Below are 225711 nucleotides of genomic sequence, written 5' to 3' on the forward strand. Positions count from 1 at the left end.
CGCGGGCGGCGTTCGGCGAAATAGGCCCAGCCGTTTCCACGGTTCTGGCCCAAGCTGAAGAGCGCCGGTATCTCGGCGTCCGGACGCTCGGCATCAGCATCTTCGACGCGGATTGGGCGATAGATCTCGAAATCCCGGGGACGCGTGCGATCGGCGTGGAGCACTTGGCGGGTCCGCCGCGCATCGAGTTCGATGACGTTGCAGCCGCGCTCGAACAGGTTGATGATTGGCGTTGCGAAAAGTTGGAAATCTTTCGCTGCGATATTCGCAAGCTCCGGGACGGGGCGTCGCAACAGAAAGATCAGTTCCAGCCCGGCCCCGCAGCGCCGAACCACCGGCTGCAGGCTCCTCACGCGTACATAGTGAAATCTTTCCGGCGCGATGAAGTATTCGCGTAACAGCCTGTAGCCTTCGAAGGTTTCGCGCGTGCGCGGCATAAGCGCTTCGTCGTCGGAGATCCCGACCATTTCCGGCTCCGGAAGTACGCTCAGGAAATTATCGCGGCCTTCCGGGCGGGAGCCGACAGCGGCACAACCGCCAAAAAGGGTATCGAAGAGCAGCGGCGCCTTGCTCTTGTCACCAAAATGCAGATCCAGGCGGTCGAGCGACAGGTCGCTGAGCTTGCCTTTGCCGGTTCGATTGAAAGTGATGCTCAGTGCCGCGGAACCGCTTAGCCCTTCAACCGGAGTTATTCCCGCTGCTGCAAGCGCGCTTCGATCCTGAATGTAGGCGACCGAGGTGATCGCGAGCGGCCAGAGCATCACGTCCTGTGCCGTCGTATAGATGCACCGGGTGGAAATTCCGGGCCGGACGCTCGAAACCAGCCGGGTCCCGCGCTTCACAAGGTGCCCTGCGAGCATCGTCTGAACCTGCTGGCCCGGTTTCAGCAGAGCCATGGCGGTTGCAGGCGCCGGCGAAACGAGATCCGGGTAGAAATTCTCAAGCACGCTTCGTGCGAAACGCGAGCTCTCTGCATCCACCTTCTGGCGGGTGCGTGCGGCGAGATACGCCACGCCGTCAAGCAGGCGTTCCACAAACGGGTCGGGACACGGGACCGTATCCAGGGAGAGGTTGCGCGCGATCGAGGGATGCATATCCGCAAACTCGGCGGCGAGCGCGCGGATGTGGGTGAGTTCTTCCTCGTAGTACTCCAGGAAGACCCGGTCCATGGTCAGGTTTCCTTCAGCTCAGTCCGCGCCGAACCGTTGTCGAGGTTGAGTATCGTGCGCAGAAGCAGCCGCTCCGGTGCCGGCGAGGTCAGCAGCAGCGCGTCGATGTCGATCCTGAGACCAGTCGCCCTGTCACCGAGGCTGACGGTTACTTTCGTCGCACTTTCCTTCAGCCGGGGTTCAAATGCGGCGAGCACGCTTCGGATTTCCTTCGCCAGTTCATCGCGGTCGAAGTCACGGGAGGAACGGCCGGAGAAGGGGGGCACCCCATAATTGATCACGCTGCGGCGCACCTCCGGGAAATCCTCAAGCGATGGAGGATCGTCTCCGGCCTGATCTGCCTCGAAATCTGTCAAGAGTGGTGTGGATTCGAAGCGTTGTGCGTTAAAGAGCGCTTCGATGTCGCGCCGCACCGCCTCGCGCAGCACATCGGTCGAGACCACGACGCCGCGGCTTTCCAGTTCGGCCTGACGTCGCTCCAGAGAGAGTAGGCGGTGTATGTTCTTCTTCTGCTCGGTGCTGATATCCGTAGCGGCCTCGATCTGGCGAAGGCCGCCGGCCACCAGCCCGTTCAGACGTTCGACGTCTATATCGTTCTGGATCGACTGCCGAAGTTGACTGATTTCGGAACTGAGCCCCGGCAGGTCGTTCACCAGGCGATCCCACAAGGACGGCTGGATCGCTTCGCGAGTCGCCCGCAGGTGCCCTCCGGGCGGTCTCGCCTCCCTTCCAAACCCTTTCTGCCAGCTGTCACTTGCCGACATAGACATCCATTTCGACCTCGTCGTTCTTGTCGTAGGCGAACTTGATATTCTTGTAAGCGAAGCCGACACGCTCTTCGAGTAGGTCTGGCTCATCGTCACTTGGCTTCATGGTGTAGTTTGTCACCGAAGCTTCCTTCAGCGTGATGACCAGGTAGTCGCTCGTTTCGCCTTCGATGGTTCTGCGCGCCGAGAACACGACCTCGTCCAGAGGCGTGTTGTCGAAGAGAGCCTTTTTCAGATAGGGCGAGGACTTGTCGTAATGCTTGATGAAATTGACCATGCCCAAGCTGACGCGGCCTCTGCGCGATAGTGAATTGGGGTCGAAGGGAGCCACCATTTCAAACTCCACTCCGTACACCTCGATTTCTTCTTCGTGGCCATCGCGAACGCTCGGCCCCGTGATGTCAGGTACCTTGAGAAAACCGTCGATTTTCATGAATAACCTCCCATCAGCTCTCTGTTGCTTACTGCTTCATAGACGGCAGTTCCGAAACCAGCCGGAGCGAAGCATTGATGCCTTCCAGCTGGTAGTGGGGCCGCAGGTAGAACCGGGCATTGTACCAGCCGGGACGGCCCTCCACGCTGTCAACCTGGACCTCGGCAGCCGCAAGGGGACGTTTTGCGCGGGCTTTGTCGTCGGCAAAGGCAGGGTTGGCGAGAACGTAGCGGTTGATCCACTCCGTCAGCCAGATTTGCATGTCGGCACGTTCCTTGAATGAGCCGATCTTATCCCGGGCGATTGCCTTGAGGTAATGGGCGAAACGGGAAACCGGGAAAAGATAGGGCAGGTTTGCGCTCAATCTCTCGTTCGCCTGAGCATCCGGGTCGACCAGACGGCCGGCGCGCGCCTCGTCGTCCTGCAGCGAGTGGGCGCCGATGAAAGCGGCGATATCGGTGTTCTTGCGATGCAGGATCGGCATCAGCCCGAGCTTGGCGAGCTCGGCCTCGCGCCGGTCGTCAATGGCGACCTCGGTCGGGCATTTCATCGCCACCGTCCCGTCGTCGGTCGGGAAGTTGTGGACCGGGAGATTGATGACTGCTCCGCCGTTCTCGACACCCCGGATCTGCGTGCCCCAGCCGAACAGCTTGTGGCTGCGGTTGATATTGACCCCCATGGGGAAGGCCGCGTTCATCCAGACATACTTGTGATGATCGCCCTGAACCTCTTCCTCGAAGGAGAAGCCCTTCACGGGGACGGTTTCTGCGCCGTAAGGCAGCCTCGCCAGCACCCGGGGCATCGTCAGCCCTATGTACCGGGCGTCCTCGCTCTCGCGCAGCGACTGCCATGAGGCATAGGCCGGCGATGACACGATCTGTTGCAGGTCTTGCGGGTTCGGCAGCTCCTGCCAGCTTTCCATGCGGAACAGACGAGGGGCGGCCGCGGCGATGAACGGCGTGTGCGCCGAGGCGCAGATGCCGGACATGTTGCGGAGCAGACCGACATCCTTCGGGTGATTTGAGAATTCGTAGGCGCCGACCAGGCAACCGAAGGGGTTACCGCCGAGCATCGAGTATTCGTCGGTGTAGACTTTCTTGAATATGGGACTTTGATCCCACATCTGGCCCTCGTAATCCTCGAGGGTGTCAGCCAGCTGCTCCTTCGAAATGTTCATGACGCGGATCTTCAACTTTTGATCCGTCTCGGTATTGTTGACGAGGTACCACAGTCCGCGCCATGTGCCTTCCATCTGAAGCACTTCAGGGGCATGGAGAATCTCGTTGGTCTGCTCGGTCAGCAGCTTGTCGATGCCGCCAATCAAGGACTTGATTGATTTGATCGCGTTCGAAGAGATGACGGTCGATTCTGAGCGGCCGCGAGCGGCCAGCGCCAGATTCCTGACCAAGGTTTGAAGCTTGTCGCTGTCATCTTTCTTGACCTTGAAGTCCTTCTCCAGAAGGCCGCTGAATTCCTGAAGATCGACTCCCTCGGCTTCCGCGACACCAACCGCAGCGGCTTTTTCCTGTTCGGCCATGACTCAGACCTCCGACTTGCTGCTATCTTCGAGCGCCTGGTCGGCGATCTTTCCTAACAGGGGCTCATTGTTCAAAAGTTGCGCGATGCGTTTTTCGGCGTCGACGCGGCCATCCATGAAGCCGAGCAATTCTTCGAGTTGGCGGCGCATTCTCAAGAGTTCTGCAAGCTGCGGGACTTGTTCGGCCACACGATCCGGCGCGAAATCAGCCATGCTGGTAAAGGTCAGGTCTATTGCAAGCTCTTCGTCGCGTTCTTCGCCCTCGGGTTGGGGAAGGGTGTTCTTCACGCGAGCCTTGACGCGCGGGCTGAGCGCTTCCATGAAACGGCCGAACCTGTTCGCGTCGGTTTCGACAAAGGCGCGGTCCCGGACGGACTTGCTGGCCTCTGGTGTTTGGGAGGCGCCGGCGAGATCGGCCATCACGCCCATCACGAACGGCAATTCGATGGTGGTCGGGCTGCCGTAAGTTTCGACTTCGTAAGCGATCTGGACGCGCGGCGCCCGGTTTCGTTCAATTACCTTGGCCTTAGTTTCGCTCATTGGTGGTCACCTTTCGTCCCAGGGACAGGTTTCTTGCTTTCCGGCACGCCGGCCAGAAGCCGGAATTCCTTCAAACCGGAGGGCGCCAGGTCCTCCATGAGTTCCAGAAAATCCATCGGCACCATGCGTTTGATCCTACGCGCCAGATGGGGGATGGGGCTCGACGGTTCTGTGCGGTCGTAGAAGGCGATGATGAGGTCAATGCACTTTGTGACGTCTTCCCGCGAGGTGAGCCGCGACGGAAAGACTGCCGGTGTGCCGATGTAAGCCGGAGCTGCGTCGGAGGTCGCTTTTGCAGGTGCGCTCTCGTGATCGAGGGCTTCCTCGCTTGCAGCCTCCTGCCTTGAGCTGGGCTTCGCGCGCTCGAGCGTAGAAATCGCTCGCTGCAGGAACCGGCTCAAATCCGGCAGCGTGACTCGCAAATCCCCGCCGATTTGCCGATTGAGCGATGTCTCAAGGGCAGCCATCGCAGTGGCCGCAGCGTTTGCGCTCTCGATAAGCGCGGCCGCGTCGTCCGAGCTTTGTTCCGCAAATGCCGCACAGCCGATCCCCACGCGAGTCAATACCTGCTCGTGCTCGCTTGCCAGCGACGCCTTTTCAGCCTCGCTCAGTCCGGGTGCTGCCTCGTTGAGAACGGTTCGGGTGTCGATCGCCCCGCACTCAAGATCGCGCCCTGTAACAGGACCGACGCCCCGCGGTGCAAAGAAAGTCATCTTGCGAAGATCGCCGAGCAGCCCATCCTTGTCGTTCTGGAGCTGGAGGAGAGCGTTGATCCGGCGTAGCGCGGCATCCCGGGGAGGCAGGCCCTCACGAAGTTCCGGATGCATCGTTTCCCAGTGCATGTCGAAGGTTCCGGTGATCAGGTTCAGCCCCTCGGCGAGGCCAGCAAAACCCTGCTCATTTGCTAGGGCACGCGTCACGATCACGAGCAGCCTCAGATCCCGTCCCTGCGGGCGCAACTCTTCTGATTTTCGAAGGACGGTCGACCAATCGACAGGGACCTCGGTCCGTAAGACGGGGTTGTTGCGCTCGTCACGGCTTATTTCGACCTGCGGTTGCACGAGGCGTTCCAGCTCGTGGAATCGTCCGTCATTCCGCAAGCTTTCACCTGACGGGTTCTCACCGTTCAGCGGGCTTAACCAGAGAGCAGAGTCGAACAACAGTTCCCCCCGTTAACCGACTAGTATTCCCCTGTCATTTTGCTTTTTACCACAAGTTCTTGCTCTATACTAATGTCACGTATCTTCGGCTTCTAATTAATTGCGGGTGTCGAGCAGCCGGGTGGTCATCGAGAGGATCGAGACACGCCCCGCGGCTATGACCGCGCGTAAATCCTCCGCAAAAGACTTGGTGGACTCGGTTGTCGGTCGAAGCTGCGGAAAAAGCGGCTGATCGGTCTGCATGACAATGATCAGACTTCTACCGAAGGTGGCATCGACGGCGAAGGAGAGTTTTGCGGGGTCCGCCGCGCCCTCTGCCGTCGGATAGGCAACCCGGATGGTGCGCATGCCATTCGCCACGGTTCCGATCTGGGCCAGTGCGTGATCGGGTCTCTTGATGTTCGGAAGAACATTGAAGAGATTGCCGGTGACGTCGGCGATGGCCACCCACAAGTACCCCTTGTCAAGCGTTGCCGGCACAAGCACGTCGATCACCGGGTTGTCGCCGACCGAATAGATGCCGGACATGTTCGGTTCGGATCTGTCGCCGTAACCGAGAACGATCGTCATCTGACCTTGCGGCGCATCCGGCAGCAGTTCCTGAACAACGCACAGTTGGCTGTTGAGCACCGTGGCATCGAAGCGTAGCTCGCGATCTCCGACATGGGGCGCGAGCGTCTGCTGGAGGGCTTCAATGTCGCTGCTGGAGGTGACGTTTCCTCGGACGGAAATCGTCGATCCGAGAGGAAAAGTGCCGCTTTCCGGAGGTTGAACGAGGAGTGGACCGCAGGTCTGCAGCGGCACGATAAGGGGTTTCAGCTGGTCCGGCGACAGGTCTCGCGGACCCGCCGCGATACGGATGATCGGCTGGTAGCCGGCGGCCTTTGCCGCCGCATTAAATCGGCTGACGGCCGCCTCGCGTCCTGCGGTATCGGGAGCGAGACCGGTGAGGCGGACCGTTCGATCGGCGACTTCAAGCTTCCACTCGTCGAGCGGAATGGCGGCCGCGAAGAAGGCATCGATGTCCTGCGCCCACTTTTCAGATGGAGCGCCCTGGGCGAGAGTGAGGGCGTCATCGGGTGGGGCAAGCCCGACGGTCCGGGCGAAGTTCGCCAGGATTGTCTCCTGCTGGCCGGCGTCGGGAGCAAAACCGGCAAGTGTCGGCCGGCCTTGCGCATCCACCCCGGCAGTGAGCTTGTAAGGCGTAGCAATCGGCAGGCTTGCCGGAGACAAGCCCTCAAAAGCCCCGAGAAACCAAAGCCCGGCAAGCACTGCAAGGACCGCGAGGGGCAGGATTGCAAGCCATGGCCGCCATCCGGGCTTCGTGCCGCGCCCGTTCTGACGCGCTTTGGCGAGACCGGGCTGCAGCAATCGCCCGATTTCCTTGACGACCGCGGCGGCACTCGGCGGGCGTTGCGCAGGGTCTGGCCGAGTAAGGTCGTCGATCAGCGTCTTCAGCGGCTCTGGAACGCCCGCTGTGTCAATTCGGCGCTCCTTGTGGCGGACAACCTCGCCAGGACTTGTTCCGACGTCCGGAATCCTTCCCCGGAAGGTCGCGAGCAGCGAGGCGCCCAGGGCATAAAGGTCTGAGCGCGGCTCTGCCTGCCCATGCAACTGCTCAGGCGCGGCATATTCGTACTTGCCCGCGAATTCTTTGCCGACGATCGTGCGCGCGCCTGTGCTGCTGTCCTTGGCGATGCCGAAATCGATGATGACGGCTTCCTCCGGCCTGCCGTCGCGCAGGATGATGTTGTCGGGGGAAAGGTCGCGATGGACGATCTTGCGCTCGTGTGTGGCGACAAGGCCTTCGGCCACTCTGTGCGCCACGACCAGCAGATCGCGCGGGGAAGCCCCGCCCTGCTCGAGCCATTCGCTGAGTGGCGTGCCGGCGACGTAGTCCATGACCAGATAGACGTGGCCGTCCCCGGTCTGACTGCAGTCGGTGTAGCGCACGACCGCGTCGTGGGAGATGTTGCGCATCTCCTCCTCGCGCTTCATGAGCTCCAGATAGCCGGCATTTGCCGACAGCTCGCGCTTCAGCGCCTTGAGCGCCACGACCCGTCCGGTAATGCGGTTGCTTGCACGATAGACTTCACCCGTTCCACCGCGGCCGAGGACGCCCTCGATCTCGTAGGTGTTGTTAAGCACCTGTCCCTTGCGGAAGATGTCGCCAGGCAGTGGATCGATCATCTGGAGCCTCCCAGCGCACCCAGTGGAAACCACGCGACATAATATTCATCAAGAACACGCGGCCCGAATATTTGTCAAGAATACTCTAATGTGGCACGCTGTGACTAGCGATCGAAGACTAGCAACGTCCTATTCAAGATCACATGGGCAGGAGCCCGATCGACATGCAGAACATGTCTTCTCAGAGCTTCAAGCGCAAGGAACTGGTCGGCAAACTCAATCCTGTTTGCGTGCGCGCCTTCAAGGCGGCGGCGGACGCGGCCAAGCTTCGCGGCAATCCCTATGTCGAACTCGTTCACTGGATCGAACAGCTCGCCCTCGTCGACCGCGCGGATTTTCAGCTTATCCTCGCCGATGCCGGCGTGGACCTCGGCCGGCTTGCTGCCGACATGGCGAGGGCGATCGACAAGCTGCCCTATGGCGCGACCTCCATCGAGGAGTTTTCCGATCACATCTTTCATGCCATCCAGGAGGCCTGGAGCCTCGCAAGCCTGCAGTTCGGATCCGAAGAGGTTCGCGGAGCCTATGTTCTCTTGGCCTGCAGAAAGGTGGCGGTGCTTGATGGTCTTCTGCTGAAGATCAGCGCCGAATTCGATCGGATCGAGGCGGATTCCGTTATCCCCCGGCTGGACGACGTGCTGGCAGGATCACTTGAAAATGCCGGTAAGGCCGAGGCCCCCGAACCAGCCCGGAAAAAACGCCCGGCGGGGGGTGACTCCGCATTGGCGAAATACGCGACTGACCTTACCCGGCGCGCACGCGACGGCAAAATCGATCCGGTTCTCGGCCGCGACCCCGAGATCCGGCAGATCGTCGATATCCTCATGCGCCGGCGCCAGAACAATCCGATCCTGACCGGCGAAGCCGGAGTAGGCAAGACCGCGGTGGTCGAAGGTTTTGCGCTCCGCCTTGCGGAAGGGGACGTGCCGCCGCCGCTGAAAGGCGTGGCGCTGCACCTGCTTGATATCGGCCTGATGCAGGCAGGGGCAAGCGTCAAGGGCGAGTTCGAGAAGCGGCTGAAGACAGTCATCGACGAAGTTCAGGCATCGGAAACGCCGATCATTCTCTTCATCGACGAAGCGCATACTCTGATCGGGGCCGGAGGGGCAGCGGGAACGGGAGACGCCGCAAACCTTCTTAAACCGGCATTGGCGCGTGGCGAGCTTCGCACGATCGCTGCAACGACTTGGGCAGAGTACAAGCAGCATATCGAGAAAGACCCGGCGCTGACCCGCCGTTTCCAGGTGGTCAAGATCGAAGAGCCTGATGAAGAAGCCGCCATCCTGATGCTCCGTGGCGTGGCAGGCGTGTTGGAGAAACACCATCAGGTGCAGATTCTGGACGAAGCGATCGAGACGGCCGTCGGCCTATCCCATCGCTATATTCCCGCGCGCCAACTGCCGGACAAGGCTGTCAGCCTGTTGGATACGGCCTGCGCGCGCGTGGCGGTATCGCAGCACGCGACACCGGCTGAGGTCGAAGATCTTCTGCGGCGTAAGCAGTCTCTTGAGATCGAGCAGGGCATCATCGGGCGCGAAGCTGCAATCGGCATCGACGTCGCGGAGCGCCAGTCCAAGGTCGAAGCCGCTCTCGCCGAGACGGAGTCCGCGTTGCTCGCTGCAAAGGCTCGCTGGGAAAAGGAGCAGTCCATGGTCTCGGAGATCCTCGATCTGCGGGCGAGGCTGCGGGGAAGGGGAGTTGCGCTTGATGCCGCGCTGGCCGAAGGGGAGGCAGGCGCGGAATTGCCGGCGGCCGCCGACGTGGACCGCCCCGAGCCGGAGAGCGGCGATGGAACGGATCAAAGCGCCGACCTTGAACGGCTCAAGGCCCTGACGGCGGAGCTTGCCGGGCTTCAGGGTGAGACGCCGCTTATACTGCTTTCCGTCGACAGGAATGCCGTGGCGTCTGTCGTACAAGACTGGACAGGCATTCCCGTGGGCCGGATGCTGACCAGCCAGACCGAAAAGGCATTGCAGCTTGCGAAGGTTCTGGGAGAGCGTGTCGTCGGCCAGGAGCTTGCCATGGAATCCATCGCGCGGCGCGTGCAAACCAGCCGTGCGGGCCTTGCCTCTCCTGAAAAGCCGGTAGGCGTATTCCTGCTGTGCGGCCCTTCGGGCGTCGGCAAGACAGAAACGGCGCTGGCTCTCGCCGAAACCCTCTATGGCGGCGAGCAGAACCTGATCTCCATCAACATGTCGGAATTCCAGGAAGCGCATACGGTTTCGACCCTCAAGGGTGCGCCTCCCGGCTATGTCGGCTACGGCAAGGGAGGGGTAATGACCGAGGCCGTGCGCCGTCGGCCCTATTCGGTCATCTTGCTCGATGAAGTCGAGAAGGCGCATCCGGATGTGCACGAGATCTTCTTCCAGGTCTTCGACAAGGGAATGATGGACGACAGTGAGGGCCGGCGGATCGACTTCAGGAACAGCCTCATCCTGCTGACCTCGAATGTCGGTTCGGATGTCATCATGAAGCTGACCGACGGCGGCAGGACGCGGCCGCCGCTCGAGGAACTCGAAAGCGCACTGCGGCCGCCATTGCTGAAGGTGTTCCCGCCAGCCTTCCTCGGACGGGTGATTGTCGTTCCCTACTATCCGCTCTCGGATTCGATGATCGAGGCGATCACACAACATCATTTCGCGAAGATCGCGCGCCGCCTGAGCGCCAGCCATGACGCCGAGCTGGTTATCGGGGACGGGGTTCTGGAATTGATCAAGGCTCGGTGTACCGAAGTTGAATCGGGTGGTCGCATGATCGACGCGATCCTGACCAACACGCTTCTGCCGACGCTGAGCAAGGGCGTTCTGAACTGGTCCCTTGAAGGCAAACGCCTCACCAAGGCGACCGTCGGGGCTTCGGCGGAAGGCTTCACCTACGCGTTCGAATAGGCAACGACACTGCTGGTGATAGCGGCTGCCGGGGAGCGCCGTTAGCTGACGGCTTGGAACTCTACGCGCCTGTTTTCGTCGGCCTTCGGGTTTTCCTGGTTGAGAAGAAACTGCTCGCCGACCCCGACCGCTTCGAGTCGTTCACGCGCGATGTGGCAATCATCCGTGAAGAAGCGCGCAACTTCCTTTGCGCGCAGAATCGACAGGTGCTGGTTGTAGCTTGCGCCTCCGACCGAATCCGTGTGACCGATGATACGGACGAGCTTGATGTCCATATCCTTTACGACTTCGCACAGCTGCCGCAACGCCGGCTTTTGCTCCGAAGCGATGGCCGCTGAATCGAAGGCAAAATTCACCCGGACGTTGATCTGGTCGTCAGGCGGTAGCTTCCAATATGTTTGCGGATTGCTCGTCGCCGCTGCTGCGGATACGGCCGTTGCCGGTGATGTCGCCGCCGGTTCCGGAGTTGAGGGCTGAGCTGCATTGGGAGCCGCTGGGGTGGTCGCCGGAGCAGCCTGGATCCCCTGGGACGCAATGGCAGCAGGGGAAGGGGGAGCTGGAGCGGTTTTGGCTGCGCCGCTTTCGGGCGTGGCAATCGTCACCGGGACGGCCTCCGCCTTGGGCGCGGCGTTGGAATTGGTCAGAACCAGGCCGCGCGTGGCTCCGAGCCGCGCCGCCTTGAACAAGTCGATCTGTCGCTGGAAGCGTTCCTTAAGCGCGGAATCGTTCAGTTCCTGTGCACCCAAGTCACTTTGTGTCACGAAGAATAGAGCGAGAAACACCGTCAGCTTTGTAGTCAGCGGGCGCTTCATCTTAGGCTCCTTTGGCAAAAAGGTTTTCGCCTTCTATGAAAAATACTATAGGATGACTATGGGTGCAACCGATCCGGTAGCGGGGCTCTCACGGCGGATCGATTTAATGGGGTTCGTCTGATCATGACCCCGGACTCTCGGGACAATCCTTCGACGCGCGTGCCTGACGGGCCGGGTAGGCCGCAAGGAGCGGGACTAAGCCATACCGGGCATGTGCGGACAAACAACGAAGACGCGATTCTCACCGATCCCTCAGGCGCACTTTGGGCGGTCGCTGACGGGATGGGCGGCTACGGCCACGGTGACGTCGCGGCAGATCTGGTCATCGAACAGCTCGCCCTCCTTCCGCACGCTCCCATTTCCGGCGCTCATCTCGTCGCTGCGCTGCAGTCGGCGAATTCCGCCATCCGCCGTTGGGCAGCGTCGGCCAATGTCGCGCAGATGGGCGCAACAGTGGTGGCCGCATTCATTGACGGTGGAGCAACGACGATCGCATGGGTGGGAGATAGCCGCGCCTATCGTTTGCGGGGGGGAGAGTTGTTGCAACTCACGCGCGACCATTCGGTCGTGCAGGAACTTGTCGATGGCGGGCGCCTGACGCCCGCCGCTGTCTGGCAGCATCCGCAAGCGCATGTCGTTACCCGAGCGATCGGCGCGGCCGATTGGCTGGATGTGGACTCCGTCGAGGTGGCGTTGGAGCCGGGGGATTTTTTGCTCCTCTGCTCGGACGGATTGACCGACTGTGTTGCCGAGGCAGAGATCGTCGCTCACTTGAACGCGCCGAACCCCGACGCCGCCTGCCAGCGACTGGTAGCCGCCGCCCTCGATCACGGCGCTCCGGACAATGTCTCGGTGGTGGTGGTTCGGATTGACGGAGCTGCAGCGCCGTGAGGCCACTAAATCCGATTGCAGCTGTCGTCATTGGAATGAGCATCATTCTTGCGGCGGCCGTTTTCGCGTTGGTTGGAGACCTCCTTCGAAACACAGAGGTTGATCCGAATGCAGGACGGATCGATCGGGCAAATCAACAGCTTGCTCAACAGGACGCGGAAATCCAGGCGCTGCGCGCTGAACTGAACTCGCTCAAGGGAAAGGTGTCGGAGCTAGAAGGGAAGGTGAAGGAACTGGCGGAGGCGCCTCGCCCCGAACCCGTCCCGCCCAGCCCCGTCGCACCCCCGCCGCCTGGCGAACCTCCGAGCCAGCAGTCGTTTTCGATCGATCAATTCGGCGGCATGGCGCCGCCGGAGGAAACCGAAAACATGACGGAGCCCATGCAGCTGGCGAAGAAGCGCTTCAACGAGCGCGTCATACGCCCGACCCCGGCAGTGCTCCGCCAAATCCTTGGCGAGCCGCGAAGTGTCTATTCCACAAGCTGCCAGCCGGTCACCAATCCGAAATTGTTGAGGACCCTGGAAAGCCGAGACATAGGGCATTTCCGCCTGACGATGATCAGGCCCGCGCTCGATTCTCTGGGGCAGGTCATGGAGCGCCTCCGAAAGGAGGAGCCGGACATCTATGCCGCGATCGGTACGGCTGGCGCGCTTTGCGCGCGCTATGTGCGGGGCTCCACCAGGTCTGTCTCCTCGCACGCCTGGGGCGCGGCCGTCGACCTGACGCTCAAGAAGAACCTCGACAGGATGGGAGATGACAGCACGCAGTTCGGACTTGTGGTGCTCGCAGAGTTTTTCAACGACGCCGGCTGGTATTGGGGTGCCGGCTATAGCCGCGAAGATTCCATGCACTTTGAAGTGGGGGAGGCGCTGCTTCGCAAATGGGCCGCGGAGGGCAAGCTGTGAGAGACCATCTCCAACCTCCGGGACGGGATGGAACGGGAGCGGACGTGCTTCCCGCACTGGCCGAGCCACTACTGAGCCTCGCCAAGCGTGCCGAAAGCGAGAAGCGGCCCGATCCGCAGGAGTTGGCCGCGACCGCCCGCATGCTCGTGGCCGAGTTCGAGAAAGAAGGGCGCCGCAGGAACGTTCCGCCGGACTGGCTCCTGGATGCGCGCGACGCGCTCGTCGCACTGCTCGATGTCCGTGCGCGCAGCAATCCGGCGCTGCCGATCAAGCGATGGGAGCGCGCGCTGGCGGCCGCCCTCCCGATCAGCCACATGATTGGCGCCAATGGCCTCGCCGAACGGGCTGCCCAGGCCGCGAAAGGAGGCCTGGCGCGGCGTGATCTTGCCCGCTTCCTCGGGCACTGCAATGAAGTCATCCAAGCTGCACAGTCGAAGGAGGAGCAGCACAGAACACGGGCAGATCGCGGTCTTGTCTTTCTTGCGATCGCTCTGTTCTTCGCGATGCTGATCGCCTGGGCCGGGTGGGCCGAGTGGCGGTTTCGCGAACGGCTGCTGGCGCAATTGCCCGATGTCGAAAGCGTTGTAGAAGCCGGCAAGGCCGCCACGCCAGCTGCACGGGCGGCTCAGCTCGATGCCTTCCTGGCGGCGGTCCGGCTCGTCGAGCAGGAAGCCGGCCGCTCGCCGCTTGGGTTGATCCACCACATCGAGATGGTCGATCCCGCCGCAGCTGCGCACCATCGCTATGGCGAGGCGGCCGAAGCCCTGGTTGCCGAGCCGCTCGCCGACGCGCTTTCTGTTGCGCTTGCTACGGAAGGGGAGGCCGATGCGCTCTATGATTCCCTGCGTGCCTGGTCGATACTGAAGGGCACATCGGATTGGCAGCCCCGGTTTCTGGCGGGCTGGGTCGCTGACCGAGCCGAAACCTTCCCCGAACTTGCTTTACTGGCGGAGCATGTGGCCGCCATGCCCAGGCCCCAGCCGAGACTTCCATCTCCCGATCCCGAAACGATCGCCCAGGCGCGGCAGTTTGCTGCCGAAGGCTTGGCGAGCGAGCGCGCCTTGCTCGAACTGACCCGTGCCGAGAAAACGGCAGCGCTCCCTCCCTGGTCTCTTGATCAGGCCGTGCCTGGTCTCGACACGATTTTGATCCATCGGTCAGGCGTGCCGATCGAGCGTGGTGTCGCCGGTCTCTATACGGAGGCTGGATGGAATTATGCGCGGTCTGATGGTGCCGAGGAGGCGATCAGCCGGGCAAAATCCGAGGCCCAAACGCTCCTGTCCTCGAGCGCCACGACGACCACCGAAGCAGTAATGGATCTTCTTCAAAAGCGTACACTTGATACATGGACGGAGTATCTGGGTGAACTTCGCGTCAGGCCGTTCACAGACCAACCGACGGCGGTCGTGATCAGCGGTGCATTAAGCGCACGCAATTCGCCGCTCTCGGCGCTCATCCGCGAGGCCTGGCGCCAGTCCGGCGGGAACGACCGCAGCCGCAGCCACGCCAACCAGCTTCGGACGGCCGCTGCATTGGGTCCGGCTATCCAGTTCGTGGAACAGGGGCGGATGTCGGAGATCTCGCAACTCTTTGTATCGCTGAACGTGGCGCTCTCCGTCCTCGATGCGGATGCGGAGATCGGCAAAAAATCCCTCATGGATGCACAGGAGCGCGCCAATTCGATCGTTGCCTTGCAGCAAGCTCCGCTTCTGGTCGTGCAGATCGTCGAGGATGTCCTCTCGCAAACGGCTGCCCCAAAAGCGCCGGAAGTTACTGCGGATCAGGTCCCAGAAGAGGCGCCGCAGACACAGTTACCTTCACAGGCACAGGCACCCTCACAGTCGCAGCCACAGTCACCTTGGGATTCCGAGGTTGCTACCGCCTGCCAGGCCGCTGTCAGCGGCCGCTATCCGTTCTTTGACGGGCCTGATGCAGACATGACCGAAGTCGCGCGGATCTTCGCGCCCGACGGCACAATAGGACGGTACTTTCGGGCGCAGCTGGCACATTTGATGGACACGTCGACGACACCGTGGCGCTGGAAGCCGGAAGCGCGGCTTTCCGGCTATGCACCCGAAAGCGCGGCCTTTCTTCAAAGGGCGGTTGCCGTTGGTCAGGCGCTTTTTCAACAGGGAGCGTCGCCCAACGTGCCAATTGTGCTGGAGGCGCTTGCCCAGCGAGGAGCCGCGACCGTCTCGATCGGCGGCGCTCATGCGCCGGTCGTCACTTCCGGGGCGTCGGTCACCTTGAACTGGCCAGGAGCCGCCCCCGCGCGCGGCTTCGAGATATCCTTCGACAACGGCGCTGGTGTCGAGAAGAAGAGCGCACCGGGAGCATGGGGCCTCTTGCGATTCCTGGACGGATCACGCTTGCGCCCCCGCGAGGCGGGCCGCCGGTTCCTGATCGATGTCCGTGCCAAGGGCGCGCGCGCCTATCTTCAGATGTCCTTCGCGGGGCCAGCCAACCCGGTTTCGATACGCTCTCTAATGCGCGGCTTGACCTGCCCGCTCACGCTCTGAGTGGATTTGGATGCAATCTCGGCATCGCGCATTGGGTAATGACCGCGCGGCACCAGGATGAGGGCGCGTCATCGCTGGTGGCTGGACAGAAAAGACCGCCGCGCGGCCACTCCTTTAACGAACTGAGTTGTCCGGCGTTCCTGTGCGCTAGCGTACAGAAGAGAGGGCGCCCGCTTGATTGGGGCAGTCGCTGGCTTAACCTGCATTATCCGATCTCGTAAGGCGGATATACCTACGGATGATTGAAGGCGCTGGAGAACGTCCTATCGTACTCCCTATGGCATCAGAGATGGTGCACAGGGGAGCATGGAATGCGGCCGCAAGAAATACTTATCGGAATTGTCGATGACGATGCAGAGATTCCCGCCGCCTTAAGCAGTCTTGTCCGCTCTCTGGGATATCGCGTGGAATGCTTCACGTCGGCAGAACAGTTCCTGGGATGCGCGGATCTGAGCGGTTTTTCCTGCGTCATCAGCGACATTCATATGCCGACGATGAACGGACTGGAACTGGCGCGCCGGCTACATGAGCTTGCGAAGGGCCTGCCGGTCATCCTGATGACCGGACGCAGCGATCCCGGCCTTGAAGAGCAGGCTTATGAGAGCGGCGCCGCGTCGTTCGTTACCAAGCCATTCACCTTCGAGGACCTCACCCAAAATCTTTGCAAGGCGCTAGAGGCAACAGCCTCAAGTCTACGACGGAACGGCCATTTCCTTTAGTAGCTCTCCCATTTGATTTATTGAAATGTTGCGCCACCCCGCTCGTCAATGCTGCCCTTGAATAGCGAAGGACGGCGCATCACCTGATACTTTGATTTCAATCTGTCGCACTGACAGCCCCTCGCTATTTTGCAGCCGCTGCCGGTCCTCAAAGGGACGCCTTCTGCGTCCGAGGAGATTTTCATGGGCTTCATTGATCGTGACATCCAGCCGTCGTCCGATGCCGAACTGCTGGATGCCTATTCTTCGTCGGTCTCCGCCGCAGTCGACCTGGTCGGCCCGGCGGTCAGCCGCATCGAACGCATCGGGGGACGTTCTGGCCACGGATCCGGTTTCGCGATCTCGCCCGACGGCCTGATCGTCACCAACAATCACGTCGTGGACGACGCCAAGACGGTTCGGATCAGGACGCCGGCCGGGGCGGCCGTGGAGGGCAGGGTCCTGGGGCGCGATCCCGACACCGACCTTGCGTTGATCCGTGCCAACGACTGGTCGGGAGAATGGGCCAAGCTAGGGGATTCGAAGAGTCTGAAGCGCGGTCACATCGCCATCGCCATCGGCAATCCATTGGGTTTCGAGTGGACAGTCACGGCGGGCATCGTTTCCGCGCTCGGCCGCTCGATGCGCGCCGCCAGCGGCCGGCTGATGGAAGACATCATCCAGACAGATGCGGCTCTCAATCCCGGCAACTCCGGAGGGCCTCTCGTGTCGTCGGCCGGTGAAGTCATCGGCGTGAATACCGCTGTCATCCAGGGCGCCCAGAGCATTGCATTCTCCGTCGCATCGAATACCGCAAGGCATGTGGTTTCGGAACTGCTGCGGTTCGGCCGTGTTCGAAGAGCCTATATCGGCATCGCAGCCGACACCGTGGACCTGCAGCGCCGGATCGCGCTTGAAGCAGGCGTCACACAACAGACCGCCGTCAGGCTCCGCCGCGTCGAGCCGGAAAGTCCGGCCGAAAAGGCAGGGCTGCAGGAAGGCGACTATGTCCTTGCGATCGACGGCCATCCTGTTTCCGGCATAGACGATGTCGTCAGGCTCATGGACGGAGAGAGGATCGACGAGGATAGCGAGTTCCTGATTTTCTCAGTGCTCGGCCGCATCGAAAAGCGCATCGTCCGTCCTCAGGCATGGAAAGAGTAGCGACACCGGAGGTTTAGAAACTTACGGCATCCGGCTGATTCGGCGAGATGGCCATGATACGGTCACTTTCGCAAGCGACCGTTCACCTATGGATAAGCTGGGGAGGCCTCCATGAATGATCGTCTCAACCGCTATGTGGAGATCACCAGTCGCATAAAGTGTGGCAGGAGGTTCTGCGAGTTCCTGGAATCTGGCGGAACGGTCTGGGATCAGCCGGTCGGATCGTCATGGCGGAACGTTACCGCCGAGGCGATCGAGAGGGAACGCCTCACCGTCGAGCGGCTTGAACGCGTTCGGTCCCGGCTCTATCCCGATCTGATCGTCAAAGAAGTAACGATTTATAACCATTGACCCATGTGGGCGGTGTAGGCCGCCGGGGATCAAGTCCTGCGACGCCCCTCCAGTTACAACGAACGGACTTCGCGACCCGAGGAGTTCTGAGTCTGCGGGGGATGTTTGTAAGCTCCCGTACCGTCGCTGATTTCATGCATCTTTTAGATTCCACGCGCGTTCTTCTGTCACCGCGATCACAGGAGATACCATCATGACCAAGCGCGAACGCCTCGAACCGGGAAGCGATATGGGCTGCGTTCTGCACGCCCGCCGCGCTGACAAGCACTAGGGAGGCATGTAACCCATGAGAAACCCCACAGCTTTCAAGACGGAGGCCGAACTGCAGGCCTATCTCGCCCAGCGCGAAGCCGAAGCTCCTGCTGAGGACGCCATCCCGATCCCGCTGAATGACATCGATCAGCCGGATGAAAATAGCCTGCAGAACCTACAGGATGAACTCGCCAGTCTTCGCGTGCAGCTGGCGACCATCAAGCGGCAGGCCCGCAACACCCTGAGGGCGAGTGCCACGCGGTTCGACACCAGTGCGCACGAGCAGCTCGGATCATATCCTTGGGCGAAGCTCGCGGCAGCGATGGCAGGAACATTCCTGATCGGGCGCCTCCTGAGCAGGCTGCCGGTCGGAGCAATTGCCACAGCGGCAATGCCGTTGATCGCCGGTGAACTCAATGCACGGGGGCGCCGCCATGGCAGAAGATAACGGCATCGGCAAGCCAATCCCGAAGGGCGTCGTCGACGTGGAGCACGATTTCGTTGGCGTGCAGGCGAACGATCCCAACCATCAGAGGCAGGTCGCGAAGCTGAAGAAGCAGGTGGCAACCATGCGGCGGCAGATCGAGGGCAATGCGCCGGCTCGATCCCGGGGCGCGTTATCGGAGTCCTTCTTCTTCGCCTTCGCTGCGACGCTGGGAGTCGTCGCAGCGACCGCGTTCCTGCGTCCGCGAAAGACGGCGGCCATGCCCGTGGAAGCATTGCTTTCGCGGTACCGCCACCGGATCGAAGGCCTCAGGCGATACTCATAAAGCAACCGCTGGTGCCGCTGCCAATCGGTTCGGAGCGCCAATCGATGAGGCGCGCCAAGCACTCTGACGGCGCGGTCCCCGGCGCAGACAAGTTCGAGGCCGCAAGCCTGGTCAGCTTCCTTACGCTGGTAAAATCGGCTCGCGTGATTCCGTTCTGCGCTCTTTGCGCAACGACTCGGAGTGCTTGTTTAGTTAATCCGCGATCCGGCACAAGGCGGATCCCTGTTAACCCTTGCATGGGAAACGGCGGATTCGCGGAAAACCCTTGCGTGGCAGGCCTTTCAGCAGAATTCGCAGATGATAATTTTGGTCCGTGAGGTCGGTCTTTTCCTCCTCTGTTTACCATTTATTAACCATGGCACTGGTACGTAAGGACAACCATTCCTTAACATAGATGACCAAAGTGCTAACAGACGCTCGCTCTATCCGTATCAAGGGCCGCTCCTTTCTGGCGGTCATGCTTTCGCCCGATCTGCCCTTCGATGATTGGTTGGTCAGGCTAGATGATCTCGCCGCCCGTTCGGCGGGGTTTTTCCTGGGGCGGCCGGTCGTGCTCGACGTGACGGACCTGCCGATCGACCGGGTGCAACTGAAGGAGCTCATTGCGGAGCTTGCAGGGCGGAACGTCAGCATCATGGGTATCGAGGGCGCGCGTCCGTCGATGCTTGGACCGGGCATGCCTCCGTCGCTGAAAGGCGGGCGGCCCGTTTCCGACATCGAGGTTCCCGCACAAGAGCCAGCACAGGAGCCGGTGGCCGAGACGCGAAGCAATAGGAGCGCGACGGAGAGCCGTTCGCCGCTGCAGTCCATCGTGCTCAGGGAACCCGTGCGTTCCGGTCAGTCGGTCATCTTCCCGGAAGGGGACGTCACGGTCATCGGATCGGTTGCCTCGGGGGCGGAAATCATCGCCGGCGGGTCGGTCCATGTCTATGGGACGCTGCGCGGGCGGGCCATGGCGGGGTCGGTTGGAAATGCCTCCGCGCGGATATTCTGCCGGAAGCTTGAAGCTGAACTGGTTGCAATCGACGGCATCTACAAAACGGCGGAAGACATGGCCCCGAACCTTCGCGGACAATCTGTCCAGCTCTGGCTCGACGGCGATTCGATCATGGCGGAAAAACTTATCTGAGCCGAGAGGCCAGGACACAGGAGAGCAAGATGGGGAAAGTCATCGTAGTCACTTCAGGCAAGGGCGGAGTTGGCAAGACAACCTCCACCGCCGCCTTGGGCGCCGCTTTGGCGCAGAGAAACGAAAAGGTGGTCGTCGTCGATTTTGACGTCGGCCTGCGGAATCTGGACCTGGTCATGGGTGCGGAGCGAAGGGTCGTCTACGATTTGATCAACGTCATACAGGGTGACGCCAAACTCTCCCAGGCGCTGATCCGCGACAAGCGGCTCGAGACGCTGTTCTTGCTGCCGGCATCGCAAACCAGGGACAAGGATAACTTGACGCCCGAGGGTGTCGAGCGCGTCATGAACGACTTGAAGCGCCATTTCGACTGGATCATTTGCGACAGCCCGGCTGGGATTGAACGCGGCGCTACGCTCGCCATGCGCCATGCGGACACGGCGGTGGTCGTAACCAACCCCGAAGTCTCGTCGGTTCGCGATTCCGACCGCATCATCGGTTTGCTGGACTCCAAGACCCTCAAGGCCGAGCGCGGCGAGCGGATGGACAAGCACCTACTGCTGACCCGCTACGACCCCAGCCGGGCCGAACGCGGCGATATGCTCAAGGTCGACGACGTCCTGGAAATCCTTTCCATCCCGCTGCTCGGCATCATTCCGGAAAGCACGGATGTTCTGCGTGCCTCTAATATCGGCGCCCCCGTCACTCTGGCCGACAGCCGCTGCGCGCCCGCGATGGCTTATTTCGACGCAGCTCGCCGGCTGGCCGGCGAGGATCTGCCCGTCACGATTCCCGGCGAAAAACGGGGTCTGTTCGGCAAGATTTTTGGACGGAGGGCTGCCGCATGAGCCTCTTCAGCTTCCTTGGGAAAAAGAGAACTGCACCGGCAGCGCGTGAACGCTTGCAGGTGCTCCTGGCGCATGAACGCTGCTCGACAAGTTCAGATCTCGTAGCGCTGCTGCGCGAGGAAATCCTTGCGGTGATCGCCAAGCACGTGAAGGTCGAGAGTGACAGGGTGCGTGTAAAGATGGACCGCGATGAGCATATGTCGATCCTGGAGATCGATGTCGAGATACCCTTGAACGCGACCGGGCTCGCCGCTTGACATAGGCTGAATGACGTTTCTGAGGGGCGGGGAGATCAATCCCCGCCTCTTTTCGTTTGGGAGTGTGCAGGAGGAAGGCGTTCAGGTGTCCCCCCTATTTGACCTCTGGCCAGACCTCCTCGTGACCGTGCGGTTTGTGGAGGTGATCGTGACTTGCCGATAGCTGGCATTTGCGCCCCGCAGCGCGCGGCGGAGGCCGTGAACCTGGTCCAGCAGATGGAGGACCACCGCAATGCCTTCGTCATTCACGCCCATCGGGCCGTTGAGGTCGAGAATGAGCCGCGCTCGCGCGAGATCAATTTTGGAGAGCCGCCAGCCCCCTGAGGTCTGACGCGGCGAAATCCAGCCTGCCTCGACCCAGGCGGTCAGTGTTGCGTGTGTAATTTCGGCCGAGACACAAAACTCCTTGGCAGTCAGCATCACATCCCCATCTTTCGCCGCGGGTCGTAAGCTTGTCCCGGCCATCGCGACAGGAACTCTTCGAGTTCAGAATCGATGGACTCGGGAAGCACCACTTTCAAGGTGATGTACTGGTCGCCGCGCTTGCCGCTCCGTTCGGCGACGCCCTTGCCTTTGAGGCGCAGGACCTTGCCGGTGTTCGATCCCTTCGGGATCGTAACGGAAACCGGACCGGTCGGGGTCGGAACGGGCACCTTGCCGCCAAGAACGGCCTCGTTCAATGAGATGGGTAGTTCAAGGCGAATGTCGTTGCCGTCACGCTCAAAGAACGGATGCGGACGCACGGTAAGTTCGATCAATGCGTCGCCGGGTTCTCCGCCCTGCGGACCGGGTTCTCCTTTTCCCTTCAGGCGAAGCGTTTGACCGTCTCTCGCGCCGGGCGGTATGGCAACGTCGAGGGAGGACCCGTCCGGGAGCGCGATGCGGCGTGTTGCGCCGTTGACGGCGTCGAGGAAGTCGATCTCCAACCGGTAATGCATGTCGGCGCCGCGCCTGCGGAAGCCGCGACGGCCGCCTTGTGAGAAAAAGGACGAGAGGATGTCGTCAGTATCGCCGAAATCGGCGAATCCCGAGGGATCTTCATAGCGTTCGGAGCCTGCGCCTGCCTGCGCAAAATCACGGTAATATTGGCGCGGCGGCCGTTCGGCTCCCGATGCGTCAATCTCGCCGCGGTCGTAGCGCGCCCGCTTCGTTTCGTCGCCGACGATATCGTATGCCCCGGAAAGTTCCTGGAACTTTCGCAGGGCCTCCTTGTCACCCGGGTTCAGATCAGGATGCAGCTTCTTGGCGAGCCGTCGATAGGCTGTCTGAATATCTTTCTGCGATGCATTGCGTGGCACGCCAAGCAGCTCGTAGGGATCGGTACTTGCCATCGCAACAGCTCTCCGCATCCCAAGCCGACAGGCACCGGGTGCCGCAAGGATAATCCGTCGTCGCGCTGCATGAATGACGGTCGTCAACGACTGCGGCTGAACAGCGCAACGTGCGTCAAGCTACACACATTTTGAGAAGGAGAGAAGCCGTGCTCGATGGGACGATGCTGAAAGATATGCCGCCGGCCGCAGCCGGTTGCCGTGGCGCCCGTCAGAGCTATCTTCACAAGAGGGAACGGAAAGCATCACGCGAGGGAGCACAGAATCCCTCGCCAAATGCGGGAGGCAGCCATGATCAGGGTCATTATGGTGCGGCTCGACGGGACGCCGGGCGATAAATTCCGGTTGGGCGCCTGCGAAAGCCTGGCCAAATTGTTTGATGCACATGTCGTCGGCCTTTTTCTGAACATCCTGCCGGAGCCGACATTGGAAGACACCGGAACGACCGTCGAATTCTGGACGCGCGCTCTGGACGAGGCCCGCGAGCGGGGAAAGATGATGCAAGCCGAGTTCACCAACCGGCTGCGGGACATGGCGCGCTCATTCGAATGCCGCCGTTTCGACGTTTACGCCCATGAACAGGCTCGGATCACGGCCCGCGAATGCCGGACCGCCGACGTGTTTGTCGGTCTCCGGTTGACGGACGAAACGCTGGAGCGACGTGACGTTGTCGAGGAAGTGCTCTTCCAATCGGGGAGGCACCTGTTCCTCGTTGCCGACCGGAAGCCTTTCGAACATGGTTTCGAACACGCAGTCATTGCCTGGAACCGAAGCCGGGAAGCCGCTCGGGCCGTCACGGAGGCGTTGCCGTATCTCCTCGTATCCCGTCAGGTCACCGTTGTCATGATCCAGCAAAGGGGCACGCCGGAATTTCCGCCGGAGCAGGAAGAGGAACTCGTGGGATACCTCGATCACCACGGTATCCGAGCCTCCATAAACATCATGAACGAAGGCCGGTTCGATACGACGTCGACACTGCTTCAAGTCGTGCGCGAGCAGAATGCCGATTTGGTGGTGCTGGGCGGCTACGGGCATTCGCGCCTGCGCGAATGGTTGCTCGGCGGTGTTACCTACAAGTTCCTGCGGCAGTCGCCGGTCCCGCTGGTTATCGCACACTGATGGGTGCTGACTCTGTAGTCTTGTACGGAATTGCGTAGCTGACATCAGCCCCTGTGCACGGCGGCAGCTTCGCGCCGGCAAAGGTCCAGCTTTCTGTTCGTCCCAGCGGCAACAGCCGAGGCTCTCCATTAGACAGATCGCCTGTTCGTCGCCCTACGCCACTCATCACCCCCAGATCTCCGTCAGCTGGGCGTCGGGCGGATGTCATCCGCCTGCATGACAGAATACGGCTCGGATGCGTGCGAGGATGCCTCCCGATGAACCCCCAGCCAGGAGGCAGCAATGGACCCCCTAAGTCTGGTCGCCGCACACATGCTCAACCGTCGGCCGCCCCCGAAGATGAACGCCGCGGCCGAGGATCGATATTACAGCGATGATTTCATCATCACCCTATGGCGTCGGCGGCTTCGGCTGCTCGGTCTGATGGCCCCGGCCGCTGGCGTGATCCTGCTGGTGATCGGCATCGTCCAGGTGTGAGATACCGCTATGCCGTCCAAAAGATCGACCGTGCTATATTGCCGGTCCATGGCGATAGGGAACCGCAAGATGGAGGATAGCGAGGCTGATCGGGCGGCAGTCCTGGCGGTGATCCGCGCCGAGACCGAGGCCTGGCTGCAGCGGGACTTCGAGAAGCTCGCGAGCCACTGGGTGCAGTCGCCGCAGACACGGCGAATGGAGGCGTGGACCTCCCTTGGCGTGCGGGTGGACGAAGGCTGGGACGCGATCGCCGCCCGGATCAGGAAGATCGTGGAGCGATTTCCGGAGAAGCACGCCTTCGCGGAGCGGGTCCGCTGGGAAAGGGTCAACATCGTCGTCGACGGGAACGTGGCCTGGGTGACCTTCGACCAGATCGGCAGCGACACCGGCGAGGACCGCAAACGCCAGCTGCGTATTCTTCACCGGGTCGACGGTGCCTGGAAGATCGGCTGCATGGTGATGATGGAGAGCAGCGTCGAGGAGGCGAACTGCCCGCTCATCGAGGTCGATGCGGAGGCGCGGATCCTCTGGACGAACCGTTTGGCGCGCGAGCGGATGCGCAGCCATCCGGGTCTCGCCGCCGCTGCTGGCCGCCTGCGCGCCCGGCAACGCCAACGTGACGCCGCGTTGCGCGAAACGGTGCGCCTGGCGTTCGGCGAGCTGCAGAGCCAGCGCCCGCTGAACGTCGTGCCGAAGCAGGCCTGGGCGGTGGCGCTGGGTGAGGACGAGGCGGGGGCGCCGCTCTATTGCTGGGTCCTGCTCGAGGACGGCAAGGTGCTGATTTCTTTTGACGACGCAAAGATGGTCGAACGCCGGATCGCGAGCGCGCGGGACGTTTTCGGTCTTTCGCCGGCGCAGACCCGACTTGCCCGCTTGATCGTCGATGGGCGCGACCTCGCAGCCGCCTCCGATCTGCTCGGGGTCAGCGTCAACACGCTGCGCACCCAGTTGCAGCGCATCTTCGACAAGACCGGCGCACGCAGCCAGGTCGCCCTGATCCGCACCCTGTTGAGCGCTGAGGCCCCGACCAAATAACGTCGCGTGCTCAGCTGTTGGCGCCTGCCTGCGCGACAAAGATCGGATTTGCCATCTTTCCTTCCAGTGATACTGAATGAGCCGAAGGCCCGCCGAAATTCGAATTGCAAAAGGATTGCTTCATGAGAGATTTTTTTACGCCGGGCCGCGATCCCGCGCTCGCCGGCGAAGCCATGATTGCCACCTCCCATCCGCTCTCGACGGCGGCGGGGCTCGAGATTTTTGCCGCAGGCGGTAATGCCGTCGATGCGGTGATCGCCGCTGTCGCCGTGCAATGTGTCGTCGATCCGCTGATGACCGGCATCGGCGGCGATTGCTTTGCGCTTTATGCGCCTTCTGGCGGGGAGGTGATCGCGCTCAACGGTTCGGGCCGGGCACCGGCGGCGGCAACGGTCGAGCGGTTGAGGTCGGAAGGCCTTTCTGAAATCCCCCGCACCAGCGCCCATGCGATTACGGTTCCGGGCGCCGTCGCGGCCTGGGAAAAGCTGCACCGCGATCATGGCCGGTTGCCCTTCGAACGGCTGCTGTCCCGCGCCATCGCCTATGCGGAGAACGGCTATCCCGTCACAGCGCGCGTCGCCTACGACTGGGCGCGCGAAGCCGAAGCCGTCGCGGGTGATCCGGGTGCGGCTGCCGTCTTCCTGCCCGGCGGCAAGGCTGTAGGCGAGGGAGAGCGCCACGCCCAGCCGGCGCTCGCGCAGCGCCTGAAGGCGATCGCAAAACAGGGGGCGAGGACTTTCTATACCGGCGAGACGGCGGCCGCTTCCGTCGCCTTCCTGAAAAGCCTCGGCGGCCTGCATGAGATGGAGGATTTCGAAAGCGCCGTCGACGGCGCCGACTATGCGACGCCGATTTCGACGCGCTATAGCGGCGTCGACGTGTACGAATGTCCGCCGAACGGTCAGGGCGTTGCCGCGCTGATGATGCTCAACATGCTCTCCGGCTTCGACCTTTCGGAAAAGGTGACGCTTGCCGAGCGCATCCACCTGCACGCCGAGGCGGCCAAGCTTGCCTACTACCACCGCGACGCTCTTGTTTCTGATCCGTCGAGCCTGCCTTATCCCATCGAAACACTGCTCAGCGAAGAGATGGCCGCGGCCCTTCGTGCGCGCATCCGCCCCGACAGGGTGCTGGCGCCGGCGCTCTGGAACGAGCGGGAGCACAAGGACACGGTTTATCTTTGCGCCGTCGACCGCGACGGAAATGCGCTGTCCTTCATCAATTCGATCTTCGATGGTTTCGGCTCGACGCGACTCGATCCGGCGACGGGTATTCTCTTCCACAGCCGCGGTTCTTCCTTCCGCCTGATAGAGGGCCATCCGAACGCGATCGGTCCGCGCAAGCGGCCGATGCACACGATCATTCCCGGCATGGTGCGCAAGAACGGCCGCACGCTGATGCCCTTCGGCATCATGGGCGGCCAGTACCAGGCCGCAGGCCATGCGGCTTTCCTGTCCGGAATGTTGGATCGGGGGCTCAACGTGCAACAGGCGATCGACGCGCCGCGCAGCTTCTCGTTCGACGGCGTCCTCAAAATCGAGCCGACCATTGATCCGGAGACAGCAGCACGGCTCGCGCGGCTCGGCCATAAGCCGCAGACGGCCCCAACCCCCATCGGCGGCGCCCAGGCGATCTTCATCGAGCACGAGCGAGGCCTTCTGCTGGGCGGTTCTGACCAGCGCAAGGACGGCTCTGCCCTCGGTTTCTAGCACGCTGCAAAAACGTTGCCGTTCCGTGGTCAATTCCCGCGGCGCGGCACGTTGGTGGGGAAATTCTCAATGCGGGTTGGCAACCGGCGGCGGAAGGGGCGAATCTGTGTCAACACGATCCGCTTCCGGGTCCGCATCGGGCAAACCTTCGACACGTTCGTCTGCATCTCCGGGATTGGCAGGCGGCTTGCGAGCGTCGCCAAGATTGGAATCAGGCAGTTCGCTGCCGTCTCCGTCGCTCTCGGTCGACTGCGGAATGGGCTTGTCGCTTGCCGGGACCTCGTCGGTGTTTTGATAGCGGTTCTGCGCGCTCAGTGCGGCTCTCCTTGCCGGAGAAGACATCCGTCTCGCCCCATAGTTCAGAGCCAACGATCTATCCGCCGCCGCTGGTGCCGCGTTAACGCTCAGGAAAAATGAGCCGGCTTCGAGTTGTGTAACAATTATCTCCATCGCGGCGTTCGCCTGGCGTTGTGCAGGAGCTCGAAGGCTGTTGCGAATGGTCCGAACAATAGAAGCAGCCTGGCTTCCTCGTCAGTGTCGAGTCTGTGTCTCGCGCAAAATTCGGTCACTGACCAGACTTGGGTTGCAGCTTCCGTCGTGGCTTCCTGCGGCTCGATGCGCTCCATAACAATCCTCCCCTGGTATAGGAGGGATAATACTAAAGTCTAATTTAGAAGAAAATCAAATAGGGGCTGTAGCGGATTTTTACGATCGAGGCGTCTGTTGGCGGGAGTAATTTCCTCGGCTCGCGACGTTCTCTCACCAGGCAGGACTTCACTGCATCCTTGGGCGCGGTATTGATTTTGTGGCGGATCGTAACATGTTCAAGACATTACCGATTCCAATGGAGAATTCGATGCCGAAAACCATGCTCGCCTTTGTCTGCCTTTCGGCGCTCCTGCTTTCGTCGTGCGGCAATACGGCCTGGGGCCTGAAGCGCGACGGACAGGAAGCGAGCCACGCGATGGATGATGCTTCGCACCGCGTGCTGTCAGCTGGCGCGGGGAGACGGCCCTGACGCCGTCCCTCCCTTTGTCTGCTGATCTTATCGCAGCGGCGCAGCCGACGGCGTGATCGCCGCTTGCTTCGGTGAGAAGATGATGAAAGCGAAGAGCAGCACGCCTGCAAAAATGATCAGCGACGCCAAGGCGACGACCGGCTCCAATGCCGTGTTTCCCTTCAGCATCAGATAGAGCACCGGCACCAGCAGAGCGACGCCCGCCGTATAGACGTAATACTGGATCATCGCGATGCGGCGTTCCGCCTTGTTCGGGTTCAGTGCATGATAGCCCCCGAAGAGCGCCATGCTGACCCAGCCCAGGAGATTACAGTGGGCATGGGCGCCGATCACGGAGTAATCCTGCGAGATCGCCATATTTAAACCGATCATAACCCCGACGATGAAAAAGACGACCGCAGTCTTGAAGTAAAGTTCTGCTACTCTCGGCATGAGAATCCCCCTCTGCTTAGCCGGTTCGTGAAATACCACTTCTTCGTGACTAGGAAAATACTGGTCGCGAAAGCAAGATCCATTTCGGGGAATCAAAGCAATGTTCGGTTCTGCAGCTATTTCTCTCATGACTAAAATCGTTGTTCGAGAAATTTGACCGTCTGATTATGGTTAATTTTTAACTATCTCCGCGTATGAGGAGGATACGAGCAATGCTGTCCGTCGAGGCAACGAATAGGAGGACGTCCATGTTTTTAAAGATCTTTCTCGCCAAGCCGGAAGTAGAAACCGATGACACCGGCACCTACGCGGACGGTCTTTTCGAATCCAATCGCATCGATTTCAGCGCGCGCCGCGACGGCCGCTATCGTTCTTCACATGAGCGCGATTATGGCCCGGGCCGCAAAATCGCGGAGGTGCCGCCGCTCGGTCTCGCCTGAGCCGGTTCAGGCGGTCTTTTCCGTCAGGGAGCGGAAGGGAAACTTGCGGCTGCACTCGCAGCGGACGATATATGTTTCCGGAAAATTCGAGTTCTTTTCTTCAAAGAATCCCGCCGGCATGTCGTCGATGCTAAATGCGGGATGCTTGCACGACGGATGGTCGTCCTCCGAAACGTCGGCGATGCCGGTGTTGCCGCATTGCGGGCAGGTCAGCTTCTTCGAATAACGGTCTCGCGCGGCCATCGAACTTCCTTTCATTTCATCGCTTGATACAGCCGAAGGGCGGCGCTTGGAAGACCGTCAAGAGCATTGTCCTGACGTGCAAGCTACCATGGGCTCAGGGCGCCGGTGGTTCGACCTGAGGCGGCTTGGGTGTGGAGCCGGTCGTGGTCTGATCGGGTCCCGGCGAGATTGCTATGGCCCCCGCGATGATCACCACGACGATCGCCCCGGCAACACCCAGCGTCCAGATCAGCCAGCTGCGACGCTCCTGCGCCAGCAACCGGCTTTCTTCTTCTGCGGGGGATGGAGGTATCGATGGCTTGCGCCCTTCGCCCTTGCCTTGATCCGTCATGACAACTCCGCTCTTTTGTCAGGAACAAGCCCCTCCCGTGATTGTTCCGATAAAAGCCGGGCTAAAAAACGTCGGACGGTCGAATTTGAGTGGATGCAAAGCCGCCGGAAGCGGTTTCCGGGAGCTCTGCCGTGGCGGAGACTGGCGCCTGGCTATCAACCGAAACAACGGCAGCAGGAAGCGGCGTGCCGCGCTTCCGCTCACGGGCGAGGGTGAGCAGGCCCGAGCAGATGATCAGCACGATGCCGGCCGCCATCGGCAGGTCGATGGTGTCATCGAAGAGGAGATAGCCGAAGGCGATCGCCCAGATCATCTGACTGTACTGCGGTGGTGCGACGAGACTGGCAGGCGCAAAGCGGGCAGCCGTCATGAGAAGCACGTTGCCGATTGCGCCAAGAATTCCGTAGCTCGCAATGAACAGCCACTCGCGCGGCGTCGGAACAACCACGTTTGAAACCATCAGCAGGCCGCTGAGGGTCAGTGTACCGAGAAGCCCTGCGCCATAAAGCGAAAGGCGCTTTTCGGCTGGGCCCATGGCCCGCAGGATGACAATCGAGATCGCCGCGCTCAGACCGCCGATCGCAGCCGCCAGATGGCCGACCGACAATTCGCGAAAACCGGGCCTCAGCACGATCAGCACACCGATGAACCCGATGATGACGGCCGTCCAGCGCTGCCAGCGCACATCCTCCTTGAGGAAGATGACGGAAAGAATCGTCACGAAGGAGGGGAGCAGGAAGAGAAGGCAGAAGGCTTCCGCCATCGGCAGCTTCGTGAAGGTGATGATCGAGGCCAGAGCGCCGATTGCCCCGCAGATGAAGCGTAGCATCCACAAGGTGCGGTTCGACGTTCTGGCGATATCCAGCCATGAATCATTCCGCGCCTTGATGACCGGCAGGACGACCAGCCCGAAGATGGCGCCGATGAATGCCACCTGATAGGGAGGTATCGCTCCGTGTAGAATTTTGATCGAGGCGTCGCTGAAGGCAAAGACCGCGTAGGCGACGAACGCGACGACGACACCGCGGAGAGGCGAATGGATGGAAGACATGTTCTCGAATCGGATTTGAGGCAGCTTGTCCCCGCATACTCAAAAATCGCCGGGGAAAGGAGAGACGGTTGCGAATAGCTGGCATGCGAATGCGCGATCCGGCCGTTTACTCCAATTCACTGCGAATTTCCGTGCTGTATTCCCGATAGATGCTGAGGCAATCCGTGTAGCTCAGCGAACCGTTGTCGCCATAGATGATATGCACGCTCGATGCATCCGTCGCGGATTGCTCGGACACGAATAGAATTGCCTCGCCGAGCGACTTGCCCGTTATGGACATGTCGGTGCCGTCATCCTGCGTTATTCCCTTGATAATGGCTGCGATCTTGCGATGGCTGAAGACAGCGCGTCGGTCTTCCGGCGTCATTGAAATATCCTCGATTGAATTCCCGCAAGGCGAAATTTCGCCGCCCGTCTACATTAACGTTTGTGAAGCCAATTTGTGCCGTCGATTGATAGGCCATTTCAGCAAATTGGAAATTATGAGCGGCGCTTGGTTGTTTTTGCTTTTCGCTTCGGCACGAGCGGCGTATCAAAGTGCCTCAATCCTGCCTGACCGCGCGATAAGCGGTTCTTTCCGCAATACTCAGTGACGTATCGATGACCGCTGTACAGACGAGTGAAAAGCCGGACGAGGCGGCGAGCGGCCGCCAGGCGAAAATCGTGGCACTGGTGGTCGCCGTATCGTTCTTCATGCAAATTCTCGACGGTACGATCGTCGCGACGTCCCTGCCGCAGATGGCGGTGAGTTTTGGTGTGCAGCCGGTCTCCATGAGCATCGGCATCACCGTCTACATGCTGACGATGTCGGCCTTCATCCCGCTTTCCGGATGGCTCGGCGATCGTTTCGGGGCGCGCCGGGTCTTCCTGGCGTCGATTGCGGTCTTCACCGGTGCTTCGCTCTTTTGCGGCCTATCCGGTAGCCTTGCGGAATTCATCGTTGCGCGTGCGATCCAGGGTGCCGGCGCCGCGTTGATGACGCCGGTCGGACGCATCATCGTCTTGAAGAATGCCCCGAAATCCGAGCTAGTGAACGCGATCGCGCTGATCACATGGCCCGCGCTGACGGCGCCGGTCGTCGGGCCGGTCCTCGGCAGTTTCATCACCACCTATGCAAGCTGGCACTGGAACTTTCTGATCAATATACCGATCGGGTTGCTCGGCATCGCGCTCGTGCTGCGTTTCGTGCCGGAACAACGCGAGGAGGATGCCGGCCCCCTCGACATCCTGGGCTTTATTCTGAGTGGCGCCGGCATGACATTCGTGCTCGCCGCGCTCGAGCTCTCGGTAAAGTGGGAGGGCAGCCTGCTTGCCGTCTTGGCGATGGTTGCGGCGGGTATTGCGCTTTCCGGCATGGCAATCCGGCATTTCCTGCGGGTGAAAAATCCACTGCTCGACCTCTCGGCCTTCAAGGTCGAGACCTTCGCGATGTCGACGCTTTCCGCGGGCACGGCCTGCCGGCTCGCGGTCAACGCCACGCCCTTCCTGCTGCCGTTGCTGTTCCAGCTCGGTTTCGGGCTCGGTTCGATTGCTGCGGGGACATATCTGCTGGTTTATTTTCTCGGCAATCTCGGCATGAAGGTCGTGACGACGCCGTTGCTTGCGCGGTTCGGATTCCGCAATGTTCTCTGTTTCAACGGATTGATTGCCGCTTGTTCTATCATTGCCTGCGGCTTTTTCACGCCGGCTACGCCGCAAACGGTCATCTACGCAATCCTGCTTGTGGCGGGACTTTCGCGTTCGATGCAATTCACCGCGCTGAACACGCTTTCCTTCGCCGACGTCGGTCCGGCGCGGCGCAGTTCCGCGTCGACATTGTCAAGCATGCTGCAGCAGCTCTCCATGCTGCTCGGGGTCGCGGTGGCCGCAGCGGTGCTCAATGTCTCCGTTGCGTTGCGTTCAGCGGCAGAGCCTGCGCTTGCGGATTTCCGCTGGGCTTTTGCTGCAATTGGCCTGATTGGAATCGTTTCATCCTTGCGCTTTCTTAGGCTGCCTGCAGATGCCGGTGCGGAGGTCTCGAAGCACAAGCGGTACCAAAAAACTTGATCTCGGACGGAACTATTCCGGGTCAGGCGCGTTTAGCAGCGGGTTTGCGCATCTTTCCGTTCGCAGTATCTTTTCATCCCGCGAGTTGTCCTGCGGGCAGGGTTATATTGCCGCTATGGTTCCAAATTCGAACTTCCTTCGATTGAAGGTCAGGGGGGCGGAGGCTTCGCCGCCGTTTACGCGCAATGACCGATGCAATACGACATTCGATCGCGGATGCCCTCGCCGCGGGGCCGTTGCGTGGCTGCCTGGCAGCCTCCGGAGGGCGCATGGGTGAAGCTCCCGACGATGCGAAGTCCGAAATCCGCATCCTCTATGTCGACGAGGACGAGATGCTCGGGCTGCTGATGCAAGAACACCTGACCCAGCACGGTTTCGAGGTCGAATGGGTGCAGGATGGTGCCGCCGCGCTGCGACGCATCGCTGACGGCGGTATCGACGCGGTGGTGCTCGATCATACGCTGGAAACAGAACTTGGCCTTGATTTCCTGCCGCAATTAATGGCGCTGCCTGATCGTCCCCCTGTCGTCTATGCGACGGGCGCCAACGACACCGGCATTGCCGTGGCAGCGTTAAAGGCGGGTGCGGATGACTATGTGCTCAAGGGCAGTTCCCCCGACTACTTCGATCTGGTCGCGGCGACGCTGGAACAAAGCCTGGAGCGGGCGCGCTTCCGGCGGGAGACGGCCGAGGCGCAAGAGCTGATCCGCCAGCAGCGGGACCGCGCGGAGCTGCTGCTTGCCGAAGTCAACCATCGCGTCGCGAACAGTCTCGGCCTCGTCGGCGCACTGATCCGCATGCAGTCGTCGATCTTAACGGACCAGGTGGCGATCGACGCGCTGCATGAAACGCAGTCGCGCATCAATGCTATCGCGAGCGTTCACCGGCGTCTTTACGACAGCCGCCAGATCGGCAAGGTCCAGGTTGATGAATATCTCCAGAATTTCCTGAGCGAGCTGGAGGCTTCCATTCGCGACGACAAGCGGCCTCACCGCATCGTGCTGACGGCGGGCCCGATCAATCTGCCGACAGACAAGGTCGTCACGCTTGGCCTTATTGTCGGCGAACTCGTTACCAATGCCTTCAAATATGCCTATCGTGAAGGTGTGCACGGCGAGATTCGGGTTATCGTGGAACGGTTCGATGAGGAGTTGCATCTCGTTGTCGAAGACGATGGCGGCGGCTTCGATCATTCGAGCCCGGCGAGAGGGAGCGGCCTCGGCACGAAGATTCTGACTGCCATGGCCGCAAGCCTGAAGTCGGAACTCACTTATGATCCGGCGTGTCGCGGCACGCGCGCCATTTTGATTTTTCCCGTCAGTTGACCGGTGCTAGGGGGCAAAGTGACGATCAGGATATGTGCACCGGAGGAGGTCTATTCCTTTTGGTTCGAAAGATGCAGCCGCGAAAAGTGGTTTCAGTCGACGCTGTCGCTGGATGAGGAAATTCGAGACCGCTTCCGGGATACGCACCTGGCGTTGGCGGGAGGCATTATCGGGTCCTGGCATGCCAGCCCCAAGAACCGGCTTGCGGCGGTCATCGTCCTCGATCAGTTCCCTCGGAATATCTACCGGAACACACCGCTTGCCTTTGCGACGGATGGATTGGCGCTTCGCGAGGCGAAACTGGCCATCGATGCCGGCGCCGACCGGCTCGTCGATAAAGAATGCAGGGCGTTTTTCTATATGCCTTTCGAGCATGCCGAAGACATAGCGGCGCAGGAGCAGTCGGTGACCCTGTTTCAGGCGCTAGGTGACGCCGACTATCTCGACTATGCGATTCGCCATCGCGACGTGATCGCTACTTTTGGCCGGTTTCCGCATCGCAATGCCATCATCGGAAGAGCCTCGACCGCGGCAGAATTGGAGTATCTTGCGAAGCCTGGCGCCGGCTTCTGAGAGGCGGAAAAAGAACATCCGCCTTTCTGTCGCCTTTCTTTGCTATAAAACACGGCCTCATCACGAAGAGAATCCTAGCGGGGACATTTTGCGGCCGAAACTCATTCTGCTCCTGTCATTTCTTTACCTGATTTTTGCGCTGTCTGCTGGCGGTTTGCCTGGCGGCTCCGCCGCCGCGCAGGAACAGCCGCAAGTTCAGGAGCAGCCGCAAGCGCAGGCTCAGGCACAGCAGGCGCCAGCCCCGGTTGTCGATTCACCGCTCGATCAAGCCGTCAAGGATATTGAAAAGGCCAAGTCGAAGCTCGCCTCTCTGCAGGAGAGCGTGAAGCAGAACGCCACCGACGACGATGCGCTCGTCGGGCTGTCCGCTCAGGTGGACGAGTTGGGACGCAATATTCTCGCGAGCTCGGTCACTCTCCGGCCGCGCCTCGAGCAGATCACGAATCGCCTTGCTGAGATCGGCGATCCGCCGAAGGAAGGGCAGCCGCCGGAAGCGAAGATTGTGACCGACGAGCGAAACGCCCTGATGGCCGAACGTTCGCAGATCAACGCCGTGACCGGCGACGCTGAAAACCTCTCGCTTGGCATCAACAAGCTGATGAACCAAGTGGCCGAAACCCGCCGCCGTCTCTTTGCCGCGACATTGCTGAGACGCACCGAAGTTTCGGCTTCTGTTTTCGGCGATGCCGGCACTGCGTTTGTCAAGGAGGTCAGCGAATTCCAGCAGGCGCTTTCGAGCTGGCTTAGTTTCGCGTGGAAGTTCAAACGCTTCGGGCTGTTTGCGGCAATCTTTATGTCGCTCGGAACGGGCCTGATCATGCTTTCAGGCGGTTACCGCATGTTCGGCCGCTATTTGACGCGGGATGAGGGTGTTGAGAATCCCTCCTATATCAGCCGGCTCTCCGTTGCCTTCTGGTCAACGCTGATCCGGACATTCGCGCTTGTCGCAGTGCTGGTCACATCATATTTCTTCCTTAACGGTTTCAATGTGTTGAGGCCGGATATCGCGCCTGTCGTCGCGGCCCTTTTCGCGGCGATCGGACTTATCTATTTCGTTGCCCGATTTAGCAATGCAATCTTCGCGCCACGCGAACCACACTGGCGTCTCGTGCGGCTATCGAACCGCGGCGCGCAATCGATCGGCGCATGCCTGCTCGCAATGGCGATCGTCAACGCCCTCGACTATTTCTTCAGCTCCATCAGCGAGGCCATGGGCTCACCGCTGGTTCTGACTGTCGTCAGGAGTCTGATCGCCGCCTTGATCATTGGTCTGATCCTGATTGCGGCCTCCTTCGGCCGGCCCATGCTGGCGCGCAGCGGCGACCCGGATGCGCCTGGCCGCCACTGGCCGCGTGGGATGGCGATCATCCTGCGCCTCCTCGGCTTCGGTCTTATCGTGACGGCATTGACAGGCTATGTCGGCCTTGCGCGCTTTGTGGCGACGCAGCTCATCATCACCGGCGCTATCGTGGTGACTACCTATATCGGCCTGCTTTTGGGCAAGGCGATTTCCAGGCAAGAGAGTTTCGGCGACACCTTCGTCGGCCGCTTTCTGAGAACCCGCTTCAACATGGGACCGGTTGCGATCGACCAGGTCGGCCTCGCAGTTGGCTTCGCGATCTATGGCGTCGCACTCCTGACCGGCATTCCGCTGACCCTGCTGCTCTGGGGTTTCCATATCCAGGATCTTGAGCTGATCGCCTACCGGCTTCTCACCGAGGTCCGCCTTGGCGGCATCAGCATTTCGCTGCTGGGCATCTTTACCGGCATCCTGCTCTTTGCCGGCGGCTATCTCGTGACCCGCTGGATTCAGCGCTGGCTCGACAGCAACGTCATGGCGCGAAGCCATGTCGATATCGGCGTGCGCAACTCCGTAAAGACCGGCATCGGTTATCTCGGCATCGCTCTCGCGTCGATCATCGGCGTTTCAGCGGCAGGGATCGACTTGTCGAACCTTGCACTTGTCGCTTCCGCCCTCTCGGTCGGTATCGGTTTCGGCTTGCAAAACATCGTCTCGAATTTCGTGTCGGGTCTGATCCTTCTCGTGGAGCGGCCTTTCAAGGTCGGCGACCACGTCGTGTCGGGCGCGGCGGAAGGCATTGTCACGCGGATATCTGTGCGTGCAACGGAGATCGAGACTTTCCGGAAACAGTCGATCATCGTGCCGAACTCCGAACTCATCAACGCTGCGGTCGGAAACTGGACGCATCGCAACAAGATCGGACGTTCGGAGATCCCGGTTTTCGTCAGCTACGATGCCGATCCCCAGAAGGTCATGGATATTCTGCTCGAACTGGTCAACGAGGCTCCTTTCGTGCTGCGTAATCCGGAGCCGCATGTCGAGTTCCTGCGTTTCGGCACCTACTCGTTGGATTTCGAACTGCGCTTTATGCTGGCGGATATGGGCGAGGGCCTGAAGGTGAGAAACAACCTACGCATTGCAATCCTCAAACGCTTCAAGGAAGAAGGGATCGAAATCCCGTTGCCGCAGAGCGATGTCGTTTTTCACCGTGACAACGCGCCGGTTTCGGCAAAGGAGCCCTCCTTAATGATCGCAGACGAGGGGCAGGAGGACGAAAGCGAAAGGGACGGCGGAGCGGTGCGCCAGTTGCGGGGCAAGACCGCCGATCGCTCTCTCAAAAGCTAGTCGCTTTATTCAGGGATCATTCAGAGGCTTGTGCTTATAAAGCCTGGGTAATCGGGATTTCGCTGCTGGGGGCAGCAGCGCCGAGATACACCAGGGGAGGGCGCTCGCTGCGCCGCATTGAATGGCAAGGTTTGCCGTTGCACTGCTTCTTTCACTTCTCGCCGCCGGAGGCGCGCATTCGGCGACAATCACCAACACCAATCCGGCACCGGTCGTCCTTGTCATCACCGAAGGCGGCAACCGCGTGGAGGTGGTGGTCGATGCCGGTGCTTCCGAAACGCTTTGCAGCACAGGCTGCTTCATGATGACGCCAGATGGTGACCGCATCGGTCTTACTGGCGGCGAGACGGTTGATATCGTCAGAGGCGCTGCCGTCATAAAATAGGCGCTCTCCGAACCTGCGCGTCCCGAAATTTCGCCGGAATCACATTTCGCGCTTGTCTATTCGCATGTCGTCGCGGCAAGCTTTTCGCATGTCGTAAACAGGCGTTTGGGGAACCGTGCCTCACTGCATAGTCCCGAATAGTGATTTTCGTCCGGCCCTTCCGGATGCTCAGTTGAACAGAGGGTAATTTCTCCATGAAGACACATGCGCGGGCAGTGGTCATCGGCGGCGGCGTCGTCGGCGTTTCGACGCTCTATCACCTTGCAAGGAAGGGCTGGGACGATGCCGTCCTGATTGAGCGCAAGGAGCTGACCTCCGGCTCGACCTGGCATGCCGCAGGACTTCTGCCGCTCTTCAACATGAGCTACTCGGTCGGCCAGATCCACAAATACTCGGTTCGCTTCTACCAGGAACTGCAGGAAGAGACCTGCATGAATGTCGGTTTCAGCCAAGTCTCCAACATTCGTCTGGCCCGCACCAAGGACCGCTGGGACGAGTACATGTACTATGCCGGCATCGCCGAGACGATCGGCGTCAACGTCAAGATCCTGACGCCCGAAGAGGTCAAGGAGGTCTGGCCGCTCTGCGAGACCGACGGCCTGCTCGGCGCGATCCAGCATCCCGACGATGGCTATATCCAGCCGGCCGACCTGACGCAGGCGCTCGCCAAAGGCGCCCGCGACCGCGGCGCCACCATCTACCGCAACACGACGGTCACCGCCATCGAGCAGCAGCCGGATGGGCTCTGGAAGGTGACGACGGACAAGGGCGAGATCACTGCCGAGCATGTCATCAGCTGTACGGGCAACTTCGCCCGCAAGACGGGCGAGATGGTCGGCATCAACATCCCGGTCATTCCGGTCGAGCATCAGTACATCGTCACCGAACCGCATCCTGAGATCCTCGAGCGCAAGGCGAAAGGGCTCCCCGAGATGGGCGTGCTGCGCGAATCCGACAGCGCCTGGTACATGCGCGAGGAAAACGGCGGCCTCATCCTCGGTCCTTACGAACACGGCGCGCCGGTGTGCTACGTCAATGGCCCGTCGGACGAGAGCGAATACGAGCTATTCCAGGAAGATCTCGATCGCCTGATGCCGCATATCGAGGCCGCCATCACCCGCGTTCCGGCCTTCGGCGAAGTCGGCATCAAGAAGGTCTATAACGGCGCGATCGCCTATACTCCGGACGGCAACCCGATCGTCGGTCCGGCGCCGGGCCTCAAGAACTTCTGGCTCAACGAAGGACATTCCTTCGGCATCACCGCCGCCGGCGGTGCGGGCTGGCAGCTTGCCGAATGGATTGTCGATGGCGAACCGACCGTCGACATGATGGGCGTCGATCCGCGCCGTTTCGGTCCTTATGCGACCGAAGGCTACCTGATCGCCAAGAACGAGGAAGCTTACGCCAACGTCTTCACCATGCACTATCCGGACGAAGAGCGGGGCGCCGCCCGTCCGCTGAAGACGACGCCAGTCTATGACCGCCTGAAAGAGATGGGCGCCGTATTCGGTTCCGTTTACGGCTGGGAACGCGCAAACTGGTTTGCGCCCGAAGGTTACGACCTTCCGAAGGACCAGATCGGCGTCGGCGCCGATGTTCTCACCAACCATAACCACTCTGCGCCAACCGAAGATGGCCGCATCCTCGAAAAATGGTCGTTCCGCCGCTCGAACTATTTCGAACATGTCGGCAACGAGGTCATGAACGTTCACCGGAATGTCGGCGTTCTCGACATGTCGGCCTTCGCGAAGATGGAAGTCTCCGGTCCCGGCGCGCGCGCCTGGCTGGACTCGATTTTCGCCAACGCCATTCCGAAGAAGCGCGGCCGTATCGCACTCTGCCATATGCTGACGGTGCGTGGCGGCGTGCGGGCTGAATTCACGGTCTACGAATGGGCGCCGGGCCGCTTCTATCTCGTGTCCGCGGGCGCCTACGAGGCGCATGACCACGACTATCTGCGCAAGCTCGCACCGGCCGATGGTTCGGTTCGCCTGCAGCCGATCACCCAGCGTCTCGGCGTGCTCGTGCTCGCCGGTCCGAAGTCCCGCGACGTTCTCAAGAAGCTCACGCGCACAAGCCTGGAGAATAAGGATTTCCCCTGGCTCACAGGCAAGGAGATCTCTGTCGGTGCCGCAACGGCGCATGCGCTCCGCGTCAACTTCGTCGGCGAACTCGGCTGGGAACTCCATCACCCGATCGAAATGCAGAACTACATCTTCGACAAGCTGATGGAAGCGGGTGCCGAGTACGGCATCAAGCCCTTCGGTATTCGCGCCATGCTCTCGATGTCGGTCGAGAAATCCTACCGCCTGATCCCGCGAGAAATGTCGATCGAGTACAATGCCTATGAATCGGCGCTCGACCGCTTCATCAAGCCGGAGAAGGAATTCCTCGGCCGCGAGGCTCTGCTTGCCTACAAGGAAAAAGGCCTGAAGTGGAACTTTGCGACCCTGGTTGTCGAGGCCGGCAATGACGTCGACGCCCGCGGCTCGGAAGCCATCTACAATGAGGTCGGCGAGCTTGTCGGCCGCGCGACGAACGGCACCTTCGGCTTCCGCATCAACCGTTCGCTGGCGCTTGCCATGCTGCGGCCGGATTATGCCAAGGACGGAACAAGGCTGAAGATCAAGATCCTCGGCACCATGTATAATGCCACGGTCGTTGGAGAAAGCCCGTTCGACGCGGAAAATGCGGCGCTTCGCGCATAATCTCTTAAGCATAAGTCGAGAAATCGAAGGCGGTCCCGGTGGGCCGCCTTTTTCTTGTGGCCAACAATACGGCGATTAACAATTGCTCAAACGAGTTGAGGTATCGATTTTCAGGGGAATAGAAGTTTTCAATCAAAAGGTTTCATATGTCTTTTTTAGGCATTTCGGGGATGCAGTATTCCGGCGAGATGTTTGCCGGGGCGCGTATTCTTCTGGCCGAGGATTCCAATGTCTTTACGTCGATGATCAGCAAGCGGCTGAAAGAGCTTTTCGACATCGACGTTGAGATCTGCCGCAGTTTCGAGGATCTTCAACTCGCCTACGACAAATCTATCGAGCCGATCACGCTGGCGATCTCGAACATCAATCTGCCCGGCGCTGAAAAAGGCGAGGCGCTGGAGTACCTGGTCGATCTCAGTATTCCGACGATCGTCTTCACCGGTACATTCCATGAGGGCCTGCGCGACGAGTTGATCGCGAAGGAAATCGTCGACTACATCCTCAAGGACAATGTCTTCGCCGTCGATCTGCTGGCGGAATCGATCTGCCGCTTTCTCACCAACAAGCGCCACCACGTTCTGATCGTCGACGACAGCGCAACAGCTCGGGCTCTCCTTTCCAGCCGCCTGAAGCGCTACAACTTCCGCGTCAGTGTCGCCGAGAGTGGTGCCAAGGCGCTTGATATCCTGAAGACCAATCCGGATATCGGGCTGATGGTCACCGACTACAATATGCCCGACATCGACGGCTTCGAGCTGACGCGGCGCATCCGCGCCACGATCGGCTCGCATCGGCTGCGCATCATCGGCGTTTCTTCCTCGTCCAACCGGCTGCTTTCGGCGCGGTTTCTGAAAGCAGGCGGCAACGATTTCATGCTGCGGCCCTTTATCGACGAGGAATTCTACTGCCGCGTCAACCAGAACCTCGACACGCTGCTGCAGATCCAGACGATGAGGAAGGAGCGGGCGGTTGCGTGACGCGAAAATAGAGCGCAATACGGGTAGGAACTCTGGATGAATCAGAACGCGCTCGTTGTTCACTCACGAATTTTTGCAATTTTAGGTTTCTTTGCTGCCGTTCCGGCGCTTCAATCTTCGTGGCCTCTCGGTTATCGTCCCTGCCACTGCAATGAAGGCCGATTCGGGCTTTCATTGCGTTTCGGCACATAGGCGGGCTGTATGGCGTTTCCAGCGGATTTCAATCGGGATGGCTCAGGCCCGCGCTTCGGCAGCCAGACGATACTTCTGGTTGAAGATTCCCGGATGTTTTCCGCTGTGCTCTGTCACCGATTCCAGACGGAACTTGGCCTCCACGTCAAACCATGCTCTTCGTTGAAAGCACTGCAGGACGCGCTGGCACAGGATGGTCACGGCTATACACTGGCGGTCGTCGACCTGAATTTGCCGGATTCTCCCTATGGCGAGGCGCTCGACTGCACGGTAGAGCATAATATTCCCGCGATCGTTTTCACCGCGACCTTCGATGTTGCCATCCGCAACCGGGTGATGGAGCGGAATGTCATCGATTACGTCCTCAAGGACAATGAATTTGCCCTCGACAATCTGGTCGCGGCCGTCCGCCGTGCAATGCTGAACCGGAAGACGCGCGTTCTCGTTGTCGATGACGTCACCTCTGCGCGCCAGATTCTCGTCGATCTTCTGAAGGCGCAGCAATACATGGTCGTCGAGGCGACCTCCGGGCTGGAGGCCTTGGCTGCACTTGAGACTTACGGCGACATCGAGATCGTGGTGACGGATCACCATATGCCGGATATGACGGGCTACGAGCTGACACGTCGCATCCGCCATCGCTTCGGTTCCGAGAATATGCGGGTCGTGGGTATCTCGTCCTCCACCGACCGGATGCTGTCTGCGAGCTTTCTGAAGGCCGGGGCAAGCGATTTCGTCTACCGGCCGTTCGTGGCCGAGGAGCTTCAATGGCGCATTGCCAACAACGTCGAAACGCTGGCGCAGATGAAGCAGTTGCGGGCGGCGGCGGCATGCGACTATCTCACCGGTCTTTATAATCGCCGCTATTTCTTCGACCACGGCCCGAAGATTGTGAACGAGTGCCTGAGACAGAAGTCCCCTAGTTCCGTTGCCATCCTCGACATCGATCATTTCAAGCGGCTGAACGACACATATGGGCACGAAATCGGCGACAAGGTGCTGAAGGCGGTCGCCAATCGCCTTGCGGCGATGTTCGAGGGCAGCGACAACCTGCTCTCGCGCCTCGGCGGCGAGGAGTTCTCGATCCTTTTCCCGCTGATGGATTCCACCTCCGCGACGAAGCTTTGCGATGAGATCCGCTCGGATATTTCGCGGCTGAAGGTGACGGCCGACGACGAGGAGCTGTCGGTTACCGTGTCGATCGGCGTTGCTGAGGTATCCGGCTACGAGACCTTCGACAACTATCTGAACGCCGCCGACCAGTTTCTCTACATGGCCAAGCACAAGGGCCGCAATCAGGTGTTTTCAGATGCCAAGATGACGGAAGAAGCGGCGCAATAGCGCGCCGCCGTCTTCGTCACGCTGCGATCGCCTCTCGGGCCGTTGCCATCGTAAGCTTGCGCTCGGCGCGCTCCTGTTGCGGTGAGCGATGATAGAGTTCGCGATAACACTTCGAGAAATGCGATGCAGAGACGAAGCCGCAGGCGACGGCAACTTCGACAACCGGCATCGAAGACTGCACCAGCAAGTGGCGGGCGCGATCGAGGCGGATCTCCAGATAGTAGCGGGCGGGAGAGCGGCCCATTTCCTGGCGGAAAAGGCGCTCGATCTGACGACGGGACAGCCCGGCACCGTCTGCGATCTCAAGCAGCGACAGAGGTTCTGCGAGATTGCCTTCCATCAATTCGATGATCGACAGAACCTTGGAATTCTGGACGCCAAGACGTGCGCGAAGCGGCAGGCGCTGGCGGTCGTGCGGGCTGCGGACCCGGTCGGTCAGGTGCTGTTCGCAGACGCGGTTGACGAGGCTTTCTCCGAAATCCTGGCCGATCAGGTTCAGCATCATGTCGAGCGAGGCTGTGCCGCCGGCGCAGGTATAAAGATTGCTGTCCACCTCATAGAGATCGGCATAGACCTCCGCTTGCGGAAAAGCTTCGGAGAAGCCCGGCAGGTTCTCCCAGTGGATCGCGCAACGCTTGCCGTTCAGGAGCCCGGCCTGAGCTAGCACATGCGCGCCCGTACAGAGACTGCCGACCGCGACACCGCGATTGTAGGATTCGCGTAGCCACGCATTGACGGACTTGTTGTTGAAATCCTCTACGTCGATGCCCGAACAGACGAGCACCATGTTTGGCCGGTTCTCACCGCCGAGATGACGCCGTTCTTCGGCAAGGGAGGTGTTTGCCTCGACCCCGATGCCGCATGAGGAATAGACCTTGTTCCCATCGACCGAAGTGAGCCGCCACGTGTAAGCTTGGTAGCCCAGCATCCGGTTGGCGATGCGTAAGGTATCGATCGCCGCTGAAAAGGGCAGCATGGTGAACTGGGGAACCATGAAGAAGACGAGAGAGCGTTTCTTAGTCAGCATCTTGTTCATGAGCAAAATCCATACTGGAGGGCGACTGTCTATTCGTTGCGCGAAATGCGTCGCCCCGATGTCCCAAAAACGACATTCGCATGGATAAATGCGGCCACGAAGAGCTAATTTGCGACGTGCACAATCTGAGCCGCGCTCAAGAGGCCAATGCCGAGGGCGACGAGGTCGCTCTAAAAATATAGGCTTCTGAAAATTAAGACCAAATCGAAGGTGCTCTGAAACGATGAAGGCGGCGCTGCCGCAGGGCAGAGCGCCGCCTCAAACGAGGAAGTATGTCGCATTCATTACATTACCTTGCGTTCTTCATCGGCTTCGTCTGCAGATGGCCAGCCAATATCCTTGCGGATGTCGAAGGGCATGGATTCGATTTCCCGTGCCGTCTGCCATTGGTGCCAGGAGTGCACCAGTCTGCGGACAAGGCCTGCGACATCGAAGTGCGTGTCGGTGAAGTTGTGGCCATCCCGATAATGGATCGTGGTCATTGTCGTTTCCTTTCTCAAGCGGCTTAGCGCTCGGTGTCTAATGTGGTCCCTGATGATCCATCATTCAAACGAATAGATTTTATTGATACCATCAGGTTTGTTGAAGGATCTGGAGATCAGGTCGCGTTCGGCCGCGGCAGCAGCATAGGGATCCACATCGGCCACCAGATGCTGGGGCAATGCCGCCATCTGGCGCATGGTATTTTGCCAAGCGGCGCGCTGGATCTGCTTCGTCCTGAACGCGAGGAAGATGTCCAGAATTTCATGTGCGGTCCCGGTCATCGTGGCCTCCTTTTTCTATCAGCCATGATGCTAATATAAGTACGCGTTGACTTTCAGACAATCGAAATGATATTGTGTTTAAAATCAGAAAAATTGAAAGATGGGACGATGAGCATTCCCTTTCGCAGGCCGATACCGCTGCTCGACAATGACGTCCTCAGAACCTTTGTCGCCATTGCGGAAACAGGCAATTTTTCGACCGCCGCTGAAGCGGTGTTCCGCACGCCCTCGGCGGTTTCCATGCAGATCAAGAAGCTCGAGGAGCAGCTCGGCGCCACGCTTTTCATGCGTGATGCGCGTTCGGTGACTTTGACCCAGCACGGCGAGCTGCTACTGACCTACGCCCGCAACATCCTGGCGCTCTCCAACGAAGCTGTTTCCCGCTTCATCATGCCGGAACTCAGCGGCGTCGTACGGCTCGGCGCGCCGGAGGATATTGGCGAGCGTTTGCTGCCGAACATCCTGAAGAGCTTTGCCGAAACCTATCCCGGCATCATGGTCGATGTCACAGTTGATATGAGTCTCGGTCTCAAGAAGCGCATGGAGGAGCAAAGGCTGGATCTGGCGCTCATCAATTGCGCCACACGGCCGTTCCCGACCGGCGGCGAGATCGTATTCCGCGAGCGCCTCGTCTGGGCGGGTGCCAAGTGCGGCACGGCGCACCGGCGCGATCCTCTGCCGATTTCGATCTGGGAGGATGGCTGCATCTGGCGGCAGGAGGCGTTGGCGCAGCTGGAACGCAACAAGCGGCCATACCGCGTCGCCTACCTGAGCGGGCACACGATGGCGCAGCGCGCCGCCGTGCTCTCCGACCTTGCGATCGCACCGCTGCCGCGATCCTATGTCAGCGGCGATATGGTCATTCTTGGTGCGCAGGAGGGGCTGCCCGAACTCGGGTCGTTCGATATCCGGCTGCTCACCGCCTCGCAGCTTTCGGGTCCTATGGCAGCCGTAGCCGAGAGCATCCGCTTCGCTTTTGCGGAAAAGGCAAAGGCTGTCGCCGCTTGAACCGAACGCCGATGAACCTTATGCATCTCGTCGCGTTTATGCTCTAAGCGGCTAACCGATTCGAGCACGCGATTCCTGGTTTCTAGAGAGGTTCTCAAGATGACGATGACAGTCAAGATCGGCGCTGCGCTCATGCTGCTTCTGGCGCTTTCCTCATGCGGCAACACCATCCGCGGCGTGGGCCGCGATACGGCAAACGTCGTCAATGCAACGCAGGATGCCGGAAGGTCGGTGAACCGCGCCGCTAGCCGCTAAGCTTTTTCAGATCGCCGCGGTTGGGTAGGCCTGCTCGAGGCCGCCCGACCGCAGCAAGCCGGCGCGGAAGGCAAGATAAGCCGGATGCTGGCTCGATTTGGCCGCTTCCATCAGACGGATCTGAAGCCGCCCCGGGGCGGCTTCGCCGATCCATAGTCCGGTTTTTTCCAGTTTCAGCGAATTGAGAAACGGCGCAGCCGCCGCCAGATCCAGATAGCGGTGCAAACCCTCGATGAGACTATCATCTTGCGCCGCATTCTCCATGAGCAGCGAGAGATACGATTTATCCGTTTCGGCGGCCCCCGCAAATTTGCTGGCGACAATTTCGCGATCAGGGAAGGAAGCGGCTGGCGTCATCGGGTATCCATAACAGGGCGCCGCATGCACGGCAGCTTTAGCGGTGAGTAGTTGAGCCGGTAGCTACGCACCAAAGCATTCGCGAGGCTGGAATCGCGGACATTTCGCTTAAAGAGCCGCTTTCACCTTTTCCGCGACGTCGGCCGGCACCCATGGTACCCAGAGTTCGGAGTAGTTGCGCAGGAAGTAGAGTGCGGCACCCTCATTGCTCTCATGATTTTCATCCTGCCAGGCCAGAACGTCGTTTATGGTGGCGTTGTCCCAGGTGCGGGCGCGCAAATAGCCGAGTGCCGGACCGGCACGGTCGGCAAAGGCACTGGTGACGACGGTGACGGCTTGAGAAACGGGGTAAGCGTTGACTTGCGGATGGGCGCATCCCTCGACCGACGTGCAAGCCCGCCATTCTGTGCTGTCGTGGGCGACACTCATGCTGAGCTGCATCATGTCGTATTGTCCGAGGATCGCCGTCGGCGCCCAATAATAGCCCAGCCAGCCGGTCTTGGTCTTGAAGGCGTTGGCAATCGAATCGTCCAGGTCATCCGGATTTTTGCTGTCGATCAGCTCGAAGCCCGCCTTGCCGGCATCGAGAGCCTCGAAAAGGTTGGCCGTCGAAATCCTGCAGCTCCAACCTGGAGGGCAGTTGTGAACGGCTCCCTTGGAGCTGACTCCTGGCGCGGGGAAGAGATCCGGCCGCTTCAGGGCATCTTGCACCGAACGGATATCGGGATTCGCATCGGCAATGAATTTCGGGATCCACCAGCCTCCGATCCCCCCATTCGACAGGATCTTCGAGGTTTCGATCAGCTGTCCGTTCTTTATCGCTTTATCGAATCCAATCTTGATGGAACCGATCCAAAGCTCGGGGGCAATGTCGGGTTCACCCTTCTGGTCCATTGAAGCGAAGGTGGGCATCGTACCGCCCGGCACGAGCGTCACATTGCAGCCGTAGCCGTTTTCGAGAATGAATTTGTCGAAATTGGCAGCGATGGCTGCCGACTTCCATTTCATCTCCGCAATCGAGACATTGCCGCAATCCGCCTGTGCGGCGCGAGCGCCATCAAGCAGACATACGGCGAGGAAAAGCAAGGCCCGCATGACTTTCATTCGGCTGTTCCCATTTTCTGCTGGCGTGCAGCTTTTAGGTTGCAATGTTAGCCGCAAAATCTCTCTGTTCGGTGAACGCTGCGCCCCGTCGATTTTGCTTGTTCCAGGCCCCGAATTGGACGCAGGGCCGAAAATTCAACGCGGATTAGGACTTTCAGCTAAGTAACTGCTCAGCCTTCACTAAGATGCATCGTCTTCCGTTGCGTAAACCCGGGCCAGTCAAAGTTGTCTGCCAGCTATGGAATAGGCAGCGGAAAAATCAGTAAAATTTCAAAAAAAGCCGAAATTAATCGTTGTTTAAGTCCTCAATAACATTCCGGTAAGAATGTCACTGTATCAGTTGGGCAACGGCGGGGGACAACCGCTGTTTTTCTCCGGATTAGGTAATGCGTCCCGGAGAATCGAGTTTCGCCGCGTATTGGCGAATACGCCAGAGTTTCGGCAAACCGCGCGCGCCACCAGGCCGCGCGGTTTTCGTGTTTCAGGCAGGTGATTGACCACAGCCAGCGACGCGTTGTAGGCCTCGCCGTATGACCAAGGCCATTATGCTCCAGGGAACCGGCTCGGATGTCGGCAAGACGGTACTTGTTGCTGGGCTTTGCCGGCTAGCCGCCAATCGCGGGCTCAAGGTCAAGCCTTTCAAGCCTCAGAACATGTCGAACAATGCCGCAGTTGCCGATGACGGGGGAGAGATCGGGCGGGCGCAGTGGCTGCAGTCGCTTGCAGCGCGCACGCCGTCGTCGGTACATATGAATCCGGTCCTGTTGAAGCCGCAGTCGGAAAACGGCAGCCAGATCGTTGTGCAGGGCAAGGTCTGGGGGCAGGCCGGGGGCCGCGATTACCAGAGGCTCAAGCCACAGCTTCTGGAATATGTTCTGCAGAGCTTCGAGGTCGTTTCCGAGGGTGCCGATCTGGTGATCGTCGAGGGCGCCGGCTCGCCGGCGGAAATCAACCTACGCCCGGGCGATATCGCCAATATGGGGTTTGCGACCCGGGCTAACCTTCCCGTCGTGCTTGTCGCCGATATCGACCGCGGCGGCGTCATTGCCTCTCTTGCCGGCACGCACGCGATCCTTGCGGACGCCGACCGGGCGATGATTTCCGGCTATATCATCAATAAGTTCCGCGGCGATGTTTCCCTTTTCGATGAGGGGATTGCCGCGATCAATCGCTTCACGGGATGGCCATGTTTTGGTGTCGTCCCATGGCTGAAGGCGGCGGGACGCTTGCCGGCCGAAGATTCCGTCGTGCTCGAACGTCTTGCCAGGGGTGCGTCCGGTGCCTTGAAGATCGCGGTGCCGGTTCTGCCGCGCATTGCCAACTTCGACGACCTCGATCCGCTTCGCGCGGAGTCCGATGTCGAGCTCGTTTTTGTCAAGCCGGGCGAGCGCCTGCCGGCCGATGCAGCGCTGGTGATCCTGCCCGGCTCGAAATCGACGATCGCCGATCTTGGCGACCTGCGCGTGGCCGACTGGGATCGCGATCTGGACGCGCACGTGCGCCGCGGCGGCCGCGTCATCGGAATCTGCGGCGGATATCAGATGCTGGGCCGCATGGTTCATGACCCGCTTGGCGTCGAAGGCGCAAGTGCAGAGACCGCGGGTCTCGGATTACTCGATGTCGAGACGGAAATGGCGCCGGAAAAGACCGTGCGCAACAGCCTGGCGGTTTCGGCCGAATATGACGTTCCGCTTGCCGGCTACCAAATCCATCTTGGTCTAACGACCGGACCGGATTGCGCCAGGCCATCGGCTCTCATCGATGGGGTTCCGGACGGCGCCGTTTCTACCGATGGGCGAGTCATGGGAACCTATCTTCACGGGCTTTTCGGCAGCGACGCCTATCGCAGCAAACTTCTGGAGAGTTTCGGCCTCTCCGGTCAGCGGCAGAGCTATCGGCAAAGCGTCGATCAGGCGCTGGACGAGGTCGCCGCCGACCTTGAGACGCATCTCGACAAGGCCTGGCTGGCCGGGCTTCTCGGTTAGCCCAGGATTTAGATTTCGCCGGAGACATCCCGGCGGCGGCGGTCCAGTTCTTCGCTGTAGCGACGCAGGGTATGGCTTTCGCTGAGCTGGCCGACCACCTTGCGCTCGATGAGGTTGTTGACGACGGCGAGCGCTTCGCTCTCGGTCTTGTCGAAGATCGCGGCGGCCTGCTTTGCATTCATCTGCGGCTGCAGGAAGTCGTTCCGGTAGCGGATGAAATCCTGGAGGCCCTTGCCCTCGTCGTCGGTATCGACCAGGCTCGCGTAGATGTCCGGAACAAGCACGATGCCGGCATATTTGTCGGAGTCGTCAATAAGGATGACTCGCTGCGTCGAGCCGATCGGAAAGGCTCGCTTGAACTCCTCCAGCGTCAAGCCGGTCTTTGCCGTTTTCACGTCGGCGCGCATCAGCTTGTCGACGGTCAGGTTGCGGATCCAGCCGACATCGTGAGCGCTGCGGATGCTCTCTCCACGAAGGTGGAAGCGCCACGTCGCGAAGGAGTAGCCGAAAGTGCTTCTGACGACGAGCGAAGAGGTAATGACCGCCGCCAGCACCAGCGAGGTGATCGGAAAGTCGCCGGTGATCTCCAGCGCCAGGAAGGTCGTCGTCAGCGGCCCGCCGATGATGGCGACGGCAAGCGAGCTCATGCCGACCACGGCGTAAACGACCGGCGTCAGCGTCGCATCCGCGAAGTAGGGTGCGGAATAGGCGAAGAGCTTGCCCAGCAGGGCGCCCATGAAGAGCGAGGCGAAGAACAGGCCGCCCCTGAAGCCCGAGCCGATCGAGATCGCGGAGGCGAAAGATTTCAGCAGGAAGAGACTGACGAGCGCGGGAATCGTCACCTCACTGGCGAGGTTCAGATGCAGTGCGCCATGACCTGCCGCAAGCACCTGCGGCGAGACCAGTGCCAGCAAGCCGACGACGATGCCGCCGAGCGCCGGTCGGAAGGGCGGAGCGATTGAGCTCTTGCGTGCCAGTTCCTCGACGAAGGAGACGCCCTGCATCACCAGGATGCCGATACCGGCGCAGAAGGCACCGAGCAGCACGGCAGGAACATAATCCGCCGGCGCGACTGTGCCGAAGCTGCCGATGTCGATAACGAAATCGCTGCCGGCGAGGAGCCGTGCGACCAGCGTCGATACGAGCGCGGCAACGACGACCGGTGTCAGCGACACGATCGAATAGGTGCCGATGATAAGCTCGAAGGCATAGAAGGCGCCGGTCAGCGGTGCGTTGAAGGCGGCAGCGATTGCGCCCGCCGCGCCGCAGCCGACGAGTGTGCGCTGATCCGCGCGACGAAGCAGCAGTTTCAGCCCGAATTTCGAGGCGATACCGGCAGCGAGCTGCGTATAGCCGGCCTCGAGCCCCACGGACGCGCCGAAGCCGTTGGAGACGAGGTTCTGGATGCTGACGAGGATACTGTCGGTCAGTGACAGGCGGCCGCCATGCAGCGCATTGGCCTCGATAGGGTCGACCATCGGCTTCTTGCGCCATCTCGCGAGAATGAAGATGAGGAGACCGAGCAAGATGCCGCCGGCAACGGGAGCCGCAAGCAGCAGGAGCTTGTTGTCGATCTGAGAGGCACTGAGCCGGGTCGTGACGTCGATGCCGAAGATTAGCCTGTGCATTTCCTCGGAGACGAGTCTCATTGCGGTGACCGCAAGCCCCGATGCGACACCGACGAGCGCGCCGGCAAAGACCATGCCCATCTCGCTGCGTCGGGCGAGCGCCCGCAATCGGCCCATATCGAAAAAGATGGTGAGAGGGCCGAGGCGGCGGATATGCATTCTGGAGAGCATCATAGGACAACTAGGCGGCAGGAGTGGCGGTCAAGGCCGGCGGGCGGCATCCGCATGCTTGCCAATTGCGGCAGAATACCGGCGCAGCAGTAAAGTTTTTATGACGTAAGTCTCTGATTAAAAACGACAATGTTGGTAGTGTAAGTCGAGATGAACGCCTTGTCCGCCTCCGGCTGATTGACATGGCAGGGGTGGGCGCCTAACCATGCATCATCATAACGGATGGTTTCGGATCGGCATGCGTCGATCCGGATGAAAAGGGAATGTGAAGGGGCGGACCCAAACAGGGCGTTCTCATCACAGCCGACCCCGCGACTGTAGAGCGGTCAGGGTCTTCCGTCCGGCGTTTCAAGCCAATTCACGGCTTTTTCGCATATCGCGGAACGGGTGAGGTGGCAGGGGGCGCCGGAAAAGCCACTGGAAATGCATCGTGATCAGCCGGGGCAGGACGCCTCTATTTCTACGAATCGTCCGCCTTTTCACGAAATGCAGCCGGGAAGGCGAGGGAGATCCGCTGGCACGATCAGGGCGACCTCTATGGTCGCTCCGGTCGCGGCCGAGACCCGCGAGCCAGGAGACCTGCCATGCGTGCCGGGCGAAAAGCCCACCCTGGGGTATTGGTCCCCACCGCCAGCACGGAGGTTTGCATGGCTGAAAGAGAAGTTCTGCGTTCGCGTGCCGCGAACGCTTTTGCTGTCCGTCGCAGTCCGCTGCAGATCGGACCGTGCTTCCCATGAGTGGATCCATCACCGGCACCGCCTTCGTTCTCGGCGGTGCGCGCTCCGGTAAATCCCGTTTCGCCGAGCAGCTTGTCACCGACAGCCGCTTGGAGCGCCATTACGTTGCGACCGGCCGTGCCTGGGACGAGGAGATGCGCGAGCGCATCGCTAAGCACAGGGCAGACCGGGGGGCGCTTTGGACGACGCATGAGGAGCCGCTCGAACTCGTCGCATGTCTCTCCGCGATCGATGGCGAGGGCCGGGCGATCCTCGTCGATTGCCTGACGCTCTGGGTCACCAATCTGATGATGGAAGAGCGCGACATGGCGGCGGAATTTACTGCGCTGGCCGGCTGGCTGCCGAAAGCCAGGGCGCGCCTCGTCCTCGTTTCCAATGAAGTCGGCCTCGGCATCGTGCCGGAAAACCGCATGGCGCGGGATTTCCGCGATCATGCCGGAAGGCTGCACCAGATGATCGCGGCGGAAGCTGCGGAAGTGTATTTTATCGCGGCTGGTCTGCCGCTGAAAATGAAGGGTTGAGTCCTATGAACCAGCAGAAAATTCCCGCAACGGTCATCACCGGCTTCCTCGGCGCGGGCAAGACGACGATGATCCGCAATCTGCTTTCCAACACGGGCGGCAAGAAGATCGCGCTGATCATCAACGAATTCGGCGATCTCGGCGTCGATGGTGACGTGCTGAAGGGCTGCGGGGCGGAAAACTGCACGGAAGACGACATCATCGAGCTCACCAACGGCTGCATCTGCTGCACGGTCGCCGACGATTTCATCCCGACCATGACGAAGCTTCTGGAGCGCGAGCAGCGCCCGGACCACATCGTCATCGAGACATCCGGCCTTGCGCTGCCGCAGCCGCTCGTCGCCGCCTTCAACTGGCCGGATATCCGCAGCGAAGTCACCGTCGATGGCGTCATCACCGTTGTCGATAGTGCAGCCGTGGCGGCCGGCCGTTTCGCCGACGACCACGACGCCGTCGATGCGCTGCGCGCCGAGGATGAATCGCTCGATCACGAAAGCCCGATCGAAGAACTCTTCGAGGACCAGCTGACCTGCGCCGATCTGATCGTGCTTAACAAGACGGATCTCCTCGACACCGACGGCCTCGGCCGCGTGCGCCAGGAGGTGACTTCCCGTATCGCCCGCAAGCCTGTCATGATCGAGGCGAGGAACGGCGAGGTTCCGGCGAGCGTGCTGCTCGGCCTCGGCATCGGCACGGAGGCGGATATCGCCAACCGCAAGTCCCATCACGAGCTGGAACATGAGGACGGCGCGCCGCACGACCATGACGAGTTCGACAGCTTCGTCGTCGAGCTCGGCGCGATCGCCGATCCGGCAGGCTTCGTCGAAAAGCTGAAAGGCGTGATTGCGGAACACGACGTTCTGCGCCTGAAGGGCTTTGCCGACGTGGCTGGAAAGCCGATGCGCCTGCAGATCCAGGCTGTCGGCAGCCGCATCGACCAGTATTTCGACCGTGCATGGACGAATGGCGAAACGCGCGGCACGCGCCTCGTCGTCATTGGCCTGCACGAGATGGATCAGGCCGTTGTCCGCAAGGCCATCAAGGCGCTCGTCTAAGGCTCGGCCATGCATCTGCTGCTAGCCCAGAAAGGAACGATCAGCGACGGCGACGAGGCGATCGACCTCGGTCAGTCGCCCGGCGATGTCCTGTTCCTTTCTGCGGCGGATACCGAACTTGCGGCAATCGCCGCGGCGCGCGGCCAGGGCGGAGGAAAACCCTTCACGCTTCGGCTCGCCAGTTTGATGAGCCTCAAGCATCCGATGTCCGTCGATGCCTATATCGAGCGGACCGCGCGGCATGCGAAGCTGATCATCGTCCGCGCGCTCGGGGGAGCGAGCTACTTCCACTACGCGCTGGAAGCACTGCACGCTGCGGCGGCACGCTACGGCGCGATGATTGCGGTACTGCCGGGGGATTCCAAGCCGGATGCCGGGCTGACGCCCTTCTCGAATGTGCCGCTCGATGATCTGAATGCACTCTGGGCCTATCTCATCGAAGGCGGCGACGAGAACTCGCGCAATTTTCTCGACTATTCCGCGGCGATGCTTTCGGGTGCTGAGAGGCCAAATGCGGCGGCGCCGTTGATGAAGGCGGGCATCTGGTGGCCGGGGCGGGGTGCTGTCGGGGTTGAGGAGTGGCGAACTCTCTCCGGGTCTCTCTTCTCCCCAGCGGGGAGAAGATGCCCATCAGGGCAGATGAGGGGGGTGAGCGACGCAAGGAGCGAACAAGGGCCAGAGGGCGAGGTTGGCGATTGCCGCGTTGCCCCCTCATCCGACCCTACGGGCCACCTTCTCCCCGCTGGGGAGAAGGGAAGTTCCTGCGAATCCCCGACCGTCGCCATCAGCTTCTATCGTGCGCTCGTCCAGAGCGGCGAGACGAAACCAGTGGAAGCGCTGATCGAAGCGCTGGCGGCGGAGAATCTGCGCCCTCTGCCTGTCTTTGCCTACAGCCTCAAGGACCCTGTCTCCACAGGTATTCTGGAAACGGTCTTTGCCGAAGCGAAGCCCGATGTCGTCATCAACACCACCGGCTTTGCCGTCTCCGCGCCCGGCGCCGACCGCGCGCCGACCGTGCTGGAATCGAACGGCGCCGTCGTTCTTCAGGCGATTTTCTCAGCTTCCTCGAAGGAGGCATGGGCCTCCTCGTCCCAAGGTCTTTCCGCCCGTGACCTCGGCATGAATGTCGCGCTGCCGGAGGTCGACGGCCGCGTTCTCTCGCGCGCGGTCTCCTTCAAATCGGCGGCCCGCTATGATGCGGCCGTCGAAGCCAATATCGTTGCCAGCGAGCCGGATGCCGATCGCATGCGCTACACGGCCAAACTTGCGGCCAACTGGGCGCGTCTGCGAAACCGGCAAGCTGCAGATCGGCGGATCGCACTGGTGATGGCGAACTACCCGAACCGCGATGGCCGTCTCGGCAATGGCGTCGGTCTCGATACGCCGGCCGGCACGATCGAGGTGCTGAAGGCGTTGCGGGATACGGGCTACGCGATTGCCGATTTCCCCGCGAATGGCGATGCTCTGATGCGTCATCTCTCCGAAGGCCCGACCAATTCGGGCTGGGATGGCAAGGTGATCCGCGAAACGCTTTCCTTGAGTCGATACAAGGCGTTCTTCGCATCGCTTCCCAAAAAGATTCAAGAAGATATCGAAGACCGCTGGGGTGGTCCCGAGGCCGATCCCTATTTCACAGCTGGCAGTTTCGCTCTGCCTTTCACCCGCTTCGGAAACATGCTCATCGGCATCCAGCCGGCGCGCGGCTACAACATCGATCCGAAGGAAAGCTATCATTCGCCGGACCTCGTGCCGCCGCATGGTTATCTCGCCTTCTATGCCTTCCTGCGGCAGGAATTCGATACCGATGCGGTGATCCATATGGGCAAGCACGGCAATCTGGAATGGTTGCCCGGCAAGGCGCTGGCGCTCTCCGAGGAGTGCTACCCCGAAGCGATTCTCGGCCCGCTGCCGCATCTCTACCCCTTTATCGTCAACGATCCGGGCGAAGGCACGCAGGCCAAGCGCCGCTCGAGCGCCGTCATCATCGATCACCTCACGCCGCCGCTGACCCGCGCCGAAAGCTATGGCCCGCTGAAAGACCTGGAGGCGCTGGTCGACGAATATTACGAAGCCTCCGGCAGCGATCCGCGGCGCATAAGATTGCTCAGCAAACAGATACTAGATCTCGTGGCCGACATCGGCCTCGATAAGGATGCGGGCATCGCAAAAGGCGAGAGCGAAAACGAAGCGCTGAGGAAGCTCGATGCCTATCTCTGCGATCTGAAGGAAATGCAGATCCGCGACGGATTGCACATCTTTGGGATCGCGCCGGAGGGCCGGCTGCTGACCGATCTGACGGTGGCGCTCGCCCGCGTGCCGCGTGGGCTCGGAGAGGGCGGCGATCAGAGTTTGCAGCGGGCGATTGCGAACGATGCGTCTGGAGCGGCTATTGCAGCACCCCCCGCTGTCCTGCCGGACATCTCCCCCACAAGGGGGGAGATCACGGATGAGGTCGCTCGCGCTAAATCAAACGAGTACCCTAACTCAGGAAAGCGCGTGGAGATGGGCGAGCGCGGCATACCAATCTCTCCCCTTGTGGGGGAGATGTCCGGCAGGACAGAGGGGGGCAAGCCACATACGACATATTTCGATCCCCTGGACTGCGACATGGCCGCCCCTTGGTCCGGTCCGAAACCGGCGATCCTCGCCGACATCTCCGACGCCCCCTGGCGCACCAACGGCGATGCCGTCGAGCGCATCGAATTGCTTGCCGCAAAACTCGTCTCCGGTGAAACGCCATGCCCCGCCCTCTGGTCCCAAACCAGAGCCGTCCTCGCTGAAATCGAAGCCCGCCTGAAACCCTCGATCCTCGCCTGCGGCAAGGCCGAAATCGACGGTCTCCTGCGCGGCCTCGATGGCGGCTTCGTCGAACCCGGCCCGTCCGGCGCTCCGACGCGCGGGCGGCCCGATGTGCTGCCGACCGGCCGGAACTTCTACTCCGTCGACAGCCGCGCGGTTCCGACGCCTGCAGCCTACGAGCTCGGCAAGAAGTCTGCCGAGCTGCTGGTGCGCCGCTATGTGCAGGATCACGGCGAGTGGCCGGTTTCATTCGGCCTCACGGCATGGGGCACGTCCAACATGCGCACCGGCGGCGACGACATCGCCCAGGCGCTGGCGCTGATCGGCGTGAAGCCGGTCTGGGACATGACCTCGCGCCGCGTCACCGGCTACGAGATCATCCCACCCGCCTTGCTTCGGCGCCCGCGCGTCGACGTGACGTTGCGCATCTCCGGCTTTTTCCGCGATGCGTTTCCAGAACAGATCGCGTTGTTCGACAAGGCGATCCGCGCCGTCGGCATGCTGGATGAGGATGCTGCCGACAATCCGATCGCAGCCCGCATGCGCGGAGAGGCGGCGCGGCTTGCGGCAGCCGGGCTCGACGAGGCCTCCGCCCTGAAACGCGCGGGCTACCGTATCTTCGGCTCGAAGCCCGGCGCCTATGGCGCGGGCCTGCAGGCGCTGATCGACGAGAAGGGCTGGGAGCGGCGCGCCGATCTCGCGGAAGCCTATCTCGTCTGGGGCAGCTACGCCTATGGTGCGGCGGAAGAGGGCAGGGCCGAGCGCGGCATCTTCGAAGAGCGGCTGCGCTCTATCCAGGCCGTGGTGCAGAACCAGGACAACCGCGAGCACGACCTGCTCGACAGCGACGATTACTACCAGTTCGAAGGGGGCATGGCGGCCGCTGCCGAACATCTGGGCGCCGCGCGCCCGGCGATCTATCACAACGATCATTCGCGGCCTGAAAAACCCGTCATCCGGTCGCTCGAAGAAGAGATAGGCCGCGTCGTGCGCGGGCGCGTCGTCAATCCGAAATGGATCGACGGCGTTATGCGTCACGGCTACAAGGGTGCCTTCGAGATCGCCGCGACGGTCGACTACCTTTTTGCCTTCGCGGCGACGACCGGTGCTGTCGGCAACCATCACTTCGAAGCCGTCTATCAGGCTTTCGTCGCCGATCCCAAGGTCCGCGATTTCATGGCGGCGAAGAACCCGGCCGCACTTGCGGAAATGAAGGAGCGGCTGCTCGAAGCGATCGACCGTAATCTCTGGACCCCGCGCAGCAACTCGGCGCGCTTCGACCTTGCATCAACGCCTCACACTGAAACAGCCCAAATTCGATTGGAAAAATGATGAGCGAAGAACCAGCAGACACCAGCGAAAAGGACGATGCACGTCACGCCGAGAAGATGGCCAAGAAGAAGGCCGCGCGCGACAAGATCATGGCGACCAAGACGGACGAGAAGGGTCTGATCATCGTCCATACCGGCAAGGGCAAGGGCAAATCCTCGGCCGCCTTCGGCATGATCTTCCGCCACATCGCCCACCGCAAGCCGTCGGCGGTCGTGCAGTTCATCAAGGGTGCGATGTGGACTGGCGAGCGCGATCTGATCGAGAAGCATTTCTCCGACGTCTGCCAGTTCCACACCATGGGCGAGGGCTTCACCTGGGAAACGCAGGACCGCGCCCGCGACGTCGCGGCCGCGGGTGCCGCCTGGGAGAAGGCGAAGGAGCTGATCCGCGACGAGCGCAATTCCATGGTACTGCTCGATGAGATCAACATCGCACTGCGTTACGACTATCTGGACGTCAACGAGGTGATTGCCTTCCTCAAGGCCGAGAAGCCCTACATGACGCACGTCGTACTGACCGGCCGCAATGCCAAGGACGAGCTGATCGAGATTGCCGATCTCGTGACCGAGATGGAGCTGATCAAGCATCCGTTCCGCTCGGGTATCAAGGGACAGCCGGGCGTGGAATTCTGATCGCGCAATCGCGGCTTGGTGATTTGACAGCGGCACGGCTTGCCTGAAGAGTTCCGCCAGTTTTTGAGCGGGCGGAGGGTGCCGTGAAAATGTTGTCGAACAAGATGAAGGGTGCGGCTGTTGCTGTTGCCGGCTCGCTGTTGATTGCCGTTCTCGGCTTCTCTTCCGCGCATGCGACAATCGTCGACGATTGGAACACGGTCAAGGCACCGGCAGCACCCGAGCTGAAGGCGGTGACGGTCGACAGTTCCGACACCGCGCTTCTGCTGCTCGATTTCAACGGCGCGCAGAATCCTGCCAAGGGACCGTGCAACAGCAAGACCAAACCGCGCTGCCTCGCCTCGCTGCCGCAGGTCGAGAAGCTGATGAAAGCGGCTCGCTCGGCAGGGGTGCCTATCGTCTACAGCATAACGGCAAATGCCACGCCCGCCGATATCGCGACTGTGCTTGCCCCCAAGGATGGCGACGCGGTCGTGAAGTCTGGCGCCAACAAGTTCATCAATACCGATCTCGAAAAGATACTGGCCGGCAAGGGCATCAAGACCGTGATCGTGACGGGGACCGCATCCGAGGGTGCTGTCCTGAATACGGCCGCCTATGCGGCCCTCAAGGGCATGAATGTCATCTTGCCGGTAGACGGCATGTCGTCCACCGATCCCTACGCCGAGCAATATGTGGCCTGGCACTTCGCCAATGCGCCCGGGGCTTCCGCCAAGACGACGCTGACGAAGATCGACGACATCAAGTTCGAGAAGTCCAACTAGAGACCGAGCCAGACGCGCAGCGGATTTGCCGGATCGGCGATCAGCTTGACTGCGAAGGCGATGCAGACGACGACAAGCAGCGGCTTGATGAGCCTTGCGCCAATACGCATGGCAAGCCGTGAGCCCACCTGAGCGCCGAGAAACTGGCAGAACCCCATCAGCAGGCCAATTTTCCAGAGCGTCGCGCCGAAGGACGCGAAGACGATCAGTGCGCCGAAATTCGAGCCGAGATTGAGAAGCTTCGTGTGGGCGGTTGCCTTGAGCATGCCGAAGCCGGCAAGCGTCACGAAGGAGAGCATCAGGAAAGAGCCGGTGCCGGGGCCGAATACGCCGTCATAAAAACCGATTGCCGGCACCAGCGTCAGGCCGAACGCAAAAGGCGTTATCCGGCGATGCGTGTCGTTGTCGCTGAGGTTCGGCTTGAAGGCGAAGTAGATCGCGATGGCGACGAGCAGAACCGGCATGACGGCCTGCAGGACTTCACCCGGAACGATGGTCGCGAGTGCTGCGCCGAGCGCGCCGCCCATGAGCGCCATCAGTGCCATGGGAAGCTGCTCCTGCAGGTTCACATGTCCTTTCTGGGCATAGGCGAGTGTCGCGGAGGCCGCGCCGAACATCGATTGCACCTTGTTCGTGCCAAGCGTCTGCAGCGGCGGAATGCCGGCGATCAGCATCGCCGGCACGGTGATAAGCCCGCCGCCGCCTGCAATGGAATCGACGAAACCGGCAAAGAAAGCTGCGATGCAGAGGAGAAGAAGCAGATGGAGGGCGATATCGGGCAAGGCGGAGAACTCGAAAACTGGGGCTGCGCCTTGTTGCATTTCTGGTCTCGGCCTGCAATGTCTCGAGAGACACGCACGCGGTATTTCAAGGGCCGATGACCGGGATCAAATTCGATATCTCACGCCGCCATGTGCTCGGCCTCGGTTGCGAGCGTGGGACGCCGCCCGATGAGGTTCTGGCGCTCGCGGCCGAGGCCCTGCGGCTGGCTGGGTTGGCGCCCGACAATCTTGCGGCTGTGGCCTCCATCGACGGCCGTGCTGAGGAGCCCGCCGTTCTTGAGGCCGCCGCGCGCCTCGGCGTGCCCATGCTGTTTTTCAGCGCCGCACGGCTCGAGGAGGAGACGCCGAGGCTCAAGAACCCTTCCGACATCGTCTTTGCCCGCGTCGGGTGCCACGGCGTTGCCGAGTCCGCCGCATTGGCCGCCGCCGGTGAGATGGCCGAGCTCGCGGTACCCAAGGTCAAATCGCCACACGCCACCGCAGCGATCGCTTGCCTGCTGTTGCAGAAAGAATAGCGGGCGTTATGGTGTTGCCACTTCGCTCGCCGTCCTCGCGCGTTGGCGAACAGCACTAAAAGGAAATTTCATGCACAAGGTCATTTATGACACCGATCCGGGCGTCGACGACGCCATGGCGCTCCTCTTCCTGCACCGTCATCCGGACATCGATCTGATCGGCATCACGACCGTCTTCGGCAATGCCTCGATCGAGACGACGACGCGCAACGCGCTGTTTTTGAAGCGTGAATGGAATATCCCGGCACCGGTCGCCAAGGGGGCGAATGCAACGATCGATCCGTCGCGGAGGGAGATCGGTTGGCCGACCCACGTCCACGGCGAAGATGGCCTCGGCAATATCGATGTACCGGAAACCATCGATCTGCCGCTCGACCCGTGCCCGGCCTATAGGTTCATCATCGATACCGTGCGCGCCAATCCCGGCGAGGTGACGCTCGTTGCCGTCGGTCGCATGACGAACCTTGCTCTGGCGCTGAGAGAAGACCCGGAGATCGCCGGGCTCGTGAAGGCTGTCGTCATCATGGGCGGCAATTTCTATGTGCACGGCAATGTCTCGCCCGTCGCCGAAGCCAATATCCACGGTGATCCGGAAGCAGCCGACATCGTCATGACCGCGCCCTGGAAGGTGGCCGTCATCGGCCTCGACGTGACCGCCGTCACCACGATGAGCCGCAGCTATCTCGGCGAGATGGCGGCACGCGGCGACGAGGCCGTCAGGCTGCTCGACGCTCTCTCGCAGGATTACATCGATTTCTACAAGCACGCGGTCGAAGACGGCATGATGGTGCATGACAGCTGCGCCTGCGTCTACCTCGTGGCGCCGGAACTCTTCACGACGATGACCGGCCCCGTCCGCGTCGTCTGCGGTGGTATCGCCGATGGTCAGACGATCTTGAAGCCGGATGGCCGGCGGTTCCCGCCGGGCGAATGGGATGGCCGTCCGAGCCAAATCGTCTGCACCGGCATCGAATCGGAAAAGGTGATCGGCCTCATTCGCGAAACGCTGCTGCGCGTTTGATGAATTGCGGAACCGGCCGGTGGTCTCCGGCCGGTCCGCTCTTGTCGAATCCGATCAATGGGATGGCGCGGCTTCCTTGCATCTGGATACAGCGTCTTCGGAAGTTGAGTCGGCTTCCATTTCGCACTTGCGCACGGATTCTACGGTTGCCGTTGACCTAATCTGCAGCCGGGCATAGACCACCACAATGATTGAAAACGCATTCTCACATCTGCCGGTGCTTGACCCGGGCAGTGTCTGGCTCGTGGGTGCCGGGCCGGGTGACCCCGGGCTGCTGACGCTGCTTGCCGCAAAGGGAATGGCGGAAGCCGATGCGATCGTACACGACGCGCTGGTGAATGAAGAATGCCTGAAGCTCGCCCGGCCCGACGCAGTTCTCGAATATGCGGGCAAGCGGGGTGGCAAGCCTTCCGCCAAGCAGCGCGATATCTCCCTTCGCCTGGTCGAGCTCGCGCGCGCCGGCAAGCGGGTGCTGCGGCTGAAGGGCGGTGATCCCTTCGTCTTCGGCCGCGGCGGCGAGGAGGCGCTGACGCTGGTCGAGCACAACATTCCGTTCCGCATCGTGCCCGGCATCACGGCGGGTATCGGCGGCCTCGCCTATGCGGGCATTCCCGTCACCCATCGCGACGTCAATCATGCCGTCACCTTCCTGACCGGGCACGATTCCTCCGGAATCGTGCCCGACGCGGTCAACTGGGAAGCGATTGGTCGCGGCTCGCCGGTCATCGTCATGTATATGGCGATGAAGCACATCGCGCAGATCAGCGCCAATCTGATTGCCGCGGGCCGCAAGCCGTCGGAGCCCGTCGCCTTCGTCTGCAATGCGGCCACGCGCGGGCAGCAGGTGCTGGAAACCACACTTGGCGAGGCACCGGCGGCCGTGGCCGCATCCGGCCTGGAGCCGCCCGCTGTCGTCGTCGTCGGCGAGGTCGTGAGACTGCGCTCCTCGCTCGATTGGCTGGGTGCGCTGGCGGGACGCAGGCTTGAGCCCGATCCGTTCCGGGACACCGAAGGCAGGGTGACGGCATGAGCGGGCTTTTGATCGCCGCGCCGTCCTCCGGCTCCGGCAAGACCACGATCACGCTCGGCCTGCTTCGGGCGCTTCGCAACCGCGGCGTCGCCATCGCTCCCGGCAAGGCCGGCCCGGATTATATAGATCCCGCATTTCACTCGGCAGCCAGCGGAACGCCGTGCCTGAACTTCGATGCCTGGGCGATGCGGCCGGAACTGATTTCCGCCAATGCCGCGCTTCATCGGTCCGGCGATCGCATCCTCGTCATCGAGGCGATGATGGGGCTTTTCGACGGTGCTGCCGACGGCACGGGCTCTCCCGCCAACCTCGCCGCGATGATGGGCCTTTCCGTCGTTCTTGTCGTCGACGCGTCGCGGATGTCGCACTCGGTCGCGCCGCTCGTTACCGGTTTCGCGGGTTTTCGCGCCGATGTCCGCATCGCCGGCGTCATCCTCAACAAGGTAGGCAGCGATCGACACGAGACGATGCTGCGCCACGCGTTGGATGCGATCCGCATGCCGGTGGTTGCGGTCATTCGCAGCGACAAGACGCTGGTCCTACCGGAGCGGCATCTGGGCCTCGTCCAGGCCGGCGAACATCAGGGGCTCGAAGCCTTCATCGAGCACGCCGCCGAGGCAGTCTCGGTCGATTGCAATTTCGAATTTCTTCTGCGGGTCGCGCGGCAGGGCCTCAACACTCCCTCGATTGCCAATATCCGTCGGCTTCCGCCGCTCGGAAGCCATATTGCCGTCGCCCGTGATATCGCCTTTGCCTTTTCCTACGAACATATGCTGCTCGGTTGGCGCCGGCGGGGAGCGACGATCTCCTTCTTCTCGCCGCTTGCCGATGAGGCGCCCGTTGCCGTTGCCGATGCGATCTACCTGCCCGGCGGCTATCCGGAGCTGCATGCCGGAGAAATCGCAGGCGCACAGAACTTTCGCCGGGGGATGATGGAGGCTGCAGCGCGGGGCACGCGCATCTATGGCGAATGCGGCGGCTACATGGTGCTCGGGGACGGGCTGATCGACGCCGACGGCAAACGGCACGAAATGCTCGGCCTGCTGCCGGTCGTCACGAGCTATGAGGAGCGCAGCCGCCACCTCGGTTATCGCCGCGTTCAGCCGGTCGACGAGTCGTTCTTCGGCCACGCGATGACGGCTCATGAATTTCATTTTTCGAATGTCGTTCGGGAAGGCGAGGCCGACCGGCTCTTTCGGGTCCGGGACGCGCTCGGGGTCGATCTCGGTGAGGCTGGCCTTCGCCGCGGCCAGATCGCAGGGTCCTATATGCATCTGATCGACCTTGCCGGAGCGCCTGCATGAGCGCTCCGATCGCCCACGGCGGCGGGATCACTGCCGCTGCCGCCGCGTTCGGCGGAAGGCCGGAGGACTGGCTCGATCTGTCGACCGGCATCAACCCATGTCCGGTTGCGCTGCCCGCCATCCCCGCTGCATCATGGCATCGCCTGCCGGACAAGTATCTGGTGCAGTCCGCTGCGCTCGCGGCCCGCGACTACTATCGCAGCGGTGCTCTCCTGCCGCTGCCTGTTCCGGGCACCCAATCGGTCATTCAGCTGCTGCCGCGGCTGGTCGAGCCCGGCAGGCGGGTGGCGATCGTTTCACCGACCTACGGGGAATACCAAAAGGCGTTCCAATCCGCCGGCTTCATCGTCGATATGGTCGATGGCATCGCCGCCATCGACGGCCGGCACGCGCTTGCCGTTGTCGTCAACCCGAACAATCCCGATGGTCGAAGCCACGGAGCCGACGAACTGGCGGCGCTGCATGATCGGCTCAAGGGGCAGGGCGGCTACCTCGTCGTCGATGAGGCCTTCGGTGATATGGAATCGGATGGGAGCCTTGCGCCTCTGGCGTCACAGCTTTCAAATCTCGTCATCTTCCGTTCGTTCGGAAAGTTCTTCGGGCTAGCAGGTCTGCGGCTTGGCTTCGTCATCGCAGCCGGCGGGATCCGCGAGCGTTTTGAGGATTGGCTTGGCCCTTGGGCGGTATCCGGTCCGGCGCTATCGCTTGCCGCATCCCTGCTGCGGGCGGATACCGGCTCGATTCTCCGCAGGATCACAGAGCGCCATGATGCGCTGCAGGACGTGCTGAAAAGGTCCGGTCTGAAAATCGTCGGCGGCACTGCGCTCTTTGCACTCGTTGAAGACGGCCGTGCAGGCGACATTCACACACACCTCTGCCGCCATCATATTCTCGTCCGCAAGTTTGACTATGCGCCGGATTGGCTGCGCTTCGGCCTCTCGCCCGATCCTGTCGCCGACCAGAGACTTGCGGCCGGTTTGGAAAGCTTCGACGGATGACGATCGACGAAAATCTCCTTGTCCTCTTGCTGGCGCTCCTGCTGGATTGGATCGTCGGTGATCCCGATTGGCTCTGGTCGCGGAGTCCGCATCCCGTCGCCATCTTCGGCAAGGCGATCTCGCATTTCGACCGGCAATTCAACAGCGAGACGCTGACGAAGGCCGAGCGGCGGCTGAACGGCACCGTTTCGATCACCATTCTTCTTGCGCTCAGCGCCGCCGCTGGGGTTGTGCTTCATGAGTTTTTCGGTCTGCTCGGCTTTGTAGGTATTCTGCTCGAGGTCGTCTGTGTCGCGATCCTGCTTGCGCAGAAGAGCCTCTCGGACCATGTCTCTGCTGTGGCGGACGCCCTGCGCGGAGAGGGAATCTTCGCCGGCCGCAAAGCCGTCTCGCGCATTGTCGGCCGCGATCCCGAAATCCTGGATGAGGCGGGCGTGTGTCGTGCTGCGATCGAAAGTCTCGCCGAAAACTTCTCCGATGGCGTCGTAGCGCCGGCCCTCTGGTATGCATTGCTCGGTCTGCCCGGACTGTTCATGTACAAGATGTTGAATACCGCCGACTCCATGATCGGCCACAAGTCGGACAAGTATGTGGATTTCGGCTGGGCGGCGGCGCGCCTCGATGATGTCGCAAACTGGCCTGCCGCACGTCTTTCGATTCTGCTGATCGCCGCAGGAGCCTGGCTTCGGCGCGGGGCGCGCGCCTGCCGCGATGCGTTCAAGATTGCGATCCGCGATGGCGGCCTTCACCGGTCGCCAAATTCCGGCCGGCCTGAGGCGGCGATGGCCGGGGCACTGAATATTCAACTCGCGGGTCCGCGTGTCTATTCCGGCATCCTGGTCAAGGAGCCGATGATCAACGGCGGCGGTCGCGACATTGCTACCGTCGAAGATGTCGAAGATGCTCTTGGGGTATTCAACGCGAGTTGCATGGTACTGGCGATCGCGGTGTTTCTGATTTTCTTTGCCTTGCTCTGAAGCACACGTCATCACCGGTAAAGTGCGGATGGCGCTTCCGAAAGCCGGCCTGCGCGGCTCCCGGCGCTTTGCTGCTTTGCTGTTTCGGCAACAGCTGTACGCCAAAATTTAGAGCAGACCGTCCGAAAGCATTGGCTTTTGAACCGGATTTGCCTATGAGGGGGATAAATCCGTCATTCAAAGAGGTACAGTGCGTGACCGCTACATTCGATAAAGTTGCCGACATCATAGCCGAAACCAGCGAGATCGACCGCGACACGATCAAGCCGGAGAGCCATACGATCGACGACCTCGGTATCGATAGCCTCGACTTCCTCGATATCGTTTTCGCCATCGACAAGGAATTCGGCATCAAGATCCCGCTCGAAAAGTGGACGCAGGAAGTCAACGAGGGCAAGGTTTCCACCGAAGAATACTTCGTGCTGAAGAACCTCTGCGCCAAGATCGATGAGCTTCGCGCCGCCAAGGCCTGAACGCTACCGCTAAATTTTTTTCCGCCCTGCCTCTGCGAACCGTAGCGGCCGGGCGGTTTTGTTCCTAACTAGGCGTCTTCGGCGGTCTCTTTTCCGCCGGGCCGGAGGATCCGATGCTGCTGGAATATTTCCAGATGATTGACCGCATAGAAACGGTTGACCTCGAAAAGGGTACGCTCAAGGCACGTTCGGTCGTGCCGGCGAAAAGCCCTGTCTTCGAAGGCCATTTTCCAGGCATGCCGCTCGTTCCGGGCGTTCTTCTCATCGAAACCATGGCGCAGGCATCCGGCATGCTGGTGCTGGCGGCGACAGACTTTGCCGCGATGCCCTTCCTGATGTCGGTCGATGGCGCCAAGATGCGCACCTTTGTCGAGCCCGAGGCGGTCCTCGACATCGAGGCGGTTCTGGAGCATGACGGATCCGGCTTTGCCGTGACCAAGGCCAAGATCACGAGCGGCGGCAAGAAGGTCTGCGATGCGCAATTGAAGCTGCGTACCATGCCTTTCAGTGAGATTCCGCTTGGCGATATCGTGAAGAAGCGCGCGAGCGAAATAGGCCTTATGGATGCAATCGCTCGACAGGGAGGAAGGGATGAGCAAGGCTCAAAATGATGTCGTCATTACCGGCGTTGGTATTGTCACCTGTCAGGGCGTCGGCACGGAGGCGCATGTCGCGCTGCTGACTGCCAGCCGCGCGCCGGAGCCGGTCGTCGAGACCGAGAAGTTCAAGCCCTATCCGGTCCACCCGCTGCCCGAAATCGACTGGTCAGAGCAGATCGCCAAGCGAGGCGATCAGCGGCAGATGGAAAACTGGCAGCGGATCGGCGTCTTTGCCGCCGGCCTTGCTCTCGATGACGCGGGCTTCAAGGATGACGCGGCGGCGTGCGGCACCATGGACATGATCGTGGCGGCCGGTGGCGGCGAGCGCGACATCAATGTCGACACGCTGATCGTCGACGAGGGCCTGAAGCGCAATGACCGCGAGCTACTGCTCAATGAGAAGCTGACCACGGAACTGCGTCCGACGCTCTTCCTGGCGCAGCTTTCCAACCTGCTCGCCGGCAATATCTCGATCGTTCACAAGGTCACCGGTTCCTCGCGTACCTTCATGGGCGAGGAAGCGGCCGGCATCTCCGCCGTCGAGACTGCATTCTACCGGATCAAGTCCGGCGAATCTTCGCATACGCTTGTCGGTGGCGCTTTTGCTGCCGAGCGCCAGGACATGATCCTGCTCCCCGAATCGATCGGCGCCCACGCGCGGGGCAATTGGGCTCCCCTTTGGTCCCGCAAGGACGGTGAAGGCGGCGGCATGATCCTGGGAACAGCGGGTGCGTTCCTCGTGCTCGAATCGCGCAAGCACGCCGAAGAGCGCGGCGCGCATATCTATGCCACGATCGATTCCATCGAAGGCGATCGCGGGAGCCGCAATGCCGGAAACCTCGAAGCCCGCCTCGAGCGTCTGCTTCGTCCGGCGAAGGCGTTGCCGCCGGAAAGCACCGCCATCTTCTCGGGCTCGACCGGCATGCATGATCTGGCCGCACGCGAGAAGGCGGTCCTCGAGCATCAGCTCCCGGGCGCGGCCGTCCGCGGCTTCGGCGGCGTTTCCGGCCATGCCATAGAAGCACAGTTTACCGTTGGCCTTGCTTTCGCTGCACTCGCCGTTGATAGAAAAGCCAAGGTTCCGCCTTTCGACGCCGCCCAGGAAAAGCCGATGAGCGCGGGTGCAACCGCGGCCGTCGTCACCACGGTCGGCCACCAGCGCGGCGAAGGTGTCGCCGTTCTTTCCGCGGAAGCGTGAGGAGTGATCAAATGACAGAGTCTGCTTACAAGGATCATCTCGGCCGTCCGATCGTCGCGGTCACCGGCATGGGCATCATCACCTCGCTCGGCCAGGGGCTCAAGGACAACTGGGAGGCTTTGACGTCCGGCACCTCCGGCATCCATGAGATCACGCGCTTCCCGACTGACGGACTTTCGACCCGCATCGCCGGCACGGTCGATTTCATCGACATTCCGGTGCCAAACGCCGTCGAACGGTCCTACGCGCTCGCTCGCGAAACAACGATCGAAGCGCTGGCCGACGCCGATATCTCCGGTGACTTCAACGGTCCGCTGTTCCTGGCGGCTCCACCGATCGAGCCGGAATGGAGCGCGCGCTTCGACCTCGGCGACCGTTCGCCGCCGTCCGACCATGCGGGTGACGTCTACGAACGCTTCCTTGCGGCCATGCGCAAGCGCACGGACGCGGCATTTCACGAGGCGGCGCTCTTTGGTGCGATCTCCGAACGCCTCGCCGACCGTTTCGGCACGCGCGGCCTGCCGGTGACGCTGTCGACCGCCTGTGCATCCGGCGCGACCGCCATCCAGCTCGGCATCGAAGCGATCCGGCAGGGCCGTACCAACCGCGCGCTTGCCGTTGCCACCGATGCTTCGCTGAGCGCGGAAGCCCTCATCCGCTTCTCCCTTCTTTCGGCGCTTTCGACGCAAAACGATCCGCCGACGAAGGCATCGAAGCCGTTCAGCAAGGATCGCGACGGCTTCGTCATCGCCGAGGGTGCAGCCACGCTCGTGCTGGAATCACTGGAAGCCGCCATTGCACGCGGCGCCAAGGTGCTCGGCATCATGAAGGGTGCGGGCGACAAGGCCGACTCCTTCCATCGCACGCGGTCGTCGCCGGATGGCGGGCCTGCGATCGCTACAATCCGCGCAGCGCTCGCGGATGCGGGCATCGACCACACCGAAATCGGCTACATCAACGCGCACGGCACCTCGACGCCGGAGAACGACAAGATGGAATATGCTTCCATGCTCGCCGTCTTCGGCGACCGCATGCCCGCCATTCCGCTGTCGTCCAACAAGTCGATGATCGGCCATACGTTGACGGCAGCCGGTGCGGTCGAAGCGGTGTTCTCGCTGCAGACGATGCTGACCGGAACGCTGCCGCCGACGATCAACTATAACAATCCGGATCCGGCGATCGTCCTCGACGTCGTGCCGAACAAGAAGCGTGCGCAACAGGTTTCCGCCGTGCTTTCGAACTCCTTCGGATTCGGTGGACAGAACGCCAGCCTTGTCATGGCGCTCGAACCGGCTTAAGCGGTTCCCAAAGATAAGAGAGATAAAACGCCTTCGAGGCGAAAGGTTTTCTATGCGCGCTTTGCAACTGGTCGACGACCGCAAGCTTGAGATCACTGACCTGCCGGAGCCGGACGCTCCGGCCGCAGGCGAGGTGACGCTGCGCGTCAAGGCGGTCGCCCTCAACCATATCGATGTCTGGGGCTGGCGCGGCATGGCATTTGCCAAGCGCAAGATGCCGCTCGTCATCGGTGCGGAGGCCTCGGGCGTCGTGGAAGCCATCGGGCCTGGCGTCGCGAATGTTCTGCCCGGCCAGCTCGTCGCCATCTACGGCGCGCGCACCTGCGGCCTCTGCCGTCCGTGCCGCGAAGGCCGTGACAACCTCTGCGAACATGTCTCGGGCGTGCACGGCTTCCATCTCGACGGCTTCGCGCAGGAGAAGGTGAACCTCCCCGCCCGCCTTCTCGTTCCGGCACCTCCCGGCGTCGATGCTGTGGGCGCCGCCCTTGCGCCGGTCACCTTCGGTACCGTCGAGCATATGCTGTTCGACAATGCCAAGCTCGAGCCGGGCGAGACGATCCTCGTTCATGCCGGCGGCTCCGGCATCGGCACGGCCGCGATTCAGCTCGCGAAGAAGATCGGCTGCACGGTGATCACCACCGTAGGCTCGGACGACAAGATCGAGAGGGCGAAGGCCCTTGGTGCCGATCACGTGATCAATTATCGGACGGACCGCTTCGAGGGCGTCGTGCGCAAGCTCACCAAGAAGAAGGGCGTCGACGTCGTCTTCGAACACGTAGGCAAGGATACTTGGGCCGGCTCCATGCTTTGCCTGAAACGGGGCGGCCGTCTGGTCACTTGCGGCTCGACCTCGGGCGTTTCCACCGAGATGAACCTCATGATGCTCTTCCAGCAGCAGCTGAAGCTCCTGGGCTCCTTCGGCTGCCGTATGGAAAATATGGCGGACGCCATGCAGAAGATGGGGCGTGGCCTCGTTCATCCGGTCATCGATACCGAGGTCAGCTTCGATGACATCGACCGCGCGCTCGAGCGGATGGAGTCTCGTCAGATCTTCGGCAAGATCATCCTGAAGATGGACTGAGCCTGTGAAGCTCTTCATCACTAGGATCGTTCTGAAGCTGGAGCGTTTTCGTCAATGGCTGATCGCTCAGCTGATGTTCGGCTTCCTGAATTTCCTGAAGATTTTTCCAGCCGACGGTGCGATCTCCTTTGCCGATTGGCTGACGCGCAAGATCGGTCCGCACACGCCCCGCCACAAGCTGATGCTCTTCAATCTGCGCAACGCCTTTCCGGAAAAGAGTGATGCGGAGATCGAAGCGATTGCTGTGGCGAGCTGGGGCAATATGGGGCGTCTGGCGGCGGAGTACGTGTTCCTAGATCGGTTATTCGATTACGACTACTACCGGCCGGAGCCCGGCCGGGTCGAGGTTTCGGGCATTCCGATTTTCATGGAACTGCGGGACAATCCGCGCCCGTTCATCGTGTTCACCGCACATACCGGCAACTTTGAACTCCTGCCGGTGGCCGGCGCCGCTTTCGGCCTGCAGGTGACGGTACTGTTCCGCCCGCCGAACAACCCTTATGTCGCCCAGAAAATCTTCGATTTCCGCAGCGCCCGCATGGGCAAGCTCGTACCGTCGCATGCCGGCTCATCCTTTGCGCTGGCTCGCCAGCTCGAAGCCGGGCAGGGCGTCGGCGTCCTTGTCGACCAGAAGTTCCGAAAGGGGCTGAAGACCAAGTTCTTTGGCCTGAATGTCAAGACGAACCCGCTACTGCCGAAACTCGTACGGCAGTTCAATTGCGATGTGTACCCCGCACGCTGCATCCGGCTGCCTGGCAACCGCTACCGGTTGGAGATCGAGCTGAAGCTCGAAATGCCCCGTGACGAGAAGGGCAATCTCGACGTTACGGCGACTGCTCAGATGTTGAACGACAAGGTTGAAAGCTGGGTGCGGGAATATCCCGCGCAATGGCTTTGGTACCACGACCGCTGGAAGGTAAAGCACGAAATTCTTAATTGAAGAGGTGCCTCCCCTTATATTTCATCCATTAAAATTCGATCCGACGTCGCGTTGAATATGAACGCTGTTCATGTTAGCCCTTCTACTAAGGCGAGTAGCGGCGTGCGTGAAGATGTGGCGTGCGTTGCATTTCGCTAAAGCAGGTACAAGTTGAATCTCTTAGAGAAACGAGCGACCTGGGGGGCGCCTTGCTTGAACTTTTGCAAGCTTTTACATCGCGGTGCACGCAGATTGAGGAAGCCATACGCGTCGGCGACGATGTGCGTGTTGCAACTTTAGATTGCGATATCGAACCTCTGGTTCAAGTGATCCTGAACTATAATGCTGCAACCTTGCTGGAAATGTGCATGCAGCTCCAATTTGTCGCCTACTTGTTGCAACAGGAGGTCGACGAGGGCACCAGCGTCAGCAATCATGCGGCAGTCCTCACGTCGCTGCTCAATCGCTATTTCGGAACGTCACCGCGCCGGGAATTCGCGTCTCCGCAACAAATCCCGTTGGCGTCACCAAAGCGCTACATGCCCGATATCGACAATGGGAATTTTCTGAACTGGGCAATTCTGGAAACGTTGCCTGATCGCGTTGCCGTGGTCACACCCGATTACCGTTATCTTTATTCCAATCAGGTCAATTGCGCATATCTCGGACGCAAGCCGATCGATATGGTCGGTCGGCACGTGATGGAGTTTATCGGCGAGGAGCGGTTCCTGGCACGGTCGAAGGTCAACTTCGATGCCTGTTTTGCCGGTCAGCTCGTCGATTTCTACTACGAGCAGCGCAATGGAAGCAGGAGCGTGCGCTGCCGCATGTCGCCGCTTCGTGATTCGTCGGGCCAGGTTCTGGGGGCGCTCGTGGTGATTGAAACCGCCGCGGCCGCCGCAGTTTCATCAATCGCAGCCTAGGCTAGTAGTGAGAATCTAACGGATAGTTCGTGTCCGACGGACGGACCTTTCACGGGATCTGACTGTGGGGCGGCCACTCTCAGGACAGCGGCTTTACGAGCAAGATCGTCGTCAGGCCGCTATTCCACTCCTCGTCCGGATAGCGCTCGGCCTCACGGTAGCCTCGGGCTGCGTAGAAGGCCTGGCTGCGGTGATTGAATGTATCGGTTTCCAATCGTGCCGAGGCAAAGCTGGCGCGCGCAATCTGCACTTCCGCATGATCCATGAGGCGTCGTCCGATGCCCTGTCGAGCATGCGGTGAGCGCACGTGAAGGGCGTTCACAAAATCGCCCTCCCAATCGACGAAGCCGACGACCTCACCGGCCACCTCGGCCACCCAGAAGTGAAGCCCGCGCTCGCCCACATAGGCAGCGGGTCCATCTTCTTGAATAAACGCTTGCGCAGCGGTCCCCGTAATGTTGGGCCGCCAGGTGCTCTCGAACGTATCGTAAAGAATAGCGCGCAGGTTGGGGAAGTCTTCCCGTCGCGCTGCCCGAAGGATGGTGTCTCTGTCTCCACTCATGTTCGCAGGATAGAGCTGCCAGCGGATCGAATCCAGCGTTTGGTGCCCGCGTCTGACGGCGGTGATGATTTTGTCGGGGCGGGATTCAAATATCAGATTTTGTCCGCTAGACCTTGCTCCACACTGCGAGCTCGTACCCGTCCTTGTCGAGGAAATGAAATCGCCTGCCGCCCGGGAAGGCGGTGATCGGCTTTGCGATCGTGCCTCCGGCGCGCTCCACCTTCGATACGGCTTCTTCTAGATTGTCCGCGTAAAGGATCACGAGCGGGCCGCCGGGGCGCGGCGGCGCGAGATTGGTGAAACCGCCCTTCAGGCGGCCGTCATCGAACTCACAGTAATTGGGACCGTAATCCGTGAAACGCCAACCGAATGCATCCCCGTAGAAGCTCCTTGCCGCCGCTATATCGGTGACGTTGAATTCGACGTAGTCGATCTTCAGGTCGTTTGCGCTCTTTTCCATGGAATTACATCTCCATCAATGATTTCAAGGCGCCGAGATCTTTCTGCACGTGGGCCGCATCGGCTGCGAACTGCTCGTCCGTCATGCCTGGCTGTCTCAACAGTGTAAACATCACCTCGCAGCCGCTGCCATTCGGGACGATTCGCAAAGCGTTGTAGACCCGCAGCCCGCTTTCGATCGTAACCGTATGGTCGATCACGCCGAACTCATTGCGTGGAACAAAGCTCACCCGCACTGATCCAAGGACGCCGTGCGCGATCCAGTCGTTTCCATCCGGCTCGAGACCCGAGGCCAGTCCGGAGGCCCAGAGCGGCATGTTCTCCGGCTTGCCGGCAAAGTCGTAGACGTCCTTCCAGTTGCGGTCGACCGAGCAGTGAACGATTTTGGCGGGCAGGGTGCTCATCTTGCTTTCCTCGGCGTCTCCTCGGCTTACTGTAGCAGAGGGAAGGCTCCATGTTGGGAAAAGTTGATCCGGCGCCGGCAGACCGATTGGCGGCCTTCTGTACTTGCCGTTTTGGCCGGAGAGTGCCACAACACCGGTCCGGAATGACACATCGGAGGTGTATCGTGGAAAAGGCAGAAATCGGGCTGATCGGCCTTGCCGTCATGGGTTCCAATCTGGCGCTCAACATTGCGGAAAAAGGCAACAAGATAGCGGTCTTCAACCGCACTCCTGAGAAGACGGATGAATTCTACGAAAGCGCCGGCGATCTCAAGAAGCAGATCATCCCGTGCAAGACGATCGAGGAGTTCGTTGCGGCGATCCGCCCGCCGCGCCCGATCATTATCATGATCAAGGCAGGTGATCCGGTCGATCAGCAAATGGAGGCGCTGCGCCCGCATCTGGAGAAGAACGACATCATGATCGATGCCGGCAATGCCAACTTCCGCGATACGGTTGCCCGCTTCGATCGCCTCAAGGATACAGGCCTCACCTTCATCGGCATGGGCGTTTCCGGCGGCGAGGAAGGTGCCCGCCACGGCCCGTCGATCATGGTCGGCGGAACCGAAGACTCCTGGAAGCGCGTGGAGAAGGTTCTCACCTCGATTGCAGCCAGGTACAATGGCGATCCCTGCGTCGCATGGCTCGGCAACGATGGCGCCGGCCACTTCGTCAAGACGATCCATAACGGCATCGAATATGCCGACATGCAGATGATCGCCGAAATCTACGGCATCCTGCGCGACGGTCTCGGCAAGGATTCGCAGGAGATCAGCAAGATCTTCGGTCAGTGGAACAAGGGCCGCCTGAACTCCTACCTGATTGAGATTTCCGAGAAGGTGCTCGCCGCTACCGATCCGATCTCCAAGGGCTCGATGGTCGACATGATCCTCGACAAGGCCGGCCAGAAGGGTACCGGCAAGTGGTCGGCGATCGAAGCACAGAACATGGGTATTCCGGCGACCGCCATCGAGGCTGCCGTCGCCGCTCGCAGCATCTCCTCGATGAAGGAGCAGCGCGAAGCTGCCGAGAAGATCTTCGGCAAGCCGGAATACAAGTTCCCGATCGCTTACGGTCCGGAACTTGACAAGGATTTGGAGCTGGCACTGTTTGCCGCAAAGATCGGTGCCTACGCGCAGGGCTTTGCCGTCATGGCGGAAGCCTCCCGCGAGTTCAACTGGTCGCTTCCGATGCCGACGATCGCGAAGATCTGGCGCGCCGGCTGCATCATCCGCTCGCAGTTCCTCGATGAGATCACCAGTGCCTTCACCAAGGCCCCAGATGCGGCAAATCTCATCGTGACGCCGGCCTTTTCGGAGATGGTCAAGGAATCGGTCCCGTCGCTCCGCCGCGTCGTCACAGCTGCGCTCCAGGCTGGCCTGCCGGTGCCGGCACTCACCTCGGCGCTCACCTATTTCGACGCCTACCGCCAGGGCCGCGGCACTGCCAACCTCATCCAGGCGCAGCGTGACTTCTTCGGCGCGCATGGCTTCGACCGTGTCGACGGCAAGGATTTCCATCACGGACCGTGGGGGAGCGGTGCGGCGACCTTCTGAGGTTGCGCTTTACGAATTGAAGGAAAGCCCGGCTTCGGTCGGGCTTTTTTATTGCCGTATCCTCCGTCATTCCGGTGCTTGTCACAGGAATCCAGCCGCGGCGCGTCCGCGCAGTGGGATGACTTATTTTTCTTCAGGTAAGAGAGTTTCCCGCGCCCATGGACATGGGCGCACTAGATTCCTGTGACAAGCACGGGAATGAAGGAGCGCGCGGGCGTCTCAGGTCGGGAGGCAGCCTCCCATCAAGCTTATTTCCCATCCGGCCAGACCGGTTTGCTGATGCTTTGCAGCAACTCGGGCTCGATGCCGTCAATGCGCGCGATCACGGCCTTCGCCATTTCCCGGCCTGCATGGCGAACGTCTTCGTAGGCGGTGATGATCTCCGGCCTGATCCAGTTCAGGATCGGCGCGGATTGCTTCGAGACCATGTCGATATCGTAGCCTAAGCGCTTTCCTGCCGCTTCGATGCCGGCGTTGACGGCAATGGCCGCACTTCCCGCCGAACAGACGATGCCGTCGGGGGCGCTGGATGATCGCATCAGCGTTTCAACGGCGTTCTTGATCTCCTCCAGCGGCGCATCGATGTTGACGCGCAGCGGCACCTCGTCGGCGCCGTAGTCGTGAAGGCCCGTTTGAAAGCCGATGCGCGTATGAGCGTAATAGGTCAGCTTGCTCGGCGGCTGGAGCAGGGCGATATGCCTGCGGCCACGGTTGACAAGCTTCTTCACCGCCTCGTGGGCGAAGGCCTCGTTGTCGAAATCGTGATAGGGGTGCACCAGCCCAGTGTCGGTCCGTCCGTGGGTCGCGAACGGCATGTTCTGCTCGACAAGAAGACGCACGCGCGGATCGTCGGGCTCGATACGGGAAATGATGACGCCATCGGCAGAGCCGGTGTCCAGGATGTAGCGCACGGGCAGCATCGGGTCCTTGCTGTGCGAATGCGGCGTGACGACGATGTGGTACGGCGTGCCGGTCAGGACTTCGGATATGCCGAAGACCATCTGGCTGCTGAAACCCATGATCTCTTCGTCGATGCTGAGGACGAGCGCGATGACGTTGGTCTTGCCGGTTCGAAGGCGCACGCCCGCGCGGTTCGGCTGATAACCGAGCTGGCGCGCCACCATGCGTACACGCTCCTTGGTTTCCGCGCCGATATCCGGTGCATCCTTGAGCGCCCGCGAGACGGTGGTGATGCCCAGCCCGGTCATGAAGGCGATTGTCTTGAGCGTCGGCCGTTCGCGTTGCAAGCCCGATGCCGCTCCCCCCAGATTTCCCTTGCTTTCCATTCCTTTACGCCACCTCGCGCGATTTCGATCCGCTTATAGAATGTTTTGCGCGGCGCTGTAAGCAGGCCCTCTGCTAAAGCCGGTGCTTACTCGCGAGGAGAAATCTGTAACGATACAGTCGGAATGTCGAGAACTTTTTGCTGGTTGCAATGCAGCATTCCCTACTCAAGATGCGACTTGAATGCCGACAAGAAGGTTTTTGCACATGCGAAACAGATTTTCTGCAAAGACCGACATGCATATGAAAAATATCACATGATATCAATTAATTAAATGCATTCACGCGGGTCTGTCGTCGCCGCGAAACGCAGTGCGATCGATGCAAGATAGCGAGATCCAGACAGCCGTTTACAGCCGCGGGAGCTGTCCAGGAAAATTTTTTGTGGGCGGGCGGTTGCGCCAAAATATCGATTGAACTAAGTTTTTCCGGCAACGTTTCAGTGAGGGAGGAGAACTCATGAAGTTTCGTTCGTTTGCGGCTGTGCTTGCCGCGTCGGTGGCGCTTCCGCTCGGTGCGGCCCACGCAACCGATCTTGAAGTCACCCATTGGTGGACATCCGGCGGTGAAGCCGCCGCCGTCAAGGTTCTTGCCGATAGCTACAATGCGCTTGGCGACAACAAGTGGGTCGATGGCGCAATTGCCGGTTCCGGCACCACCGCCAATCCGATCATCATCAGCCGTATTCTCGGTGGCAATCCGATGGGCGCGACCCAGATGAACACCGGCCGCGACGCCGAAGAGCTCATCAAGGCCGGCCTCATGACGGACCTGACGCCGCTCGCCGAGGCGGAGCACTGGAAGGACGTTATCCGTCCGGCGAAGCTGCTCGACGCCTGCACCTACGAAGGCAAGATTTACTGCGTGCCGATCAACATTCACTCCTGGCAGTGGATGTGGGTTAACCGCCACGTGTTCGAAGACAACGGCATGGCTGTTCCGAAGAACTGGGAGGAACTCGCAGCCGACGCGTCGAAGCTCAAGGAGAAAGGCGTCACCCCGCTTGCGACGGGTGCCCCGTGGCAGGTCGAAGGTATCCGTAACGTCATGCAGGCCGGTATCGGCGGCAAGGAACTCTACCTCGCCATCAACGACAAGAAGAGCGAGGAAGCCATCCGCAGTGATCAGAACCGCAAGGTATGGGAAGCTTTCGCCCAGGCCCGCGATATGGTCGATCCGTCCTATTCCGGCCGCGACTGGAATGTCGCCACCAACATGGTGATCGAGGGCAAGGCCGCCGCTCAGATCATGGGCGATTGGGCGCAGGGCGAATTCGGTGTGGCGAAGAAGGTGGCAGGCACGGATTATGATTGCCTTCCCGGTCTTGGCTACAACCCGCAGCTCGACACGGGCGGCGATGCCTTCTACTTCCCGAAGAACAGCAATCCTGACGTGACCAAGGCGCAGCTCGAACTCGCCAAGATGCTTCTTTCCAAGGAAGTCCAGGTCAAGTTCAACCTGGTCAAGGGTTCGCTGCCGGTGCGCGGCGATGTCGATCTCAATGCGGCCAATGCCTGCATGAAGAAGGGCATCGAGATCCTTTCGAACCTCGACAACGTTCTGCCTTCGACCGAGCAGATGCTCGACTCCGATACGCAGGGCCAGCTGCAGGATCTCGCGCTCGAGTTCTTCAGCTCCAAGATGTCCGTGGATGACGCGATCGACCGTCAGGTCGATATCATCTCACAGGCCCAGTAAGGCCATAGACGCTCTTACGACTTGAGACGGCTTACGGGCGCGGGCGGTAGTCCGCCCGCGCCCGCGCCGCCCACAGGAGGTATCGATGGCTCACCCCGGCCGGCCGTTTGGCCTGTTGCGCAACCTCAATGCGAAGATCGCGGCAATCCCGATGATGCTGACGGTCATCGTGATTTTCATCGGTTGCACGCTCTGGACCGTTTTCTACTCATTCACGTCGTCGCGACTCTTGCCGACAACCGATTTCGTCGGCTTCGATCAGTACCGGCGCCTGTTCGGCAGTGCGCGCTGGAACCAGTCGGTCATCAACCTTGCGACCTATGGCATCTGCGTACTGACATTTGTCTTCGTCATCGGTTTCCTGCTGGCCGTTCTCATCGATCAGAAGATCCGCTTCGAGAACACGTTCCGCACGATCTTTCTCTATCCGTTCGCGCTGTCGTTCATCGTGACGGGACTCGTCTGGCAGTGGATTCTCGATCCCAGCCTCGGCGTCCCGAAGGTCCTCAACGATCTCGGCCTTCCGGGCGGCAGCCTGGCCCTGCTCGGCGACAAGAACACCGTCATTTATGCGCTGGTCGTCGCTGGCCTGTGGCAGGGGACGGGACTTGTCATGGTGCTGATGCTTGCGGGTCTGCGCGGTATCGATTCCGAAATCTGGAAGGCCGCCCGCGTCGACGGCATCCCGGCATGGCGCACCTATCTCTTCATCATCATTCCGATGATGCGCGGCGTCTTTGTCACGACGCTCGTCATCGTCGCCTCGGGCATCGTGCGCGTCTATGACCTCGTCGTCGCGATGACGCAGGGCGGACCTGGTTTCGCATCGGAAGTGCCTGCAAAATACGTCTATTCGTTCATGTTCGAGCGCGCCAATCTCGGGCAGGGGCTTGCGGCATCCACCGTGATGCTCGTCACCGTCTTCATCATCCTGGTTCCGTGGGCTCTCTCCGAGTTCCGCCAGAAACGATCCTGAGGAGCCCGATCATGGCAGTTATCTCTGCAGACGAACCGTTTGGTGCAAAGCCGAGGCGCATGTTCGCACCGTCGACCATCATCCTCTACAGCGTGCTTACGGTCGCCGCGCTCTACTATCTCCTTCCGCTTTACGTGATGGTCGTCACGTCTCTGAAGGACATGACAGAAATCCGCATGGGCAACATCTTCGCGCCGCCGGTACAGATCACCTTCGAGCCCTGGGTCAAGGCATGGAGCCAGGCCTGCACCGGCCTCGAATGCTCCGGCATCAGTGTCGGTTTCTGGAAGTCGGTGAAGATCACCATTCCGAGTGTCATCATCTCGGTGGCCATCGCATCCGTGAATGGCTACGGGCTCTCCTACTGGCGCTTCAAAGGGTCGGAAGTGTTCTTCACGATCCTGCTCTTCGGCGCCTTCATCCCCTATCAGGTAATGCTCTATCCGCTCGTCATCATCATGCGCGAGCTCGGCATCTTCTCGACCATCTGGGCCGTCGTCCTGGTGCACACGATCTTCGGCATGCCGATCAATACGCTGCTCTTCCGCAACTACTTCGCGTCGCTGCCGCCCGAACTCTTCAAGGCAGCTCGCGTGGACGGGGCCGGATTCTGGCAGGTATTCTTCCGCATCATGCTGCCGATGTCGCTGCCGATTTTCGTCGTCTCGATGATCATCCAGATCACCGGCATCTGGAACGACTTCCTGTTTGGCGTGATCTTCGCCGGCAACCAGAATTTTCCGATGACGGTGCAGCTCAACAACATCGTCAATGCCGTTCAGGGCGTGAAGGAATACAATGTCAACATGGCCGCAACGCTGCTTACCGGCGCTGTGCCCCTTATCGTCTACTTCGTCTCCGGGCGTCTCTTCGTTCGCGGTATCGCCGCCGGCGCAGTGAAAGGTTGATCCATGAAAACAAGCGTTTCCATCAAAGATCTGTCGCTGAATTTCGGCGCCGTCAGCGTTCTTAAGGATCTGAACCTCGACATCAATGACGGCGAATTCCTGGTGCTGCTTGGTTCGTCCGGCTGCGGCAAGTCCACACTGCTCAACTGCATCGCGGGACTGCTCGATGCATCCGCGGGGCAGATCTTCATCAAGGGCAAGAACGTCACCTGGGAGGAGCCGAAGGATCGCGGCATCGGCATGGTGTTCCAGTCCTATGCGCTCTATCCACAGATGAGCGTCGAGAAGAACCTCTCCTTCGGTCTTCGCGTTGCGAAGGTGCCGCAGGCCGAGATCGAAAAGCGCGTGGCGCGTGCTGCCGAAATTCTGCAGATCCAGCCGCTCTTGAAGCGCAAGCCAGCCGAGCTTTCCGGCGGCCAGCGCCAGCGCGTGGCGATCGGCCGTGCCCTGGTGCGCGACGTCGACGTATTCCTCTTCGATGAGCCACTCTCCAACCTCGACGCCAAGCTCCGTTCGGAACTGCGCGTCGAGATCAAGCGGCTCCACCAATCGCTGAAGAACACGATGATCTACGTGACCCACGACCAGATCGAGGCGCTGACGCTCGCCGATCGCATCGCGATCATGAAGAGCGGCATCATCCAGCAGCTCGACGATCCGACGACGATCTACAACAAGCCGCGCAACCTCTTCGTCGCGGGCTTCATCGGTTCGCCGTCGATGAACTTCCTCAAAGGCGAGTTGACCAAGAACGGCGGTAAGCCGGTGTTCACCGCGAACGGCGTCAGCTTCTCGCTCGAGGGCTATGAAGCGGCGGAACCGCTGCAGGCGGGCCGCAAAGTCGTTCTTGGGGTGCGTCCGGAACACATCAAGGTCGATGAAAATCTCGGGCCGGAAGTGCACGATGCCACCGTCGACATCGAAGAGCCGATGGGCGCCGACAACCTTCTGTGGCTGAAGCATGCAGGCCATGTGATGTCGGTTCGCATCAACGGCGCGCGCCGCTTCAAGGCAGGGACGCCGGTGAAGCTCAGTTTCGACATGTCGCTGGCATCGCTTTTCGACGCCGAGACCGAAAAGCGGATCTGAATCGCAATGCGGGGCGGGGCCGCAAGCTCCGCCTGATCTTCAATGCGGCCAGTCGGCCGTCCAAATTCGGCCGCAACCTCCCCGGCGGCCTGATCAGGATAATGTCATGACTTCCTTGCCGAAGAACGCCTCCAGTATCGATCTGTCCGGTACCTGGCAGCTCGCCTCCACCGATGGCGAGATCAGGAGCGTGATCACGCTACCGGGTGATGTCCACACGGCGCTTCACTCCGCAGAGCTCATTGCCGACCCGTATTTCGGCCGCAACGAAGAGCAGGTGCAATGGGTTGCGCACAAGGACTGGGTGATTGAGCGGAGCTTTTCGCTACAGGACACTGAGGGCGACTGGTGTCTCGATATTGATTACCTCGACACCGTCGCATCGGTCTTCGTCAACGGCTTGCTAGCGCTTTCGTCCGACAACTGCTTCCGCCGCTACCGGCCGGATGTTTCAAGCATGCTGAAAGCGGGCGACAACACGATCCGCATCGTGCTGCATTCGAGCATTGCCGCCGGTGCCGAACGCCAGAGCAAGCAGCCTTTCTACATTCCCTATCATCCGGGCAATTCACCGATCGCCAATGGCAATATGCTGCGCAAGGCGCAATGCCATTTCGGCTGGGACTGGAACATCGCCATTGCGCCGCTCGGCCTTTACGGAACGATCGCGCTGAGGAAGCTCGAAACCGCCCGCATAGAGCACGTCACGACCCGCCAGATCCATAGTCTTGATGGCAGCGTTCAACTGCAAGTCACGGCCACGCTCTTCGCGAAGAACCCGGGCATTGTGCCGGTGCATTTCTCGCTCGATGGCGAGCGCGTCCGTCTCGAGGTCGGCGTCAACAGCGGTCAGACGACGATCAACCATGTCTTCGATATCGAGAAGCCCCGTCTCTGGTGGCCTTCCGGCAGCGGCGAGCAGGCGCTCTATGCGCTTTCCGTCGAGGTTCCGGGCGATACGGTAACCAAGCAGGTCGGCCTTCGCACCATCGAGCTCGTCACCACGCCGGATGCTGCCGGCAGCCGTTTCGCTTTCAAGGTCAATGGCCGCGAAATCTTCTGCCGCGGTGCGAACTGGATTCCTGCGGACGCGCTGTTTTCGCGCTCATCTCCCGGAAAGACGGAGGACCTGCTGCAATCGGCGAAAGCCGCCAACATGAACATGATCCGTGTTTGGGGCGGCGGCTTCTACGAGCAGGATTATTTCTACGACCTGTGCGACCGCCTTGGCCTCATGGTCTGGCAGGACTTCATGTTCGCCTGCAATCTCTATCCTTCGACGGAGGATTTCCTCGAGAACGTCGCGCATGAAGTCGACTATCAGGTCAAACGGCTGTCCTCGCATCCGTCGATCGCGCTCTGGTGCGGCGACAACGAGCTAGTTGGCGCGCTCACATGGTTCGACGAGCCGAAGAAGGATCGGGACCGTTACCTCGTTTCCTACGATCGTCTGAACCGCACCATCGAGCAATCGCTGAAGAAGGCGCTTCCGGGTGCGCTGTGGTGGCCGTCGAGTCCTGCCTCCGGCTATCTCGATTTCGGCGATGCCTGGCATGCCGACGGCTCGGGCGACATGCATTACTGGTCGGTCTGGCACGAGAACAAGTCGTTCGACAATTACCGGACGGTCAGGCCGCGCTTCTGCTCCGAGTTTGGCTTCCAGTCCTACACGTCGCTCCCGGTCATCAAGACCTATGCAGACGCGAAAGACATGAACGTCGCCTCGCCGGTCATGGAGCTGCACCAGAAGAATGCCGGCGGCAACGAGCGCATCGCCGGCACCATGTTCCGTTACTTCCGCTTCCCGAAGGACTTTCCGAATTTCGTCTATCTGAGCCAGATCCAGCAGGGCCTCGCGATCAAGACGGCGGTGGAATACTGGCGCTCGCTCAAGCCGCATTGCATGGGCACGATTTACTGGCAGCTCAACGACACCTGGCCGGTCGCATCCTGGTCCAGCCTCGATTACGGCGGCCGCTGGAAGGCGATGCATTATCTCGTCAGGCGCTTCTTCCAGCCGGTGGCAGTCGCCGCCATTCCGAGCGAGGACGGCAAGACGATCCGCTTGTCACTGGTCAATGACACGCTTTCCGACGTCAGCATCGATCTTTCGATCTCGATCCTGACGATGAAGGGCGAGCGCCGGCACCTGAAGGATATCCAGGCGGTCTGCACGCCGGATGCTGCCGTGACGGCAACGACGGTCGAGATGGCGGACATCCCCGCCGGCACGCTGCTCGCCTGGCACTTCAGCGCCTCGAACGGCATGGGCGGCGAGGGGCATTACGTTCACGGCACCTACAAGGCGCTGGAACTCGAACCTGCCGGACTGCAGGTGACTCGCGAATATGTCGAGGAGGACGGCTCCGTCTGCCTCAACGTCACCGCCAAGGGACTGGCGCTTTTCGTGATGATCGAGACCGATTCCGACGGCAAGTATTCTGACAATGCCTTCGATCTGGCGGCCAGCGAGACTCGCCGCATCACCTTCACACCGGCGCAGCCGCTCGAAGGCGACGAGTTGCCTGAATTCCGTTTCTACGACCTGCATTCCTGCCAGTCCGTGGATTGATCCTGATTCAAATGAATGGGCACGAGGCCCGAGGAGGATAAGATGACCAAACTAAGTTTTCAGCTTTACAGCGCCCGCAATTTTCAGCCCTATTCGGCGATCCTCGAAAAGCTCGGCAAAGCCGGCTATTCGGAAGTGGAAGGTTTCGGCGGCATGTATGCCGATCTCGATGACGCCGGTCTCAAGAGCCTGCGTGCCGATCTCGACAAGAACGGCCTTGTGATGGCCACCGGCCATTTCAGCCCGGATCTCCTCGACGGCGACGTCAAGAAGTCGCTGAACATTGCCAAGTCACTCGGCATGGATTCGATCTATGCGCCGCATTTGGCCGCCGATAAGCGCCCGGCGGACAGCGCCGGCTGGCTCGCCTTCGGCAAGCGCCTTCATGAAATGGCAAAGCCCTACAAGGACGCCGGTTATGAATTCGGCTGGCACAATCATGACTTCGAATTCGTGAAGCTCGCCGACGGCTCGCTGCCGATCGAGCGCATTTTCGAAGGCGCGCCGGATATTTCCTGGGAAGCGGATATTGCCTGGGTCGTTCGCGGCGGCGCCGATCCCTACGCCTGGATCGAGAAGCTCGGGCCCCGCATCACCGCCGTTCACGTCAAGGACATCGCTCCATCAGGCGAGAACACGAACGAAGACGGCTGGGCCGACGTCGGTCATGGCACCCTTGCCTGGGCGAAGCTGATTGCGGCGCTCAAAGGCACCAAGGCGAAGCACTACGTCGTCGAGCACGACAATCCGAGCGACGTCGATCGCCTGATCACTCGCTCGATCGCATCCTTCAAAACCTATTGAGGACAACATGACCAAGGAACTTGGCGTCGGCATCATCGGATGCGGCAACATCTCCACTACGTACTTTTCGCTTGCCCCGCTGTTCAAGGGCCTGAAAATTCTTGCCTGCGCGGATATCAATGTGCAGGCAGCGGAATTGCGCGCCGAGGAATACGGCGTCAAGGCGCAGACGATTGAGGGACTTCTCGCCAATGACGAGATCGAGGTCGTCGTCAACCTGACGATTCCAGATGCGCACTATCCGGTCTCGAAGGCCGCTCTTGAAGCCGGCAAGCACGTCTATTCCGAAAAGCCGCTCGTGCTGACGCTGCAACAGGGCGAGGACCTGCGCCGCATCGCCAAGGAGAAGAAGCTCTCCGTCGGCTGCGCGCCGGACACCTTCCTCGGCGGCGCGCATCAGCTCGCCCGCAAATATATCGACGAGGGCGGCATCGGCCGCATCACCTCGGGCACGTGCAACGTCATGAGCCCGGGCATGGAGATGTGGCATCCGAATCCGGACTTCTTCTTCCTCCCCGGAGGAGGTCCGATCCTCGACCTCGGCCCCTACTACATTGCCAACCTGATCAACCTGATCGGTCCGGTGAGGCGCGTCGGCGCTATGACCTCGATGGCTTCCGAGACGCGGACGATTACCAGCCAGCCGCGCAACGGCGAGATCATTCCGGTCAAGACGCCGACGACGATCCAGGCCCTGCTCGAGTTCGTCAGCGGTGCGACGATCACCCTGACGGCGAGCTGGGACGTGTGGTCCCACCGCCATGCCAACATGGAGCTCTACGGCACCGAAGGTTCGCTCTACGTGCCGGATCCGAACTTCTTCGGCGGCGTTGTCGAGGCTAGCGGCCGCGACAAGGAGATCAAGCCGCTGGAAGCCTGGGAGCATCCCTTCGGCATCTTCAACCAGGAAAGCCCGAGCGGCCCGCGCGCCAACTACCGCACCGCAGGTCTCGCCGACATGGCGATGGCCCTGATCGACGGCCGCGATGCACGCTGCTCCCTCGACCGCACGCTGCATGGCGTCGATGTCATGACCTCGATCCTGAAGTCGGGCGAGGAAGGCCGGTTCGTGGAACTCACCACGACCTGCACGCAGCCCGCGGCACTCGGCATCGAAGAGGCCCAGGCACTTCTGAAGTAGGGGCGCTCTTGAAGTAAGGCTTCAAACCACTATTGTCCCGCGCGGGCAGATCTGCCCGCGCGATTTTCTTAAAGGACTAGGACCATGAGCTGGCAACCGGCTTCCGACCGCTATTCGAACATGAAATATAACCGCACGGGCCGTTCCGGCCTGAAGCTGCCTGCCGTCTCCCTCGGCCTCTGGCACAATTTCGGCGGTGACACGCCGCACGACCGCAAGGTCGACATGTGCCGCACGGCCTTCGATCTCGGCATCACCCATTTCGACCTCGCCAACAATTACGGCCCGCCTCCCGGCTCCGCCGAGACCGCCTTCGGCGAAATCCTGCGCACGGACTTCGCGGGCCTGCGCGACGAACTGATCATCTCGTCCAAGGCTGGTTACGACATGTGGCCGGGTCCCTACGGCGAATGGGGCAGCCGCAAATATCTGATCGCCTCCTGCGACCAGAGCCTGAAGCGCATGGGCCTCGACTATGTCGACATCTTCTATTCGCACCGCTTCGATCCGGACACCCCGCTGGAAGAAACCTGCGGCGCACTGGATCACATCGTCCGCTCCGGCCGCGCGCTCTATGTCGGCATTTCCTCCTACAACTCCCAGCGCACCCGTGAAGCGGCTCAGATCCTCAAGGATCTCGGCACGCCGTGTCTCATTCACCAGCCGAGCTATTCCATGCTCAACCGCTGGGTCGAGGACGACAAGCTGCTGGACACGCTGGACGAAGTCGGCATGGGCTCGATCGTCTTTTCGCCGCTGGCGCAAGGCATGCTGACGGCCAAGTATCTGGGCGGTATTCCGGAAGACAGCCGCGCGGCGCAGAATCACTTCCTGAAGCGCGATTTCATCCGTCCGTCGATCATCGACAATATCCGCAAGCTCAACGAGATTGCCGAGAAGCGCGGCCAGACGCTGGCGCAGATGGCGATCGCCTGGGTGCTGCGCGGCGGCCGGGTCACCTCGGCGCTGATCGGCGCCAGCCGCTCCTCGCAGATCGTCGATTGCGTCAAGGCGCTCGACAATCTTGAGTTTACGGCGGAAGAACTGAAGCAGATCGATGTCTTCGCCAAGGAGGCCGACATCAACCTCTGGGCTAAGTCCGCAGAGCGGGAGTAGGGCGCCGCCGGTCCCGATTGATAGGTTCTAGCGCCGTCCTCGGGCGATGTCAGAGTTCTGGGATAGGTCGCACTCTTTTCGACGTCATCCTCGGCCTTGTGCCGAGGATCTGAACACGCAACCAAATCAATCGGTTGCAGATCCTCGGGACAAGCCCGAGGATGACGAACAACTGTTGGGGCGGCGTTTTCAGCGCGCTTCCGCGTCGCCTTCGGGCGGCGCGTTCCATATCGCCATTCGGAGGAGGAGCCGTCAATGATCCGCAACCCTATTCTGCCGGGTTTCAATCCCGATCCATCCATCTGCCGCGTCGGCGAGGACTACTACATCGCCACCTCGACCTTCGAATGGTACCCCGGTGTGCAGATCCATCACTCGCGCGACCTGGTGAACTGGACGCTGGTGCGCCGGCCGCTGGAGCGCAAGTCGCAGCTCGACATGCGCGGCAACCCGGACAGCTGCGGCGTCTGGGCGCCATGCCTGTCTTATGCCGATGGGTTGTTCTGGCTGGTCTATACCGACGTCAAGCGCTTCGACGGCAACTTCAAGGACGCGCATAATTACATCGTGACGTCGCCGACGATCGAGGGCGAGTGGTCCGAACCGGTCTACGTCAATTCCTCGGGCTTCGACCCGTCGCTCTTCCATGATGACGACGGCCGCAAGTGGTTCGTCAACATGCAGTGGAACCATCGCACCGAAAGCTATGGCGGCGCGCCGAAGCACCCTGCCTTCGACGGCATCCTGCTGCAGGAATGGAATTCCGAGATGCGGGCGCTGAAGGGCCCGATCAAGAACATCTTCGCCGGCAGCCCGCTTGGCCTTGTCGAAGGGCCGCATCTCTTCAAGCGCGGCGGCTATTACTATCTGACGACCGCCGAAGGCGGCACCGGCTATGACCATGCGGTGACGATGGCGCGTTCGCGCAACATCGACGGTCCCTACGAGATGCATCCGAACATGTATCTCATCACATCCAAGGATAATCCGCAGGCCGTGCTGCAAAGGGCAGGGCACGGGCAATATGTCGAGACGCCCGGTGGCCAAGTCTATCACACACATCTCTGCGGCCGCCCGCTGCCGCCGAAGCGCCGCTGCACGCTTGGTCGCGAGACGAGCCTGCAGAAATGCGTCTGGAAGGAGGATGGCTGGCTCTACCTCGAAAACGGCACGACGGTTCCTGATGTCACCGTCCCGGGACCGGGCGGCGCCGAGCCGATCGACAAGCCGCGGCGGCGCGAATACAATTTCGACAGCGCTCAACTGCCGCTCGATTTCCAGTGGCTGCGCACGCCGCAGCCGGAGCGCATCTTCAACCTGACCGACCGGCCGGGCCATCTGCGCCTGATCGCCCGCGAAAGCATCGGCTCGTGGTTCGAACAATCTCTCGTCGCCCGTCGCCAGGAACACCACAGCTTCAGGGCGGAGACCGTCGTGGAATTCGATCCGGATACCTATCAGCAGGTCGCCGGCCTGACGCATTACTATAACAGGCACAAGTTCCACGCCATTGCCGTTACGCTTCACGAAAAGCTGGGCCGCTGCGTCACGATCCTATCCTGCAATGGAGATTATCCGAATGGCCGCCTGACCTTCCCGGCCGAAAGCGGCGTTGCCCTTCCGGCCGAAGGTCGCGTCCAGCTTTCCATGGAAATCCGCGATAATGATCTGCAGTTCTTCTGGCAGACGGAAGGCAAGGGGGCCTGGCAACCGATCGGCCCTGTGCTCGATGCCGGTGTGGTTTCCGATGAAGGCGGGCGCGGCGAACACGGCTCCTTCACCGGTGCCTTTGCCGGCGTCTTCGCCTTCGATACGTCCGGCAGGGCAAAGACCGCCGATTTCGACTGGTTCAATTACGACGAGCTTTGAGGCGGGAGGATTTCTGGCGGCTCGCTCGGGATGGGCATTCTGCCTGTCTCTCGCGATAAAAGTGTCTGGGCCATAACTCGATCATCAGGACGATCGCCGATGCGTGGGCCAAGAATTTGGTCCGCGTCGATCTCAGCGTTCGCGCGGACGACGAGCGTTCAATCCCGCTCTATGACGGGTAGGCTTCCTGAGGGCGGGGCGGGCGCCGGGACGTCGCCTGCGCCGGCCGGCGCCATCCTGACCTCGTCAACATGGCGCTGCTCTTCCGTTAGGTAGTTCCTATATTTAACATTAGTAAGTCATGATAAGTCTTTATTTGGATTACAAAAGTTTAATTTAAATTTCAGATTCGGTTCATCTTTCCGGACGTAATTTCGGGGCGTGTTCAACACGAGGAAACCCCAATGAAAAAGTTCTTCGCCGCTCTTCTCTCCGCCTCCTTCTTGCTGTCGCCGATCGTTGCTTCGGAAGCCAGCGCCAACGACAATCGCCGCCCTGTGATCGTCCATAAGGACGTTCATAAGGACGTCCACAAGACGGTCGTGGTCAAGAAGTACCGTTGGGCGAAAGGGCACCGCACGACTGCCGCTGAACGCCGTCATATGGCGGAGGTCCGCGATTATCGCCGCTATCGCCTGTCCGCTCCGCCGCGCGGTTATCACTGGGTAAAGGCCGACAACGACTTCCTGCTCGTCGGCGTCGCCACCGGCATCATCACGAGCATCATCGCCGCCCAGTAAGGGTGCCGATACCGGCTGATCAGATAAGGGGCGGCATGATTGCCGCCCCTTTTTATTTCCGAACTAAAGTCGTGAGTGCCACCTACCGACAGAGGTCAGGATTGCGCCAGAAGCCGGCCTCACGCCTCTGTCGCGGGTGGGGTGGCACCGACAACGCTTCGCTAGCGCCGCTCTCGTTAAAGGCGCTTTTCGAAGAACGTGTCCGGGTATGGGTCATCATTGAAGCGGTCGATCTCATTCCAGCCGGTTCCTCGATAAAGCTGCGTTGCCTCGGGCAGCGCACTATTCGTATCCAGACGGAGGACCTCAATGGATAGTTCACGGGCGATGTTCTCGGCGGCGGTCATAAGGCGTTTTGCGAGCCCAAGCCCACGCGCAGATGGAGCGACCCAGAGTCTTTTGATCTCCGCGACCTCGCCATCACTGCCCTTCAACCCGACACAGCCGATCGGCAGGCCATCTGATATGGCCACCAGGAACGCACCGCGCGGACGGATCATATCCTCGGCGTCGGGATCGCGAGAAAGCGATACATCGAACCCCTTCTCGAAGCGGCGTGCAAGTTCTGCATAGTATTCGTTCAGGCAATACCCGGCGTCCTCGTGCCGAGGGTCCTTCTCCTCAAGCGCGATTTGGTCACGTCTAAGCGAGGAAGCGACAATATCCATGGCGCGCAGCAGCTCTTCAGGGCGGCAATGACGCGCCAGAAATGCTTTCGCCTGCGCGTTGGAAAGCGCTTCATAAGCCTGAAACTCGGAACGGCCGGCTTCGGTCAATCTGGCAACGCGGCGGCGGGCATCCTGAGGATTCGGCACCGTCTCGATGAGGCCCTCTTCTTCCAGACTGCGCAGCAGACGACTCATCAAGCCCGAGTCAAGACCGAGATAATCGCGGATCACCGCAACATCCGATTGCCCCTGGCCGATCGAATTGAGGACGCGAGCTGCGCCCAGCGGACGGCCGCGTCCGAGGAAGGAAGTATCGAGAGCGCCGACTTCGGAGGTGACGGCACGGTTGAAGCGACGAACACGAGAGACAGGATCATAAATCATATTATCTGACTTAGGTCAGATATTTGATCCTGTCAATCAAAGCGCTCGAAGAGCACGCGTTCCTGACCGGTTAGAGGCTTTTGCCACGGCTCCTTCGGGCCGCAAGCTGCCCGAGGTGACATTGCCACCTTATGACGCTTCTCTCTGCTCAGGCTCGCTTTCGCAGTTCCGTTCGCCCGCGATGTAACGCCGCTCAGCTCTCGCGCGAGAGGCAATCCTTCATGCTGTTGGCAATGCCGCGCATCAGCGTGAAGTAAAGATCGGGACCGGCCTTTAGTGTTGCGGCTTCCGGATCGAGAACGCCGGCCTTCGCTTTCGTGCCTTCAATGACGACATCGACGAGACGCGGCTCGAATTGCGGTTCGGCGAAGACGCAGGTGGCGCCGAGGTCGGCGACCTTCTTGTGAATCTCCGACACGCGCTCGGCGCCGGGGATGGTCTCCGGGCTTACCGTGATGGAGCCGGCAACGCGGACCGCATAGCGGTGCTCGAAATATTGGTAGGCGTCATGGAAGACGATGAAAGGCTTGTCCTTCACCGGCGCGACGATGCCGCTGATTTCCGCGTTCAGAGCGTCGAGCTTGTCGTCGAGTGCCTTGGCATTGGCCTGGTAGGTCAGGGCGTTGGCGGGATCGGCGGCAACCAGTGTGGTGGTGATCTCTTCAGCCATCGCCTTGGCATTCATCGGGTCGAGCCACAGATGCGTGTCGAATTCGCCATGATCGTGATCGTGATCGCCTCCCACATGCTTGTCATGATCGTGCCCAGCCTCCGCCTCGTCGCCATCATCGTGCGGCTCGAAGGCGCCTCCTTCCCTGAACTTCAGCTTCACGAGGCCCGGCGCATTCTCCAGTTCGGCAATGCTTGCGTTGGCGCCGAGCGATTCCAGTGGTTTTTCGAGAAATGCCTCGAGGCCAGGCCCCACCCAGAAGATCACCTTGGCATCCTGCAGGATCCGGGCATTCGAGGGCTTTAGATTGTAGGTATGCGGGGAGGCCGCGCCATCGACGATCAGCTCCGGCGTGCCGACGCCCTCCATGATCGCTGAAACCAGCGAATGGATCGGTTTGACCGACGTCACGACCACCGGCGCATCGGCTGCCCGGGATGCCCCGGCCATCAGCAGCGCGGGGATCGCGAGGAAAAGGCTCCTGGCCAGTTTCATGTTCATGCTCCGGTTGAATTACGGCTGTAATGTTATTACATCAATTGCGTAATGCTATAACGTGTGCGATAGCAGGAAGCAACCGCAGTCTCGGAAAATATGATGTTATTTCGCGCAACCTCTGCCTCGAAGCCGCTGGTTTCCCTCAGCAATGTCGGCGTCCGGCGCGGCGGTCGCTGGCTTGTTCGCGGCGTGGATTTCTCCGTCGCGCGCGGAGAGATCGTCACCCTGATCGGTCCGAACGGATCCGGAAAGTCGACCAGCGCCAAGGCCGCAATCGGCGTCTTGAAGCCCGATGAGGGCACGGTGGAACGGGTAAGCGGCCTCAGGGTCGGCTACGTGCCGCAGAAGCTTGTCATCGACTGGACGATGCCGCTCACCGTTCGCCGTCTCATGACGCTCACCGGCCCGCTGCCGGAGGGTGATATGATTGCCGCGCTCGAAGCGGCTGGCATCGCCCATATGCTGAATGCCGAGGTGCAGCACCTTTCCGGCGGTGAGTTCCAGCGGGCGCTGATGGCCCGCGCCATTGCCCGCAAGCCCGATCTGCTTGTGCTCGATGAGCCTGTTCAGGGCGTCGATTTCTCCGGCGAGATTGCTCTCTACGACCTCATCAAGCAGATCCGCAACTCCTCCGGCTGCGGCATCCTGTTGATCTCCCATGACCTCCACGTCGTCATGGCCGAGACCGACACTGTCATCTGCCTCAACGGCCATGTCTGCTGCCGCGGTACGCCCGAGACGGTGAGCCAGAGCCCGGAATATGTGCGGCTCTTTGGCAGCCGCGCGGCAAAAACGCTCGCCGTCTACAGTCACCATCACGACCACACCCACCTGCCGGGCGGCCGCGTCTTGCATTCGGACGGTTCGGTGACCGAACACTGCCATCCCGGCGACGGTCACCATCACGATCACGACCATTCGGACCATGATCACGATCACCACGGCCATCATGCGGGAGAGCGCCATGCTTGACGATTTCTTCGTCCGCGCCATCCTCGCCGGTGTCGGGCTGGCGCTCACCACCGGGCCGCTGGGCTGCTTCATCATCTGGCGGCGCATGGCCTATTTCGGCGATACGATCGCCCATTCGGCGCTACTCGGCGTCGCGCTGTCGCTACTGTTCCAGTTCAATCTGACGCTTGCAGTCTTCGGTGTCGCGGCGACGGTCTCGATCCTGCTGCTCTTCCTGCAGAAACGTCAGGCACTGTCGGCAGACGCGCTGCTCGGCATCCTGTCTCACGCGACGCTCGCCATCGGCCTCGTCATGGTCGCCTTCATGAGCTGGGTGCGTATCGACCTCATCGCCTTCCTCTTCGGCGACATTCTTGCCGTCTCGAAGACCGATATCGCGCTGATCTGGGGCGGCGGGCTCATCATTGTCGCCGCCGTCGCATGGCTGTGGCGGCCGTTGCTTGCCTCGACCGTCAATCCGGAACTCGCGGAGGCCGAAGGGCTGCAGCCGGAGCGGGCGCGGCTCTTCTTCATGCTGCTGATGGCCGTTGTCATCGCCATCGCCATGAAGATCGTCGGCATCATGCTGATCACCTCGCTGTTGATCATTCCGGCTGCTGCGGCCCGCCGGTTCTCTCCGACGCCCGAGGTCATGGCGGTTCTCGCGTCGCTGATCGGCGCGGTCGCGGTCGTCGGCGGCCTGTTCGGCTCACTCACCTACGACACGCCGTCCGGCCCGTCGATCGTGGTCGCAGCACTCATATTGTTCATCCTCAGCCTGCTGCCGCGGCTGAGGCGCAAGGAAGCGCAAGGACACGGATCATGAACGCACCGCAACTGACCAAGAACCAGGCGCTGGTCTTCGACGTGCTTGCAAAGGCCGACGGCCCACTCAGCGCCTATACGATCCTCGACAAATTGCGCGACTACGGCTTTCGCGCGCCGCTGCAGGTCTATCGCGCGCTCGACAAGCTACTCGAATACGGCGTGGTGCATCGGCTGGAGAGCATCAACTCCTTCGTCGCCTGCGCCCATCCCAACGAGAACTGCCACAGCCACGGCACCGTTGCCTTCGCCATCTGCGAAAGCTGCGGTCATGTCATTGAGTTCCACGACCACGAAGTCGATCACCGCTTGGCGAACTGGACGCGCGGCAAGAAATTCAAGGCTGAGAAGACCACGATCGAGATCCGCGGCCTCTGCGAGACCTGCGCTGCTTAGTGTCATTCTTGAGAAAGCGGTTTTCTGTCCGCAACAACAGGCTAGTCGATCCGCTTGAGGTCGCGGGCGAAGCGTTGCCAGTTAGCGACATATTTCTCCGCCGAGCGCCGCAACCCCTCGATTGCTTTTTCGTCGAGCGTCCGCAGCACGCGGGCGGGCGAGCCGACGATCAGCGATCCGTCGGGGAACTCCTTGCCTTCCGTCACCAGGGCATTGGCACCCACAAGGCAATTATTGCCGATCTTGGCACCGTTCAAAATCGTCGCCCCCATGCCGATCAGCGAGTTGTCGCCGATCGTGCAGCCGTGGATGATCGCGTGATGGCCGATGGTGCAGCCTTCGCCGATCGTCACCGGAAAACCCGGATCGGTGTGCAGCATGGCGCCTTCTTGGATGTTCGTATTCCTGCCGACGCTCACCGGTTCATTATCGCCGCGAAGCACGGCACCGAACCAGATGCCGACGGCCTCGCCAAGCTCCGTTTTGCCTATCACATGCGCATCCGGCGCGATCCAGTAGAGCCCGCGCGCCGGCAGTTTTGGCGACAATCCTCCAAGCGCGTAGATAGGCATGGCAACCTCCTCAGGCGACCGCTACGGACAGCGTCGCGATTCCGTCGATGCCGCATTCGACGCGATCGCCTTTCTTGACGGCGCCGACACCTGCCGGCGTGCCGGTCATGATGACATCGCCCGGCGCCAGGATGAAGAGCTTGGAAAGCTCGGCGATGATTTCCGGCACCTTCCAGATCATCTGATTGAGATTGCCGTCCTGGACGCGCTTGCCGTTGTGGTCGAGCCAGATGCGGCCTGCATCCGGATGGCCAAGGCGGCTTGTGGGCACGATGGCCGAAACCGGCGCCGAATATTCGAAGGCCTTAGCGACCTCCCACGGGCGGCCGAGTTTTTTTGCCTCGGCTTGCAGGTCGCGGCGGGTAAAATCGATGCCGACGGCATAGCCGTAGATGCAGTCGAGCGCCCTATCGACAGGAATATCCTGGCCGCCGGACTTCAGTGCCAGCACGCATTCGGCCTCGTAATGCACGTCGTTCGAAAGCGGCGGATAGGGAAAGGGCTTGCCGGGTGGCAGCAGGTTATCGGCGTTTTTCTGGAAGAAAAAAGGCGGCTCGCGGCTCGGATCGTGGCCCATCTCGATGGCGTGATCAGCATAGTTGCGTCCGACGCAATAGACCCTGCGCACCGGGAAGAGGTCGCTGCTGCCTTCGATCGGAAGCAGAACAGGCTGAGGAAGAGGGATGACGGTGGCGGGGCTTGCAGACATCGGACGGCTCTTGCTGTTATTTGAGTCCCGCGATCTTAAACGGAAAATCGCAAGCGGGGGAAGCGCTCCCGGCGATTATCCCTCATAACCCGAAATCTCGGCCTGAACGATCATGTAATAGGCAGCAAGTTCGGAGATCATCTTCGGCAATGCTTCGAAGGCGGGATCGTCCGGAGCAAGTTTCCCGGCATATTTCGCCTCGACGAAAGCCTGATGCGCGGAAAGGGCGGCAGCATCGGCATGGTGCAAGACCGTGAAGATTGGCGCGGGCACGGTCTTGCCCTTGACGACCACACGGTCCAGCTCGGCGATCATGTATTTGCCGGCCACGTCTTTTGCGGTCTGCTCGCCGAGAAGCAAGGCAACCCCGTAGTTCTTCGAGGCGCCTTCCAGCCGCGAGGCCAGATTGACCGAATCCCCGAGGCAGGAATAGTCGAACCGCCTGTTCGAGCCCATGTTGCCGACGACGCATTCGCCGGTGTTGATGCCGACGCCCATCTTCAGCGTATGCGGCGACCCGCCGCTTGCCGCCGCCTCCGCCTCGAGCTGCTTGTTGAGAGCCACGATCGCCTCCTGCATCGCAAGCGCGGCCGCCACGGCATGCAGTGCATGGTCCGGGTCGTCGAGCGGTGCGTTCCAGAAGGCCATGATGCAGTCGCCCATATATTTGTCGATCGTCCCGCCGTGGTCCATCACGACGTCGGAGAGCGGCGTCAGCAGGCGGTTGATCAGGCCGGTCAATTGCTCCGGATCGTCCTTCAGCGTTTCGGCGATGGTCGTGAAGCCGCGCACGTCGGAAAACAGGACCGAAAGCGTGCGCCGCTCGCCGCCGAGCTTCAGTTGTGACGGATCCTCGGAAAGCCGTTTGACGAGATCAGGGGAGATATACTGCGAGAAGGCGCGGGTGATCTGCCTTTTGGTGCGACGCTCTTCGGCAAAGTCGAAAGCGGCTTGACCGAACGCTACAGAGAGATAGGCAACGCTCGGTCCGAGCGGCGATACGAAGATGTGACCGAAGCGGATGCCGACATAGCTCAGCGCCGCGAAGACGCCGATGGCGACCGCTGCGGCGGCCAGCGTCCGCCATCCTGTCGAGCGCCAGACCGTCAATGCCGCAAGTACGGCGGCAACAAGGATGGCGGATGCGACAAGAGGCAGCCCGGCCTCGTCGATTGAAAGGCCATGTACGATGTTGTCGTAGATCGTCGCCTGGATCTCGACGCCGGCGACCAGCTTGCCGGTATGTACCGTATAGGGCGTCGCAAAGGCATCCGCGCCGCCCTTGTCGATTTCCGGCGCGTTCTGAAGGCTTAGTCCCACCAGCACGATACGGTCCCTGAAGTAATTCTCCGGCAGGAAATTCTCGGGATCGAGCGCCTGATAATAGGATACCGTCGGGTAGCTCCGCGCCGGTCCGAAGGACTGTATGAGAGCGTCGGCAGGGAGGTTGCCGGTGGCTTTGCCGGCTGCCTGCGCCAGGGTAATGGCAAAGCCATCGGGATAAGGCGGGATATTGCGGAAGACGCCATCGCCGCCGAGGGTGATCGAGGCGATGCCGGTTCTCGCACCCGCTTTGGTCAGCTGCGGCAATGGCGTGGCGCGAACCAGCTGGTCGGCCTGCGGTGTCTGGATCAACGTCTCGTCGCCGGCAAGCACGACATCCGGCCCGACGGCCGCCGTAATTGCCGCATCGTTTTCCGGCGAGGACGGCTCGGCCATGATGATGTCGAGCCCGATCGCCTTGGCGCCGGCGGCGCGCAACTGCTTGACCAACCGCGCATGCAGGCTGCGCGGCCAGGGCCACTGCGCATTGATCTCCGCAAGCGACGGCTCGTCAATCGCTACGATCACCGGCGCATCCGCAGGCGGCAGCGGATCATCTGCCGTCGAAAGATAGTCGAAGCTCCGCAGTTCCAGCAGTGTCCAGGCGGGCAGTCGCGAAAGCAGCGAGATGGTGATGAGCGTCACAAGCACCAGCACCGCCAGTCGCACCGGCCGGCTGCTGAACGGCCAGCCGGGTTGGCGTAACCGATGCCCGGATTCCGCCGGCGCGATCATCAGAAGCGGACTTTGAGGCTGGCCTTGACCGCGCGCCCCCAGCCCGGGACACCCGGTGCCACCTCGAAATCGTCGTCGAGAAGGTTGAAGGCGGCGGCCTCGAGGGCGAAACGCTTGTCGAGCGGCTCCCAGATGAGATTGGCGTCGAGCGTCCAGTAGTCGTCGAGGCGGACACTATCCAATAATGGGTCGATGCCGTCGCGCTCACCGATATAGTTTGCCGCCAAGGTAGCCTTGACATTGGCTTCGTTCACCCAGGTGACCGCCAACTGTCCCGATTTCTCCGGCACGTAGGGGAGTGATCCTCCGAATGTCGGGCTGGTGGGATCGTTGTCCTTCGAATCGGCATAGGCGACTGTTGCCGACACCCCGAACCCGTGGCCCAAGGCAATGTTGGTGGTCGCGCTCACGCGATCGATGCGGCCGTCGTCAATATTGGTGCCGGTACTGAAGGCGAAGGGGAATATGAAAGGCGCACCTGTCGGATAGGCCAGGTTGAGATCGCGAATTTCCTGATGCTGGTAGTCGACAGTCGTAAACAGATAGTCTGTCCATTGTGCATCCCATTGCAGGGCGATCGTGTCCGTGTAGCCGTCGATACCGATAAACGGCACGTTGGATTGCAGGCCGAGGATTCCGATAGGCGAAAGCGTGGGCGAGCCGAAGTCGAAGCTCTGGCGCAGGAATGCGGCGCGCAACCATTGGCCATCGGCCGGCGCCCAGGCCACGCCGATGCGCGGCTCCAGCCAGCTAGAGTCAACCGTCTCTCCATCCATGAGAGTGCCAAAAAGGGCATATTCCGCCTTGAGATCAGGTCTTATTTCGTGAAGTAGGTCGACGTAAGCCCTTCCGATGCCGATTTCTTCATCGACTGCGTTTGTGAGCGGAATGCCAGCGAACTCGTCTGTTGCCTTCACATCGACAAAACCGCCTTCAACGCCATATCGCCAGGTCAGTTCGTCATCGCCGTACAGGTGATTGATGGCGGCGATGTAGCTTTTTTGCGAAGCACTGGCAATTCTCTCTGCTCCCGGTGGAAAAGTAACCACCTGCGTAAGATCTTGGTCCGCATCCGTATAAAAGGCGGCAGCGTTCAAGACATTGCGGTAGCCAAAGGTATGGCTCCAGCCAAGGCCAGCCGCCGTCGCCTTGGTATCGCTATCGCCGTCTTGCTCAAAGGGCGCCAATGGGATCGCGAGGTCTTGATCGATTTTGGCATCCGCGTGGTTGGCATAGAGCACAAAACGATCATCGGGATTCGGCGTGGCGGTCAGATAGGCGTTGCCCGACAGCGTGCGAATGTCGCCACTGAAGTTGACAGGCCCGAAGAAGCCTCCGGCAAATGACCGGTCTTGGCCTTCCGTTGGAATCTGATCCCATGTGACATTCGCAAAGCCGCTGATGGGGAAAGGCTCGTTGGCGAAGCCTTGAATTTCAGCCTCGCCGATCGGCTTGGTTTCCCCAGCGGAATTGATGAATCCTCCGCCAAGCGAGCCTTCCAGGAAAGGCCGTCTCAGAAGATTGGCCGAACGGGATCGTCCGGATAGCATATGGGGATCCAGCAGCAGCCCTTGCAGCAGCGAGGAGAAGCTGTTCGACGTGAGCTTGTAGAGATCAATCTCGTCGTCGAAAATCTCGGTATTGGCGAACGGTCTGATATTGCCGCGGATCGATTGGTCGACATAGCCGCTGCCGGCGAAGGGATCGAACACCGCATCGCCATAGTAGCGGCCCCAGGCGTTCAGCCCCTGCAGACGGAAGGCGTTGTTCAGCGTCGATCCGGCGTCCTGGTTGGCGCCCAGCGAGCCGTAATGGCCTCCGCGAGCCTTGGACCGACGCAGGAACTCCTGAGCATATCGGATCGCGCCGTCCGCGTCGTAGTCGTCGATGGCGACGGCGGTGCGAAAGTTGGAAATCACTGGGTCGTTCTTGTCGAGCCGATCGGCGTTGTCGAGCGCCTGGTTCGACGGGTCGCGATCGCCATTTTCGTAATGACCGGCAGCGAGCATCAGCTGGGCTTGCGAATAGGCGGGATTGGCGGTCGAGGCGGCCAGCAGATCGTCGATCGCCTTATCCATCTCGCCCGTCTGTAGGTAGTAGCGTCCGCGCGCCAGAAGCGCGATATCGAAGGCCGGGTCGGCGGCAAGGGCAAGGTCGATTTCGCGCTTTGCCTCCTTCATGCGCGACTGGTCGAGATAGAGGATGGCGAGGTTTGCGTGGCCGATCGGGTCGTCGGGATCGAGTTCGATGGACTTCTTGAGCGCGGCTTCGGATTCGCGCGGGGCGCCACGCGCATCCTGCAGCAAGCCGAGGTCGTTCCAGGCCATGGATGAGCCTGGCGCCACCTTGATCGCAGCGTTCAGGTCCTCGAGCGCGTCGTCGAGATTGCCTTCGAAATCCGCGCGCATGCGGGCGCGGGCCTGTAGCGCAGTGGGATCGGTGGGATCGATCGACAGCGAACGATCGATCGCCTCCTTCATTTGAAGGCGATCGTTGATCAGCATCGCCAGCTGCGCCCGCAAGGCAGGCAGGGTCGAATCGTTCGGATACCGCGCCTCAGCCTGCTTCATCGTCTCGATCGCGGCAGGGATGTCCTCCAGGAAACCGGCGGTGTAGGCCTTCATCACCGCGGCGTAGGGGCCGGTGACGTTCGCCGGCGGCTTTTCGGCATGATTCGGATTGCGTAGCGAACGCGAATAGTAAGCGCCATAGGCGGCGATGCTGCGGCGTTCCGGGTCGAGTGCCGGCTGGGCTCGCGAGAACAGTTTGGCGGCCTCGTCGTAACGTTTTTCGGCGCCGGCGATCAGCGCTTCGATCAGGTCGGCGCGGGCTCGCTGGGCGGCCGAAAGCTTCTTGGCGCGGGCTTTCGCCAGCGATTCGAGCGCCTTCTGCCGGCCATCGAGCGAAAGCTGCACTTCGGCAAGCGTCAGCCATTCCTCGGCGCTTCTTGCCGCGGGTACCTTCGCCTCAATGCGGCTGCGCTCACTGCGCATCTTCTGCACGGAGAGGGGCGAGGCCGGCATGAACGTGAAGCCGCTGCGTAGCGTCAGGTAGAACAGCATTTGCTCGCGATCGTCCGGGGTGACGATGACGAGCTTGCGCGGCGCCTGGCCGATGGTGGCGACAGCTCCTTCGCCTTGGGCTACTTCGACGCTGCCGTGCTCGTTTCTCAGCTCGACCCGGCCTTCGAGCACGATCAACGACGTCTGGTCGCCCTTCACCGTCAAGGTCCAGTCGGTGCCGCGGATAGCGGCGGCTGCTGCGGGAGTCTCGACCGTGAGGCCCTGGCCGCCGCGCTGGGCGCGAGCCCACATGGTGCCGGATTGGAGATTGAGGATCGTTTCGCCAGTCGGCGCCATCCTCTTGACCTGCAGCGACGAGTTCCGGCCGAGGCGGACTTGCGTGCGATCGGCGAAAAGGATTGCAAGCTGGCCGGTGGCATTGGTGCGCAGCACGTCGCCGCCCAGAAGATCCTGGTGCAGGTCGACGTTTTGCCAGTTCGACAGGTCGACGAATCGAACTTCCTCGCCGATCTTGCGGTCGATGACAGAGCCAGCTGCAGGCGTCGGACGCCGCACGGGCTCCGGCACCGCCGGAGACGCAACGAAAAATGCCGCCAGACACAACGCCGTAGCGGCGACCGCAGAATTGATAGATTTTCCCCTCATGTATAAAGCGTTTGTCTCTCTGAAGTTGAAAAGTCAAGGAGCGTTGCACGCGTGCTATTGCTTTGCCTGTGAAGTGTAATATCAGGGAAACACTTTGCGGGGGAAAGAACGTGACGGATTTTGAAAGTGCGAGCGAGCTGATGAAGAGTCATGCCTCGACGGATGACATCAGCGCCGAGTATTTCGATCACATCAAGAAGATCAACGATATCTTTTACGACCAAGTGAAGATATCCGACCAGAAAGCGGCCTATATCTTTACATTCATGCTCGCCTTTCTCGTGAGCTCCAGCGAGGTGCGGGGCGTTTTTGCATGGGACAGGTATATGCATGGCACACCGCAAAGCATGCTTTTCTCCGGATTGCTTGCCGGTGCCTCGGTGTTTTCGATCATATCTGCCATCCTGGTGGTGTTGCCGCGCCACGTGAACACGTCGACCTCGCTTTTTTGGGGCGCGTGGAGCAAGCATCGGCCCCGGTTGTGGGACGCGGCTTTGCGCCGGGACGAGCTTTATCTCTTCGACGAATATCTGAACAACGCGGACATCCTCTCAGCGATTGCGCGCAGTAAATACCGTTGCGTGACACTCGCCTTCCGCGGTTTGATGGTGACGGTCATTGCCTACGTGCTGCTGCTTCTGGCAATCTAAGGACGGTAGCTGCCAGCCGCTTCTTCAGGTTGCCGAGGTGAAGTTATGAAAGCCGTTGTCATTCACGCAGCCAAGGATCTCCGGGTCGAAGAGCGACAAGAAGAAGCGCTTGAGCCGGGCCAGGTTGCGATCGCCATCGAAGCCGGCGGGATCTGCGGTTCCGACCTGCACTACTATAATCATGGCGGGTTTGGCGCTATCCGTATCCGCGAACCGATGATCCTCGGCCATGAGGTCGCCGGTACGATCAAAGCGGTCGGCGAAGGTGTATCCCGCCTCGCAGCCGGTGACCGGGTCGCCATCTCGCCGAGCAGGCCGTGCGGCAGCTGCGAATACTGCCTCAAGGGGCAACAGAATCACTGCCTGAACATGCGTTTCTACGGCAGTGCCATGCCGATGCCGCACATTCAGGGGGCATTCCGTCAGCGCCTGGTTGCCGAGGAATGGCAATGCCATAAGGTTGCCGAGGGCATATCGATCAACGAGGCCGCTCTGGCCGAACCCTTCGCCGTGACGCTCCACGCCGTCGCCCGTGCCGGGTCGCTTCTTGGCAAGCGTGTTCTGGTCAGCGGCTGCGGACCGATCGGCGCGCTTGCGATCATAGCCGCGAGGGCGCATGGTGCCCGCGAAATCATTGCCAGCGACGTGATGGACGCCGTGCTCAAGAAGGCATTGTCGATCGGCGCCGACCGCGCGATCAATGTCGCCGATGATCCGCAGGCGCTCGACGCCTATTCGACAAACAAGGGCTATTTCGACGTGCAGTTCGAGGCATCAGGCAACGAAAGCGCCGTCCGGTCGGGACTGGGAGTCCTGAAGCCGCGTTCGACCCTCGTCCAGCTCGGCCTTGGCGGCGATATCGCCATACCGCAGAATATATTGGTGGCGAAGGAGATCGAAATGAAAGGCACCTTCCGCTTCCATGAGGAGTTCGGCTTGTCTGTCGATCTCATCAATGCGCGGCGGGTTGATCTGAAGCCTCTGTTGACAGGTGTGTTTCCCCTTGACGACGCGGTCGCGGCTTTCGAAGCGGCTGGCGATCGAAGCCGCAACATGAAGGTCCAGCTCGCTTTCTAGGGAATGGGCAGTTCACTTGGGATCGTCCAAGCGCTTCGGGTCCGGCATTTTACGGCTTGTGATCCAGAAGATCTTCGCCATATAGGCGGATGAGCTATTGGTGCCCACGCCAAGTGGCGAAGGCTTTGGAAGCAGGGAAGAAAAGAATCGATGATGTACAAGCGCCCTGTTTTTGCCGTGGCACCGATGATCGATTGGACCGACCGCCACTGCCGGTATTTCCATCGACAGATCAGCCGGAGCGCGCTGCTCTATACCGAAATGGTGGTGGCGGATGCGATCATTCACGGGCCACGGGAGAGGCTGCTGTCGTTCGATGCCGAGGAGCACCCGGTGGCCTTGCAGCTTGGCGGATCGGATCCGGCCAAGCTTGCCGAAGCGGTGCGGATCGCCGCGCCCTACGGCTACGACGAAATCAATCTCAACGTCGGTTGCCCTTCCGACCGGGTGCAGTCCGGGACCTTCGGCGCCTGCCTGATGCTGACGCCGGAAGTGGTGGCGGAATGCGTCGCGGCGATGAAGGCCGTCGCCACCGTGCCGGTGACGGTGAAGTGCCGGATCGGGGTGGACGAGCAGGAGCCGGAGGAGGCGCTGCCCGAACTCTTGACACGGGTGCTCGACGCCGGGGCCGATGCGATCTGGATCCATGCCCGCAAGGCCTGGCTGAAGGGCCTGAGCCCGAAGGAGAACCGCGAGATCCCGCCGCTCGACTACGGTATCGTCTACCGCATGAAGGAGCGCTGGCCTGAGGTCTTCATCGGCATCAACGGCGGCATCCAGTCGCTGGACGAGGCTGCGGCGCATCTGGAGCATGTCGACGGGGTGATGCTCGGGCGGGCGGCCTACCAGAATGCCGGTATCCTTGCGGATGCCGATCACCGCTTCTTCGGCGCGCGGGCGGCGGAGCCGGACTGGGAGGGGCTGCGCGAGCGCATGATGGCCTATGCCGCGCGGCATATCGAAAGCGGCGGACGGCTGCAGCACGTGGCGCGGCATATGGTGGGGTTATTTACCGGATTGCCGGGCTCGCGGCGCTACCGGCAGATTCTGTCGACCGATGCGGCCAAGGCAGGCGCTGGGCCGGAGGTGATTGCCGCGGCCTTCGCAGCGGTGGATCTTGCCGGCGCAAGGCAAGCGGAAGCCCTGAGCGCCTAGCATTTCGTCTCGGGTTGCGGCTTTGCGAGCAGCCCCCAAGCAAAAACGGCGCCCCGAGAGGCGCCGTTCGTCAAGCCGATTAGTTGGCCTGGATGTTCACGGCCTTCGGGCCCTTGCCCATGCGGTCCGGCTCGGTGTCGAACGTGACCTGCTGGCCTTCGCGCAGCGACTGGATGCCGGAAGCCTGGAGAGCGGAGATGTGGACGAATACGTCCTTGGCGCCGCCGTCCGGAGTGATGAAACCAAAACCCTTGTCCTGGTTGAAGAATTTTACGACGCCTTTGGTGGCCATGTGGGATAGTCCTTTTCCCTTAGTCTGTCTTTATTATCCACCCCCCCGAGAGGAAGCGGACGGCTTTCGCTTTCGTCCCGTCAGACCGGAACGAAGGGTCAGTCGGAGAAGTCACGTACGGGGAAAGAACGTCTACGCAGGCGGGGTTGATCCCGCGCCGCCTCCCGTCATGGAAGGCTTTACCACATCTGTCCAGTCACCGGCATGCTAATGCCCGAGTGCCGTAGTTGGTGACAGCATTTCGGTCAAAAAGCAAGCGGCAATATTGTGGCACGCCCGCATTCGAGCCAGGAAACGCCAAAGATTCAGTCACTTGACGAGTGGTTACAGTGGCCGGCCGAGGCTGCCCCATTTCCGGATTCCGTGCCGGAATGGCACTGCGCGGCCTGCGCCGCCCGCGCGCCGGCCTGCTCTCGAACCGCCTGGTCCCGGAGGAAGGCGCGGAATTCCGGCACGGCCGCATCGCTTTTCGGCAGCATCCGCGCGACGATCGCCACCGCCGCCCGGACGTTCTGCGGGTCCGCGCCCGCCGCCCGCCGCCGCTCGAACCAATCGCCGAGACCGCCGGGAACGACGCGCAGGCAGAGATGCTCGGCAAGCGCCAGCGCGGCATCGAAGGCGCGGCGCTCGTCCTCGTCGAGCAGCAGGATGCAGAGGAATTCTTCGGTGCGGGGATCGTCGATGGTGCAGCAGCGGTAGCGGCGGCAGGCGCTCACCCGGCAGACGGTGTCGGGGTGCCGCATCGCCTGCGCGGCAAACAGCGTCAGCGCCAGCCGCATGTCGGCGGTGATCTCTGGCAGGGGCAGGCGGCTTGTCCTTAGCCGGGACTTGGGCATGGCATCTCCTTCACGCGGCGCGTTCTCGCCCGTGGTGTGACCTGGAGTTTCCCTCATGGCGCGCGGGCCATGAGGCATCGGACGGGGCGCTCGAAAGAGCCTCATCTGTGTATGTTGTTCGTGGCACCATCGAGCGCCCCGTTCGGCGGTTTTTATCCGCAACTCCGGTCTCTCTGCTCGGATCCCGACACCGCCGGTCCGTCTGTGTGCCCCACAGGCACGCCCGAAATCACCCGACCGGCATTTTCGCCGAACCGCCGTCCCGGAGGGAGACCATTTTCTGCGGACCCCGGAGGCGGGAGCTTACGTCGTTCTCCCGCAACCGGCGCCGGTCCCGTCTCGCCGCGACGCCTCGCGGTGTATCCGTGACGGAACGGGGCGATGATGGCACGGGTTCGGTGGGCGCCGATGAAATGGCGGTGCGGCGATTGATTTTGTTTGGTTTTCGGCGTTTGTTATGCGCGGGATCGCTCCCCCTCACCAACAAAATCTAAGCCTTGGCCGATGGCCAAGGGCAAGATTTTGTATCCTCTCCCCGAGGGGAGAGGAGGGGCGGCTAGGCGCCTTCTCCGCCTCATTCCTGTGCTTGTCACAGGGATCCAGCCATGGGCGTCGGCGCCGTGAATGGCGCATTTGTCTCTTATGAAGAGGTTCTTCCGCGCCCAAGGACTTGGGCGCATTGGACCCCGGATCAAGTCCGGGGTGACGGGAGAGTCGATGGCGGGTGACGAGGGAGTAGGTGACGGTGGTTGGGGCGGGCCGCCCCGCCAATCCACAGGCCTTCCACAATTTTGTCCCGACCGGAGCCGAATATGGCGCGGCCGGGTGCTTCGGGCTTGATGCGCCCGGCGCGAGGCGGTAGGTCACGCGAGGGCGGGCAGGTGAAGGCAGAAGGACAGGTGAGCGGGTTGATCGATCCCTATGTGATGCTCGGAATTGACCGCGACGCAGGCGAGCAGGCGATCAAGAGCGCCTATCGCAAGGCCGCCAAGGGAGCGCATCCGGATTCCGGCGGCGACGTGGAGCATTTCGGCAAGCTGCAGACCGCCTACGAACTCTTGAAGGACCCGGTGCGCCGCCGCGTCTACGACGACACCGGCTACGACCCCGAGCTCGCCGACCCGAAGGACCTCGAAGGCGTGCTGATGCTGGAAAGGCTCGTCAACGACGTCATCCTCGACGAGCGCGAGCCGGGCAGCTTCGATCCGGTCGCCGCCATGCGCCGCAAACTCTCCGACGATATCGTCAAGAACCGCTTCCACATCCTCGAACTGGAGCGTCACCGCAATCGCGTGCGCCAGCACATCGACCGCCTCGGCCGCCGCCCGGAAACCGACGTGCTCGGCTCCATGCTGCGGGCGCGGAGCCAGTCGATCACGGATGCGATCCGCAAGGCGGAAGGCCAGATCGAGGCGATCGAGCATGCGTATACGATGCTGGAGGGGTACAGCTACGAGCTGGAGGCGTTGGTGATGGTGGAGCAGCGGGGCGAGGCTGCGGAGTAGGGGCTGCGGAGTAGGGGGCGCCTTCGCCTTAGTATCTCTGTGCCATAGTTAGACATTAAAAGCCACGACGTTAGAAAAATTTGGTCAAAGGTGTTTTTGCGCAACTTAAGCGCGATCTTTTGACTGATTATGTCGCCGCGTGAGGGTGGTATGGCTCCAAAAAAACCAAATTATGAAGAATTTGTCGATCAAAGCGTTTAGGTGCTGGACGGCGCCGACTAGCGGATACTGCACAACAATCAACCATTGTTCGCCGTTCCGGCCGGAACCAGGATCTACAATGACCGGCCGGTCGTCGGCGGCCGGTGGCGTCAACTTCGTGGATAATGAGACCGTGCGCGGGCTCAATATCCTGGCTTATGGCGCTGCAATTCACAATATTCAGTCAGGCGGCTTCCGCCGCTCTTTAGAAGAATGAGACAACCAGTTCGAACAGGCGGCGCATAGTCGCAAGAAGTACCTTTGCCGCATCAGGCGCTGTAAGTAAATTCACGCTGATGCCGTAGGTAATTGTCGATACAGCCGTGCCCACTAGTCCCGCCAAACCAACAAGGGCCTTTTGAAGCTTGCTCAAGCGTCTATGCGCGGCCATTTCATCGGGCGAATCTAAGGTGCGAGCCTGATCAATCTCTACAGCTAGATATTCTCCCGTGTGTATAGTCGGCGTCGCAAGAACCGATTTGGCTTCCTCGCTTGCGAATGTTTCGTTTGCCAAAGCGACAACCTGTTTGAGAGCCATGTCGCCAAGATTTTCCGAAACGACCTCTGGAGGAGGCTTCGGCGCATCAGGGGACATGGGCAGCGGTTGAACAGGTTGCATAAGCGGCCTCAAGCCTTCGTGGCCTCGGCACAGACGAGAGATACTGTTCTTCGTCGTCCCTGGCCAAGGAATGTCCGCGTTCGAAAGATGAACCGCTATGTCGGAAATGCTGTCCGAAAGGGTGTACCAAGTTCGCGAATCCGATTGCAGCTGTGATACGTAGTGCTGCAAGTCGAACCTGATAGATTCCCCGATGTTGTTGTCGAGCGATTCAAGGGCCGCAAGAACTTTGTTCGCGAGTACCGCCTGCGCCTGAATTCGGTCTTTTAAGTCTTGAGGATCATTAACCGGTGGCCTGGCTGAAAGCGGTGTGTCTCTCGCCGTGACAACACCATCCACCAAGGTTGCGGCAACTGGAGCCGAAGCCTCCAGACGTTTCGCTATTTGATCGCGGCTAGGAGGATGAAACTTATCTAGGATCGCCTGAATAAGTCGCTGTATCCGATGGTCGCTCGAATCCCCTCCCCAACCGGCGAGATCGACATATTGCGTCTCAGAGAAACCGTAGGGAATTACAGTTCTGTCCATCCTAACCTGAAGCAGCTTACGACTCTGCTGTGCTTGGGCCGCTTCTTCGCGCACGGCTCTCGATGCCACGCTCTTCTCCGTCCACACTGCCAGGACAGCATCAGCAGTTCCGAGCTTTTCAGCTATCGCATCTCGCCATTCTTCCCCAGGTTGAATGTCTTGATCCCACCAGACCGAGATACCAGCTGACCGCAATGTCTCGCCTAGTTTTTTTGCAACATCGCGATCGAGGTTCGAGTAAGATAAAAATACGAACTTATCGCTGCTCAGTGCAGCGACTTCCTTGAACTTGTCCTTTTCGACCTCTTCCTCCGGATTTATGAATTCCGGCCATTCAACTGGATGAAATAGCCCCGTTGGCAACTTCACCGCGGTGTCGCCGACAGCTTCCGATATTTGCCGTTGCGTCAGGCCCGTAGAAATCTCCAAGCTAAGCGCGATAGGCTTTCCGTTGAGCGAGGAGCTTAGAATTGTGCCACGCAGCCGAGCGTTCTTCCAAGTTGTCGACCAAAGAAAGGAATGTTTCAGGTCGGCATCTGTGAGGTTTGCGCCGTCAAAGATCACGTTAGTGAAGTCTCCGTCGACCATGATCGCGGTGTTCAGGTTCGACCTTCGGAAGGTTGCCGAGTTTGCTTGAACGTAATTGAGATGCGCCCCTGTCAGGTCGGCTAGCGTCAGATCGGCGCCCGTCAAGTTTGTCGCGTAGAGGTTAGCGCCCCTCAGCGATGCGCTCCCGAGTTGGGCGCCGCGTAGATTATACCTCGTGAGGTCGAAGCCGTTGAGGTCTGCGTATTTCAAGCTTGGTGTGAAATGGCGTTTCTCCCTCCGCGCATTCCAGCTTTCGGCGCCCTCTCTCAACCATTTGAAATGCGACGCGTTTGCCATCAATCCCCCGTGCACATTAGCGCGCAACACAAGAGACTCGATCGCTTACGGCGCCTTGGATTTCTGCACCACAACGTGTTTATTGTCTAGCGCTTGCAACTAACGCCCGTGGGCCTTCTTATCTTCTCGTACATGTCCTCGGCCGCCCGTGATGCTTCGCGGGCGGTTTCTTCCCATCCGCTGTCGGGCATAGCCGAGCGGAACTTGTTTCGGGCGGACTTCCCGACACAATCTCTGCCCGTCTCTTTGCCAATGTGGTTCTGTTCGGGCGAACACCGCCGCACCAGATGTGCACGCTACTATTCTTGACGCTGCTTCAAGAGATGATTGAGCAACGCTTAACTCATAGTGCACTCGTTGGCGAATAGAGTTGTGTAACACAACGTCTTGCCTTCACCGCCCCGGCCGCCCGGTCTTGCCCTTCGTCCGGCTCTTCCGTTTCTGCTCGCCCGGATCCTCATAGCTCCCGACGCCCGTCTTGCCGCGCGCCAGCGGGCGCACGTCGTCGCGTTCCGGCTGGCCCTCCATCAGCGGCGAAAACCGCTTCGTGCTCTTCGAGGCGTCCGGCTTTTCCGGCAGGTGGCCGGTGACCGGTTTTTCGGTGCGGCCGACGGTCATTTCGTCGAGGTCGTTGCGGCGGAAAAGGGATTTGCCTGCCGGGGTGGTCGGGTCGCGGCCCATCTCGTCGAGATTGGGGCGGGAGAAGTAGGAGGGCGGAGCAAGATCGCCCCCCTCTGGCCTGCCGGCCATCTCCCCCACAGGTGGGGAGATAGACTCGCGGCGCCCGCTCGCTCCCTTGCCGACGGCTCCGCCCTCATGCTGAGGCGCGGAGGCCGTAGACCGGAGCCTCGAAGCATCCTTCCGCCCAGCTTCCATCGACTTTGCTTCCTCGCGCGCCATCGGATCGTCCATGACGGCGAGTTCGGCGGCCTTGAGGCGCTTGATCTCGTCGCGCAGGCGGGCGGCCTTTTCGAAGTCGAGGTCGGCGGCGGCGTCGCGCATCTGTTTTTCCAGCGCGTTGAGATGGGCCTGCAGGTTGCCGCCGACGAGGTTGCCGCCGTCGGCAAAGCCCTTGCCGGAAGCGCCGGAGATATCGGCGCGGACGTGGTCGCGCTCGTAGACGGAATCGAGGATGTCGGAGATCTTCGCCTTCACCGATTCCGGCGTGATGCCGTGCTCCTCGTTGTAGGCCATCTGCTTTTCGCGGCGGCGCGCGGTTTCCTCCATGGCGCGCGACATCGAGCCGGTGACGGTGTCGGCATAGAGGATCACCTTGCCGTCGACGTTTCGCGCGGCGCGGCCGATCGTTTGAATGAGGGACGTTTCGGAGCGCAGGAACCCTTCCTTGTCGGCGTCGAGGATGGCGACGAAGCCGCATTCGGGAATGTCGAGGCCCTCGCGCAAGAGATTGATGCCGACGAGGCAGTCGAAGGCGCCGAGGCGGAGATCGCGGATGATCTCGATGCGCTCCAGCGTGTCGATGTCGGAGTGCATGTAGCGGACGCGGATGCCCTGCTCATGCAGGTATTCGGTGAGGTCCTCGGCCATGCGCTTGGTGAGCACGGTGCAGAGCGTGCGGTAACCCTTGGCTGAAGTTTCGCGGATCTCGCCGAGCACGTCGTCGACCTGGGAGCGGGCGGAGCGGACCTCGACCGGCGGGTCGATGAGGCCGGTCGGGCGGATCACCTGTTCGGCGAAGACGCCGCCGGACTGCTCCATCTCCCAGCCGCCGGGGGTGGCGGAGACGGCGACGGTATCCGGGCGCATCGCATCCCATTCCTCGAAGCGCAGCGGCCGGTTGTCCATGCACGACGGCAGGCGGAAGCCGTATTCGGCGAGCGTCGCCTTGCGGCGGAAGTCGCCGCGGTACATGCCGCCGATCTGCGGGATGGTGACGTGGCTCTCGTCGATGAAGACGATGGCGTTGTCGGGGATGTATTCGAAGAGGGTGGGCGGCGGATCGCCGGGATCGCGGCCGGTGAGATAGCGCGAATAGTTCTCGATGCCGGCGCAGGAGCCGGTCGCTTCCAGCATCTCGATGTCGTAGCGGGTGCGCTGCTCCAGGCGCTGGGCCTCCAGCAGGCGGCCGGCTTTTTCCAGCTCGGCGAGGCGGAGCTTCAGCTCCTCCTTGATCGCCTTGATGGCGCCGTTCAGCGTCGGACGGGGGGTGACGTAGTGCGAATTGGCGTAGATCTTCACCGATTTCAGGTCGCCGGTCTTCTGGCCGGTCAGCGGGTCGAACTCGGTGATGGCGTCGATCTCGTCGCCGAACATCGAGATGCGCCAGGCGGCATCTTCCAAGTGAGCCGGGAAGATCTCGATGGTGTCGCCCCGCACACGGAAGGAGCCGCGCTGGAAATCCATGTCGCGGCGCTTGTACTGCTGGGCGACGAGGTCGGCCAGGAGCTGGCGCTGGTCGAGGCGGTCGCCGACCTCCATCTGGAAGGTCATGGCGGTATAGGTCTCGACCGAGCCGATACCGTAGATGCAGGAGACCGAGGCGACGATGATGCAGTCGTCGCGTTCGAGCAGCGAGCGCGTCGCCGAGTGGCGCATGCGGTCGATCTGCTCGTTGATCGAGGATTCCTTCTCGATATAGGTGTCCGAGCGCGGGACGTAGGCCTCCGGCTGGTAATAGTCGTAGTAGGAGACGAAATACTCGACGGCGTTGTCAGGGAAGAAGTTCTTGAACTCGGAATAGAGCTGGGCGGCGAGCGTCTTGTTGGGCGCGAGGATCACGGCCGGGCGCTGCGTTGCCTCGATCACCTTGGCCATGGTGAAGGTCTTGCCGGAGCCTGTGACGCCGAGCAGCACCTGCGAGCGGTCGCCATTGTCAAGGCCCTCGACGAGGTCCTTGATGGCGGTCGGCTGGTCGCCGGCGGGCTGGTAGTCGGAGGCCATGCGGATCACGATGCCGCCTTCGGATTTCTCCGGCCGGGCCGGGCGGTGCGGCGTCCAGATCTTGCCGTTCTTGTGCAGCGGATTGCCGGATTCGATCAGCGCCGCCAGCGCCTCGACGGTGGCGGTGACGGCGGTGCCTGCCTTGAGCTCGGCGGCCTCTTCCAGCGTCGTGTTCATGCCGGACACGGGGTTGAGGCCAGCGGCGGCGCGCGTCTTCGGGTCGGTCGAGCCGCCCATGGAGGTGCCTCTCGCCGACTTCGATGCGGCGATTTCCACCTTCTTGCGGTGCTTGCCCGCCTTGGAGGCGATCTCGCGCTGGCTTTCGACGGACGAGGCCTCCGCCTCGGCCTCGAGCTGCTTCACCCAGTCGGCGACGCTGCCGTTCAGGGGAGCGCCTTCGAAGGACGACTGCGGGGCTTCCTCGAAGCCATTCGGGGCGGGAGATTTCTTCGGAGATTTGGCCATGGGCGGAATATGGCGAGAGTCAGCGCGAAAGAAAAGGGGCAAAGAGTACAAAAGGGAAACGAATGAATCGTTCGGTTTTCGCCAACAGTTTGGCGCTTCAGGGTCGCAGGCGAGGGCGCCTCATCTAGGCCGGCGGATGGCGCGGATCTTGCCGCTGTTGCCGCCGCCCGCGAAGAAGCGGTCGCCGCCATCGGATTCGAGGCCGGAGACGGCGGTGCCTTCGGGCATGTCGAGGCTCTGCAGCACCTCGCCGGTGACGGGGTCGATGCGGCGCACGTCGCTTTCATCGCCTTCCCAGGTGCCGTGCCAGAGCTCGCCGTCGACCCAGGTGACGCCGGTGACCATGCGGTTGGATTCGATGGTGCGCAGGATGTCGCCGGTTGCCGGATCGATCTGGTGGATCTTCCGGTCGCGATGCTGGCCGACCCAGAGCGTGCCTTCCGACCAGGCGAGCCCGGAATCGCCGCCGTGTCCGGGGGCGGGAATACTGGACAGCACCGCGCCGGACGCCGGTTCGATCTTCAGGATACGGTCCCCGGCGATCTGGAAGAGGTGGCGGCCGTCGAAGGCCGTTCCGGCATGCGAAGCGACGTCAATGGAGCGCAACTGCCGGCCGTCGTCCGGATCGAAGGCGTGCAGCTTCTCGCCCGAGGCGAACCAGACCTGCCGGCCGTCGAAGGTGACGCCGGCGACGCTCGGGGCGTCCTCGAAGGGACCATATTCGCGAATGATTTCAGCTACAGATTTTTTCATGGCGTCCATCCTAGTCGCTCGGCAGCGGGCCGGGGAGTAACAAAACTGTCGGGAATGCCACGGCGGGCGGCGCCATCCAGCGGCGCGCCCTGCCGTTGCCGAAGGATAACACCTTTCCCGCACTCGCGAGCGCATCGAGCGCCCGCTGCACGGTGCGCGGGCTTGTTCCGAGGGCGATCGCCAGCGCCGAACTCGACCAGGCTTCGCCGTCCGCCAGCAAGGCGAGCAGGAAGGCGTTCTCTTCTTCGACCGGTGGGGCGAGGACAGCGATGTCGCGTTTTCCTCGCGACATCAGCACAAAGCCGCGCTTCGTCGCCTTGATATCGGCAAGCGTTTCCAGAGCCGCGCGCAGCCGCCCGATCTCGACCCGCAGCCGCGCCCGGTGCGATTCATCGGCATGCCTTGCGCGAAAGGCGCGGGACAAGAGGACTGCGCGCGGCGCATCGCCGGGGGCGGCTTCGGCCAATGTCCGTGCCAGCGCGAAAAGCACCGGCCGGCCGGCGAGCGGCACCACGTGGCTGCCATTGCGCACGACGTTGCGGCACGCATCGATCACCAGAGTATCCGAGGCGAGCAGGCCTTCGACCTCCGCAAGCCGGATTACCCGCTCTTCGCCGTGGGCGACAAGGCGTGCGGCGGGCGCATCGAGTACCTGTGCCGCCTGCTCCACCTCGACGCTCAGCGCGGGGATGCCGGCGCTCCGCGCCGCATCAGTCGCCCTTGCCAGGGCTTCCCGTGCGGTCCTTGTCCGCAGCCTCCTGATCTCGATGCCGGCGACCGCCAGTTCGTGGCCCGCGCGCAGGGCAGGCGGGAGGGGCGCCGGATCGAGATCGGCAAGGCGGCGTTCGGCTTCGTCGAGATGGCCGATCAACAGCAGGCGGCGCACCTGCAGATTGCCGGCATGCGCCGCGTTGAGGCGGTCGCCGTGGCTTTCCAGCGTCCGGCGTGCGGCATCCAGGGCCTTTTGCGGCCAGGTGAGGTCGCGCGAGACGAGGGCGATCTCGGCTTCGGCGACAATGCAGCGGGCGCGGGCGACGGCTTCCCGTGGTCCGAAGCCGCGCGCGGCAGCTTTCAGCAGGGCCTTGGCGCGGACGAGATCGCCGAGTTGCGCCATGGCGATGCCCCTGAGTGCAAGCGCCGGCGGATCGTCACGCAGGGAGACGCGCTTCAGCGCGCCGAGCGTATCGCCCGAGGCAAGCGCCTGCGCTGCCGCGGTGATCAGCGAGTCCATGCAAATCCCGTCACACTTGTAACTCCCGGCCTTCGTGCTTCCAGCGGTAGTTTATTCCCGACCAGCAGGCAACAGGGCGCGCCGCCAAGCCGGCGACCAGCAACCAAAGGAGACTGAAGATGATGGAACATACAACCGGATCACGGGCCGAGTGGCTTGCAGCGAGGCTCGAGCTGCTGGAGCAGGAGAAGGAACTGACGAGGCGCAGCGACGAGGTGGCCGAGCGGCGCCAGCAGCTGCCCTGGGTGAAGATCGACAAGGACTATCGGCTCGAGACAGAGGCGGGCACCGTGCCGCTTTCCGCACTCTTCAAGGGCCGCTCGCAGCTGCTCGTCTACCATTTCATGTTCGGCCCGGATTATACGGCCGGTTGCCCGTCCTGCTCGGCGATCGCCGACGGCTTCAACGGTGTGGTCGTACATCTGGAAAACCATGATGTGGCGTTCAGCGCCGTATCCCGGGGGCCGCTGGCGAAACTGCAGGAATTCAAGCGGCGCATGGGCTGGACCTTCGACTGGGCCTCGTCGGCGGGCAGCGATTTCAATCACGATTTCAACGTCTGGTTCACGCCGGAGGAGCAGCGCGACGGCATTGAATACAATTACCGCCGCGAGCCGCCGATGCCGGGACCGCTGGCCGCCAGGGGTGGCGAAGGGCCCGCGGCCCAGGTCGCCTCGGCAACGGGAACCGATGTCGCGACCTTTATACGCGAAAGGCCGGGGCTCAGCGCCTTCGTGATGCAGGATGGCGCGATCTACCACACCTACTCGTCCTATGCGCGCGGGCTGGACGGCGTCTGGGGGATGTACCAGTGGCTCGACCGCGCGCCGCTCGGCCGCAACGAGACCGGCATCTGGTGGCGTCACCATGACAAATACGGGGTGAGCTGATGTCGCGGCTACCGCATTCCACCCCCAGCGCCGGCGGCAACGCCGCCGGCCTTTCCTCGGGCGTCGCCCGCTGGCTGTCATTGGCCGCCGCGCCGACCTTCGCGGCCATGGCCTTTCTAACGGCAGGCGGTGCGCCGTCCGACATGATCTGCGCCATGCATGGCGCCTCGATGTTCGGCGGCATGGTGCCGATGTACCTGCTGATGAGCCTGTTTCATGCCGGTCCGTGGCTGAGACTGGTGGCGGGCGCAGAGGGAAGCGCTCGCCGGGGATGAGCCGGCGAGCGGTCGAGTCTTGGAGCGGGAAATTTGCGCCGCTCCCGACCGCTATCGGCCCATGACGGTCATCGCGACTAGGCGCAGCATTTCGCACCGGTCGCCGGTCCGCAGCAGGCGGCAACCTGGGCCTGTTCCGCCAACCACCGGTCACGCGGCTTGCAGCTTGCGGCACGCGGCGCAAGTTCGACATGCACCGCGCCGTCACAGACAACGGGGGTCGAAGCGCAATAAAGCTGCATTGGCTGCACGCCATCGCTCACTTCGAAGGTCAGTTTCGCTGAGCCGCCCAGCTGCACATGCTCAGAGACCTTGCGGATGATGGCGGCGAATTTGCCTGCCGGCATATGGGTGCGGTCGTCTTCGTCGATATCCCAAAGCTGTACGAAAATTTCCACCCAAGCCTCCGGGTTGGCTCCGCAGTCGAGCGCCTGGAACTGACCGGCTTTCACTTCGGTGACGTGATAGCCGGGCTTCACGGGGCGGCCGCCATAGTGGAACACTAGAGGCAAATCGCGGGAGGCGGCGAGCCCATCGAGCAGCAGGCCGAGCCTAATATCCTGAGAAGAGGTCTTGTTCACTGCATTCATCTGCGATATTCCATATTTCAACATTTCAAGGATTGTTGAAATATGGATGAACGTCAAGCTCTCGCTTCATTTGGCGCGCTTTCCCAGGAAACCCGCCTGCAGATCGTCCGTATGCTCGTGGTTGCCGGTCCTGATGGCATGGCGGCAGGCACGATTGCGGAAAAGCTCGAAGTCTCGCCGTCGAATGTTTCCTTCCACCTGAAGGAGCTGGATCGCGCCGGCATTATCAGCCAGCAGCGCGAAGCCCGCTCGATCATCTACACCGCGAATTACGATGCCCTCGGCGGCCTCGTGCGCTTTCTGATGGAAGACTGCTGCGCCGGCCATCCGGAAATCTGCGCGCCGGCGGCCGAGGTTGCGGCCTGCTGCGCGCCGGTCGAAGGCACGGTTCAATGATCACGCTGACGCGGTTGGGGGCTTGAAACTATGACGTCGTTTCCGCTTTCGCGCCGCCTTGTTTCGGAAGGACTCGGCACGGGCATTCTGGTCGCGACCGTCGTCGGTTCGGGCATCATGGCGGATCGTCTGACCGATGATACGGCGCTTGCCCTGCTCGGCAACACACTGGCGACGGGGGCAATGCTCGTCGTGCTGATTACCGTTCTCGGGCCGATATCGGGCGCGCATTTCAATCCGGTCGTCTCGCTGGTCTTTGCGCTGCGTCGCGAATTGCCAGCCGCGTCCGTGCCGACCTACATCGCCGCGCAGACTTTTGGCGGCATTGCAGGCACGATGCTCGCGCATGGCATGTTCGCGCTACCCTTGCTGCAGGCGTCGGAAACGATACGGTCAGGCGGCGCGCAATGGCTCGCAGAGGTGGTGGCAACCTTCGGCCTAGTCTTCGTCATCCTTTCGGGCATCCGGTTTCGCGCCGATGCCGTGGCATGGCTGGTCGGCCTCTATATCACCGCCGCTTACTGGTTCACCGCTTCCACGTCCTTCGCCAATCCGGCCGTCGCAATCGCCCGATCGCTGACGAACACATTCTCGGGCATCCGCCCGATCGATCTGCCCGGCTTCATCGTCGCGGAAATGATAGGCGCATTGCTGGCGATGATGCTCGTTGGCTGGCTGCTGATGGACGCCCGTAATTCCCAATCTCTCTCCAAGACGGAACCCACCTCATGAGCATGGACGTCACGATCTATCACAACCCCGAATGCGGCACCTCGCGCAATACGCTGGCAATGATCCGCAATGCCGGCATCGAGCCGACTGTCATCGAATATCTGCAAAATCCGCCGAGCCGCGAAGAACTCTTGAAGATGATTGCCGATGCAGGCTTGAGCGTGCGCGAGGCGATCCGCGAAAAGGGCACGCCCTATGCCGAGCTTGGCCTCGACAATCCGGAGCTGACCGACGAGCAACTGCTCGACGCCATGCTGAAGGACCCGATCTTGATTAACCGGCCCTTCGTTATCTCGCCTGTTGGTACCCGCCTTGCCCGGCCGTCGGAAGTCGTGCTCGAAATCCTGCCCGATACGCACAAAGGCCCGTTCGCCAAGGAAGACGGCGAGCAGGTTCTGGATGCGGAAGGCAAGCGACTTGTCTGAACGGGTGCCGCTTTTTGCCGTGCTTGCGCTCGGCGTCACACAGATCATCGGCTACGGCACCCTCTATTACAGTTTCAGCATTCTCGCTTCCGATATGGCCGCGCAATTCGGCTGGTCGAGCGAGTGGGTTTTCGGCGCTCTTTCGGCGGCCCTTCTGACAGGCGGCCTCACGGCGCCATGGCTCGGGGCATTGTTCGACAAAATCGGAGCCGGCCGCGTGATGGCGATCGGCTCGCTTGTCGCGGCCCTCGCTCTCATCGCCTGCGCCTTCGCGCCGACCAGGGCAGCTTATGTTTTGGCTCTCATTGCCATCGAAGTCGCTTCCAACCTCGTCCAGTATAGCGCGGCGTTCGCGCTTCTGGTTCAGTTGCGGCCGCAGGTCGCTTCCCGCAGCATCACCTATCTGACGCTCATCGGCGGTTTTGCATCGACGATTTTCTGGCCGATCACCACGGCGCTGCATTCGCATCTCAATTGGCAAAACGTCTATCTGGTTTACGCCGCCCTCAATCTGGCTATCTGCCTGCCGATCCATGCATGGCTGTCGCGCAGCGCGACCACTGAGCGGGCCGCCGCCTCGACCGCGGCTCCGCCAGTGAAGGGAATCTTGGCACCAGAGCGCCGCAGGCTCGGCTTTGCCGTGATGGTAACGGGCTTCTCGCTTATGTCGCTGGTCAGTTCGGCCATGCTAGTGCATCTCGTACCGTTGCTTTCGGGCCTCGGGCTCGGCGCAACTGCAGCGCTCGTTGGCACGCTGTTCGGCCCGTCGCAGGCCGGCAGCCGGTTGACCAACATGGTCTTCGGCAAGAACCTACCGCCGCTCGGCCTTGCAGTAACAGCGGCAACGCTTCTTCCGGTCGGCGTGCTGGTTTTGCTGCTTTCCGCTCCATCCGTGCCGGGGGCTATGGTCTTCGCCGTGATTTTCGGCATGGGCAATGGCCTGCTCAGTATCGTCTCCGGCACCTTGCCACTGCATCTCTTCGGCAGCGACGGTTACGGCAAACTGCAAGGCAAGATGATGGCGGCGCGGCTAACCCTGTCTGCCTTGGCGCCGTTCGTGCTGGCCTTCGCGATGGAGAAATTGGGTATCTCGCTGTCGCTCGGTATCACGGTTGCATTCGGCGGGCTTTCGATTGTCGCTTTGTCGTCCATCGGGTTTCTGCGATGACCGCTTTTGGCCCAAAGCAGACCTGACGCTCGAACTGCTCTATCAATCTGACTCTAGAGACGCTGGGAAATCTCCATTGATCAAAGGGACGCTCCTCAGCATGCGCAGAACATCTGGTATCCGCACGTCGACGCTGCCATAAATGAGCTTCATCGAGGGGAGGCATCATGATGCAGAAGAATGCGCCGGACTTCAGCCTTGAGGACAAGGTGACTTTCGTGACGGGAGCGAGCCGTGGCATCGGTCGAGCTTGCGCACTTGCCTGTGCCGCAGCGGGCTCGAATATTGTTTTGGGGGTCCGCGATGTCGCAGCGTCGGCGGGCCTGGTTGCCGAACTCGAGGGCGCGGGACGAAAGGTCCTCCCTGTTGAACTGGACATTCCCAATAAGGCCCACATCGCACAAGCCGTCGACGCGGCGCTTACGACGTTCGGTCGGATCGACATCCTCGTCAACAACGTCGGCGTGGCTCCGGGCAATCTCGCGGAACTCGTTGAGGAGAAGGACCTTGACGAAATACTCGATGTCAACATCAAGGGCACTTTTCTGATGACGCAGGCAGTGGGCCGTCAGATGATCAAGCGCAATAGCGGCCGGATCATCAACATCAGCTCACAGGCCGGTACCGTGGCACTGCGCGGCGAGGCAATCTATTGCATGAGCAAGGCGGCAATTAATCACCTCACGCGCTGCCTCGCAGCCGAATGGCCACGCTATAATGTCACCGTAAATACCGTCTCGCCGACGTTCATCCACACGGATGGCACAGCACCTTTTCTGTCCGATGCCGACAATCGCAAAGCGACGCTCGCTCACATTCCACTCGGCCGGATCGGTGAAACCGATGATGTGGTGGGTGCCGTCGTCTTCCTTGCATCACCGGCTGCGAGCCTGATCACCGGCGCGAACCTGCTGGTGGACGGTGGATGGTCGGTCGCCTGAGGCCGAGGCGCTCCTGCAGCGCAAGTCTGATGCAGACGAGAACGACGATTTCCCCGGATAGGATCGCCATACGTCATCGGCAAAGGCGATCTAAGATCTCGGCCAGCATTACCCGGGGAACAATGCCTATGCCCGCTTCTGGCGCGCTAAGAAGACATCGCCTGATGACCGCTTTGCGGCCCAGGGCGGCCATGCTTCGATTACGCGCGGGGGTGGACTATGTGAACTTGGGGTAGCCGGACGTTTCGCTCAGCCTACGGAAGTTCGATCTCGCCGTCCACCACGTGTTTGAGCCCGGTGCCTTCCGCCGTTAGCGTTATGCGGACCTTCAACTTCTTGCCGCCGACCTGCCCCTTGCGCACCGTCTCCTCGATCTTGCGCTGCGACGTGACGCCGACTTCCTTCAGGAACTTGCGGATCGACATGTTGAAGGCGTCTTCGCTCATGGCGGAACTCCTCTATGTGCGAAAGGGATTGTAATGGAAGGTAAATCGTCAAGGAAGTAGGCAGTGACGCGCGTGAAAAATTTCGGCGACATAGATCGGCGTTAGGGGTCGCTTTGGGTCGAGACGCGACCTTTGCGCGACCCGGCGCCACGACAAATTGGAACAGCGACCAGTCAGTGCGCAGAGGTGAAGTTGCGGTCTTGCCATTGCTGCAGGCTGCGTCCGTGGGTGGCGTTGCAGCGGCCGGCTCCAGTAAAACGCGCGCAAATTCGCATGTTACAAGGGAACTTTTAGCATCAAGCCCGATTTTACAATCATATATCACCGGATGGAGCGATCTAATGGCACAACCCCAGAATGCAGCAATGCATCGACGAGTGCCTCAGCCGCGATTCCGTCTGTCTCTCGACCCAATGCACAGCAGACTGCGAGCACGTAGCCGACATGAGCGTTTGTGTCGAGGCTGGCGCGGACGCACGGAAGGCTGTCGCCAGCGTTGGACAGATGGTCATTGAGATAAATACGGCTGTCAAAGGCGTGCGATGGTTGGCGATCACGATGGCCTGCGCCTGCTGCGCTACCTGTACGACGACGCAAGCTCCGAACATGCGCAGCAAAGGATATGTCTCCGAAAAGCTATACGGCGTGAAGGCGAGACCGCGGGTCGCCTACGGGAAGAAAATCCCCGGTAGCCGGTATATGCTTGGCGGGCCCTATGTGGTGAAAGGCAAGCGTTACTATCCGAAGGAAGACCCGGATTACGACAGGAAGGGCGTCGCGTCCTGGTACGGCTCGGCGTTTCAGGGGAGGCGGACCGCGAATGGCGAAGTTTACGACGCGGATCACCTTTCCGCCGCGCATCCGACCCTTCCTTTGCCCAGCTATGTGCGGGTGACCAATCTTGAAAACGGTTCTTCGCTCATCGTGCGCATCAACGATCGCGGTCCCTATCATAAAGGTCGCATCATCGACGTTTCCAGCAAGGCGGCAGACATGCTGGACCTGAAGCACAGTGGCACGGCCTCTGTCAGGGTGCAGTATGTGGGCCGCGCCCGATTGGGCGGAGACGATATGCCCGATCTCATCGCCTCCTACATCAAGAAGGATGATCGCTTTCCGGCCGTCAATCCGGAGCCTCGGATCGCAACCGGTGTGATAATGGCCTCGAAACGGTGGATGGGCGATTATTCGCCAAGTGACAGTCAGTCCCTCCGGTCGACGCAGACGAACCTTGCCGAGCACACGCCGAGCGCCTCCTACCAGACAGCGGCCAAAGCCGCGGCTGCTTTCCAGACATTCGAGCAATTTGTGATGTTGTCCGAGACCGGCAACGTCACCTTGGAACGGCCGCCTGAACATACTCCATCGCTGTCGCGAAACGTCGCGATCGCATCACTGGATCAGGACGTTGTCTTCCTGCCTGACGGTAAGGTCCGCAACCTGTTGACGCCGGCTGTCACATATTGCTTGGGCAAGGATGGTCATGACGGTGTACGCGAGATGTGTGAGTTTCAGGGTCTCCCTCTGCCGGGGCGCGATCGCAATAAGCATCTGACCGGGGTGGTCTCCATAAGGCGGCGCTGCTCTTGCCAACACGGCTACCGCTGGCGACAGCAATCAGCCCTACCTGGAGTCCGCAAAGGTCCATCACGCGACATGCCCGGCACTGCCGTCGAGCGGCAGCAATCGGTCGGATCGTGATCTTCTCGGCGTATGGAGAGGGCAGACACATCGAGGGAACTCAGACGACACGACCGCGGGACAAACGATGTCGACCGCAGTACGGTTTGGTTGCAATTCCCGAATCGAAAATAGAATGCGGTCGTTCATCTGATCCACGCAGCAGGAACAAATTCCGCTGAGTTACAGCCTACTCGTTAGGGTCGAACCGCCGTCATTCCTGAGTTCCTGCCGGGCGCGGCTGCACGGCTGCCCATTGCTTGCCGCCTTGCTTGACATGTTCAGCTGCGTCGGCCTGCCACGCGGCGAGATCATCGTGCGAACCGGCAACCATGTAGAGTTTGCCATCGACGATGACCCAGGATTCGGGGTTCGCTGGTACTAGAACGTGATTGATGATTGCGCCAGCGCAGAAGCCCCCGAATTGTGGCGCATAGTGATCGGGATCAGCGATAAACATGTCGCGATGGGCGACGCTGGCAAACCGCCACCTAGCGTCATTCCACATATATTCAAATGAACTGCTGCCTTTAGTCGCTTTGCCCTCGGTGAAGTAGGCGACTGTGTCATAGCCCTTGATTGCGATATGATTCACGCCAGCAGCGGCAATCGGCTTCGTATTCTCGGCATTGATGGCTCCTGCCGTTGCGAATTGCAGAACGACGATGCAAAGCGTCCATCCGAGTGATCGTGCAAGTGTCACGCGCATTCGCCGGTCCTCCGAAAAGAGGCCTGCGGCGCTCGCTAGGTAGGTCATTCAGGCCGCGCTCGGCGCTCGCCGTGGCCATTCGCAATCTAGTCCCAAATTGTATCAATTCGTCCTATTGTTGACGAGTCAAAACTGGGCGGTGCTGGCGGCGCGCCGGAATAAGCCAGTCCGCCGGGAGGCGGCATGTGGAAGAGCATGGACCGAGACGCAAGCTCACCACGATCCTCAGCGCGGATTGTGCAGGCTATTCCCGCTTGATGCGGGCCGACGAAGAGGGAACCTTTCGGGTCCTTCAGTCGTGCCTTGAATTGATCGCTCGGACCATCGGCGAACACGAGGGCCGCGTCTTCGGCGGCGCTGGCGACAGTGTGGTTGCGGAGTTCCCCAGTCCGGTCGAGGCCGTGCGGGCCGCCGGAGAGATTCAGAAAGCGATCGCGGCCCTGGGAGCCGGACTTGTCGAGGACCGTAGAATGCGGTTCCGGATCGGGATAAACCTTGGCGATGTGATCGTCGAGGGCGACAACCTGATCGGCGATGGCGTCAATGTCGCCGCGCGGCTACAGGGCCTTGCAGAGCCTGGGGGTATCTGCATTTCGGCCGGCGTCCACGAACAGGTGAAGAACAAGCTTACCCTTGCCTGGGATGACCTTGGCGATCAGAGTGTTAAGAACATCGCCGAGCCCGTGCGGGCATTTCGGACACGAGCCGGAGTGCCCGGTCCTAATCGAGCACCAACCGCGAAAACCACCGCTCGCCGGCCTCTGCTGCTGGCGGGAACGGGACTTCTCGCGGCCCTGGCATCGATCGCCTTGATTGCTTCTTATTCAGGCTGGCCAAGCCGACCGCCGCAATGCGGCCGGGCCTCAATCGCCGTGCTGCCGTTCGCAAATTTGAGCGGTGATCCGGCGCAGGAATATTTTAGCGACGGAACAACCGAAGACGTCACCGCAGCGCTCGGCCGATTTAGCGATCTTGCTGTAACAGCCCACGCTGCCGCGATGCCCTATAAAGGAAAGCCCGTGCGGCCCGAAGAGATCAGCCGCGATCTGGGTGTGTGCTACATTCTCACCGGCAGCGTGCGCAGGAGCGGAGAAAAGTTTCTCGTCACGGCGGAACTCACCGACACTCATGATGGCCGACATCTGGATTCTTACAGTGAGGGCGGGGACATCAAGGACCTTTTCGATGCAAGGAACCAGCTCACACTTGGCGTCGTCGGCAAACTGGCCATCAGAATAGAGGATCTTGAGAGGCGGCGCGCTCTCAAGAAGCCGACCGCCAATCTTGACGCTTACGATCTCGTCCTGCGTGGGCGGGACCTCTACGCAAGGAACACGCGCTCCGCAAACAACGATGCGCGCGAGCTATACGAGAAGGCGATCCAACTCGATCCGACCTATGCATCTGCCTACGCTGCGCTCGGCAAGACATATAAGGCAGCCGCCTTTTCCGGCTGGACGGAATTTATAGATGACGCATTTGTGCAGGCGGAGCGGTTGGCTCGGAGGTCCATCGAACTCGACAAAGACAGCGCCGAGGCGCACCGCCTGCTGGGCGACGTCTACTCCTATCGCCGGCAGTTCGACCTCGCAGTCAGCGAGTTGGGTTGGGCAATCGAACTCAATCCAAGCGATGCCGAGGGATATGTCTACCGTGGTGGGCTGGTCGCGTCGTTGGGTCGGTCGGCCGATGCGATCGCCGATTTCGAAATCGCAAAGGCCCTGGACCCGGTTTTGAGCTTCACGTCTCCCGGTTTCGGCTTTGCCTTTTACCTCCAGCATCGCTATGAAGACGCTGTCACGACGTTCGCACAAGGCGCTCACGCCGCACCGCACGACATTATCATTCGAGCTGGCCTTGCCGCCTCATACGGCCAGCTCGGGCGCAAGCCGGAAGCAGCTCAGGCCGCTGCCGATGTTCTGCGCACCTGGCCGTTCTTCAAAGTGGACCAGTTCATCACGAACTTCCAGTCAGAACAAGATCGTGCATTGATTGCGGAGGGCCTGCATAAGGCCGGGCTGGAATAAGGCTCCGATCAGACGCGAGTATACAATGTTTTGTCTGGGCGTGTGATCGAGCCTCAGGCCTCGCTGTCAGTGGCCGCTTCTGGCGCAATGCGGACGCGGAGCCATGACTGCTGTCGGCCCAAAGCGGACAGATTGATGCACTTCATCTTGTCGACTGCTAGCGGAAGAGATTGAGGAAATCGTCCATTAAGTGCTCAGCTTTGTCCTTGGTATCAAGTAACTTGAGCATGTGGTGCGAGCGCTCGTTTCCGAGGTACGGCGCTGAGGAGAACCATCCGCCATCGACCACGACGTCGGTGCCGGTAATGTAGGATGACTCGTCACTGGCCAGGAATAAGGCCGTAAAAGCGATCTCTTCTGCCCTGCCGCTTCTCCGTAGCAGGATCGTGTTCTTCATCACCCTGGACTGCATCTTCTTCACGATCGGATTTGAACTCATCGCCGCGGTCAGATCGGTCTCGATAAAACCAGGCTGGATGACGTTGCAGCGGATTCCCCAGTCGGCGTACACATACGCCGCGGAACGCGACAGTCCCTCAAGTGCCCATTTGGAGGAGGAGTATCCGGTGGCGAAGTTGCCGGTGATGCCTGCAACCGACCCGATGTTGACTATCGAGCCTCCTCCGGAGTCCCTGATCAGTGGCGCGCAAGTCTGGATACCCCTCAGAGTGCCAGTGACGTTGATCTCAAAAATCTTGTTCCACTCGTCGATGTCGACTTTGGGAAACCGCACGAGGGCATTGCTGCCGACGATGTTCATGAGAACATGCAACGCTCCTGCTTGCTCTTTGACATGGATAATGGCGGCGTCCCACTGATCCTGTTCCACAACATCGAGCTGTACGTAATGAGCCTTACCACCATCGGCGTTGATCTCCACGGCCAAGGCATCGCCGCGTTCCTCGTTGCGTCCCGCAATGAAAACCGTCGCGCCCTCCTTCGCGAACAGCCGTGCTGACGCGCGCCCCATGCCGCCGTAACCCCCAGTGATCAATGCCACCTTGTTCGCAAGCCGCATGGTAAACCCTCCACGACGTCGGGATTGTTACGCAAGCCCGATTTCAGTCGGCCGGGTGATCATGATCCGCAGCCGACTAAAGCTGTCAAGGGCCAAGGTTCGACATCGATGACCGCAATTGGCGCAAAGCGGACATGGTGCCATGACCGCTTTCGGCCCAAAGCGGACAATAGAATGTTGCATATCGTTTCAAGACCATCTTCATCAATCCAGCGCATGTTTCGTTCAGACGCGAGATGGGAATTTCTTTGAACAGCAACCATGGGGAGCGGTCTTGCGAGTCTTGATACGCTGCTTCTGGATTGGAATTGGTTATGGAGCCGCCGCCTTGACGGCCACCACTATCTGCATGATCGTCAACCAGCTCGTAGCGGGTGTCTGGCCCAACGTGGGAGCGACGCTTTTGCTGATTTTAGCTGCAGCGCCGGTGCTGGGACTCAAGGCACTCCCGCTTGCCGCACTAGCGATCGTTGCCTCAGAGTTCACCACTCTACGGACGTGGTTGTATTTTGGCTTGGTCGGAATCGCTATTGGCCATTTTGTAGCGAGCGGGTTCAACGTCAACCTTTTCAATCGTGAAGGTAACGTGGACTACAACTACATCACAGCAATCCTCGCAGCCTTGATTGCGGGAGTTGTCTATTGGCGCGTGACGGTAGATGATTCTGCGGTCGGGTCATGACCGCTTCTGGCGCATTCCGGAAGTGAATTGCACGAACGAAAACAGCCACCCGTCGCATGCCAGATAATTCCCCAAGCGCGAACGTGCTGTCGGTGATACGCTGGCGAGCCTGATGTCCCAACGTGTAAATGCAAGAGCGGGAGTGTGAGATGACGACACTGTTCGTAAGGCACGAGGTTTCGGACTATGCGACCTGGCGCAAGGTCTATGACGCGTTTCGGCCCGTACAGAAGGCAAACGGCGTTATGGCGGAGGCGGTGTATCAAGCCGCCGACAATCCCAACGACGTTACCGTCACCCATGAGTTTGCCACGGTTGAAGCAGCTCAAGCCTTTGGCAAGCTCGAAGAGCTAAGGGCGGCGATGCGCACAGGAGGGGTGCTGGGCGCGCCAACGGTGTGGCTTACCAACAAAGCCTAAGAAACAGCCCGGAACAATGTTTGCGAGAGCGGAGCGGAAGCTTGGCTGGCGCCGAGTGGCGACTGCCTTATTTTCTCGACAAGCGCCCTCCCGATGCCATGTTCGACACCGGCATCATGAAACCTTTTGATTTTTAAGCCGTTGTCGCGCTTATGTCCGACGCTAAATTCAATCCGAAATCGGTCGATGGTCCCGAACCGAACGGTGCCGGGACGTCGCGCCAAGAGAAAGCATCGACTGTCGAGGCCGCGCCGCCGCCAAATGTCATCGAACCCGATCCGGAGCTGACGCCTGAGGAGGCCGAGCAGGCGCGCAAGAGGTACTTGCTCACGCGTTTCTGGATCAGCGCGCGCGGTTACTGGGGCCGCGGCTGCGACCGCTTCGCGTGGCCTTGCTCACTCGGGCTATTGGCCCTGATCGGCATCAATGTCGGCTTCCAGTATGGAATCAACGTCTGGAACCGCGGAATTTTCGACGCCATCGAGCGACACGATGCCAACACCGTCTATTTCCTGAGCGCCGTGTTCCTGCCGCTCGTGCTCGGAAGCGTCGCCCTTGTCACCGTACAAGTCTATGTTCGCATGATGATCCAGCGCCGCTGGCGTTCCTGGCTCACGACCGCGCTCATCGCGCGCTGGCTCGCAAACGGCCGTTACTATCAGTTGAACCTCATCGGCGGCGACCATAAGAATCCCGAGGCGCGCATCTCGGAGGATTTGCGGATTGCCACCGAGTCTCCCGTCGATTTCATCGCCGGTGTCATCTCGGCATTTCTGTCGGCCACGACCTTCATCGTGGTGCTGTGGACGATCGGCGGCGCCTTGAGCCTGACAGTCGCCGGTTCGACGGTCACTATTCCGGGATTTCTCGTTGTCACTGCCGTTCTCTACGCCGTCATTACATCCAGCGTGATCGCGGTCATCGGCCGCCATTTCGTCCAGGTCTCCGAGGTCAAAAACCAAGTGGAAGCCGAATTTCGCTACACGCTGACGCATGTGCGGGAAAACGGCGAGAGCATTGCGTTGCTCGGCGGCGAAGGGGAGGAGCGCAGCGACCTCGACAAGACGTTTACCAACGTGCTCAGGCAATGGGCGCTGCTTGCACACCAGCACATGCGCACGACACTTGTGTCGCAGGGGTCGATGCTGATTGCACCTGTTGTCCCAATCCTGCTTTGCGCTCCGAAGTTTCTCGAGGGCAGCATGACGCTCGGACAGGTGATGCAGGCTGCCTCCGCCTTCGCCATCGTTCAGAGCGCATTCGGATGGCTGGTCGACAACTATCCCCGTCTCGCCGATTGGAACGCCTGTGCACGGCGCATTGCTTCGCTGATGATGTCGCTCGACGGGCTCGAGCGCGCGGAACAGAGCAACGCATTGGGACGCATCACGCGTGGTGAAACTGAAGGCGATGCAATGCTCAGCCTGAACGATCTCTCCGTGTCGCTTGACGACGGCACCGCCGTGGTCAAGGAAACCCAGGTCGTGATCGAACCAGGCGAGCGGGTGCTCGTGGCCGGAGAATCCGGTTCAGGCAAGAGCACGCTGGTGCGGGCCATCGCAGGTCTTTGGCCGTGGGGTGACGGCAGCGTCAATTTCCACGCCGACAGACGACTGTTCATGTTACCGCAACGGCCTTATATCCCTTCCGGGACGCTTCGCCGTGCAGTCGCCTATCCCGGCGCCGCTGATAGCTGGGCGCTGGATAAGATCAAGGCCGCCCTCGACAAGGTGGGCCTCGACTATCTGAACGACAAGATCGAGGAAGATGCGCCTTGGGACCAGACGTTGTCGGGTGGCGAAAAGCAGCGGCTCGCGTTTGCGCGTCTGCTGCTGCACAATCCCGATATCATCGTGTTGGACGAAGCAACGTCAGCACTCGATGAAAAGAGCCAGGACAAGATGATGGAGATGGTGATCCACGAATTGCCTGATGTCACCATCATAAGCGTAGCGCATCGAGCTGAGCTGGAAGCCTTTCATAGCCGCAAGATCACGTTGGAGCGGCGCGAGGGCGGCGCAAAGCTTGTCAGTGATATCGATCTTGTCCAGCGCAAGAGAAAACGGAACTCGCTTTTGCGCCTTTTGGAGAACCGGCGCTCTCTACCGAAAGGCAGCGTGGACTCGAGTAAACGGCGGACCACCGGCGGTCGATAGACAAGACGGCCGCCCTCAACGCCTGCGTCGCAAGTGCTCTAGTTCCGATGATTGGTCAGGCTCGCCCACCCCAGCGCGTGGTAGAGGACAATCGCTCCGATTGTCGCGGTGCCAATTCCGTCAAGCGTGAAGCCCGCGACGGCGAGCTTGAAGTTGCCGGCACCCAGCACGAGCGCGACACCAACCGTGATGAGGTTCCGCGGTTCGCCGAAGTCGACCTTGTTCTCGACCCAGATGCGCCCCGCAGTCGCCGCGATGAGGCCGAAGACGACGATCGAAAGCCCGCCGATAACAGGTCCCGGGATCGTCTGGATGAGTGCGCCGAATTTCGGCGAGAAGCCGAGAAGGATCGCGATCGCGGCCGCAACCAGGAAGACGAGCGTGGAGAAGATGCGGGTCACCGCCATCACCCCCATGTTTTCCGCATAGGTCGTCATGCCCGTGCCGCCGAAGGCGCCCGAGAACATGGTCGCGATGCCGTCTCCGATGAAGGCGCGGCCGAGATAGGGGTCGAGATTGCGCCCCGTCATCGCGCTGATCGCCTTGATGTGCCCCAGGTTTTCCGCAACGAGGATGACGACGACGGGGGCGATCAGCGTCATCGCGGAAGCGGAAAAGACCGGCGCGGTGAAGTGAGGCCAGCCGAACCAGGGAGCTGCCGCGACGCCAGCAAAGTTGATCGGCGCGCCGAGGCCAAGCCCATTCGCGAGCACGAGATAGGCGAGATAGGCGAGCGCGCCGCCAATAAGAATTGGCAGGCGGCGCGCCATGCCGGGCGCATAGACCGCGACCGCGCCGACGGCGGCGAACGTCAGAATGGCGACCCAGCGCGAGAGCTGGTCGCCGCCCGGGTTCGCCGGGCTCGTTCCCGACGCGCTGGCTATGGCAATCGGCGCGAGCACGAGCCCGATTGCGGCGACGATTGCGCCGGTGAGGACGGGTGGCATCAGCCGTTCGATCCAGCGATGGCCAGCGAGCGTGACGATGACGCCGATCAGCGCATAAAGGGCACCTGCGGCGATGATGCCGCCGAGCGCCAGTCCGATGTTCGGATTGGGTGCCCCGGCTACTGCCCCCGTCGCGGCAAGAACGGGGCCGATGAAGGCGAAGGAGGAGCCGAGATAACTTGGCACGCGCCCGCCGACGGCGACGAAGAAAATCAACGTCGAAAGGCCGGAAAAGAAGATCGAGACGTTGGGATCGAACCCCATGATGATCGGGGCGAGCACGGTGGAGCCGAACATGGCCACGACATGCTGGAGCCCGAGCACCATTGTCTGGCCTGCAGGCAGCCGCTCGTCGGGCAGGATGCGCCCTTCCGCCTTCAGCTGCCAACGTGGAAAATAGCCGCCTGTCTCGCCCATCGCTCGCCCCGTTCCGTTCGATGCCCGCCCAGCGACTTTGAGGAATGCTCTCGTAGTGCGTCAAAGGCGTGAAATAGAGTTACCTGTCGTCCGATACTCGACCGTCGCTAGGCTTCGATTCGTTGTATCGGCTCCTCCCGTTCTCCGATACTGATATCGGCTGCTGCTGTCATGGGGTCGAAACGGTTTCCCACAACACTCGACCGCCGAATGACGCTAGCAAGAGATTTAAGTTTTTCGGATAATTCTTGTCTACCTGAAACGATCGCTTCCGGCGCTTTTGACATATCCGGCTTCGCCGTTTGGCCCGAAGCATTTAGCGGCGCCTGGCAATTGCCCGCGTGAAATGGCTCACAGGGGCTGGAGAAAGACGGCTTGCGTCTTACTTCAGGGAGGAAATGGGAAGTGAAGAGCGAAAGGACCCGCGCAATGGCCAAGAACACGATCTGCCTATGGTACGACAAAGACGCCGAGGCTGCCGCCCGGTTCTACGCCGAAACCTTCCCGGACAGCGCGGTGGGTGCCGTCATTCGTGCACCTGGAAACTATCCAGACGGTAAGCAGGGAGACGTGCTGGTTGTTGAATTCACCGTCGCGGGTATTCCTTGCATCGGCTTGAACGGCGGTCCCGCGTTCAAACACAACGAAGCCTTTTCATTTCAGATCGCGACTGACGATCAGGAAGAAACCGACCGCTACTGGAACGCCATTGTCGGCAACGGCGGGCAGGAAAGTGACTGTGGCTGGTGCAAGGACAAGTGGGGTGTGTCCTGGCAGATCACGCCGCGCGTACTCACCGACGCGCTTGCGGTAGGTGGTGATCAAGCAAAGCGAGCGTTTGATGCAATGATGACCATGAGGAAGATCGACGTTGCGGTGATCGAAGCCGCTCGGCGTGGCTGAGGTATCATCAACTCTACGCCGTAGCGTCCGCGGCTGGCGCTGACGCGACATCGGGGGAGGGCCGCCGCCGTCATCCGTGCAGCTCATGGAAACTGTGGCATGACTGAGCCATGGCGATACATGTCTTGGCGTAGGTTGGCGACAATTGCTAGTTGATCGCGAGGAGAGGCGCCGCGTCACCTCTCGTTGGCGGACGTCAGCGGCGTTTCGAGGGTCAGGCTCGTGCTTTCCAGCAGGGCCTCAGTCAGGAGCGTGACCAGCGGCCGGACGATGTGCTGCAGGGCGGGGTTTTCACCGATGACGGAGACTTCGGCGACGGGCAGCGCCGGCCAGCGCTCGGAGGGGGGTAGAATCTTCATGCCGTTCTGGACGAAGGACTTGCCGAGGACGGTGACGCCGAGGCCACCGAGAACGGCAGCCTCGATGCCGATGAGGTTGCTTGTGGTGCAGGCCGTCACCCATTCGCGGCCGATCGCATCGAGCGACTCCGTCATGATGGCGCGATAGATGCAGGGCGGGCGCATCATCACCAGGCGGACGGGCCTGCGGTCGTCGGCGCGATAATCGGGGCCGGCGATCCAGACCAGCGGCTCGCGCCAGATGACACGGCCGGGATGGAGGGAACCGTCCTTCCGCCTCTTGGCGATGACGATGTCGAGGCGCCCAGCCTCGTATTCGGCGAGCAGATCCTCGCTCGCCGTCGTCGTCAGCTCCAGTTGCACGTCCGGATGGAGGCGGCTGAACCGGGAAAGCAGCCGGGGGAGCTGCGTCTGGACGAGGTTCTCGGAGATGCCGAGCCTGAGGAGCGGGACCTTTGGCGGATCGCGAAGCTCCTGCATGAAGCTTTCATAATGGGCGAGCAGCCGCTTGCCCGCTACCAGGAGCCGCTCGCCGTCGCACGTCAGGTTCAGCGAGCGGCTGGTCCTGTCGAAGACGCGCATCTGCAGGATGTCCTCGAGGCGGAGCACCTTCTGGCTGACCGCCGATTGCGAGCGGCCGACTACTTCGGCAGCCGCGGTGAAGCTGCCAGTCTCGGCGACCGCCACGAAGGCGCGGAGCAGGTCCAGTTCCAGATCGAGTAGCATTGTCATCGATTAGTCTTTCAACTAGATGTGATTAACTTTATTCGTTTGTCTTCTTTATGGCAATCTCCAACAATGACGCCAGAAACGAACGCGCAACGCATGCCGTTTCAAAGCGATCGAGCGTCCTTTGTGCATCCTATCGGACGCGCGGCACTCTAAAGGAGATATGGATATGGCAACGAGAAATTCGGTCGAAGTCGTCAATAATTTCTGGCGGCAAGTGTGGCAATCGAAGAACCCCGAGGCCGTCGACCGGCTGGTGGCGGAAGACTTCGTCATCACCACGGGCGGCGTCGAGGTCCGCTCGCGGGAAACCTTCAAGAAATGGATCGCGGCCTTTCTTGCGAGCATCGATGACTTCCGGTTCGACGTCGTCGAGATCTTCCAGAACGAGACCGGCGACCGCGTCGTGTCCCGTTGGATGGTCACGGGCAGGAACAACGGCTTCATGGGGTCGCCGGCCTGCGGCTCCCCGATCACCATGACCGGCACGGCCGTGATGCATGTGCGCGAGGACGGGCTCCTGCAGCATAACTGGGTGGAGCGCAATGCTCTCGAGGTGCATCGCAACCTTGCCGGAGTGGAGCACGTCGCCTGAATTCCACGGGGCGGCGCCGACAAAGGAGCGTCAGCGATGTCTAGAATTTCCCGGAAATACCGCCATTTCGTCTTCGGCGTCATACAGTCGGGGATAACCTGCGCCGTCGCGGCGGCGATCGCGAGCCTTCCCTTCTACGCCGAGGGAAGCTTCGCCGCCCACTGGTTGCGGGCCTATCTCTTCTCCTGGACGGTCATGCTCCCCGTCGTGGTGATCGCAGCGCCTGCCATCCGCAGGCTTGCGGATGCGCTCACGGACTGAAGGACACGACGAGATTTCCACGCATCCCGTGGCCGCGGATCGGGATACTTGCCGTGCTGCGAGCTCCCTCATTCAACTCTCTCTCAAAGGAGAAGAAGAGGCGGCAGCGAACGCGATCGCTGCTGCTGCCGATGTCCCCATCGCACCAAACGCGGCCTTCTCGACTCCTCGGGGTTCGCTCGCTGGCGGCCATTCGCAGCAGCGCCGAGCTTCGCGGCCATGGTTTTCCTTGTGGCAGAGAATGCCTCGGCCGATATGATTTGCACCATGCATGCCGGCCCGATGCTCAGCGGCATGGTGCCGATGAGCCTGTTTTCATGCCGGTCCCTGGCTGAGATTGATGGCAGGCGGCGAGGGAAGCGTCCGCCGGGGATAAGCCGGCGGACAGGCGTGTCTTTGGAGTGGGAATTTACGCCGCCAGCGAGGCTCATGCCCCGACCGCTTTCGGCTCTCCAGAGCGGTCGTTATCGTTCAACTTCCACCCGATTAGGGGTTGGGGCAGTTGCGACATCTTCGGCGCGGAAGGTTTGCATACATATAGGCCCTCCCTCTTGCACTAAGCATCCGCCAAGCCCAGTTTGGCCGCCGGCATCTACTACTTAAATCCGAAAAATGGTCGCGACCACTTCATACTTTCAGACGCGATCAAAATGATCGAACTTACTGGACCCATGAAAGGAAATACTACGGCGGCATCGGGCTGGAGAAGCTGTCCGGCAACCCGCGTGTTGACATTTGCCACATCTCCAGAATATTTCGTGATAAAGTTGTTATTTTTATATCTTTGTCGTCATACGCGCGAGCCCTAGAGGCGATCGCGATCATGCCGTCCGGCAATGCAGCACTGATTGACTTTTCCGATGTCATGCAACTTGGGGGCAAGGAGCAAATATGGACATGATCGCTCACGCGCGTCAGACGACCGCGAAGCCGCGGCTCTTCTGGAGACGCGCATTTGCTTACCTAATAGACATGGCAATTTTTGAAGTGTTGCTTTCAGTCGTTGCGATCGTCATTCCCTTGAATTTCGGAATGCCGCTTTTTCAGAGCACGCAGTGCGAAGAAGCCAATCTTGGCCCATTGGTCGAAAAAACTGAGCGTGAATGGCCGCTGAATCCGGGAGAAAGGCGGGTAAACCAAATCTGCTACGTCAAGCCGTTCTTGGGAAAAGAGAGTGCCTTCTTTCGGACAACGGTCATCACTGGCAATCCCGACGGCGGAACATTTTCGTCTCGTGGCGTGTCGACGGCAGTGAACCAAAATGGTGATGCGATCAACCCGGTCTCAGACAGCGTCGGCACGCTTTTCGGCTTGATACTCGCGTCGCTCGCGTTCGCATACTTCAGTGCGAATGGTCGACGGACGTTGGGCAAGAAGATCCTGTCCATACAAGTAGTCACTGTGGAAGGCGCGTCGCCGCAGTGGAGCAAAGCATCGAAAAGGGAACTTTTGAAATTTTCACCATTGATCGCCTTTGCGGGGATCAATCTGGTCAATGCGGTAACAGCATCCGACGAAAGCTTCGATGCCTATCTGCGGGCTATGCGCGATGGGTCGGCGGCAACCACAACTCCGATACTGATCGCCGTGGCACTTCTCATAGCGATGCTGCTGTGGTGGGCGCTGCCTCTCATCCGATGGCGCGGCCAGATGCTCTACGACCGATTCTGTGGTTGCGAGGTCTGCAGGTCGTCGGGACGACATTCGCTCTATTCAGGCCGAAACAGATGCACCGACATGTAAGGAGAAATCAGGATGACATCGTGGTTCTACGCGTTCGGGGGACAGAGTCTGGGGCCTGTATCTGCCACAGAGGTGAACGTGTTGATCAAATCCGGACATCTCGATGCTCAGACATTAGTCTGGCATCAGGGCCTCGATCGCTGGTGCTCGCTCGCAGAGGTTGAGGAATTTGGGGAGGCGGCAGCAGTCTACCTTCAGCAAAGAGCGCCAACTCCATCCCTGCCTTCGTCGTTCCCTGTCCAGACCATGGAAGCTCGCCCATGGCCGCGATTTTGGGCACGGATGTTCGATATTGCGGTCGGCGCTGCAGTCTGGGGATTTGCTATCGGCTTTACCCTAGGAGCTATCTTCGGGCCAGCCTCGGTCGCAAGCGCTTTGGAGTCCAAGGGGATCCTCTTTCAGCTAGCGCTGCTGCCATTGATCGGGCTATCCATGGCCTACTGCACCACCGCGTTTGGGAATACACCGGGCAAAGCTCTGCTTGGAATAAAGGTCCGAAACCTCGACGGTACCGATAGTCTTTCGTCATACGTGGGGCGAGAAATGAGAGTCTGGCTGGTCGGCCTGGCGGTTGGTATTCCGATCATCAATTTTGTCACGCAAATCGCTCAGTTTTTGCGGGTGAGAAAGGGCCGGCCCACGAGCTACGATGAGGGAAGAGCCATCGTTGCGGGGAGGCCATCCTTGATGCGGACTATGATCGGAGCCCTCTTGGCGATCCTGCTACTTTTCATTGCAGGTCTTCCTTATGGAAAATCAAGTTCGAGCCGATACGAGTTCAAATCGCGTGGAATTGCCCAGGCCAGATTGCTTCCAATAGGTATTCCTCGCTCCTGATAGAGCCGGCTCAATGCTGAGAATGTATCCCTCGCTGCTGTCGAAAACTTCCAACTGTCCTATCAGTGGACGGAGGTGAACTGATCTTCGTCAAGAACTTCGGGCGATCGCATCCGGATTGCCATGCACCTGTTCCAGAGCCTAAGCCGAACCGGAGTTCTGTCGTAGGATTGCAGAGCTATTGCAATGTCTGCAATTGGCGTAGTCATCTGTGCAACTCGCGGAAACTGTGGCATAAATGAGCCATGGCGATACATGTCTTGGCGGTCCATCGCGACACGGTCGGGACGGAACAGGCGGCGGGCGGTTCGCTTGCAACTGCCTATTCCGTGGGGGTTCTCTGCTGGCTGCTGTCGGCCGGCGTCTATATCGCCGCGAAATGGGTCTCTTCCGAGATGCCGCCCTGGGCGCTCTGCTTCTGGCGCGTGCTGATCGCCTGGGCGATCCTGATGCCGATCGTGCACCGGCATTTCGGCGACATGGTCGCGCTGGTGCGGGCGCGCGCCTTCGAACTGCTCGTCATTGGCGGCATGGGACTGGCGATCTGCCAGGGCCTGATTTTCGTCGGCCTCGAACACGCCGATGCCACCACCGCCGGCATCATCATTGCGCTGATCCCGATCATCACGATGATCCTTGCCCGTTTGGTTCTGGCTGAGCCGATGGGACGCTGGCAGGTGATCGGATCGATCCTGGCCTTTTTCGGGATCGTGGTCATCATCGTCAAAGGCAGCCCGGCCGCGCTGGTGCGCCTCGACCTCAATCCCGGTGAACTGTGGATCGTCGCCGGCGCGTTCTGTTTCAGCCTCTATACCGTCCTGCTCCGCCGGGCGAAATTCGATGTGGATCGCCTTTCGCTCCTGGTGCTGCTCCTCGGTGCGGCGGTGCTGACGGCGCTGCCCTTCTACCTCTTCGAGCTTGCCTCCGACGAACGCTCGACGCTCAACGCCAGCGGGCTCATCGCGCTCGCCTATGTCGCGATCCCCGGCGGAGCGCTTATGTATTACCTCTTCAATCGCAGCATCGAGGCGCTGGGCGCGGCCCGGGCGGGCGTTCTCCTCTACATCCAGACGATCTTCATCGCTGTGCTCGCGTATCTGATCCTCGGCGAGCAGCTGCAGACCTATCACCTCGAAGGCGCGGCACTCATCGTCGCCGGCTTGCTTCTCATCATCCTGCTGAAGCCGAAGGCCAAGGCGGAGGCGGTAAAGGCCTAAGGGGGAGGGCGGTAACCGAGGCATCGACCTATGGTATTGAGGAGAAGAGGGAGGTGACCATGATCGTCATTGAACCCCTGCGCGACAAGAACATCCTGATCATCACACCGCATGGTTCGCTCGAAAAGGCCGACTTCGAAACGATCGCGAATGAGGTTGAGCTCGCCCTTCGCTCAAACGGAAAACTCAACGGCCTGATGATCAATATCGAGTCATTCCCCGGATGGAAGAACTTCGAGGCCTTGGCTGCCCATCTGAAATTTGTCTCCGGTCACCATCGACGGATCGAACGGATTGCGGTTGTAACCAGCCGCAGGCTTCTTAGGATCATTCCCGCCGTCGCCGGTTTGTTCGTCCATCCGGAGATTCGTCTGTTCGACCTCAAGCAACGAGCACCAGCGCTTTCATGGCTGGAGACTGGTCGATTATGACTTGCCTGCGGGAGAAAAATGCGGAAGCGGCTCCTGAGTTGCGGCGTGCTGCGCGGCGGTATCTCCTCGCCTCCGTTCTGGCTGTGGTTTGGGCGGCCAGTATTCCCGTGCAATGCTTTGCGCAATCGCCGCTCGGGGCGGACATACCGGAGGTGGAGTTCGGTGCACGCAAGATATTCCTAATGCTCTTTTTGATGCTCGGTCCAATCAAGATATTGGTGCCATTCAAGGTCCTTGCAGGCGGCTACGAGCCCGGCGTCCGGCGACGAATAGCCACCAGAGCGATCCTTTTCTCGGCGGCCGCGCTGGCGATCGCCGGATTTCTCGGACGCACCATGCTTGAAAATCTGGAAATCTCATTGCCGGTGCTGGCGATGACGGGCGGCATCATCCTGTTTATCGTGGCCTTGCGAACCGTCTTGCAGCCGACTGCCGCCCTCCCGGTACGACCGGCAGGGCAAGGCCAAACGGATATGGGACTGGCTCTGACACCGCTGGCATTTCCAACGATTGTGACCCCTTATGGTATAGCCGCTGTCATCGTCTTCGCCACGTTGGCGGGCGGCCGCCAAGCGGAAGGGCTCACCGTGGCTGCCATCGTATTGCTGATCCTGGCGCTGGACTGGGTGGCCATGATGTTCGCTGAGACTATCCTTAGATGGATCGGAACTTCACTACAGGTTTTGGCAGTGGTGCTCGGCGTTACCCAGGCTGCCCTGGGTCTGCAGGTCATTTTGCATAGTTTAAGCATGATTGCCTGGTAGCCACCGCTTTTCTCTACCCCCACATTACAAAAATGTAATGGAACATCAGCAGCATAGCTGACGTTATCCGACGCTGTCTTCTGCAGCGCCACCGCCCAGGCACCCCTTCCGACGGCATCCGGAATTGCCCCGCCTCGCCGCCGCGTTCGGACGGAGGAATAATCATGTCCGCATTGGCAAGCCTGCGCGCTCTCACGCCGCAGCAGCGCAACACCGTCGTCGCCAGCTATCTCGGCTGGACGCTCGACGCCTTCGATTTCTTCATTCTCGTTTTCGTCCTCAAATATATCGCCGAGGAATTCCATACCGACGTTCCCACAGTCTCGGCGGCGATCTTCCTGACGCTCGCCATGCGGGCGCTGGGTGCCTTGATCTTCGGCCTGGCCGCCGACCGCTACGGGCGGCGCATCACGCTGATGGTGAACGTGCTGCTCTACTCGCTGTTCGAGTTCCTCACCGGCTTCTCGACCGGGCTGACCATGTTCCTCGTGCTGCGCGCGCTCTACGGCATCGCCATGGGCGGCGAATGGGGCGTCGGCGCCTCGCTGGTCATGGAGACGGTGCCGGAGGAATCGCGCGGCATCGTCTCAGGTATCCTGCAGGCGGGCTATCCATCCGGCTATCTCATTGCCTCGCTGCTGTTCTTCCTGCTCTTCCCGGTGATCGGCTGGCGCGGCATGTTCTTCGTCGGCGCGCTGCCGGCGCTGCTCGTGCTCTACATCCGCAGCAACGTGCAGGAATCGCCGGCTTTCCTCAAGCGGCAGGCGAGGGGACGCAAACCGTTCCTCGCAGTGCTCCGGGAAACATTCCGTTGTTCGTCTGGTCGGTGCTGCTGATGACGGCTTTCAACTTCTTCAGTCATGGCACGCAGGATATCTATCCGACCTTCCTGGAAACGCAGCGGAACTATTCGACCTATACGGTGGGCGCGATCGCCATCGTCTACAATATCGGCGCGATCGTCGGCGGGCTGTTCTTCGGGGCGCTGTCGCAGCGGATCGGACGCAAGCGGGCGATCGTCATCGCCGCGCTGGTCGCGATTCCGATCGCGCCGCTCTGGACCTACGCGCCCGGCCCGGTGCTGCTCGCCGCCGGCGCCTTCCTGATGCAGTTCTTCGTCCAGGGCGCCTGGGGGATCGTGCCGGTGCATTTGAACGAGCTGTCGCCGGATGAGGTACGCGGCACGTTCCCGGGCTTCGCCTATCAGCTTGGCAACCTGCTCGCCTCCGGCAATGCGACGATGCAGGCGGGGCTCGCAGCGCGCTGGAACGGCGACTATGCCTTCGCGCTGCTGATCGTCGCAGCCGTCGTGGCGCTGGTGGTCGCCGTCCTTGCGGGCTTCGGCTACGAAAAGAAGGACGTAGGATTCGGCACGGAGGAGGCAGCGGAGCCGGCGTCGTAAATTGCGACGCGATGCGGCCTCTATGCGGCGAAGGCAGCCGGGCGCAATCGCGTGATGATGGACGAGAGCGATCGCCGGCACGACGATTTAGCGTGCGGGGCGATTGCCGCTGCTTGCATATGCCGCGGCGGTGCTGCTTGATCGCCGTGCTCGTGCGGATAATAGTGCGGCACGAACGTCAACAGGATTCCCCTATGCCCTTCACCTTCAGCGCGGCCGCCGTCTGGCCGGTGATCATGCTTTTTGCCTCCAACATCTTCATGACCTTTGCCTGGTACGGACATCTGAAGCACAAGGGCGGTGCCCTCTTCATCGCCATCGCCGCGAGCTGGGGCATCGCTTTCTTCGAGTACTGCCTGGCCGTGCCGGCGAACCGCATCGGTTCGTCGGTCTATTCGACAGCGCAGTTGAAGACGATCCAGGAAGTGATCACGCTGATCATCTTTTCCGGCTTCTCGGTCTTCTATCTCGGCCAAAGCCTGACCTGGAACCACGCCATCGGTTTTGCGTTGATCGCGATCGGCGCGTCCTTCATTTTCCGAGCGTAGGGCACGAGGCTCGAGAAGAGCGGTGAGCAGGCGGGTGATGCCGCCTGCTTGACGTCACTCCTCGGGGACAGGCTTCGGCGTGCCTTCTTCATCCAGCGCGACCATGATGAAGGTGGCCGCCGTCACTTTTTCCATCTGGTTGTAGCGCGAGCGATGTGCCCAGGCCTCGACATGGAGCGTGATCGAGGTGCGGCCGACGCGGTCGATATCCGTATAGACCGAAAGCGTATCGCCGATCTTGACCGGCAGCTGAAAGGCCATCTCCTTGACAGCAGCCGTCACCACGCGCCCCCTGGCGCGTTCGGCAGCGCGAATGCCACTCGCCAAGTCCATCTGCGCCATCACCCATCCGCCGAAGATATCGCCGGCGGGATTGGCGTCGCCCGGCATGGCCAGCGTGCGGAGTGTCAATTCGCCTTTCGGCTTCGAACCATCAGTCATTGCATTTCCTTTTTGTTGGTTGCCGCCGCGCGACGCGCGAAAATGGCAGGCGAACGGGGCAGATGGCAAGAGCGGCCTGCATACTTCTGACGCAGGGGGAGGCTTTGGACGTTGCGGGAAAGCTTCTGTTTACCATCAAAGCTTAAACTTGGGTCAAGTTGCCAATTCGCTGCGCCGTGGGCCGGGGCGGACACAGAAATGTCGTCTCCGCCATTTTCACAATTGGCACAGTCATGTTTCATTCCGGTCACGTGCCGGAGGGCGGGGGCCGGGCGGGGACATTGAGTATGGCGTATGTTTCCTTCCTGCGGCGTGTGGCATTGCCCGCGCTCCTTTCCACCGCATTGACGACCTGTTCCATCAGCGATGGCCTGGTGCCGCCGGCCAACATCGATACGGGCACCAAGGTGAGCTCGATCACGCCTGCGCCGCGCCGTGCCGCCATGCAAATGGCGCCAGCCGAGATGCAGCCGTCCTATCCCGCCGCTTCCGGCGCACCTGTCTCCAGCAGCCAGGGCTCGTCCGACTATCTCGATACGCCGAACCTCGCTGGCACCGGGCATTCGGCTCGGGCCATGAGCCAGCCGATGCCGAAAAAACTGCCGATGATCGACAGCGACGAAGCGCTGGCGCAGGGGCAGGGTGTGCAGGGCCAGCCGCAGGCCTGGGGAGGGGCAAAGCAGCTTGCGGTGCCTTCGGGCGGCGTCAACATGGATGCGGAGCTTGGGGTCGAGCCGGTCGTCGGGCTGGCGCAGGAAGAACAGCAGCAGATCGCCGAGGGAGATTCAGCCGAGCCGATCGTCGACGGCATCGGCACCGACAACCCGACGCAGAGGAACCGGCAGGCCATGCCGCCGCCCGCGGCACAGGGCGAGATGAGCCGCGCCGCCGTCTGGAACGATGGCCGTTCGGTGATCGAGCCGTCGCGCGTTCCGGAGGAGGACGAGAGCCAGGAGGTCGCCATGGTCAGGCCGAACGATCCGATGATGAGCCGTCCGATTCCGCCTGACCCCAGCGTGATGCCGGCCTCCGAGCTTGCCTGCCGCCGCGAGCTGAAGCGCATGGGCGTGATCTTCACCGACAAGCCGCCGATTTCCAACGGGCCTGCCTGCCAGGTGCCTTATCCTGTTTCGCTGCAGGGGCTTTCCGGCAATATCGGTGTCAAGCCGGCGGTGACGCTGAACTGCCAGGTGACGCTTGCCTTCGCCAAATGGGTGAAGAACGAACTCGCGCCGTCCGCCCGCTACCGCTACTGGTCGGGCATCCAGACGATCCAGCCGCTCGGTGGCTATTCCTGCCGCCGCATGAACAACAGCCGCCAGCGCTACAATCCGATGTCCGAACATGCGCACGGCAACGCGATCGACGTCGGCAAGTTCGTGCTGAAGAACGGCCACCAGATCGACGTGCGCAAGAAGGGGCTCTTCTCCTTCCGCGAGGGCAGGCTGCTGAAGGCCGTGCGTTCCGACAGCTGCAGGTATTTCAACACCGTTCTCGGCCCGGGCAGCAATCCGGAGCACTGGAACCACTTCCACTTCGATCTTAGACCGCGCAAGAGCGGCAGGGTTTACTGCAGCTAAGGGCGGTGAAGGGCTAGGCGCGGCGGGCAGCCGCATTCCAGCAGACTGCCCGTATCGATCGGCCGAGCTTGGGAGGTCAGACCTGATGGGCCGCGAGGTTGTCGTAGCGTCTTGCCTTGTAGATCACCGCCGAGACGATCCAGCTGGCGATAAAGATGCCGACGACGGCGTAGCCGAAATATTCAAGGTCGTCGTTCATGCCACCGACGAAATCCCAGAACGCGCCTTTGAGGCCGAGCTTGTCCGAGATCAGACCCAGTGCCTCCAGACCGCCGATGAAGACGGCGACGACGACCGATGCCGCGGTGATCGTAAGATTGTACCAAAGCTTGCGGATCGGGTTGATGAAGGCCCAGCGGTAGGCGCCGGTCATCAGCATGCTGTCGATCGTATCGAACAGTGACATGCCGGCTGTGAAAAGGGCCGGAAAGACGAGGATCGTCCAGAACGACATGCCCTGGGTGGCTTGCATTGCTGAAATTCCAAGCACGCCGATTTCGGTTGCCGTATCGAACCCAAGCCCGAAGAGGAAGCCGATCGGGTACATGTGCCAGGACCGCGAGACGATGCTGAAGGTACGGCGGAAAAGTCGCGAAAGAATGCCGCCACCGGCAAGCACCGCATCAAGGTCTTGATCAACGAGCTTTTCGCCGCGGCGCGCACGGCCGAAGGCTGCCCATATGCCTTTCAGAATGAAGAGATTGGCGAGCCCGATGACAAGAAGGAAGAGTGCTGAGACTGTCGTGCCGATAACGCCGCCGATTTCATGGAATTCGTCAAGCTGGGTCTGCATGGCGGCCGCCGTCGCAGCGATCGCGATTGAAGCCAGGACGACGATGCTCGAATGACCGAGCGAGAAAAAGAAGCCGACGGCATAGGGCGACTTGTTTTCCTGCATGAGTTTGCGCACGACATTGTCGATCGCTGCGATATGATCAGCGTCGAAGGCGTGGCGGAGACCGAACATGTAGGCCAGAAACGCGATGCCTAACAGTGTCGGTTGGTCGGAGAATGCGGTCCACGCCCAAATCCATGCGGCGATGTTAGCAGCGATCAGGAAAATAAAGGTCATCATGACTTTTGTTTTGATCTGTGCTGGTTTGTCGTCAAAAGGATTTGGAAGCATGTCTGTCCTCGGATTAAGAGTGTTCTCGACACCCCCGGCTTACGGAAAGCAAAGTATGAAGTCGACGGCAAAAATGCTTACTGATGCCATTAAGAAAATTTTATTCGAGGAGTTTTCATGCAGCGCGTAACGGTCACTCTTGATGATGATCTGATGGCCGAACTCGATCGGATTATCGAAACCCGAGGCTACCAGAACCGTTCCGAAGCTATCCGCGACCTAGCCCGCGCAGGTCTCAAACAAGCTTCGATCGAAACAGGTTCAATTACCAACTCGATTGGCGTCTTAAGCTACGTGTTCGATCACGAGGCTCGGGAACTGGCGCGTCGCCTTACCAGCGCATTTCATGAACATCATTCTCTGGCGGTCTCAAGCCTGCATGTTCATCTTGATGACCGTCATTGCCTCGAAGTTGGGATTCTAAAGGGGCAACCGAATGAGTTGCAGCATTTTGCTGAGCACGTGATCGCGGAAAGGTCAGTCAAATACGGGCACCTGCACATCATGCCGATCTCAACTGAAATCCCAGAGAGCTAGAGATCCGGATCGCGGTGGGACTGCGAGGAGCTGGCTCCTACGCTCTAAGCTCGAAGAGTTCCGTCTGCCCCGTTCGTCCTTTGACGCTGACGATGCCGACGGCAACGAGTTCGAACATCTCGCCAACGGCATCGCGGACCGCGCCGCTGACGAGGATCGATGTCCCATATTGCCGATTGAGGCCCTCGAGACGCGAGGCGATGTTCACGGTGTCTCCAATGGCAGTATATTGGCGTCGTGTTTCTGCACCGACACTGCCCACCACGGCTTGGCCCGTGTGCAGGCCGAAGCGTGTGATGAGTAGAGGCCGTCCATCTGCAGCGTTTGCGGCGTTCATGGCGTCGATCGCAGCCTTCATCGCCAGGGCGCAATAGCAGCCATTTTCGACATGACGGGGATCGTGCAAGGGAGCGTTCCACATCGCAAGAACGCCATCTCCCATATATTGCACGATCGTGCCGCCGTGGCGCTCGACAACCTCGTTGAGGGTTTCGAAATAGCCCGAGAGCAGGGCCACGACCTCCTCAGGCGAGTTCTCTTCGGAAATGGTGGTGAAGTCGCGTATGTCCGTGAAAAGCACGGTGATATCCTGCCGGACAGCGGTGCCCACGGCAGATTGGCCTGCAATGACGATCCTGCGCACGAGTTCCCGGGGCACATAAACCGAAAACGTCCTGATGGCATGGCGCGCCGAACTCAAAGCCTTCGCGAGCACGTTGACCTCGGAAATCCAGGAATGGGCAATGCGGCTTTCGCCGAATTCAAGCTTGCCCATATGCGTTGCCTCGTCGGCGAGCCGATATAGCGATCGGCTGACCAGCCGGGAGATGACGAGCGCGATCAGGACGCCGGTGGCCAGAAAGGCTGCGGCAATTGCCAGATTGCGCTTCAGCCTGCGCTCGACCGGCCCGACAAGCTCTTCAAGCGGTGCTGCTATGACGACCGTATAGCCGCCGCGAAGACTGGCGATCCCTTCGCGAAAAACCTGCGCCAGATAGTCATGGCCGTTTACGGGAAAGCGGACAACCGCGCCCGTCGCCAGGCTGCGGTCCGAAGTGAGCAGGTTCGTGACGACCGGAAGCGTTGGATCTGCTTGCGCCAGCGTTGCCACGGATACCTCCTGGCCGGCGCGAAGCCGCCTCCTGACCTCATTCATCACATCCTTGTCGGAGTGGACGATCAAACCGCCTTTCTGATCAAAGACATAGCCACGGGCATGCTCCGAAAGGGCGCTGACGTCGACAACCGCTCCGAGCGTCACCAGCATGACGTCCGCCCCGATCACCACGCGGTTGCTCGGCCCAGAGGGGGTGGCTATCGTCATGGTCAAGAAATGGGTCGATGCCGAGACATAGGGTCCGACAGACACGGTCCTGCCCTCGCCAACCGCCGCAAGATACCAGGGCCGAACGCGTGGGTCGAACATATCATCACGGTCGGCGCGGCGATTGAGCAGACGCATTTCCTTGTCGTAGAAGGTCCAGATCGTGCTGGGCGGACCATCAACCCTGCTGACGACTCGTACGGCGTAGGCAGCCTGCGCCGGGGCGTTCAAGTTGCCCCTGAATTCGGGATCCGCCGCCACTCCGAGGGCCTGAACGAAACCACCATCGGGATAGCCCGCATAGATGCCATCGACGCGAAAGGAGGACTGCAAGGCTTTCAGGAGAAAGTCCTGTTTCGCTTTGAGATCATTGGGTGGCGCGGTCAGCATCTCCGGAACGGCCGAGGCAGTCAGAACCGCCGTGTAACCGCCCTTGAAGACGTTGCGGTAGTCCTCGATCGTGCGAAGTCCGAGCTGACGCATCTGGGCCTCGCCGGTGGAAAGGGCGGCGAACCTGCCCTGGGTGTAGGTGATCCAAACGATCGGAAGCGCGGTGACAGCCAAAAGCGCCAGGATTATCACGCTCAGATGCAGCCGCAGCGGCACGGCCCAGGTGGCGAGGGTGCCTTTGATCGTGCTCCATCGGGTCTGCATTGCATGGCCTCTCGTGCTCAACCATACAATACCACTGCAATCGCAAATCGACACCGGCATCACTTGTGCCCGTTTCCGGAATGGATCGGGCCGTTTCCGAAGTTCGCGCCGATGACCGGGAAAGCTTGCTTAGACGTGGTCCGCGGACGTACTATCTTGCGTTTCGCGAGCCTGCCCCAGCGCTCAGCCGAGGTGGAAGGCCCGGCGAGAGAGGGAGGTTTGTCATGAAAATCACATCGATATTCGCAGCCGGCTTGATCGGATTATGCGGGATGGCCTCCTTTGCTTCGGCAGAGGAAGCGCACCCAATGTTCACTCCCGGTGATATCAAATGGGGCGCGGCCCCCAAGGTGCTTCCCGCCGGAGCGGAAGCGGCAGTGTTGTTCGGCGATCCCACCAAGAAAGGCTTGTTTGCGCTGCGGCTCAAATTGCCGTCAGGCTATGTGATCCCGCCGCACACCCATCCTGGGTTTGAAGTGGTCACGGTCATATCAGGGGCTATCAATCTCGGAATGGGCGAAACGGTCGATCGGAGCGCGGCCAAGCCACTGCCTGCAGGCAGTTTCTTCGCATTGCCGCCCGGCACGGCGCATTTCAGTTATTTCGACGAGCCGAGCATCATCCAGATTACGACGAATGGTCCGTGGCGCATCAGATACCTCAATCCGGCGGACGATCCGCAAAAGTCGCAATAGCCGGCCCTGCTCTGAAGGCAACTGTCCCGCCGCCGAGAGGGCGGCGGGGGCGTTATCGCCCCCGGCATCGACGCTAGGCGGCCTTTTCGTAGACGAGGTCGGGGGCGACGATCCACTCGCCGTGTTTGAGCGACAGGACGTCGAGCCCGCCTTGGCGATCCCTTCCGGCGACACCGACGAAGCGATAGCGGCTGCCGTGCCGGTCGACGACGGCGGCAGAAATCGGCTTGCCGCGCAGATGGCCGACGACGGGGCCCTCCGTTCTTGCGGCATCAAGCAGAAAATACTCATGCGGGACGTTGCGGCTTACCATCAGGCGCGATCCTCACGCTGAAGGACCGGGCTTGCGTCTGCATTCTGTCCTTTCGTGAGGCTTCCAGAGCTCACCTTCATTTGCAAAGGCTTTGCGCGGAGACGCCTGGTCTTCTTGATCTCGATCACGAATGGCTTTTGTTGCGGCCGCATTATGCTTTCCTTTCGGTAGTGAATTGACGTCAGGCGAAGACGCACTCGATCTGGCCCAGCGGCCCGAAGTCGGCAGCCAGATGCTGCCCGGCCCACACCTGAAGGATTGTCGTGCACGACCCCGTCGCCACGACGTCGTTTGTCTGGAGCTGCCTGCCATTCGCCGATAGCTCACCTGCCAGCCAGGCGAGCGCATTCAGCGGGTTGCCCATGACCGATGCCGACCTTCCGGAAAAGACCGTCTGTTTAAACAGGAAGGTCGTGACTTCGAGGTCCGCGAGCTCGGCGGGTGGAAGCGCCCCGGAATGGTCGCCGCAGATGGTTGCGACATGGAGGCCGAAGTCGGCGATCGCCGCGTTGTCTCCATAGAAGACCCGCCGTGTCCGCCGGCCGATAATGCCGATCGCCGGGCGGCATGTGAGGACGGCGTCGGCTGCGCTCGCGAGATTGATCGGCTCGCCGGCATCCGGAAAGGGCCTGAGCATCGTAAAGACCAACTCGCACTGTACGCCGATGGTTCCCGGCGGGAGCCGGAATTCCTTTACACCTGCAAGCAGCGCGGAAGCCGGAATTTCGGAATAGATCGGCCCTGCAAGGCCGAGGGTCCGGCGTGAGACGTCACTCGTCCCGACGATCGCATAACCCTTGCGTTCGAAGCCGAGCGCATTCTGCGCCGTCGCCTGAATGTCGTAAGCCTCGCGATCGGAGGAAATCAGGTCGAGCGGCAGATCGCAGAGCCCGTCATGCCGACGGCTTTTTGCAAGGATATCTGCCGTGACGTCCTTGAGTTCGAAGTACATCTCCGTGCTCCATATCGTTGGCCTTGACTCTGCCAACAAAAATGGCCCGGGGCGCGTAGGCATTCCATTCGTGGATCACAGCTAAGAAATCAAAATCTCATAGTGGTTGCGGGTCCTTGCCGTCTTGCCGGGCGGCTGAAACAGAAAAAACCGGCGAGATTGAGATGGACCTCCCGACAGAGCCGCCGCTCCAACCGTGCGGTGCGCAGGGGACTGGGCGAGACTTCGGACGGATAAATTACGTCCGCTCGGGCTCGAACAGAAAGTTGATGATCTCGGGTGTCGCGAGAGCTGCGGCAAATGATTCCGGAGTATTGAGCGCCTCGAGCTTTCCGAGGTTCACCGACATGCAGCGGTAGCCGAGCGATCGAAGCTCCTCGAAGATCTTCACGCCGTCGACGCCGTGCCGCGTTTCGATCTCAATGAACAAGATCGGCCGATGGTCACGCAGGACAGTTTCGCTTCCAGCGAGAACCGCATCCTCGTGTCCCTCTACGTCGATTTTCAGAAATGAAATCTTGCCCTTCGCCAGTTTCGCCAGCGCGTCAACGGTAACGACGGGAACGGTGAACTCGGTAAGCTCTACGGGCTCGCCGCCGGTGTGGAAAAGCGCAGCATCGCCCCGTTTGGCGATGCTTCCCAAGCCGTGGAGCTGGATCCCATCCTTTCGTTTGGGAACGGTCATCACGGCGACAGAATTCCCACTCCCACATGCAGCGCAGACCACCCGTACGTTCTCAGGAAGTGCACGCTGCAAGAAACGGGCGCGCTCGATATTGGGCTCGACGGAGACGACTTCGGCGAACATCGATGAGAGCGGCAGGCTGAACAGGCCGGAGTTCGCGCCGATGTCAAACGCCGTATCAGTTGCCGAAATACCCCGGGAGGACAGGTAATTCACAAGTGTAGCCACCTCCGAGAGACTGCCAGGGTGGAATTGGCGCTTGACACGAAGATTAACTGACATGCGAGGATTTATTCTGTCGATCAACTCGATAGCAATACTGCGCATACTAGCTCCCTTGAACGTCGAAAATCACGTTGCCAGTGTCCAATGCGAAGCCACTTATCTTATATTCGCATAATGTCATTAATAATAGACCAGCAGTATAAATCGCTGCGAACAATATGTGGGCTACTTTAATATCATAATGCAATAGGTCTCTCGAAAGACCACGTATTTCTACGGTTTCATCATCGTTCATGATAAGATTCTTTGTCGGCTTGCTGCCGATGAACCCAAGGGGGCGGCGATGAGAAGGACGCTGCTTTGCATCACTTCAGCGCTTGTTTTGACCGCGAGCGCGGCGGCTCAAGCAAGCGCCTGCTCGGACATCGCGCTCGTTCTCGCGGTAGATGGCTCCGACAGCATCGATGATGCCGAATATGGATTTCAGAAAGCTGCGATTTCCGCCGCGTTCCGCGACAAGGCGGTGATTTCAACCTTGCGGGAGGCAGGGGTCGTGGCGGTTTCAGCCGTTTTCTGGGGGGACGCCAGAGCAGGGACACAGGCGCTCGGGTGGTTCGTTATCGATGATGGTGACGACGCGGAGGGTTTCGCACGCGAAATAGACAACAATCAGCGTGCGGTCTTCGGAAATACCGACATAGGCAACGGCATCTGGTCAGCGCTCACCATGCTTTCGGATCCGAACGCATGTGCCCGCAAACTGATTGTCGACATCTCTGGTGACGGCAGGGAGACACTGGGACCGAAACGGCCGCGTGTGATCTCGCTCTATCAAGCACGCAGGCGCGCCGAGCAAATGGATGCAAGGATCAATGCTCTGGTCGTCTCCGACGATTTGGGGGACCTGGCCAGCTATTACGCCAGGAAGGTGATCCTCGGGGCCGATGCGTTCGTCATGCATGTGAAGAATTATGGGGATTACTCTGCCGCCCTTAAAAAGAAACTGATAAGGGAACTCGCGTCCGATGATGCTGTGGACAGCCGGTTCCACGCAAGCGCTGAATAGCGGCGCCAGGCGCAGTGGAGGCTAGACGGGGCGGGACTTGCATTTCGCCAGTCAAAAATGTGTAGCTGAGGGCATCTAAAAGGTCTCTGAACGGCAGTCGGCCGGCGTGGGCTCCAAGGCGCGCGGATCGAGCCGATGGCGAAGCAGACGGACATATGTGGGGGGACGATTTATGTATTATGCCATTCTGGCCTATCACGCAGCGGGCGTGGTCGAATCCTGGACCGAGGAGGAGGATGCGGCGCTGATGACCGACCTGCTCAAGGTCAACGATCGCCTCGTCCAGGAGAAATCCCTGGGACCGGCCGCACGGCTTGGACCCACGGATCGCGCCGTCACCTTGCGCGGGAAGGGCGACGGGATGGTGACCGACGGCCCGTTTGCCGAAACCAAGGAACAATTGCTCGGCTTCTACGTCGTGGATTTTCCGACGCTCGAGGAAGCCGTCGCGGCAGCGCGTGAGTTGCGTCGCGCCAACCCGACAGCCGTCTATGAAATCAGGCCGATTTCACTCTACCTACCCGGCGCGGCTCTGGACTCCAGGGATGATGGCTAGCAGGCCTTTCGCAACGTGATGTAACGGCGAGAACGAGCGTCGCCCGGATCTGTCGGCTGCATGATGAGGCCAAGGGATCGGGTTCCCTGCTCGCTTCGACGCGCACGAGATCCTTCTACTGCTGGTTCAACCCGGTATCCTTGTGCGCGTCCATGCACGCAACCAGCAACGAGTAGGCGACGTAGTATTTGTAGATGTTGCTGACGTACTGGACGGTTTCCCGCCCGACGATCTCGGATGCCGCGTTTTCCACGTTTCCGAACCAGACGTCGGGGTCGAGGCCCATGATCTTTGCCTTTTCGCGGAACCTCCGCAGGTTTCCGGGGCCGGCATTGTAGGCAGCGAAAGCGAACAGTTGGCGATCCTTCACATCGAGTTCCTGATCGTCGATATAGGTGTCGATCAGGTGACGGAGGTATTTGGCCCCCGCCTCGACATTGCGGTCGGGATCCTTGTCTATTCCGGTGATGGCGATGACCTTGTCCATGGCCGTCGACGGCAGCATCTGCATGACGCCAACTGCGCCACGCGGCGAGCGCTTGGACTGGTCGAGTTGCGATTCCTGATAGCCCTGGGCCATCAGCATCAGGTAGTCGAATGAGTAGGTGCCGCCGTATTTGCGAAAGATTTCGACCAGCCGCTGAAATCGTTCCACGTCCGTTGGGGAATAGGCGCGCTTTACGATCTTGTCCTGCTTGAAATAGGTGTTGCGGAGGATGTTTCCGAACGTTGTGCCGATCTTGTGTGTCGCCACGAAATCGTTGAGCTCTTTTTTCAGTTCGGGGCTGTCCTTGCGGATCGCCCAGGCAATCTTTCCTCCGGACGCCAGGACGACATCGTGGTTCACCTTTATCCCGGCGAAGACATGCGACCAGATATCGGCCTTGTACGCATCGACGGTGGTGAACGGCAAAAGCTCGGCGTTGACCATCTCCATCAGGTCCTCATCTTCGAGGCTTTCATCCATCAGGTCGAGGGCAATCTGGGGCTTGTTCTGTTCGGCCAACGTCTTGTTTCGCTCCGACAGATGCTCGTAGTAGCTGCTCGATGCGCGGACGGCGACGTGCTTGCCGCCTAGGTCGTCGATGCTGGCGATTGCCGGACTGTTGGGGGCGGAGACAAGAACCTCTTCGGCATTTTTGTATAGAGGATCGGCGAAATCGACCTGCTTCAGCCGTTCGTCGGTGACCGTCAGGTTTGCCATGACGATGTCCCCATAGCCGTCGTTCAGCGCACTCAGCAGCTTGTCTCGCGGTGTAGGGACGAAGACGACGTGGATGTGCTCGATCTGCTTCTTGCGACCCCGGTTCAGGTACTTTTCCAACTCCAGCCCGAACACGACCGCAGTTCCGAACTGACGTCCCTTGTCGACGAAATAGATCGTCTTGCTGAAAGGCACCAGGACCCGAACGATGCGTCGCTCCTTCATCGCATTCAGATCGAGGATATGCTTTTCGATCAACTGGGGCCCATCCTCGGCGGCGACCGCAGGCAGTATGACGCCTGTTGATGTTGTTATGGCGACGAGCAGAAACAAAGCGTACGTGTACACCCGCATGTTGCGCCTCTCCAGCTTCGCGTAGCGACCGGACTTAGTTTACGCCTGGATCGTTCAGACGAGCAGCAGCTTCTTCAAGACCGAGAACACTTCCTTGTACGGCAGCTTGGTCGCGCCGGCGGCTGCGAATGGAACAAGCGCTGCTGCGGCCACCGGCAGAACCACACCGCGGTTGATCAGCATCGACGACAGTTTGCGCGTCTGATCATATTGCTTTGTCAGGTCGAGAGCTTCGATCGGCTGCTCGGCTTCCTGCGGATCCGGTGCAACGATGTTGCTGCCGACCAACTTGCGCTCTGCCGCCCGCTGCTGGACGGTCGCCCGGGCCGACAACGTCAGCAGCGTCTTGCTCTTGAGATCGGCAAGCGGTTTCGAAAAGGCTGAAAGCGGATAGGCGAAAAAGGCAATCACAATGATCAGCCATGCAGCCATTGTTGTCGTCAGCGTCGCTGTCGAAAGTCCGCCCTGCATCAGATGTTTGGCTACCGCTGCGGCTATGCCGCTGCTGACGCCAAACACAAACAGCACGTATGCGTTCGGATACTCGGCCAGGAACGAAAGGCCACCTTTCCCGTCAGGATGCGTCGCCACCAGACGCAGTTCGAGGCGCGCGATGCGGCGGAGCATATTCGCCCAGACAAGGTGGCGCCAGCAGCCTCGCAGAAACAAAAATACGAACATCGGAATGCTGACGAACACGCCCCACCACCCAGCGGCCGTCAGCCTGCTGGACTCAGGAGAGACGGTCGCGGACCATGTCGAGATCGCAGCCTGATTGAAGTTTGCATAGGCGAAGAGGGCCGCAACCGCGGCAAGTAACAGACAAACCAGCTCGGCCGTCCCGGAGTCGCGTTGTCGAAGGGCGCGAGCGACGTGGGCCGCAGCGGCCTCCATTGACGCAGGAGCAATCAGCGGTGCCCGGGCGAACTGTCCCAACTTTAGTTTCAGCCCGGTTTCGACATGCTGCTCGGCCAATACAAAGGCGGCAATGCCAAGGAAAAACGGGTCCATGGACCGGGATCGGACAGGTAGCGCCATACACTTGGAGTTTCCGAAAACACCGTTGGCAGCGTCAGGACCAGAGGGACACCCCAGGCGATCGCCACGAACAGGACCGCTCTCCTGCCACTCTTGAGGCTGCTCTCATGCAACAAATTCATTCGCCGCTGCAGGTCGAAGAATGGCCCGCCATGCGCTGCAAGGAAATCCAGATGCGGCTCGGCCGATGAGGGCGCCCCAGCCGTCGATGCCGTGACCTGTGTTTCGCCACCCATGTCACTCACCCCTCTGTGACCATCGACAGTCTCCACGAGCACGCAATCCTGCCCAGGCATTGCGGCAAGCACGCCGAATGTCGAACAACCAAGGCATCAGATTTCGTGCAATAGCGGAAGTACGTTACGGTAAATCGCAGTGTAAACGCGCCCATGAACGCCCCTTTCAGGCCCTGAGATATTTCAGCCGCACCGGTCATGGCCCTGGAGGAAGTACGGGTTGTCACTGGTCGGTGAATTGATTTGCCAGGCAATCCTTGCGGGTAGATATTGATCGCAGCAGTCTTGGGAGAGACTTGCCTGCGAACAGAGGGAGGGCCTCATGAAGATTCGTGATCTCCTGCAAACTGCAGCTTTGCCCACGTTGGCGATCGCCGGTCTGGGGGCTGGTGCGGCGGTAGCCGCGTTCAGCACGACTGGAACCAAAACGCCGGCGGAAATTTCCGCAGCCCCGCATTGTGTCCTGGTCGCCGCCATTCCAGCCCAAGTTCTGGAGGCGATGAAGACATACGAGGAGGCGGAACCGCAACTGTGGACCGATCTCGGTTCGATGACCTATCCGATCACCACGAAAAGCGCGGATGCCCAGAGCTACTTCAACCAGGGCCTCAGGATGGCCGTCAATTTCAACCATGCGGAAGCGAGACGCGCTTTCCGCATGGCGCAACGCCTGGACCCGGATTGCGCCATGTGCTTCCTGGGTGAGGCGCTGGTGCTCGGACCGAACATCAACGTGCCGATGGACCCGGCGGCGAACGCGCCCGCCATCGCCGCGCTGAAAAAGGCGCAAAGCCTCGCCGCCGGAGCGAGCGAGAAAGAACAGGATTTGATCAAGGCGGTGGCTACCCGCTATTCGGAGGATCCAGCGGCAGAACGGCCACAACTCGACGCTGCCTTCGCAGACGCAACAGCTGCCCTGTCGGACAAGTATCCGGATGATCTCGATCTAGCGTTGCTTGCCGCCGAGGCGGGAATGGACACGCAGCGCTGGGATTATTGGCAGCCGGGCGGCAAGGAGCCGAAAGGGCGGGCAGCCGATATCCAGAAGCGCCTGGAAGGAGTCCTTGCCAAGGCCCCCGACAACCCCTGGGCGATCCACCTCTATATCCATCTCGTTGAGGCATCGGACCGGCCGGAGCGCGCCGAACCCTACGCCGAACGGCTCGCCGCCTTGATGCCGGGCGCAGGACACATCGTCCACATGCCGAGCCACATCTACTATCGGGTCGGCCGCTACGTCGATGCCTTCGAGACCAACAAGACGGCCTCAAAGGTCGACGAGGCCTATATCTCGCAGACGCACGCGATGGGCGCGTATCCGCTTGCCTACTACGCCCACAATATCCACTTCGTGCTGGTGTCGGCTCAACTGCTCGGCGATAAGCAGACCGTGCTCGCCGAGGCCGACAAGCTCGATAAATGGCTGAGCAACGACATCGTCGCCGAGATACCTTTCGTTCAGCCGCTCAAGGCCGCTCCGTACTTCGCCCGGCTGCAGTATACCGATCCGGAGACGGTTCTGGCGATGCCCGAGCCAACTGGCGCACCGCCCTATGTGATGGCGATGTGGCACTACGCGAGAGGGGTCTCTTTGGCCGGGAAGGATGCCGCCGCCGCTCGCTTGGAGGCCGATGCCATCCAGCGTATCGCAGACGAGAGCGACTGGTCGGCGCTGGACGCCTGGAACATTCCCGTCCGGCCCGTACTCGACGTGGCGCAGCGCGTGGTCCTGGCGCGCGTCGCGCAGGCGAGTGGCGACAACAGCGCCGCAATCGAGCGTTGGCGCGAGGCGGCCGACGCCCAGGACGTCATCCCCTATATGGAACCGCCCTACTGGTATTACCCGGTCAGGCAGTCGCTCGGCGCAGCTCTCCTGAAAGGCGGCAAGCCCGAAGAAGCCGAGAAGGAGTTCAATGCGGCACTCGAACGCTCTCGAGGCAGTGCCTGGGTGCTCTACGGTCTTGAGCAAGCGGCCAAAGCCAACGGCGATACGGCTGCCGAGAGCAAGGCTGCCGCGGAACGCGCGAAGGCTTGGCGCGGCAGTCCCGACATGTTGAACCTGGAGCGGCTGTAGCGCCTCCTGCCGCCGCTTCGAGCTGGCGCATCGAAGCGGCGGCGGAGAACTTGGGGCGAGCATTGGCGCGTGGGCCGTCCGACCTGTCGACTCGGCGCCGACGCCCCAGAGCTTTTGCGAGTTTTCCGCGCCATCGCGGCCTGAACCTCCACAGTTCCGCTTAGTAAAAGAGAGTCTGCAACGGGCTCGCTAATAGCCGATGTCCTAGAGACGTCTTTCCGCGCAAAAGCAGGCTCGCTGTCCCTTAGAGGGTTGATGTGGGCTCGCTACCTTCATATTAAGTATTCGAAGGCTTGAAGGGATGGCGAATACTTGAAGGCATTTGTTTGGGAGCGTGGTCCTTTCTCAAACTGCGCTAAATGTGGCGAGAAGACGTTTGGCCTTCTCCGAGCGGGCGGGCACTCCTTAACGATGCGCTGTTCAAAATGCCGCTATACGCTCGAGGAAGACCTACCCCCTTTGGATAAGAAGGTAATTTATCTTGATCAGTTCGTCTTTAGCTTGCTTTTCAACATCGAGTCTCGTGGCAGGGTAAATCCTGGTCACGAGGCCTTTGCCAAGAAGCTGCACGAGCGTCTGCGTCGTCTTGTTCTCCTTCAACAAGTTATTCTACCACATTCTGACATTCATCGAGACGAGACCACGGTCTTTCACAGTGCCATCGAGCTAAGAGAGGCTTACGAGTTCATCGGCGGCGATGTTCAGTTGACTGACACAACCACCGTTGAATTCAATCAAATCATGGACGCGGCTGAGGCCTTCCTAGCTAGCAAGCCGTTGGAATTTGATTTCTCTGTCGACGAAGTCCTTGAGGATAGACGGAACGATTGGCTGCCAGACCTGCATATTTCTGTGCGATCCGACTATAGCGTCTTTGCAGATGATCTACGACGAACACGCGACCAAACTCATTCCGAAATGGAAAAGCTTGCGGTCCAATGGGCAAAGAAAAAGCCACGTTTCGCCGACGTTCTGAAAAGTGAACTGGGGTCAATACTGCCCGCAAAGGTGGGAGCGCTGACAGCTTCCGAGCGAAGAAAATGGGACCCTGACCCTGAGATTTCCGTCAATGCAATTGCCGCGCCCATTCAATGCGAGGTTCGCGCACTGCTCAAGCTGATGGCCAAGGCAGGTGTTCCGGCGGATCAGGCTGGTCAGGCGGTCCGGGACTTTTGGTCATCAAAAATCTACAGGGAGTTGCCGCACCATCGCATTTCGTCATACCTCTTTGCTGCGGTTGCGCGTCGCGTCGTTCAGGGGCAAAAGACCATCATTAACAGGGGCCTAATGAATGATATCCGGGCGATCGCTTGCTATGCTCCCTATGTCGACGCGATGTTCGTTGACAAGACTTCCGAACAGCTCATGCACGAACGCCCGCTTTCAGATGATCTCAAGTACAAGGCGCGCATTTTTTCATTCTCAAACCAGGACAGCTTTTTGGACTATTTAGACGAGATCGAGGCGGCCACGCCCCGGCGCGTGAAGGAACTTGCCTCGCGAATATACGGGACATAGCCGGCGGCCGCCAGCGCATCTCCGCGCCTTACTTGCAGTCGACCTGATGCCGGTCTTGCCTTGCTGAAGTCGAATAAGACCGTGACCTGATCCGGACCTCGCGCTCGTCCGATCGCGTTCCAGAACGCCGCTTGCTGGAACCATCGCGATGCTTCGAAGCGCGAGCGCGGGTGGGCGACGGCGCGATGCCACACGGTTCAAAGCTGCAGTGGAAGGGAGCACCCGCTCAGGGCGCAGGCGCTGCGGCGGCAATCGGCGACTCCCATCGGAATGCCGCCACACTTGTTACTCCCACTGTTCGATTTCCGATGCCAGACTATCTCTCGAACATAACGAGCGATGAGCCGCGAATATCGCGCTTCAGGCACGAGGCGGGGAATTCGCCCAAATCAGGAGGTTTCGAAAGCCATGACCACCTCAGCCGAGAACGAACGGAAAGGCGGACAGCCTGCCATGCATACACCGCCCATCGTGTCGCCGCAGGCGTGGGAGACTGCCCGCATGCAGCTACTGGTGAAGGAAAAGGCCCAAAGCAGAGCCCGCGATGCCCTTGCCGCCGAGCGGCGGCGAATGCCGTGGATGGCCGTGGAAAAGGCCTATGCGTTCGACGGGCCTGCGGGCAGCGCAAGCCTGCTCGACCTGTTCGATGGCAGGCGTCAGCTGGTTGTTTACCGCGCCTTCTTCGAACCGGGAGTCTTCGGCTGGCCCGACCACGCCTGCCGGGGCTGCTCCATGGTGGCCGACCAAGTCGCCCACGTCGCCCATCTGAACGCCCGTGACACCACCCTCGTTTTCGTGTCGCGTGCGCCCCAGGCGGATATCGCGCGGCTGAAGGCGCGCATGGGCTGGGAGATGCCGTGGTACACCATTACGGATAGTTTCGACGTCGACTTCGGCGTGGACGAGTGGCATGGCACGAACGTGTTCTACCGCGACGGCGACCGTGTGTTCCGCACCTACTTCATCAACAACCGCGGCGACGAGCAGATGGGTGGTACCTGGAACTATCTCGACATCACGCCGCTCGGCCGGCAAGAGGTCTGGGAGGACTCGCCGGAAGGCTATCCTCAAACCCCGACCTACAAGTGGTGGAACTGGCACGACAGCTACGTCTCAGGCGCGGCGCCCGACAAGAAGTGGGTCGAGGTGTCGGACGCCGGAGAGGCAGCATTCCGGGACCAACACGGGAGCACGAACCGATGAGCCGGGCCTGTGCGGGTGGATCTGATGGGCGGGGAGGGCCGATCTAGGCGGCGGCGATCGTCTGTGGCAAACTATATTGGGTACTAAGCACTACGGGCGACTGCCACCGTCGCCATGGCCGTGTTTAAATTCGCCGCGTGGGTCCGATATTCCTCTGAAGGAAGTAGATCGATGACGCGTCACTTGCGAATTCTGGCTGCATTACTGGCACTGCCGCTCATCAGTGCCGGGCCGGCTGACGACGGACGCTGGTATGCTGGGGACTATTCCTTCTCCGACGAGCTTGGCGGCTTCCGCATCCTGTCCGTTACGGGCTCAGGGACGAAAGCCGATCCGATAGAAATCAACGAGGAGCTCATCTCGGCCACGCCGGTCACACTGGTGATCAGGGCCGCAAAACCACTTAAAAATCACGGGTTTCCCGAGGGCAACTTTCATCTGCGGGTCGTCGCCGTGAACGACAGCGGATTGGCCTGGATCGGGTTCGAATTCGAACTTCAAGAGATTCGCGGCAAACCAAGCGACTTCTATGACGGCCTGTCATTCGATCAGACGAGCCGCAATCCTGATGTCATCTCGTCGAACCGGTTTGCCCGTTTCGAGAGCCATTTCGAGAGTTTCGATCGGCTGAGCTTCTCCAACGGCCACGTCGATCCGGTAGACCGCGGGGCGTTTGGCTTTTTTATTACTGATGTCACGCCGGTTCCCGAGTTCTACCTGGTGCAGGACCCGCAGATACCTTCCTCGTGAGGTGCCGTCGCTCCACATCAATCAGTTCGGGACTGTCGCTCCAAGACTTCGCGGCAGTTCGATGCTGTAACCGTTTTCTGCGAGCTACTGCGGGATGGCGCACAGTCCGACGGCGCTTTCATTGAAAACCATAGGGATACCGGAAGGGCTGCCGTCGGGGCATTGGATCTTAGCGCCGACGACGCCCTCCCACCCTTTGGTGATGATCTCCGTTGCCTTTTCCTGCTGCTCGAGGGTCGGGAAGAGCGGATCGGCCTCGGTACCGGAACCTCGGAACTGCGCGAGCGTTCCCCCCAAGCCGGCCGGTACCTTCCCGCTGCGCATCAGGTCTGCCACGCGGATCGGATGGCAGTGGCCGTTCAGGAAGGCGAGCTGCGCCTCGTCCGAATATAGGTATTCGATCCACAGTCGGGCCGCGTTCGGATGCGGAGCGAACGCGCTGATCGCCTGGGCATAGACGCCGGCGACGACGCCGGTCTTCGGCCTGACGATCTCGATCCTGGTCTTGCCCCTTAGTCGTTCGCGGTCGCCGAGCGCAAGGTAGTCCCAGCGGATGAGGATGGGTGTCCGCCCGTCGACGAGCGAATCGGAATTGCCGACGATGGGAACGAAGTTGCCCTTGCGGTTGAGGTCCGCAAAGAGCTTCATGCCCTGATCGGCCGCATGGTCGACACCGCCGTTGGCGGCCGATAGGCCGGCGGCGAAGACGCTCTGGATCGCTTGATTTGAGGCAAGATCGCCGGCGAGGCCGACCGCATTTCGGTAATCCCGCGAGGCGAGGTCTGCCCAATCCGTCGGCATCTTCGTGACGATATCCGCGTTCACTTCGAAGGCGATCGTCCCGTAGTAACCGCCGTACCAATATCCGTCCGCATCCTTGGCGGCGTCCGGAATGGCGGCCCACGTTGCCACCTTGTAAGGCTGCAGGAGGCCGTCCCTTTTCGCCGATGAGGCGAAAGACAGGCCGACGTCGATCACGTCCGGCGTTTGCGGGTCGGTTGCGTTCCGCGCCTTCCTGATCGTGTCAATCACCTTGGCCGATCCCGCGTCCGGCAAAAGTTCGTTGATCGTCAGGCCGTATTTCGCCTTGAAGCCGTCGATGATGACGCCGTATCCACACCAGTCGCGCGGCAGGGCGATAACCGTGAGCTTGGCCTCGGCCTTGGCGGTTGCCACCAGCTCGTCCATCGGACCGGCGGAGGCCATTCCGGTGAATGTCAGCAAGGCCAGCGCCGCCGACGGCATGACCAGGCAGTTCGCTCTCCATCCCATTTTCATGGCCGTCCCCTCCATAACTGATGGCCAACGGTTGACGGGATTATAGCAGCTAGCGAGACCCTGGAAAATCGCTATCGGGGCAGCACTTCGTTGACCTGTACGCCGGTGGGCATTGCCCCGCCGCCAGATGGGGGAAGCGGGGCGCAGGCGCGGGAAGCAGGGATCAACGGAGGAAATCGCGGATCTCGGCGGCGATCTCGGCCGCATGGGTTTCAAGCGCGAAGTGGCCGGTGTCGAAGAACTTCACGACGGCATCGGGAACATCGCGGCGGAAGGCCTCTGCGCCCGGCGGCAGGAAGAAGGGATCGTTCTTGCCCCAGACCGCCAGGAGGCGCGGCTTATGGGTGCGGAAATAGGTCTGGAACGCCGGGTAGAGCGCGACATTGCTCTTGTAGTCACCGAAGAGATCGAGCTGAACCTCTTCCGCGTCCGGCCGCGCCAGATAGAAACTATCGAGCGAATATCCGTCGGGCGAGACCTTGGTGACATCGGAGACGCCGTGCGTATACTGCCATACCGTCGTTTCCGGCTTGAGCAAGGCCCTCAGTGCATTGCGGTTTTCCTCCGAGGCATCGCGCCAATAGGCCTGGATCGGGTTCCAGCCTTCGCTCAGCCCCTCCTCATAGGCATTGCCGTTCTGTGAGATAATCGCCGTGATGCGCTCCGGATGCTTCGCCGCCAGCCGGAATCCGGTCGGCGCGCCGTAATCGAAGACATAGACGGCGTAACGGTCGAAACCGATGATCTCGGTGAAGCGGTCGATCGTCTCGGCGATGCTGTCGAAGCTGTTGCCGCGCGCCGGCCTATCGGACTGGCCAAAGCCCGGAAGGTCGGGCGCGACAATGTGATAGCGATCGGCAAGCAGCGGGATCAGATCGCGGAACATATGGCTGGAGCTCGGAAAGCCGTGCAGCAACAGGAGTTTGGCAGCACCGGGCGAACCGGCCTCGCGATAGAAGACTTTCGTGCCGTCGACAGTGGCGGTGCGGTAACTGATGCTGGTCATGGTCGTAGTCCTTTCTTAACCTGTCACATTGGGTTTGCATGGTTACAGTGATTGGTTCATTTCTCTGCTTGGTCAGGCGTGCACCACGACGATCTTTCCACCAGCTTCATTGGCCTCCATGACGCGGTGCGCCTCGCGAATTTCTTCGAAGCGGAAAATTCTCGCCGGTTTCACATCGAGCCGGCCAGCCGCAACCTCGGCGGCGATCTGCTGAAGGGGCACGTCCGAGAGCGGGAAGCCAGGCGTGCCGAACACGAAGCTGCCGAAGAATGTCAGATAGACGCCGCTTGGCATCTGCAGCAGCGGGTTGAAATCGGGGATCGGATCAAGCCCGCCGAGCCATCCGGCGAGGCAGGAGCGACCCCCGCGGCGGAGCATGGCCAGGGAATCCAATACCACGCTATTACCCACTAGATCGAGCACCGCATCGATCGCCTTCGCTTCGGCAATGTGTCTCGACAGGTCGGGGCGCTCGATCTCACAGCGCTCGGCGCCCAATTTCTCAAGCAGGGCAAAGCGGTCGCGATTGCGCGTCGTGGCGATTACCCGAACGCCGGCGTTGACCGCCATCTTGAGCGCCGCCTGGCCAAAGGAGGAGGTCGCACCGCGTATCACGAGCAACTGCCCCTTCTCGATCTCCAGATTGCGGAACAGGCAGGTCCAGGCGGTCGCGTAGGTTTCGGGGATGGCGGCGAGTTCGGCCCAAGGCAGGTCTGCCTCGATCAGGGCGACGTTGGAAACCGGGGCGCGCGTATATTCCGCATAGCTGCCGTTGATGGTGCGGCCGAGGCCGCCCATCAGCGCCGCCACCTTGGCGCCGACCGGGAACTCGCCGCCGGGGCAGGATTTCACGATGCCCACGCATTCGATGCCGCTGACCGGTGCCGCCTCGGCCCATTCGCCGCGGCGCATATGCATCTCGGCATGGTTGAGCCCGAAGGCCTTGATCTCGATGACGACGTGACCGGCCTTCGGTTCCGGCTCCGGAATATCCTTGTAGACCAGGCTGTCCAGTCCGCCGAATTTCTCAAGAACGATCGCACGCATTGTCAATTCTCCCATCTGGATCGGCAGCCGCCTGCTCGCTGCGGCGGATGCGTGTTGTGTTAGTAACCTATCTAAGTGATTCGGAATGGTTACGACGATGCAGCGTAACTTGTCAACCGTCATTGGAGAGGTTATATGAAATTTATATTTTCGAGAGGTCGCCTGCATTGAGTGTCAGGCGCGCCCGGAACAGGAGTTATGATGGACAACCGCTCTCCCGCCATTTTCGTCGGCGATGCGCTGGGACTGGATTTCCTGAATTCGGTGGCAACACCCGTCGACACGCCAGTCGACTGGATCGAGGACGGCGAGGGGCTGCTGGGTTGGCTGGAGCAGGCGGTGCTGGTGCCGCGCGAGACGCTGGAGGCGATGCGGGCCGAGGCGCTACCCGGCGAACTCGACAAGGTCGCCGACCAGGCGAGGAACCTGCGCGAATGGTTCCGGGCTTTCGTGCGCAAGCATAAGGGCCGGCCGCTGACAGCCGGTGTGCTGGACGAATTGGAACCGCTGAACCGCCTGCTGGAGCGCGACGAAGGCTTCAGCCGGATCGTTGCGCAACAGGCGGATGAGGGCGAGGGACTCGAGTTTCAGGCAATGCGCAAGTGGCGCTCGCCGGAGGCGCTACTTTTGCCCATCGGCGAAGCGCTTGGGCGTTTCGTCTGCACGGAGGACTTCTCGGACGTGAAAGCCTGCGAGGGTCCAACCTGCACCTTGCTCTTCGCCGACCATACGCGCGGGCACCGCAGGCGCTGGTGCAGCATGGCCATGTGCGGCAACCGCGCCAAACAGGCGGCGCATCGGCATCGCCTCAAACAGGCGTAGAGCGCGGCGACAAGCTCGACCGAAGCCAATCCGCGACGGACCGCAAGTCCGTGGGCGCCAGACGCTGTCATGCCTGCGTTACGCCTGCGTGAAATCGTGCTAGATGGCAAAAGACCAAAGCCCGAAAGCAAGATCGCGTATTGTCGAGGAAACCGCCATGCCCAAGATTGACGTTGCCGCTGCCCCGGAAGGGAAAGAGGAAGCCTCGCAGCTGATCGATGCGCGGATCAAGGCGCTGAGCGACTGGCGGGGCGAGATGCTGGCCCGGATCCGAACGCTCATAAAGCACGCCGATCCCGAGGTGGTCGAGGAGGTGAAATGGAGAAAGCCCTCAAACATGTTGGGGGTTCCCGTGTGGGAGCACGGCGGGATCATCTGCACCGGGGAAACCTACAAGAACGCCGTCAAGCTGACCTTCGCCAAGGGCGCCTCGCTGGAAGATCCTTCTAGCCTCTTCAATTCCAGCCTCGAAGGCAACACCAGACGTGCCATCGATTTCCACGAGGGCGAGCAGATCGATGAAGAGGCGCTGAAGGCGCTCATTCGCGCCGCGGTGGCACTGAACATGTCGGCACGCTCCCGGAAAGGCCCTAAAAGCGCTTGAGGCGCGTCGACTGCGGTGGACCAGAAGCTGCAGTAAGGGACTCTCGCGGGAAAAGGAAAGCCGGTTCCGGCCGGCTCGATGCTGACTGCCAGGGCAGGAGCGCGAGGCCGGAACAGGAGAACTTCGTGACTGGCAGCGCCACGTGGTCCGGAGCGCGGTCGGTCAGTGCAGGGACCAGGTGACCGACGTACCGGCGAGAGCTTTCCTCAGATGCTCGTTCGCCTCCACGCCCGCCGCATCCGCCGCATATTCCGGTTTCAGCCGTTCGAGGAAGTACATCGTCATCTTGCCCTTGTTTTTCACCTCAAGGGCACCTCGCGGGGTGCAGTCGAAGTATGACTTTACGTGTTGATAGGTGCCCTCGGAGATGTTCACCTGGTCGGCTTCGTCCGTGCTCTCCATACGAGCTGCGATATTCACTGCGTCGCCCCAGACATCATAGGTGAACTTCTTCCGACCGACGACGCCGGACATCACACTGCCGGTATGCAGGCCGATGCGCAGGTGCCATGGCCGCTGCCCGATCGCGGCCCAGCGGTGGTTCGACGACACGACAAAGCGCCTGATATCGAGCGCCGCAAGGCAGCAGCGGACCGCGTGGTCCTTGCGGCCCTGCATCAGACCGCCGGCGCACATGTAGGAATCTCCGATGGTCTTGAGCTTCTCCAGCCCATGCCGCGCGACGATGCTGTCGAACTCGGAGAAGTACATGTCGAGGTCATCGATCAACTCCCGAGGGGAGAGTTCGACGGCGGATTTGGTGAAGTCGACGAAATCGGTGAAGAGGATCGTCGCGGAGGGATGGTGGCGGGGCTCGACCGAGCCCTTTTCAGTCAATTCCGCGGCTATCTTGAGCGGGAGGATGTTGAGGAGCAGGCTGTCCGAGCGCTGCTTCTCGGCGGCCAATGCCTGCTGCGAGCGCTGAACCTCGGCGAGCTTCAGGCGCAGTTCGAGCTGGGCGATGGTTTGGCGCGCGAGGCGTCGGATGCCTTCGGCAGTGTCGAAGGCGAGCTCGCGCGGGGCGAGGTCCAGGATGCAGAGCGTGCCCAGAGCATGACCGCCTGAATCTATCAGTGGCATGCCTGCATAGAAGCGGATGAAGGGTTCCGTCGCGATGAAAGGCAGCGTCTTGAAGCGGTCGTCGGCGTGCGTGTCGGGGACAACCAACATGTCGCTGCGGCAGAGCGCGTAGGAGCAGCAGACACCGCCGCGAGGGACTTCTTCGAGGTCGGAAGGAACGCCGTGACGGGATTTGATCCATATCTTGGTGTCGCCGACGATGTTGACCATCGCGATCGGAGCACCGGCGATCAGGGCGGCGAGATCGGTGAGGTCATCGAATCCGGCTTCGGGGTCGGTACCGTAAACGCCGTAGGCCTGTACCGCGGCCAAGCGTTCAGCCTCGTTCTCAGGTAAGGGGAAATCCATGCCTGCGCCCTCCATTGTGCGAAGGCAAAGCTGGCCAAACCGTCGAGGTGAGGCCGGGCGGCTACCAAGCGAAAATTTACTCCAGCTATGTCACTTAAGCAATGATGCCGGCGGGCGTCCAAGCGAGCGGTTCGGGCCGACTGTTGCCGAAAAAAAGAAAGCCGGCTCAGGGCCGGCTCGAAAGCTGACCGGCCGGGCAGGGGAAACGCGAGGCCGGAACTGGAGAACTTTGTGACTGGCAGTGACTGGTTACCAAATGCCGAGGCAGCGGAAACGGGCGTAACGAGCGCCCTGGGACGGTTCCGCAAGAGAAGGGCGGCGGCGCGGAAACCGTTGCTTGCCTCGGTCGTTTTTGTACGCGACGAAAATCACCGCTTGATGACAAATGGAACCTCAGGTGGATTTTTCTTTGCGACTTGCGTGCAGCCGACACTCTTCTTTCCGTGAATAGTCTGTTCATCCTCGGTGGGATGTCAAAAGTGTCGCAGAGGGGCTATATAGCGGGCGAAAAACGAGGAAATACTCAAGAATTCAGCAATGGCTCCCATCATTTCCATCCGAAATCTCACGAAACGCTACGCCAATGGGTTCGAGGCGCTGAAGGGCATCGATCTCGATGTCGAAAAGGGCGAGATCCTGGCGCTCCTTGGCCCGAACGGCGCGGGCAAGACCACGATGATCTCGATCATCTGCGGCATCGTCAATCCGAGCGGCGGCCAAGTGCTGGTCGCGGGACACGATGTCGTCAAGGATTTCCGCGCAACGCGGACGATGATCGGTCTGGTGCCGCAGGAGTTGACGACGGACCAGTTCGAGACGGTCTGGAACACCGTGACCTTCTCCCGCGGACTGCACGGCAAGAAGCCGGACCCGGCGCATATCGAAAAGGTGCTGCGAGAGCTTTCGCTCTGGAGCAAGAAGGACAATATGCTGCGGGAGCTTTCGGGCGGCATGAAGCGTCGCGTGCTGATCGCCAAGGCGCTCAGCCACGAGCCCGAGATCCTGTTCCTTGACGAGCCGACCGCGGGCGTTGACGTGACGCTGCGAAAAGACATGTGGCGCGTCGTCGAGAAGCTGCGGGAATCCGGCGTCACCATCATCCTGACGACGCACTACATCGAAGAGGCCGAGGAGATCGCCGACCGCGTCGGCGTCATCAACGGCGGCGAGTTGCTCCTGGTGGAAGACAAGACCGCGCTGATGACGAAGCTCGGCCGCAAGCAGCTGATCCTCGAGCTTGTCGAACCGCTGGACAAGCTGCCGGACTGTTTCTCCGGAAACGGACTGTCACTAGAGCCGGACGGCAGCCGGCTGATCTATGATTACGACGCGCACAACGAGCAGGAGAGTATCGCCGCACTGCTCACCCGCCTTGCGGCGCAGGACATCCACTTCAAGGATCTCTCGACGCGGCAGAGTTCGCTCGAGGATATCTTCGTAGCGCTGGTGGGAGGCGCGAAATGAACTTCGAAGCCGTCAAGTCGATCTATTTCTTCGAGATGGCGCGCACGCGCCGCACATTGCTGCAGAGCGTCGTTTCGCCTGTGATCTCGACCTCGCTCTATTTCATCGTCTTCGGGGCTGCGATCGGCTCGCGCATCCAGGAGGTGGAAGGCGTTTCCTACGGCGCCTTCATCACGCCGGGGTTGATCATGCTGACGCTGCTCGGGCAATGCATCAGCAACGGCTCCTTCGGCATCTATTTTCCGAAATTCACGGGCACGATCTACGAGGTGCTCTCGGCGCCGGTGGCCATGACGGAGATTCTGCTCGGCTATGTGGGCGCGGCGACGACCAAGGGGCTACTGATCGGCGTCATCATCCTGCTGACCGCCAACATCTTCGTGGACGTCAGGATCGAACATCCATTCATGATGATCCTGTTCTTCCTGCTAACGGCGATCACCTTCAGCCTGTTCGGCTTCATGATCGGCATATGGGCGGGCAATTTCGAGCAGCTGAACCTCATCCCGATGCTGGTCGTGCCGCCGCTCACCTTCCTCGGCGGGAGCTTCTACTCGATCAACATGCTGCCGCCCTTCTGGCAGGCGGTCAGCCATTTCAACCCGGTGCTCTATCTGGTCAGCGGCTTCCGCTGGAGTTTCTTTGGCATCGCGGATGTGAACCCGCTTGCCAGTCTCTCGATGGTCGCCATCTTCCTCGCGCTTTGCCTCGGAACGCTGGCGTGGATTTTCAAGACGGGGTACCGGCTGAGGAACTGAGTCCGTTCGTCAGAACTCAGTCGGACGGATGTTGTCGACGGTGATCAAGCCTTCGACGACGCCGCGTTGCAGGTCGCGCCTGTCACGGTCGATCTCGATGACGGTATAGAGCTTCTCGTTGCGGAAGGCACTGGCGTTCGCCGTCGTTACGTCTTCGGCGGGCGCTGCATCGACCTCCATGAAATCAAGTTCGCGGCTGGCCGCGACGATGCGGGCATCGCCAGCCGTACGGGCGGCGACCACCACTTCGCCGTGCGAGGGAGAGTTCTGCCAGTTCGGGTCCTCCGGCGGTGCGGCAGGGACGAGGCGATAAACGTTGAGGGCCTCGCCGTTGCCTACTTCTGCGGAGGCTTCCCTGGCGGCATCTTCGATCTGGGCCTGGCTTTCGACCGAGTTACCGAAATTGGTACGGCTGACGCCGTTAAACGCCTCCCCACCGCCGGTCTTGACGCTGTTCGACATGACCGGCTCCTTTCAGAGTAAGTTTTTTAGCGCGGATCAGATCCGGTTGATCGTCGGAAGGAAGCACACGACCTGCCGGCGCCGAGCGGGCTCCAGGGTGTCGATGCGGTCCGTCCAGAATTGTGCCGCCTCGGGCGTATCCTGTTCCCAGCAGCGAGTGGATACGAGGTTATCGTCGATCACCGCGCGGCGATGGCCGCCCAGGCGCATATATTCTTCCGCGAGTTGTTTTGAGAGGTTCTCCATGCGCAGCTCCTTTCAATCCCTTCAACCCGGCTGCCCGAGGCAAAGTTCCATGGATTGAAGAATATCGGGCTGCGTTCCGCTCTTAGTCGCGCATCCTGAGTTCGTCCGTCTGAATCTGCAGCGAACCGAGTGTTTCGAGGAAGCTCATGCCGAGCAGGCTCTGCTCGAGCATGTCGTGTTCGGCGACGCTGGCGGCGACGTCGGTGCGGACAATCGGGCCTATGGCGACGCGGTCGAGCGTCACGGGTGCCGCGCGGGCGCGGCCGTTTGCAGTCATGACCGTCATCGAATAAGTGAGATTTTCGGGGATGATGCCGATGCGTTCGGCGTCTGCGCGCGACAATGCCACCATGCTGGCGCCGGTATCGACGAGCATCTGGATGGTCTGGCCGTTAACCGAGACGTCGGCCTCGAAATGGCCGTTCAGCAGCTTGTGCAGGATGATCTCGCTGCCGCCTTCGCTGGTGGTGACGACGACGGCATGGCCGGGCACGAGACCGGCGAGCAGGCGGTTTCCGACACCGAGCAGGTCCTGGCGGTAGAGGTAGACGGTCGCAAGCGCCAGGATGATCACCAGCCAGATCATCAGGTTGCGGATGGTTTCGCCCGCACTGCGGCGGCTCGCCCAGACGCCGGCCGACAGCATCAGCGCGATCGGCAGGAGATAGACCATGCGGCCGAAATCATTGGTGTTCATGCCGAGCACGCGTCCGCTGTCATGATTGTAGAAGAGCACGGCAAGCCCGACGGCGAGGATAAGCAGAAAGATGGCAAGCCGGTTCATGAGCGATGCTCCGGCACTGCGCTCGTCTCGCCGACCAATATGGCCGGCTGGGCAGACAGACGCGCGGGCAGTACGGCCATGATCTGCTGCCTCTCGCTATCGGAATAGGACATCCAGTTGCCAATCTCGCCAAGGGTGCGGCCGCAGCCGATACAAAAGCCGGTTGCGGGATCAAGCGAGCATACATGGATGCAGGGTGTTTGCATGGGCAAAATATCGTGATTTCACAAGGCGGTGGCAAGGGCGCAGAGCGCCGCGATCTCGGAAATCTGCTGGGCGGCGCCGAGCGTGTCTCCGGTATGGCCGGCCAGCTTGCGGCGGATATAGAGCGTGAAGGCAAGCACGGCGATGCCGGTTGCGAGCAGGCTACAGACGAACGCCAGCAGACCGAACACCGGCCAGACGAGAAGGGCGGAAAAAAGGCAGCCAGTGACGAGGGCGAGGTGCATCGCACCTTCGTCAGGCCGACCGGACGAGGCGGCGAGCCCATCCTTTTTTGCGGGCGGAAGGCGGTGCCAGTGCCAGACAAGGGCCGCGCGGCTGAGGCAAGCTGCGGCGGGAATCGCGAAGACGGCGGCAAGAGGCGGAACTTCGCGTGCAATGGCGGCAAGTGCGGAAGCTCGAAGCGCGATCGAGAGAACGAGCGCGATCGCGCCATAACTGCCGATGCGGCTGTCCTTCATGATCGTAAGCGCATGGTCGCGGTCGCGGCCGCCGCCGATGCCGTCAGCGGTATCGGAAAGCCCATCTTCGTGCAGAGCGCCGGTGATGATGATCTGGACGGCGAGCGCCACGAGTGCTGCCATCAGACGGTCGGCGCGCAGGCCAAGGAGGATGAAGAATACGGCGGCCGGGATGAGCCCGATCAGGATCCCGGCCAGCGGGAAAGCACGCACCGTGCGGCTCAGCTTTCCGTCATCGCCGGAAAAAAGCCATTGCGGCACGGGAAAACGGCTCAGGAAAGCGACGGCTCGGACGGTGTCGAGCGCATAGGCCTTAATGTTCATGTCCCCCGCTTCGCGCATGGAAGGTGCGGCGCTTTTGATGTTGTGACGCCTAGCCGCTGCCGTTAATAGACTCGCCACGAAAGAAGCCGATTTGCCGGAAAATGACAAGTTGGCTTGCACCAATGTTCCAGGAATACAAGGAATCTGCATCCATGAGCGTTTCAGGCCTGCCGTTTGACGATTTCCGTGCGCTGCTGCGCGACCTGCCGGGGCCGGATGCCCGGGCGCTGGTGGCCGCACGCGAGCGTGACGCGCAGTTGACGAAGCCGCCGGGCGCGCTCGGGCGCCTCGAGGAAATCGCCTTCTGGCTGGCGGCCTGGACGGGCAGGGCGCCGGCCGTCAACCGGCCGCTGGTCGCGATCTTCGCCGGCAATCACGGCGTAACGAGACAGGGAATTACGCCTTTCCCGCCAACAGTGACCCAGCAGATGGTGGAGAACTTTGCCGCCGGCGGCGCGGCGATCAACCAGATCTGCGTCGCCTACGATCTCGGCCTGAAGGTCTTCGACCTGGCGCTCGACTATCCGACAGGCGATATCACGGAAGAGGCAGCGCTTTCCGAGCGCGACTGCGCGGCGACCATGGCCTTCGGCATGGAGGCGATTGCCGGCGGTACGGACCTGCTCTGCATCGGCGAGATGGGCATCGGCAACACGACGATCGCAGCGGCGATCAATTATGCGCTCTACGGCGGCTCGGCACGCGACTGGGTTGGCCCCGGAACCGGTTCCGAGGGCGCGATGCTGGAGCGCAAGGTGGCTGCTGTCGAGCGCGCCGTGGAGCTGCACCGCGATCATCTGAACGATCCGCTGGAAATCATGCGCCGCCTCGGCGGCCGCGAGATTGCCGCGATGGCGGGCGCCATCCTTGCCGCGCGCGTCGAGAAGATCCCGGTTTTGATCGATGGCTACGTGGCGACGGCGGCAGGCGCGATCCTGCAGGCGGCCAATCCTTCGGCGCTCGACCACTGCCTGATCGGCCACGTCTCCGGCGAGCCGGGGCATCTCAGGGCGATCGAGATGCTCGGCAAGACGCCGCTTCTGGCGCTCGGCATGCGGCTCGGCGAAGGCACGGGGGCGGCACTTGCCGCCGGCATCGTCAAGGCGGCTGCGGCCTGCCATTCCGGAATGGCGACATTCGCCCAGGCTGGTGTCACCAACAAACACTGAGCGTTTCGGCATTGGTGCAGGTTTTGCGACAGGTGCTTGCGGCGGGAACCGGGAACCGGTATTCGCATTTTTACTCATGGATGGCGGCTACGGCCGCCTAGACCGCAAGACGAGGGCGCCTTGACCAAACCTGCCGTAGGCAAGCTGACCGGTGTCAGCCATTTCTTTGCTGCCGCTGGCTATTCCTGGGCAGGCTTTCAGCGCCTGCTCAAGGAATCGGCCTTCCGGCACGAGCTGCTGTTCGCGGTTGTTTCGCTGGTGCTGCTCGCGGCCGCCGGTGCCTTTCTTTGGGAAATGATGATTGCCGTCGTGCTGTTCCTGATGCTCTTTGCCGTCGAGGCGCTGAACACGGCGATCGAGGAAGTCATCGACCGCATCTCGCCGGAAATCTCGATGGTTGGCAAACACGCCAAGGATCTCGGTTCCTTCGCCGTGGTCTGCATGATCGGTGCCTGCGGGCTATACGTGCTCTTCACGATCGGCAGGCATCTGCTCGAATTCGTCTGACCCTAGGGTCCGGGCTCATAGCAAGCCGGCGGTGGTTGAGGCGGACGGCAACCCCTAGCCCAGAAGATTCAAAACCGCGAATTGCTCGGAGCGGAGATAACGAGTAGAATCTCGGACTTTAATTCGACCATAAGGAGTAGGCAATGAGCAGACTGTTGATACTGTCGGCTGGTGCCATCCTGGCACTGGCATCCGTAGCGTCCGCTGCGCCGGCTATGCAACCCCTCAAGATCTCCAAGGAATGCAGCCAGTACACCGGCGAGACCCCAAGCTTCTGCACCATTACGGAATCGAACCTCGCGGCGATCCCGGCGGGCTCCAAGATCTTCTACTATGGGCCGGTGACCGGCAGTCCCCTTTTCGGCAGCAGCACGGCGGTCATTACCGTCGGAAACGGAGACACGGCGGTCGGGTACTGCGTCACCTATGACACCGCCAGCCCGATGCAGGGAACCTGTGCGTTCCATGCAGGCAGCGGGGCGCTTGCCGGATTCCAGGCGGTCGTCAAGGTGACGGTCGACGACAAGCAGATCTATCACTGGGACGGAGGCTACCTACTTGGCGCCGTCGAGGCCTCCAAGTGAGAACGAAAGAAATGCTGCTCTCGTCTGGCTGTTTGACGTGAATTCGTGCCCTGAATGATAATCAGTAGGTGTGACAGGCGGCGAGGCCGACGGCCGCAGGGACGTTCGTCGCTGATCGATCGTACCGGCTGGCTTTCGGCGGAATGTTCGGCATCGTCACTTTGCCCTCGACCTTGTGGCGGATGGCATGCAGGATCGGGCTCTTGGGCATCTGCTCCAGAAGCAGCTCGCCAGCCGTGCAACCGGCGATCTCGCCACCGGCCAAAAGGAAAGCGATTGGGCGGCACGGGCCGTCGGTCAGGGCGTGGATCTTCGTGGTTCGCCCGCCGGAACCGCCGCCAACGGAATCCGCTTTATGGGTCCGGACCCTACGCGAAGCTCTTCCGCTTGCGGGAGACGGCCTGCGCCTCCTCGACGGCGGGCAGGCTCTGCAGCACGCGCTTGGCAGGTAAGATGGCGATCGCCTCGGTACCTTCGCGCAGCTTCGACCTCAGGACGAACTGGCCGTCATGCTTGGCAAGGATCGCCTGGACGATCGGCAGGCCGAGGCCGGTGCCCTGTTCAGCGCTCTTGATGGCAATCGAGCCCTGGCCGAAAGCGGAGAGAACGACAGGGATTTCATCCTCGGGGATGCCCGGGCCATTGTCCTTGATGGAGATGTACTGGCCGCCGCCGGCCGTCCAGCCGACCTTGACGTGGATCTCCCCGCCCTTGGGCGTGAATTTCACCGCGTTGGAAAGGAGGTTGAGCACGACCTGACGCAATGACTTCTCGTCGGCCCACAGCGCCGGAAGCTCGGGTTCGAATTGCTGGGTAATGGAAATGTTCTTGCTGCCGGCGCGGAGCTGCACCATGCCGATGCAGTCTTCCACGATATGAAGAAGCGAGATCGCCTCCTCGGTGAGTTCGTATTTTCCGGCTTCGATGCGGGAGAGGTCGAGAATCTCGTTGATGAGATTCAAGAGATGCTGGCCGGAGCGGTGGATGTCGTCCGTATATTCCTTGTAGGTCGGGTTGCTGAGCGGGCCCATGACCTCGGCGGACATGACCTCGGAAAACCCGAGGATGGCGTTTAACGGCGTGCGCAGCTCATGCGACATGGAGGCGAGGAAGCGCGACTTGGCAAGATTTGCCTCTTCGGCGCGGCGGCGCGCTTCGTCGGACATGGATTTGGCGACTTCGAGCTCGGCGATCAGGTCGTCCTTCTCCGACTGGAAGGAGAGGATCTTCAGGTTCGATTGGAAGAGCCGGTCGCTGATGTAGTTGAAGAAGACCACCGTCGTGGTGAAGACGGCCGTGAGGCTCACCTCAAGCAGGTCGCGCGAGATGCCGGCCTTTGCGGCGAGGGCGACGACCGCGGGTGCGAAGGCGACGAGGACGGCAGGCGTCAGCATGAAATTCGCCATTGCCGTAACGGAAAGCGCGATCAGCAGCGTCGCGCCCTTATAGAGGATGAAGCCGGAAGGATCGCAGGCGCCACAGTCTTGCAGCGCAAAGATGGCCCAGCAGCAGCCGATCGTCAGTTGCCCGAGAAGCAGAATACGGCGCCATTTGCGCGTCGCCTCAGGGGCTATCTCCTTCTTGCGGGCGCGGCGCACGAGGTAGACGTTTGCAGCGTAGGCCGTGAGCGTCAGCAGGGTCCAAGGGAAAATTTGCGTGTTGCCGGTGTAGTAGAGGCCGAGTGCGGCAATGATGATGACGAAGAGCGGCATGATCGTCGCGCCCTGGATGAAGGCGCTCATATACATCCTGAGCACGTCGCGATCGAAGGCAGCTGCGGAGGAATGGCCGGATTGCAGCCGCTCACGCGTCTGCCGCACAGCCCTGGAGACAGGCTTGTTACGGTGACTGCGTGATTTGTCGACGATAATCTTATCGGTCGATGTGCTTACGCCGGTACTCATGTGCACTATGATGCTTGATCCCTGGATCATTCCAGCTTAACCGGCAATTCTTAATGAGTTGTTTGCCATTTTTGCCAAGGATTTGTTTTTGAAGGGGGCGAAAGCGTGGCGCGTGGTTTCAGAACGATACGCGACGGCGTGACGGCTTTCGCGATGCTCGCCCTGATCGGGCTGATTGCCGCGAAGCTCAACGACAAACCGGACACGGTGCATGCCGGGCAGTTTCATGCGGCCGACGGCGACAGCCTGACGATCGGTACCGAGCGCATGCGGCTGAAGGGCATCGACGCGCCGGAACTCAGCCAGAGCTGCGAGCGAGACGGCATGAACTGGGCTTGCGGGCGGCAGGCGAAAGACACGTTGCAGGGGCTGGTCGCCGCGCGCGACACGCAATGCGGCGGCAGCGAGCGCGACCAGTATGACCGGCTGCTCGTCGTCTGCCAGAGCGGCGGTCTCGATATCAATGGAGAGATGGTTGTCAGAGGCATGGCCGTGTCATATGGCAGCTACGAGCGGGAAGAAGGCCGGGCGCGGTCACAAAGGGCAGGTCTCTGGTCGGGGACATTCGAGCGGCCGCGGGATGTCCGCCTTCACGAACGCCGGCAATCAGGCTTTGACGCTGCGAGACGCTTCATTGGACAGGTGACGGGATGGGAATGACAAGCGAGATGATGGCCGAAACGGGGATTGCAAGGCTGCAGGGCGAGATTGCCCGCTGCCGCATCTGCCGTGATACGCCGCTGCGGGCAGGCGATCGGCTGCCACACGAGCCGCGGCCGGTCGTGGTGATGTCGTCCACGGCGCGCATCCTGATTGCCGGGCAGGCACCGGGGCTCAGGGTGCACGAGAGCGGCATTCCGTTCAACGATGCCTCGGGCGACCGGCTGCGTGACTGGCTGCAGGTGGACCGGGAGACATTCTATGATCCCGGCCGGTTCGCGATCGTGCCGATGGGGTTCTGTTTTCCGGGCTACGACGCCAAGGGAAGCGACCTGCCGCCGCGGCGGGAATGTGCGAGCCTTTGGCGGCAGAGGGTGATCGATCAGATGCCGCAGATCGAGCTGGTGCTGACTATCGGGCAATATGCCCAGGCATGGCATATGGGCAGCGCTCGCAAGCAGAACATGACGGAGACGGTGAAGGCGTGGCGCGAGGCGCTGTTTTCGAACCGCAGCCCGGCGGCCCTGCCGCTGCCGCATCCGAGCTGGCGCAACAGCGGCTGGCTGAAGCGCAATCCATGGTTTGAGGATGAGCTCCTTCCGGTGCTGCGCGATCGCGTAAAATTGCTCATTTCCTGAAACAAAATTCTTTTCGCATGCCGGAATCGGGTTATACAGAGAAAATAATTCGAAAGGGCTTTTCGCGTATGGACCGTCTCGACCGTAAGATACTGCGTCTCCTGCAAGAAGATTCGACATTGGCTGTCGCTGATCTCGCCAAGAAGGTGGGGCTTTCGACGACGCCATGCTGGCGCCGTATCCAGAAGATGGAAGAAGACGGCGTGATCAAGCGCCGTGTCGCCATTCTCGACCCGGAGAAGGTCAACACGAAGGTCACGGTTTTCGTCTCGATCCGCACGGCGACGCATTCGATCGAGTGGCTGAGACGCTTTTCCGAAGTGGTCGTGGACTTCTCGGAAGTGGTCGAATTCTACCGCATGAGCGGCGATGTCGACTATCTGCTGCGGGTCGTGGTGCCGGATATCGCCGCCTACGACGCCTTCTACAAGCGGCTGATCGCCAAGATCGAGATCCGCGACGTCTCCTCGGCTTTCGCGATGGAGCAGATCAAGTATTCGACGCAGCTGCCGCTCGACTACATGCTTCTTGACAATGCGAAGTCCAGCGAAGAGTGACGCGGTAGCAGTAGCGGCAGGATGGGGCGCGTGCAGACGCGCCCTTTGACACGATCATTTTTCCTGCATTAGGTAGCAAAGACCACCAATTTGTTGAATACTACTTCAAAACCACGGGACACGTTCAGCGTCGGGCCTGATGGGGCGTCGCGGCCGTATGCGTTTGGGAAATCGGATGGGGTTATCAGCCACTGACGGCTTCCCATCCGATTTCCCGGGCCCTGGACTACGGCGCAATCATCTTGAGCGCTTCATCGGTCGTCCAAAGTCCGTTTGCCATATATCGGAAGTTGATCAATGCCGCCAGATTGCCGTCGCCCTCAGGTAACTTGGGCGCGGCTACGGCGTCTCGAATAACTGCGACTTCAAATCCTTCTTCAAGGAACTCGTGGAGATGCGATTCAACGCACATGTTGGCGAGCATCCCGGCAAGGACGATCTGGGTGACTCCCTGTTTGCGGAGCTGGAAGGAAAGGTCGTTTTGCTGCGGCCCGTACAGCTTGTGAGGCGAGGCAATAATAGTCTTGCCATCCTCTATGTATTTCTTGAACCGCGGCAGGAAGTCTGCCCCCGAGCCCTCGAAACCCTCGAGCGTATAGGGACCTTTTCTATCGAATATGCCCAGCTTATGTTGGAAAATTTCGAGAGGCCCCTGCACCTTCCACGTGTGATCCCACTTGTAGTAGTGATGAGGCGATAGTGCGACGACCATTCCTGCCTGCTTTGCTGCGGCGAAGAGCTGATCAAGATGGGAAACGACATTGCGTTCGGTGACGGCTTCGCCCAGGACCGGCCAAGCAGTCCCTTCAGGGCTCATGAAGTCGTTCTGCGCGTCGATAACCACGAGCGCCGCCTTCGAGACGTCAAGTTTCATGTTCCCCTTGGTTAGTGCCGGTTTGACGGGGTCCTGGAAAAAATCGACAACCGGCTGCTCGGCCATAGAAGCGCCGGCTCCAGCGAGAATAACCGCGCCAGCGAGGATCGCTGTGCTCAGTCTCCGAATGATTTTCATTTCACGACGCAACATTTGACGTCTCCTATTGTCGATGTGTCAGACTTCCCGGGTCTTTTTGCGACGTTGCGGGACGATGCTTTTGCACCTCTTGCCTGCAATTGGTCGGGACCCTGTCTTCTTTTCGATGAGGGGTTTCAGGTGAGGCGTTGATGCAGCATCCCGCATCGATCGCCCACGCTATTCCCGGCGTCGGAGAGGCGTTGAATATCTTCGTTTGCCGGTTGACAGTAACCCTATCGGCGCGGTCTGATGTTGCAAAGGACAATGATCCCGGGATTTCGGCCATAGCCCGCCACGTCGTTATACTTGTGTATCCGGGGTTCGTGTTGCTGGACCTCAGTGGCCCGATTGAGGCTTTATCGATTGCCAACCAGTTGTATGGAAAGAACTATCTGCTCACCGTAGCTTCGATTGGGGGTGGGTTGGTGCGCAGTTCCAGCGGAGTGGAGGTTGCAACTGAGCGATTGGAGCGCAAATCCACCGATACATTTATCGTCGCGGGGGCCTTGGGTCCGCCGGATGGGCCGTGGGTGGGCGAAGTCGCCAGCGCCATTCGCGATGTGTCGACCTATGCACGCCGGACCGCTTGCATTTGCACGGGCGCGTTCCTGGTGGCCGAAAGTGGCCTCTTGAGCGGGCGATCCGCCACCACTCACTGGGCCTACGTGCAGAGACTGCAGGCCGAATACCCATCGCTTCGCGTTGACGGAGACCGGATATTTACCCACGACGATGGCGTATGGACGTCAGCTGGCATGACTGCGGGGAGCATACGGCAATTCAGCCGAGCCTTCGCGGCGGCCACCGGTATGACGCCGGCCAAGGCAATCGAACGACTGCGCGTGGAAGCGGCCCGCCCCCTGGTCGAAGACAGCCGGCAAACGCTCGACGAAATCGCTCGCCATGTAGGCTTCGTCGATCCCGATCGCTTGACGCAAAGCTTCTTCCGCATTACGGGGCACACGCCATCGGAATTGAGGCGGATGTGGAGACGAGCGCAATAACACCCGCTTCAACCGCCGCTAACGCAGGTATGACAATTGCCACCGAAATTGAGCAACGGGCCTGCAAACAGTTCTGACCAACCACCAACTCAAATGTGGAATCTGCAGCCGATTAAGCGGTACTCACGATACGGAGATTTTTCCGGCATTAGGTAGCCACGGGTTTTTGCTAATTAATGCCGGACTTTCTCACTCAGGCGGTAAGCTCAATAATGCGGTGTTGTGGTTTCTGCTACCTAATGGCGCATTTTTCCAGACGGGCGAGGAGCGAGGACGTGTCCCAGCGATTGCCGCCCATGGCCTGCACGTCGCCGTAGAACTGGTCGACGAGGGCGGTGAGCGGCAATTTCGCGCCGTTGCCTCGCGCTTCGGTCAGAACGATGCCGAGATCCTTGCGCATCCAGTCGACCGCGAAACCGAAGTCGTACTTGCCCTGGTTCATGGTCTTGTGGCGGTTTTCCATCTGCCAGGAGCCGGCTGCACCCTTGGAGATCACGTCGATGACCTTTTCGATGTCGAGGCCGGCGCGCTTGCCAAAATGGATGCCCTCCGCGAGCCCCTGGACGATGCCGGCGATGCAGATCTGATTGATCATCTTCGTCAGCTGGCCGGCGCCGGCCGCGCCCATCAGGCCGACCATGCGGGCATAGGCATCGATGACCGGCCTGGTTTTCTCGAAGACGGCTTCGTCGCCGCCGCACATGACGGTCAGCACGCCGTTTTCCGCGCCTGCCTGGCCGCCGGAGACCGGGGCGTCGATGAAATCGCAGCCCTTCGCCTTGGCGGCTTCGTAAAGCTCGCGGGCGACCTCGGCGCTGGCGGTGGTGTTGTCGATCAGGACGGAGCCCTTCTTCATGCCTTCCAGAACGCCGCCCTTGCTCGTGGTCACCGACCGCAGGTCATCGTCATTGCCGACGCAGGTGAAGACGAAATCGGCATCCGCCGCAGCTTCGGCCGGCGTCGGGGCGGATTTACCGCCGAATTTTTCCGCCCAGGCGGCGGCCTTTGCGGCGGTGCGGTTATAGACGGTGACGTCGTGGCCGCCCTTCGTTTTCAAGTGGCCTGCCATGGGAAAGCCCATGACGCCGAGACCGATGAACGCGACTTTTGCCATATGCCAGATCCTTCCTGTGAATTCCCGGCATGATTAGCCGAAAGCGCGGCGGCAGGAAAGCCGAAGCGGGGGCGGTTCCGTTCGGCGGCAAGAGTTTGCGGGCGACTTAAGTTCCATTTTTGCTTCTGGCGCTGCCTCCTAAGAAAAACAATAGCAAATCAAATTGCAATCTTCAGAATTTCCTATGCGCGTAAACGTATTGCCGCCGGAGGATTCTTAGGTATATTTATTACTATATTAGAATATGCATTAAGTGTGAGCGAACATTGACGACGCAGATCGGGGGGAATGTCGATGTCGGGGGGATCATATAGTCTTTGGCGTGGCCTGACGCGCGATGTCTTCGTCGCACCTGCCGCAGTAAGCGCCGGCGAGACAGGCAGCGGGACCTGTGTTCAGTTAATAGCCGACGTCGGTGCACTGAGGGCCCTGGAACCTGCCTGGAGAGAGTTGGAACAGCGGGCGGTCGATTGCCATTTTACGCAAAGCTTCGATTGGTGCCGGCTCGGCTGGGAGGAACGGGTTTTTGAAACCGGCGATAAGCTACACGTTGCGACCGTATGGCGGGCGGACGAGCTGATCGCCGTCTGGCCATTTATCCAAAGGCGACGTGGAGCAGTCCTCCGGATCGATCCGGTGAGTTGCGGGCTGAACGAAGAGTATGGCGATCCGTTGTTTGCACCGGGTGAGGACACGCCAGAGACCTGTGCCGCCCTGCTGCGCGCTTTGACATCGGGCATCGATATTATGCATGTGCCCTTTCTTCGTGACGGTTCAAACATCCAGAAGGCGATTCAGGCGCGAAAGGCACTGAAATTCGCTGTTCCGATCGACGCCTTTGCGATTGATCGCCAGACCGCAGCAAATTTTGACGCCCTGATTGCCGGCTATCCCAAGAAACTGCGTGTCAATCTTAGAAGCGCGCGCAAGCGCCTCGGCGAGCTCGGTGAGGTTAGCTTCGAACTGCCTGACGGAGCCCGCGACCAAAGTGAAACGATCGACTGGATCTTGCAGCAAAAGCGCGCCTGGCTTCAGCGCAAGGACAAGTCGAGAGACTGGTTTTTAAAGGAGGAGACTCAGCAATTCCTGCAAAGGGCTGCAGCGGCACGCAACGTGGTCGGGCGCCTGGGCTTGTTTGTGCTGAAGCTTGATGGCACGCCAGTTGCTGCCGTCGTCAGCACGATCGACCGGCGGCGGATCGAAATGCATGTCACAACCTTCGATCCGGCCTACGCGCGTTTTTCCCCCGGCATGCTTCTTATCGAGGATATGGCGCGGTGGTGCTTTGAGCGAAATCTAAGCTTCGACATGCGCACCCTGAAAGCCGACTATAAAGAGCGCTGGGCCACATCGTCATCGAAGCGGGTCAGCTATTTTGCGGCGGTGAGTGCGCGTGGCATGGCGCATTTTGCGCCTGACCTCGTCAAGTTCACGCTGATCTCCTGGCTGGAGGCGCACCTTCAGCCGCGATACCTCACCTGGCTGAAGACGAGCATAAAACGCTTCCTCCATCTTGTGGGACGCTAGTGGCGGGTTCCATTATTCGGAGGGCATTTCGTTGCGGATGCGCTCGGGAAGCTGTTTCTTGTAGGGATAGAACTTGAAGTAGGGCAGTGCCTCCTTCAGGACCCGTGCAAAGGATGGCCGCTCGAGCAGGCGTTCGTAATAGGCTTTAAGCTTCGGCTGGCCCTCGCCGAAAGGCACGAGTGTTTCGGCGTAGAAGAGGGCGGGTGCCGCGGCGCAATCGGCCATCGTGAAACTGTCGCCGGTAATCCACTGATTGCTGCCCAGCTGCCGCTCGATCATGTCGTAAGCGGTCGCAAGCATGCCGCGCGCCTCTTCGACGCCGTGTGGATCGTTTGCGCCATCCGGCCGCAGAGTATCGACGACGATCTTCTGCAGCGGCGTCTGAACATAAAGATCGAAGAAGCGGTCCCAGAGCCGGACGCGCAGCGCACGATCGATGTCATCCGGCAACAGGCGGATGGGGCCGGGGTAATGCCGGTCGAGATATTCGATGATGATGCTCGTCTCCGGGATCGTGCTGTCCAGCGCCTCATCGCGCAGGATCGGCATCTTGCCGACCGGCCAGAAGCGGAAGAAATCGGCCCGCGAGCTCTCGTCGGCAAGATCGACCATGCGGTCTTCGAAAGGCGTGCCGTTTTCGTAAAGGGCGATCAGCACCTTGTGGCAAAAGGAGGCGAGGGGGTGTCCATAGAGAACGAGAGACATGCGTCGACCTTTCGGTGTCCGGAAACTTTCCTGAAGGGCTTTAGGAGATCAGTTCGCGCACAAGGATGCAAGGAGCAACTTACGGTTGGCAGGAGGCACTACGAGATGGCAATGATCTCCAGCTCCTGTTCACCGACGCTGACCAGATCCCCGACAGCTTTGCCCATGAGAACCCTGGCTACCGGGGATGCGAAGGAAATCGATCCGGCCTTGGGATCCGCCTCGTCCTCTCCCACGATACGATAGGTCTGTACGCGCCCGTCGTCGCGGCTGAACGTCACCGTGCTGCCAAAGGCAACGGTGTCGGATGAAGCCGGGTCGGGCACAAGCTGAGCCGTGCTAACTCTTGCCGCAAAGTAGCGCAGATCCCGAAGGGGATTTGCTGCCTGCCGCCGCCGTTCATTCACGTCTTCGATCGTGCTCGCAGCGCCGTAGGCGTCGCGCGCTTGTTGCAGCTGCAATTCCAGAGCTTTCAACCCCGCTTCCGTCACAAGGTTCGGGTGCGGCGAAATCGGACGGTCCGGCAGTAGGGTTTCCGAAGCAGTTTCGGCACTCTCTTCCTTGACGAAGGCGGTGCTCAATTTCAAACTCCATTTAGATGCGGGTGACGACGACAATCCGGCATTATACGATGGTTTTCGACGGGTGTCACAGGTGAGCGGGCTTTAGGTCGGACGGTATGTCCGGATCTGGACAAGCGACGCCCCGACAATGCGACGCAGCCACATAGCCGTGTCACGCGCGCTCACGAGCCATCATTCTGTTCGGCTCGATCGCGATCCGCCGCGCCGAGCGCCTGTACGGTAACGGCCGCAACCAGGCCGGTCAGCACAATGCCACAAAGGCCGATCAGCAAGGCCAGTATCCGCGGGATGGCATGCTTGGGCGTGACATCGCCATAGCCGATCGTCAATCCGGTGACGAAAGTGAAGTACAGGGTTTCGCCAATGCGCCAGCTCTCGATCTGTCCGGCAACAATGCCCGATCCTACCATGACGACAAGGATCCCGGAAAAGATCGGCCACACTATGCGAACCTGCTGGAACAGCGCAGCGAAGAATAGCCGTCTCATTCGCTTCGATTGAGACCGGGAGCTTGTGCGTATCGCCATGGTCTTCTGCCTTTCAGTTCATGCGAGGCGCCTGGGATTCCTGCAAGTGTCTGCGGGCCATCTTTGCTTGGGCTGCACCACGAAGAATGGCTGGCGGTATTTCAGTGGCCATAGCCATCGTGATCGTGGCCGGCATCGAATTTGGAGGGATCAATCGCGGCAGTTGCATCAAGATGGGGTAGCGGGAGGCAAGACAAACAAGGTGAACGCGAAGATCGCATAGAGGGCAAGCGCCATCACACCCGCATACCAAGCTCCACGCCCGCCATTCGACAAGAGGGTTGCAGCCATCGTGGCGACGATCATCATCGTAACCGCACCGCGCCAGAACTGGAGTGTCATGGGTTCCGGACCGATGAAATAGCTGACGAGCACCAGTACCGGCGCGACGAAGAGCGCAATCTGGGCGGCACTGCCCAATGCGACCGCGACACTGAGATCCAGGCGATTTGCACGGGCTGCCGAAAACGCGGTCGTCATTTCCGCGGCGGCCCCCACCAGAGCGACGACGATGAAGCCAACAAAAGCTGGCGTCAGCCCGAGATGCTCGGCGGCGACCTGGACTGAACCGACGAATATTTCGCTGACCACCGCGACCAGCAGCGTAACGACAACCAGCATGACGATGCCAAGCGAGAGAGGCCAGGGTTTCTGGTCTTCCTCTCCGTGGCTGACGCTGGCGAAAAGCTCCCGGTGCGTCCTCAACGAAAACAACATGCCGAGCGCGTAGACGGCAACGAGAAGGGTCGCCAATCCCAAGCTCAGCGTCTGGGAGACCTCAGGCGCTGGTGGTTGATCCACTTCGCTGATCAGCGACGGGACCAGAATGGCGATGGTAGCAAGGAACAGCAGGGAAGCCTGGAAGCGCGCATTGACCCTGTTGAATTCCTGTACGTGATGCTTGAGGCCGCCGAGCAGGAATGCGCCGCCAAGCATGAACAGCGTGTTGGTGACAATCGCGCCGGCCAACGATGCTTTGACCAACAAATATTGCCCGGCCTGCAGCGCCGCAAGCGAGATCACGAGTTCGGTCAGGTTTCCGAGTGTGGCATTGAGCAGGCCGCCGACTGCATCTCCCGTCTTGGCGGCAACCGCTTCGGTTGCGCGGCTCAGAAGCGCAGCCAGGGGTACGATCGCTACGACCGAAAGGAGAAACAGCAAAGTGTGCGCATCGGGGGACGTCCGTTCCAGAAAAATGACGACGGGCACGAAAACGATGAGCGCAAGAATAGGTGCCTGGCGAACCTCGCCCAGGATGGCTCTGCCCACAGCGAAAGACGACGGCGTGATAGGAGTTCTTTCCTCAACATTGCCCATGCCCCTGCCTCCTGAACGGAGTGCCCGCAGCCAAAATTACCACCTTTAATGATTGCTGTCGCGGGACTCCAATCCGGCTTCTGATCCATCCCGTTGGCGCAAGGCAATCGTCTCAAGACCTGCTTCAGGGCCATCAGCCGTCGCTAGCGTCCACTATCTGCGCGCCACTCCGTCCGTGCGAGCTAGCAGCTTCGCGCCGGGATCGTCAGCCGGCGAGGCGCGCGATGACCAGATGGCCGGGGCTCGGCTGGCCTTCCTGCATGCGCACGTTGATTTCGGTCACCTCTACGATCTCGAAGCCGGTCGCCGCCAGCCGGTCGCGAATATAGGCTTCGGCGTGCAGGAAGCGCTGGTGCGGGCCGACTATGTAGGGCGGGCCGTCTATGGCGTCGCCAGGGATCATCTCGGACGAGAAGATAAAGAGGCCGCCGGGCGTCATGTTTTCCGCCGCGCCGAAGAACAGCGGCTCAAGGGCGCCGAGATAGGGCAGGACGTCGGTTGCGGTGATGAGGTCGAAGGGCTCTTCATCGTTGTCGTCGAGGAAGTCCTCGGCTTCAGCGACGAACAGGGTTTCGTAGAGATCCTTCTCATGGGCGATCTCGACCATGTTTTCGGAAATGTCGATGCCCGTCATATCTTCGCAGAGATCGCGCAGCGTGCCGCCCGTCAGGCCCGTGCCGCAGCCGAGATCGAGCATACGTTTGAACGGCCCGAGCTTCAGTTCCTGCAGGCGCTGCCGGACCAGCATCGGCACATGATAGCTGAGCTGCTCGACAAGCACGTCCTCGAAGACTTCGGCGTGCTGGTCGAAGAGGGTTTCAACATAGGCGTCGGGCGCCTTCACCGGCGTTTCGCCGCGGCCCATCGAAGCGATGCGGACGGCAGCGCCGCCGTGATCTTCGGGGTCGATCGCCAGCACTTCCTCATAGGCTCTTACCGCCGCGTCAAAATCGCCCGCCTTTTCGAGCGCAAGGGCGCGGTTATAGGCTTCTGCAAGCGCTTCTTCGTCGATTTTCTTTGCCATCGCCATACCTTTCGAATTGAGGCCTTCCGAATTGAGGCATGCCTCTACGGCTGCTTGAAGTCTTTTGCAATGGCAGCCTTACAGGCGCAGAATGGATTGGAAATTCAATAATAAGAAAATGGAGGAAATGCCATGACGACGGATTTCAGCAAACGTGACTACGACGAGAGCGTCGTGAAGGGGCCATGGCCGCCGCTTCCGGCGAGCCAGGGCGAGATGACCAATACGCTCGCGCACTACTATCGCGGCGAAATGGGTCGGATGACGAGCTGGCGGGATCGCATCGACCGGACGTCGAATTGGGCAATCACCGTGGTCGCAGCCCTTCTCTCGGTCTCGTTGTCTACGCCGACATCGCACCATGGCGTGCTTCTGTTCGGAATGATGCTGATTACGCTGCTGCTGTTGATCGAGGCGCGGCGCTACCGCTTCTTCGACATCTACCGGGCTCGCGTCAGGCAGGTCGAGAAGAACTACTTCGCCCAGATACTGGCTCCGGAACCTGGTACCGGGCTCGATTGGGGCTCGGTGGTTGCACGCAGCCTGCGAAAGCCGAAATTCCTTCTCAGCTATACCGACGCCCTGCATCGCCGGCTGCAGCGGAACTATGGCTGGATGTATCTCATCATGCTGCTTGCCTGGGGCCTGAAGATCACGACGCCGAAGCTGCAGACCGAGGGCAACCCGCTGGTGCAGGCGCATTCCTGGTCATATGTCATCGACAATGCCGTGCTCGGGCCGCTTCCGGGCCTTGCAGTCATCGCGATCGTGGCGGCGTTCTATCTCGCCGTCCTCTACGGGGTGCTGCACCGGGAGCTCGACGAAGGTGAATACATCCACGGCGAGGCGCATGTGTAGAGTACGCGCAGCCGGCGTGATCAGTGCAGGATGAATTCGCCTTTCAGGGCGCGCCATTCGGTTGCCGAGATCAGCTTGCGGTGGATGTAGCGCACCGAATGCAGCGGGCCATCCAGCTTCTCCTGCCAGAACTTCAGGAAGCCGCGCATCTCGGGAAAATCCGGAGCGAGGTCATATTCCTGCCAGATGTAGGTCTGGAGGATCGTCGGGTGGTCCGGCAGACGGTAAAGGATCTGGGCCGTCGTCAGCCCATATCCGTTAAGCTGCTTTTCGAAGTCCTTGTTCATCTCTCAGTCTCGCTCTCATTCCCCTTCTTACGCCTATGAGCGTCGTATGAAATGGAAGCACGGCGTGGTTAACGCAAGCTTGACATATGAGAATAATAGGGCGATTCACTTGTGATTTCAAGATCTTGGCAGCACTGCATCGACAGTGCTGCCAAGCGATCAGCGCTTCAAGTGACGCGTCAGGCGCCGTTCGATCCAGTTCCAGAAATGCCGGAGCGCCTCCACCATCGAAAGATAGAAGATCGCTGCCCAGAGATAGGTTTGGTAGTCGAAAGTGCGCGAGAAGGCGTAGCGCGTTTCACCCATGAGATCGAACACGGTAATGATGGCGACGACGGCCGAGCCCTTGATCAGCAGGATGATTTCGTTGCCGTAGGGGCGCAGCGCCACGATGAGCGCCTGCGGCAGCACGATCTTGCGGAAGGCGACGACCTTGTGAATGCCGAGCGCTGCCGCTGCCTCGTGCTGGCCGTGCGGAACGCTTTCGATGGCGCCGCGCAGGATTTCGGCCTGGTAGGCGGCGGTGTTGATCGTCATCGCGAACAGGCCGCAATACCAGGCGTCCCGGAAGAACCACCAGAGGCCCACGGCTTCGAGCTGCGGACGGAAGCCGCCGAGGCCGTAGTAGATCAGGAACAGCTGCGCCAAAAGCGGCGTGCCGCGGAAAATGTAGACGTAGCAATAGGCAAGCGTGCTGAGGACCCTGTTCTCAGACATTCGCGCCAAGGCGAGCGGCAGCGACAGAACGGCGCCGCAGACGACGGATACCGAGACCAGGATGATCGTTGTCATCAGCCCATGCAGGTAGCGCGGCCCGTAGCGCGCGAACTCGGCCGGATCCCAATTGGAAACGACCATGTAGATCAGGAGTGCGGCAAGCAGCGCCCAGAGGTAGACGAGCAGCGTGCCAGCGATGCGCGCGACGGTTATGCGCTTCTTCAGTGCCTTCGGCGCAGGCTGCGGAGGGATGAGGGTTTCCGCGTAGCTCATCGGCGGACCTCCGAGCGCTTGGCCCAGCGTTCGATGTAGCTGAGGCCGACGGACGAGATGATCGCAAGCGCCAGATAGAGGCCGCAAGCGATGATATAGAAGAAAAACGCCTCCTTGGTCACGCGGACCGCAACGCCCGTCTGACGCAGGATGTCCGCCAGGCCGATGATGGAAACGTAGGACGTGTCCTTGAGCAGGATCATCCAGAGGTTCGTCAGGCCGGGCAGGGCGATGCGGATAAGCTGCGGCAAGACGATGAGCCGAAGCGTCCGGCCTTGATGAAGTCCGAGAGCATAGCCGGCCTCATACTGTCCCCGAGGGATGGCCCGGAAGGCCGAAAGTAGCACTTCGGAGCAATAGGCGGAAAAGACCACCGACAGCGCGATCATGCCGGCGACGAAGGCATTGATCTCAATGCGCTCCTCATAGCCGACGTATGCAAGGATCGACTGGATCAGGATCTGCATGCCGTAATAGATGATGAAGAGGGTCAGAAGTTCGGGCAGGCCGCGGAAGATGGTGGTGTATATTCCGGCGGCAAGGCGCACGGACCGTTCTTCCGACTGCTGGCCGAGCGCGACCAAAAAGCCGATGACGAGGCCGACCGGCAGCGTCAATAGCGCCACGCTGACGGTGGTTTTCAGACCGAGAGCGATCTCGTCGCCCCAGCCGGTGTCGCCGCAGGCGAGAATCGTCGATTGGCCGAACCAAGTGAAAACGCCGGCGGGTCCGCACAGCGGATCGACGATATATCCTATCCAAGCCCAGAACGAGCCCAGCGCGGAAAACAATCCGCTCATGCCAGTTTTCCCCTCACGGCTTAAGCCGTTTTTCTCTTTCCATCGTTGTCAAACAAAAATGGCGGAAGAGCAAGCCTTCCGCCACCATCTTTGCCGGTCAGGTACAGCTTTTCTTATTCGCCGTAAACGTCAAAATCGAAGTACTTGTCCTGAATTTCCTTGTACTTGCCGCTGGTGCGGATCGCGGCGATCGCGGCATTCAGCTTGTCCTTCAGCGGGTCGCCCTGGCGGATGGCGATACCGGCGCCAGCGCCGTTGATTTCCGGATCGACCTTCAGCGGGGTCAGGATCTTGCAGCAGGAACCGGCATCCGACTTGACCCATTCGGAGAGAACGACGACGTCGTCGATCACCGCGTCGATACGACCGTTCGAGATGTCGAGTTTGTACTCGTCAGCCGTCGGATAAAGCTTGAGCTCGGTGTCGGGAAGGTGCTTTTCAGCATAGTTGGAGTGGGTCGTCGACGTCTGCGCGCCGATCGTCTTGCCCTTGAGGCCGGCAACGTCAGTGATGGTCGAGTCCTTCGGCACGGCGATAGCCGGCGGGGTGTTGTAGTACTTGTTGGTGAAGTCGACGAGCTTCGAACGCTCCGGCGTGATCGACATCGAAGAAACGATCATATCGAACTTCTTGGCCTTAAGAGCCGGAATGATGCCGTCCCAGTCGGCGCTGACGAAGGAGCATTCGGCCTTCATCTCGGCGCACAGGGCCTTGGCGATGTCGATGTCGAAGCCCTTGATCTCGCCGCTGGCGTCTACGAATTCGAAGGGCGGGTACGTGGAGTCCGTGCCAATCACGTACTTCTCGCCGTCGGCCATCGCCGAACCGGCGAAGAGTGACAGCGCTGCAAGCGATGCAGCGGCGAGAAAACGGGTGGAGATACGCATGTGGATCCTCTCTTTTGGTTGCCGCTGCGTCTTCTTTTTATCCGACAGCGGCGTGAATGCGGCGGGCATGGATACCGCCTTGGCGCGATAATCAAACCTTTTTTTCGCAAATTGCAACTGGAATCGCAGCGGAGTGCCGCGCCGCAGAATATGGCAAAGATGAACGGTATCGAACCACGGCATTCATATGGGGTTAATGCCGCGCTTTCTAAAACAGCGGGAACAAAACCAGTCCTGGACGATTTCCGTCCCACGTTCGCCCTCCAACCCGAATGCCGCCTAAGGTGTTCCCAAAAAAACTCAAAGGAAGACGAGGAGACCCAATGGGCATTAAATCAACATTGTTTGCCGGCGCGGCATTCCCGCTGCTTTCGTTGTCGTTGGTCGTGTCGCCGGCCCATGCTTCGGTTGCAGGCGGTGGAAGTGCTGTGCAGCCCGCGCCGCAGGTGATAAGCGGCAGCTACCAGGTGGCGCAGGATGCCCCCACGGATGAAGAGCTTCTGAAGAAGAAGAAGCGCAAGGCTCCGGCTGCCGAAGAGCAGCCCGCCCAGGAGCAGCAGCGCGAGGCCGCGCCACAGCAGGAAGCGCCCAGTCGCAAGAAGCGCGAAGCCGCACCGCAGAAGGCTGCGCCCGAGCCGCAGCAGCAGGCAGCACCGCAAGCCGAACCGGAGGCTCCGCGCAGAAAGAAGCGCGACGCTGAATCCGCGCCTCAACAGGCCGCCCCGGAAGCGCAGCAGGCCCAGCCTTCCGAAAACCAGCAACAGCCTCGCCGCAAGAAACGCGAAGCCGCACCCGAGCAGGCTGCCCCCGAGCTACAGCAGCAGCAAGCGGCACCTCAGGCCGAACCGGAACAGCAGCCTGCCGAGAATAACGTGAAGCCGCGCCGCAAACAGGGCGAGCAGCAGCCTGCCCAGCAGGAAGCCGCGCCGCAGCAGGGTGAAGCAAAGCCGAAGGCCGAAGAGACCCAACCTCAGACCGGCGAAGCGCAGCCCGAGCAGCAGAAGCCGCGCAAGCGTGACAAGCAGCAGCAGGCAACCGAAGGCGAGCAACAGCAGCCGGAGCCAACTGCAAAGCCCGGTCGCAAGCCGGTGAAGGAAGCTCAGCCCGAGCAGCAGCCGGCCGAGAACAAGGCACCCGTTCCGCAGGAGTCGCCGGCACCTGACAAGGCACCGGTACCTGCAACCTCGCCGGCACCCGAGAAGCCGCCGGTTCCCGCAGAACCGGATCAGGCGCAGAAGCCCGCCGGCGAAGAGCAGCAACAGCAGTTGCAAGGCCAGCAGGCGCCCGGTCAGCCCGGCGCAACGACCGCCGAACAGCCGGCCGGCAATGCCCAGCCGACCGAGCAGGCAATTCCCGCTCCTGAGAAGGTGACGCCGCAGGAACTCGAGCGTCGCAAGCAGATTGCCGAGGATCCGAGCAAGAGCAACGAGACCGTCGTCCTGCCGGTAGAAAACGGTGCCGCCGTGCTCGACAGCGACAAGGACGTGGACCGGACGGCGGGCCAGGAAGGGCGACGCAACCGCGATCGCCAGCGCGCCTCCGAACAGGTCATCGCCGCGCCGAAATCCGATGCCGAGGCGCAGCAGCTTCAACGTAAGGGCGAGCGCCGTGCTCCGATCAAGATCGAGGCGGTGACGAGCGAAGAGGGCCGCAGACTCGACCGCAGGCCGGAGTTTACGCGGCCCGAAGGTGCACGGGTTGAACGCTACGAGGGTGATGACAACCGCATCATCCTGCAGTTCAACAACCGCACCGTCGTGCGCAGCGACGACGACCGCCGCTTCCTCAGGGACGGCGAGCGGCCGATCTACGAACAGCTTTCGCGTGACCGCTATCGTGAAACGATCGAGCGGCCGGAAGGCTATCGGATTGTCACCATCCGAAACCGCTACGGCGACATCATCCAGCGCTCGCGTATCGACAATCGCGACCGCGAATATGTTCTCTACTATTCGCCGGAGCTCTACGAGGATCCTGACCGGGGCTACTTCGAAGATCCGGGTGCCGATCTGCCGCCGATGCGGCTTGGCATTCCCGTGCGCGATTACATCATCGACACGAGCAGCGATGCGGACCGCGACTATTACGAGTTCCTGAGCGAGCCGCCGGTGGAACCTGTCGAGCGTGTCTATTCGCTGAACGAGGTGAAGTATTCGGCCCGTATCCGCGACAAGGTCCGCCGTATCGACCTCGATACGATCACCTTTGCGACGGGTAGCGCCGAAATCCCGATGAGCCAGGCGCGCAGCCTGCGCAAGGTTGCCGACGCCATGAACGAGGTGCTTGAAAAGGACCCGAGCGAAACCTTCCTGATCGAAGGCCATACGGACGCCGTCGGCTCCGACGAGAGCAACCTCGTGCTTTCGGACCAGCGTGCCGAATCCGTCGCCAACGTGCTTTCGGAGGTCTACGGCATCGCGCCGGAAAACCTTGCCACGCAGGGCTATGGCGAGCGCTATCTGAAGGTCAACACCGCCGGCCCGGAACAGGAGAACCGGCGCGTCACGATCCGCCGCGTCACCCCGCTGGTGCGCCCGGTGGCGTCAAACCAGTAAGCCGGCGGGGTTTTGCCTTCTCCCCAGCGGGGAGAAGGTGGCCCGCAGGGTCGGATGAGGGGGCGCAGCGAGTTCGTTCGTCGCTTATCGCTCCGACCGTTCGCTCCTGTCGTCGCTCACCCCCTCATCTGTCCTACGGACATCAACCGGGGTCGAACCGCCGGTCTCGCCCCGTCCATCGGACCCCCGCTGGGGAGAAGAAACGGCTTCGCCGAGGCCGATCGTCTCGGCAATGAAATCGGCGATGGCGATCGTGTCGTCGAGATTAAAGAACGGCAGGTCCGTGTCCGTGACCGGGTGATCGGCGGCGATGGCGCAGATATGCGGGTCGGCGGGCGCCAGGGGATCGAGCCTGGCTGCTTCCAGACGACGGGCTTCGATCTTCGGGATCGGTTCGCGCTTGTAGCCTTCGATCAGCACCAGGTCGCAGGGAGCGAGGCGCGCGAGGATTTCCTCGAAAGTGGGTTCAGGTTCGCCGCGCAGCTCGTGCATGATCGCGTAGCGCGTGCCCGAGACGATCGTGACTTCGTGGGCGCCCGCCTGCCGGTGGCGGTAGCTGTCGGCGCCGACCTTGTCGATATCGAAATCGTGATGGGCGTGCTTGATCGTCGAAATATGGTAGCCGCGGCGGGTGAACTCCTCGACGAGACGGACGGCAAGACCCGTCTTGCCCGAGTTCTTCCAGCCGGCAATGCCGAAGATGCGGGGGCCGAAGGTGCTTGGCGCACTCATGACAGAACCTCCAGCCAGCGCTCGGCTTCCGTCAGGTCGTCCGGCGTGTTGATGTTGAAGAAGGGGTCGAGCATGCTGGCGCGCGTCGGGTGCAGCGGGAATGGAACTTCCGTTACGTTATGTCGCTGGAGGAAGTCCCGCACGCGGCGCTTCTGATCAGTCTCGATCCAGGCGGCGAGGTCCTCGGCCAGCGACACGGGCCAGAGGCCGAAGACCGGATGGGTGCGGCCTTCGGATGCTGCGATCGCGATTTTCGCCGGGGCATCGATCGCCGCGACGAAATCAGCGACCAATTCCGCGGGGAAAAAGGGGCTGTCGATCGAGATGGTGACGACGTGGGTGACGTCCGGAAGCGTGGCCGCGTATGCCATGGCGGCATGGATGCCAGCCATGGGGCCGGCCTTGCCCGGGACGATATCGGGTATGAACTGCAGGCCGCATTGCGGCTCGCTATCGGCATTGACCGCTACAGTCGAGACCTGCGGCGACAACCGCGCGATCGCGTGATCGAGCAGCGAGCGGCCGCCGAGCATGACGGTCGCCTTGTCCTGCCCCATGCGCGAGGAGCGGCCCCCGGCAAGGATGACGCCGGGAATATTGGTGTTCTGCAAGGCGAAAGCTGGCATGGCGGTTCTCAGACTGGGCTGCGCGGCTCGGATTCCTGCGCGAGCGGCGGCACGTGGCGTTTGGCCTCCCGGTAGAAGGTATATAGCCCGGACGCGATGACAACGGCGGCGCCGGTGACGGTCCAGGAGTCCGGCACTTCCGCGAAGAAGATGTAACCGAGAAACGCCGAAAAGATCAGGCTCGTATAGCGGAAGGGCGCCACGAACGAAACTTCGCCGGTGCGCATCGCGACGATGACGGATTGATAGCCGATCAGCACCAGCGCCGACGCAAGCACCAGGTGCGAAAGCGAGGTTGTGCTGACGGGCTGCCAGCCGCCGAGTGCAGGGATCAGCAGCGCGCCGAAGAAGGCCACCGACATGGCGGTGACGACGGTGACCATCAGCGAGGGAATCTCGGGATCGATGGAGCGGGTTGCAAGATCGCGGCCCGCCGTTGCCAGAACGCTCCCGACGCAGAGAAGGGCTGCGGGCGTAAAGCCTTCCGGGCCGGGCCGGATGATGATCATAACGCCGATCAGGCCGACAAGGATCGCCGACCAGCGCCGCCAGCCGACTGGCTCGCGGAAGAAGAGTGCGGCTCCGAAGGTCACCACAAGCGGCAGTGATTGCAGGATGGCCGAGGCATTGGCGATCGGCATCATGCCGAGCGCCGTGATGTAGGTGACGGCGGCGAGCATTTCGCAGATGACGCGCAGGATGATGATCGGCTTCAGGATGACGCGCCAGGAGCGCAGCGCACCGAGATAGCGGGCGATGAAATAGACGAGAACGCTGGTGAACAGGCCGCGAATGAACATGATCTCGCCAGCGTTCATATAGCTGATGACCGACTTGGACAGGGCGTCGCTGGACGCGAAGCCGGCCATGGCCATGCTCATGAAGATTGCGCCCTGGGTGTTGCGAGACCGCGGCATGAAGAGAGATTCCCGATTTTCGTGCCGCCCTTTTAGAGGCGATCGCAGAGCAAGGGAATCGGATGAAAGCCACACCCGGAATAATTCGATTGCGCAGCGCACAACGACGTTGCCCGAGCGGCAAGCCGCCATTGTTTTTGAACAAAAGCCCTCCTCTGGCGTTCTGTTTTTGGAAGCAAACCAAAAGGAGTAACGTGATGGATTGGAATCGTGTCGAAGGTAACTGGAAGCAGATGAAGGGCAGGATCAAGGAGCAGTGGGGCAAGCTCACTGACGACGATCTTGACCAGATCGCCGGTCGCCGCGACCAGCTCGAAGGCAAGATCCAGGAACGCTATGGGATAGAAAAGGACCTCATCAAGCGCGATATTGACGATTGGTACGGCCGCCAGACCTGGCACTGAACATCAGCCCCGCTTCGGCGGGGCTTCTTCCAGCTAAACACCAGGAGATAGTGATGCCGACTGACGTACCGAATCCCGCTGAAACTCCGCGTGGCCCGACACCGGCACCCGGCGTGCCCGATCGCGTCCAGGAAAAGTCCCCGAAGACGCCGGCTCAAGACCCCGCAGACAACAAGAACCCCAACGACCCCGAGCCTCTCGATCCGGCGCTGCTGCCGATCGGCGATCCGGCGGGTGCGGCTTGAATGAACTATCAGAACGAAGTTGTCACCCGCCGGTGACGCTCATGTGGCGTGCGACGGCGGGGCGGTTGTGGGTGCGGTCGATGATGAAGTCGTGGCCTTTCGGCTTGCGGGTGATCGCTTCGTCGATCGCGGCGTAGACCAGGCTGTCGTCTTGGGTGGCGCGTAGCGCCGAACGGAGATCCGCCGCATCGTTCTGCCCGAGGCACATGTAGAGCGTGCCGGTGCAGGTGAGGCGGACGCGATTGCAGCTTTCGCAGAAATTATGGGTCATCGGCGTGATGAAGCCGAGGCGGCCGCCGGTTTCGGCAATCTCGACATAGCGGGCAGGGCCGCCGGTCTTGTAAGCAATATCGGTCAGCGTGAACTGACGCTCGAGATCGGCGCGAAGCTCGGAGAGCGGCAGATACTGATCGGTCCGATCCTCGTCGATCTCGCCCATCGGCATGGTCTCGATGACCGTCAGGTCCATGCCGCGGCCATGCGCGAAGCGCAGCATGTCCGGTATCTCGGCGGCGTTGAAATCCTTGAGTGCGACGGCATTGAGTTTGATTTTCAGCCCGGCCTTCTGCGCCGCGTCGATGCCGTCCATCACCTTGGCGAAATCACCCCAGCGGGTGATCTTGCGGAACTTGTCGGGGTCGAGCGTGTCCAGGGAAACGTTGATGCGGCGCACACCGCAGTCGTAGAGCTCCTCGGCGTGGCGGGCGAGCTGTGAGCCGTTCGTCGTCAGCGTCAGTTCCTCAAGGCCGGAGCCGATCCGCTTTCCGAGTTCGCGCACGAGGAACATGATGTTCTTGCGCACCAGCGGCTCGCCGCCCGTCAGCCTGATCTTCCGCACGCCCTTGGCGATGAAGGCGGAACAGAGCCTGTTCAGCTCTTCCAGCGTCAGCAGATCCTTTTTCGGCAGGAAGGTCATGTTTTCCGCCATGCAATAGGTGCAGCGGAAATCGCAACGGTCGGTGACGGAGACGCGCAAATAGGTGACCGCCCGCCCAAAGGGGTCGATCATCGGGTCCGCATCCGCCACCAGAGGGGATGCATTTCCTATCGTTCCGACATGGCTGTTCATGAATATCTCCGTTGCCATGGTAATGTGGCCAGATGTGGTTGCTGCGTCAAGGGAAAGAGCGGGGACGCACGGCAAATTGAGCTTGCCTCGAAAAGCCTGATTGCCTACTGCTCTGGGATAAATGGAGGGTGCGATGAGCGATATCTGGCCGACCGAACTGCGCGTATCCAAGGACCGGCAGCGCCTGACGGTGACGTTCGACGACGGCCAGAGCTTCGATCTTTCGGCCGAGATGCTGCGCGTCCTTTCGCCCTCGGCAGAAGTGCAGGGTCATGGGCCGGGACAGAAGCTGACCGTTCCAGGCAAGCGGAACGTCGCGATCATCTCGATGACGCCGACCGGCAATTACGCCGTGCGCATCGGCTTCGACGACATGCACGACACGGGCATCTATACCTGGACCTATCTGCGCGAGCTGGGCGATCGGGGCGTGGAGCTTTTTGCGGAGTACGAGGCCGAACTCACAGCCAAGGGCATGAGCCGCGACGTGGCGGAAAAGCCACGCTGACCGAACCACTGTGACCATCAGGGGGAAAAATGGTGGCGACCACAGGTAAGAACTGGCTTCGTTCGAAGGGAGGCCCAGCCGACAGCAAGGTCAGCTATCTCGAACTCTTCTTCGATCTGGTCTTCGTCTTCTCGATCTCCCAGCTTTCGCATGCGCTGGCAGCGCATTACACGCCGCTTGGAGCGGCCGAAGCGGCGCTGATGACCTTTGCCGTCTGGTGGGTCTGGATCTTTACCGCCTGGGTGACGAACTGGCTCGATCCGGAAAAGATGCCGGTGCGGGGCATGCTCGTGGTCCTCATGCTCCTCGGGCTGGTTCTCTCGGCTTCCATTCCCGAAGCCTTCGGCGACAAGGGGTTGCTTTTTGCCGCTGCCTACGTGCTGATGCAGGTCGGCCGGTCGCTGTTTACCGTTTACGCGATGAAGGGTTCCGGCGGCTCGAACTATGTGAATTTCGTCCGCATCACCACCTGGCTTGCGGTTGCCGGCGTGTTCTGGATCACCGGCGGGCTCCTGGAGCATGAGGCGCGGCTGATGGTCTGGGCGTTCGCACTCCTTATCGAATATATGGGTCCGGCCACCGGCTTCTTCGTGCCGGGCTCCGGCAGGTCGACGGCGGCCGACTGGGACGTGTCCGGCGCCCACATGGCGGAGCGCTGCGCGCTGTTCATCATCATCTGCCTCGGCGAGGCGATCCTCGTTTCCGGCCGCACTTTTTCCGAGCTGCCGTTCTCAGCGCTGACCGGCTTGGTCTTCGCAATCGGCTTCATCGGCACGGTTGCGATGTGGTGGCTTTATTTCCGGTTCGGGCATTCGCGTGCCGCACACCGGATCGAGCATGACGAGGCGCCGGGGCGTCTTGCGCGGCTGGCTTTCACCTATGCGCATATTCCGATTCTGGCCGGCATCATCGTGCATGCGGTGGCCGTCGAGTTCATGTTCTCGCATCCGCACGAGACGGACAATCTCGGGGTCATGGCCTCGGTTCTCGGCGGCTCGGGACTGTTCCTCGCAGGCAATCTCTGGTTCAAGGGCGCCACGAGTGGAAGGCCGCCGCTCTCACACTTGGCGGGCCTGGTTTTCCTGATCCTGCTTGCGTTTGCCGCGCCGTTCGCCGAGGTCTACGTCATGGGCATCCTGGCGGCGCTGGTATTGATCGTCGTTGCGGCCTGGGAATACCGGTCGCTTGCCGGTGCTCCCCAATCTGAGACGATTCACTAATCGTCAGTCTTCGTCGCGCAAATCCTGCTGCAGCACGCCGATGATGCGTTCCATGGAACTCGCCATCGCCATGCACTGGTCGATCGGCTCGGGGGAAAGCACCCGGTCGATCAGATCGGTCTGGATCACCATGGCGCGCTCGGTGACGCTGCGGCCTTCCTCCGTCAGGTAAAGCCGCAGCACGCGTTTGTCCTTGTCGTCGCCGCGGCGTTCGATCAGGCCGCGCTTTTCCATCTGTGGCAGCAGCATGCTCATGTTGGAGCGGCCGACGAGCAGCTTTCGGGCAAGCTCCTGCTGGGAGATGCCCTCGAAGCGATAGAGATTGATCAGGATATCGAGATGCGGGGTCTTGATGTCGAGGTCCGCCAGCGAACGGCCCAAGGACTGCTGCATCAACTGGCAGGCACGGGCAACCGCGATCCAGCTGCGGAAGCGCGGATGATCCCAGGGTAGGGATTGATTTTTGTTCATCGTTGTACTTTATTGTTCAGTGTTGAACATTATTGGATTCCCACTATGCCAAACTTTACGCTGAAGGTCACCCGCCTCGGATTTTCGCTGCTGCAGTCAGTTTCGCCGGGTCTTGCGGGCAAGGCGGCCTTCCGGCTCTTCTGCCGGACGCCGTCCGCAAAACCCAAGGGGGAAAAGGCAAAGACGACACACGCAGCCGGACGGGCGTTCCTGCAGTCGGCGGAACGCATCGAGCTTCGGCTACCGGGAGGGCGGCGCGCGCATGCCTACCGGGTGAACGGCGGCGCAGCCGGCAAGCGGCAGCGGTATCTGGTGACGCATGGCTGGGGATCGAGCATGGACTACATGGCCGGTCTGATCGGCGCGCTCGCGGAGAGCGGCGCCGAGGTGATCGGCGTGGATTTTCCAGGACACGGGCGCGCCGGCGGGCGCTTTCTGCACATGGGGCTTGCCGTGCAGACCATTGCCGCCGCCGAGGCGCGGTTTGGCGCCTTTGACGCGGCGGTCGGCCATTCCTTCGGCGGAGCAGCATTGATGGTTTCGGCCGCCGGCATGCTGTCGGAGGTCGCCGCGCTTTCGGTCGGAAGGATCGTGACGATCGGTTCGCCGAGCGAGATGAAATGGCTGTTTACCGGCTTCGGCAGAATGATCGGGCTCGGAAGGGCGGCCCAGGCCGTACTCGAGGGCGAGGTGCATCGCCTTACCGGCCGCAGACTTGAGGAGTTCGATGCGGGAAGGGCGGCCGGAACAATGGCAAGGCCGGTGCTCGTGATCCACGCCGAGGACGACAAGGAGGTGAGCGCTGGTCATGCGCGGCGCTATGCAGCATCTGGCGGGAACGTACGGCTCCTCTGGGCGAACGGCTTCGGCCACCGGCGGATCGTCAGCGCCGAGCCGGTGCTTTCGGCAATCCAAAGTTTCCTCGCGGATGATCTCATAAAAAAAGATGCTGAGATCATTCCGCTTTTTGACCTTCCGGCGAAGCGCGCGTCATTGTAGCGTCACCTTAGGCGGCTAATGGCCGGCCTTTGACAGCGCGGGCAGGGCAATCATGAAGATCATCAGCACGGTCGAGGAACTCAGCGAGATCTACGCCGGAGGCCTCACACAGGCCTCCGTTGCCAAGGTGACGAAGGTGCTGACGCCGCTCTACCGGCAGATGATCGAAGCTTCGCCCTTCATGGCGCTTGCGACAGTGGGGCCTGAGGGGCTCGATTGCTCACCGCGCGGTGACATCGGCGGCGTGGTACGCGTGATCGATGAAAAGACAGTGCACCTGCCTGACTGGCGCGGCAACAATCGCGTCGATTCGCTTTCGAACATCGTGCGCGATCCGCGGCTTGCGCTGATGTTCCTGGTGCCGGGTTCGAACACGACGATGCGTATCAACGGCCGCGGCGTCGTTTCGAACGACGACGCGCTGCTCGGAAGCTTCGAGATGGATGGCAAGCATCCGCGAACCGTGGTGGTGATCACGATCGACGAGGTTTACTTCCAGTGCGCCCGCGCGCTGATCCGATCGCAGCTCTGGAACCCTGAGAATTTCGTCGATCCGGCTACCTTGCCGACGCCCGGCCAGATGCTGAAGGCCGCGACGGGGGATTTCGATCACGAGACCTACGACCGCGAATGGGCGGGCCGTGCGGCGAAGACGATGTGGTAGGCAAGCGTCATCGGCTGGTGACGCTTGGGACTAGGCCTTGTAGATCAGCCAGCTCTTGGTGAAGTCCTTCTGCATGCCTTCCTGGTAGAGGATGCTGCAGTTGCGGCCGGCATTCTTCGCACCATAGAGGGCAATGTCGGTCTTGTAGTAAAGTTCGCCCGGATCGTCGGCGTGCGATGCCATGCAGACGCCCATGGAAACGGTGACGGGGCCGTAGTTCACGCGGGTGCGCGAATTCTTGAACGGCGTTGCCTCGAGCGTGCGGCGGATGCGCTCCGCCATGTGCATGACCTCTTCCGAAGTATTGCCATCGACGATCAGCGCAAACTCTTCGCCGCCGGCACGAGCGACGAACACATCGCGACGCACATTGGCGCGGATAACCGAAGCGACGGTCGCAAGGATCTTGTCGCCGACGGGATGACCGTAGGTGTCGTTGATTTTCTTGAAGTTGTCGATATCGGCAAGCACCAGAGCGGTGACGGGCTTCAATGCCGGATTGTCGAAAACGGCAGCGAGACGATCGTCGAAGGCGCGGCGGTTGGAAAGGCGCGTCAACGAGTCGGTATTGGCGATGCGCTTGTATTCATCGAGTTCCTTGCGGACCCGGTCCATTTCCTGCGAGCGCTGGACGACATCCTCGACCGTTCTTTCGCCATGTGCCATCGTATCGCCGGTTGCTTCGGTGAGCAGCGTAATGGCGTTTTCGATGAGTTCGGCGCTGGCGGCGCTCTTGGAGTTCATGCGCTTGCAGGTTTCGCCAAGCAGCTTGTTGTAGCTTTCGAGCGACGTCTGCTCCTGGCGCAGAACGCGCAGAAGGCCATCAAGCTCGCCGGTGATGCGGCTGTGGGCATCATCGAAGATACGGGTCGGCGAATGAGTGAAGTACTGCGCGCCAAGCGCATCGAGTTCCTGCTGGGTAGCCTGGCCGCCGAGGGCAGCGAGTTCGCGCGTCAGGGCAGGGTTGGAGCCGATATAGGCCTCATAGAAGAGCTCGTAATTGCGCGGGATGGGCGCGACTCCCATTGAGCGCATGGCATAGGTGATCTGACCTGCCACATCCGGAACCTGCGCTTTTGGCGCTGCAGCCGCAGTCATTCGGCATACTCCTCAATGAGATTTCAAAGGCAATCTTCTATTGGTTAGCTTAAATTCGTTGGGAAAGTATTAAAGAGATATATACCAAAGATGAGATGTGATTATTGCGGTTGCATTGCGCCGAAATACTATACCATTGAAATACAACGGGAATATGAATATCCCTCATATATGGCATTGTGTCCGCGGGAACCCGTTTTGCAAATTTTACGAGAATTGCTGGCGTAAACCGTCTTCAACTGTCGTCATTTTGTTGACAGTCGGTGTTGGAATTCCGCTCTTCTGTAAACGATGAAGACGGCGCACATTCCTTCTCAACGGACCGGGAGCGGTCCAAACAGAAGGCATGAGATCATGGTAACGTCTCGTCATACATCGCCGGCCATCCTCGCCGCCGCCGTTATCGCCGGCTCTCTATTCCTGCTGCAGGACAGCGGGTTTTTCGACGGTGCGTTTCGCACCGACATTCTTGCCAGCGTCAACTCCGGAGACTCGCTGAGCGTCGGTAACGTTCAGGCGCTAGGCGGTATGGCTACCGCCCAGCAGATCGATCGGCAGAAGACGGGCGCCGTCCATTGACGGCGCTCAGCCGAGATTGAGTTCCTGGAAGAAGTCGTTGCCCTTGTCGTCAATGACGATGAAAGCCGGGAAATCCTCAACCTCGATCTTCCAGACGGCTTCCATGCCAAGTTCCGGATATTCCAGCACCTCGACCTTCTTGATGCAGTCCTGCGCCAGGCGTGCGGCAGGGCCGCCGATGGAGCCGAGATAGAAGCCGCCATGCTTCTTGCAGGCTTCGCGCACGGCGCGCGAGCGGTTGCCCTTGGCGAGCATCACCATCGAGCCGCCGAAGGACTGGAACTGGTCGACGTAGCTATCCATGCGGCCGGCCGTGGTCGGGCCGAACGAGCCCGAGGCGTAACCGGCGGGGGTTTTCGCAGGCCCCGCATAGTAGACCGGATGGTTCTTCATGTATTCCGGCATGCCTTCACCCTTTTCAAGGCGTTCGCGGATCTTTGCATGGGCCAGATCGCGGGCGACGATGATCGTTCCGGTCAGCGACAGGCGAGTCTTCACCGGATGCTTCGACAGTTCCGCAAGGATGCCGGCCATCGGTTGGCTGAGGTCGATGCGGACCATGGAGTCCGAAAGCTTGGACTGATCGGTCTCCGGCATATACTTGGACGGATCCGTCTCGAGCTGTTCGACGAAGATGCCTTCGCGTGTGATCTTGCCCTTGGCCTGACGGTCGGCGGAGCAGGAGACACCGAGGCCGATCGGCAGCGAGGCACCGTGGCGCGGCAGGCGGATGACGCGCACGTCATGACAGAAATACTTTCCGCCGAACTGCGCGCCGACGCCCATCTGCTGAGTCAGCTTATGGATTTCCTTCTCCATTTCGACATCGCGGAAGGCATGGCCGCTTTCGGAGCCTTCGGTCGGTAGATCGTCGAGGTAGCGCGTCGAGGCGAGCTTGACGGTCTTCAGGTTCATTTCAGCCGAGGTGCCGCCGATGACGATTGCCAGATGGTAGGGGGGACAGGCTGCCGTACCCAGCGTCAGGATCTTCTCCTTAAGGAAGTCGATCATCCGGTCATGCGTCAAAAGCGACGGCGTGCCCTGGTAGAGGAAGGTCTTGTTGGCCGAGCCGCCGCCCTTGGCGACGAACAGGAAATCGAAGGAATCGACGCCTTCCTCGTAGATGTCGATCTGGGCGGGCAGGTTGTTCTTGGTGTTCTTTTCCTCGAACATCTTGAGGGGCGCGAGCTGCGAATAGCGCAGGTTCTTCTTCTCGTAAGCGTCCATGACACCCTTGGCGAGCGCTGCGTAGTCGCCGCCTTCGGTCCAGACCCGGCGGCCCTTCTTGCCCATGATGATCGCCGTGCCGGTATCCTGGCACATGGGCAGCACGCCGCCGGCGGCAATGTTGGCATTCTTCAGAAGGTCGTATGCCACGAAGCGGTCGTTGTCGGTGGCTTCCGGATCGTCGAGGATGGAGGCGAGCTGCTGCAGATGGCCGGGGCGCAGCAGATGGTTGATGTCGGCAAAGGCGGTTTCGGCCAGGAGGCGCATGCCCTCGGGTTCAACCGTCAGGATGTCCTGACCCTTGAAGCTGTCGACAGAGACGTAGTCGCTGCTGATCTTGCGGTAAGGAGTGTTGTCATTGCCGAGCGGGAAAAGATCGTCAGCCATCAAATGGACCTTTCTTGGGAACGGGCATCACGCAGTCGGGGACGGTCTAAATCCCGGCGGATGGAAATGCAATTGGCAGCGATCATGAGGCCCGCTCGCGCGACAAAAAGCCCGCCCGGCATGACCGGGCCCAACCCAGCCGACCAAAAGGCGAAAGGCTCGCGATTGACCTCTGCGAGCCTTTTTCGTTTTTGTGTAGCGATTTCGCCTGCCGGACGACTTGGGGAGCGGGATGGGACCGCCGAAGGCTATTTCGGGCCGATCATCTGCTCGGGGCGAACGATCTCGTCATATTGCTCGGCCGTGACAAGGCCGCTTGCGAGCGCTTCTTCCTTCAAGGTCGTGCCATTCTTGTGGGCGGTCTTGGCGATCTTGGCGGCGTTGTCGTAGCCGATTGTCGGGGCAAGCGCGGTCACGAGCATGAGCGAGCGTTCCAGCCCGGCCTTGATATTATCCTCACGCGCTTCGATGCCGACGACGCAATTGTCGGTGAAGGAGATGGCCGCATCGCCGAGAAGCTGGACGGACTGCAGGAAGTTATAGGCCATTATCGGATTGTAAACGTTAAGCTCGAAATGACCCTGGCTGCCGGCGAAGGTGAGGGCGGCGTGATTGCCGAAGACCTGGGCGCAGACCTGGGTCATGGCCTCGCACTGCGTCGGGTTGACCTTGCCGGGCATGATCGATGAACCCGGCTCATTTTCCGGCAGCGCCAGTTCCCCGAGCCCGGCACGCGGGCCGGAGCCGAGCAGGCGGATATCATTGGCGATCTTGAAAAGGGCGGCAGCCGCCGCGTTGATCGCGCCGTGGCTGAAGACCATGCCGTCATGCGAGGCGAGCGCCTCGAACTTGTTGGGTGCCGTGACGAAGGGCATGTCGGTGATCCCGGCGATCTCCTCCGCCACCTTCTCGGCAAAGCCGACCGGTGCATTCAAGCCGGTGCCGACGGCGGTGCCGCCCTGCGCCAGTTCGCAGAGCCCGGGAAGCGTCAGTTCGATCCGCTTGATCGCCGCGCCGACCTGGGCAGCATAGCCGGAGAATTCCTGCCCGAGCGTCAGCGGCGTTGCATCCTGGGTATGCGTGCGGCCGATCTTGATGATGTGGCTGAACTCGACGACCTTCATGTCGAGCGCGGCATGCAGGTGTTTCAGGGCCGGCAGCAGATGATGGGTGATCTGCTCGGCGCAGGCGATATGCATCGCCGTCGGATAGGTGTCGTTGGACGACTGGCTCATGTTCACGTGGTCGTTCGGATGAACGGGTTTCTTCGAGCCCATGACGCCGCCGAGCATTTCGATCGCGCGGTTCGAAATCACCTCGTTGGCATTCATGTTGGACTGCGTGCCGGAGCCGGTCTGCCAGACGACGAGCGGGAAATGGTCATCGAGCTTGCCGTCAATGACTTCCTGAGCCGCGTCGACGATTGCCTTGCCGATCGCCGGATCGAGCTGGCCGAGTTCCATGTTCACCTGAGCGGCGGCCTGCTTGACGATGCCAAGGGCGCGGACGATCGACAGCGGCTGCTTCTCCCAACCGATCTTGAAATTGCCGAGCGAGCGTTGCGCCTGCGCTCCCCAGTATCGGTCGCTCGGCACGTCAATGGGGCCAAAGGTATCTGTTTCGGTACGGGTCGGTGTCATGGCATGCCTTCCTGTCGCAGGCGCCGAGGCGCGTTTGTCCGAGGACGATATAGGTCCGAACGGCTTCGCGGAAAACCGGTTTTCACAACATGAGAGCGCCTTAAGGCAGGCCCGTCGTGATTTTTATGACACTACCGAAACTTTATGCGCGGGGAGTGCGTTTCGGTCGCATGGTAACCCGGCGGAATTCGGTAAAAAATTAACTAATAATTTCATAATTTTGTGTGAACTAATCCTTGCCGGCGCGATTTATTGCGTAACATTAAGTTGTGCCGGAGCGACTGGTGCTCGAGGCCGGTTTCTGCCAATGGACCGGAAAAAGCCAGGCTATTTGAATTTTGAAGCGGGCTGTTCTGCCCGTGCCTAAGACAGCGTGATATTGGGACTGGAAGAAGCATGACATCGTTTTTCAAGGGTGCGGTTTCCGCACTGGCACTTTCCTGTGGCGTTGCGGCAATGGCCGCGCCCGCGCATGCCTATACGCTGATGGATCTGTTCCGCGGCCATCGGGAGCGCCCCCAGAGCACAATGTTCGGTACCCCGCGTCCTTATCAGCCGATGCCAGGCGATGCGCAGTCCGCTCCGCTGCCGAAGGTCACCGGTCCGCGCTACTATACCTACAAGCCGGATGCGATGCGTTTCGTCGATCTCGCCAAAGCGGCCGACCCGATGGTGACGGGGGCGGTTGCATCTGTTTCCGATCAGCCGGCCGTGGCGCCGGTGGTAGAGCGTCAGTTTCTGATCGAAGCGAAGGTGCGCGCCGATGTGAATGTCGCACAGGCGCTCGAGACCTATTACGGCAATGCCAAGAACCCCTTTGTCTGGTTGACCGGCACCGAGATCAACGACCGCGCCAAGGCGGCGATGAACCTCCTCGCCGGCGTCGGTTCGGTCGGCCTCGACCCAGCCGACTATGCTGTCGAGCAGCCGGCGATCGATCCCGCCAACCCCGATCCGGCCACCCGCGACCGCGCGCTCGCACAATTCGAGCTGCAGCTTTCATCGAAGGTGCTCGCCTATGTCCAGGATACGGTGCGCGGCCGTGTCGATCCGAACAAGCTTTCCGGCTACCACGACTTCAAGCGCAAGGTGGTCAATCTCGATCCGGTTCTGAAGCTCGCGCGCCTGAGCCCCGATGTCGGCGCCTATCTGGGCAGCCGCACGCCTGATGGCCCGCAGTTCGCTGCGCTGAAAGCGGAGCTTGCCAAGCTTAATGCTGAAACGGGTGGCGACGAACCGATCACCATCTCGCTCGATGGGGTGCTGCACCCGGGCGAGAGCTCGCCTGAAGTCGCCAATATCGTCAAGGTGATCGGCAAGCATGGCTCAGAGGCGTTGAAGACGCAGCACGCTGCGACGCTTGCCGCCTACACCGGCGACCCCGAATACTCGCCGGAGCTGGTTTCGCTGGTCGAAGATTTCCAGAAGGAACACAATCTGAAGGCGGATGGTGTGGTCGGCCAGGCGACCGTTCGCGTGATGACGGGCGGCGACAGCAACGCCTCGAAGATCGAAAAGCTGAATGTTGCCATGGAGCAGGCGCGCTGGCTGCCGGACGATCTCGGCTCGCGCTACGTCTTCATCAATCAGCCGGCCTTCATGGTCTACTACCACAACGACAACAAGGAACAGTTGTCGATGCGCGTGGTGGTCGGCCAGAAAGAGCACCAGACCTATTTCTTCCAGGATCAGATCGAGACTGTCGAGTTCAATCCGTTCTGGGGCGTTCCGCAATCGATTATCATCAACGAGATGCTGCCGAAGCTGCGCGCCGATCCGAACTACCTCGATCGCATGGGTTATGAAGTGGCGGTCAACGGTCGCGCTGTTCCGTCTTCCAGCGTCGATTGGTACGGTTCGACAGCCAATGTTTCCGTGCGCCAGCCGCCGAGCGGTGACAATGCACTGGGTGAGCTGAAGATCCTGTTCCCGAACAGCCATGCGATCTACATGCATGACACGCCCTCGAAGAGCTTCTTCAAGCGCGACATGCGGGCGCTGAGCCACGGTTGCGTGCGTCTTGCCGATCCGCGCGCCATGGCGGCCGCCGTGCTCAACACGACCGTTGCGGATGTTGCGAAGCAGATCGCGACGGGTCAGAACAAGGCCGTGTCCGTGCCGCAGAAAATCCCGGTCTATATCTCCTACTTCACGGCCTGGCCGAACAGGGATGGCGTCGTTGAATACTTCAACGATGTCTATGACCGCGATTCCTACGTCGAGAAGGCTTTCGACGCGACGACCAAGGCGCGAGAAGCCCAGATCTGAGCCTCCTCAGACGGAATTCAAAAGGCGGTCTTCGGGCCGCCTTTTCTTTTTGTGATGAAAGTTGATGTTGTTTCGTGATCGGAGACCAAGACTCTCGCAAGAATGCCTAGCGAATTGTGCGGTGTTCCTTAAGTGCTATTGTCAACATATGCGAAACGTGGTTGGGCGTGCCCGGTGGATAGCGAAGGTATTCGCTTGTTCGCCCAGTAACTCTTATGAATTACTGTTTTCCTTCTCTAACAGCATGTATATCAAATTGCATTGCCTGATCTGAACGGCGCTTGCAGGTGGCGAATGGTTGGCATGGCGCGACCGCGCCTTGATCAGCTTCTATCAGACTGCCGTGATGAACACAGACGATCCGAATGCTTCGAGTTCTTTGGAGAAGGAGAATGCCAATGGTTCGCGGTCTGCAATTGTTCGCTATCCTCGCCCTTTCCCTGGTGCCTGCAATGTCATGGGGGCAAGACAAGCAATCGGCGCCCGCCCATGTTCCGTTACAAAAGACAATTGGACAGGCGAAACCTGAAATCGTTCCGTCGCTGATCGTTCTGAACTCCGACGGTGCGAGCTTAGCCGGGCAGACATTGACGCTGAACGGCGTCTCGACCAACGCAATCATCTTTGCCGATCGCCCGGTACGATCCGCGGGACATGCATTGACCATGCATCTCATTGAAGAATGGGCGGACGGCAGCGACAGCTTCGGGAAGGACCCGCCGAATGCAACCGTATCCGCCTTCAGCAAAGACGGAGCGACGATACGGGATGCAGTCGTGGTGCTGAAATCTCCCAAGCTGGAGGGCGAGCAACTGACCTTCGCTGTCGAGGTTTTGGAAGGAAGCCTCGATGGCGCTGACGGTCCGGCTTCCGTCTTCATCGACATCATCGGAATGCCGCGTACACCGCTGTCTTACGCAGGTGTCGCGCGCCGGACCGCTGCGCGCGGCGCCTGGTATGCAGGTGCTGCCGCCGCTGCAGAGACTTACCCGTACTACCGTCCGTACGCGCCACGCTGCGGCTACTACCCCTATCCGCCCTGCTATTGAGAGCCCACTGCAGGCGGTCTTCGGGCCGCCTTTTTCTATTCACGGGGTCGAGCGTTGGATGTCATGCCGCGAACGGCAATTCATCGCGGCCCTAAGCGGCCATTCGCAAGCAAGGCCTCACAATTCTTAATGCAGCCGATCAAGCGCCGTAATAGAGATCTTACGCGCAGGTCGCAGCCGTCCGTGATGTCTCCGGCGACCAGGGGCGAGCTTTCGATTAAGCAGCGTTTGCCAGGTCAGCCTGTCGCTTCTTACGCTCGGCCAGGTGCGTGATCGTCTCGCACTTCAAACGCCACAGTTGTGTGGCCGTGTTTCCGATCAACGTTTGTGGGACATGATAGCTTGCCAGATCGTTCTTGACGTTTCTCGACCAAAACAATTTATACGGCTCATTGCCGGCGCCAAAATCTACGTTCAGACGCTTTTCAAAAACGATCTTCATCCAAAATTCGTCCAGCACAAATCCAGGTGAATATTTCGCATATTGTGGGTCTGAATGGAACGCCGCAATAATCAGATCCATATGCGATACGGAGTAAGATGCCAGTTTCAATGCAATCGGTACTTTATCGATTACGATGGCGTAGATGCGCATCATTTGGATATTGTCGGGATCTGTGATCCACTTGCGCACAAAGTTTCGATATTCTTTTGACGTTATCCAGGGCCCGCGTTTGCCGACCCTCTCAGACCATATTTTCTTCTGAGTGAACATCCACTCCATGAGTTCGATTGCATAGGTTGGATCGGTAACGGGATCGACTTCGATAAACTCGAAGTTGCCCATTTCAGAAAGCCTTTTCCGCTTCCGATTAAGCTGTTGGCGGGAGTTTGCACCGATTATCTTGGCATATGCATCCCAATTCGTCTGGTCCTGCAAATCGGCGAAAGGTGCGATGTCGGGCTCGCAGCCGAGGTTTCGCTTGCTTTTGATCAAGTGATCAAGAGTCGATCCAACCTTAACACATGGCATGCGGACAATATCGACCTTGGACAATTGCTCGATTGTCCGCCACGCCAACTTGAGGTTCTCTTGGTAATTCGACTGAGGATCAACCAGAACGTCCGTGGTTTGTCCAGCATCCGGCCCGAGCGGACGCATCATCCAGCATGGACCATTGCGATACCTTACCAGAGGAAAGACAAGGACCATCTTGCCTTTTTCGCGAACAACGATGCAGAAGAGTGAACGTCCGGCTGGGCGAGAAATTTCGTTCCAGCTATGGTAGGCGGTTGAATAACTTTGATAAAAGGAACCTTTGGCTTTAAGCCACAGTTCGTTCCATTCACGTTCCAGCTCTGTCATCTGGCTAATATCGGTAATGACGACGCAGCTTTTATCAGTAAAGCCGTTTACATCAAGTGCTTTCATCTTTAAATTAAGTAATGAACGCAATCGCATTATGTTTTCTTCAATTTATCTGTAAATTTTATATGCGTAATGTATGCATAGCAACGCTTTGGTTTTATTTTACACCACGACTCAATGGCTTGTAATAAAAGCTTTTCTGCGTGGTTAATAGATATGCGCTTGGAGGCCTACCAGGTGCCGGTGGCCAGCGTGAATGGCGACCATTCGACCAGATCGTAACGAATGGGCAGGGCGTCGGCACGCCACACGATCCGGCGCGGACGGAAACGCCAGTAGCGCTCGGCACCTTCGAGGGATCGGGCGCCGGCGTGCTCGAGGCAGAGTTCCGCATCGCCGGTCATCTGCAAGAGACTGCCGGTCGAGAAATCCGGGAAGACAAGCCCGGCACGTGGATTGAGCGCGATGTTGCCGAGCGTATTGAAGAAGCGGTTTCCGGCGAAGTCCGGGATCGTCAGCCAGCCGTCCTCGCCGATTTGTACGAAGCCCGCGCGTCCGCCGCGGTGGGAAACGTCCACCTGCCGGCCCCCGCGAAGGTCGGCATAGGTCGCGACGAAAAACGTGTCCGCCTGCCGTACCAATGCGCGGGCGGCAGCGTCGAGCGCAGAACTCTCCCGAGGGGGCACCGAAGACAGGACCGCCGGATCACGAACGAACCGGAATTGCCGGAGCTGGATATATTTCGGGCAGTTTCCGAAGCTCTGTTCGACGGAAAGGTCGAAGCCATGCGCATGCCGGTGCACTGTGCCATTCAGCCGGTTGCGGCGCCGCGTGCCGAGGTCGATGCCAAGCAGGGCGAGCGAGGCGCCGTCGTCCATGCCAGCTTCCGCAGGATCGGCGATATCCCTGTTCAACGCGACGGAGAGCCTGCTGGAATCCGGCGCATGCAGGAAGCCCGCCGGCCCGGAGCGAAGCGTGGCCCAGACATTGCCGTCCTCGTCCACTGATCCCAGAACCACCATCTGCAGCAGGGGATAGAATTCCCTGTGCTGGTCGATCAGGTGGTCGCGCAGGACGCGGCGGCCGATCTCGTCCATTCGCGCTTCAACGCCGTACTGTTTCTGCAGAGCGATTTCGCCTTGATGCCATGGCGATGCTAGCAAGGTCTCCATTGCACACCTCCTCAGGCCGCCAATCCAACCGGCGTCTTCTGGAAATCGACAAAGCCAGGCAGTGCCTCTATCCGTTTCAGCCACGCACGGACACGCGAATAGTCTTGGAGGTCCACGTCGCCCTCCGGGGCACGCGCCACATAGCTGTAAAGCGCGATATCGGCGATCGTCGGCCCCGGAGCGGCGATCCAGTTGCGGCCTTCCAGGGCAGCCTCGATGAGCGCCAGGATGGCATGGGCGCGCGGGATCACCTCTTCCGGCCGATAGGGTGCGTTGAACACAGTGATAAGCCGCGCTTGCGCCGGTCCGTATGCGATCTGCCCCGCCGCAACCGACAGCCAGCGCTGAATGGCGGCCGCGCCCTCGGGGTCTTCGGGCAGCCAATCGCTGCGTCCTGCCTTTTTCGCCAGATAAACGAGAATAGCGTTGGAATCGCAGATGATCACGCCGTCGTCATCGAGCACCGGAACCTGTCCGAACGGGTTCATTTCGAGGAAGGGTGCTTCCTTATGTTCTCGCTTGGCAAGATCGACGAGAGCGAGTTCGTGCTCGATGCCGAGCAACGAGAGAAAGAGCCGCGCACGATGCGAATGGCCGGATAGCGGATGATAGTAGAGCTTCATGTCTGCCTCCTGCGGAAGAATTGGAGGCTATGATGATTATTAAAGGCGGTGATGGTAAGAGTAAATTATTGCAGTGGACTATTTCGGTTATCGAAATAATCAGGTTTTGCGGAGGAGTTGTGATGGATCGCTGGCAGGCGATGCGCGTATTCGTGCAGGTGGTGGAAAGCGGTGGCTTTGCTCCTGCCGCCCGAGTGTTGCACATGAGTCCACCTTCGGTAACGCGGACCATATCCCAGTTGGAAGGCCTGATCGGCACGCGCCTTCTCGTACGCACGACCCGCTCGTTGAAGCTGACCGCGGCGGGCGAGGGGTATGCCGCTGATTGCCGGCGTATCCTCGGAGAAATATCCGAGGCGGAAGCCAACGCGGCCGGCAGCTTCACCCAGCCGGCCGGTTTGCTCACGGTCACCGCGCCAGCACTTTTTGGGCGCATCCACGTGCTTCCGGTGATTCTGGATTTCCTCGATCGTTATCCTGCGATGCAGGTGAAAACCGTATTCGTGGACCGCGTGACCAATCTCGTAGAGGAGGGGTTGGACGTGGCCGTGCGCATTGCAGCCCTACCTGCCTCCGGACTTGTCGCCCGGCGTATTGGGTCCATCGGGCAGGTGCTTTGCGGCTCGCCGGACTACTTCGCTCGCCACGGCGAGCCGGAAACGCCGGAGGACCTTGCCGGGCATAGGATCATTGGGCGCGACGGCTTATTCGGCCATTCCGAGTGGCTGTTTGGAAAGGACAACAGTATCCGCGTGCCCGTCAGTGCCAGGCTTATCTGCAACACGAACGACGCTGCCATCGCGGCCGCGGTGGCGGGCTGGGGGCTTTCCCGTTTCCAGTCATACCAGGTTGCCCCTGAAATCGAGGCTGGCCGGCTGAAGATCGCGCTTGCTGACTACGAGCGCGAACCGGTTCCAATCCACATCGTGCATGCAGAGGGGCGCAAGGTCTCGGCTCGGGTGCGCGCCTTCGTGGATTTCGCTGTAGAGCGCTTTCGACAGCGCGTGGGGGTGAATGGCGTCGGTTCGTCGTAGTGCGGCGGCAGTTCGCGAGCCGTCAGCGGCCGTTCCCTGTGAACCCGGCTTCTATGACAGCAAAGCCAGTGCCACTATACAGGCGTGAGTCGGTGCTGGAATTGATGTCTGCAGTGAAATTGCCAAGGGCCTTGTGAGCATGGCGTCCGAGAACGATTTTAGAGCGCTAGCCCTTATCGTGGCCTGTGCGCTTTTCATGGAGAATCTTGACGGTTCGATCATCGTCACGGCCCTTCCGCAGATTGCCAAGGCTTTTGGGACGAGTCCGATCGATCTCAGTGTTGCGGTCAGTTCCTACCTTCTCAGCGTGGCGGTTTTTATCCCGGCCAGCGGGTGGATTGCCGATCGCTTCGGTGCCCGCACTATCTTTCTCGCCGCCATTGCCGTCTTCACGCTGGCGTCCGTCCTATGCGGTCTGAGTCGTGGTCTCGCCGCATTCGCTATCGTCCGCGCCCTGCAGGGGATCGGCGGAGCAATGATGGTCCCGGTTGGCCGCCTCGTACTCATGCGCAATGTTTCGAAAGCGGACATGGTCAGCGCCATGGCTTACCTCACTGTACCGGCAGTGCTTGGACCTGTGCTCGGCCCGCCTCTGGGCGGGTTCATTGTGACCTACGCATCCTGGAGGTGGATTTTTTTCTTGAATGTCCCGATCGGCGTGATCGGCGCTTTCTTGGTCCTTCGGCTTGTTCCCAATCACAAAGAGGACGTGACGCCGCCCTTTGACTGGCTGGGCTTCGCCTTGAGCGGCCTTGCTCTCGCGGGGCTTGTCTACAGCGTGGAACTGGCCAGTCACGGCGGCCTCTCTCCCGGCTTATTGGTACCGTTCCTGGTCGGCGCCGGTGCGCTTTTGCTCTATCTTCGACATGCCCGCGCCAGAGAGAACCCGATCCTCGATCTGAAGCTTCTCCATATCCCAACCTTCCGGCTATCGTTCTTCGCCGGAAACCTTTTCCGCATCAGTGCAGGCGCAATTCCCTTCCTGCTTCCCATGATGCTCCAGGCCGGCTTCGGTCTGAGTGCCTTCAACTCCGGCGTCCTGACCTTCATCAGTGCTGTAGGTTCGCTTCTGATGCGGGTTCTTGCGGGTTACCTCCTGAAGGCATTGGGATTTCGGAGAGCCCTTGTTTTGAATGGCTTTCTGTGTGCGTTGCTGATGCTGGCGCATGGCTTCCTGACGCCCAGCACGCCCGTATTGCTGATGCCCGCTCTGTTCTTCGCCGCCGGGTTCTGTCGCGGCTTGCAGTACAACGGGATCGCAGCGCTGAATTTCGCGGACGTCTCCAAGGTGCAGATGAGCCGGGCCACCTCTCTCGCGAGCACTGCCCAGCAGCTTTCGCAAAGTCTCGGCGTTGCTACCGGCGCGCTATTTCTGAGCGTGACGATTTTTGGGCTCGGTCAGGATCGTCTTGGTCCAGATAGCTTTGCACCCGCTTTTTCCGGAATAGCGATCATCGCAGCTCTTTCGGCTATTCTGTTTCTTCGGCTACCAAGATCCGCTGGATCAGATGTGAGCGGGCACGGCGTCAAATAGCGACCGATAAGAGTCTTCGGATCAGTGTGTGTCCGACCGTCCAAATCGTGCAGTCACGCGCGGGCCACTGACTGCGCAGCGCCAGTGACTTTTGAGGCCGGCCGCTTCAGCGGGAGACAGCTGCCGCGTTCGATAGCGCGAAATCACGAATGACGGCGTCGACGAGGTCGGGGGTCAGTTCGTCGTAGTGCAGGATGATCCGGTTCGGCCCGAGCGTTTCGACCGGCACGTCGGAATAGCCGAAGGGAACGGCGATCGATGGCACGCTGGCATTCCTGGCGACTGCAATGTCGTTGACGCTGTCGCCGATCATGACGCTGCGCGCCGGGGCTCCGCCTGCGCGTTCGATCGTGCCGGTCAGATGCCGCGCATCGGGCTTGCGGACCGGAAAGGTGTCGCCGCCGGTGATGGCGTCGAAATAATGAGTCAGATGGAGCTTGCGGAGAAGCGTCAGCGCCAGCGATTCCAGCTTGTTGGTGCAGACCGCGAGCTTGTAGCCGTTCGCTTTCAGCGCATCCATCGCGGCGACCAGGCCGGGATAGGGCTGGGTGTGCCCGGGCATCGTATCGGTATAGTGAGCAATGAAGCGCTCCAGCAGCGGCGGAAGTTCGTTCTCCGAAAGCGGGTGGCCACGAAGCTTGCATGCACGCTCGATCATCACCCTGGCGCCGTGGCCGACGAGATGGGTGAGGTCGGCATAAGTCACCGGTGCGAGATCAAGTGCGGCGATCGTGTGATTAAGGCTTTCGACGAGATCCGCATGCGTATCGAGCAGCGTGCCGTCGAGATCGAATACGACAAGGGGAGGGGTCAAGGAAATCGCCTCTTTGTGGAAAACGGTCGCCCCGGAGTAGGTGATACGCATGGAAAAAGCAACGCCAAGACTATGATCCACAACGCCGCAGCCAGGTGCTTTCGCATTTCAGTTTGCTGGTATTATTTTATCTTTCGTTCGCCTTAGGAGGCGTGTAAACAGCACAACCAACGAAACAAGCGGAGTAAGCGGCGCATGGATGCCCGCGAAATGAAGATCAAGGCCGCCGAGGCGGCTCTTGCCCATGTCGAGAATGGAATGCGCCTCGGAATCGGCACGGGGAGTACGGCCGAGGAATTCGTCCGCCTGCTTGCCGAAAAGGTCGCCGGCGGGCTGAGGGTCGAGGGCGTTCCGACCTCGGAACGCACGGCGCGGCTTTGCGTCGAACTCGGCGTGCCACTGAAATCGCTCGACGAACTTCCGGAACTGGACCTGACAATCGACGGCGCCGACGAAGTGGACCCGGCGCTGCGCCTCGTCAAAGGCGGCGGCGGCGCGTTGCTGCGCGAGAAGATCGTGGCGGCGGCTTCGAACCGCGTGATCGTGATTGCCGACGAGACGAAGCTGGTCGAGACGCTTGGCCGTTTTCCGCTGCCGATCGAGGTCAATCCGTTTGGTCTCGTTTCCACCCGGATGGCGATCGAAAAGACGGCTGCGAGGCTCGGCCTGACCGGCAGCCTTGTGCTTCGCCAATCCGGTGACGGAGAATTCACGACAGACGGCGGCCACTACATCATCGATGCATCTTTTGGCCGCATTCCTGATGCAGACGCGCTTTCGAGCGAGCTGAATTCCATCCCCGGTGTCGTTGAACACGGACTTTTCCTCAATATGGCGGCACTTGCGATCATCGCAGGTCCAGCGGGTGCGCGCACGCTGCGGGCGAACAGATAACAGGAGCATTGAGAAGCATGAAGAAATTTGCAGGTCTTGGCCGGTTTGCCGCTGCGACGGTTATTCTTTCCGGTATCGCTTTCGGCTCGGCTGCGCAGGCGCAGGAAATTTCGGATGAGCAGTTGAAGGCGGCGCGCGCGGCCGTTGCGGCCATCGGCGCGACGGCTCAGTTCGACAACATCCTGCCGGGCCTTGCCGAACGCCTGAAGGCTGGTCTCATTCAAGATTCGCCGAACTACGAGGACGTGATTAGCTCGACGGTCGACGCCCAGGCGCTTGCGCTGGCGCCGCGCCGCGCCGATCTCGAAAAGGAAGCGGCAACGAACTACGCAAAGGCGTTCACTCTCGACGAGCTGAAGGCAATTGCCGATTTCTATAACTCGCCCGTCGGCAAGAAACTGCTGAGGGACGGCCCGATCGCATCGCGCGAAACCAACAGGGCGGCCGATATCTGGGCACAGGGCATCGCTCGCGATCTCCAGCAGAAGGCTAGTGCCGAGCTTAGCAAGGTGATCAAGGTGCAGCCGGTCCCCGAGACCGCGCCAGCGGCAAATGCACCGGCTGCGGCTCCGGCCGCCAAGCCCTGACCCGACGAGCACAAGCGTGAAAGCCCGGCATCGGCCGGGCTTTTGTTTTTGCCCGCGCAGAACCTATATCCATTGAACACCCCCCGCCGATTCCATCCGGAGCATACTTCCATGTCTTCATTTGATTACGACCTCTTCGTCATTGGCGGCGGTTCGGGAGGCGTCAGAGGCGCACGCGTTGCCGCTTCGCTTGGCAAGAAGGTGGCGATCGCGGAGGAGTACCGCTACGGCGGCACGTGCGTGATCCGCGGTTGCGTCCCGAAGAAGCTGTTCGTCTATGCCTCGCAGTATCACGAGCATTTCGAGGATGCGGCCGGTTTCGGCTGGACGGTCGGCGCAAGCTCTTTCGACTGGAAGAAGCTGGTCGCCGCCAAGGATGCCGAAATCGAGCGGCTGGAGGGGCTCTACAAGAAGGGGCTGTCGAACGCGAATGCGGAAATCCTCGAAACCCGTGCGGAACTCGTCGACGCGCATACGATCCGGCTGGTAAAGACGGGGCAGACCGTCACCGCCAAGACCATCCTCATTGCGACCGGCGGCCGGCCAAACCCGCATGCGGCATTGCCCGGGCATGAGCTTTGCATTTCCTCGAACGAGGCTTTCCATCTTGAAGAGTTGCCGAAATCGATCGTGATCGCCGGCGGCGGCTACATCGCCGTGGAGTTCGCCAACATCTTTCATGGGCTGGGCGTCGAGACGACACTGATCTATCGCGGGGCGGAGATTCTTTCGCGCTTCGATCAGGATCTGCGCCGTGGCCTGCACGAGGCGATGGTTGCCAAGGGCATCCGTATCCTCTGCCATGATGTCCTGGAGAAGGTCTCGGAAGCCGAGGGCGGGCTTGCCGTCGAGACGCTGAAGAACGGTACGCTGCATGTGGGCGCCGTGCTGCTGGCGCTCGGACGCGATCCGAACACCGCGGGCCTAGGGCTGGAAGCGGCCGGCGTGAAGATGAATGAGCGCGGCGCGATCGTGGTCGACGAATATTCGCGAACGAGCGTTGCCAACATCTACGCGCTCGGCGATGTCACCGACCGGGTACAACTCACCCCGGTCGCCATCCATGAGGCCATGTGCTTCATCGAGACCGAATACAAGAACAATCCGTCGAAGCCGGATCATGACCTGATCGCAACGGCCGTCTTCTCGCAGCCCGAGATCGGCACGGTCGGCCTTTCGGAAGAGGAGGCTGCCAGGCGCTACAAGGAACTCGAGGTCTATCGCGCCCAGTTCCGGCCGCTCAAGGCGACGCTTTCCGGACGGGCGGAAAGGATGCTGATGAAGCTGATCGTCGATGCCGAGAGCAGGAAGGTCGTTGGCGCGCATATCCTCGGTCATGACGCCGGCGAGATGGCGCAGATCCTCGGGATCACCCTGAAAGCCGGATGCACCAAGGACGACTTCGACCGCACCATGGCACTTCACCCGACCGCGGCGGAGGAACTCGTCACCATGTATGCGCCGAGCTATCGTATCCGCAACGGCGAGCGGGTCTGACGCACGCCTTGCGAGGCTTGCAGGTCGCCAACAAACCAAAAGCCGCTGCGCGTTCTCCGGAACCCGCAGCGGCTTGATTATCTTGAATTTGCAACGCTCTTAGTTCGTCAGCCGCAGAGCATTGCCGCCGCTGGCCGCCTTGACGAAGAGATGCGTCATGGCATTTTCCATATCGTCCTCCGGACCGACTTCGAAGAACAGATCGTCGGAGGCGCATTGCTGCAGCTTCGTTTTGATCTTGCTGGCGAAGATGTTCTTCATGTGGTTTTCCCAGATGTCGTCGCCCGTCAGCGGGATATAGGTGGTGTAGAGCACTGCCATCTTGATGCCTCGGTTCTTCAGAGCCGTGCAGTATTTGGTGTCGATCGGCTCCAGGCAGCGGCCTTCGCCATCATACCAGTTTCCGCCGCAGGTGCCGCCGGGCTTGAGACTGTCGCCGACGCCGTCCGTCACGAAATAAACGATCTTCTGCGGGTCGGCGGCGCTCGATCCGGTGCCGCCATCGCCGCTGATTTCCTTGCCGATCGCTGTGAGCGCGGTGTCGAAACTCGTAAGGGCATTGTCGTTGAAATGGTCGTGGTCTGTGGTCATCAGGCCGACATTGCCGACGGCCTTGGAGGCGCTTGCCATGTCAACGGTCAGTGACGTCACTTTCTCGATGCGGTAGCCCGGCTCGAGCGCATAGCTGCCGAAGCTGTAGGCGGCGATGTGATACTGATCGGCACTCGCCGACGCCGTGTTTACCTTGTCGATCAGGGCTTCCGCCGCTTTCGAGACGACGTCGATACGCAGCGTTACGTCGTTGTTGCGTGCCGCGATATAGGTACTGTCCGGATTTTCGTTGAACTTTCCGTTGCTCCCGTAGTAGCCGATATGGCAGGCAAGTGCGCAGGCACGACCGCCATTGGCGCCCGTGATCGCGCTCAGTCGGTCCATTTCCGTCTGCGTCGCAGCGATACCCATCGAGGGCGTGTTGTCGAGCAGCATGTAGAAATTCGTGTAGCTCTTGCTCTGTGCGCCGTAGACGGCGGTGGCCGCGCCGGACACCTTAATGGAGTCCTGCCCGAGCACCCGCATGAAGGTCGTCGGGATCTGCGCCGTGAACGTTGCGGTCGATGTGACCTGACCGTTCAGCCGCGCAACCTTGAGGTCGACGTCGATCGGCATGTCCGAGAGTTCGGCGCTGGTGGTGGAAGAGGAGCGCTGGGCAAGGAAGAAGGCTTTTCCATCGTTCTCGGCGATCGTCACTTCGCCATCCTCAGTCATCGCCTGATAGGCCTTGTACCCGGCCGAGCCTTCTGAAATTGCTCCCAGCGCCGCAGAGTCGGCCACATCCATCAAATCGGATCGAACGCTCAACGCATGACCGTAATCGACCGCCATTCCGGCGGCGCCGACTATCGGCACAAGAAGTACGGCGGTCAAAATGCCGAAATTGCCGGACTTATCTTTTAAGAAACTTCCCAAAACACGCATAAATTGCTCCGAAATATAATCGCAACCTGAAATTCCGTGACTATCTCAAATGGAAATAAAATCCTCCTTAAAGCCCTTGGAACATTTCGCTGCATCGGTGCGAATTTGACGATTGTCATACATTGGGGAATTGACAGGCCCGTCAGGCGGGTTAAGCGGCTATGCAAGGCGGCCGTTAAGGTTTATAAGCCGCTCACTTTTCAGCGCGTAGCCCGGCAGACGACCGCCGTGGCAAGGACAGGTGATTGACATGGCACAGAATTGGACCCCGAGCAGCTGGCGTGACAAGCCGATCCAGCAGGTTCCGGATTATCCGGACCAGGCCGCTTTGGCGGCAACGGAAGCCCAGCTTGCCAGCTATCCGCCGCTCGTCTTTGCCGGTGAGGCGCGGCGTTTGAAGAAGGCGCTTGGCAATGTGGCTGAGGGCAACGCCTTCCTGCTGCAGGGCGGCGATTGCGCCGAGAGCTTTGCCGAACACGGCGCCGACACGATCCGCGACTTCTTCCGCTCGTTCCTGCAGATGGCTGTCGTGCTGACGTTCGGAGCACAGCTGCCCGTCGTCAAGGTCGGCCGTATCGCCGGACAGTTTGCCAAGCCGCGCAGCAATTCGCACGAGACCCAGGACGGCCAGACGCTGCTGACCTATCGCGGCGACATCGTCAACGGCACGGAGTTCACCGAAGCTGCTCGTACGCCCGATCCGGAGCGCCAGGCCATGGCTTACCGCCAGTCGGCGGCGACGCTGAACCTGCTGCGTGCCTTCGCGATGGGTGGCTACGCCAACCTCGAAAACGTGCATCAATGGATGCTCGGCTTCGTCAAGGACAGCCCGCAGGGCGAGCGCTACCGCAAGCTTGCCGACCGCATCAGCGAAACCATGGATTTCATGAAGGCGATCGGCATTACGGCGGAGAACCAGCCGAGCCTGCGCGAAACGGACTTCTTCACCAGCCATGAGGCTCTGCTTCTCGGCTACGAGGAAGCGCTGACGCGCGTCGACTCGACCTCCGGCGACTGGTACGCGACATCAGGCCACATGGTCTGGATCGGTGACCGCACCCGCCAGGCAGACCACGCGCACGTCGAATACTGCCGCGGCATCAAGAACCCGATCGGCTTGAAGTGCGGCCCGTCGCTGCAGGCGGACGATCTGTTGAACCTGATCGACATCCTGAACCCGGCGAACGAAGCAGGCCGTCTAACGCTGATCTGCCGTTTCGGCTACGACAAGGTGGCGGACCACCTGCCGCGCCTGATCCGCGCCGTGGAGAAGGAAGGCCGCAAGGTCGTCTGGTCCTGCGATCCGATGCACGGCAACACGATCACGCTCAACAACTACAAGACGCGTCCGTTCGAGCGCATCCTGTCGGAAGTCGAAAGCTTCTTCCAGATCCACCGCGCCGAAGGTTCGCATCCGGGCGGCATCCATGTCGAAATGACCGGCAACGACGTGACGGAATGCACCGGCGGCGCGCGCGCGGTGACGGCCGGCGACCTGCAGGACCGCTACCACACCCATTGCGATCCGCGCCTCAACGCCGACCAGGCGCTCGAGCTTGCCTTCCTGCTCGCCGAGCGGATGAAGAGCGGCCGCGACGAAAAGCGCATGGTCGCCAACGGCTGATCGCTTGAAAATCGGAAGAAGAAGAGCCCGGCCACGCGCCGGGCTTATACATTGAGAGGCCGGAACGTCAGCTATGATGTCCCGGCCTCGTTTGTCATTGGGGTGATGCAACACCGCAATGGCGGAGCGCAAAGTGGTTGGTCCTTGCCGGGCCTGAACTTTCGTTCGTAAAAAAGCAGAACCCTTTGCGCTCTTCGAGGCATCGTCGAACCGTTGAGAGAGCTTCGCGCTCGCGTATAAGGGTGACCAGCCTCATGACCTATACTAGCCGTTTTATTGGCATCGACATATCGAAATCGGCCTTCGACATCTGCCTGCTGCCGGACCAAGCGTCATTGACCTTTGCCAATACGGCCGAGGGGATCGCTGATTTCCTCGCCTTTCTGGCGCCGGTGGCGGGAATAGAGCGGCTGATCCTTGAGCCGACTGGCGGTTATGAACGCCGTGTCGTGGAAGCGCTGCACGCGGCCAGCCTGCCCGTCGCCAAAGTGAATGCCAAACAGATCCGGCAGTTCGCCCGCGCCTGCGGCCAGCTTTCCAAGACCGATCGGATCGACGCCTTCGTTCTGGCCGATTACGGCCGGCGCATGGAAACGCGGATCCTGCCGCCGCAATCCGGCCAGCAGGCCATCCTGGCAGACCTTGTCCTGCGCTACAGGCAATTGTCCCACATGATCGTGCAGGAGAAGAACCGCAGAGAGAAACTGTCGGGCAAGACAAGAGATTGGATCGAGGAAACCCTGCGCTTCCTCCTCGATCAGCGCCAGGCGATCGTGGAAGAAATGACAGCCTGCCTCAAGGCCGATCAGCAGCTCGGCAAAAAGGCCGAGGTGCTGATGTCGCTCAAGGGCATCGGCCTGCGCACGGCCTGCTTCCTGCTGGCCGGACTGCCGGAGTTGGGCCTCATGGATAAAGCCAAAATCGCCAAGCTGGTCGGTGTTGCGCCGCTGAACCGGGATAGCGGCCTGATGCGCGGCAAACGCATGATCGCCGGCGGACGAAAGCCAGTCCGCGATGCACTCTACATCGCCGCTTTACCGGCCATCCGCTTCGATCCGACAATCAAGGCCTTCTATACGAGCCTGCGCAACCGAAGAAAACCAGGAAAGGTCGCCGTCATCGCCGCAGTCCGAAAGATGCTCATCATTCTCAATGCAAGAATGCGAGACCATGCGGCAACCGGGCTTGACCCTTAACACCGTTGCTTTTTGTTTGCCCGCCGCGACCGCATCAAAATCCCTGACACTCTGCTTCAAGCAATTGGATTTGACGCAGCCTCAGGCAGCCGCCAGTCTTGCCGTCTATCGAGAAACGGGGGCTTGCATGGCGAAGGACTATACGGGTGGCTGCGGCTGCGGGGCGGTGAGGTTTCGAAGCAGGAACGAACCCGGACCGGTGGTCGGCTGTCATTGCTCGCAGTGCCGGCGGCAGACGGGACTCTACTATGCATCGTGCGACGTGCCGCTCGACGGCCTCACGATCGAAGGCGAAAGCGCGATCCGCTGGTACCGGTCGAGCGAGACCGCCGAACGCGGCTTCTGCGTCAACTGCGGCTCGGCTCTGTTCTGGCAGAGAAAGGGATCGCCGATGGTGTCCGTCATGGCGGGCGCCTTCGACCAGCCGAGCGGGCTTGCCTTCGGCTATCACATCTATTGTGCCGACAAGGCTGACTTCTACCAGATCAACGATGACGTGCCGCAATACGCCAAGGGTATCTGAGCGGCGATCGCAGCGGTGCCGGTGATTCCATCGTAATCCCGTCACACTTGTCACTCCCGTCTTGTCGATGTCCGGGGTTAAGCTTGCCGGCGAATGTTCCTTGTTACCACGGTAGGCGCTTGGGATGCCCTTGTTGAGGAAGAGCTTCCGCCTAGATGCCGCCGGGTAACGTGCCGTCCATCCTTGCCTCCGACGGGGCGGTCCATGACAACCACAGGAGAGACCGATGCAAGAGGCCCTTGTCGTTCGCCGCGAGACGCATATTCCGGCGCCGCCGGCCGCGGTGTTTGCCCTTTTGACCGATCCGGAGAAGATCTTGCGCTGGATGGGAACGGAAGCCCAGGTTGAGCCGCAGCCCGGGGGGCTTTATCTCGTCAACGTCACCGGCGCTCGCTTTGCCCGCGGTTCATTTCGCGAGGTGGTGCCGGTGCACCGGCTGGCCTATAGCTTCGGCTGGGACGGCAGCGAGATCGTGCCGCCGGGATCGAGTCTGGTCGAGATCGACCTCGTTGAGCAGCCGGACGGAACGCTGCTGCGCTTGACCCATACCGGCCTGCCCAATGCCGCGCAATGCGCTGGCCATGCGGAAGGCTGGGCGCATTACCTCAAGCGGCTGACCGAGGTCGCAGCCGGGCGCGATCCCGGTCCGGATCCCATGCATGGCAGATATGACTGATCTCCGCTCCTGAACTCGCGGTACCCGAGCCGATGCCTTTCGAGGGGCGCCCCTTACGCTGACGGATGACAGCCAACGTCCGCGGTGGCATGATCTCCGGCATGGATCTGCCCGCGCCCCTTGCCTGGCTGGTCGACGAGGCCGGTGCCTCGCCTGGCCCTGATCGGTTCCTTGCCGAACTTGGCGGCCGCCTGCTGGCCGACGGCCTGCCGCTCGCCGCTGGAGCCCTGACGCTCGCGGTACCGCATCCGATCATCGCCCGACGGACCTGGCTGTGGCGGGCGGAGAACGGGGCGGTGATCGAGGCGCTGGGTTTTAGCGACGGTCCGTCCAGCCAGGCCGGACGCGACTGGCTTGCCGGACTTGGGCAAGTGCAGGAGGAGATAGTCGGGCCGGCGCCGAACAGTCCCATGCTGGGCTGGGCCGGAGCCCAGCCATTCGCCGCCGCCGAGGTCCGCCGGCTGCGCCAGGTTGCGCGTTTTGCAGCAGCGCCCTTGGCCGCCTTGGCCGCGCGGTCGGAACTGGCAACGCTGCTCGAGGCCTATCTCGGCCGGCGCAGCGCCGCCCGCGTGCAGGCCGGCGCGCTGGGCCGCGGCACTGGAGAGACCATCCACGCCGTGCTGCTCTGTGCCGATCTGCGCGACTTCACCGCCTTGTCCGAGGCGACGGAGCCGGCGGCAATGATTGCTGCCCTCGACGCCTGGTTCGAGCGCGTCACCGGGGCGGTGCACGCGTTCGGGGGTGAGGTGTTGAAGTTCATCGGAGACGGCGTGCTGGCGATCTTCCCTGTCACCGGCGTTCCAGGCGACGCGTGCGAAGCGGCGCTGCGCGCGGTCGCCGCCGCCCGCGCCGGCATGGCCCATCTCGATGCGACACGGCAGGCGCAGGGACTGCCGCCGCTGCCCTTTGGCGCGGCCCTGCATTTCGGGGAGATGCTTTGGGGCAATATCGGCGCGGCCGACCGGCTGGATTTCACCGCCATCGGTCCCGCCGTCAACCTGGTGAGCCGGCTCGAAGGGCTGTGCAGGCCCCTTGGCCGCAGTGTACTCATCTCCGGCGCGGTTGCCGCAGAGACGACAACGGCGTTGATTCCCTTGGGCGAGCACTTGTTGCGCGGCATTGCCGAGCCCTGCGCGGTCTTCACACTGCCGGAGGATTGAGCCTCGCCAGCCAGGGTCGAGTAGTTCAAGCCCCTTTCGCCGCCAGGGCAGCGTACAGGTGCTGGACGTCTTCCCGCAACGCGGCGATCTCGGTCAGAACGCGCATGTCGATCTTCTGGTGCAGCGACAGAACCTCCAATTCGGACTTGAGGTTCACCTCGTAATCCTTGGCCGCCTCGAAGCGGTCGCGCTCGGCTTGCCGGTTCTGCGACATCATGATGATCGGCGCCTGGATGGCGGCGAGCATGGAAAGAATCAGGTTCAGGAAGACGAAGGGGTAGGGATCAAAGGCGCCCGTCACGAGAATGATCGTGTTGATCACGGTCCAGATCGCCAGGAAGGCGAGGAAGCAGATGATGAAGGACCATGAGCCGCCGACCCTTGCGATGCCGTCGGCGACGCGTTCCCCGAAAGATGCCTCAGCCGCAATAACCGCGTTGACATCCGTCGAGATGATCTTGCGCTCGTGCGCCCTCTTGAGAATTCGCTTTTCGATATCGCCGAGGTCCTCGATTGGCTTGTCGAAATGCAGGTGAACGAAATCCGAGAAATTATGCATAGCTCTGGCTCCGAGACGTGAGCGTTTCGGAGCCAGTATTATATCCCGTGGCCAAATTGCAATGCGGCCGGTTTCAGACCGTCACGAGCCCCTGCTTGCTAGCAGGTCGTACTGCGGGAAGAAACGCTCCAGCGTCCGCGCCTTGCCGAACATGATGTCGTGCTGCAGGTAGCGGTAGTCGCGCACCAGCGGATCGAGCTTCTTCTGATCGAGCACCCAGTCCGGCGTCACCTTGTTGTCACGCGTCGCGAGCTGGTAGCGGTCTATGATGTTGTATTTCTTCTGCACGCGCCCGAGGAGGCCTGTGTAGAAGGGGTGCTCGAAACCGGCGAACTTGAGGAGATTATAGGGGATCAGCGAGGGGCTGATCGTGCCGACATTCTCCTTGACGCCTTTCCTGTTGGACCAGATGACCAGCGGCGTTTCATGTTCGCGCTTCATGACGTCGAGCGAAGCCCTGCGCGTGGCCACCATATCCGGCATGTAGCCGGCGCTCATGTAGGTGTTGCCGAGTGGTGGCAGATGGTCGCCCCAGAGGACGATGATCGTTTCGCGATTTCGCTTCGACGCCCAGTCCATCAGCTTCTTCAGACTGTCGTCAGCTTCTTTCACGCCCTGCGTATAGGTCGCAAGCGTCGCGCGGTCGGCGTCGGGGATGTTTCCCCGGATCTCGATCGTGTTGCGCGCATAGCGGCCCGGCTCATAGGGCCCATGTCCCTGCAAGGTGACCGCGAAGAAGAAGAATGGCTGATCGAGGCCGTCGCCTTCGCGAATGATCTCCTTCATCAGGGAGTCGTCGGAGGCAAAGAGGCCGCGCTTTTCCATCGGCGGCATCGTCTCTTCGGTGCGGAATTCCTCGAAACCGAAATCCTTGTAAACCTGATTGCGGTTCCAGAACCAGCCGCTGTAGGGATGCAGTGCCCGCGCCGTGTAGCCTTGCCCGCGGAAGAAAGTCGCAAGTGACGGGACGTCGTGGCGGAGATACTGCTGATAGGGGATGCTGCCATAGGGCAGGAAGGCGTTCGAAAAGCCGGTCAGTGCCTCAAACTCGACATTGGCGGTCATGCCGCCGAATTCCGGGGAGAAGACGTGGCCGGATTGTGAGGCACGCACGTTCGGCATCGGATCGGCGCTGAAGCCGACCTTCGTGAGCCGCGTGGGGTCCCAGAAGGACTCGCTCATCAGCATGATGACATCAGGCTTTTCCCGCGGGCCGGCCAGATAGCCGAAGTTGCGCGCCGGGATCGCGTCGAGCGCCTCGGCGTTGAGACCGGCCGGGACGGCGACATCCGCCATCGGAACATTGAAGAGGAAGGCCAGGATGAAGCCGTTGGTACGGTAGTTCTCCTTCTGGTCCCACATGATCGGCACGACCTGCAGGCGGTCGCGGATGTAGGAATACTGCGAGTAGTCCATCAGCGAGCAGAAGGCGGCGATGACAGGCACCCCGAGGCAGAGGCGGCGCAAGCGCGCCTGCGTGGAGAGCTTCGGGAAGTTACGCCAGGCATAACGCCATGTCAGGAAGAGACCCGCAACGGAGAGCGCAAGGCCGATAACGAGCGCTACGGCCATCCACGGTCTGTCGCGCACCATCACCGGCAGCAACTCCATGATCTGCCGGGTGAAGAGCACGTCCGACGGATAGAACGGATCGGAGAGAAAGTGCTGCTTCTGATTGGAGACGAAAGCAGGGATCACGATAAGCGGTACCAGGATGAACACGGACTGGTAGCGTCGTCCAAATGCGGCATCGAGGGTCAGCATCACGATCGCCAGCATGGCGACCGTGGTCATGCCGGGCCGGGCTGTCGATGTCAGGAATTCGCCGACATCGATGAGCGTGCCGCGCGCGATCCATTCGACGCTAATCGTGCTGAGTAGGGCAACGGATAGGGAAAATGCTATGCCGATCGCCGCGCGTGCCGTGGGAGATTGCACGCTCGACCCGAAACCAGCAACTCTTCGTGCCTGCGCGGACTTCAATACCAACGCGATCAACGTCAGACTCCAATGTCATAAAAGCTTCATCTCAATGTCACATGTCCGTCATGAACGGTAGATGAACCCTGCTGGTGCCCTGACGTTCCGCGATGGTTTCGCTTTTTTGCCTGACTGAGTCGGCCGCTTTTCACGGCACGGCGATTGCAGCGGCAGCCGGTGCGCGCTAAATGAATGACATGACACAGGAAAACGCGCCTTTGAATACGCTCCACATCGCCGTTGCCCAGTTGAACCCGACGGTCGGGGATGTGGCCGGAAACCTTGCGAAAGCTCGCGAAGCACGCGCCGACGCGGCCCGCCAGGGCGCGCATCTCTTGCTTTTGACGGAGCTTTTCATTTCCGGCTATCCGCCGGAAGATCTCGTGCTGAAACCGGCATTCTTGAGAGCCTGCCAGAAGGCGGTCGAAGACCTCGCGGCCGACACCGCGGACGGCGGGCCGGGTGTCATCGTCGGCTTCCCGCGGCAGGGCGAGACGGGGCGGCACAATTCCATCGCGGTTCTCGACGGTGGCAAGATCCTGGTACTGCGGGACAAGGTCGACCTGCCGAACTACGGTGAATTCGACGAAAAGCGCGTCTTTTCGGAAGGAACGATGCCGGGACCGGTCAATTTCCGCGGCGTGCGTCTCGGCGTGCCGATCTGCGAGGAGATCTGGAACGATCTCGGCGTGTGCGAAACGCTCGCCGAAAGCGGCGCCGAAATCCTGCTCGTCCCGAACGGCTCGCCCTACTATCGCGGCAAGGTCGACGTGCGCCATCAGGTGGCGCTGAAGCAGGTGATCGAAACAGGCCTGCCGCTGATCTTCGCCAATCAGCTCGGCGGCCAGGACGAGCTCGTCTTCGACGGCGCGAGCTTCGCATTCAATGGCGACAAGACGCTCGCCTTCCAGATGAGCCAGTTCGAAACGGCATTGGCAGTCACGACCTGGAGG

General features: G+C 60.7%; 219 protein-coding genes, 3 pseudogenes and 1 riboswitch (2 of these 223 cut by a window edge). Of the genes and pseudogenes, 131 read left to right on the forward strand and 91 right to left on the reverse strand.

Going from position 1 to position 225711, the window contains the following annotated elements:
• The 7 genes from tssF to HGP14_RS16235 all read right to left on the reverse strand — a co-directional run.
• On the reverse strand, window positions 1-1169 hold the 5' portion of the coding sequence (tssF, locus tag HGP14_RS16205; protein WP_168830895.1) for a type VI secretion system baseplate subunit TssF. The gene continues 706 nt to the left of window position 1, outside the view; only the first 1169 of its 1875 coding nucleotides appear in the window; its start codon is at window positions 1167-1169; its stop codon lies beyond the left edge, outside the window.
• 2 nt (window positions 1170-1171) lie between these two features.
• Window positions 1172-1933, reverse strand: a complete 762-nt coding sequence (gene tssE, locus HGP14_RS16210; protein ID WP_168831278.1) for a type VI secretion system baseplate subunit TssE — start codon at window positions 1931-1933, stop codon at window positions 1172-1174.
• Window positions 1920-2369 (reverse strand): type VI secretion system tube protein TssD, encoded by a 450-nt coding sequence (locus HGP14_RS16215; RefSeq protein ID WP_168830896.1) that lies wholly within the window; start codon window positions 2367-2369, stop codon window positions 1920-1922. The genes tssE and HGP14_RS16215 overlap by 14 nt, the downstream gene beginning before the upstream one ends.
• Window positions 2370-2397: 28 nt before the next feature.
• Window positions 2398-3906 (reverse strand): type VI secretion system contractile sheath large subunit, encoded by a 1509-nt coding sequence (gene tssC / locus HGP14_RS16220; protein WP_168830897.1) that lies wholly within the window; start codon window positions 3904-3906, stop codon window positions 2398-2400.
• 3 nt (window positions 3907-3909) lie between these two features.
• Window positions 3910-4446: a type VI secretion system contractile sheath small subunit gene (gene tssB, locus HGP14_RS16225; protein ID WP_168830898.1), complete on the reverse strand. Its 537-nt coding sequence runs from the start codon at window positions 4444-4446 to the stop codon at window positions 3910-3912.
• Window positions 4443-5606, reverse strand: a complete 1164-nt coding sequence (gene tssA, locus HGP14_RS16230; RefSeq protein ID WP_168830899.1) for a type VI secretion system protein TssA — start codon at window positions 5604-5606, stop codon at window positions 4443-4445. The genes tssB and tssA overlap by 4 nt, the downstream gene beginning before the upstream one ends.
• Window positions 5607-5702: 96 nt before the next feature.
• A complete protein-coding gene (locus tag HGP14_RS16235; RefSeq protein WP_168830900.1) occupies window positions 5703-7796 on the reverse strand; it encodes a serine/threonine-protein kinase in 2094 nt (697 codons plus the stop codon).
• Between the two features lie 164 nt (window positions 7797-7960).
• On the opposite strand from HGP14_RS16235, the gene tssH reads away from it, so the two are divergent.
• Window positions 7961-10684: a type VI secretion system ATPase TssH gene (tssH, locus tag HGP14_RS16240; protein WP_168830901.1), complete on the forward strand. Its 2724-nt coding sequence runs from the start codon at window positions 7961-7963 to the stop codon at window positions 10682-10684.
• Between the two features lie 41 nt (window positions 10685-10725).
• Here the strand turns inward: tssH and HGP14_RS16245 are convergent, their stop codons facing one another.
• On the reverse strand, window positions 10726-11496 hold the full coding sequence (locus tag HGP14_RS16245) for an OmpA family protein (RefSeq protein WP_168830902.1): 771 nt from the start codon (window positions 11494-11496) through the stop codon (window positions 10726-10728).
• A gap of 123 nt (window positions 11497-11619) precedes the next feature.
• Here HGP14_RS16245 and HGP14_RS16250 point away from each other — a divergent pair, with 123 nt between their 5' ends.
• From HGP14_RS16250 to minE, 11 genes are all read left to right on the forward strand, one after another.
• Window positions 11620-12387, forward strand: a complete 768-nt coding sequence (locus tag HGP14_RS16250) for a PP2C family serine/threonine-protein phosphatase (RefSeq protein ID WP_168830903.1) — start codon at window positions 11620-11622, stop codon at window positions 12385-12387.
• On the forward strand, window positions 12384-13292 hold the full coding sequence (locus HGP14_RS16255; protein WP_312862140.1) for a M15 family metallopeptidase: 909 nt from the start codon (window positions 12384-12386) through the stop codon (window positions 13290-13292). Before HGP14_RS16250 ends, HGP14_RS16255 begins: the two co-directional genes overlap by 4 nt.
• Window positions 13289-15811: an ImcF-related family protein gene (locus HGP14_RS16260; protein ID WP_312862141.1), complete on the forward strand. Its 2523-nt coding sequence runs from the start codon at window positions 13289-13291 to the stop codon at window positions 15809-15811. The genes HGP14_RS16255 and HGP14_RS16260 overlap by 4 nt, the downstream gene beginning before the upstream one ends.
• Window positions 15812-16122: 311 nt before the next feature.
• Window positions 16123-16530: a response regulator transcription factor gene (locus tag HGP14_RS16265; RefSeq protein ID WP_168830905.1), complete on the forward strand. Its 408-nt coding sequence runs from the start codon at window positions 16123-16125 to the stop codon at window positions 16528-16530.
• Window positions 16531-16713: 183 nt separating this feature from the next.
• Window positions 16714-17673 carry a S1C family serine protease gene (locus HGP14_RS16270; protein ID WP_168830906.1) on the forward strand — a complete coding sequence of 320 codons (960 nt, stop codon included), beginning with the start codon at window positions 16714-16716 and terminating at the stop codon, window positions 17671-17673.
• 111 nt (window positions 17674-17784) lie between these two features.
• Window positions 17785-18024: a hypothetical protein gene (locus HGP14_RS16275; RefSeq protein ID WP_168830907.1), complete on the forward strand. Its 240-nt coding sequence runs from the start codon at window positions 17785-17787 to the stop codon at window positions 18022-18024.
• Window positions 18025-18310: 286 nt separating this feature from the next.
• Window positions 18311-18724 carry a hypothetical protein gene (locus tag HGP14_RS16280; RefSeq protein WP_168830908.1) on the forward strand — a complete coding sequence of 138 codons (414 nt, stop codon included), beginning with the start codon at window positions 18311-18313 and terminating at the stop codon, window positions 18722-18724.
• Window positions 18711-19046, forward strand: a complete 336-nt coding sequence (locus HGP14_RS16285) for a hypothetical protein (RefSeq protein ID WP_168830909.1) — start codon at window positions 18711-18713, stop codon at window positions 19044-19046. The genes HGP14_RS16280 and HGP14_RS16285 overlap by 14 nt, the downstream gene beginning before the upstream one ends.
• 394 nt (window positions 19047-19440) lie before the next feature.
• The gene (gene minC, locus HGP14_RS16290) at window positions 19441-20175 is read left to right on the forward strand and encodes a septum site-determining protein MinC (protein WP_168830910.1); all 735 of its coding nucleotides are present in this window, start codon (window positions 19441-19443) and stop codon (window positions 20173-20175) included.
• A 29-nt stretch (window positions 20176-20204) separates the two neighbouring features.
• A complete protein-coding gene (minD, locus tag HGP14_RS16295; protein ID WP_168830911.1) occupies window positions 20205-21023 on the forward strand; it encodes a septum site-determining protein MinD in 819 nt (272 codons plus the stop codon).
• The gene (gene minE / locus HGP14_RS16300) at window positions 21020-21280 is read left to right on the forward strand and encodes a cell division topological specificity factor MinE (protein ID WP_168830912.1); all 261 of its coding nucleotides are present in this window, start codon (window positions 21020-21022) and stop codon (window positions 21278-21280) included. Before minD ends, minE begins: the two co-directional genes overlap by 4 nt.
• Window positions 21281-21361: 81 nt before the next feature.
• Here minE and HGP14_RS16305 read toward each other — a convergent pair whose 3' ends face one another.
• Both HGP14_RS16305 and HGP14_RS16310 read right to left on the reverse strand, forming a co-directional pair.
• Window positions 21362-21700 (reverse strand): chaperone modulator CbpM, encoded by a 339-nt coding sequence (locus HGP14_RS16305; protein WP_168830913.1) that lies wholly within the window; start codon window positions 21698-21700, stop codon window positions 21362-21364.
• Window positions 21700-22611: a DnaJ C-terminal domain-containing protein gene (locus tag HGP14_RS16310; protein WP_168830914.1), complete on the reverse strand. Its 912-nt coding sequence runs from the start codon at window positions 22609-22611 to the stop codon at window positions 21700-21702. Before HGP14_RS16310 ends, HGP14_RS16305 begins: the two co-directional genes overlap by 1 nt.
• A gap of 291 nt (window positions 22612-22902) precedes the next feature.
• Here HGP14_RS16310 and HGP14_RS16315 point away from each other — a divergent pair, with 291 nt between their 5' ends.
• From HGP14_RS16315 to HGP14_RS16330, 4 genes are all read left to right on the forward strand, one after another.
• Complete coding sequence (locus HGP14_RS16315) at window positions 22903-23730, forward strand: universal stress protein (RefSeq protein ID WP_168830915.1); 828 nt, start codon at window positions 22903-22905, stop codon at window positions 23728-23730.
• A 282-nt stretch (window positions 23731-24012) separates the two neighbouring features.
• Window positions 24013-24207, forward strand: coding sequence for a hypothetical protein (locus tag HGP14_RS16320; protein ID WP_168830916.1), 195 nt, complete (start codon window positions 24013-24015; stop codon window positions 24205-24207).
• Between the two features lie 69 nt (window positions 24208-24276).
• Complete coding sequence (locus tag HGP14_RS16325) at window positions 24277-25242, forward strand: LuxR family transcriptional regulator (RefSeq protein ID WP_246704486.1); 966 nt, start codon at window positions 24277-24279, stop codon at window positions 25240-25242.
• A gap of 122 nt (window positions 25243-25364) precedes the next feature.
• Window positions 25365-26951, forward strand: a complete 1587-nt coding sequence (locus HGP14_RS16330; protein WP_168830918.1) for a gamma-glutamyltransferase family protein — start codon at window positions 25365-25367, stop codon at window positions 26949-26951.
• A 66-nt stretch (window positions 26952-27017) separates the two neighbouring features.
• Here the strand turns inward: HGP14_RS16330 and HGP14_RS16335 are convergent, their stop codons facing one another.
• Both HGP14_RS16335 and HGP14_RS35530 read right to left on the reverse strand, forming a co-directional pair.
• Window positions 27018-27293 carry a hypothetical protein gene (locus HGP14_RS16335; RefSeq protein WP_168830919.1) on the reverse strand — a complete coding sequence of 92 codons (276 nt, stop codon included), beginning with the start codon at window positions 27291-27293 and terminating at the stop codon, window positions 27018-27020.
• A gap of 98 nt (window positions 27294-27391) precedes the next feature.
• On the reverse strand, window positions 27392-27577 hold the full coding sequence (locus HGP14_RS35530; RefSeq protein WP_168830920.1) for a hypothetical protein: 186 nt from the start codon (window positions 27575-27577) through the stop codon (window positions 27392-27394).
• A gap of 230 nt (window positions 27578-27807) precedes the next feature.
• Between HGP14_RS35530 and HGP14_RS16345 the strand changes: the two genes are divergently transcribed.
• A complete protein-coding gene (locus HGP14_RS16345; RefSeq protein WP_168830921.1) occupies window positions 27808-27969 on the forward strand; it encodes an entericidin in 162 nt (53 codons plus the stop codon).
• A 27-nt stretch (window positions 27970-27996) separates the two neighbouring features.
• On the opposite strand, the gene HGP14_RS16350 is transcribed toward HGP14_RS16345, so the two are convergent.
• Window positions 27997-28401, reverse strand: coding sequence for a hypothetical protein (locus tag HGP14_RS16350; RefSeq protein WP_168830922.1), 405 nt, complete (start codon window positions 28399-28401; stop codon window positions 27997-27999).
• Window positions 28402-28613: 212 nt separating this feature from the next.
• Here HGP14_RS16350 and HGP14_RS16355 point away from each other — a divergent pair, with 212 nt between their 5' ends.
• The gene (locus tag HGP14_RS16355) at window positions 28614-28841 is read left to right on the forward strand and encodes a hypothetical protein (protein ID WP_409527083.1); all 228 of its coding nucleotides are present in this window, start codon (window positions 28614-28616) and stop codon (window positions 28839-28841) included.
• A gap of 6 nt (window positions 28842-28847) precedes the next feature.
• Here HGP14_RS16355 and HGP14_RS16360 read toward each other — a convergent pair whose 3' ends face one another.
• The 4 genes from HGP14_RS16360 to HGP14_RS16375 all read right to left on the reverse strand — a co-directional run bounded on the left by HGP14_RS16360 (window position 28848) and on the right by HGP14_RS16375 (window position 30833).
• The gene (locus tag HGP14_RS16360; RefSeq protein WP_168830923.1) at window positions 28848-29084 is read right to left on the reverse strand and encodes a hypothetical protein; all 237 of its coding nucleotides are present in this window, start codon (window positions 29082-29084) and stop codon (window positions 28848-28850) included.
• Window positions 29085-29178: 94 nt separating this feature from the next.
• Window positions 29179-29415 carry a hypothetical protein gene (locus HGP14_RS16365; RefSeq protein ID WP_168830924.1) on the reverse strand — a complete coding sequence of 79 codons (237 nt, stop codon included), beginning with the start codon at window positions 29413-29415 and terminating at the stop codon, window positions 29179-29181.
• Between the two features lie 61 nt (window positions 29416-29476).
• The gene (locus tag HGP14_RS16370; RefSeq protein WP_168830925.1) at window positions 29477-30466 is read right to left on the reverse strand and encodes a DMT family transporter; all 990 of its coding nucleotides are present in this window, start codon (window positions 30464-30466) and stop codon (window positions 29477-29479) included.
• Between the two features lie 106 nt (window positions 30467-30572).
• Complete coding sequence (locus tag HGP14_RS16375) at window positions 30573-30833, reverse strand: hypothetical protein (RefSeq protein WP_168830926.1); 261 nt, start codon at window positions 30831-30833, stop codon at window positions 30573-30575.
• A gap of 233 nt (window positions 30834-31066) precedes the next feature.
• Here HGP14_RS16375 and HGP14_RS16380 point away from each other — a divergent pair, with 233 nt between their 5' ends.
• From HGP14_RS16380 to HGP14_RS16415, 8 genes are all read left to right on the forward strand, one after another.
• Complete coding sequence (locus tag HGP14_RS16380; protein ID WP_168830927.1) at window positions 31067-32512, forward strand: MFS transporter; 1446 nt, start codon at window positions 31067-31069, stop codon at window positions 32510-32512.
• Between the two features lie 269 nt (window positions 32513-32781).
• Complete coding sequence (locus HGP14_RS16385) at window positions 32782-33837, forward strand: sensor histidine kinase (RefSeq protein ID WP_168830928.1); 1056 nt, start codon at window positions 32782-32784, stop codon at window positions 33835-33837.
• A gap of 24 nt (window positions 33838-33861) precedes the next feature.
• Entirely contained in the window at window positions 33862-34410 is a 549-nt protein-coding gene (locus tag HGP14_RS16390; RefSeq protein WP_168831281.1) for a DUF924 family protein, read from the forward strand.
• A gap of 88 nt (window positions 34411-34498) precedes the next feature.
• Entirely contained in the window at window positions 34499-37057 is a 2559-nt protein-coding gene (locus tag HGP14_RS16395) for a mechanosensitive ion channel family protein (protein WP_168830929.1), read from the forward strand.
• Window positions 37058-37178: 121 nt separating this feature from the next.
• Window positions 37179-37442 (forward strand): hypothetical protein, encoded by a 264-nt coding sequence (locus HGP14_RS16400; RefSeq protein ID WP_168830930.1) that lies wholly within the window; start codon window positions 37179-37181, stop codon window positions 37440-37442.
• 194 nt (window positions 37443-37636) lie between these two features.
• The gene (locus HGP14_RS16405) at window positions 37637-40150 is read left to right on the forward strand and encodes an FAD-dependent oxidoreductase (protein WP_168830931.1); all 2514 of its coding nucleotides are present in this window, start codon (window positions 37637-37639) and stop codon (window positions 40148-40150) included.
• 146 nt (window positions 40151-40296) lie between these two features.
• Window positions 40297-41127: a response regulator gene (locus tag HGP14_RS16410; protein ID WP_168830932.1), complete on the forward strand. Its 831-nt coding sequence runs from the start codon at window positions 40297-40299 to the stop codon at window positions 41125-41127.
• 201 nt (window positions 41128-41328) lie between these two features.
• Window positions 41329-42660: a diguanylate cyclase gene (locus HGP14_RS16415; protein ID WP_168830933.1), complete on the forward strand. Its 1332-nt coding sequence runs from the start codon at window positions 41329-41331 to the stop codon at window positions 42658-42660.
• A gap of 16 nt (window positions 42661-42676) precedes the next feature.
• On the opposite strand, the gene HGP14_RS36675 is transcribed toward HGP14_RS16415, so the two are convergent.
• From HGP14_RS36675 to HGP14_RS16430, 3 genes are all read right to left on the reverse strand, one after another.
• The gene (locus HGP14_RS36675) at window positions 42677-43696 is read right to left on the reverse strand and encodes a GlxA family transcriptional regulator (protein WP_168830934.1); all 1020 of its coding nucleotides are present in this window, start codon (window positions 43694-43696) and stop codon (window positions 42677-42679) included.
• Window positions 43697-43980: 284 nt separating this feature from the next.
• Window positions 43981-44178 carry a hypothetical protein gene (locus tag HGP14_RS16425; RefSeq protein ID WP_168830935.1) on the reverse strand — a complete coding sequence of 66 codons (198 nt, stop codon included), beginning with the start codon at window positions 44176-44178 and terminating at the stop codon, window positions 43981-43983.
• A 60-nt stretch (window positions 44179-44238) separates the two neighbouring features.
• The gene (locus tag HGP14_RS16430) at window positions 44239-44460 is read right to left on the reverse strand and encodes a hypothetical protein (RefSeq protein WP_168830855.1); all 222 of its coding nucleotides are present in this window, start codon (window positions 44458-44460) and stop codon (window positions 44239-44241) included.
• A gap of 66 nt (window positions 44461-44526) precedes the next feature.
• Here HGP14_RS16430 and HGP14_RS16435 point away from each other — a divergent pair, with 66 nt between their 5' ends.
• Window positions 44527-45468: a LysR family transcriptional regulator gene (locus HGP14_RS16435; RefSeq protein ID WP_205927203.1), complete on the forward strand. Its 942-nt coding sequence runs from the start codon at window positions 44527-44529 to the stop codon at window positions 45466-45468.
• Between the two features lie 99 nt (window positions 45469-45567).
• Window positions 45568-45723 (forward strand): entericidin, encoded by a 156-nt coding sequence (locus HGP14_RS16440; RefSeq protein WP_168830937.1) that lies wholly within the window; start codon window positions 45568-45570, stop codon window positions 45721-45723.
• Window positions 45724-45729: 6 nt separating this feature from the next.
• Here the strand turns inward: HGP14_RS16440 and HGP14_RS16445 are convergent, their stop codons facing one another.
• Window positions 45730-46080: a hypothetical protein gene (locus HGP14_RS16445; protein ID WP_168830938.1), complete on the reverse strand. Its 351-nt coding sequence runs from the start codon at window positions 46078-46080 to the stop codon at window positions 45730-45732.
• Between the two features lie 108 nt (window positions 46081-46188).
• The gene (locus tag HGP14_RS16450; protein WP_246704497.1) at window positions 46189-47175 is read right to left on the reverse strand and encodes a glycine betaine ABC transporter substrate-binding protein; all 987 of its coding nucleotides are present in this window, start codon (window positions 47173-47175) and stop codon (window positions 46189-46191) included.
• Between the two features lie 539 nt (window positions 47176-47714).
• Between HGP14_RS16450 and HGP14_RS16455 the strand changes: the two genes are divergently transcribed.
• Window positions 47715-49169, forward strand: a complete 1455-nt coding sequence (locus HGP14_RS16455) for a cobyric acid synthase (protein WP_168830940.1) — start codon at window positions 47715-47717, stop codon at window positions 49167-49169.
• An 8-nt stretch (window positions 49170-49177) separates the two neighbouring features.
• Here HGP14_RS16455 and HGP14_RS16460 read toward each other — a convergent pair whose 3' ends face one another.
• Window positions 49178-50968: a chloride channel protein gene (locus HGP14_RS16460; protein WP_168830941.1), complete on the reverse strand. Its 1791-nt coding sequence runs from the start codon at window positions 50966-50968 to the stop codon at window positions 49178-49180.
• Window positions 50969-51174: 206 nt separating this feature from the next.
• Window positions 51175-51570: riboswitch (cobalamin riboswitch) on the forward strand.
• A 131-nt stretch (window positions 51571-51701) separates the two neighbouring features.
• On the opposite strand from HGP14_RS16460, the gene cobU reads away from it, so the two are divergent.
• The 5 genes from cobU (at window position 51702) to HGP14_RS16485 (ending at window position 58808) form a co-directional block, all read left to right on the forward strand.
• A complete protein-coding gene (gene cobU / locus HGP14_RS16465) occupies window positions 51702-52226 on the forward strand; it encodes a bifunctional adenosylcobinamide kinase/adenosylcobinamide-phosphate guanylyltransferase (protein ID WP_168830942.1) in 525 nt (174 codons plus the stop codon).
• A gap of 5 nt (window positions 52227-52231) precedes the next feature.
• A complete protein-coding gene (gene cobW / locus HGP14_RS16470) occupies window positions 52232-53281 on the forward strand; it encodes a cobalamin biosynthesis protein CobW (RefSeq protein WP_168830943.1) in 1050 nt (349 codons plus the stop codon).
• 9 nt (window positions 53282-53290) lie between these two features.
• Entirely contained in the window at window positions 53291-57412 is a 4122-nt protein-coding gene (cobN, locus tag HGP14_RS16475; RefSeq protein ID WP_168830944.1) for a cobaltochelatase subunit CobN, read from the forward strand.
• Entirely contained in the window at window positions 57412-58044 is a 633-nt protein-coding gene (cobO, locus tag HGP14_RS16480; RefSeq protein WP_168830945.1) for a cob(I)yrinic acid a,c-diamide adenosyltransferase, read from the forward strand. Before cobN ends, cobO begins: the two co-directional genes overlap by 1 nt.
• An 89-nt stretch (window positions 58045-58133) precedes the next feature.
• Window positions 58134-58808, forward strand: a complete 675-nt coding sequence (locus HGP14_RS16485) for a cysteine hydrolase family protein (RefSeq protein ID WP_246704498.1) — start codon at window positions 58134-58136, stop codon at window positions 58806-58808.
• Here HGP14_RS16485 and HGP14_RS16490 read toward each other — a convergent pair.
• Complete coding sequence (locus tag HGP14_RS16490) at window positions 58805-59590, reverse strand: TSUP family transporter (RefSeq protein WP_168831283.1); 786 nt, start codon at window positions 59588-59590, stop codon at window positions 58805-58807. The two genes, HGP14_RS16485 and HGP14_RS16490, sit on opposite strands and share 4 nt — an antisense overlap.
• 95 nt (window positions 59591-59685) lie before the next feature.
• Between HGP14_RS16490 and HGP14_RS16495 the strand changes: the two genes are divergently transcribed.
• The 13 genes from HGP14_RS16495 (at window position 59686) to HGP14_RS16555 (ending at window position 71926) form a co-directional block, all read left to right on the forward strand.
• Window positions 59686-60105 carry a cobalamin biosynthesis protein gene (locus HGP14_RS16495; protein WP_168830946.1) on the forward strand — a complete coding sequence of 140 codons (420 nt, stop codon included), beginning with the start codon at window positions 59686-59688 and terminating at the stop codon, window positions 60103-60105.
• Between the two features lie 70 nt (window positions 60106-60175).
• The gene (locus HGP14_RS16500) at window positions 60176-61126 is read left to right on the forward strand and encodes a nucleoside hydrolase (protein ID WP_168830947.1); all 951 of its coding nucleotides are present in this window, start codon (window positions 60176-60178) and stop codon (window positions 61124-61126) included.
• 187 nt (window positions 61127-61313) lie between these two features.
• Window positions 61314-62156: a uroporphyrinogen-III C-methyltransferase gene (cobA, locus tag HGP14_RS16505; protein WP_168830948.1), complete on the forward strand. Its 843-nt coding sequence runs from the start codon at window positions 61314-61316 to the stop codon at window positions 62154-62156.
• On the forward strand, window positions 62153-63460 hold the full coding sequence (locus tag HGP14_RS16510; protein WP_168830949.1) for a cobyrinate a,c-diamide synthase: 1308 nt from the start codon (window positions 62153-62155) through the stop codon (window positions 63458-63460). Before cobA ends, HGP14_RS16510 begins: the two co-directional genes overlap by 4 nt.
• Window positions 63457-64458 carry a threonine-phosphate decarboxylase CobD gene (cobD, locus tag HGP14_RS16515; protein ID WP_168830950.1) on the forward strand — a complete coding sequence of 334 codons (1002 nt, stop codon included), beginning with the start codon at window positions 63457-63459 and terminating at the stop codon, window positions 64456-64458. The genes HGP14_RS16510 and cobD overlap by 4 nt, the downstream gene beginning before the upstream one ends.
• Window positions 64455-65435 carry an adenosylcobinamide-phosphate synthase CbiB gene (gene cbiB, locus HGP14_RS16520; protein ID WP_168830951.1) on the forward strand — a complete coding sequence of 327 codons (981 nt, stop codon included), beginning with the start codon at window positions 64455-64457 and terminating at the stop codon, window positions 65433-65435. The genes cobD and cbiB overlap by 4 nt, the downstream gene beginning before the upstream one ends.
• Window positions 65436-65629: 194 nt before the next feature.
• Window positions 65630-65908, forward strand: a complete 279-nt coding sequence (locus tag HGP14_RS16525; RefSeq protein WP_007533215.1) for an acyl carrier protein — start codon at window positions 65630-65632, stop codon at window positions 65906-65908.
• Between the two features lie 113 nt (window positions 65909-66021).
• Window positions 66022-66519, forward strand: coding sequence for a 3-hydroxyacyl-ACP dehydratase FabZ family protein (locus HGP14_RS16530; protein ID WP_168830952.1), 498 nt, complete (start codon window positions 66022-66024; stop codon window positions 66517-66519).
• The gene (locus HGP14_RS16535; protein ID WP_168830953.1) at window positions 66500-67705 is read left to right on the forward strand and encodes a beta-ketoacyl-ACP synthase; all 1206 of its coding nucleotides are present in this window, start codon (window positions 66500-66502) and stop codon (window positions 67703-67705) included. The genes HGP14_RS16530 and HGP14_RS16535 overlap by 20 nt, the downstream gene beginning before the upstream one ends.
• 11 nt (window positions 67706-67716) lie before the next feature.
• Complete coding sequence (locus tag HGP14_RS16540) at window positions 67717-69003, forward strand: beta-ketoacyl-ACP synthase (RefSeq protein ID WP_168830954.1); 1287 nt, start codon at window positions 67717-67719, stop codon at window positions 69001-69003.
• Window positions 69004-69055: 52 nt separating this feature from the next.
• Complete coding sequence (locus tag HGP14_RS16545) at window positions 69056-70084, forward strand: zinc-binding dehydrogenase (protein WP_168830955.1); 1029 nt, start codon at window positions 69056-69058, stop codon at window positions 70082-70084.
• 4 nt (window positions 70085-70088) lie between these two features.
• Window positions 70089-71024: a lipid A biosynthesis lauroyl acyltransferase gene (locus HGP14_RS16550; RefSeq protein WP_168830956.1), complete on the forward strand. Its 936-nt coding sequence runs from the start codon at window positions 70089-70091 to the stop codon at window positions 71022-71024.
• A 188-nt stretch (window positions 71025-71212) separates the two neighbouring features.
• The gene (locus HGP14_RS16555; RefSeq protein ID WP_168830957.1) at window positions 71213-71926 is read left to right on the forward strand and encodes a PAS domain-containing protein; all 714 of its coding nucleotides are present in this window, start codon (window positions 71213-71215) and stop codon (window positions 71924-71926) included.
• A gap of 79 nt (window positions 71927-72005) precedes the next feature.
• Here HGP14_RS16555 and HGP14_RS16560 read toward each other — a convergent pair whose 3' ends face one another.
• The 3 genes from HGP14_RS16560 to HGP14_RS16570 form a co-directional block, all read right to left on the reverse strand.
• The gene (locus tag HGP14_RS16560) at window positions 72006-72488 is read right to left on the reverse strand and encodes a GNAT family N-acetyltransferase (protein WP_168830958.1); all 483 of its coding nucleotides are present in this window, start codon (window positions 72486-72488) and stop codon (window positions 72006-72008) included.
• Window positions 72489-72594: 106 nt separating this feature from the next.
• Window positions 72595-72948, reverse strand: coding sequence for a VOC family protein (locus tag HGP14_RS16565; protein ID WP_168830959.1), 354 nt, complete (start codon window positions 72946-72948; stop codon window positions 72595-72597).
• 4 nt (window positions 72949-72952) lie between these two features.
• Complete coding sequence (locus HGP14_RS16570; protein ID WP_168830960.1) at window positions 72953-73351, reverse strand: SRPBCC family protein; 399 nt, start codon at window positions 73349-73351, stop codon at window positions 72953-72955.
• Between the two features lie 143 nt (window positions 73352-73494).
• Between HGP14_RS16570 and gndA the strand changes: the two genes are divergently transcribed.
• Window positions 73495-74946 carry an NADP-dependent phosphogluconate dehydrogenase gene (gene gndA / locus HGP14_RS16575; protein ID WP_205927205.1) on the forward strand — a complete coding sequence of 484 codons (1452 nt, stop codon included), beginning with the start codon at window positions 73495-73497 and terminating at the stop codon, window positions 74944-74946.
• Between the two features lie 248 nt (window positions 74947-75194).
• Here gndA and HGP14_RS16580 read toward each other — a convergent pair whose 3' ends face one another.
• Window positions 75195-76232, reverse strand: coding sequence for a LacI family transcriptional regulator (locus HGP14_RS16580; RefSeq protein WP_168830962.1), 1038 nt, complete (start codon window positions 76230-76232; stop codon window positions 75195-75197).
• Window positions 76233-76689: 457 nt separating this feature from the next.
• On the opposite strand from HGP14_RS16580, the gene HGP14_RS16585 reads away from it, so the two are divergent.
• The 10 genes from HGP14_RS16585 (at window position 76690) to HGP14_RS16630 (ending at window position 89143) form a co-directional block, all read left to right on the forward strand.
• Window positions 76690-77928: an ABC transporter substrate-binding protein gene (locus HGP14_RS16585; protein ID WP_168830963.1), complete on the forward strand. Its 1239-nt coding sequence runs from the start codon at window positions 76690-76692 to the stop codon at window positions 77926-77928.
• A gap of 85 nt (window positions 77929-78013) precedes the next feature.
• Window positions 78014-78904: a carbohydrate ABC transporter permease gene (locus HGP14_RS16590; RefSeq protein ID WP_168830964.1), complete on the forward strand. Its 891-nt coding sequence runs from the start codon at window positions 78014-78016 to the stop codon at window positions 78902-78904.
• Between the two features lie 11 nt (window positions 78905-78915).
• Window positions 78916-79812 (forward strand): carbohydrate ABC transporter permease, encoded by an 897-nt coding sequence (locus tag HGP14_RS16595; RefSeq protein WP_168830965.1) that lies wholly within the window; start codon window positions 78916-78918, stop codon window positions 79810-79812.
• A gap of 3 nt (window positions 79813-79815) precedes the next feature.
• A complete protein-coding gene (locus tag HGP14_RS16600; RefSeq protein ID WP_168830966.1) occupies window positions 79816-80901 on the forward strand; it encodes an ABC transporter ATP-binding protein in 1086 nt (361 codons plus the stop codon).
• Between the two features lie 106 nt (window positions 80902-81007).
• Entirely contained in the window at window positions 81008-83473 is a 2466-nt protein-coding gene (locus tag HGP14_RS16605; protein ID WP_168830967.1) for a beta-mannosidase, read from the forward strand.
• Window positions 83474-83515: 42 nt separating this feature from the next.
• Window positions 83516-84277, forward strand: coding sequence for a sugar phosphate isomerase/epimerase (locus HGP14_RS16610; RefSeq protein WP_168830968.1), 762 nt, complete (start codon window positions 83516-83518; stop codon window positions 84275-84277).
• Window positions 84278-84284: 7 nt separating this feature from the next.
• Window positions 84285-85418, forward strand: coding sequence for a Gfo/Idh/MocA family protein (locus HGP14_RS16615; protein WP_168830969.1), 1134 nt, complete (start codon window positions 84285-84287; stop codon window positions 85416-85418).
• Between the two features lie 84 nt (window positions 85419-85502).
• The gene (gene mgrA, locus HGP14_RS16620) at window positions 85503-86534 is read left to right on the forward strand and encodes an L-glyceraldehyde 3-phosphate reductase (RefSeq protein ID WP_168830970.1); all 1032 of its coding nucleotides are present in this window, start codon (window positions 85503-85505) and stop codon (window positions 86532-86534) included.
• Between the two features lie 255 nt (window positions 86535-86789).
• Window positions 86790-88403, forward strand: a complete 1614-nt coding sequence (locus HGP14_RS16625) for a glycoside hydrolase family 43 protein (protein ID WP_168830971.1) — start codon at window positions 86790-86792, stop codon at window positions 88401-88403.
• Between the two features lie 404 nt (window positions 88404-88807).
• Window positions 88808-89143, forward strand: a complete 336-nt coding sequence (locus HGP14_RS16630) for an RcnB family protein (protein ID WP_168830972.1) — start codon at window positions 88808-88810, stop codon at window positions 89141-89143.
• A 176-nt stretch (window positions 89144-89319) separates the two neighbouring features.
• On the opposite strand, the gene HGP14_RS16635 is transcribed toward HGP14_RS16630, so the two are convergent.
• Together HGP14_RS16635 and HGP14_RS16640 are read right to left on the reverse strand one after the other, a co-directional pair.
• Window positions 89320-90195, reverse strand: a complete 876-nt coding sequence (locus tag HGP14_RS16635; RefSeq protein ID WP_168830973.1) for a helix-turn-helix domain-containing GNAT family N-acetyltransferase — start codon at window positions 90193-90195, stop codon at window positions 89320-89322.
• Window positions 90196-90388: 193 nt separating this feature from the next.
• Window positions 90389-91360, reverse strand: coding sequence for a zinc ABC transporter substrate-binding protein (locus HGP14_RS16640; protein ID WP_168830974.1), 972 nt, complete (start codon window positions 91358-91360; stop codon window positions 90389-90391).
• A gap of 102 nt (window positions 91361-91462) precedes the next feature.
• Between HGP14_RS16640 and znuC the strand changes: the two genes are divergently transcribed.
• From znuC to HGP14_RS16655, 3 genes are read left to right on the forward strand one after another with little or no spacing between them, the layout of a single operon-like run.
• Window positions 91463-92335 carry a zinc ABC transporter ATP-binding protein ZnuC gene (gene znuC / locus HGP14_RS16645; protein WP_168830975.1) on the forward strand — a complete coding sequence of 291 codons (873 nt, stop codon included), beginning with the start codon at window positions 91463-91465 and terminating at the stop codon, window positions 92333-92335.
• Window positions 92328-93140, forward strand: coding sequence for a zinc ABC transporter permease subunit ZnuB (znuB, locus tag HGP14_RS16650; protein WP_168830976.1), 813 nt, complete (start codon window positions 92328-92330; stop codon window positions 93138-93140). The genes znuC and znuB overlap by 8 nt, the downstream gene beginning before the upstream one ends.
• Window positions 93137-93535 (forward strand): Fur family transcriptional regulator, encoded by a 399-nt coding sequence (locus HGP14_RS16655; protein WP_168830977.1) that lies wholly within the window; start codon window positions 93137-93139, stop codon window positions 93533-93535. The genes znuB and HGP14_RS16655 overlap by 4 nt, the downstream gene beginning before the upstream one ends.
• A 41-nt stretch (window positions 93536-93576) precedes the next feature.
• Here HGP14_RS16655 and HGP14_RS16660 read toward each other — a convergent pair whose 3' ends face one another.
• The 4 genes from HGP14_RS16660 to HGP14_RS16675 all read right to left on the reverse strand — a co-directional run bounded on the left by HGP14_RS16660 (window position 93577) and on the right by HGP14_RS16675 (window position 100542).
• Window positions 93577-94107, reverse strand: coding sequence for a gamma carbonic anhydrase family protein (locus HGP14_RS16660; RefSeq protein ID WP_168830978.1), 531 nt, complete (start codon window positions 94105-94107; stop codon window positions 93577-93579).
• Between the two features lie 10 nt (window positions 94108-94117).
• Window positions 94118-94816 carry a fumarylacetoacetate hydrolase family protein gene (locus HGP14_RS16665; protein WP_168830979.1) on the reverse strand — a complete coding sequence of 233 codons (699 nt, stop codon included), beginning with the start codon at window positions 94814-94816 and terminating at the stop codon, window positions 94118-94120.
• A gap of 75 nt (window positions 94817-94891) precedes the next feature.
• On the reverse strand, window positions 94892-96874 hold the full coding sequence (locus HGP14_RS16670) for a CHASE2 domain-containing protein (RefSeq protein ID WP_168830980.1): 1983 nt from the start codon (window positions 96872-96874) through the stop codon (window positions 94892-94894).
• Complete coding sequence (locus HGP14_RS16675) at window positions 96874-100542, reverse strand: FecR domain-containing protein (RefSeq protein WP_168830981.1); 3669 nt, start codon at window positions 100540-100542, stop codon at window positions 96874-96876. The genes HGP14_RS16670 and HGP14_RS16675 overlap by 1 nt, the downstream gene beginning before the upstream one ends.
• A 110-nt stretch (window positions 100543-100652) precedes the next feature.
• On the opposite strand from HGP14_RS16675, the gene HGP14_RS16680 reads away from it, so the two are divergent.
• From HGP14_RS16680 to dusA, 3 genes are all read left to right on the forward strand, one after another.
• Complete coding sequence (locus HGP14_RS16680) at window positions 100653-101192, forward strand: Pycsar system effector family protein (RefSeq protein WP_168830982.1); 540 nt, start codon at window positions 100653-100655, stop codon at window positions 101190-101192.
• A gap of 45 nt (window positions 101193-101237) precedes the next feature.
• The gene (locus tag HGP14_RS16685; RefSeq protein WP_168830983.1) at window positions 101238-102269 is read left to right on the forward strand and encodes an L-idonate 5-dehydrogenase; all 1032 of its coding nucleotides are present in this window, start codon (window positions 101238-101240) and stop codon (window positions 102267-102269) included.
• A gap of 150 nt (window positions 102270-102419) precedes the next feature.
• Window positions 102420-103424: a tRNA dihydrouridine(20/20a) synthase DusA gene (gene dusA, locus HGP14_RS16690; RefSeq protein WP_168830984.1), complete on the forward strand. Its 1005-nt coding sequence runs from the start codon at window positions 102420-102422 to the stop codon at window positions 103422-103424.
• Window positions 103425-103503: 79 nt separating this feature from the next.
• Here dusA and HGP14_RS16695 read toward each other — a convergent pair whose 3' ends face one another.
• Both HGP14_RS16695 and HGP14_RS16700 read right to left on the reverse strand, forming a co-directional pair.
• Window positions 103504-103716 (reverse strand): cold-shock protein, encoded by a 213-nt coding sequence (locus HGP14_RS16695; RefSeq protein WP_168830985.1) that lies wholly within the window; start codon window positions 103714-103716, stop codon window positions 103504-103506.
• Window positions 103717-104021: 305 nt separating this feature from the next.
• Window positions 104022-104552, reverse strand: coding sequence for a hypothetical protein (locus HGP14_RS16700; RefSeq protein ID WP_168830986.1), 531 nt, complete (start codon window positions 104550-104552; stop codon window positions 104022-104024).
• 926 nt (window positions 104553-105478) lie between these two features.
• Between HGP14_RS16700 and HGP14_RS16705 the strand changes: the two genes are divergently transcribed.
• Both HGP14_RS16705 and HGP14_RS16710 read left to right on the forward strand, forming a co-directional pair.
• Complete coding sequence (locus HGP14_RS16705; protein WP_246704499.1) at window positions 105479-106057, forward strand: J domain-containing protein; 579 nt, start codon at window positions 105479-105481, stop codon at window positions 106055-106057.
• Between the two features lie 280 nt (window positions 106058-106337).
• Window positions 106338-106475: a hypothetical protein gene (locus HGP14_RS16710; protein WP_168830987.1), complete on the forward strand. Its 138-nt coding sequence runs from the start codon at window positions 106338-106340 to the stop codon at window positions 106473-106475.
• Here the strand turns inward: HGP14_RS16710 and HGP14_RS16715 are convergent.
• The 4 genes from HGP14_RS16715 to HGP14_RS16730 all read right to left on the reverse strand — a co-directional run bounded on the left by HGP14_RS16715 (window position 106464) and on the right by HGP14_RS16730 (window position 113640).
• Window positions 106464-108290, reverse strand: a complete 1827-nt coding sequence (locus HGP14_RS16715; RefSeq protein WP_168830988.1) for a toll/interleukin-1 receptor domain-containing protein — start codon at window positions 108288-108290, stop codon at window positions 106464-106466. The two genes, HGP14_RS16710 and HGP14_RS16715, sit on opposite strands and share 12 nt — an antisense overlap.
• Window positions 108291-108683: 393 nt before the next feature.
• Window positions 108684-111656, reverse strand: coding sequence for an excinuclease ABC subunit UvrB (uvrB, locus tag HGP14_RS16720; protein WP_168830989.1), 2973 nt, complete (start codon window positions 111654-111656; stop codon window positions 108684-108686).
• 120 nt (window positions 111657-111776) lie between these two features.
• Window positions 111777-112409 carry a PQQ-binding-like beta-propeller repeat protein gene (locus HGP14_RS16725; RefSeq protein ID WP_168830990.1) on the reverse strand — a complete coding sequence of 211 codons (633 nt, stop codon included), beginning with the start codon at window positions 112407-112409 and terminating at the stop codon, window positions 111777-111779.
• A gap of 10 nt (window positions 112410-112419) precedes the next feature.
• Window positions 112420-113640 carry a helix-turn-helix domain-containing protein gene (locus HGP14_RS16730; RefSeq protein WP_168830991.1) on the reverse strand — a complete coding sequence of 407 codons (1221 nt, stop codon included), beginning with the start codon at window positions 113638-113640 and terminating at the stop codon, window positions 112420-112422.
• A 119-nt stretch (window positions 113641-113759) separates the two neighbouring features.
• Here HGP14_RS16730 and HGP14_RS16735 point away from each other — a divergent pair, with 119 nt between their 5' ends.
• Both HGP14_RS16735 and HGP14_RS16740 read left to right on the forward strand, forming a co-directional pair.
• Window positions 113760-114530, forward strand: a complete 771-nt coding sequence (locus HGP14_RS16735) for a DUF899 domain-containing protein (protein ID WP_168830992.1) — start codon at window positions 113760-113762, stop codon at window positions 114528-114530.
• Window positions 114530-114805 carry a hypothetical protein gene (locus HGP14_RS16740; protein WP_168830993.1) on the forward strand — a complete coding sequence of 92 codons (276 nt, stop codon included), beginning with the start codon at window positions 114530-114532 and terminating at the stop codon, window positions 114803-114805. Before HGP14_RS16735 ends, HGP14_RS16740 begins: the two co-directional genes overlap by 1 nt.
• A 77-nt stretch (window positions 114806-114882) precedes the next feature.
• Here HGP14_RS16740 and HGP14_RS16745 read toward each other — a convergent pair whose 3' ends face one another.
• Window positions 114883-115395, reverse strand: coding sequence for a DUF6428 family protein (locus HGP14_RS16745; RefSeq protein WP_168830994.1), 513 nt, complete (start codon window positions 115393-115395; stop codon window positions 114883-114885).
• 42 nt (window positions 115396-115437) lie between these two features.
• Between HGP14_RS16745 and HGP14_RS16750 the strand changes: the two genes are divergently transcribed.
• The 5 genes from HGP14_RS16750 (at window position 115438) to HGP14_RS16770 (ending at window position 119057) form a co-directional block, all read left to right on the forward strand.
• Window positions 115438-115791 (forward strand): ArsR/SmtB family transcription factor, encoded by a 354-nt coding sequence (locus HGP14_RS16750; protein ID WP_168830995.1) that lies wholly within the window; start codon window positions 115438-115440, stop codon window positions 115789-115791.
• A gap of 30 nt (window positions 115792-115821) precedes the next feature.
• A complete protein-coding gene (locus tag HGP14_RS16755) occupies window positions 115822-116523 on the forward strand; it encodes an MIP/aquaporin family protein (RefSeq protein WP_168830996.1) in 702 nt (233 codons plus the stop codon).
• The gene (gene arsC / locus HGP14_RS16760) at window positions 116520-116948 is read left to right on the forward strand and encodes an arsenate reductase (glutaredoxin) (RefSeq protein ID WP_168830997.1); all 429 of its coding nucleotides are present in this window, start codon (window positions 116520-116522) and stop codon (window positions 116946-116948) included. The genes HGP14_RS16755 and arsC overlap by 4 nt, the downstream gene beginning before the upstream one ends.
• Window positions 116923-118116 carry an arsenite efflux MFS transporter ArsK gene (gene arsK / locus HGP14_RS16765; RefSeq protein WP_168830998.1) on the forward strand — a complete coding sequence of 398 codons (1194 nt, stop codon included), beginning with the start codon at window positions 116923-116925 and terminating at the stop codon, window positions 118114-118116. Before arsC ends, arsK begins: the two co-directional genes overlap by 26 nt.
• A 170-nt stretch (window positions 118117-118286) precedes the next feature.
• Window positions 118287-119057, forward strand: coding sequence for an SDR family NAD(P)-dependent oxidoreductase (locus tag HGP14_RS16770; RefSeq protein WP_168831285.1), 771 nt, complete (start codon window positions 118287-118289; stop codon window positions 119055-119057).
• A 254-nt stretch (window positions 119058-119311) separates the two neighbouring features.
• Here the strand turns inward: HGP14_RS16770 and HGP14_RS16775 are convergent, their stop codons facing one another.
• Complete coding sequence (locus HGP14_RS16775; RefSeq protein ID WP_168830999.1) at window positions 119312-119503, reverse strand: DUF6494 family protein; 192 nt, start codon at window positions 119501-119503, stop codon at window positions 119312-119314.
• Window positions 119504-120007: 504 nt separating this feature from the next.
• Here HGP14_RS16775 and HGP14_RS16780 point away from each other — a divergent pair.
• Window positions 120008-120853, forward strand: a pseudogene (locus tag HGP14_RS16780) (septal ring lytic transglycosylase RlpA family protein); the annotation flags it as partial.
• Window positions 120854-121397: 544 nt separating this feature from the next.
• On the opposite strand, the gene HGP14_RS16785 reads toward HGP14_RS16780, so the two are convergent.
• Window positions 121398-121892 (reverse strand): YHS domain-containing (seleno)protein, encoded by a 495-nt coding sequence (locus HGP14_RS16785; RefSeq protein ID WP_168831000.1) that lies wholly within the window; start codon window positions 121890-121892, stop codon window positions 121398-121400.
• Window positions 121893-122077: 185 nt separating this feature from the next.
• Here HGP14_RS16785 and HGP14_RS36470 point away from each other — a divergent pair, with 185 nt between their 5' ends.
• Window positions 122078-123919, forward strand: coding sequence for a tetratricopeptide repeat protein (locus HGP14_RS36470; RefSeq protein ID WP_168831001.1), 1842 nt, complete (start codon window positions 122078-122080; stop codon window positions 123917-123919).
• Between the two features lie 157 nt (window positions 123920-124076).
• On the opposite strand, the gene HGP14_RS16795 is transcribed toward HGP14_RS36470, so the two are convergent.
• The gene (locus HGP14_RS16795; RefSeq protein ID WP_168831002.1) at window positions 124077-124937 is read right to left on the reverse strand and encodes an SDR family NAD(P)-dependent oxidoreductase; all 861 of its coding nucleotides are present in this window, start codon (window positions 124935-124937) and stop codon (window positions 124077-124079) included.
• A gap of 328 nt (window positions 124938-125265) precedes the next feature.
• Between HGP14_RS16795 and HGP14_RS16800 the strand changes: the two genes are divergently transcribed.
• From HGP14_RS16800 to HGP14_RS16810, 3 genes are all read left to right on the forward strand, one after another.
• The gene (locus HGP14_RS16800; protein WP_168831003.1) at window positions 125266-125619 is read left to right on the forward strand and encodes a hypothetical protein; all 354 of its coding nucleotides are present in this window, start codon (window positions 125266-125268) and stop codon (window positions 125617-125619) included.
• Window positions 125620-125768: 149 nt separating this feature from the next.
• A complete protein-coding gene (locus tag HGP14_RS16805; protein WP_168831004.1) occupies window positions 125769-126038 on the forward strand; it encodes a cyclase in 270 nt (89 codons plus the stop codon).
• A gap of 152 nt (window positions 126039-126190) precedes the next feature.
• On the forward strand, window positions 126191-128194 hold the full coding sequence (locus HGP14_RS16810) for an ABC transporter ATP-binding protein/permease (protein ID WP_168831005.1): 2004 nt from the start codon (window positions 126191-126193) through the stop codon (window positions 128192-128194).
• A gap of 38 nt (window positions 128195-128232) precedes the next feature.
• Here the strand turns inward: HGP14_RS16810 and HGP14_RS16815 are convergent, their stop codons facing one another.
• Window positions 128233-129558 (reverse strand): solute carrier family 23 protein, encoded by a 1326-nt coding sequence (locus HGP14_RS16815; protein WP_168831006.1) that lies wholly within the window; start codon window positions 129556-129558, stop codon window positions 128233-128235.
• A 429-nt stretch (window positions 129559-129987) separates the two neighbouring features.
• On the opposite strand from HGP14_RS16815, the gene HGP14_RS16820 reads away from it, so the two are divergent.
• The gene (locus tag HGP14_RS16820; RefSeq protein WP_168831007.1) at window positions 129988-130461 is read left to right on the forward strand and encodes a VOC family protein; all 474 of its coding nucleotides are present in this window, start codon (window positions 129988-129990) and stop codon (window positions 130459-130461) included.
• 176 nt (window positions 130462-130637) lie between these two features.
• On the opposite strand, the gene HGP14_RS16825 is transcribed toward HGP14_RS16820, so the two are convergent.
• Entirely contained in the window at window positions 130638-131552 is a 915-nt protein-coding gene (locus HGP14_RS16825; protein WP_246704487.1) for a LysR family transcriptional regulator, read from the reverse strand.
• Window positions 131553-131718: 166 nt separating this feature from the next.
• Here HGP14_RS16825 and HGP14_RS16830 point away from each other — a divergent pair, with 166 nt between their 5' ends.
• The 9 genes and pseudogenes from HGP14_RS16830 to HGP14_RS16870 all read left to right on the forward strand — a co-directional run bounded on the left by HGP14_RS16830 (window position 131719) and on the right by HGP14_RS16870 (window position 139347).
• Window positions 131719-132144 carry an ester cyclase gene (locus HGP14_RS16830; RefSeq protein WP_168831008.1) on the forward strand — a complete coding sequence of 142 codons (426 nt, stop codon included), beginning with the start codon at window positions 131719-131721 and terminating at the stop codon, window positions 132142-132144.
• A 36-nt stretch (window positions 132145-132180) separates the two neighbouring features.
• Entirely contained in the window at window positions 132181-132405 is a 225-nt protein-coding gene (locus HGP14_RS16835) for a DUF2798 domain-containing protein (RefSeq protein WP_168831009.1), read from the forward strand.
• 891 nt (window positions 132406-133296) lie between these two features.
• Window positions 133297-134148, forward strand: a complete 852-nt coding sequence (locus HGP14_RS16840) for an RDD family protein (protein WP_168831010.1) — start codon at window positions 133297-133299, stop codon at window positions 134146-134148.
• Between the two features lie 12 nt (window positions 134149-134160).
• Complete coding sequence (locus HGP14_RS16845) at window positions 134161-134985, forward strand: RDD family protein (protein ID WP_168831011.1); 825 nt, start codon at window positions 134161-134163, stop codon at window positions 134983-134985.
• Window positions 134986-135230: 245 nt separating this feature from the next.
• Window positions 135231-136202, forward strand: a complete 972-nt coding sequence (locus tag HGP14_RS16850) for a DMT family transporter (protein ID WP_168831012.1) — start codon at window positions 135231-135233, stop codon at window positions 136200-136202.
• A 59-nt stretch (window positions 136203-136261) separates the two neighbouring features.
• On the forward strand, window positions 136262-136633 hold the full coding sequence (locus tag HGP14_RS16855; protein WP_168831013.1) for an STAS/SEC14 domain-containing protein: 372 nt from the start codon (window positions 136262-136264) through the stop codon (window positions 136631-136633).
• Window positions 136609-137397, forward strand: a complete 789-nt coding sequence (locus tag HGP14_RS16860; RefSeq protein WP_246704488.1) for a MarC family protein — start codon at window positions 136609-136611, stop codon at window positions 137395-137397. Before HGP14_RS16855 ends, HGP14_RS16860 begins: the two co-directional genes overlap by 25 nt.
• A 164-nt stretch (window positions 137398-137561) precedes the next feature.
• Window positions 137562-138799: pseudogene (locus HGP14_RS16865) on the forward strand (MFS transporter).
• Window positions 138800-138993: 194 nt separating this feature from the next.
• Window positions 138994-139347, forward strand: a complete 354-nt coding sequence (locus HGP14_RS16870) for a DMT family protein (RefSeq protein ID WP_168831014.1) — start codon at window positions 138994-138996, stop codon at window positions 139345-139347.
• Between the two features lie 54 nt (window positions 139348-139401).
• On the opposite strand, the gene HGP14_RS16875 is transcribed toward HGP14_RS16870, so the two are convergent.
• A complete protein-coding gene (locus tag HGP14_RS16875; RefSeq protein ID WP_168831015.1) occupies window positions 139402-139788 on the reverse strand; it encodes an acyl-CoA thioesterase in 387 nt (128 codons plus the stop codon).
• A gap of 287 nt (window positions 139789-140075) precedes the next feature.
• Here HGP14_RS16875 and HGP14_RS16880 point away from each other — a divergent pair, with 287 nt between their 5' ends.
• Window positions 140076-141368 carry an extensin family protein gene (locus tag HGP14_RS16880; protein WP_168831016.1) on the forward strand — a complete coding sequence of 431 codons (1293 nt, stop codon included), beginning with the start codon at window positions 140076-140078 and terminating at the stop codon, window positions 141366-141368.
• 76 nt (window positions 141369-141444) lie between these two features.
• Here the strand turns inward: HGP14_RS16880 and HGP14_RS16885 are convergent, their stop codons facing one another.
• Window positions 141445-142494 (reverse strand): HoxN/HupN/NixA family nickel/cobalt transporter, encoded by a 1050-nt coding sequence (locus tag HGP14_RS16885; protein ID WP_168831017.1) that lies wholly within the window; start codon window positions 142492-142494, stop codon window positions 141445-141447.
• A 117-nt stretch (window positions 142495-142611) separates the two neighbouring features.
• On the opposite strand from HGP14_RS16885, the gene nikR reads away from it, so the two are divergent.
• The gene (gene nikR / locus HGP14_RS16890) at window positions 142612-143031 is read left to right on the forward strand and encodes a nickel-responsive transcriptional regulator NikR (protein ID WP_168831018.1); all 420 of its coding nucleotides are present in this window, start codon (window positions 142612-142614) and stop codon (window positions 143029-143031) included.
• A 37-nt stretch (window positions 143032-143068) separates the two neighbouring features.
• Here the strand turns inward: nikR and HGP14_RS16895 are convergent, their stop codons facing one another.
• A complete protein-coding gene (locus HGP14_RS16895; protein WP_168831019.1) occupies window positions 143069-145009 on the reverse strand; it encodes an adenylate/guanylate cyclase domain-containing protein in 1941 nt (646 codons plus the stop codon).
• Between the two features lie 224 nt (window positions 145010-145233).
• Here HGP14_RS16895 and HGP14_RS16900 point away from each other — a divergent pair, with 224 nt between their 5' ends.
• Complete coding sequence (locus HGP14_RS16900) at window positions 145234-145704, forward strand: cupin domain-containing protein (protein ID WP_168831020.1); 471 nt, start codon at window positions 145234-145236, stop codon at window positions 145702-145704.
• A 73-nt stretch (window positions 145705-145777) separates the two neighbouring features.
• On the opposite strand, the gene HGP14_RS16905 is transcribed toward HGP14_RS16900, so the two are convergent.
• The 3 genes from HGP14_RS16905 to HGP14_RS16915 form a co-directional block, all read right to left on the reverse strand.
• Window positions 145778-146017: a hypothetical protein gene (locus HGP14_RS16905; RefSeq protein ID WP_168831021.1), complete on the reverse strand. Its 240-nt coding sequence runs from the start codon at window positions 146015-146017 to the stop codon at window positions 145778-145780.
• A 181-nt stretch (window positions 146018-146198) separates the two neighbouring features.
• Complete coding sequence (locus tag HGP14_RS16910) at window positions 146199-146969, reverse strand: 2-keto-4-pentenoate hydratase (protein ID WP_168831022.1); 771 nt, start codon at window positions 146967-146969, stop codon at window positions 146199-146201.
• 238 nt (window positions 146970-147207) lie between these two features.
• Window positions 147208-147936 carry an FkbM family methyltransferase gene (locus HGP14_RS16915; protein ID WP_168831023.1) on the reverse strand — a complete coding sequence of 243 codons (729 nt, stop codon included), beginning with the start codon at window positions 147934-147936 and terminating at the stop codon, window positions 147208-147210.
• 286 nt (window positions 147937-148222) lie between these two features.
• Here HGP14_RS16915 and HGP14_RS16920 point away from each other — a divergent pair, with 286 nt between their 5' ends.
• A complete protein-coding gene (locus HGP14_RS16920; RefSeq protein WP_168831024.1) occupies window positions 148223-148945 on the forward strand; it encodes a DUF1194 domain-containing protein in 723 nt (240 codons plus the stop codon).
• A 172-nt stretch (window positions 148946-149117) separates the two neighbouring features.
• Window positions 149118-149501: a YciI family protein gene (locus HGP14_RS16925; RefSeq protein WP_168831025.1), complete on the forward strand. Its 384-nt coding sequence runs from the start codon at window positions 149118-149120 to the stop codon at window positions 149499-149501.
• Between the two features lie 115 nt (window positions 149502-149616).
• Here the strand turns inward: HGP14_RS16925 and HGP14_RS16930 are convergent, their stop codons facing one another.
• Complete coding sequence (locus tag HGP14_RS16930) at window positions 149617-151059, reverse strand: lytic transglycosylase F (RefSeq protein WP_168831026.1); 1443 nt, start codon at window positions 151057-151059, stop codon at window positions 149617-149619.
• A 54-nt stretch (window positions 151060-151113) separates the two neighbouring features.
• Entirely contained in the window at window positions 151114-152070 is a 957-nt protein-coding gene (locus tag HGP14_RS16935; protein ID WP_168831027.1) for a hypothetical protein, read from the reverse strand.
• Between the two features lie 585 nt (window positions 152071-152655).
• On the opposite strand from HGP14_RS16935, the gene HGP14_RS16940 reads away from it, so the two are divergent.
• From HGP14_RS16940 to HGP14_RS16955, 4 genes are all read left to right on the forward strand, one after another.
• Window positions 152656-154407, forward strand: a complete 1752-nt coding sequence (locus HGP14_RS16940; protein ID WP_168831028.1) for a tetratricopeptide repeat protein — start codon at window positions 152656-152658, stop codon at window positions 154405-154407.
• A gap of 459 nt (window positions 154408-154866) precedes the next feature.
• Window positions 154867-155925, forward strand: a complete 1059-nt coding sequence (locus HGP14_RS16945) for a hypothetical protein (protein WP_168831029.1) — start codon at window positions 154867-154869, stop codon at window positions 155923-155925.
• A gap of 408 nt (window positions 155926-156333) precedes the next feature.
• The gene (locus HGP14_RS16950; protein WP_168831030.1) at window positions 156334-157128 is read left to right on the forward strand and encodes a DUF899 domain-containing protein; all 795 of its coding nucleotides are present in this window, start codon (window positions 156334-156336) and stop codon (window positions 157126-157128) included.
• A 171-nt stretch (window positions 157129-157299) separates the two neighbouring features.
• Window positions 157300-157878: a hypothetical protein gene (locus HGP14_RS16955; protein ID WP_246704489.1), complete on the forward strand. Its 579-nt coding sequence runs from the start codon at window positions 157300-157302 to the stop codon at window positions 157876-157878.
• 84 nt (window positions 157879-157962) lie between these two features.
• On the opposite strand, the gene HGP14_RS16960 is transcribed toward HGP14_RS16955, so the two are convergent.
• The 3 genes from HGP14_RS16960 to HGP14_RS16970 form a co-directional block, all read right to left on the reverse strand.
• Window positions 157963-159150, reverse strand: a complete 1188-nt coding sequence (locus HGP14_RS16960; protein WP_409527085.1) for an ABC transporter substrate-binding protein — start codon at window positions 159148-159150, stop codon at window positions 157963-157965.
• 169 nt (window positions 159151-159319) lie between these two features.
• Window positions 159320-160162 (reverse strand): alpha/beta fold hydrolase, encoded by an 843-nt coding sequence (locus tag HGP14_RS16965; protein ID WP_168831032.1) that lies wholly within the window; start codon window positions 160160-160162, stop codon window positions 159320-159322.
• Window positions 160163-160234: 72 nt separating this feature from the next.
• Window positions 160235-161209, reverse strand: a complete 975-nt coding sequence (locus tag HGP14_RS16970; RefSeq protein ID WP_168831033.1) for a zinc-binding alcohol dehydrogenase family protein — start codon at window positions 161207-161209, stop codon at window positions 160235-160237.
• A gap of 201 nt (window positions 161210-161410) precedes the next feature.
• Between HGP14_RS16970 and HGP14_RS16975 the strand changes: the two genes are divergently transcribed.
• Both HGP14_RS16975 and HGP14_RS16980 read left to right on the forward strand, forming a co-directional pair.
• On the forward strand, window positions 161411-162031 hold the full coding sequence (locus HGP14_RS16975) for a CGNR zinc finger domain-containing protein (RefSeq protein ID WP_168831290.1): 621 nt from the start codon (window positions 161411-161413) through the stop codon (window positions 162029-162031).
• Between the two features lie 157 nt (window positions 162032-162188).
• Window positions 162189-162635: a DUF1801 domain-containing protein gene (locus HGP14_RS16980; protein ID WP_168831034.1), complete on the forward strand. Its 447-nt coding sequence runs from the start codon at window positions 162189-162191 to the stop codon at window positions 162633-162635.
• Window positions 162636-162797: 162 nt separating this feature from the next.
• On the opposite strand, the gene HGP14_RS16985 is transcribed toward HGP14_RS16980, so the two are convergent.
• Window positions 162798-164063: an adenylate/guanylate cyclase domain-containing protein gene (locus tag HGP14_RS16985; RefSeq protein ID WP_168831035.1), complete on the reverse strand. Its 1266-nt coding sequence runs from the start codon at window positions 164061-164063 to the stop codon at window positions 162798-162800.
• 537 nt (window positions 164064-164600) lie between these two features.
• Here HGP14_RS16985 and HGP14_RS16990 point away from each other — a divergent pair.
• Together HGP14_RS16990 and HGP14_RS16995 are read left to right on the forward strand one after the other, a co-directional pair.
• The gene (locus HGP14_RS16990) at window positions 164601-165527 is read left to right on the forward strand and encodes an ABC transporter ATP-binding protein (RefSeq protein WP_168831036.1); all 927 of its coding nucleotides are present in this window, start codon (window positions 164601-164603) and stop codon (window positions 165525-165527) included.
• The gene (locus tag HGP14_RS16995) at window positions 165524-166285 is read left to right on the forward strand and encodes an ABC transporter permease (RefSeq protein WP_168831037.1); all 762 of its coding nucleotides are present in this window, start codon (window positions 165524-165526) and stop codon (window positions 166283-166285) included. Before HGP14_RS16990 ends, HGP14_RS16995 begins: the two co-directional genes overlap by 4 nt.
• Window positions 166286-166294: 9 nt before the next feature.
• Here the strand turns inward: HGP14_RS16995 and HGP14_RS17000 are convergent, their stop codons facing one another.
• From HGP14_RS17000 to HGP14_RS17020, 5 genes are all read right to left on the reverse strand, one after another.
• On the reverse strand, window positions 166295-166747 hold the full coding sequence (locus HGP14_RS17000) for a hypothetical protein (RefSeq protein WP_168831038.1): 453 nt from the start codon (window positions 166745-166747) through the stop codon (window positions 166295-166297).
• Window positions 166748-166783: 36 nt separating this feature from the next.
• Window positions 166784-166993, reverse strand: coding sequence for a hypothetical protein (locus HGP14_RS17005; RefSeq protein WP_168831039.1), 210 nt, complete (start codon window positions 166991-166993; stop codon window positions 166784-166786).
• 82 nt (window positions 166994-167075) lie between these two features.
• Window positions 167076-167777, reverse strand: coding sequence for a TIGR02281 family clan AA aspartic protease (locus HGP14_RS17010; RefSeq protein WP_168831040.1), 702 nt, complete (start codon window positions 167775-167777; stop codon window positions 167076-167078).
• On the reverse strand, window positions 167774-167983 hold the full coding sequence (locus tag HGP14_RS17015; RefSeq protein ID WP_168831041.1) for a DUF1289 domain-containing protein: 210 nt from the start codon (window positions 167981-167983) through the stop codon (window positions 167774-167776). The genes HGP14_RS17010 and HGP14_RS17015 overlap by 4 nt, the downstream gene beginning before the upstream one ends.
• Window positions 167984-168001: 18 nt before the next feature.
• A complete protein-coding gene (locus HGP14_RS17020) occupies window positions 168002-168784 on the reverse strand; it encodes an adenosylcobinamide-GDP ribazoletransferase (RefSeq protein WP_168831042.1) in 783 nt (260 codons plus the stop codon).
• A gap of 152 nt (window positions 168785-168936) precedes the next feature.
• Here HGP14_RS17020 and cobT point away from each other — a divergent pair, with 152 nt between their 5' ends.
• The 3 genes from cobT (at window position 168937) to HGP14_RS17035 (ending at window position 171044) form a co-directional block, all read left to right on the forward strand.
• Entirely contained in the window at window positions 168937-169953 is a 1017-nt protein-coding gene (gene cobT, locus HGP14_RS17025) for a nicotinate-nucleotide--dimethylbenzimidazole phosphoribosyltransferase (RefSeq protein WP_168831043.1), read from the forward strand.
• Window positions 169954-170073: 120 nt separating this feature from the next.
• Entirely contained in the window at window positions 170074-170460 is a 387-nt protein-coding gene (locus tag HGP14_RS17030) for a diacylglycerol kinase (RefSeq protein WP_168831044.1), read from the forward strand.
• Window positions 170461-170603: 143 nt separating this feature from the next.
• A complete protein-coding gene (locus tag HGP14_RS17035) occupies window positions 170604-171044 on the forward strand; it encodes a hypothetical protein (RefSeq protein ID WP_168831045.1) in 441 nt (146 codons plus the stop codon).
• Window positions 171045-171105: 61 nt separating this feature from the next.
• On the opposite strand, the gene HGP14_RS17040 is transcribed toward HGP14_RS17035, so the two are convergent.
• The gene (locus HGP14_RS17040; protein ID WP_168831046.1) at window positions 171106-171255 is read right to left on the reverse strand and encodes a hypothetical protein; all 150 of its coding nucleotides are present in this window, start codon (window positions 171253-171255) and stop codon (window positions 171106-171108) included.
• Window positions 171256-171412: 157 nt separating this feature from the next.
• A complete protein-coding gene (locus tag HGP14_RS17045; protein WP_168831047.1) occupies window positions 171413-172948 on the reverse strand; it encodes a sensor histidine kinase in 1536 nt (511 codons plus the stop codon).
• 105 nt (window positions 172949-173053) lie between these two features.
• On the opposite strand from HGP14_RS17045, the gene HGP14_RS17050 reads away from it, so the two are divergent.
• From HGP14_RS17050 to HGP14_RS17060, 3 genes are all read left to right on the forward strand, one after another.
• Complete coding sequence (locus HGP14_RS17050) at window positions 173054-173608, forward strand: thermonuclease family protein (RefSeq protein WP_168831048.1); 555 nt, start codon at window positions 173054-173056, stop codon at window positions 173606-173608.
• Window positions 173605-174246 (forward strand): uracil-DNA glycosylase family protein, encoded by a 642-nt coding sequence (locus tag HGP14_RS17055; RefSeq protein ID WP_205927214.1) that lies wholly within the window; start codon window positions 173605-173607, stop codon window positions 174244-174246. Before HGP14_RS17050 ends, HGP14_RS17055 begins: the two co-directional genes overlap by 4 nt.
• A 68-nt stretch (window positions 174247-174314) precedes the next feature.
• Complete coding sequence (locus HGP14_RS17060) at window positions 174315-174803, forward strand: Lrp/AsnC family transcriptional regulator (protein WP_168831049.1); 489 nt, start codon at window positions 174315-174317, stop codon at window positions 174801-174803.
• 226 nt (window positions 174804-175029) lie between these two features.
• Here the strand turns inward: HGP14_RS17060 and HGP14_RS17065 are convergent, their stop codons facing one another.
• On the reverse strand, window positions 175030-175830 hold the full coding sequence (locus HGP14_RS17065; protein ID WP_246704490.1) for an isochorismatase family cysteine hydrolase: 801 nt from the start codon (window positions 175828-175830) through the stop codon (window positions 175030-175032).
• Window positions 175831-175967: 137 nt separating this feature from the next.
• Here HGP14_RS17065 and HGP14_RS17070 point away from each other — a divergent pair, with 137 nt between their 5' ends.
• The gene (locus HGP14_RS17070) at window positions 175968-176822 is read left to right on the forward strand and encodes a GlxA family transcriptional regulator (RefSeq protein ID WP_168831050.1); all 855 of its coding nucleotides are present in this window, start codon (window positions 175968-175970) and stop codon (window positions 176820-176822) included.
• A 232-nt stretch (window positions 176823-177054) separates the two neighbouring features.
• Here the strand turns inward: HGP14_RS17070 and HGP14_RS17075 are convergent, their stop codons facing one another.
• On the reverse strand, window positions 177055-177945 hold the full coding sequence (locus HGP14_RS17075) for an NAD(P)-dependent oxidoreductase (RefSeq protein WP_312862149.1): 891 nt from the start codon (window positions 177943-177945) through the stop codon (window positions 177055-177057).
• 441 nt (window positions 177946-178386) lie between these two features.
• On the opposite strand from HGP14_RS17075, the gene HGP14_RS17080 reads away from it, so the two are divergent.
• Window positions 178387-179463: a GNAT family N-acetyltransferase gene (locus tag HGP14_RS17080; protein ID WP_168831052.1), complete on the forward strand. Its 1077-nt coding sequence runs from the start codon at window positions 178387-178389 to the stop codon at window positions 179461-179463.
• A 12-nt stretch (window positions 179464-179475) separates the two neighbouring features.
• On the opposite strand, the gene HGP14_RS17085 is transcribed toward HGP14_RS17080, so the two are convergent.
• The 5 genes from HGP14_RS17085 to HGP14_RS17105 all read right to left on the reverse strand — a co-directional run bounded on the left by HGP14_RS17085 (window position 179476) and on the right by HGP14_RS17105 (window position 183620).
• Entirely contained in the window at window positions 179476-180168 is a 693-nt protein-coding gene (locus HGP14_RS17085; RefSeq protein ID WP_168831053.1) for a glutathione S-transferase family protein, read from the reverse strand.
• Between the two features lie 98 nt (window positions 180169-180266).
• Window positions 180267-180749 carry a transcription elongation factor GreA gene (gene greA / locus HGP14_RS17090; protein WP_168831054.1) on the reverse strand — a complete coding sequence of 161 codons (483 nt, stop codon included), beginning with the start codon at window positions 180747-180749 and terminating at the stop codon, window positions 180267-180269.
• A gap of 164 nt (window positions 180750-180913) precedes the next feature.
• On the reverse strand, window positions 180914-181240 hold the full coding sequence (locus HGP14_RS17095) for a potassium channel family protein (protein ID WP_168831055.1): 327 nt from the start codon (window positions 181238-181240) through the stop codon (window positions 180914-180916).
• Window positions 181241-181447: 207 nt separating this feature from the next.
• Window positions 181448-182596, reverse strand: coding sequence for a calcium/proton exchanger (gene cax, locus HGP14_RS17100; protein ID WP_168831056.1), 1149 nt, complete (start codon window positions 182594-182596; stop codon window positions 181448-181450).
• 205 nt (window positions 182597-182801) lie between these two features.
• Window positions 182802-183620 carry a methyltransferase gene (locus HGP14_RS17105; protein ID WP_168831057.1) on the reverse strand — a complete coding sequence of 273 codons (819 nt, stop codon included), beginning with the start codon at window positions 183618-183620 and terminating at the stop codon, window positions 182802-182804.
• A gap of 132 nt (window positions 183621-183752) precedes the next feature.
• On the opposite strand from HGP14_RS17105, the gene HGP14_RS17110 reads away from it, so the two are divergent.
• Entirely contained in the window at window positions 183753-184478 is a 726-nt protein-coding gene (locus HGP14_RS17110; RefSeq protein WP_168831058.1) for a DUF2270 domain-containing protein, read from the forward strand.
• 20 nt (window positions 184479-184498) lie between these two features.
• Here the strand turns inward: HGP14_RS17110 and HGP14_RS17115 are convergent, their stop codons facing one another.
• The 4 genes from HGP14_RS17115 to HGP14_RS17130 form a co-directional block, all read right to left on the reverse strand.
• Window positions 184499-184765: an usg protein gene (locus HGP14_RS17115; RefSeq protein ID WP_168831059.1), complete on the reverse strand. Its 267-nt coding sequence runs from the start codon at window positions 184763-184765 to the stop codon at window positions 184499-184501.
• A gap of 159 nt (window positions 184766-184924) precedes the next feature.
• A complete protein-coding gene (locus tag HGP14_RS17120; protein ID WP_168831060.1) occupies window positions 184925-185755 on the reverse strand; it encodes an ABC transporter permease in 831 nt (276 codons plus the stop codon).
• The gene (locus HGP14_RS17125) at window positions 185752-186555 is read right to left on the reverse strand and encodes an ABC transporter permease (protein WP_168831061.1); all 804 of its coding nucleotides are present in this window, start codon (window positions 186553-186555) and stop codon (window positions 185752-185754) included. The genes HGP14_RS17120 and HGP14_RS17125 overlap by 4 nt, the downstream gene beginning before the upstream one ends.
• Before the next feature lie 113 nt (window positions 186556-186668).
• Window positions 186669-187442 carry an ABC transporter substrate-binding protein gene (locus tag HGP14_RS17130; RefSeq protein ID WP_168831062.1) on the reverse strand — a complete coding sequence of 258 codons (774 nt, stop codon included), beginning with the start codon at window positions 187440-187442 and terminating at the stop codon, window positions 186669-186671.
• A gap of 323 nt (window positions 187443-187765) precedes the next feature.
• Between HGP14_RS17130 and HGP14_RS17135 the strand changes: the two genes are divergently transcribed.
• Window positions 187766-189997, forward strand: coding sequence for an OmpA family protein (locus HGP14_RS17135; protein WP_168831063.1), 2232 nt, complete (start codon window positions 187766-187768; stop codon window positions 189995-189997).
• Window positions 189998-190201: 204 nt separating this feature from the next.
• Here HGP14_RS17135 and mobB read toward each other — a convergent pair.
• From mobB to HGP14_RS17150, 3 genes and pseudogenes are all read right to left on the reverse strand, one after another.
• Window positions 190202-190729, reverse strand: a pseudogene (gene mobB, locus HGP14_RS17140) (molybdopterin-guanine dinucleotide biosynthesis protein B); the annotation flags it as partial.
• Complete coding sequence (gene mobA, locus HGP14_RS17145; protein WP_168831064.1) at window positions 190726-191355, reverse strand: molybdenum cofactor guanylyltransferase MobA; 630 nt, start codon at window positions 191353-191355, stop codon at window positions 190726-190728. The gene mobA and the pseudogene mobB, both read right to left, overlap by 4 nt.
• Window positions 191356-191363: 8 nt before the next feature.
• Window positions 191364-192272: a DMT family transporter gene (locus HGP14_RS17150; RefSeq protein ID WP_168831065.1), complete on the reverse strand. Its 909-nt coding sequence runs from the start codon at window positions 192270-192272 to the stop codon at window positions 191364-191366.
• A 197-nt stretch (window positions 192273-192469) separates the two neighbouring features.
• On the opposite strand from HGP14_RS17150, the gene HGP14_RS17155 reads away from it, so the two are divergent.
• On the forward strand, window positions 192470-192676 hold the full coding sequence (locus HGP14_RS17155) for a CsbD family protein (RefSeq protein WP_168831066.1): 207 nt from the start codon (window positions 192470-192472) through the stop codon (window positions 192674-192676).
• A 53-nt stretch (window positions 192677-192729) separates the two neighbouring features.
• Window positions 192730-192921, forward strand: coding sequence for a hypothetical protein (locus tag HGP14_RS17160; protein WP_168831067.1), 192 nt, complete (start codon window positions 192730-192732; stop codon window positions 192919-192921).
• A 22-nt stretch (window positions 192922-192943) separates the two neighbouring features.
• On the opposite strand, the gene moaA is transcribed toward HGP14_RS17160, so the two are convergent.
• Window positions 192944-193990, reverse strand: coding sequence for a GTP 3',8-cyclase MoaA (gene moaA, locus HGP14_RS17165; RefSeq protein WP_168831068.1), 1047 nt, complete (start codon window positions 193988-193990; stop codon window positions 192944-192946).
• Window positions 193991-194123: 133 nt separating this feature from the next.
• Between moaA and HGP14_RS17170 the strand changes: the two genes are divergently transcribed.
• Together HGP14_RS17170 and HGP14_RS17175 are read left to right on the forward strand one after the other, a co-directional pair.
• A complete protein-coding gene (locus tag HGP14_RS17170; RefSeq protein ID WP_168831069.1) occupies window positions 194124-194498 on the forward strand; it encodes a gamma-butyrobetaine hydroxylase-like domain-containing protein in 375 nt (124 codons plus the stop codon).
• 29 nt (window positions 194499-194527) lie between these two features.
• A complete protein-coding gene (locus HGP14_RS17175) occupies window positions 194528-195718 on the forward strand; it encodes a low temperature requirement protein A (RefSeq protein WP_168831070.1) in 1191 nt (396 codons plus the stop codon).
• 3 nt (window positions 195719-195721) lie between these two features.
• Here HGP14_RS17175 and HGP14_RS17180 read toward each other — a convergent pair whose 3' ends face one another.
• On the reverse strand, window positions 195722-196189 hold the full coding sequence (locus tag HGP14_RS17180; protein WP_168831071.1) for a MarR family winged helix-turn-helix transcriptional regulator: 468 nt from the start codon (window positions 196187-196189) through the stop codon (window positions 195722-195724).
• Between the two features lie 45 nt (window positions 196190-196234).
• Between HGP14_RS17180 and HGP14_RS17185 the strand changes: the two genes are divergently transcribed.
• Together HGP14_RS17185 and HGP14_RS17190 are read left to right on the forward strand one after the other, a co-directional pair.
• Window positions 196235-197188 (forward strand): alpha/beta hydrolase, encoded by a 954-nt coding sequence (locus HGP14_RS17185; protein ID WP_168831072.1) that lies wholly within the window; start codon window positions 196235-196237, stop codon window positions 197186-197188.
• A gap of 52 nt (window positions 197189-197240) precedes the next feature.
• Window positions 197241-197852 (forward strand): pyridoxamine 5'-phosphate oxidase family protein, encoded by a 612-nt coding sequence (locus HGP14_RS17190; RefSeq protein WP_168831073.1) that lies wholly within the window; start codon window positions 197241-197243, stop codon window positions 197850-197852.
• Window positions 197853-197882: 30 nt separating this feature from the next.
• On the opposite strand, the gene HGP14_RS17195 is transcribed toward HGP14_RS17190, so the two are convergent.
• On the reverse strand, window positions 197883-198950 hold the full coding sequence (locus tag HGP14_RS17195; RefSeq protein ID WP_168831074.1) for a GGDEF domain-containing protein: 1068 nt from the start codon (window positions 198948-198950) through the stop codon (window positions 197883-197885).
• Window positions 198951-199304: 354 nt separating this feature from the next.
• Between HGP14_RS17195 and HGP14_RS17200 the strand changes: the two genes are divergently transcribed.
• Entirely contained in the window at window positions 199305-199529 is a 225-nt protein-coding gene (locus HGP14_RS17200; protein ID WP_168830856.1) for a hypothetical protein, read from the forward strand.
• 6 nt (window positions 199530-199535) lie between these two features.
• On the opposite strand, the gene HGP14_RS17205 is transcribed toward HGP14_RS17200, so the two are convergent.
• Together HGP14_RS17205 and fumC are read right to left on the reverse strand one after the other, a co-directional pair.
• Window positions 199536-201143 (reverse strand): fumarate hydratase, encoded by a 1608-nt coding sequence (locus tag HGP14_RS17205; RefSeq protein WP_168831075.1) that lies wholly within the window; start codon window positions 201141-201143, stop codon window positions 199536-199538.
• Window positions 201144-201391: 248 nt separating this feature from the next.
• Complete coding sequence (gene fumC / locus HGP14_RS17210) at window positions 201392-202783, reverse strand: class II fumarate hydratase (protein WP_168831076.1); 1392 nt, start codon at window positions 202781-202783, stop codon at window positions 201392-201394.
• Between the two features lie 396 nt (window positions 202784-203179).
• Between fumC and HGP14_RS17215 the strand changes: the two genes are divergently transcribed.
• Together HGP14_RS17215 and HGP14_RS17220 are read left to right on the forward strand one after the other, a co-directional pair.
• Window positions 203180-205051, forward strand: coding sequence for a murein L,D-transpeptidase (locus HGP14_RS17215; protein ID WP_168831077.1), 1872 nt, complete (start codon window positions 203180-203182; stop codon window positions 205049-205051).
• Between the two features lie 392 nt (window positions 205052-205443).
• The gene (locus tag HGP14_RS17220) at window positions 205444-206100 is read left to right on the forward strand and encodes a hypothetical protein (RefSeq protein ID WP_168831078.1); all 657 of its coding nucleotides are present in this window, start codon (window positions 205444-205446) and stop codon (window positions 206098-206100) included.
• Between the two features lie 217 nt (window positions 206101-206317).
• Here the strand turns inward: HGP14_RS17220 and HGP14_RS17225 are convergent, their stop codons facing one another.
• From HGP14_RS17225 to HGP14_RS17235, 3 genes are all read right to left on the reverse strand, one after another.
• Entirely contained in the window at window positions 206318-207502 is a 1185-nt protein-coding gene (locus HGP14_RS17225) for a GNAT family N-acetyltransferase (RefSeq protein WP_168831079.1), read from the reverse strand.
• A gap of 137 nt (window positions 207503-207639) precedes the next feature.
• Entirely contained in the window at window positions 207640-208581 is a 942-nt protein-coding gene (locus HGP14_RS17230) for a pyridoxamine 5'-phosphate oxidase family protein (RefSeq protein ID WP_168831080.1), read from the reverse strand.
• Window positions 208582-208592: 11 nt separating this feature from the next.
• Window positions 208593-209204: a glutathione S-transferase family protein gene (locus HGP14_RS17235; protein WP_168831081.1), complete on the reverse strand. Its 612-nt coding sequence runs from the start codon at window positions 209202-209204 to the stop codon at window positions 208593-208595.
• A gap of 122 nt (window positions 209205-209326) precedes the next feature.
• Here HGP14_RS17235 and HGP14_RS17240 point away from each other — a divergent pair, with 122 nt between their 5' ends.
• Window positions 209327-210238, forward strand: a complete 912-nt coding sequence (locus HGP14_RS17240) for a LysR family transcriptional regulator (RefSeq protein ID WP_168831293.1) — start codon at window positions 209327-209329, stop codon at window positions 210236-210238.
• A 139-nt stretch (window positions 210239-210377) separates the two neighbouring features.
• The gene (locus HGP14_RS17245; protein WP_168831082.1) at window positions 210378-211772 is read left to right on the forward strand and encodes an MFS transporter; all 1395 of its coding nucleotides are present in this window, start codon (window positions 210378-210380) and stop codon (window positions 211770-211772) included.
• Window positions 211773-211878: 106 nt separating this feature from the next.
• Here HGP14_RS17245 and HGP14_RS17250 read toward each other — a convergent pair whose 3' ends face one another.
• Window positions 211879-212637 carry an HAD family hydrolase gene (locus tag HGP14_RS17250; protein ID WP_168831083.1) on the reverse strand — a complete coding sequence of 253 codons (759 nt, stop codon included), beginning with the start codon at window positions 212635-212637 and terminating at the stop codon, window positions 211879-211881.
• A gap of 144 nt (window positions 212638-212781) precedes the next feature.
• Between HGP14_RS17250 and rpiA the strand changes: the two genes are divergently transcribed.
• The 3 genes from rpiA (at window position 212782) to gor (ending at window position 215564) form a co-directional block, all read left to right on the forward strand.
• Entirely contained in the window at window positions 212782-213480 is a 699-nt protein-coding gene (gene rpiA, locus HGP14_RS17255; protein WP_168831084.1) for a ribose-5-phosphate isomerase RpiA, read from the forward strand.
• 17 nt (window positions 213481-213497) lie between these two features.
• On the forward strand, window positions 213498-214067 hold the full coding sequence (locus tag HGP14_RS17260; protein WP_168831085.1) for a DUF2059 domain-containing protein: 570 nt from the start codon (window positions 213498-213500) through the stop codon (window positions 214065-214067).
• A gap of 111 nt (window positions 214068-214178) precedes the next feature.
• Window positions 214179-215564 carry a glutathione-disulfide reductase gene (gor, locus tag HGP14_RS17265; RefSeq protein ID WP_168831086.1) on the forward strand — a complete coding sequence of 462 codons (1386 nt, stop codon included), beginning with the start codon at window positions 214179-214181 and terminating at the stop codon, window positions 215562-215564.
• Window positions 215565-215663: 99 nt separating this feature from the next.
• On the opposite strand, the gene HGP14_RS17270 is transcribed toward gor, so the two are convergent.
• Window positions 215664-217040, reverse strand: a complete 1377-nt coding sequence (locus tag HGP14_RS17270; RefSeq protein ID WP_168831087.1) for a TadE/TadG family type IV pilus assembly protein — start codon at window positions 217038-217040, stop codon at window positions 215664-215666.
• Between the two features lie 250 nt (window positions 217041-217290).
• On the opposite strand from HGP14_RS17270, the gene HGP14_RS17275 reads away from it, so the two are divergent.
• The 5 genes from HGP14_RS17275 (at window position 217291) to HGP14_RS17295 (ending at window position 222219) form a co-directional block, all read left to right on the forward strand.
• Window positions 217291-218664: a class II 3-deoxy-7-phosphoheptulonate synthase gene (locus HGP14_RS17275; RefSeq protein ID WP_168831088.1), complete on the forward strand. Its 1374-nt coding sequence runs from the start codon at window positions 217291-217293 to the stop codon at window positions 218662-218664.
• A 254-nt stretch (window positions 218665-218918) separates the two neighbouring features.
• Window positions 218919-219860: an IS110 family transposase gene (locus tag HGP14_RS17280; protein ID WP_205927206.1), complete on the forward strand. Its 942-nt coding sequence runs from the start codon at window positions 218919-218921 to the stop codon at window positions 219858-219860.
• 127 nt (window positions 219861-219987) lie between these two features.
• Window positions 219988-220383: a GFA family protein gene (locus HGP14_RS17285; RefSeq protein ID WP_168831089.1), complete on the forward strand. Its 396-nt coding sequence runs from the start codon at window positions 219988-219990 to the stop codon at window positions 220381-220383.
• A 226-nt stretch (window positions 220384-220609) separates the two neighbouring features.
• Window positions 220610-221059 (forward strand): SRPBCC domain-containing protein, encoded by a 450-nt coding sequence (locus HGP14_RS17290; protein WP_168831090.1) that lies wholly within the window; start codon window positions 220610-220612, stop codon window positions 221057-221059.
• A 101-nt stretch (window positions 221060-221160) separates the two neighbouring features.
• Window positions 221161-222219 carry an adenylate/guanylate cyclase domain-containing protein gene (locus tag HGP14_RS17295; protein ID WP_168831295.1) on the forward strand — a complete coding sequence of 353 codons (1059 nt, stop codon included), beginning with the start codon at window positions 221161-221163 and terminating at the stop codon, window positions 222217-222219.
• A gap of 25 nt (window positions 222220-222244) precedes the next feature.
• Here the strand turns inward: HGP14_RS17295 and HGP14_RS17300 are convergent, their stop codons facing one another.
• Together HGP14_RS17300 and HGP14_RS17305 are read right to left on the reverse strand one after the other, a co-directional pair.
• Window positions 222245-222778, reverse strand: a complete 534-nt coding sequence (locus HGP14_RS17300) for a DUF1003 domain-containing protein (RefSeq protein ID WP_168831091.1) — start codon at window positions 222776-222778, stop codon at window positions 222245-222247.
• Between the two features lie 81 nt (window positions 222779-222859).
• Window positions 222860-224782 carry an LTA synthase family protein gene (locus HGP14_RS17305; protein WP_409527086.1) on the reverse strand — a complete coding sequence of 641 codons (1923 nt, stop codon included), beginning with the start codon at window positions 224780-224782 and terminating at the stop codon, window positions 222860-222862.
• A 173-nt stretch (window positions 224783-224955) separates the two neighbouring features.
• Here HGP14_RS17305 and HGP14_RS17310 point away from each other — a divergent pair, with 173 nt between their 5' ends.
• A protein-coding gene (locus tag HGP14_RS17310) for an NAD+ synthase (RefSeq protein ID WP_168831296.1) crosses the window boundary here: on the forward strand, window positions 224956-225711 show its beginning. The gene runs 924 nt beyond the window's last position; only the first 756 of its 1680 coding nucleotides appear in the window; the start codon lies at window positions 224956-224958; its stop codon lies off the right edge, out of view.

This window comes from Rhizobium sp. P32RR-XVIII (assembly GCF_012641395.1).
GTDB lineage: Bacteria > Pseudomonadota > Alphaproteobacteria > Rhizobiales > Rhizobiaceae > Rhizobium.

Excerpts from the sequence above, each read along its gene's own strand:
- tssE (WP_168831278.1), bottom strand. The coding sequence starts at position 1,933 with ATGTCGGCAAGTGACAGCTGGCAGAAAGGGTTTGGAAGGGAGGCGAGA.
- HGP14_RS16215 (WP_168830896.1), bottom strand. The coding sequence starts at position 2,369 with ATGAAAATCGACGGTTTTCTCAAGGTACCTGACATCACGGGGCCGAGC.
- tssC (WP_168830897.1), bottom strand. The coding sequence starts at position 3,906 with ATGGCCGAACAGGAAAAAGCCGCTGCGGTTGGTGTCGCGGAAGCCGAG.
- tssB (WP_168830898.1), bottom strand. The coding sequence starts at position 4,446 with ATGAGCGAAACTAAGGCCAAGGTAATTGAACGAAACCGGGCGCCGCGC.
- HGP14_RS16235 (WP_168830900.1), bottom strand. The coding sequence starts at position 7,796 with ATGATCGATCCACTGCCTGGCGACATCTTCCGCAAGGGACAGGTGCTT.
- tssH (WP_168830901.1), top strand. The coding sequence starts at position 7,961 with ATGCAGAACATGTCTTCTCAGAGCTTCAAGCGCAAGGAACTGGTCGGC.
- HGP14_RS16245 (WP_168830902.1), bottom strand. The coding sequence starts at position 11,496 with ATGAAGCGCCCGCTGACTACAAAGCTGACGGTGTTTCTCGCTCTATTC.
- HGP14_RS16250 (WP_168830903.1), top strand. The coding sequence starts at position 11,620 with ATGACCCCGGACTCTCGGGACAATCCTTCGACGCGCGTGCCTGACGGG.
- HGP14_RS16265 (WP_168830905.1), top strand. The coding sequence starts at position 16,123 with ATGCGGCCGCAAGAAATACTTATCGGAATTGTCGATGACGATGCAGAG.
- HGP14_RS16270 (WP_168830906.1), top strand. The coding sequence starts at position 16,714 with ATGGGCTTCATTGATCGTGACATCCAGCCGTCGTCCGATGCCGAACTG.
- HGP14_RS16275 (WP_168830907.1), top strand. The coding sequence starts at position 17,785 with ATGAATGATCGTCTCAACCGCTATGTGGAGATCACCAGTCGCATAAAG.
- HGP14_RS16280 (WP_168830908.1), top strand. The coding sequence starts at position 18,311 with ATGAGAAACCCCACAGCTTTCAAGACGGAGGCCGAACTGCAGGCCTAT.
- HGP14_RS16285 (WP_168830909.1), top strand. The coding sequence starts at position 18,711 with ATGGCAGAAGATAACGGCATCGGCAAGCCAATCCCGAAGGGCGTCGTC.
- minC (WP_168830910.1), top strand. The coding sequence starts at position 19,441 with ATGACCAAAGTGCTAACAGACGCTCGCTCTATCCGTATCAAGGGCCGC.
- minD (WP_168830911.1), top strand. The coding sequence starts at position 20,205 with ATGGGGAAAGTCATCGTAGTCACTTCAGGCAAGGGCGGAGTTGGCAAG.
- minE (WP_168830912.1), top strand. The coding sequence starts at position 21,020 with ATGAGCCTCTTCAGCTTCCTTGGGAAAAAGAGAACTGCACCGGCAGCG.
- HGP14_RS16305 (WP_168830913.1), bottom strand. The coding sequence starts at position 21,700 with ATGCTGACTGCCAAGGAGTTTTGTGTCTCGGCCGAAATTACACACGCA.
- HGP14_RS16310 (WP_168830914.1), bottom strand. The coding sequence starts at position 22,611 with ATGGCAAGTACCGATCCCTACGAGCTGCTTGGCGTGCCACGCAATGCA.
- HGP14_RS16315 (WP_168830915.1), top strand. The coding sequence starts at position 22,903 with ATGATCAGGGTCATTATGGTGCGGCTCGACGGGACGCCGGGCGATAAA.
- HGP14_RS16320 (WP_168830916.1), top strand. The coding sequence starts at position 24,013 with ATGGACCCCCTAAGTCTGGTCGCCGCACACATGCTCAACCGTCGGCCG.
- HGP14_RS16325 (WP_246704486.1), top strand. The coding sequence starts at position 24,277 with ATGGAGGATAGCGAGGCTGATCGGGCGGCAGTCCTGGCGGTGATCCGC.
- HGP14_RS16330 (WP_168830918.1), top strand. The coding sequence starts at position 25,365 with ATGAGAGATTTTTTTACGCCGGGCCGCGATCCCGCGCTCGCCGGCGAA.
- HGP14_RS16335 (WP_168830919.1), bottom strand. The coding sequence starts at position 27,293 with ATGTCTTCTCCGGCAAGGAGAGCCGCACTGAGCGCGCAGAACCGCTAT.
- HGP14_RS35530 (WP_168830920.1), bottom strand. The coding sequence starts at position 27,577 with ATGGAGCGCATCGAGCCGCAGGAAGCCACGACGGAAGCTGCAACCCAA.
- HGP14_RS16345 (WP_168830921.1), top strand. The coding sequence starts at position 27,808 with ATGCCGAAAACCATGCTCGCCTTTGTCTGCCTTTCGGCGCTCCTGCTT.
- HGP14_RS16350 (WP_168830922.1), bottom strand. The coding sequence starts at position 28,401 with ATGCCGAGAGTAGCAGAACTTTACTTCAAGACTGCGGTCGTCTTTTTC.
- HGP14_RS16355 (WP_409527083.1), top strand. The coding sequence starts at position 28,614 with ATGCTGTCCGTCGAGGCAACGAATAGGAGGACGTCCATGTTTTTAAAG.
- HGP14_RS16360 (WP_168830923.1), bottom strand. The coding sequence starts at position 29,084 with ATGGCCGCGCGAGACCGTTATTCGAAGAAGCTGACCTGCCCGCAATGC.
- HGP14_RS16365 (WP_168830924.1), bottom strand. The coding sequence starts at position 29,415 with ATGACGGATCAAGGCAAGGGCGAAGGGCGCAAGCCATCGATACCTCCA.
- HGP14_RS16370 (WP_168830925.1), bottom strand. The coding sequence starts at position 30,466 with ATGTCTTCCATCCATTCGCCTCTCCGCGGTGTCGTCGTCGCGTTCGTC.
- HGP14_RS16375 (WP_168830926.1), bottom strand. The coding sequence starts at position 30,833 with ATGACGCCGGAAGACCGACGCGCTGTCTTCAGCCATCGCAAGATCGCA.
- HGP14_RS16380 (WP_168830927.1), top strand. The coding sequence starts at position 31,067 with ATGACCGCTGTACAGACGAGTGAAAAGCCGGACGAGGCGGCGAGCGGC.
- HGP14_RS16385 (WP_168830928.1), top strand. The coding sequence starts at position 32,782 with ATGGGTGAAGCTCCCGACGATGCGAAGTCCGAAATCCGCATCCTCTAT.
- HGP14_RS16400 (WP_168830930.1), top strand. The coding sequence starts at position 37,179 with ATGGCAAGGTTTGCCGTTGCACTGCTTCTTTCACTTCTCGCCGCCGGA.
- HGP14_RS16405 (WP_168830931.1), top strand. The coding sequence starts at position 37,637 with ATGAAGACACATGCGCGGGCAGTGGTCATCGGCGGCGGCGTCGTCGGC.
- HGP14_RS16410 (WP_168830932.1), top strand. The coding sequence starts at position 40,297 with ATGTCTTTTTTAGGCATTTCGGGGATGCAGTATTCCGGCGAGATGTTT.
- HGP14_RS16415 (WP_168830933.1), top strand. The coding sequence starts at position 41,329 with ATGGCGTTTCCAGCGGATTTCAATCGGGATGGCTCAGGCCCGCGCTTC.
- HGP14_RS36675 (WP_168830934.1), bottom strand. The coding sequence starts at position 43,696 with ATGAACAAGATGCTGACTAAGAAACGCTCTCTCGTCTTCTTCATGGTT.
- HGP14_RS16425 (WP_168830935.1), bottom strand. The coding sequence starts at position 44,178 with ATGACCACGATCCATTATCGGGATGGCCACAACTTCACCGACACGCAC.
- HGP14_RS16430 (WP_168830855.1), bottom strand. The coding sequence starts at position 44,460 with ATGACCGGGACCGCACATGAAATTCTGGACATCTTCCTCGCGTTCAGG.
- HGP14_RS16435 (WP_205927203.1), top strand. The coding sequence starts at position 44,527 with ATGATATTGTGTTTAAAATCAGAAAAATTGAAAGATGGGACGATGAGC.
- HGP14_RS16440 (WP_168830937.1), top strand. The coding sequence starts at position 45,568 with ATGACGATGACAGTCAAGATCGGCGCTGCGCTCATGCTGCTTCTGGCG.
- HGP14_RS16445 (WP_168830938.1), bottom strand. The coding sequence starts at position 46,080 with ATGACGCCAGCCGCTTCCTTCCCTGATCGCGAAATTGTCGCCAGCAAA.
- HGP14_RS16450 (WP_246704497.1), bottom strand. The coding sequence starts at position 47,175 with ATGCGGGCCTTGCTTTTCCTCGCCGTATGTCTGCTTGATGGCGCTCGC.
- HGP14_RS16455 (WP_168830940.1), top strand. The coding sequence starts at position 47,715 with ATGACCAAGGCCATTATGCTCCAGGGAACCGGCTCGGATGTCGGCAAG.
- HGP14_RS16460 (WP_168830941.1), bottom strand. The coding sequence starts at position 50,968 with ATGCTCTCCAGAATGCATATCCGCCGCCTCGGCCCTCTCACCATCTTT.
- cobU (WP_168830942.1), top strand. The coding sequence starts at position 51,702 with ATGAGTGGATCCATCACCGGCACCGCCTTCGTTCTCGGCGGTGCGCGC.
- cobW (WP_168830943.1), top strand. The coding sequence starts at position 52,232 with ATGAACCAGCAGAAAATTCCCGCAACGGTCATCACCGGCTTCCTCGGC.
- cobN (WP_168830944.1), top strand. The coding sequence starts at position 53,291 with ATGCATCTGCTGCTAGCCCAGAAAGGAACGATCAGCGACGGCGACGAG.
- cobO (WP_168830945.1), top strand. The coding sequence starts at position 57,412 with ATGAGCGAAGAACCAGCAGACACCAGCGAAAAGGACGATGCACGTCAC.
- HGP14_RS16485 (WP_246704498.1), top strand. The coding sequence starts at position 58,134 with ATGTTGTCGAACAAGATGAAGGGTGCGGCTGTTGCTGTTGCCGGCTCG.
- HGP14_RS16495 (WP_168830946.1), top strand. The coding sequence starts at position 59,686 with ATGACCGGGATCAAATTCGATATCTCACGCCGCCATGTGCTCGGCCTC.
- HGP14_RS16500 (WP_168830947.1), top strand. The coding sequence starts at position 60,176 with ATGCACAAGGTCATTTATGACACCGATCCGGGCGTCGACGACGCCATG.
- cobA (WP_168830948.1), top strand. The coding sequence starts at position 61,314 with ATGATTGAAAACGCATTCTCACATCTGCCGGTGCTTGACCCGGGCAGT.
- HGP14_RS16510 (WP_168830949.1), top strand. The coding sequence starts at position 62,153 with ATGAGCGGGCTTTTGATCGCCGCGCCGTCCTCCGGCTCCGGCAAGACC.
- cobD (WP_168830950.1), top strand. The coding sequence starts at position 63,457 with ATGAGCGCTCCGATCGCCCACGGCGGCGGGATCACTGCCGCTGCCGCC.
- cbiB (WP_168830951.1), top strand. The coding sequence starts at position 64,455 with ATGACGATCGACGAAAATCTCCTTGTCCTCTTGCTGGCGCTCCTGCTG.
- HGP14_RS16530 (WP_168830952.1), top strand. The coding sequence starts at position 66,022 with ATGCTGCTGGAATATTTCCAGATGATTGACCGCATAGAAACGGTTGAC.
- HGP14_RS16535 (WP_168830953.1), top strand. The coding sequence starts at position 66,500 with ATGAGCAAGGCTCAAAATGATGTCGTCATTACCGGCGTTGGTATTGTC.
- HGP14_RS16540 (WP_168830954.1), top strand. The coding sequence starts at position 67,717 with ATGACAGAGTCTGCTTACAAGGATCATCTCGGCCGTCCGATCGTCGCG.
- HGP14_RS16545 (WP_168830955.1), top strand. The coding sequence starts at position 69,056 with ATGCGCGCTTTGCAACTGGTCGACGACCGCAAGCTTGAGATCACTGAC.
- HGP14_RS16560 (WP_168830958.1), bottom strand. The coding sequence starts at position 72,488 with ATGAGTGGAGACAGAGACACCATCCTTCGGGCAGCGCGACGGGAAGAC.
- HGP14_RS16565 (WP_168830959.1), bottom strand. The coding sequence starts at position 72,948 with ATGGAAAAGAGCGCAAACGACCTGAAGATCGACTACGTCGAATTCAAC.
- HGP14_RS16570 (WP_168830960.1), bottom strand. The coding sequence starts at position 73,351 with ATGAGCACCCTGCCCGCCAAAATCGTTCACTGCTCGGTCGACCGCAAC.
- gndA (WP_205927205.1), top strand. The coding sequence starts at position 73,495 with ATGACACATCGGAGGTGTATCGTGGAAAAGGCAGAAATCGGGCTGATC.
- HGP14_RS16580 (WP_168830962.1), bottom strand. The coding sequence starts at position 76,232 with ATGGAAAGCAAGGGAAATCTGGGGGGAGCGGCATCGGGCTTGCAACGC.
- HGP14_RS16585 (WP_168830963.1), top strand. The coding sequence starts at position 76,690 with ATGAAGTTTCGTTCGTTTGCGGCTGTGCTTGCCGCGTCGGTGGCGCTT.
- HGP14_RS16590 (WP_168830964.1), top strand. The coding sequence starts at position 78,014 with ATGGCTCACCCCGGCCGGCCGTTTGGCCTGTTGCGCAACCTCAATGCG.
- HGP14_RS16595 (WP_168830965.1), top strand. The coding sequence starts at position 78,916 with ATGGCAGTTATCTCTGCAGACGAACCGTTTGGTGCAAAGCCGAGGCGC.
- HGP14_RS16600 (WP_168830966.1), top strand. The coding sequence starts at position 79,816 with ATGAAAACAAGCGTTTCCATCAAAGATCTGTCGCTGAATTTCGGCGCC.
- HGP14_RS16605 (WP_168830967.1), top strand. The coding sequence starts at position 81,008 with ATGACTTCCTTGCCGAAGAACGCCTCCAGTATCGATCTGTCCGGTACC.
- HGP14_RS16610 (WP_168830968.1), top strand. The coding sequence starts at position 83,516 with ATGACCAAACTAAGTTTTCAGCTTTACAGCGCCCGCAATTTTCAGCCC.
- HGP14_RS16615 (WP_168830969.1), top strand. The coding sequence starts at position 84,285 with ATGACCAAGGAACTTGGCGTCGGCATCATCGGATGCGGCAACATCTCC.
- mgrA (WP_168830970.1), top strand. The coding sequence starts at position 85,503 with ATGAGCTGGCAACCGGCTTCCGACCGCTATTCGAACATGAAATATAAC.
- HGP14_RS16625 (WP_168830971.1), top strand. The coding sequence starts at position 86,790 with ATGATCCGCAACCCTATTCTGCCGGGTTTCAATCCCGATCCATCCATC.
- HGP14_RS16630 (WP_168830972.1), top strand. The coding sequence starts at position 88,808 with ATGAAAAAGTTCTTCGCCGCTCTTCTCTCCGCCTCCTTCTTGCTGTCG.
- HGP14_RS16635 (WP_168830973.1), bottom strand. The coding sequence starts at position 90,195 with ATGATTTATGATCCTGTCTCTCGTGTTCGTCGCTTCAACCGTGCCGTC.
- HGP14_RS16640 (WP_168830974.1), bottom strand. The coding sequence starts at position 91,360 with ATGAAACTGGCCAGGAGCCTTTTCCTCGCGATCCCCGCGCTGCTGATG.
- znuC (WP_168830975.1), top strand. The coding sequence starts at position 91,463 with ATGTTATTTCGCGCAACCTCTGCCTCGAAGCCGCTGGTTTCCCTCAGC.
- znuB (WP_168830976.1), top strand. The coding sequence starts at position 92,328 with ATGCTTGACGATTTCTTCGTCCGCGCCATCCTCGCCGGTGTCGGGCTG.
- HGP14_RS16655 (WP_168830977.1), top strand. The coding sequence starts at position 93,137 with ATGAACGCACCGCAACTGACCAAGAACCAGGCGCTGGTCTTCGACGTG.
- HGP14_RS16660 (WP_168830978.1), bottom strand. The coding sequence starts at position 94,107 with ATGCCTATCTACGCGCTTGGAGGATTGTCGCCAAAACTGCCGGCGCGC.
- HGP14_RS16665 (WP_168830979.1), bottom strand. The coding sequence starts at position 94,816 with ATGTCTGCAAGCCCCGCCACCGTCATCCCTCTTCCTCAGCCTGTTCTG.
- HGP14_RS16670 (WP_168830980.1), bottom strand. The coding sequence starts at position 96,874 with ATGATCGCGCCGGCGGAATCCGGGCATCGGTTACGCCAACCCGGCTGG.
- HGP14_RS16675 (WP_168830981.1), bottom strand. The coding sequence starts at position 100,542 with ATGAGGGGAAAATCTATCAATTCTGCGGTCGCCGCTACGGCGTTGTGT.
- HGP14_RS16685 (WP_168830983.1), top strand. The coding sequence starts at position 101,238 with ATGAAAGCCGTTGTCATTCACGCAGCCAAGGATCTCCGGGTCGAAGAG.
- dusA (WP_168830984.1), top strand. The coding sequence starts at position 102,420 with ATGATGTACAAGCGCCCTGTTTTTGCCGTGGCACCGATGATCGATTGG.
- HGP14_RS16695 (WP_168830985.1), bottom strand. The coding sequence starts at position 103,716 with ATGGCCACCAAAGGCGTCGTAAAATTCTTCAACCAGGACAAGGGTTTT.
- HGP14_RS16700 (WP_168830986.1), bottom strand. The coding sequence starts at position 104,552 with ATGCCCAAGTCCCGGCTAAGGACAAGCCGCCTGCCCCTGCCAGAGATC.
- HGP14_RS16705 (WP_246704499.1), top strand. The coding sequence starts at position 105,479 with ATGCTCGGAATTGACCGCGACGCAGGCGAGCAGGCGATCAAGAGCGCC.
- HGP14_RS16710 (WP_168830987.1), top strand. The coding sequence starts at position 106,338 with ATGACCGGCCGGTCGTCGGCGGCCGGTGGCGTCAACTTCGTGGATAAT.
- HGP14_RS16715 (WP_168830988.1), bottom strand. The coding sequence starts at position 108,290 with ATGGCAAACGCGTCGCATTTCAAATGGTTGAGAGAGGGCGCCGAAAGC.
- uvrB (WP_168830989.1), bottom strand. The coding sequence starts at position 111,656 with ATGGCCAAATCTCCGAAGAAATCTCCCGCCCCGAATGGCTTCGAGGAA.
- HGP14_RS16725 (WP_168830990.1), bottom strand. The coding sequence starts at position 112,409 with ATGAAAAAATCTGTAGCTGAAATCATTCGCGAATATGGTCCCTTCGAG.
- HGP14_RS16730 (WP_168830991.1), bottom strand. The coding sequence starts at position 113,640 with ATGGACTCGCTGATCACCGCGGCAGCGCAGGCGCTTGCCTCGGGCGAT.
- HGP14_RS16735 (WP_168830992.1), top strand. The coding sequence starts at position 113,760 with ATGATGGAACATACAACCGGATCACGGGCCGAGTGGCTTGCAGCGAGG.
- HGP14_RS16740 (WP_168830993.1), top strand. The coding sequence starts at position 114,530 with ATGTCGCGGCTACCGCATTCCACCCCCAGCGCCGGCGGCAACGCCGCC.
- HGP14_RS16745 (WP_168830994.1), bottom strand. The coding sequence starts at position 115,395 with ATGAATGCAGTGAACAAGACCTCTTCTCAGGATATTAGGCTCGGCCTG.
- HGP14_RS16750 (WP_168830995.1), top strand. The coding sequence starts at position 115,438 with ATGGATGAACGTCAAGCTCTCGCTTCATTTGGCGCGCTTTCCCAGGAA.
- HGP14_RS16755 (WP_168830996.1), top strand. The coding sequence starts at position 115,822 with ATGACGTCGTTTCCGCTTTCGCGCCGCCTTGTTTCGGAAGGACTCGGC.
- arsC (WP_168830997.1), top strand. The coding sequence starts at position 116,520 with ATGAGCATGGACGTCACGATCTATCACAACCCCGAATGCGGCACCTCG.
- arsK (WP_168830998.1), top strand. The coding sequence starts at position 116,923 with ATGCGGAAGGCAAGCGACTTGTCTGAACGGGTGCCGCTTTTTGCCGTG.
- HGP14_RS16770 (WP_168831285.1), top strand. The coding sequence starts at position 118,287 with ATGCAGAAGAATGCGCCGGACTTCAGCCTTGAGGACAAGGTGACTTTC.
- HGP14_RS16775 (WP_168830999.1), bottom strand. The coding sequence starts at position 119,503 with ATGAGCGAAGACGCCTTCAACATGTCGATCCGCAAGTTCCTGAAGGAA.
- HGP14_RS16785 (WP_168831000.1), bottom strand. The coding sequence starts at position 121,892 with ATGCGCGTGACACTTGCACGATCACTCGGATGGACGCTTTGCATCGTC.
- HGP14_RS16795 (WP_168831002.1), bottom strand. The coding sequence starts at position 124,937 with ATGCGGCTTGCGAACAAGGTGGCATTGATCACTGGGGGTTACGGCGGC.
- HGP14_RS16805 (WP_168831004.1), top strand. The coding sequence starts at position 125,769 with ATGACGACACTGTTCGTAAGGCACGAGGTTTCGGACTATGCGACCTGG.
- HGP14_RS16810 (WP_168831005.1), top strand. The coding sequence starts at position 126,191 with ATGTCCGACGCTAAATTCAATCCGAAATCGGTCGATGGTCCCGAACCG.
- HGP14_RS16815 (WP_168831006.1), bottom strand. The coding sequence starts at position 129,558 with ATGGGCGAGACAGGCGGCTATTTTCCACGTTGGCAGCTGAAGGCGGAA.
- HGP14_RS16820 (WP_168831007.1), top strand. The coding sequence starts at position 129,988 with ATGGCCAAGAACACGATCTGCCTATGGTACGACAAAGACGCCGAGGCT.
- HGP14_RS16825 (WP_246704487.1), bottom strand. The coding sequence starts at position 131,552 with ATGACAATGCTACTCGATCTGGAACTGGACCTGCTCCGCGCCTTCGTG.
- HGP14_RS16830 (WP_168831008.1), top strand. The coding sequence starts at position 131,719 with ATGGCAACGAGAAATTCGGTCGAAGTCGTCAATAATTTCTGGCGGCAA.
- HGP14_RS16835 (WP_168831009.1), top strand. The coding sequence starts at position 132,181 with ATGTCTAGAATTTCCCGGAAATACCGCCATTTCGTCTTCGGCGTCATA.
- HGP14_RS16840 (WP_168831010.1), top strand. The coding sequence starts at position 133,297 with ATGGACATGATCGCTCACGCGCGTCAGACGACCGCGAAGCCGCGGCTC.
- HGP14_RS16845 (WP_168831011.1), top strand. The coding sequence starts at position 134,161 with ATGACATCGTGGTTCTACGCGTTCGGGGGACAGAGTCTGGGGCCTGTA.
- HGP14_RS16850 (WP_168831012.1), top strand. The coding sequence starts at position 135,231 with ATGGCGATACATGTCTTGGCGGTCCATCGCGACACGGTCGGGACGGAA.
- HGP14_RS16855 (WP_168831013.1), top strand. The coding sequence starts at position 136,262 with ATGATCGTCATTGAACCCCTGCGCGACAAGAACATCCTGATCATCACA.
- HGP14_RS16860 (WP_246704488.1), top strand. The coding sequence starts at position 136,609 with ATGGCTGGAGACTGGTCGATTATGACTTGCCTGCGGGAGAAAAATGCG.
- HGP14_RS16870 (WP_168831014.1), top strand. The coding sequence starts at position 138,994 with ATGCCCTTCACCTTCAGCGCGGCCGCCGTCTGGCCGGTGATCATGCTT.
- HGP14_RS16875 (WP_168831015.1), bottom strand. The coding sequence starts at position 139,788 with ATGACTGATGGTTCGAAGCCGAAAGGCGAATTGACACTCCGCACGCTG.
- HGP14_RS16880 (WP_168831016.1), top strand. The coding sequence starts at position 140,076 with ATGGCGTATGTTTCCTTCCTGCGGCGTGTGGCATTGCCCGCGCTCCTT.
- HGP14_RS16885 (WP_168831017.1), bottom strand. The coding sequence starts at position 142,494 with ATGCTTCCAAATCCTTTTGACGACAAACCAGCACAGATCAAAACAAAA.
- nikR (WP_168831018.1), top strand. The coding sequence starts at position 142,612 with ATGCAGCGCGTAACGGTCACTCTTGATGATGATCTGATGGCCGAACTC.
- HGP14_RS16895 (WP_168831019.1), bottom strand. The coding sequence starts at position 145,009 with ATGCAGACCCGATGGAGCACGATCAAAGGCACCCTCGCCACCTGGGCC.
- HGP14_RS16900 (WP_168831020.1), top strand. The coding sequence starts at position 145,234 with ATGAAAATCACATCGATATTCGCAGCCGGCTTGATCGGATTATGCGGG.
- HGP14_RS16905 (WP_168831021.1), bottom strand. The coding sequence starts at position 146,017 with ATGGTAAGCCGCAACGTCCCGCATGAGTATTTTCTGCTTGATGCCGCA.
- HGP14_RS16910 (WP_168831022.1), bottom strand. The coding sequence starts at position 146,969 with ATGTACTTCGAACTCAAGGACGTCACGGCAGATATCCTTGCAAAAAGC.
- HGP14_RS16915 (WP_168831023.1), bottom strand. The coding sequence starts at position 147,936 with ATGTCAGTTAATCTTCGTGTCAAGCGCCAATTCCACCCTGGCAGTCTC.
- HGP14_RS16920 (WP_168831024.1), top strand. The coding sequence starts at position 148,223 with ATGAGAAGGACGCTGCTTTGCATCACTTCAGCGCTTGTTTTGACCGCG.
- HGP14_RS16925 (WP_168831025.1), top strand. The coding sequence starts at position 149,118 with ATGTATTATGCCATTCTGGCCTATCACGCAGCGGGCGTGGTCGAATCC.
- HGP14_RS16930 (WP_168831026.1), bottom strand. The coding sequence starts at position 151,059 with ATGCGGGTGTACACGTACGCTTTGTTTCTGCTCGTCGCCATAACAACA.
- HGP14_RS16935 (WP_168831027.1), bottom strand. The coding sequence starts at position 152,070 with ATGGACCCGTTTTTCCTTGGCATTGCCGCCTTTGTATTGGCCGAGCAG.
- HGP14_RS16940 (WP_168831028.1), top strand. The coding sequence starts at position 152,656 with ATGAAGATTCGTGATCTCCTGCAAACTGCAGCTTTGCCCACGTTGGCG.
- HGP14_RS16950 (WP_168831030.1), top strand. The coding sequence starts at position 156,334 with ATGACCACCTCAGCCGAGAACGAACGGAAAGGCGGACAGCCTGCCATG.
- HGP14_RS16955 (WP_246704489.1), top strand. The coding sequence starts at position 157,300 with ATGACGCGTCACTTGCGAATTCTGGCTGCATTACTGGCACTGCCGCTC.
- HGP14_RS16960 (WP_409527085.1), bottom strand. The coding sequence starts at position 159,150 with ATGGGATGGAGAGCGAACTGCCTGGTCATGCCGTCGGCGGCGCTGGCC.
- HGP14_RS16965 (WP_168831032.1), bottom strand. The coding sequence starts at position 160,162 with ATGACCAGCATCAGTTACCGCACCGCCACTGTCGACGGCACGAAAGTC.
- HGP14_RS16970 (WP_168831033.1), bottom strand. The coding sequence starts at position 161,209 with ATGCGTGCGATCGTTCTTGAGAAATTCGGCGGACTGGACAGCCTGGTC.
- HGP14_RS16975 (WP_168831290.1), top strand. The coding sequence starts at position 161,411 with ATGGACAACCGCTCTCCCGCCATTTTCGTCGGCGATGCGCTGGGACTG.
- HGP14_RS16980 (WP_168831034.1), top strand. The coding sequence starts at position 162,189 with ATGCCCAAGATTGACGTTGCCGCTGCCCCGGAAGGGAAAGAGGAAGCC.
- HGP14_RS16985 (WP_168831035.1), bottom strand. The coding sequence starts at position 164,063 with ATGGATTTCCCCTTACCTGAGAACGAGGCTGAACGCTTGGCCGCGGTA.
- HGP14_RS16990 (WP_168831036.1), top strand. The coding sequence starts at position 164,601 with ATGGCTCCCATCATTTCCATCCGAAATCTCACGAAACGCTACGCCAAT.
- HGP14_RS16995 (WP_168831037.1), top strand. The coding sequence starts at position 165,524 with ATGAACTTCGAAGCCGTCAAGTCGATCTATTTCTTCGAGATGGCGCGC.
- HGP14_RS17000 (WP_168831038.1), bottom strand. The coding sequence starts at position 166,747 with ATGTCGAACAGCGTCAAGACCGGCGGTGGGGAGGCGTTTAACGGCGTC.
- HGP14_RS17005 (WP_168831039.1), bottom strand. The coding sequence starts at position 166,993 with ATGGAGAACCTCTCAAAACAACTCGCGGAAGAATATATGCGCCTGGGC.
- HGP14_RS17010 (WP_168831040.1), bottom strand. The coding sequence starts at position 167,777 with ATGAACCGGCTTGCCATCTTTCTGCTTATCCTCGCCGTCGGGCTTGCC.
- HGP14_RS17015 (WP_168831041.1), bottom strand. The coding sequence starts at position 167,983 with ATGCAAACACCCTGCATCCATGTATGCTCGCTTGATCCCGCAACCGGC.
- HGP14_RS17020 (WP_168831042.1), bottom strand. The coding sequence starts at position 168,784 with ATGAACATTAAGGCCTATGCGCTCGACACCGTCCGAGCCGTCGCTTTC.
- cobT (WP_168831043.1), top strand. The coding sequence starts at position 168,937 with ATGAGCGTTTCAGGCCTGCCGTTTGACGATTTCCGTGCGCTGCTGCGC.
- HGP14_RS17035 (WP_168831045.1), top strand. The coding sequence starts at position 170,604 with ATGAGCAGACTGTTGATACTGTCGGCTGGTGCCATCCTGGCACTGGCA.
- HGP14_RS17040 (WP_168831046.1), bottom strand. The coding sequence starts at position 171,255 with ATGCCCAAGAGCCCGATCCTGCATGCCATCCGCCACAAGGTCGAGGGC.
- HGP14_RS17045 (WP_168831047.1), bottom strand. The coding sequence starts at position 172,948 with ATGAGTACCGGCGTAAGCACATCGACCGATAAGATTATCGTCGACAAA.
- HGP14_RS17055 (WP_205927214.1), top strand. The coding sequence starts at position 173,605 with ATGACAAGCGAGATGATGGCCGAAACGGGGATTGCAAGGCTGCAGGGC.
- HGP14_RS17060 (WP_168831049.1), top strand. The coding sequence starts at position 174,315 with ATGGACCGTCTCGACCGTAAGATACTGCGTCTCCTGCAAGAAGATTCG.
- HGP14_RS17065 (WP_246704490.1), bottom strand. The coding sequence starts at position 175,830 with ATGTTGCGTCGTGAAATGAAAATCATTCGGAGACTGAGCACAGCGATC.
- HGP14_RS17070 (WP_168831050.1), top strand. The coding sequence starts at position 175,968 with ATGCAGCATCCCGCATCGATCGCCCACGCTATTCCCGGCGTCGGAGAG.
- HGP14_RS17085 (WP_168831053.1), bottom strand. The coding sequence starts at position 180,168 with ATGTCTCTCGTTCTCTATGGACACCCCCTCGCCTCCTTTTGCCACAAG.
- HGP14_RS17095 (WP_168831055.1), bottom strand. The coding sequence starts at position 181,240 with ATGAGACGGCTATTCTTCGCTGCGCTGTTCCAGCAGGTTCGCATAGTG.
- cax (WP_168831056.1), bottom strand. The coding sequence starts at position 182,596 with ATGGGCAATGTTGAGGAAAGAACTCCTATCACGCCGTCGTCTTTCGCT.
- HGP14_RS17105 (WP_168831057.1), bottom strand. The coding sequence starts at position 183,620 with ATGGCAAAGAAAATCGACGAAGAAGCGCTTGCAGAAGCCTATAACCGC.
- HGP14_RS17110 (WP_168831058.1), top strand. The coding sequence starts at position 183,753 with ATGACGACGGATTTCAGCAAACGTGACTACGACGAGAGCGTCGTGAAG.
- HGP14_RS17115 (WP_168831059.1), bottom strand. The coding sequence starts at position 184,765 with ATGAACAAGGACTTCGAAAAGCAGCTTAACGGATATGGGCTGACGACG.
- HGP14_RS17120 (WP_168831060.1), bottom strand. The coding sequence starts at position 185,755 with ATGAGCTACGCGGAAACCCTCATCCCTCCGCAGCCTGCGCCGAAGGCA.
- HGP14_RS17125 (WP_168831061.1), bottom strand. The coding sequence starts at position 186,555 with ATGAGCGGATTGTTTTCCGCGCTGGGCTCGTTCTGGGCTTGGATAGGA.
- HGP14_RS17130 (WP_168831062.1), bottom strand. The coding sequence starts at position 187,442 with ATGCGTATCTCCACCCGTTTTCTCGCCGCTGCATCGCTTGCAGCGCTG.
- HGP14_RS17135 (WP_168831063.1), top strand. The coding sequence starts at position 187,766 with ATGGGCATTAAATCAACATTGTTTGCCGGCGCGGCATTCCCGCTGCTT.
- mobA (WP_168831064.1), bottom strand. The coding sequence starts at position 191,355 with ATGCCAGCTTTCGCCTTGCAGAACACCAATATTCCCGGCGTCATCCTT.
- HGP14_RS17150 (WP_168831065.1), bottom strand. The coding sequence starts at position 192,272 with ATGCCGCGGTCTCGCAACACCCAGGGCGCAATCTTCATGAGCATGGCC.
- HGP14_RS17155 (WP_168831066.1), top strand. The coding sequence starts at position 192,470 with ATGGATTGGAATCGTGTCGAAGGTAACTGGAAGCAGATGAAGGGCAGG.
- HGP14_RS17160 (WP_168831067.1), top strand. The coding sequence starts at position 192,730 with ATGCCGACTGACGTACCGAATCCCGCTGAAACTCCGCGTGGCCCGACA.
- moaA (WP_168831068.1), bottom strand. The coding sequence starts at position 193,990 with ATGAACAGCCATGTCGGAACGATAGGAAATGCATCCCCTCTGGTGGCG.
- HGP14_RS17170 (WP_168831069.1), top strand. The coding sequence starts at position 194,124 with ATGAGCGATATCTGGCCGACCGAACTGCGCGTATCCAAGGACCGGCAG.
- HGP14_RS17175 (WP_168831070.1), top strand. The coding sequence starts at position 194,528 with ATGGTGGCGACCACAGGTAAGAACTGGCTTCGTTCGAAGGGAGGCCCA.
- HGP14_RS17180 (WP_168831071.1), bottom strand. The coding sequence starts at position 196,189 with ATGAACAAAAATCAATCCCTACCCTGGGATCATCCGCGCTTCCGCAGC.
- HGP14_RS17185 (WP_168831072.1), top strand. The coding sequence starts at position 196,235 with ATGCCAAACTTTACGCTGAAGGTCACCCGCCTCGGATTTTCGCTGCTG.
- HGP14_RS17190 (WP_168831073.1), top strand. The coding sequence starts at position 197,241 with ATGAAGATCATCAGCACGGTCGAGGAACTCAGCGAGATCTACGCCGGA.
- HGP14_RS17195 (WP_168831074.1), bottom strand. The coding sequence starts at position 198,950 with ATGACTGCGGCTGCAGCGCCAAAAGCGCAGGTTCCGGATGTGGCAGGT.
- HGP14_RS17200 (WP_168830856.1), top strand. The coding sequence starts at position 199,305 with ATGGTAACGTCTCGTCATACATCGCCGGCCATCCTCGCCGCCGCCGTT.
- HGP14_RS17205 (WP_168831075.1), bottom strand. The coding sequence starts at position 201,143 with ATGGCTGACGATCTTTTCCCGCTCGGCAATGACAACACTCCTTACCGC.
- fumC (WP_168831076.1), bottom strand. The coding sequence starts at position 202,783 with ATGACACCGACCCGTACCGAAACAGATACCTTTGGCCCCATTGACGTG.
- HGP14_RS17215 (WP_168831077.1), top strand. The coding sequence starts at position 203,180 with ATGACATCGTTTTTCAAGGGTGCGGTTTCCGCACTGGCACTTTCCTGT.
- HGP14_RS17220 (WP_168831078.1), top strand. The coding sequence starts at position 205,444 with ATGCCAATGGTTCGCGGTCTGCAATTGTTCGCTATCCTCGCCCTTTCC.
- HGP14_RS17225 (WP_168831079.1), bottom strand. The coding sequence starts at position 207,502 with ATGCGATTGCGTTCATTACTTAATTTAAAGATGAAAGCACTTGATGTA.
- HGP14_RS17230 (WP_168831080.1), bottom strand. The coding sequence starts at position 208,581 with ATGGAGACCTTGCTAGCATCGCCATGGCATCAAGGCGAAATCGCTCTG.
- HGP14_RS17235 (WP_168831081.1), bottom strand. The coding sequence starts at position 209,204 with ATGAAGCTCTACTATCATCCGCTATCCGGCCATTCGCATCGTGCGCGG.
- HGP14_RS17240 (WP_168831293.1), top strand. The coding sequence starts at position 209,327 with ATGGATCGCTGGCAGGCGATGCGCGTATTCGTGCAGGTGGTGGAAAGC.
- HGP14_RS17245 (WP_168831082.1), top strand. The coding sequence starts at position 210,378 with ATGGCGTCCGAGAACGATTTTAGAGCGCTAGCCCTTATCGTGGCCTGT.
- HGP14_RS17250 (WP_168831083.1), bottom strand. The coding sequence starts at position 212,637 with ATGCGTATCACCTACTCCGGGGCGACCGTTTTCCACAAAGAGGCGATT.
- rpiA (WP_168831084.1), top strand. The coding sequence starts at position 212,782 with ATGGATGCCCGCGAAATGAAGATCAAGGCCGCCGAGGCGGCTCTTGCC.
- HGP14_RS17260 (WP_168831085.1), top strand. The coding sequence starts at position 213,498 with ATGAAGAAATTTGCAGGTCTTGGCCGGTTTGCCGCTGCGACGGTTATT.
- gor (WP_168831086.1), top strand. The coding sequence starts at position 214,179 with ATGTCTTCATTTGATTACGACCTCTTCGTCATTGGCGGCGGTTCGGGA.
- HGP14_RS17270 (WP_168831087.1), bottom strand. The coding sequence starts at position 217,040 with ATGCGTGTTTTGGGAAGTTTCTTAAAAGATAAGTCCGGCAATTTCGGC.
- HGP14_RS17275 (WP_168831088.1), top strand. The coding sequence starts at position 217,291 with ATGGCACAGAATTGGACCCCGAGCAGCTGGCGTGACAAGCCGATCCAG.
- HGP14_RS17280 (WP_205927206.1), top strand. The coding sequence starts at position 218,919 with ATGACCTATACTAGCCGTTTTATTGGCATCGACATATCGAAATCGGCC.
- HGP14_RS17285 (WP_168831089.1), top strand. The coding sequence starts at position 219,988 with ATGGCGAAGGACTATACGGGTGGCTGCGGCTGCGGGGCGGTGAGGTTT.
- HGP14_RS17290 (WP_168831090.1), top strand. The coding sequence starts at position 220,610 with ATGCAAGAGGCCCTTGTCGTTCGCCGCGAGACGCATATTCCGGCGCCG.
- HGP14_RS17295 (WP_168831295.1), top strand. The coding sequence starts at position 221,161 with ATGGATCTGCCCGCGCCCCTTGCCTGGCTGGTCGACGAGGCCGGTGCC.
- HGP14_RS17300 (WP_168831091.1), bottom strand. The coding sequence starts at position 222,778 with ATGCATAATTTCTCGGATTTCGTTCACCTGCATTTCGACAAGCCAATC.